This window comes from Lentzea sp. NPDC102401 (genome assembly GCF_044765805.1).
Classification (GTDB): domain Bacteria; phylum Actinomycetota; class Actinomycetes; order Mycobacteriales; family Pseudonocardiaceae; genus Lentzea; species Lentzea sokolovensis.
This window is the reverse complement of the sequence record NZ_JBIWKS010000005.1, coordinates 1-227,797: the sequence shown is the minus strand read 5'-3', so window position 1 is coordinate 227,797 and position 227,797 is coordinate 1. Positions and strand designations below refer to the sequence as shown.

The 227,797-nt window shown below is 69.5% G+C and carries 205 protein-coding genes and 7 pseudogenes (1 of these 212 cut by a window edge); 101 read left to right on the top strand and 111 right to left on the bottom strand.

Annotated elements, in window-relative coordinates:
• The 8 genes from ACIRG5_RS20070 to ACIRG5_RS20035 form a co-directional block, all read left to right on the top strand.
• Positions 1–92 carry the end of a carbohydrate ABC transporter permease gene (locus ACIRG5_RS20070; RefSeq protein WP_402906570.1) on the top strand. It extends 790 nt beyond the left edge of the window, so the window shows 92 of its 882 coding nt (coding positions 791–882); the start codon falls outside the window, past its left edge; it ends in the stop codon at positions 90–92.
• Positions 89–2,248, top strand: a complete 2,160-nt coding sequence (locus ACIRG5_RS20065; protein WP_402906568.1) for a glycosyl hydrolase family 95 catalytic domain-containing protein — start codon at positions 89–91, stop codon at positions 2,246–2,248. Before ACIRG5_RS20070 ends, ACIRG5_RS20065 begins: the two co-directional genes overlap by 4 nt.
• On the top strand, positions 2,242–3,147 hold the full coding sequence (locus ACIRG5_RS20060; protein WP_402906566.1) for an acetylxylan esterase: 906 nt from the start codon (positions 2,242–2,244) through the stop codon (positions 3,145–3,147). Before ACIRG5_RS20065 ends, ACIRG5_RS20060 begins: the two co-directional genes overlap by 7 nt.
• Positions 3,144–4,487 (top strand): ABC transporter substrate-binding protein, encoded by a 1,344-nt coding sequence (locus tag ACIRG5_RS20055; protein ID WP_402906565.1) that lies wholly within the window; start codon positions 3,144–3,146, stop codon positions 4,485–4,487. The genes ACIRG5_RS20060 and ACIRG5_RS20055 overlap by 4 nt, the downstream gene beginning before the upstream one ends.
• Before the next feature lie 20 nt (positions 4,488–4,507).
• The gene (locus ACIRG5_RS20050) at positions 4,508–5,158 is read left to right on the top strand and encodes a GntR family transcriptional regulator (protein ID WP_402906563.1); all 651 of its coding nucleotides are present in this window, start codon (positions 4,508–4,510) and stop codon (positions 5,156–5,158) included.
• A 71-nt stretch (positions 5,159–5,229) separates the two neighbouring features.
• Positions 5,230–6,357 (top strand): MFS transporter, encoded by a 1,128-nt coding sequence (locus ACIRG5_RS20045; protein ID WP_402906561.1) that lies wholly within the window; start codon positions 5,230–5,232, stop codon positions 6,355–6,357.
• Complete coding sequence (locus ACIRG5_RS20040) at positions 6,357–6,776, top strand: Dabb family protein (protein ID WP_093601950.1); 420 nt, start codon at positions 6,357–6,359, stop codon at positions 6,774–6,776. Before ACIRG5_RS20045 ends, ACIRG5_RS20040 begins: the two co-directional genes overlap by 1 nt.
• Positions 6,776–7,156, top strand: a complete 381-nt coding sequence (locus ACIRG5_RS20035; protein ID WP_402906560.1) for an ester cyclase — start codon at positions 6,776–6,778, stop codon at positions 7,154–7,156. Before ACIRG5_RS20040 ends, ACIRG5_RS20035 begins: the two co-directional genes overlap by 1 nt.
• Here ACIRG5_RS20035 and ACIRG5_RS20030 read toward each other — a convergent pair.
• The gene (locus ACIRG5_RS20030; protein ID WP_402906558.1) at positions 7,137–9,767 is read right to left on the bottom strand and encodes a helix-turn-helix transcriptional regulator; all 2,631 of its coding nucleotides are present in this window, start codon (positions 9,765–9,767) and stop codon (positions 7,137–7,139) included. The genes ACIRG5_RS20035 and ACIRG5_RS20030 overlap by 20 nt on opposite strands.
• Before the next feature lie 146 nt (positions 9,768–9,913).
• Here ACIRG5_RS20030 and ACIRG5_RS20025 point away from each other — a divergent pair.
• Together ACIRG5_RS20025 and ACIRG5_RS20020 are read left to right on the top strand one after the other, a co-directional pair.
• A pseudogene (locus tag ACIRG5_RS20025) lies at positions 9,914–10,051 on the top strand (protein-arginine deiminase family protein); the annotation flags it as partial.
• 82 nt (positions 10,052–10,133) lie between these two features.
• Entirely contained in the window at positions 10,134–10,541 is a 408-nt protein-coding gene (locus tag ACIRG5_RS20020; protein WP_402906556.1) for a DUF6292 family protein, read from the top strand.
• Positions 10,542–10,550: 9 nt separating this feature from the next.
• On the opposite strand, the gene ACIRG5_RS20015 is transcribed toward ACIRG5_RS20020, so the two are convergent.
• Genes ACIRG5_RS20015 through ACIRG5_RS20005 form a run of 3 tightly spaced genes read right to left on the bottom strand, consistent with a single transcriptional unit; the run spans position 10,551 to position 14,432 of the window.
• Entirely contained in the window at positions 10,551–10,676 is a 126-nt protein-coding gene (locus ACIRG5_RS20015; RefSeq protein WP_319979702.1) for a hypothetical protein, read from the bottom strand.
• A 42-nt stretch (positions 10,677–10,718) separates the two neighbouring features.
• Entirely contained in the window at positions 10,719–12,533 is a 1,815-nt protein-coding gene (locus tag ACIRG5_RS20010; RefSeq protein ID WP_402906554.1) for a ricin-type beta-trefoil lectin domain protein, read from the bottom strand.
• A gap of 42 nt (positions 12,534–12,575) precedes the next feature.
• The gene (locus ACIRG5_RS20005) at positions 12,576–14,432 is read right to left on the bottom strand and encodes a discoidin domain-containing protein (RefSeq protein ID WP_402906552.1); all 1,857 of its coding nucleotides are present in this window, start codon (positions 14,430–14,432) and stop codon (positions 12,576–12,578) included.
• Between the two features lie 99 nt (positions 14,433–14,531).
• Here ACIRG5_RS20005 and ACIRG5_RS20000 point away from each other — a divergent pair, with 99 nt between their 5' ends.
• On the top strand, positions 14,532–15,548 hold the full coding sequence (locus ACIRG5_RS20000) for a LacI family DNA-binding transcriptional regulator (RefSeq protein WP_402906550.1): 1,017 nt from the start codon (positions 14,532–14,534) through the stop codon (positions 15,546–15,548).
• 357 nt (positions 15,549–15,905) lie between these two features.
• Here ACIRG5_RS20000 and ACIRG5_RS19995 read toward each other — a convergent pair whose 3' ends face one another.
• The 5 genes and pseudogenes from ACIRG5_RS19995 to ACIRG5_RS19975 all read right to left on the bottom strand — a co-directional run bounded on the left by ACIRG5_RS19995 (position 15,906) and on the right by ACIRG5_RS19975 (position 22,632).
• On the bottom strand, positions 15,906–18,206 hold the full coding sequence (locus ACIRG5_RS19995) for a glycosyl hydrolase family 95 catalytic domain-containing protein (RefSeq protein WP_402906548.1): 2,301 nt from the start codon (positions 18,204–18,206) through the stop codon (positions 15,906–15,908).
• 25 nt (positions 18,207–18,231) lie between these two features.
• Positions 18,232–19,287: a hypothetical protein gene (locus tag ACIRG5_RS19990; protein WP_402907087.1), complete on the bottom strand. Its 1,056-nt coding sequence runs from the start codon at positions 19,285–19,287 to the stop codon at positions 18,232–18,234.
• Between the two features lie 60 nt (positions 19,288–19,347).
• Positions 19,348–20,205 (bottom strand): annotated as a pseudogene (locus ACIRG5_RS19985) (glycoside hydrolase family 27 protein); the annotation flags it as partial.
• Between the two features lie 404 nt (positions 20,206–20,609).
• A complete protein-coding gene (locus tag ACIRG5_RS19980) occupies positions 20,610–21,095 on the bottom strand; it encodes a universal stress protein (RefSeq protein ID WP_402906546.1) in 486 nt (161 codons plus the stop codon).
• 13 nt (positions 21,096–21,108) lie between these two features.
• Positions 21,109–22,632, bottom strand: a complete 1,524-nt coding sequence (locus ACIRG5_RS19975; RefSeq protein WP_402907085.1) for an MDR family MFS transporter — start codon at positions 22,630–22,632, stop codon at positions 21,109–21,111.
• 103 nt (positions 22,633–22,735) lie between these two features.
• On the opposite strand from ACIRG5_RS19975, the gene ACIRG5_RS19970 reads away from it, so the two are divergent.
• Positions 22,736–23,317: a TetR/AcrR family transcriptional regulator gene (locus tag ACIRG5_RS19970; protein WP_402906544.1), complete on the top strand. Its 582-nt coding sequence runs from the start codon at positions 22,736–22,738 to the stop codon at positions 23,315–23,317.
• Here ACIRG5_RS19970 and ACIRG5_RS19965 read toward each other — a convergent pair.
• Positions 23,305–23,895 (bottom strand): short chain dehydrogenase, encoded by a 591-nt coding sequence (locus tag ACIRG5_RS19965; protein ID WP_402906542.1) that lies wholly within the window; start codon positions 23,893–23,895, stop codon positions 23,305–23,307. The genes ACIRG5_RS19970 and ACIRG5_RS19965 overlap by 13 nt on opposite strands.
• A 69-nt stretch (positions 23,896–23,964) precedes the next feature.
• Between ACIRG5_RS19965 and ACIRG5_RS19960 the strand changes: the two are divergent.
• A pseudogene (locus ACIRG5_RS19960) lies at positions 23,965–24,744 on the top strand (LysR family transcriptional regulator); the annotation flags it as partial.
• On the opposite strand, the gene ACIRG5_RS19955 reads toward ACIRG5_RS19960, so the two are convergent.
• The 5 genes and pseudogenes from ACIRG5_RS19955 to ACIRG5_RS19935 form a co-directional block, all read right to left on the bottom strand.
• Positions 24,725–26,380 (bottom strand): PucR family transcriptional regulator, encoded by a 1,656-nt coding sequence (locus ACIRG5_RS19955; protein ID WP_402906540.1) that lies wholly within the window; start codon positions 26,378–26,380, stop codon positions 24,725–24,727. The pseudogene ACIRG5_RS19960 and the gene ACIRG5_RS19955 sit on opposite strands and share 20 nt — an antisense overlap.
• Positions 26,381–26,578: 198 nt before the next feature.
• Positions 26,579–26,950, bottom strand: a pseudogene (locus ACIRG5_RS19950) (leucine zipper domain-containing protein); the annotation flags it as partial.
• A 121-nt stretch (positions 26,951–27,071) separates the two neighbouring features.
• A complete protein-coding gene (locus tag ACIRG5_RS19945) occupies positions 27,072–27,719 on the bottom strand; it encodes a response regulator (RefSeq protein WP_402906539.1) in 648 nt (215 codons plus the stop codon).
• A complete protein-coding gene (locus tag ACIRG5_RS19940; protein ID WP_402906537.1) occupies positions 27,716–28,972 on the bottom strand; it encodes a sensor histidine kinase in 1,257 nt (418 codons plus the stop codon). Before ACIRG5_RS19940 ends, ACIRG5_RS19945 begins: the two co-directional genes overlap by 4 nt.
• A 126-nt stretch (positions 28,973–29,098) precedes the next feature.
• Positions 29,099–30,184, bottom strand: a complete 1,086-nt coding sequence (locus tag ACIRG5_RS19935; RefSeq protein ID WP_402906535.1) for an ABC transporter substrate-binding protein — start codon at positions 30,182–30,184, stop codon at positions 29,099–29,101.
• 576 nt (positions 30,185–30,760) lie between these two features.
• Here ACIRG5_RS19935 and ACIRG5_RS19930 point away from each other — a divergent pair.
• Entirely contained in the window at positions 30,761–30,943 is a 183-nt protein-coding gene (locus ACIRG5_RS19930) for a hypothetical protein (RefSeq protein WP_402906533.1), read from the top strand.
• A 57-nt stretch (positions 30,944–31,000) separates the two neighbouring features.
• Here the strand turns inward: ACIRG5_RS19930 and ACIRG5_RS19925 are convergent, their stop codons facing one another.
• From ACIRG5_RS19925 to ACIRG5_RS19895, 7 genes are all read right to left on the bottom strand, one after another.
• A complete protein-coding gene (locus ACIRG5_RS19925) occupies positions 31,001–31,447 on the bottom strand; it encodes a hypothetical protein (protein WP_402906531.1) in 447 nt (148 codons plus the stop codon).
• Positions 31,444–31,944 carry a hypothetical protein gene (locus ACIRG5_RS19920; protein ID WP_402906530.1) on the bottom strand — a complete coding sequence of 167 codons (501 nt, stop codon included), beginning with the start codon at positions 31,942–31,944 and terminating at the stop codon, positions 31,444–31,446. Before ACIRG5_RS19920 ends, ACIRG5_RS19925 begins: the two co-directional genes overlap by 4 nt.
• Positions 31,937–32,437 carry a hypothetical protein gene (locus tag ACIRG5_RS19915; protein ID WP_402906528.1) on the bottom strand — a complete coding sequence of 167 codons (501 nt, stop codon included), beginning with the start codon at positions 32,435–32,437 and terminating at the stop codon, positions 31,937–31,939. The genes ACIRG5_RS19920 and ACIRG5_RS19915 overlap by 8 nt, the downstream gene beginning before the upstream one ends.
• Complete coding sequence (locus tag ACIRG5_RS19910; RefSeq protein WP_402906526.1) at positions 32,434–32,757, bottom strand: WXG100 family type VII secretion target; 324 nt, start codon at positions 32,755–32,757, stop codon at positions 32,434–32,436. The genes ACIRG5_RS19915 and ACIRG5_RS19910 overlap by 4 nt, the downstream gene beginning before the upstream one ends.
• Before the next feature lie 12 nt (positions 32,758–32,769).
• Positions 32,770–33,603, bottom strand: coding sequence for a hypothetical protein (locus ACIRG5_RS19905; protein ID WP_402906524.1), 834 nt, complete (start codon positions 33,601–33,603; stop codon positions 32,770–32,772).
• Positions 33,604–33,858: 255 nt separating this feature from the next.
• Positions 33,859–34,167 carry a hypothetical protein gene (locus ACIRG5_RS19900; protein WP_402906522.1) on the bottom strand — a complete coding sequence of 103 codons (309 nt, stop codon included), beginning with the start codon at positions 34,165–34,167 and terminating at the stop codon, positions 33,859–33,861.
• Positions 34,168–34,180: 13 nt separating this feature from the next.
• Entirely contained in the window at positions 34,181–34,852 is a 672-nt protein-coding gene (locus tag ACIRG5_RS19895) for an SDR family oxidoreductase (protein ID WP_402906520.1), read from the bottom strand.
• Positions 34,853–34,943: 91 nt separating this feature from the next.
• On the opposite strand from ACIRG5_RS19895, the gene ACIRG5_RS19890 reads away from it, so the two are divergent.
• Positions 34,944–35,612, top strand: coding sequence for a LysR family transcriptional regulator (locus ACIRG5_RS19890; RefSeq protein WP_402906518.1), 669 nt, complete (start codon positions 34,944–34,946; stop codon positions 35,610–35,612).
• 13 nt (positions 35,613–35,625) lie between these two features.
• A complete protein-coding gene (locus ACIRG5_RS19885) occupies positions 35,626–35,874 on the top strand; it encodes a hypothetical protein (RefSeq protein ID WP_402906516.1) in 249 nt (82 codons plus the stop codon).
• Here the strand turns inward: ACIRG5_RS19885 and ACIRG5_RS19880 are convergent.
• The 13 genes and pseudogenes from ACIRG5_RS19880 to ACIRG5_RS19820 form a co-directional block, all read right to left on the bottom strand.
• Positions 35,871–37,100 (bottom strand): hypothetical protein, encoded by a 1,230-nt coding sequence (locus tag ACIRG5_RS19880; RefSeq protein WP_402906514.1) that lies wholly within the window; start codon positions 37,098–37,100, stop codon positions 35,871–35,873. The genes ACIRG5_RS19885 and ACIRG5_RS19880 overlap by 4 nt on opposite strands.
• A complete protein-coding gene (locus ACIRG5_RS19875) occupies positions 37,081–37,278 on the bottom strand; it encodes a hypothetical protein (RefSeq protein ID WP_402906512.1) in 198 nt (65 codons plus the stop codon). The genes ACIRG5_RS19880 and ACIRG5_RS19875 overlap by 20 nt, the downstream gene beginning before the upstream one ends.
• A gap of 147 nt (positions 37,279–37,425) precedes the next feature.
• A complete protein-coding gene (menC, locus tag ACIRG5_RS19870; RefSeq protein WP_402906510.1) occupies positions 37,426–38,541 on the bottom strand; it encodes an o-succinylbenzoate synthase in 1,116 nt (371 codons plus the stop codon).
• Positions 38,538–39,347 carry a GNAT family N-acetyltransferase gene (locus ACIRG5_RS19865; RefSeq protein WP_402906509.1) on the bottom strand — a complete coding sequence of 270 codons (810 nt, stop codon included), beginning with the start codon at positions 39,345–39,347 and terminating at the stop codon, positions 38,538–38,540. Before ACIRG5_RS19865 ends, menC begins: the two co-directional genes overlap by 4 nt.
• Positions 39,344–40,408: a M20 family metallopeptidase gene (locus ACIRG5_RS19860; protein WP_402906507.1), complete on the bottom strand. Its 1,065-nt coding sequence runs from the start codon at positions 40,406–40,408 to the stop codon at positions 39,344–39,346. Before ACIRG5_RS19860 ends, ACIRG5_RS19865 begins: the two co-directional genes overlap by 4 nt.
• Positions 40,408–43,629, bottom strand: coding sequence for an LpqB family beta-propeller domain-containing protein (locus tag ACIRG5_RS19855; protein WP_402906505.1), 3,222 nt, complete (start codon positions 43,627–43,629; stop codon positions 40,408–40,410). Before ACIRG5_RS19855 ends, ACIRG5_RS19860 begins: the two co-directional genes overlap by 1 nt.
• Positions 43,626–44,657, bottom strand: coding sequence for a dipeptidase (locus ACIRG5_RS19850; RefSeq protein ID WP_402906503.1), 1,032 nt, complete (start codon positions 44,655–44,657; stop codon positions 43,626–43,628). The genes ACIRG5_RS19855 and ACIRG5_RS19850 overlap by 4 nt, the downstream gene beginning before the upstream one ends.
• A gap of 8 nt (positions 44,658–44,665) precedes the next feature.
• Positions 44,666–45,361, bottom strand: a pseudogene (locus ACIRG5_RS19845) (ABC transporter ATP-binding protein); the annotation flags it as partial.
• Positions 45,358–47,187, bottom strand: a complete 1,830-nt coding sequence (locus tag ACIRG5_RS19840) for a dipeptide/oligopeptide/nickel ABC transporter permease/ATP-binding protein (protein WP_402906501.1) — start codon at positions 47,185–47,187, stop codon at positions 45,358–45,360. The pseudogene ACIRG5_RS19845 and the gene ACIRG5_RS19840, both read right to left, overlap by 4 nt.
• Before the next feature lie 85 nt (positions 47,188–47,272).
• Entirely contained in the window at positions 47,273–48,226 is a 954-nt protein-coding gene (locus ACIRG5_RS19835) for an ABC transporter permease (RefSeq protein ID WP_402906499.1), read from the bottom strand.
• Positions 48,223–49,791: an ABC transporter substrate-binding protein gene (locus ACIRG5_RS19830; protein WP_402906497.1), complete on the bottom strand. Its 1,569-nt coding sequence runs from the start codon at positions 49,789–49,791 to the stop codon at positions 48,223–48,225. The genes ACIRG5_RS19835 and ACIRG5_RS19830 overlap by 4 nt, the downstream gene beginning before the upstream one ends.
• On the bottom strand, positions 49,788–50,651 hold the full coding sequence (locus ACIRG5_RS19825; protein ID WP_402906496.1) for a serine hydrolase: 864 nt from the start codon (positions 50,649–50,651) through the stop codon (positions 49,788–49,790). The genes ACIRG5_RS19830 and ACIRG5_RS19825 overlap by 4 nt, the downstream gene beginning before the upstream one ends.
• Complete coding sequence (locus ACIRG5_RS19820; RefSeq protein WP_319979669.1) at positions 50,648–52,024, bottom strand: serine hydrolase domain-containing protein; 1,377 nt, start codon at positions 52,022–52,024, stop codon at positions 50,648–50,650. Before ACIRG5_RS19820 ends, ACIRG5_RS19825 begins: the two co-directional genes overlap by 4 nt.
• A gap of 236 nt (positions 52,025–52,260) precedes the next feature.
• On the opposite strand from ACIRG5_RS19820, the gene ACIRG5_RS19815 reads away from it, so the two are divergent.
• Complete coding sequence (locus tag ACIRG5_RS19815; protein WP_402906494.1) at positions 52,261–52,992, top strand: ABC transporter ATP-binding protein; 732 nt, start codon at positions 52,261–52,263, stop codon at positions 52,990–52,992.
• Complete coding sequence (locus ACIRG5_RS19810; protein WP_402906492.1) at positions 52,989–55,484, top strand: FtsX-like permease family protein; 2,496 nt, start codon at positions 52,989–52,991, stop codon at positions 55,482–55,484. The genes ACIRG5_RS19815 and ACIRG5_RS19810 overlap by 4 nt, the downstream gene beginning before the upstream one ends.
• 46 nt (positions 55,485–55,530) lie before the next feature.
• Here ACIRG5_RS19810 and ACIRG5_RS19805 read toward each other — a convergent pair whose 3' ends face one another.
• Entirely contained in the window at positions 55,531–56,847 is a 1,317-nt protein-coding gene (locus ACIRG5_RS19805) for a cytochrome P450 (protein WP_319979666.1), read from the bottom strand.
• A gap of 132 nt (positions 56,848–56,979) precedes the next feature.
• Positions 56,980–58,167 (bottom strand): GNAT family N-acetyltransferase, encoded by a 1,188-nt coding sequence (locus ACIRG5_RS19800; RefSeq protein ID WP_402906490.1) that lies wholly within the window; start codon positions 58,165–58,167, stop codon positions 56,980–56,982.
• A 61-nt stretch (positions 58,168–58,228) separates the two neighbouring features.
• On the opposite strand from ACIRG5_RS19800, the gene ACIRG5_RS19795 reads away from it, so the two are divergent.
• A complete protein-coding gene (locus ACIRG5_RS19795; protein WP_402906488.1) occupies positions 58,229–58,963 on the top strand; it encodes a class I SAM-dependent methyltransferase in 735 nt (244 codons plus the stop codon).
• Here the strand turns inward: ACIRG5_RS19795 and ACIRG5_RS19790 are convergent, their stop codons facing one another.
• Genes ACIRG5_RS19790 through ACIRG5_RS19775 form a run of 4 tightly spaced genes read right to left on the bottom strand, consistent with a single transcriptional unit; the run spans position 58,964 to position 63,833 of the window.
• Positions 58,964–59,713, bottom strand: coding sequence for a DUF899 family protein (locus tag ACIRG5_RS19790; RefSeq protein WP_402906487.1), 750 nt, complete (start codon positions 59,711–59,713; stop codon positions 58,964–58,966). It abuts the gene before it with no gap.
• Positions 59,714–59,763: 50 nt separating this feature from the next.
• Positions 59,764–60,612 carry a hypothetical protein gene (locus tag ACIRG5_RS19785; RefSeq protein WP_402906485.1) on the bottom strand — a complete coding sequence of 283 codons (849 nt, stop codon included), beginning with the start codon at positions 60,610–60,612 and terminating at the stop codon, positions 59,764–59,766.
• Positions 60,613–60,658: 46 nt separating this feature from the next.
• Positions 60,659–62,230, bottom strand: coding sequence for an ABC-F family ATP-binding cassette domain-containing protein (locus tag ACIRG5_RS19780; RefSeq protein ID WP_402906483.1), 1,572 nt, complete (start codon positions 62,228–62,230; stop codon positions 60,659–60,661).
• Positions 62,223–63,833, bottom strand: a complete 1,611-nt coding sequence (locus tag ACIRG5_RS19775; protein WP_402906481.1) for an ABC-F family ATP-binding cassette domain-containing protein — start codon at positions 63,831–63,833, stop codon at positions 62,223–62,225. The genes ACIRG5_RS19780 and ACIRG5_RS19775 overlap by 8 nt, the downstream gene beginning before the upstream one ends.
• Before the next feature lie 217 nt (positions 63,834–64,050).
• Here ACIRG5_RS19775 and ACIRG5_RS19770 point away from each other — a divergent pair, with 217 nt between their 5' ends.
• Genes ACIRG5_RS19770 through ACIRG5_RS19750 form a run of 5 tightly spaced genes read left to right on the top strand, consistent with a single transcriptional unit; the run spans position 64,051 to position 69,339 of the window.
• A complete protein-coding gene (locus tag ACIRG5_RS19770; RefSeq protein WP_402906480.1) occupies positions 64,051–64,974 on the top strand; it encodes a patatin family protein in 924 nt (307 codons plus the stop codon).
• A 58-nt stretch (positions 64,975–65,032) separates the two neighbouring features.
• Positions 65,033–65,608 (top strand): TetR/AcrR family transcriptional regulator, encoded by a 576-nt coding sequence (locus tag ACIRG5_RS19765; protein WP_402906479.1) that lies wholly within the window; start codon positions 65,033–65,035, stop codon positions 65,606–65,608.
• Entirely contained in the window at positions 65,605–66,999 is a 1,395-nt protein-coding gene (locus tag ACIRG5_RS19760) for an amidase (RefSeq protein WP_402906477.1), read from the top strand. The genes ACIRG5_RS19765 and ACIRG5_RS19760 overlap by 4 nt, the downstream gene beginning before the upstream one ends.
• Positions 66,996–67,862 (top strand): alpha/beta fold hydrolase, encoded by an 867-nt coding sequence (locus ACIRG5_RS19755; RefSeq protein WP_402906475.1) that lies wholly within the window; start codon positions 66,996–66,998, stop codon positions 67,860–67,862. Before ACIRG5_RS19760 ends, ACIRG5_RS19755 begins: the two co-directional genes overlap by 4 nt.
• 4 nt (positions 67,863–67,866) lie before the next feature.
• Entirely contained in the window at positions 67,867–69,339 is a 1,473-nt protein-coding gene (locus tag ACIRG5_RS19750; protein ID WP_402906473.1) for an amidase, read from the top strand.
• Here the strand turns inward: ACIRG5_RS19750 and ACIRG5_RS19745 are convergent.
• Positions 69,329–70,282, bottom strand: coding sequence for an alpha/beta fold hydrolase (locus ACIRG5_RS19745; RefSeq protein ID WP_402906471.1), 954 nt, complete (start codon positions 70,280–70,282; stop codon positions 69,329–69,331). The genes ACIRG5_RS19750 and ACIRG5_RS19745 overlap by 11 nt on opposite strands.
• 67 nt (positions 70,283–70,349) lie before the next feature.
• Here ACIRG5_RS19745 and ACIRG5_RS19740 point away from each other — a divergent pair, with 67 nt between their 5' ends.
• Positions 70,350–70,937, top strand: coding sequence for a helix-turn-helix domain-containing protein (locus ACIRG5_RS19740; protein WP_402906469.1), 588 nt, complete (start codon positions 70,350–70,352; stop codon positions 70,935–70,937).
• Here ACIRG5_RS19740 and ACIRG5_RS19735 read toward each other — a convergent pair.
• Positions 70,924–72,141, bottom strand: a complete 1,218-nt coding sequence (locus ACIRG5_RS19735) for an MFS transporter (RefSeq protein ID WP_402906467.1) — start codon at positions 72,139–72,141, stop codon at positions 70,924–70,926. The two genes, ACIRG5_RS19740 and ACIRG5_RS19735, sit on opposite strands and share 14 nt — an antisense overlap.
• Positions 72,142–72,262: 121 nt before the next feature.
• Here ACIRG5_RS19735 and ACIRG5_RS19730 point away from each other — a divergent pair, with 121 nt between their 5' ends.
• Positions 72,263–72,916 carry a winged helix-turn-helix transcriptional regulator gene (locus tag ACIRG5_RS19730; RefSeq protein WP_402906465.1) on the top strand — a complete coding sequence of 218 codons (654 nt, stop codon included), beginning with the start codon at positions 72,263–72,265 and terminating at the stop codon, positions 72,914–72,916.
• Here ACIRG5_RS19730 and ACIRG5_RS19725 read toward each other — a convergent pair.
• A complete protein-coding gene (locus ACIRG5_RS19725) occupies positions 72,894–73,040 on the bottom strand; it encodes a hypothetical protein (RefSeq protein ID WP_402906463.1) in 147 nt (48 codons plus the stop codon). The two genes, ACIRG5_RS19730 and ACIRG5_RS19725, sit on opposite strands and share 23 nt — an antisense overlap.
• A 377-nt stretch (positions 73,041–73,417) precedes the next feature.
• Here ACIRG5_RS19725 and ACIRG5_RS19720 point away from each other — a divergent pair, with 377 nt between their 5' ends.
• Genes ACIRG5_RS19720 through ACIRG5_RS19695 form a run of 6 tightly spaced genes read left to right on the top strand, consistent with a single transcriptional unit; the run spans position 73,418 to position 77,186 of the window.
• Positions 73,418–74,401 (top strand): HAMP domain-containing sensor histidine kinase, encoded by a 984-nt coding sequence (locus ACIRG5_RS19720; RefSeq protein ID WP_402906461.1) that lies wholly within the window; start codon positions 73,418–73,420, stop codon positions 74,399–74,401.
• The gene (locus tag ACIRG5_RS19715) at positions 74,398–75,045 is read left to right on the top strand and encodes a response regulator (RefSeq protein ID WP_402906459.1); all 648 of its coding nucleotides are present in this window, start codon (positions 74,398–74,400) and stop codon (positions 75,043–75,045) included. The genes ACIRG5_RS19720 and ACIRG5_RS19715 overlap by 4 nt, the downstream gene beginning before the upstream one ends.
• 8 nt (positions 75,046–75,053) lie before the next feature.
• Positions 75,054–75,527 carry a cation:proton antiporter regulatory subunit gene (locus tag ACIRG5_RS19710; RefSeq protein WP_402906457.1) on the top strand — a complete coding sequence of 158 codons (474 nt, stop codon included), beginning with the start codon at positions 75,054–75,056 and terminating at the stop codon, positions 75,525–75,527.
• A 4-nt stretch (positions 75,528–75,531) separates the two neighbouring features.
• Positions 75,532–76,707, top strand: coding sequence for a cation:proton antiporter (locus ACIRG5_RS19705; protein WP_402906455.1), 1,176 nt, complete (start codon positions 75,532–75,534; stop codon positions 76,705–76,707).
• Positions 76,704–77,012 carry a hypothetical protein gene (locus ACIRG5_RS19700; RefSeq protein ID WP_402906453.1) on the top strand — a complete coding sequence of 103 codons (309 nt, stop codon included), beginning with the start codon at positions 76,704–76,706 and terminating at the stop codon, positions 77,010–77,012. The genes ACIRG5_RS19705 and ACIRG5_RS19700 overlap by 4 nt, the downstream gene beginning before the upstream one ends.
• A gap of 9 nt (positions 77,013–77,021) precedes the next feature.
• The gene (locus tag ACIRG5_RS19695; RefSeq protein ID WP_319979644.1) at positions 77,022–77,186 is read left to right on the top strand and encodes a hypothetical protein; all 165 of its coding nucleotides are present in this window, start codon (positions 77,022–77,024) and stop codon (positions 77,184–77,186) included.
• Here ACIRG5_RS19695 and ACIRG5_RS19690 read toward each other — a convergent pair.
• From ACIRG5_RS19690 to ACIRG5_RS19680, 3 genes are read right to left on the bottom strand one after another with little or no spacing between them, the layout of a single operon-like run.
• The gene (locus ACIRG5_RS19690) at positions 77,168–78,514 is read right to left on the bottom strand and encodes a carboxyl transferase domain-containing protein (protein ID WP_402906451.1); all 1,347 of its coding nucleotides are present in this window, start codon (positions 78,512–78,514) and stop codon (positions 77,168–77,170) included. The genes ACIRG5_RS19695 and ACIRG5_RS19690 overlap by 19 nt on opposite strands.
• Entirely contained in the window at positions 78,498–79,904 is a 1,407-nt protein-coding gene (locus ACIRG5_RS19685; protein ID WP_402906449.1) for an acyl-CoA synthetase, read from the bottom strand. Before ACIRG5_RS19685 ends, ACIRG5_RS19690 begins: the two co-directional genes overlap by 17 nt.
• 4 nt (positions 79,905–79,908) lie before the next feature.
• Entirely contained in the window at positions 79,909–81,300 is a 1,392-nt protein-coding gene (locus ACIRG5_RS19680) for an SLC13 family permease (RefSeq protein WP_402906447.1), read from the bottom strand.
• Between the two features lie 145 nt (positions 81,301–81,445).
• On the opposite strand from ACIRG5_RS19680, the gene ACIRG5_RS19675 reads away from it, so the two are divergent.
• On the top strand, positions 81,446–82,147 hold the full coding sequence (locus ACIRG5_RS19675) for a FadR/GntR family transcriptional regulator (protein ID WP_402906445.1): 702 nt from the start codon (positions 81,446–81,448) through the stop codon (positions 82,145–82,147).
• Here the strand turns inward: ACIRG5_RS19675 and ACIRG5_RS19670 are convergent.
• Both ACIRG5_RS19670 and ACIRG5_RS19665 read right to left on the bottom strand, forming a co-directional pair.
• Positions 82,125–85,109: a TIM-barrel domain-containing protein gene (locus tag ACIRG5_RS19670; RefSeq protein WP_402906443.1), complete on the bottom strand. Its 2,985-nt coding sequence runs from the start codon at positions 85,107–85,109 to the stop codon at positions 82,125–82,127. The genes ACIRG5_RS19675 and ACIRG5_RS19670 overlap by 23 nt on opposite strands.
• Positions 85,110–85,205: 96 nt before the next feature.
• Complete coding sequence (locus ACIRG5_RS19665; protein ID WP_402906441.1) at positions 85,206–85,811, bottom strand: dihydrofolate reductase family protein; 606 nt, start codon at positions 85,809–85,811, stop codon at positions 85,206–85,208.
• 74 nt (positions 85,812–85,885) lie between these two features.
• Here ACIRG5_RS19665 and ACIRG5_RS19660 point away from each other — a divergent pair, with 74 nt between their 5' ends.
• Positions 85,886–86,749 carry a LysR family transcriptional regulator gene (locus ACIRG5_RS19660; RefSeq protein WP_402906439.1) on the top strand — a complete coding sequence of 288 codons (864 nt, stop codon included), beginning with the start codon at positions 85,886–85,888 and terminating at the stop codon, positions 86,747–86,749.
• On the opposite strand, the gene ACIRG5_RS19655 is transcribed toward ACIRG5_RS19660, so the two are convergent.
• On the bottom strand, positions 86,739–87,287 hold the full coding sequence (locus ACIRG5_RS19655; RefSeq protein ID WP_402906438.1) for a DUF1062 domain-containing protein: 549 nt from the start codon (positions 87,285–87,287) through the stop codon (positions 86,739–86,741). The two genes, ACIRG5_RS19660 and ACIRG5_RS19655, sit on opposite strands and share 11 nt — an antisense overlap.
• Positions 87,288–87,417: 130 nt before the next feature.
• Entirely contained in the window at positions 87,418–89,349 is a 1,932-nt protein-coding gene (locus ACIRG5_RS19650; protein WP_402906436.1) for an FAD-dependent oxidoreductase, read from the bottom strand.
• Between the two features lie 223 nt (positions 89,350–89,572).
• Between ACIRG5_RS19650 and ACIRG5_RS19645 the strand changes: the two genes are divergently transcribed.
• Positions 89,573–91,186 (top strand): GMC oxidoreductase, encoded by a 1,614-nt coding sequence (locus ACIRG5_RS19645; RefSeq protein ID WP_402907083.1) that lies wholly within the window; start codon positions 89,573–89,575, stop codon positions 91,184–91,186.
• A gap of 19 nt (positions 91,187–91,205) precedes the next feature.
• Here the strand turns inward: ACIRG5_RS19645 and ACIRG5_RS19640 are convergent, their stop codons facing one another.
• The 4 genes from ACIRG5_RS19640 to ACIRG5_RS19625 form a co-directional block, all read right to left on the bottom strand.
• Positions 91,206–91,685 carry a carboxymuconolactone decarboxylase family protein gene (locus ACIRG5_RS19640; protein WP_402906435.1) on the bottom strand — a complete coding sequence of 160 codons (480 nt, stop codon included), beginning with the start codon at positions 91,683–91,685 and terminating at the stop codon, positions 91,206–91,208.
• A complete protein-coding gene (locus ACIRG5_RS19635) occupies positions 91,682–92,761 on the bottom strand; it encodes a dihydrodipicolinate reductase (RefSeq protein ID WP_330276592.1) in 1,080 nt (359 codons plus the stop codon). Before ACIRG5_RS19635 ends, ACIRG5_RS19640 begins: the two co-directional genes overlap by 4 nt.
• A 68-nt stretch (positions 92,762–92,829) precedes the next feature.
• Entirely contained in the window at positions 92,830–94,488 is a 1,659-nt protein-coding gene (locus ACIRG5_RS19630) for a discoidin domain-containing protein (RefSeq protein WP_402906434.1), read from the bottom strand.
• A gap of 164 nt (positions 94,489–94,652) precedes the next feature.
• Positions 94,653–94,883, bottom strand: a complete 231-nt coding sequence (locus ACIRG5_RS19625) for a hypothetical protein (RefSeq protein WP_402906433.1) — start codon at positions 94,881–94,883, stop codon at positions 94,653–94,655.
• 149 nt (positions 94,884–95,032) lie between these two features.
• On the opposite strand from ACIRG5_RS19625, the gene ACIRG5_RS19620 reads away from it, so the two are divergent.
• Both ACIRG5_RS19620 and ACIRG5_RS19615 read left to right on the top strand, forming a co-directional pair.
• On the top strand, positions 95,033–95,263 hold the full coding sequence (locus tag ACIRG5_RS19620; protein ID WP_330276589.1) for a hypothetical protein: 231 nt from the start codon (positions 95,033–95,035) through the stop codon (positions 95,261–95,263).
• Positions 95,264–95,273: 10 nt separating this feature from the next.
• On the top strand, positions 95,274–95,477 hold the full coding sequence (locus ACIRG5_RS19615; RefSeq protein WP_402906430.1) for a cold-shock protein: 204 nt from the start codon (positions 95,274–95,276) through the stop codon (positions 95,475–95,477).
• Positions 95,478–95,534: 57 nt separating this feature from the next.
• On the opposite strand, the gene dinB is transcribed toward ACIRG5_RS19615, so the two are convergent.
• The 3 genes from dinB to ACIRG5_RS19600 are packed head-to-tail and all read right to left on the bottom strand — an operon-like array spanning position 95,535 to position 99,070.
• Positions 95,535–96,725: a DNA polymerase IV gene (gene dinB, locus ACIRG5_RS19610; RefSeq protein ID WP_402906428.1), complete on the bottom strand. Its 1,191-nt coding sequence runs from the start codon at positions 96,723–96,725 to the stop codon at positions 95,535–95,537.
• A 35-nt stretch (positions 96,726–96,760) separates the two neighbouring features.
• On the bottom strand, positions 96,761–97,726 hold the full coding sequence (locus ACIRG5_RS19605; RefSeq protein ID WP_402906426.1) for a serine hydrolase domain-containing protein: 966 nt from the start codon (positions 97,724–97,726) through the stop codon (positions 96,761–96,763).
• A 9-nt stretch (positions 97,727–97,735) separates the two neighbouring features.
• Positions 97,736–99,070, bottom strand: a complete 1,335-nt coding sequence (locus ACIRG5_RS19600; RefSeq protein ID WP_402906424.1) for an MFS transporter — start codon at positions 99,068–99,070, stop codon at positions 97,736–97,738.
• A gap of 166 nt (positions 99,071–99,236) precedes the next feature.
• Here ACIRG5_RS19600 and ACIRG5_RS19595 point away from each other — a divergent pair, with 166 nt between their 5' ends.
• Together ACIRG5_RS19595 and ACIRG5_RS19590 are read left to right on the top strand one after the other, a co-directional pair.
• The gene (locus ACIRG5_RS19595) at positions 99,237–100,802 is read left to right on the top strand and encodes a phospholipid carrier-dependent glycosyltransferase (protein WP_402906422.1); all 1,566 of its coding nucleotides are present in this window, start codon (positions 99,237–99,239) and stop codon (positions 100,800–100,802) included.
• A gap of 130 nt (positions 100,803–100,932) precedes the next feature.
• Positions 100,933–102,738 (top strand): trypsin-like serine protease, encoded by a 1,806-nt coding sequence (locus tag ACIRG5_RS19590; protein ID WP_402906420.1) that lies wholly within the window; start codon positions 100,933–100,935, stop codon positions 102,736–102,738.
• A gap of 69 nt (positions 102,739–102,807) precedes the next feature.
• Here ACIRG5_RS19590 and ACIRG5_RS19585 read toward each other — a convergent pair whose 3' ends face one another.
• On the bottom strand, positions 102,808–104,340 hold the full coding sequence (locus tag ACIRG5_RS19585; RefSeq protein WP_402906419.1) for a S8 family serine peptidase: 1,533 nt from the start codon (positions 104,338–104,340) through the stop codon (positions 102,808–102,810).
• A 20-nt stretch (positions 104,341–104,360) separates the two neighbouring features.
• A complete protein-coding gene (locus ACIRG5_RS19580) occupies positions 104,361–105,938 on the bottom strand; it encodes a S8 family peptidase (RefSeq protein WP_402906417.1) in 1,578 nt (525 codons plus the stop codon).
• A gap of 136 nt (positions 105,939–106,074) precedes the next feature.
• Here ACIRG5_RS19580 and ACIRG5_RS19575 point away from each other — a divergent pair, with 136 nt between their 5' ends.
• Positions 106,075–108,972, top strand: a complete 2,898-nt coding sequence (locus tag ACIRG5_RS19575) for an ATP-binding protein (protein ID WP_402906415.1) — start codon at positions 106,075–106,077, stop codon at positions 108,970–108,972.
• Here the strand turns inward: ACIRG5_RS19575 and ACIRG5_RS19570 are convergent.
• The 4 genes from ACIRG5_RS19570 to ACIRG5_RS19555 all read right to left on the bottom strand — a co-directional run bounded on the left by ACIRG5_RS19570 (position 108,949) and on the right by ACIRG5_RS19555 (position 112,307).
• Positions 108,949–109,788: an SDR family NAD(P)-dependent oxidoreductase gene (locus ACIRG5_RS19570; protein WP_402906413.1), complete on the bottom strand. Its 840-nt coding sequence runs from the start codon at positions 109,786–109,788 to the stop codon at positions 108,949–108,951. The two genes, ACIRG5_RS19575 and ACIRG5_RS19570, sit on opposite strands and share 24 nt — an antisense overlap.
• Positions 109,785–110,354 carry a TetR/AcrR family transcriptional regulator gene (locus ACIRG5_RS19565; RefSeq protein ID WP_402906411.1) on the bottom strand — a complete coding sequence of 190 codons (570 nt, stop codon included), beginning with the start codon at positions 110,352–110,354 and terminating at the stop codon, positions 109,785–109,787. The genes ACIRG5_RS19570 and ACIRG5_RS19565 overlap by 4 nt, the downstream gene beginning before the upstream one ends.
• A gap of 94 nt (positions 110,355–110,448) precedes the next feature.
• On the bottom strand, positions 110,449–111,057 hold the full coding sequence (locus tag ACIRG5_RS19560; protein ID WP_402906409.1) for a TetR/AcrR family transcriptional regulator: 609 nt from the start codon (positions 111,055–111,057) through the stop codon (positions 110,449–110,451).
• Positions 111,058–111,062: 5 nt separating this feature from the next.
• Complete coding sequence (locus ACIRG5_RS19555; RefSeq protein ID WP_402906407.1) at positions 111,063–112,307, bottom strand: MFS transporter; 1,245 nt, start codon at positions 112,305–112,307, stop codon at positions 111,063–111,065.
• Between the two features lie 62 nt (positions 112,308–112,369).
• Between ACIRG5_RS19555 and ACIRG5_RS19550 the strand changes: the two genes are divergently transcribed.
• Positions 112,370–113,152 (top strand): SDR family oxidoreductase, encoded by a 783-nt coding sequence (locus tag ACIRG5_RS19550; RefSeq protein WP_402906405.1) that lies wholly within the window; start codon positions 112,370–112,372, stop codon positions 113,150–113,152.
• Here ACIRG5_RS19550 and ACIRG5_RS19545 read toward each other — a convergent pair.
• The 3 genes from ACIRG5_RS19545 to ACIRG5_RS19535 all read right to left on the bottom strand — a co-directional run bounded on the left by ACIRG5_RS19545 (position 113,147) and on the right by ACIRG5_RS19535 (position 114,347).
• Positions 113,147–113,557 (bottom strand): oxidoreductase C-terminal domain-containing protein, encoded by a 411-nt coding sequence (locus tag ACIRG5_RS19545; protein WP_402906403.1) that lies wholly within the window; start codon positions 113,555–113,557, stop codon positions 113,147–113,149. The genes ACIRG5_RS19550 and ACIRG5_RS19545 overlap by 6 nt on opposite strands.
• 21 nt (positions 113,558–113,578) lie before the next feature.
• Positions 113,579–113,770 (bottom strand): FAD-dependent oxidoreductase, encoded by a 192-nt coding sequence (locus ACIRG5_RS19540; RefSeq protein ID WP_402906401.1) that lies wholly within the window; start codon positions 113,768–113,770, stop codon positions 113,579–113,581.
• Between the two features lie 259 nt (positions 113,771–114,029).
• Positions 114,030–114,347 (bottom strand): bifunctional 3-phenylpropionate/cinnamic acid dioxygenase ferredoxin subunit, encoded by a 318-nt coding sequence (locus ACIRG5_RS19535; RefSeq protein WP_402906399.1) that lies wholly within the window; start codon positions 114,345–114,347, stop codon positions 114,030–114,032.
• Positions 114,348–114,487: 140 nt separating this feature from the next.
• Between ACIRG5_RS19535 and ACIRG5_RS19530 the strand changes: the two genes are divergently transcribed.
• From ACIRG5_RS19530 to ACIRG5_RS19515, 4 genes are all read left to right on the top strand, one after another.
• The gene (locus ACIRG5_RS19530; protein ID WP_402906397.1) at positions 114,488–115,252 is read left to right on the top strand and encodes an IclR family transcriptional regulator; all 765 of its coding nucleotides are present in this window, start codon (positions 114,488–114,490) and stop codon (positions 115,250–115,252) included.
• Positions 115,253–115,430: 178 nt separating this feature from the next.
• Complete coding sequence (locus tag ACIRG5_RS19525; protein ID WP_402906395.1) at positions 115,431–116,516, top strand: S-(hydroxymethyl)mycothiol dehydrogenase; 1,086 nt, start codon at positions 115,431–115,433, stop codon at positions 116,514–116,516.
• On the top strand, positions 116,513–118,960 hold the full coding sequence (locus tag ACIRG5_RS19520; protein ID WP_402906393.1) for an FAD-dependent oxidoreductase: 2,448 nt from the start codon (positions 116,513–116,515) through the stop codon (positions 118,958–118,960). The genes ACIRG5_RS19525 and ACIRG5_RS19520 overlap by 4 nt, the downstream gene beginning before the upstream one ends.
• Positions 118,957–120,087, top strand: coding sequence for an aromatic ring-hydroxylating dioxygenase subunit alpha (locus ACIRG5_RS19515; RefSeq protein WP_402906391.1), 1,131 nt, complete (start codon positions 118,957–118,959; stop codon positions 120,085–120,087). Before ACIRG5_RS19520 ends, ACIRG5_RS19515 begins: the two co-directional genes overlap by 4 nt.
• On the opposite strand, the gene ACIRG5_RS19510 is transcribed toward ACIRG5_RS19515, so the two are convergent.
• The gene (locus ACIRG5_RS19510) at positions 120,071–120,727 is read right to left on the bottom strand and encodes a GntR family transcriptional regulator (RefSeq protein ID WP_402906389.1); all 657 of its coding nucleotides are present in this window, start codon (positions 120,725–120,727) and stop codon (positions 120,071–120,073) included. The two genes, ACIRG5_RS19515 and ACIRG5_RS19510, sit on opposite strands and share 17 nt — an antisense overlap.
• 68 nt (positions 120,728–120,795) lie before the next feature.
• On the opposite strand from ACIRG5_RS19510, the gene ACIRG5_RS19505 reads away from it, so the two are divergent.
• From ACIRG5_RS19505 to purU, 5 genes are read left to right on the top strand one after another with little or no spacing between them, the layout of a single operon-like run.
• On the top strand, positions 120,796–122,025 hold the full coding sequence (locus tag ACIRG5_RS19505; protein ID WP_402906387.1) for a sarcosine oxidase subunit beta family protein: 1,230 nt from the start codon (positions 120,796–120,798) through the stop codon (positions 122,023–122,025).
• Between the two features lie 8 nt (positions 122,026–122,033).
• Positions 122,034–122,315, top strand: coding sequence for a sarcosine oxidase subunit delta (locus ACIRG5_RS19500; RefSeq protein ID WP_402906385.1), 282 nt, complete (start codon positions 122,034–122,036; stop codon positions 122,313–122,315).
• Positions 122,312–125,149: a 2Fe-2S iron-sulfur cluster-binding protein gene (locus ACIRG5_RS19495; RefSeq protein WP_402906383.1), complete on the top strand. Its 2,838-nt coding sequence runs from the start codon at positions 122,312–122,314 to the stop codon at positions 125,147–125,149. Before ACIRG5_RS19500 ends, ACIRG5_RS19495 begins: the two co-directional genes overlap by 4 nt.
• Positions 125,139–125,717, top strand: coding sequence for a sarcosine oxidase subunit gamma (locus ACIRG5_RS19490; protein WP_402906382.1), 579 nt, complete (start codon positions 125,139–125,141; stop codon positions 125,715–125,717). The genes ACIRG5_RS19495 and ACIRG5_RS19490 overlap by 11 nt, the downstream gene beginning before the upstream one ends.
• Positions 125,717–126,559 carry a formyltetrahydrofolate deformylase gene (gene purU / locus ACIRG5_RS19485; protein WP_402906380.1) on the top strand — a complete coding sequence of 281 codons (843 nt, stop codon included), beginning with the start codon at positions 125,717–125,719 and terminating at the stop codon, positions 126,557–126,559. The genes ACIRG5_RS19490 and purU overlap by 1 nt, the downstream gene beginning before the upstream one ends.
• On the opposite strand, the gene ACIRG5_RS19480 is transcribed toward purU, so the two are convergent.
• Complete coding sequence (locus tag ACIRG5_RS19480; RefSeq protein WP_402907081.1) at positions 126,556–127,098, bottom strand: class I SAM-dependent methyltransferase; 543 nt, start codon at positions 127,096–127,098, stop codon at positions 126,556–126,558. The genes purU and ACIRG5_RS19480 overlap by 4 nt on opposite strands.
• A gap of 152 nt (positions 127,099–127,250) precedes the next feature.
• Between ACIRG5_RS19480 and ACIRG5_RS19475 the strand changes: the two genes are divergently transcribed.
• A complete protein-coding gene (locus tag ACIRG5_RS19475) occupies positions 127,251–128,546 on the top strand; it encodes an MFS transporter (protein ID WP_402906378.1) in 1,296 nt (431 codons plus the stop codon).
• Positions 128,547–128,621: 75 nt separating this feature from the next.
• Here the strand turns inward: ACIRG5_RS19475 and ACIRG5_RS19470 are convergent, their stop codons facing one another.
• Entirely contained in the window at positions 128,622–129,491 is an 870-nt protein-coding gene (locus tag ACIRG5_RS19470; protein ID WP_402906376.1) for an XRE family transcriptional regulator, read from the bottom strand.
• 196 nt (positions 129,492–129,687) lie between these two features.
• Between ACIRG5_RS19470 and ACIRG5_RS19465 the strand changes: the two genes are divergently transcribed.
• Together ACIRG5_RS19465 and ACIRG5_RS19460 are read left to right on the top strand one after the other, a co-directional pair.
• The gene (locus tag ACIRG5_RS19465; RefSeq protein WP_402906374.1) at positions 129,688–131,967 is read left to right on the top strand and encodes a M28 family peptidase; all 2,280 of its coding nucleotides are present in this window, start codon (positions 129,688–129,690) and stop codon (positions 131,965–131,967) included.
• Positions 131,968–132,050: 83 nt separating this feature from the next.
• Entirely contained in the window at positions 132,051–132,488 is a 438-nt protein-coding gene (locus tag ACIRG5_RS19460; RefSeq protein ID WP_402906372.1) for a GNAT family N-acetyltransferase, read from the top strand.
• Here the strand turns inward: ACIRG5_RS19460 and ACIRG5_RS19455 are convergent.
• Positions 132,434–133,705, bottom strand: coding sequence for a cation:proton antiporter (locus ACIRG5_RS19455; protein ID WP_402906370.1), 1,272 nt, complete (start codon positions 133,703–133,705; stop codon positions 132,434–132,436). The two genes, ACIRG5_RS19460 and ACIRG5_RS19455, sit on opposite strands and share 55 nt — an antisense overlap.
• A 110-nt stretch (positions 133,706–133,815) precedes the next feature.
• On the opposite strand from ACIRG5_RS19455, the gene ACIRG5_RS19450 reads away from it, so the two are divergent.
• The 3 genes from ACIRG5_RS19450 to ACIRG5_RS19440 all read left to right on the top strand — a co-directional run bounded on the left by ACIRG5_RS19450 (position 133,816) and on the right by ACIRG5_RS19440 (position 135,659).
• Positions 133,816–134,298, top strand: a complete 483-nt coding sequence (locus tag ACIRG5_RS19450) for a response regulator transcription factor (protein ID WP_402906368.1) — start codon at positions 133,816–133,818, stop codon at positions 134,296–134,298.
• Between the two features lie 23 nt (positions 134,299–134,321).
• Complete coding sequence (locus ACIRG5_RS19445; protein ID WP_402906366.1) at positions 134,322–134,675, top strand: sensor histidine kinase; 354 nt, start codon at positions 134,322–134,324, stop codon at positions 134,673–134,675.
• An 81-nt stretch (positions 134,676–134,756) separates the two neighbouring features.
• Positions 134,757–135,659, top strand: coding sequence for a S1 family peptidase (locus tag ACIRG5_RS19440; protein WP_402906364.1), 903 nt, complete (start codon positions 134,757–134,759; stop codon positions 135,657–135,659).
• A 55-nt stretch (positions 135,660–135,714) separates the two neighbouring features.
• Here the strand turns inward: ACIRG5_RS19440 and ACIRG5_RS19435 are convergent, their stop codons facing one another.
• Positions 135,715–137,148, bottom strand: a complete 1,434-nt coding sequence (locus ACIRG5_RS19435) for an FAD-binding oxidoreductase (protein WP_402906363.1) — start codon at positions 137,146–137,148, stop codon at positions 135,715–135,717.
• 130 nt (positions 137,149–137,278) lie between these two features.
• Here ACIRG5_RS19435 and ACIRG5_RS19430 point away from each other — a divergent pair, with 130 nt between their 5' ends.
• The gene (locus ACIRG5_RS19430) at positions 137,279–138,637 is read left to right on the top strand and encodes an alpha/beta fold hydrolase (protein WP_402906361.1); all 1,359 of its coding nucleotides are present in this window, start codon (positions 137,279–137,281) and stop codon (positions 138,635–138,637) included.
• Here the strand turns inward: ACIRG5_RS19430 and ACIRG5_RS19425 are convergent.
• The 8 genes from ACIRG5_RS19425 to ACIRG5_RS19390 form a co-directional block, all read right to left on the bottom strand.
• Entirely contained in the window at positions 138,610–139,500 is an 891-nt protein-coding gene (locus tag ACIRG5_RS19425) for a zinc-binding alcohol dehydrogenase family protein (RefSeq protein ID WP_402906359.1), read from the bottom strand. The genes ACIRG5_RS19430 and ACIRG5_RS19425 overlap by 28 nt on opposite strands.
• The gene (locus tag ACIRG5_RS19420) at positions 139,485–140,351 is read right to left on the bottom strand and encodes a dioxygenase (protein ID WP_402906358.1); all 867 of its coding nucleotides are present in this window, start codon (positions 140,349–140,351) and stop codon (positions 139,485–139,487) included. Before ACIRG5_RS19420 ends, ACIRG5_RS19425 begins: the two co-directional genes overlap by 16 nt.
• Before the next feature lie 3 nt (positions 140,352–140,354).
• Entirely contained in the window at positions 140,355–141,122 is a 768-nt protein-coding gene (locus ACIRG5_RS19415) for a citryl-CoA lyase (RefSeq protein WP_402906356.1), read from the bottom strand.
• Between the two features lie 61 nt (positions 141,123–141,183).
• Positions 141,184–142,314: a CaiB/BaiF CoA transferase family protein gene (locus ACIRG5_RS19410; protein ID WP_402906354.1), complete on the bottom strand. Its 1,131-nt coding sequence runs from the start codon at positions 142,312–142,314 to the stop codon at positions 141,184–141,186.
• Entirely contained in the window at positions 142,314–143,732 is a 1,419-nt protein-coding gene (locus tag ACIRG5_RS19405; protein ID WP_402906352.1) for an amidohydrolase family protein, read from the bottom strand. Before ACIRG5_RS19405 ends, ACIRG5_RS19410 begins: the two co-directional genes overlap by 1 nt.
• 72 nt (positions 143,733–143,804) lie before the next feature.
• Positions 143,805–144,611 carry an IclR family transcriptional regulator C-terminal domain-containing protein gene (locus tag ACIRG5_RS19400; protein ID WP_402906350.1) on the bottom strand — a complete coding sequence of 269 codons (807 nt, stop codon included), beginning with the start codon at positions 144,609–144,611 and terminating at the stop codon, positions 143,805–143,807.
• Between the two features lie 27 nt (positions 144,612–144,638).
• A complete protein-coding gene (locus ACIRG5_RS19395; RefSeq protein WP_402906348.1) occupies positions 144,639–147,119 on the bottom strand; it encodes an excinuclease ABC subunit UvrA in 2,481 nt (826 codons plus the stop codon).
• 9 nt (positions 147,120–147,128) lie between these two features.
• Entirely contained in the window at positions 147,129–148,103 is a 975-nt protein-coding gene (locus ACIRG5_RS19390; RefSeq protein WP_402906346.1) for a TerC family protein, read from the bottom strand.
• Between the two features lie 205 nt (positions 148,104–148,308).
• Here ACIRG5_RS19390 and ACIRG5_RS19385 point away from each other — a divergent pair, with 205 nt between their 5' ends.
• The 5 genes from ACIRG5_RS19385 (at position 148,309) to ACIRG5_RS19365 (ending at position 153,264) form a co-directional block, all read left to right on the top strand.
• A complete protein-coding gene (locus ACIRG5_RS19385; protein WP_402906344.1) occupies positions 148,309–149,307 on the top strand; it encodes a MerR family transcriptional regulator in 999 nt (332 codons plus the stop codon).
• A gap of 87 nt (positions 149,308–149,394) precedes the next feature.
• Positions 149,395–150,222, top strand: coding sequence for a lysostaphin resistance A-like protein (locus ACIRG5_RS19380; RefSeq protein ID WP_402906343.1), 828 nt, complete (start codon positions 149,395–149,397; stop codon positions 150,220–150,222).
• On the top strand, positions 150,219–151,343 hold the full coding sequence (locus ACIRG5_RS19375; RefSeq protein ID WP_402906342.1) for a sensor histidine kinase: 1,125 nt from the start codon (positions 150,219–150,221) through the stop codon (positions 151,341–151,343). Before ACIRG5_RS19380 ends, ACIRG5_RS19375 begins: the two co-directional genes overlap by 4 nt.
• Positions 151,340–151,996: a response regulator gene (locus ACIRG5_RS19370; RefSeq protein WP_402906340.1), complete on the top strand. Its 657-nt coding sequence runs from the start codon at positions 151,340–151,342 to the stop codon at positions 151,994–151,996. Before ACIRG5_RS19375 ends, ACIRG5_RS19370 begins: the two co-directional genes overlap by 4 nt.
• A gap of 59 nt (positions 151,997–152,055) precedes the next feature.
• Entirely contained in the window at positions 152,056–153,264 is a 1,209-nt protein-coding gene (locus ACIRG5_RS19365) for a GDSL-type esterase/lipase family protein (protein WP_402906339.1), read from the top strand.
• Here the strand turns inward: ACIRG5_RS19365 and ACIRG5_RS19360 are convergent.
• The 4 genes from ACIRG5_RS19360 to ACIRG5_RS19345 form a co-directional block, all read right to left on the bottom strand.
• Entirely contained in the window at positions 153,261–153,824 is a 564-nt protein-coding gene (locus ACIRG5_RS19360; protein ID WP_402906337.1) for a hypothetical protein, read from the bottom strand. The genes ACIRG5_RS19365 and ACIRG5_RS19360 overlap by 4 nt on opposite strands.
• Positions 153,824–155,173 (bottom strand): hypothetical protein, encoded by a 1,350-nt coding sequence (locus ACIRG5_RS19355; protein WP_402906334.1) that lies wholly within the window; start codon positions 155,171–155,173, stop codon positions 153,824–153,826. Before ACIRG5_RS19355 ends, ACIRG5_RS19360 begins: the two co-directional genes overlap by 1 nt.
• Positions 155,170–155,931 (bottom strand): ABC transporter ATP-binding protein, encoded by a 762-nt coding sequence (locus ACIRG5_RS19350; protein ID WP_402906333.1) that lies wholly within the window; start codon positions 155,929–155,931, stop codon positions 155,170–155,172. The genes ACIRG5_RS19355 and ACIRG5_RS19350 overlap by 4 nt, the downstream gene beginning before the upstream one ends.
• A 158-nt stretch (positions 155,932–156,089) precedes the next feature.
• On the bottom strand, positions 156,090–157,235 hold the full coding sequence (locus ACIRG5_RS19345) for a helix-turn-helix domain-containing protein (RefSeq protein ID WP_402906331.1): 1,146 nt from the start codon (positions 157,233–157,235) through the stop codon (positions 156,090–156,092).
• A gap of 85 nt (positions 157,236–157,320) precedes the next feature.
• On the opposite strand from ACIRG5_RS19345, the gene ACIRG5_RS19340 reads away from it, so the two are divergent.
• The 4 genes from ACIRG5_RS19340 to lgt all read left to right on the top strand — a co-directional run bounded on the left by ACIRG5_RS19340 (position 157,321) and on the right by lgt (position 162,461).
• A complete protein-coding gene (locus ACIRG5_RS19340) occupies positions 157,321–158,388 on the top strand; it encodes a ferredoxin reductase (protein ID WP_402906329.1) in 1,068 nt (355 codons plus the stop codon).
• Between the two features lie 76 nt (positions 158,389–158,464).
• Entirely contained in the window at positions 158,465–159,583 is a 1,119-nt protein-coding gene (locus tag ACIRG5_RS19335) for a fatty acid desaturase family protein (RefSeq protein WP_402906327.1), read from the top strand.
• A 120-nt stretch (positions 159,584–159,703) separates the two neighbouring features.
• A complete protein-coding gene (locus ACIRG5_RS19330) occupies positions 159,704–161,485 on the top strand; it encodes a CocE/NonD family hydrolase (protein ID WP_402906325.1) in 1,782 nt (593 codons plus the stop codon).
• Positions 161,486–161,546: 61 nt separating this feature from the next.
• Positions 161,547–162,461, top strand: a complete 915-nt coding sequence (gene lgt, locus ACIRG5_RS19325; RefSeq protein WP_402906323.1) for a prolipoprotein diacylglyceryl transferase — start codon at positions 161,547–161,549, stop codon at positions 162,459–162,461.
• Here lgt and ACIRG5_RS19320 read toward each other — a convergent pair.
• Positions 162,382–165,966, bottom strand: coding sequence for a discoidin domain-containing protein (locus tag ACIRG5_RS19320; RefSeq protein WP_402906321.1), 3,585 nt, complete (start codon positions 165,964–165,966; stop codon positions 162,382–162,384). The genes lgt and ACIRG5_RS19320 overlap by 80 nt on opposite strands.
• Before the next feature lie 262 nt (positions 165,967–166,228).
• Between ACIRG5_RS19320 and ACIRG5_RS19315 the strand changes: the two genes are divergently transcribed.
• A complete protein-coding gene (locus ACIRG5_RS19315; protein WP_402906320.1) occupies positions 166,229–166,936 on the top strand; it encodes a class I SAM-dependent methyltransferase in 708 nt (235 codons plus the stop codon).
• Here ACIRG5_RS19315 and ACIRG5_RS19310 read toward each other — a convergent pair.
• Positions 166,924–167,430 (bottom strand): YceI family protein, encoded by a 507-nt coding sequence (locus tag ACIRG5_RS19310; RefSeq protein WP_402906318.1) that lies wholly within the window; start codon positions 167,428–167,430, stop codon positions 166,924–166,926. The two genes, ACIRG5_RS19315 and ACIRG5_RS19310, sit on opposite strands and share 13 nt — an antisense overlap.
• Positions 167,427–167,747: a hypothetical protein gene (locus tag ACIRG5_RS19305; RefSeq protein WP_402906317.1), complete on the bottom strand. Its 321-nt coding sequence runs from the start codon at positions 167,745–167,747 to the stop codon at positions 167,427–167,429. The genes ACIRG5_RS19310 and ACIRG5_RS19305 overlap by 4 nt, the downstream gene beginning before the upstream one ends.
• 109 nt (positions 167,748–167,856) lie before the next feature.
• Here ACIRG5_RS19305 and ACIRG5_RS19300 point away from each other — a divergent pair, with 109 nt between their 5' ends.
• A complete protein-coding gene (locus ACIRG5_RS19300; RefSeq protein ID WP_402906316.1) occupies positions 167,857–170,535 on the top strand; it encodes an ATP-binding protein in 2,679 nt (892 codons plus the stop codon).
• Here ACIRG5_RS19300 and ACIRG5_RS19295 read toward each other — a convergent pair.
• Positions 170,519–171,178 carry a response regulator gene (locus tag ACIRG5_RS19295; RefSeq protein WP_402906314.1) on the bottom strand — a complete coding sequence of 220 codons (660 nt, stop codon included), beginning with the start codon at positions 171,176–171,178 and terminating at the stop codon, positions 170,519–170,521. The two genes, ACIRG5_RS19300 and ACIRG5_RS19295, sit on opposite strands and share 17 nt — an antisense overlap.
• A complete protein-coding gene (locus tag ACIRG5_RS19290; RefSeq protein ID WP_402906313.1) occupies positions 171,175–171,960 on the bottom strand; it encodes a sensor histidine kinase in 786 nt (261 codons plus the stop codon). The genes ACIRG5_RS19295 and ACIRG5_RS19290 overlap by 4 nt, the downstream gene beginning before the upstream one ends.
• A gap of 138 nt (positions 171,961–172,098) precedes the next feature.
• Between ACIRG5_RS19290 and ACIRG5_RS19285 the strand changes: the two genes are divergently transcribed.
• From ACIRG5_RS19285 to ACIRG5_RS19275, 3 genes are all read left to right on the top strand, one after another.
• Entirely contained in the window at positions 172,099–172,407 is a 309-nt protein-coding gene (locus tag ACIRG5_RS19285) for an ATP-binding cassette domain-containing protein (RefSeq protein ID WP_402906311.1), read from the top strand.
• Between the two features lie 90 nt (positions 172,408–172,497).
• Positions 172,498–173,178 carry a hypothetical protein gene (locus tag ACIRG5_RS19280; protein WP_402906309.1) on the top strand — a complete coding sequence of 227 codons (681 nt, stop codon included), beginning with the start codon at positions 172,498–172,500 and terminating at the stop codon, positions 173,176–173,178.
• Positions 173,171–174,280, top strand: coding sequence for a tyrosine-type recombinase/integrase (locus ACIRG5_RS19275; protein WP_402906307.1), 1,110 nt, complete (start codon positions 173,171–173,173; stop codon positions 174,278–174,280). The genes ACIRG5_RS19280 and ACIRG5_RS19275 overlap by 8 nt, the downstream gene beginning before the upstream one ends.
• Positions 174,281–174,302: 22 nt before the next feature.
• Here the strand turns inward: ACIRG5_RS19275 and ACIRG5_RS19270 are convergent, their stop codons facing one another.
• Positions 174,303–174,785 (bottom strand): hypothetical protein, encoded by a 483-nt coding sequence (locus tag ACIRG5_RS19270; protein WP_402906306.1) that lies wholly within the window; start codon positions 174,783–174,785, stop codon positions 174,303–174,305.
• A 468-nt stretch (positions 174,786–175,253) separates the two neighbouring features.
• On the opposite strand from ACIRG5_RS19270, the gene ACIRG5_RS19265 reads away from it, so the two are divergent.
• The 13 genes from ACIRG5_RS19265 to ACIRG5_RS19205 all read left to right on the top strand — a co-directional run bounded on the left by ACIRG5_RS19265 (position 175,254) and on the right by ACIRG5_RS19205 (position 188,702).
• Entirely contained in the window at positions 175,254–175,667 is a 414-nt protein-coding gene (locus tag ACIRG5_RS19265; protein WP_402906304.1) for a hypothetical protein, read from the top strand.
• Complete coding sequence (locus ACIRG5_RS19260) at positions 175,612–176,766, top strand: tyrosine-type recombinase/integrase (protein WP_402906302.1); 1,155 nt, start codon at positions 175,612–175,614, stop codon at positions 176,764–176,766. The genes ACIRG5_RS19265 and ACIRG5_RS19260 overlap by 56 nt, the downstream gene beginning before the upstream one ends.
• An 811-nt stretch (positions 176,767–177,577) precedes the next feature.
• Entirely contained in the window at positions 177,578–178,285 is a 708-nt protein-coding gene (locus ACIRG5_RS19255; RefSeq protein ID WP_402906301.1) for a hypothetical protein, read from the top strand.
• A 744-nt stretch (positions 178,286–179,029) separates the two neighbouring features.
• Positions 179,030–180,937: a protease pro-enzyme activation domain-containing protein gene (locus ACIRG5_RS19250; RefSeq protein WP_402906300.1), complete on the top strand. Its 1,908-nt coding sequence runs from the start codon at positions 179,030–179,032 to the stop codon at positions 180,935–180,937.
• 136 nt (positions 180,938–181,073) lie between these two features.
• Positions 181,074–181,973 (top strand): L,D-transpeptidase, encoded by a 900-nt coding sequence (locus ACIRG5_RS19245; RefSeq protein ID WP_402906298.1) that lies wholly within the window; start codon positions 181,074–181,076, stop codon positions 181,971–181,973.
• 53 nt (positions 181,974–182,026) lie between these two features.
• The gene (locus tag ACIRG5_RS19240) at positions 182,027–182,740 is read left to right on the top strand and encodes a hypothetical protein (protein WP_402906296.1); all 714 of its coding nucleotides are present in this window, start codon (positions 182,027–182,029) and stop codon (positions 182,738–182,740) included.
• A gap of 252 nt (positions 182,741–182,992) precedes the next feature.
• On the top strand, positions 182,993–183,709 hold the full coding sequence (locus tag ACIRG5_RS19235; protein ID WP_402906294.1) for a YitT family protein: 717 nt from the start codon (positions 182,993–182,995) through the stop codon (positions 183,707–183,709).
• Positions 183,706–184,446: a hypothetical protein gene (locus tag ACIRG5_RS19230; protein ID WP_402906293.1), complete on the top strand. Its 741-nt coding sequence runs from the start codon at positions 183,706–183,708 to the stop codon at positions 184,444–184,446. The genes ACIRG5_RS19235 and ACIRG5_RS19230 overlap by 4 nt, the downstream gene beginning before the upstream one ends.
• Before the next feature lie 58 nt (positions 184,447–184,504).
• Positions 184,505–185,149 (top strand): hypothetical protein, encoded by a 645-nt coding sequence (locus ACIRG5_RS19225; RefSeq protein WP_402906291.1) that lies wholly within the window; start codon positions 184,505–184,507, stop codon positions 185,147–185,149.
• A 318-nt stretch (positions 185,150–185,467) separates the two neighbouring features.
• Positions 185,468–186,316, top strand: coding sequence for an ATP-dependent DNA ligase (locus ACIRG5_RS19220; RefSeq protein ID WP_402906290.1), 849 nt, complete (start codon positions 185,468–185,470; stop codon positions 186,314–186,316).
• 209 nt (positions 186,317–186,525) lie between these two features.
• Positions 186,526–187,098, top strand: coding sequence for an RNA polymerase sigma factor (locus ACIRG5_RS19215; protein ID WP_402906288.1), 573 nt, complete (start codon positions 186,526–186,528; stop codon positions 187,096–187,098).
• Positions 187,095–188,339 carry an ATP synthase F0 subunit B gene (locus ACIRG5_RS19210; RefSeq protein ID WP_402906286.1) on the top strand — a complete coding sequence of 415 codons (1,245 nt, stop codon included), beginning with the start codon at positions 187,095–187,097 and terminating at the stop codon, positions 188,337–188,339. Before ACIRG5_RS19215 ends, ACIRG5_RS19210 begins: the two co-directional genes overlap by 4 nt.
• Positions 188,340–188,507: 168 nt before the next feature.
• Positions 188,508–188,702: a hypothetical protein gene (locus ACIRG5_RS19205; protein ID WP_402906284.1), complete on the top strand. Its 195-nt coding sequence runs from the start codon at positions 188,508–188,510 to the stop codon at positions 188,700–188,702.
• A gap of 242 nt (positions 188,703–188,944) precedes the next feature.
• Here the strand turns inward: ACIRG5_RS19205 and ACIRG5_RS19200 are convergent, their stop codons facing one another.
• The 3 genes from ACIRG5_RS19200 to ACIRG5_RS19190 form a co-directional block, all read right to left on the bottom strand.
• Positions 188,945–189,202, bottom strand: a complete 258-nt coding sequence (locus ACIRG5_RS19200; protein ID WP_402906283.1) for a hypothetical protein — start codon at positions 189,200–189,202, stop codon at positions 188,945–188,947.
• Positions 189,199–189,834 carry a hypothetical protein gene (locus ACIRG5_RS19195; protein ID WP_402906282.1) on the bottom strand — a complete coding sequence of 212 codons (636 nt, stop codon included), beginning with the start codon at positions 189,832–189,834 and terminating at the stop codon, positions 189,199–189,201. The genes ACIRG5_RS19200 and ACIRG5_RS19195 overlap by 4 nt, the downstream gene beginning before the upstream one ends.
• 642 nt (positions 189,835–190,476) lie before the next feature.
• A complete protein-coding gene (locus tag ACIRG5_RS19190) occupies positions 190,477–191,409 on the bottom strand; it encodes a hypothetical protein (RefSeq protein WP_402906281.1) in 933 nt (310 codons plus the stop codon).
• A gap of 484 nt (positions 191,410–191,893) precedes the next feature.
• Here ACIRG5_RS19190 and ACIRG5_RS19185 point away from each other — a divergent pair.
• The 7 genes and pseudogenes from ACIRG5_RS19185 to ACIRG5_RS19155 form a co-directional block, all read left to right on the top strand.
• Positions 191,894–193,216 (top strand): annotated as a pseudogene (locus ACIRG5_RS19185) (PHP domain-containing protein); the annotation flags it as partial.
• A 442-nt stretch (positions 193,217–193,658) separates the two neighbouring features.
• Positions 193,659–195,212 (top strand): DUF4331 domain-containing protein, encoded by a 1,554-nt coding sequence (locus ACIRG5_RS19180; protein ID WP_402906280.1) that lies wholly within the window; start codon positions 193,659–193,661, stop codon positions 195,210–195,212.
• An 81-nt stretch (positions 195,213–195,293) separates the two neighbouring features.
• Positions 195,294–196,592: a tetratricopeptide repeat protein gene (locus tag ACIRG5_RS19175; protein WP_402906279.1), complete on the top strand. Its 1,299-nt coding sequence runs from the start codon at positions 195,294–195,296 to the stop codon at positions 196,590–196,592.
• On the top strand, positions 196,589–197,953 hold the full coding sequence (locus ACIRG5_RS19170; RefSeq protein WP_402906277.1) for a nickel/cobalt transporter: 1,365 nt from the start codon (positions 196,589–196,591) through the stop codon (positions 197,951–197,953). The genes ACIRG5_RS19175 and ACIRG5_RS19170 overlap by 4 nt, the downstream gene beginning before the upstream one ends.
• 8 nt (positions 197,954–197,961) lie before the next feature.
• Positions 197,962–198,285 (top strand): hypothetical protein, encoded by a 324-nt coding sequence (locus ACIRG5_RS19165; protein WP_402906275.1) that lies wholly within the window; start codon positions 197,962–197,964, stop codon positions 198,283–198,285.
• A 160-nt stretch (positions 198,286–198,445) separates the two neighbouring features.
• Positions 198,446–199,051, top strand: coding sequence for a sigma-70 family RNA polymerase sigma factor (locus tag ACIRG5_RS19160; RefSeq protein WP_402906273.1), 606 nt, complete (start codon positions 198,446–198,448; stop codon positions 199,049–199,051).
• On the top strand, positions 199,048–199,797 hold the full coding sequence (locus tag ACIRG5_RS19155) for an anti-sigma factor domain-containing protein (RefSeq protein WP_402906271.1): 750 nt from the start codon (positions 199,048–199,050) through the stop codon (positions 199,795–199,797). The genes ACIRG5_RS19160 and ACIRG5_RS19155 overlap by 4 nt, the downstream gene beginning before the upstream one ends.
• Before the next feature lie 68 nt (positions 199,798–199,865).
• Here ACIRG5_RS19155 and trxA read toward each other — a convergent pair whose 3' ends face one another.
• Positions 199,866–200,186 carry a thioredoxin gene (trxA, locus tag ACIRG5_RS19150; protein ID WP_402906269.1) on the bottom strand — a complete coding sequence of 107 codons (321 nt, stop codon included), beginning with the start codon at positions 200,184–200,186 and terminating at the stop codon, positions 199,866–199,868.
• A 14-nt stretch (positions 200,187–200,200) separates the two neighbouring features.
• Positions 200,201–201,928, bottom strand: coding sequence for a cytochrome c biogenesis protein DipZ (locus ACIRG5_RS19145; RefSeq protein WP_402906267.1), 1,728 nt, complete (start codon positions 201,926–201,928; stop codon positions 200,201–200,203).
• 282 nt (positions 201,929–202,210) lie between these two features.
• Here ACIRG5_RS19145 and ACIRG5_RS19140 point away from each other — a divergent pair, with 282 nt between their 5' ends.
• On the top strand, positions 202,211–202,864 hold the full coding sequence (locus ACIRG5_RS19140) for a fasciclin domain-containing protein (RefSeq protein WP_402906265.1): 654 nt from the start codon (positions 202,211–202,213) through the stop codon (positions 202,862–202,864).
• 63 nt (positions 202,865–202,927) lie between these two features.
• Here the strand turns inward: ACIRG5_RS19140 and ACIRG5_RS19135 are convergent, their stop codons facing one another.
• From ACIRG5_RS19135 to ACIRG5_RS19125, 3 genes are all read right to left on the bottom strand, one after another.
• Entirely contained in the window at positions 202,928–203,317 is a 390-nt protein-coding gene (locus ACIRG5_RS19135; protein WP_402906263.1) for an NAD(P)-binding protein, read from the bottom strand.
• Positions 203,318–203,359: 42 nt separating this feature from the next.
• Positions 203,360–203,968 (bottom strand): anti-sigma factor, encoded by a 609-nt coding sequence (locus ACIRG5_RS19130; RefSeq protein ID WP_402906262.1) that lies wholly within the window; start codon positions 203,966–203,968, stop codon positions 203,360–203,362.
• A gap of 281 nt (positions 203,969–204,249) precedes the next feature.
• Complete coding sequence (locus ACIRG5_RS19125; protein WP_402906260.1) at positions 204,250–204,612, bottom strand: DUF4383 domain-containing protein; 363 nt, start codon at positions 204,610–204,612, stop codon at positions 204,250–204,252.
• A 257-nt stretch (positions 204,613–204,869) separates the two neighbouring features.
• On the opposite strand from ACIRG5_RS19125, the gene ACIRG5_RS19120 reads away from it, so the two are divergent.
• The 3 genes from ACIRG5_RS19120 (at position 204,870) to ACIRG5_RS19110 (ending at position 208,079) form a co-directional block, all read left to right on the top strand.
• Positions 204,870–205,721 (top strand): hypothetical protein, encoded by an 852-nt coding sequence (locus ACIRG5_RS19120; RefSeq protein WP_402906258.1) that lies wholly within the window; start codon positions 204,870–204,872, stop codon positions 205,719–205,721.
• Positions 205,722–205,778: 57 nt separating this feature from the next.
• A complete protein-coding gene (locus ACIRG5_RS19115) occupies positions 205,779–207,338 on the top strand; it encodes a hypothetical protein (RefSeq protein ID WP_402906256.1) in 1,560 nt (519 codons plus the stop codon).
• A 333-nt stretch (positions 207,339–207,671) separates the two neighbouring features.
• Positions 207,672–208,079 (top strand): ATP-binding protein, encoded by a 408-nt coding sequence (locus tag ACIRG5_RS19110; RefSeq protein WP_402906255.1) that lies wholly within the window; start codon positions 207,672–207,674, stop codon positions 208,077–208,079.
• On the opposite strand, the gene ACIRG5_RS19105 is transcribed toward ACIRG5_RS19110, so the two are convergent.
• The 6 genes from ACIRG5_RS19105 to ACIRG5_RS19080 all read right to left on the bottom strand — a co-directional run bounded on the left by ACIRG5_RS19105 (position 208,080) and on the right by ACIRG5_RS19080 (position 213,817).
• A complete protein-coding gene (locus tag ACIRG5_RS19105; RefSeq protein WP_402906253.1) occupies positions 208,080–208,463 on the bottom strand; it encodes an STAS domain-containing protein in 384 nt (127 codons plus the stop codon).
• A gap of 103 nt (positions 208,464–208,566) precedes the next feature.
• Complete coding sequence (locus ACIRG5_RS19100) at positions 208,567–209,028, bottom strand: hypothetical protein (protein ID WP_402906251.1); 462 nt, start codon at positions 209,026–209,028, stop codon at positions 208,567–208,569.
• Between the two features lie 215 nt (positions 209,029–209,243).
• Complete coding sequence (locus ACIRG5_RS19095) at positions 209,244–209,414, bottom strand: hypothetical protein (protein ID WP_402906249.1); 171 nt, start codon at positions 209,412–209,414, stop codon at positions 209,244–209,246.
• Positions 209,415–209,520: 106 nt separating this feature from the next.
• Positions 209,521–209,865, bottom strand: a complete 345-nt coding sequence (locus tag ACIRG5_RS19090) for a hypothetical protein (RefSeq protein WP_402906248.1) — start codon at positions 209,863–209,865, stop codon at positions 209,521–209,523.
• A 257-nt stretch (positions 209,866–210,122) separates the two neighbouring features.
• On the bottom strand, positions 210,123–212,207 hold the full coding sequence (locus ACIRG5_RS19085) for a tyrosine-type recombinase/integrase (protein ID WP_402906246.1): 2,085 nt from the start codon (positions 212,205–212,207) through the stop codon (positions 210,123–210,125).
• Between the two features lie 368 nt (positions 212,208–212,575).
• Positions 212,576–213,817 (bottom strand): tyrosine-type recombinase/integrase, encoded by a 1,242-nt coding sequence (locus ACIRG5_RS19080; RefSeq protein ID WP_402906244.1) that lies wholly within the window; start codon positions 213,815–213,817, stop codon positions 212,576–212,578.
• Positions 213,818–213,918: 101 nt separating this feature from the next.
• On the opposite strand from ACIRG5_RS19080, the pseudogene ACIRG5_RS19075 reads away from it, so the two are divergent.
• Positions 213,919–215,819 (top strand): annotated as a pseudogene (locus tag ACIRG5_RS19075) (OB-fold nucleic acid binding domain-containing protein); the annotation flags it as partial.
• On the opposite strand, the gene ACIRG5_RS19070 reads toward ACIRG5_RS19075, so the two are convergent.
• The 4 genes from ACIRG5_RS19070 to ACIRG5_RS19055 form a co-directional block, all read right to left on the bottom strand.
• Positions 215,739–217,340 (bottom strand): pentapeptide repeat-containing protein, encoded by a 1,602-nt coding sequence (locus tag ACIRG5_RS19070; protein ID WP_402907079.1) that lies wholly within the window; start codon positions 217,338–217,340, stop codon positions 215,739–215,741. The pseudogene ACIRG5_RS19075 and the gene ACIRG5_RS19070 overlap by 81 nt on opposite strands.
• Before the next feature lie 256 nt (positions 217,341–217,596).
• Positions 217,597–217,935 carry a hypothetical protein gene (locus ACIRG5_RS19065; protein WP_402906242.1) on the bottom strand — a complete coding sequence of 113 codons (339 nt, stop codon included), beginning with the start codon at positions 217,933–217,935 and terminating at the stop codon, positions 217,597–217,599.
• A gap of 114 nt (positions 217,936–218,049) precedes the next feature.
• A complete protein-coding gene (locus tag ACIRG5_RS19060; protein WP_402906241.1) occupies positions 218,050–218,586 on the bottom strand; it encodes a CHAP domain-containing protein in 537 nt (178 codons plus the stop codon).
• Positions 218,587–218,793: 207 nt separating this feature from the next.
• On the bottom strand, positions 218,794–219,630 hold the full coding sequence (locus ACIRG5_RS19055; protein WP_402906239.1) for a hypothetical protein: 837 nt from the start codon (positions 219,628–219,630) through the stop codon (positions 218,794–218,796).
• 321 nt (positions 219,631–219,951) lie between these two features.
• On the opposite strand from ACIRG5_RS19055, the gene ACIRG5_RS19050 reads away from it, so the two are divergent.
• Positions 219,952–221,193: a hypothetical protein gene (locus ACIRG5_RS19050; RefSeq protein ID WP_402906237.1), complete on the top strand. Its 1,242-nt coding sequence runs from the start codon at positions 219,952–219,954 to the stop codon at positions 221,191–221,193.
• Here ACIRG5_RS19050 and ACIRG5_RS19045 read toward each other — a convergent pair.
• A complete protein-coding gene (locus ACIRG5_RS19045) occupies positions 221,171–221,545 on the bottom strand; it encodes a hypothetical protein (protein WP_402906235.1) in 375 nt (124 codons plus the stop codon). The two genes, ACIRG5_RS19050 and ACIRG5_RS19045, sit on opposite strands and share 23 nt — an antisense overlap.
• A 1,055-nt stretch (positions 221,546–222,600) precedes the next feature.
• Between ACIRG5_RS19045 and ACIRG5_RS19040 the strand changes: the two genes are divergently transcribed.
• The 4 genes from ACIRG5_RS19040 to ACIRG5_RS19025 all read left to right on the top strand — a co-directional run bounded on the left by ACIRG5_RS19040 (position 222,601) and on the right by ACIRG5_RS19025 (position 226,283).
• Complete coding sequence (locus ACIRG5_RS19040) at positions 222,601–222,834, top strand: hypothetical protein (RefSeq protein ID WP_402906233.1); 234 nt, start codon at positions 222,601–222,603, stop codon at positions 222,832–222,834.
• A gap of 603 nt (positions 222,835–223,437) precedes the next feature.
• Positions 223,438–223,650 carry a hypothetical protein gene (locus tag ACIRG5_RS19035; RefSeq protein WP_402906231.1) on the top strand — a complete coding sequence of 71 codons (213 nt, stop codon included), beginning with the start codon at positions 223,438–223,440 and terminating at the stop codon, positions 223,648–223,650.
• Positions 223,647–224,747 (top strand): multiprotein-bridging factor 1 family protein, encoded by a 1,101-nt coding sequence (locus tag ACIRG5_RS19030; protein WP_402906229.1) that lies wholly within the window; start codon positions 223,647–223,649, stop codon positions 224,745–224,747. Before ACIRG5_RS19035 ends, ACIRG5_RS19030 begins: the two co-directional genes overlap by 4 nt.
• A 330-nt stretch (positions 224,748–225,077) precedes the next feature.
• Positions 225,078–226,283: a diguanylate cyclase gene (locus tag ACIRG5_RS19025; protein ID WP_402906227.1), complete on the top strand. Its 1,206-nt coding sequence runs from the start codon at positions 225,078–225,080 to the stop codon at positions 226,281–226,283.
• Positions 226,284–226,340: 57 nt separating this feature from the next.
• On the opposite strand, the gene ACIRG5_RS19020 is transcribed toward ACIRG5_RS19025, so the two are convergent.
• Positions 226,341–226,895, bottom strand: coding sequence for a hypothetical protein (locus ACIRG5_RS19020; protein ID WP_402906226.1), 555 nt, complete (start codon positions 226,893–226,895; stop codon positions 226,341–226,343).
• A 294-nt stretch (positions 226,896–227,189) separates the two neighbouring features.
• Positions 227,190–227,687 (bottom strand): hypothetical protein, encoded by a 498-nt coding sequence (locus ACIRG5_RS19015; protein ID WP_402906224.1) that lies wholly within the window; start codon positions 227,685–227,687, stop codon positions 227,190–227,192.
• Between the last annotated feature and the right edge of the window lie 110 nt (positions 227,688–227,797).

The following is a 227,797-nucleotide window of genomic DNA, read 5'->3' as shown; positions in this document are numbered from 1 at the left end:
CGACGCTGGTCGCGGCGCTGCCGATGCTGCTGCTGTTCGTGGTCTTCGGGCGGCGGCTGGTCAACTCCATCGGCTTCACGGGGATCAAGTGAGACTGCACTGGCCGTCGGCTGCGGCGGAATGGACCGAGGCACTGCCCGTGGGCAACGGCCGCCTCGGCGCGATGGTGTTCGGCGGGGCCGGGCGGTCCCGCGTGCAGGTCAACGACGCGACCGTGTGGTCGGGCACCGCTGACGGGCCTTCTCTCGCCCTGGCGGATGTAGTGGCCTCCGGAGCCGGTCCGGAACGACTCGCGCAGGTGCGTGAGGCGATCTTCGGCGGCGATCTGGAACGGGCCACCGAGCTGCTGATGTCGTTCGAAGGTCCGTACAGCCAGACTTTCCTGCCCTATGTGGACCTGTGGATCACACTGCCCGAAGGTGAGTCGCACGGCCGCACGCTGGACCTGAGCACGGGCGTGGTCACCGAGCGGCTCACCATCGACGGCTCGGACGTCGAGCGGCGTGTGTGGACCTCGGAAACCGCGCTGTGCGTGGAGATCACCGGTGCTGTGCCCACCGAGGTCGAGATCTCGACGCCGTTGCGCGAGGTGTCGCGCGACGGACTCGACCTCGTGATCGAGATCCCCGTCGACTCGGCACCGAGGCACGAACCGCAGGTCGAGGCTCCGGTCTACGGTTCGGGGGAACGGGGCACGGTGACGGTCAAGGTGACCGAGGGCGAGCGCTGGCTGCTCACGCTCACCAGTTCCACCACGACCGAGTCGCGGTGGACAGGCCGGCGCCACGGCAACCACATGACGCTGATGGACGCGTGCGAGGTGCGGTTCGGCGACCTGCCCGAGGTCGTCGACGTGCCGGACCTGTTGTCCGGCAAGGACGAGCAGCTCGTCGCGTCCGTGTTGTTCACGTACGGCCGCTACCTGCTGGTCTCGTCGTCACGGCCCGGCGCGCCGCCCGCGAACCTGCAGGGCATCTGGAACGGCGACCTGCGCCCGGCCTGGTCCTCGAACTACACGATCAACATCAACACCCAGATGAACTACTGGGCGGCCGAGGTCACCGGGCTCGCCGAGTGCCACGAGCCGCTGCTGGAGCTGCTGGAGAAGCTCGCGGTGACCGGCGGCGAGGTGGCTCGTGAGCTGTACGGGGCGCGCGGCTGGGTGGCGCACCACAACAGCGACGCGTGGGGCTGGGCGCTGCCGGTCGGCATGGGTCACGGCGCGGTGTCGTGGGCGATCTGGCAGATGGGTGGCGCGTGGCTGGTCCAGCACGCCTGGGACCACTACGACTTCGCCCGCACCTGGTCCACTTTGGAACGTGCGTGGCCGCTGCTGCGCGGCTGTGCCGAGTTCCTCCTCGACTGGCTGGTCGAAGGGCCCGACGGCCACCTCGACACGTGTCCGTCGACGTCGCCGGAGAACTGGTTCCTCGTCGACGGCAGGCCGCAGGCGCTGACCTGGTCCGTGACGATGGACGTGATGCTGGTCCGCGCCGTGTTCGAACGGACCTTGGCGCTGGCACTGGCGTCGGGTCGCGCCGATCCACTGGTCGCGGAGATCGCGGCCGCGCTGCCCCGGCTGCGGCCCGTCCCGGTGCTGGACGACGGCCGGCTGGGGGAGTGGGCCTGCGACCTGCCAGAGGAGGACCCGGCTCACCGGCACATGTCGCACATGGTGTCGGTCCACCCGCTCGGCCAGATCGTCGCCGGCACGGAGCTGGGCGACGCCGCCGCCGAGGTGCTGGACCGGCGCGGCAACGGCGCGATGGGCTGGTCGTGGGCCTGGAAGATGGCCCTGCGGGCGCGGCTGGGCGACGGCGAGACCGTGCGGTCGCTGCTGTCCGAGGCTTCGCAGCCCTTCACCGGCGACCGTCATCGCGACGCGCCGGTCGACGGCTCGGAGTGGGGCGGCCTGCTGCCGAACCTGTTCAGCACGCACCCGCCGTTCCAGATCGACGGCAACTACGGCTTCACCGCGGGACTCGCGGAGGTCGTGGTGCAGAGCCACACCGGCGTGATCGACGTCCTGCCCGCGCTGCCTACCGGCTGGTCTCGCGGTTCGGCGCGCGGACTTCGTTGCCGCGGCGGGCTTTCCGTCGACGTCACCTGGCACGACGGCGATGTGACCGTGCGGGTGCGGCGGGTGTCCGGTGACGCCTCGGAGTTCGTGCCGGTGAGCATCGGTGGCGAGGTCACCGAGGTCGTCGTGAGTGACGTTGTCGAAGTGCGCGGGAGGATTTCGTGCTGACCGATCTCGGTTTGGAAGCGCTGTGGGAGTACCGCAGCTCCTATGTGCGGCCGGACGACTTCGACTCGTTCTGGGACGCGACGCTGGCCGAGGCGCGGGCGATCGATCTGGACGTCGAGGCCGTGCCGGTGGACACGCCGCTCAAGACGCTCGACGTCCACGACGTGTCGTTCGCCGGGTTCGGTGGCGACCGGATCCACGCGTGGCTGCGCACTCCGAAGGGGCAGTCCGGACTTCCCGCTGTCGTGCAGTACCACGGTTACGGCGGCAACCGGGGCAGCGCCGTCGAGAACCTGACCTGGGCCAGCGCCGGGTTCGCGCACCTGCAGATGGAGGTGCGTGACCAACGCGGCGGTGGTGGCTTCCTGACCAGGGGCATCGCCGACCGCTCCACCTACTTCTACCGGCACGTCTTCACGGACGCGGTGCGCGCGGTCGATGCCGTGCGCGCGTTGGGTTCCGCGGACGTCGCCGTGATCGGCAACAGCCAGGGCGGCGGAATCGCGCTGGCCGTCGCCGGTCTCGTGCCCGACCTGGCCGCCGTCCACTCGCAGGCGCCGTTCCTCTGCGACTTCCGCCGGGCGCTGAACGTCTGCGGCCGCCCGCCCTACACCGAGCTCACCAGGTACATCGCCGACAACCGGCGTTCCGACGTCTTCCCGGCACTGTCCTATTTCGACGGTGTGGGGTTCGCCTCCCGTGCCACGGCCCCCGCGTGGTTCTCGGTCGGCCTGATGGACGACATCGTGCCGCCGTCCACCGTGTTCGGCGCCTACCACGCCTACGCCGGTCCCAGGGAGATGGCCGTCTGGGAGCACAGCGCCCACGAGGCGGGCGGCTCCGACGACCTCGACATCGCACTCGACGCCTTCCGATCCCGTCTCTTGGAGAAGCCATGAAAATCGCCGCCGCTGCCCTGGTCGCAGCAACAGCCCTGGTGGTCGCGGGGTGCGGGAGTGCCGACACGGGCTCCGGCAACGCCGTGAACTGGTGGACCTGGGACGACAAGCAGGCAGTCGCCTACGGCGAGTGCGAGAAGGCGTTCGAGGCCGCCAACCCCGGCACCGACGTGAAGATCACCCGCTACAACGTGGACGACTACTTCACCAAGCTCACCGCCGGTTTCGTGGCGGGCACCGCGCCGGACGCGTTCCAGAACTCGGTGCAGTTCCTGCAGGCCTACGCCTCGCAGCACCAGCTGATGCCGCTCGACGACCTGATCGCGAAGTCCTCGGTGGACATGAAGAAGTTCTCGGTCGGCGTCGACACGTGGAAGTTCACCGACGGCAAGCAGTACGGGCTGCCGCTGGACTGGGCCGCCTCCGGTCTCTACTACAACGCCGACATGCTGGCCAAGGCCGGTGTGGCGGAGGCCGACGTGCAGAAGCTGTCCTGGAACCCGGATGACGGCGGCACGTTCGACAAGGTCGTCGCTCGTCTCACGATCGACAAGAACGGCAGGCACGGCGACGAGGCGGGCTTCGACAAGACGCAGATCGCCACCTACGGCATCGGCGCGATGGCGGGCCGCAGCTTCATCGGCGAGACCAGCTGGGCGCCGTTCGTCAACACCCTGGGCTGGCGGCTGGGCGACAAGGACCAGTGGCCCACCAAGTTCAACTACACCGACCCGCGCTTCACCAAGACCATGAAGTGGGTCCTGTCGCTGACCGACCGCGGCTTCTCCCCGAAGCTCGGCACGTTCACCACCGGCAGCCAGTCCACGATCTCCGACGTCGACCTGATCGGCTCCGGCAAGGTCGCCATGACGATGGGCGGCTCGTGGTCGGCTCCGTCGTTCGGCAAGATCCCCGGCGTGAAGGTCGGCATCGCGCCGACCGTGCTGGGCCCGGACGGCAAGCGTTCCGTGCTGTCCAACTCGAACGGCAACAACATCTGGGCCGGCACAAAGAACCCGGACCTGACCTGGAAGTGGGTCAGCTTCATGGGCAGCGAGGAGTGCCAGACCAAGGCAGGCGCCACCGGCACGTTCTTCCCGTCGATTCCCGCCTCCATGGACAACACGGTGACCGCCATGAAGACGCAGGGCGTCGACCTCACCGTCTTCAACCAGTACGTGAAGGACGGCGTCCTCTACCCGTCCAGCGCCTACGCCAACGGCTCGGCGGTCCAGTCCGCCGAACAGCCCCTCTTCGAGGCCTACTTCGCAGGCCAGCGCTCCGACGACGTGTTCGCCGAGATGGAACGCGTCTCGCAGGAGATACTGGCCAAGAACTGACGGGAGTCTCAGGAGTGGTGTTGCGGATACCGACCAGGCGCGTGCTCGCGGATGACGTCTACGAGCAGATCCGCGCGCTGATCATGAGCGACGGCATCGCGCCCGGCGCCCGCGTGAACATAGACGAACTCGCGCGTCAGCTCGACGTGTCCCCAACTCCTGTCCGGGAAGCCCTGGCACGCCTCGAATCCGAAGAACTGGTCAGCAGGCTCCCGTTGCGCGGCTACAGCGTGACGGACCTGCTGAACCGCAAGCAGGTGGACGACCTCTACGCCCTGCGCCTGCTGCTGGAGCCGCCGTCCGCGGCTCTGGCGGCGGGCCGCATGACGGCCGAGTTCGACGACCTCATCGAGGAGGAGCTGGCGACCTGCCCGTCGGCTCCCGCCGATGACGCCTACGACGACTACAAGAACCTGACCGCGCACGACCAGCGGTTGCACGAGCTGATCCTGCGGATCGCGGGCAACGAGGCCGTCCTGCAGTCGTTCGCCAGGACCCACTGCCACCTGCACCTGTTCCGGCTGAACTTCCAGCAGCCGTTCGGGGTGCAGACGATCACCGAGCACCGGGCGATCGTGGACGCGCTGGTCGCCAGGGACGAGGTGCGGGCCAGTGCGGCGATGACCGCGCACCTGGAGGTGGCACGGGCCCGGCTGCTCGACCGCATGTAGGCGAGTCACCTACGCGATCTACGTAACGCCTGCCGACGCGAACGACCCCGCTCCGGGGCGAGTCTTGTGGCGTGACAACACGAACTGCGCCAACGCGAACGGCCCGGGCGGTGGTCCTGGCCTCCGCCACACTCACGATCATGGCCGCGGCGATCATCGCGCCGAGCCTGCCCGCGATGGGCGAGGTCTACGGCGACGGCGTCCTGGTCAGGCTCGCCCTCACCATCACCTCGCTGGCCATCGCGGTGAGCGCGCCGCTGGCGGGCCTGGTCGCCGACCGCACGGGCCGCAAGCCGCTGCTCACGGCGAGCCTCGTCCTCTACGCCGTGGCCGGCACGGCGGGGTACTTCGTGACCAGCCTGCCCGTCCTCCTGGGCACGAGAACGCTGCTGGGCCTCGCGGTCGGCGGCGTCATGACCGCGGTCAGCGCCCTGATCACCGACTGGTTCGAAGGCCCTGAACGCGGCCGGTTCCTCGGCTTCCAGCAGGCCGCCGCCAGTCTGGGCGGGGTCGTGTTCCTGCCGCTGGCGGGTCTGCTGGCGGGCGTCGACTGGCGGTTGCCGTTCTGGCTCTACAGCGTCGCGGCGCTGATAGCCCTGGCCGCGGCGACGGGTCTCACGAACGAGCGACCCGAGCAGCAGAAGGCCGCCGGAAGCCACGCGTTCCCGAAGCAGGCGATCGGCATCTACCTGATGGCCCTCGTCGCGACCCTCGTGTTCTACATGGCGCCGACGCAGCTCCCGTTCCTGCTCCGAGACATGAACGCGAGCCCCGCGGTCATCGGGTTCGTGATCGCGGGAAGCACGCTCACCAGCGTCGTGGGAGCACTCGTGTTCCCGAAGCTCAAGACCGGGAAGATCACCGCGATCAGCGTCGTGCTGCTCGGCGTGGGGTGGCTGGTCATCGGCTACGCGAACGGGGTCGCGCTGGTCACCGCCGGCCTGCTGATCGGCGGGTTCGGGGTCGGGCTGGTCGTGCCGAACCTCAACACGGGTCTCGCGAACCTCGCCCGGCCCGAGCAACGCGGCCGGGTCCTGAGCGGGCTCGTCGCGGGGATCTTCCTGGGGCAGTTCCTGTCACCGCTCGTCATCGCACCCCTCGTCGGTGCCACGGGCATCGCGGCCGCGTTCACCTGGACGGGCGTCGTCACCACCATCGCAGGGGCGGTCCTCGCCCTGGCACACAAGGAGAAGAACTGATGATCTACCACGGCAACCGCTTCACCCTGCGCAAGGACGCCTCGCCCGAGCAGATCGAGGAGGCGCTGGAGAGCCTGCGCAACCAGGGACGCGTCATCCCGTCCGTCAAGTCCTTCGTGGTCGGCCGAGATTTCGGCGGCGAGTACGAGTGGGGCGCCACGTTCGTCATCGAGGACCTCGACGGCTACTGGGAGTACCTGATCCACCCGGCGCACCGCAACACCGACCGGGTCGGCCTGCCACTGGTGGACAAGTTCGCCTCGTTCGACATCACCGACGACGAGGACCCCGAGATGGGCGCGAAGATCGCGGCCCTGCACCAGAAGCGGTACGACAGCGACCCCGAGCTCACGCAGCTCGTGTCCGACCTCGGCGAGTACACGGGCAGCGCTGCCCCCGGCCAGCACGGAGACAAGTGATGAGCGAACTGGTTCAGGGCTGGCTCGACTTCTGGAACGGCGAGCTCGACCTCGCCGAGAAGATCGTCCACGAGGACTTCGTCTGGCACGTCGCGCCGCTGACCGGCGGACCGTCGCAGGACCACAGCGGACGCGAAGGGCTCGTCGAGTGGGTGCGCGGCTCCCACCAGAACATGCCCGGCCTCAAGTTCACGGTCGAGGTGGGGCCGATCTCGCAGGAGCCTTTCCACGTGGTGCGCTGGCTCGCCGAGGCCGGTCCGGTGTCGTTCCACGGCACGGACATCCTCCGCGTCGTGGACGGCAGGATCGCCGAGTACTGGCTCAACGCGGACGGCCTCTGGGCCGCTCAGCAGCTCGGGATCATGCCGAAGCCGAGCTGAACACGTCCTTGAGTTGACGGCGTGAGTTGATGCCCACCTTGCGGAAGATGTTCCGCAGGTGGGCATCGACCGTGCGGGGGCTCAGGAACAGCCGGGCGGCGACCTCCTTGGACGTCGCCCCGGTCGCCACCAGCCGGGCGATGTGCGTCTCCTGCATGGTCAGCTCGTCGGTGGCCTGGGCGGAACGGCTGCGGGCGACCTCGCCGGTGGCCTTCAGCTCCAGCGCGGCGCGAGCGGCGAAGGCCTCCATTCCGATGGAGGACAACAGATCGTGCGCGGTGCGCAGTTGCGTGCGGGCGTCGACGCGGCGGCCGGCGCGGCGCAACCACTCGCCGTACACCAGGTGGGCCCGCGCGAGATGGGGCCGGGCCGCGCTGGACTCCAGCCGCCGCACCGCCGCGACGTACGACTCCTCCTCACCCGTGACGAGTGCACGTGAGTAGGCCGCGATTCCCTGCGCCCACGCGGTCTCGCACGGCGAGGTCCGAGAAACCAGGTCCTCCAACGCTTCCGCGGCCAGCGAGGACTCACCGCAGCGCACCGCCGCCTCGATCAGTTCGGGCAGCGCCATCCCGGCGAGGTAGAGATCGCCCGGCGCGACCGCCTCGCGGGCAGCGGTCAGCGCCACCGGGTAGTCGCCGAGACCGTTGTGCAGCACGGCGGACGCCCAGTGCGTGTTCGCGATCAGGCAGCCGGCCCGCCGCTCGGCCTCCCGCAGCGAGTGCTCGATCTCGGCCAGCACCTCCGGCTTCTGCCCGCGCAACGCGGCCAGGTGCAACCGCGCGTACCGCAATGGAGGCATGCCGACGGCATCCGCGACGGCCTCCTCCTCCGCGATGGCGGACACCGCCCTGCCGAACTCACCGGTGATCACCGCGGCGACGGCCTGCTGGGCGAGCCCGAGCCGCAGCACGAACGGCGACCCGGTCTGCTGGCCGGTCTTCAGCAGCCACCCGGTCACCGCCGAGTGCACCTCGGTGTCCCACAGCTCACCGGCGAGCATGGTCGCGAGCGCGGGATGCCGCGTCCACGCCAGATCATCGCCGGAGAACACCTGGCGCAGCAGGGGAACGGCGGTCCGGTGGCCCTCGTCCGTGAGAAGTACCAACGCCTCCAACGCATCCGAGCCGCGATCGAGCCCGCGAGCCTCGCACACCACGGCGTCCAGCACGCCGGTGGGACGGCCGAACGCGAGCGCGATCTCCAACGCGTCCAGCACAGCGTCGCGCGCATCGGCCCCGGTCATCCGGCGAGCCGCGCTCAGCACGAAGGACGGCCCGTCGTTCTCCCTGTTGCGCACGAACGCGATCCGGCCGCGCAGCAGATCCGCCCGCCCATCGTCGGCGGAGAACGTCGTGAGCAACTCGGCCGCGACGTCGACCGCACCCGCGTCGAGCTTGGCCTGTGCCGCGGCCAGCGTGCGTTCGGCCCGCAGTCCCGGCTCCACGGACAACGCCGCCGCACGTTCCAGAAACGCCGCCACGGCAGCCACTCCGCCGCGAGCGCGAGCGCGGTCGGCGGAGCGTTCCAGCTCGGCGGCCAGCGAGTCGTCGGGCCCGGTACCGGCCTGCGCGCGATGCCACACCCGCCGGTCCGGATCGCTCGACGGATCGGTGACGGACGCCAGCGCGAGGTGCACCGCCTGGCGCTGCGACGGCGCGGCGGCGAGGTAGACGGCCGACCGGGCGAGCGGATGGCAGAACCGCACCCGCGTGGAGATGCTGACCAGCCCGGACGCCTCGGCCTCCACCCCGGCGGACGCCACGTCGATGCCCAGCTCGGCGGCAGCGGCCCACAGCAGCCCAGGCTCACCGGTCGGTTCGGCGCCGGCCACGGTCAGCAGCAGCTGGGCGTCGGCGGGCAACCGCGCGGCCCGGTCCTGGAAGCTGCGCTCGATCCTGCTCGGCACCGACGCCACGTCCGGCAGCCCGAACCCACCGGCCTTGGGCAACTCCAGCAGCGCCAACGGATTCCCGCGCGCCTCGGCGAGGAGTCGTTCCCGCACCTTGTCGTCCACGACCGCGACCGACCCGGACGTCAGCAACGCGCGGGCTTCGGCGTCGGCCAGTCCGCGCAGCTCCAGACCGGGCAGCTCGTCCAGCCGCGACCGCGCCCACGGCCGTCGCGCGGCGAGCACGAGCACCACCGGTTCGGAGGCCAGCCGCCGCCCGAGGAACGCGAGGACCTGCGCGGACGCCTCGTCCAGCCAGTGGGCGTCGTCCAGCAGGCACAGCACCGGTTCCCCGCCCGCGAGCAGGTCCAGCGTGGCCATGCCGATCCGCAGCACGTCGGGCTTGCCGCTCGTCAGTCCGAACGCGACCTCGAGCGCCTCCCGATGGTGTCCGGTCAGCGAGCCCAGCAACGGCAGGCACAGCTGGTGCAGTGCCGCGAACGGCAGCTCGGTCTCGAACTCCGACCCGGACGCCTCCAGCACCCGGAACCCGGCAGCCGACTCCCGCAGGTGGCCGAGCAACGCGCTCTTGCCGAGTCCCGCCTCACCACGCAGGACCAGCGCGCCACCGCGCCCGTCCCGAGCAGCGGTGAGCATCCCGGACAGGCAACGGATCTCGTCGTCCCGTCCGACGAGCGAAGTCGATGTGAGCGCGTCCATGAACGAACCGTATGCGAGAGCCGAGGGCACGCGTCACCCGTTCGGCCCACAACCTGAGGGGGAGGCGTAGTCGCCTGTAGTCGGATGCGTCCGTATTCGGAGTTTCTCCAGCGTGGCGAACACCAGATCACGAGGTCGAGAGCAGGACCGAACAGGTGCTCGCGAGCACGCGCGTCAGGGTGAAGTGGGTCGAGGACTGGGACTTCCTGCACCGGGGAGGCGGCGAGGTGCGCTGCGGGACCAACGCGTTCCGCGAGCCGGCCAAGGCAGCCTGGTGGCGCTGAGCGTCACGACTGTGGTGTACGCCATGCGGGTGGGCCTGATCCGACTGGTTTCGCCGACACCCCGCAGGGGTATCCGCGCGACATGACCATGGAGTCCGAGATCGACTTCGACATCGACTTCGACGATTCGGTGGCCCGCGAGGTGCGGAGCTACGTCAGCGAGATCGTCACAGGGCTCGGACTGCGCGGCGACAGCTCGTGCGTCGACGCGGAGCCGCTGGCCGGTGCCTACGTTGCGCTGGACGGGCGTCTGCCGGACTTCCCCGGCCACTACGTCGCCCTGGTCTGGAACGAGCTGACCGGATGGTCGGTCGCCGTCGAGGACCGGCTCGGGGACCTCGTGGACGTCGCGCGGCTGGGTGGGGACCCGCGGCCCGCACCCGCCGAGGTGGTCCGCTGGGTCAACGGCCTGGTGCACAAGGAGCAGAAGCGGGCGAACCGCGACTTCGCCGCCTTCGTGCCGGCGCAGCGCGGTTGCCTGCTGTCCTGACCCGGCCCGTCAGTCCGGCGGTTCGCTCGGGTCGTCGGTCTTCTCCTGCGGCACCTCGGGTTCCTCGACGTCGAGATCGTCGAGGCTGGGCGTGCCGGGGGAGTGGGGAGCTTCGGGATTCAGCGGATCGGTCATGCCGCCCGGTTACCCGAGCGGCACGACCTCAAGCCTCCCTGCCTACGCGGGCACGGTCCACCGCTGGTTCGCGCCACCCGTGCAGGACCAGATCTGCAGCTTCGCGCCGTCCGCCGTGTTGTTGCCTGTGACGTCCAGGCACTTGTTGCTGCCGGCGTTCACCAGCGTTCCGTTGGAGGCGGTCCAACGCTGGTTCGGTCCGGCGAAGCAGTCCCACAACTGGACCGTCGTCCCGTCCGCGGTGCCGTTGCCGGTCACGTCCAGGCACTTGCCCAGGCCGCGCACCGTGCCGTCGGTGCCCAGGGTCCACGTCTGGTTCGGTCCGCCGAAGCACGACCACAGCTGCGGCAGGGTGCCGTTCGTGGTCGAACCGTTGGTGACGTCGAGGCACTTGCCGCCCAGGCCCGTGATGGCGCCGGTGCGGCCGCCGGGCTGACCGGGGTCGAGCGTGCCGGGCCACGTGAACGTCGCCATCGCGCCGGCCGGGAGGGTGTAGCCGAACGTCTGGCCGGCGTAGGAGACGCGGAAGTTCTGCTGACCGCCCGAGTTCAGCGCGACGAGCACGATCTGACCGTTCGGGTTGCGGAACGCGACGTTCTGCACGCCGCCCTCGCCGAAGCCGGTCGAGTCGATGCGGACCGCGCCGGGCTGCACGAACTTCGACAGGTGACCGAGAACGTAGTACTCGGCGTTGTACGTGACGTTGCCGCCGCTGGTCGTGACCACGCCGGTGCAGTTGGTGCAGCTGCCGATCACCGGGCCGTTGTTCTGGTCCAGCGCCATGTTCCAGATCGCGACGGACCGCGCGTGGTTGCGCGTGGCGCCGATCGCCAGGTTGATGCCCTGCCAGCGCAACGTGTCGCGGAACGTCGCCGCGTCGTCACCGGACTTCGTGCCGGAGCACTCGGTGAAGAAGATGTCCTTGCCGGGCTGGTTGTTCTTCACGACGGACTGGCCGCTCGGGTTGCCGCCGTAGCAGTGCCACGCCGAGCCGACCACGTTGGCGCCCGCGCCGTTGTTCACGGTCTGCGGGTAGTTCGTGTCGTCCCAGTTGTGGTCGTAGCCCAGCAGACGCGCCTGCTCGCCGGCCGCGCGCAGCTTCGGCACCAGGGTGTTGATGACGTTGACCTGCTGCTGCGCCGACATCCTCATGCCGGGGTAGCCCGGCGGTTCGAAGTTCGGCTCGTTCTGCACGCTCAGGTAGTCGATCGGGATGCCCGCGGCCCTGTACGCCTGCGCGAACTTGACCAGGTAGTCCGCGTAGACGCCGATGCGGCTGTCGTTGAGCTGGCCCTGGATGAGGCTGTTGTTGTTCTTCATCCACGCCGGCGCGCTCCACGGCGTGGCCATCACGGCGACCTGCGGGTTGAGCTGCTTGGCCTGCTGCAGCAGCGGCAGGATGTAGGCGTTGTCGTGCGCGGTGGAGAACCGCGACAGCGTCGGGTCCGCCGCGCCGTCGTCGTAGGTGTAGAAGTTCCGCGAGAAGTCGGACGCGCCGATCGGCTGGCGAATGAAGCTCATGCCGATGCCGGTGCTCTTGTCGAACAGGTTGTTCATGATCTCGTTGCGGCGCGGCGAGTTGAAGATGTTCCACGCCGCCGCGTCCGTGAACGACGCGCCGAAGCCCACCATCGACTGGTAGGTCGAGTTCGGGTTCACGGTGATCGTCGACCCGGTGCCACCCGAGCCGAACGTCACGTCCGCCTGTTTGGTCAGGGCGTTCGCCTTGTCACCGGTGGTCAGCCACACGCTCGCGTTGGTCGCCGCGGTGGCGGAGGGTGAGGCCAGGGTGCTTCCCGCCGTGACCACGGCCGCCGCGATCGCGATGCCGCGCCAGCGTTTTGTCGTCTTTGACATTAAGCGCTCCTTGCAGGGGTTTGGGCGCCCGACAGCGGTTGTTCAGTTGTACAAACGGAAATCGGCGATGCTCCACCAGTTGCTCGCGGTACCGGTGGACGTGATGCGGACGTAGCGCGCGCTCGTGCGGCGGACGTCGATGTTGGTCAGCTGGCCGACACCCGCGCCCGAGGCGATCGCGCGCCAGGACGTGCCGTTGTCGCTGACCGAGAGCTCCCAGTTCCGGGCGTGGTCGCCGAGGTTGCCGCCGGAGTCGACCGCCACGCGGCGGAAGTCCTCGCGGCGCCCCAGATCGACCTGCAGGTACTGGCCGGGAGTCTGGGCCCCGCCGTTGGACCAGCGGGTCGACGCGTCGTCGTCGATCGCGAGCGCGCCGTCAGGAGACGCGGTCGCGCCGGTCAGCGGGACCAGGTCGAACTTGCTGTTGCGCTGACCGGTCCAGGTGAACGTCGCCAGCGCGCCGCCGGGCAGGGTGTACTCGAAGGTGCGGTCGCCGGCGTTGACCGCGAACGAACGCGGGTCGTCGTTCTCGTTGTGCACCACCAGAGCTGTGGAACCGTCCGGGTTGCGGAACGCGGCGTCCATGATCTGGCCGTTCCAGCCGGTCGTGCCGAACGACGTGCTGGCGATCCTGCGCGCGCCGGGCTTCACGAACTTCGAGAGGTGGCCGATCGTGTAGTACTCGGCATCGGTGACCACGGAACCGTCCGGCTGCACGGTGACGAGGCCGGTGCACGTGCCGCAGCCGCCGTTGTGCGGGCCGCCGGTGCTGTCCAGCGCGATGTTCCAGTTGACCGCGCTGCGGGCCCAGTTGCGGGTGGTGCCGAGGACGACGTTGCGGGCGTGCCAGCGCAGGGTGTCGCTGAAGACCTTGGCGGGCGGGTCGGTGGCGCCCTTGGACCCGGAGCACTCGGTGAACCAGATCCCCTTGTCCGGGAAGGCATCGCGCAACGCGGTCTGCGCGCTCGGGTCGCCGTAGTAGCAGTGGTACGCCGTGCCCGCGAGCCACTTCGCGGCCTTGCTGTTGAGGATCTGGTACGGGTAGTCGGCTTCCGCCGTGCCGTCGTTGGGGTGCGTGGCCCAGTTGTGGTCGTAGCCCAGGATCCTGGTGCGAGGGCTGGCCGCCCTGAGCTTCGGGCCGAGCGCCTCGATCACCTTGATCTGCGCCGCGACGGGCATGTCCGTGCCGGGGTAGGCGTCCGGCCTGCGGTTCTGCGGCTCGTTCTGCACGGACAGGAAGTCGACCGGCACCCCGGCCCTCGCGTACGCCTGCACGAACTTCACGAGGTACCGCGCGTAGGCGTCGTAGACCTTCGGGTCGTCCTTGAGCTTGCCGCCGACGAGCGAGTCGTTGTCCTTCATCCACGCCGGCGGGCTCCACGGCGTGGCCATGATCTTCAGACGCGGGTTGAGGCGCTTCGCCTCGCGCAGCAACGGAAGGATCTTCGCCTCGTCGTGCCGGATGCTGAAGTTCCTGAGCGGGAAGTCGGTCTGCCCGGCCGGCACGTCGTCGTAGGTGTAGTGCTCCTTCGCCGCCGTGAAGTCGGACGAGCCGACGGGCTGGCGCAGGAAGCTGACGCCGATGCCGTTCGCGGGGTCGAAGAGCTTGCGCATCGTGTCGGCGCGGGCGGCGGGGGCCAGGCCCGCGAGCAGTTCGGCGGAGGAGTCCGTGATCGAGGCACCGAAGCCGTCGATCTCCTGGTAGCGGCGGTCGGGGTCGACCACGATCGTCGGGTGCGCCGACTCACCGGTGCCGAAGGTGACGCGCGGGCGTTCGTGCATCAGCTCCGCGCGGTCCGGCGTGGTCACCCACACCCGGACCTGTTGGGCGCTGGACGCTTCGGCGGTGGGCACGGCGGTCAGGCCGACCACCAGGGCGACGATCGCGGTACGTCTCATGTAACACCCATTCATCACTGTGAAACATCAGCTTTCAGGATGAAACACCCGGCCGTGTCGAGGGTCAATGGTCTGGATGATTTCCGGTACATTGACCAGGTGGAACGCAAGATCGAGAACGTGAAACAGCGCGCGAGCCTGCGGGACATCGCGGCGGAGACCGGTGTCTCGATCGCGACCGTCTCCCGCGTGCTCAACGATCATGTGAACGTCGCTCAGCGCACCCGTGACCTGGTCCTGCAGGCCGTCGAACGGCGCAAGCAGGACGTTGTGGCGTCGAGGACGCGCACGGTCTACGTCCGCTGCCCGTACGTCCTCACCGACTACTTCGGGCTGATCGTCTCCTCGATCGCCGAGGCGGTGAAGCTGCACGGTCTGCGCATGCTGCTGGACGCGGGGGAGTCAGGTCAGCACAGCGCCGCGTTGCGCGGTCTGACCGGCCAGGCCGACGTCGACGGCGCGATCCTCATCCTGCCGCCGGAGGAGAGCGCCGAGCTGGTGGCGTTGTCCCGCGCGCGATACCCGTTCGTCGTGGTCGACCCGCGCATCCTGCCGCCGCCCGACATCGCCTCCGTGTCGGCCGCCCACTTCGCGGGCGCGCGTGCCGTGGCCGACCACCTCATCGCACTCGGGCACCGCGACATCGCCGTCATCGCCGGGCCGGAGGAGTGGCTCGCGGGGGACGCCCGCCTGGCCGGCCACCGCGCGTCCCTCGCCAAGGCGGGTGTGCTGCTCACGCCGGATCGTCTGCGCCACGTCGAACCCACTGTCGCGCATGGTGCGCGTGCGGCGGCGGAACTGCTGGACCTGGAACCCCGTCCGTCCGCGATCGTCTGCTTCAACGACAAGGTCGCCGTCGGCACGTTGCAGGCCGCGCGGGAACGGGGCCTGCGCGTGCCGGAGGACCTGTCGGTGGCCGGGTTCGACGACATCGACCTGGCGGAGGCGACCAACCCCCGGCTGACGACAGTGCGGCAACCGTTGCAGGAGATGGGAAGCATCGCCGTCACGCAGCTGATGCGGATGCTGGACGGGCACGAGCCCGAGGCGCTGCACATAGAGCTGGCGACGACGCTGGTGGTCAGGGACTCCACCGCGGCGCCGCGGAACTCCTGACAGCCGGGACGGGTCCCGGCGGAACCAGGGCATGCTCCGCGTCGGGGAGGACGCGATGACGTGGGGGTGTCCGAAGGCGGATCGGTGTGAGGGCTGGGGGAGTGCCGACCGCCTCGTGCTGGAAGTTCGGCCGTTCCTCCTCGACGAGCTGAGCCCTCGTTCGAAGGTGCGGTACGCCTGCGCGACTCCCTGTTGGCGCTGCTTTCAGGAGTGCCGGAGGTCCGAGGTCATGTTCGGAGCACAGTTCATCGCTGACCGCATGGCCGCCCACGAGGGCGGGCATCGCACGTGCTGACTTCGGCGGGGGTTCGTGGTCACCAGCCGATCTTGGGCAACTGGTGACCACGAACCGCGGTGTCACGGGCGAAGCGTCACCGACTGCCCCTTGCGCAGGTTGATCCGCTTCTTCCACTTGCCGGAGCGGACCTCGGTCTCGGTGCCGCCGACGCTGCGGACGGTCGCGCTGGTGACCTTGCCGTCCTTCCACGCCAGGTCGACCGAGAAGCCACCTCGGGCACCGATCCCGGTGACCGAGCCGGTCCTCCACGCCGGCGGCAGCGCGGGCAGCAGTTCGATCACGCCCGGCCGCGCGTACAGCAGCATCTCCAGCATGGCCGCCGGAGCGCCGAGGTTCGCGTCGATCTGGAAGATCGAACGGTCGCCGAAGCTGTACATGTCGAAGAAGTTCGGCGCCGTGCCGTTCGCGTGGTCGATCGACGGCCGGATCACCTTCTGCACCAGCTCGTAGGCCCTGTCGGCGTCCTTGAGCCGCGCCCAGCACGCCGCCCGCCACGCGAGGCCCCAACCGAAGCTCTCCATGCCGCGGGTGATCAGGTGCTGCTTCACGCCCTCGATCAGCGCGGCGGGGGAGTCGTCGCGGTTGACGCGGTCACCGGGGAAGAAGCCGACGAGCGGCGACAGGTGCCGGTGCGTGGTCTCGCCGAGGTCGTCCGGCGACATCCACTCCTGCAGCATGCCGGTCTTCGGGCTGACGACCGGCAGGTACAGCCGGTCCCGCAGGCCCGACATCTTGCGGCCGTACGCCTGGTCGCGGCGCAGCACGTCGGTCGCGATCCGGTACTTGCCGAACAGGTTGTGCACCAGCTCCTGGTTGTAGGTGTTGCCGCGGGTGTCCTGCGGACCGTGCTCCGGCGACCAGTCGTGGTCGTCCACCAGGCCCTGTGGCGTCTCGACCAGGCGTGCCTCCCAGAACTCGCAGGCGCCCTTGAGCAACGGGTAGATCTTGGCCAGGTAGTCACGGTCGAGCGTGTACTCGTAGTGCTCGAACAGCGACATGCACAGCCACGCGTTGCCGCCGGGGTGCCACCACCAGCCGCTGCCGCCGTAGATGTTGGTGGAGAAGGCGACCGCCCACCCCGCCACGCGGTTGTTGCTGTTGCGGAACCGGTTGCGCTCGTCCTGGTACACCGACCGCGTGGTGTTCGTCCACGCCGGCAGCTGCGCCAGGCAGTAGTTCGCGAGCGCGTCGAACGTGTCCGGCAACGCGGCCCGGTCCGCGAGCCAGTAGTTCATCTGGATGTTGATGTCGGTGTGGTAGTCGCTGTACCAGTCGGGGTTGTTGTTCGACAGCCACAGGCCCTGCAGGTTGATCGGCAGGTTGTCGCGCGAGCTCGTGATGGTGAGGTAGCGGCCGAACTGGAGGTAGCTCGCCTCCAGCTCCGGGTCGGGTGCGGGGTTCGCGGCCCTTGCCTGCAACCGGGTCCACGTGTCCATCGCGCGCTGGGCGTCGGTGGAACGGCCGAGGTCGACCTTCTGCCGGTCGTACTTCCTGCGGTAGTCGGCGACGTGCGTGCGCAGCAGAGCATCGGCCTTGGCACGCACGCCGGCCTTCTGCAGCGCGAGTTTCGCCGGTTCCACCAGCGGGTCCATGAAGCCGGCCGCCGCGTCCGGGACGTAGTTCGTGCCGCCGGAGAACACGATCACCAGGTCGGAACAGCCGGCGAACGACAGGGTCGCACCGTCCACCTTGACCGCCCCATCAGGACTGAACGCCGTCACGACACCGCTGTACGCCAGCTTGTTCGGGAACGAGCCGGTGAAGACGGCCGCGGTGTGCGGCGCGTCGCCCGCGGTCGGCTCGCCGTGCGCGCCGGTGAGCGTGATCGTGCCGGACTGGTTCGGGCCGACGAGGCGGACGACCACCACGTCGTCCGGGTGGCTCGAGAAGACCTCGCGCCGGTACTGCTTGCCGCCGTGGGTGTACTTCGTGGTGACGAGGCCGTTGCTCAGGTCGAGCTCGCGGCGGTAGCCGGTGGCGCCCGCGTGACCCGGCACCTCGACGTACAGCTTGGCGAGCAGCGAGAACGTGCCGAAGCGGGAGTCGTACGGAAGCTGGCCGTCGCCCTCCAGGGTGTCGTTGAGCTCGCCGGTCCACAGCGTGACGTCGGTCAGGTACAGGAAGTCCTTCTCGACGCCACCGCCGACGAGCGCGCCGAGGCGGCCGTTGCCGATCGGCAGCCCCTGCTCGATGATCTTCGCTTCGTCGGCGGGAGCGGGGTACCAGAGGGTGGTGGGGTTGGAGGCGAGCGGGTTGGAAGTGGGTCGGTAGGGCTCGGCGTGGGCGGAGAAGGTCGGCAGGACGAGTGCGCCGAGGCCCAGCGCACCGGAGGCCTTCAGGAAGTTGCGACGTGAGGTCATCGTTGAACTCCGTTGGGAGGGCTGATCAGCGGGCGTCGAGGCTGGACACGTGCACGGCGTTGTCCGGACCGCGCACGGCGACCCAGGTCGATCCGTTCGCACCGGGCGCACCGCCGACCGCGCCGGTCAGCGCGTTGCTCACGAACTGGTCGCGCTTGGTCCACCAGGTGCCCGCGCCGTCGACGAGGTCCTGCTGCCACAGCGTGTAGTCGCTGCCGCGGACGAAGACGTTGACGCGGTCACCGTTGGCCACCGCCGTCGGGCTGCCGCTGATCACGCCGCCCAGCGAGGTCCACGCGGACCAGCCGTTCGCGGTGCGCCTGCGGTACCAGGCGGAGTCGTCCTGCAGCCGGACCGTGACGAACGTGCCGTTCGCGACCGTCGCGGCGGAGGGCCTGCCGTAGATCTGCTGGTTGCCAGGGGAACCGACCGACGTCCAGGTGCTGTTGTTCCTGTCGCGCGTCCACACGCGACCGTCGGCGCCGCGGCCGAACAGGCTCCAGCTGTCCGGTCCGGTGAACGCCACCGACACGGAGTCGGTCAGCGTGCCGCCGAGCGAGGTCCAGGTGCCCCACTTGCCGTTCGCGAAAGTCCGTTGGTAGGCCACGTTGTCGGTGCCGCGGACGAACAGGTCGATCCGGCCGTCCGGGCTCGCGAACGCCGACGGCTGGCCGAGGATCTGGCCGTTGCGCGGGCCACCGAGCACGACCCAGTTGCGCCACTCACCGTTGACCATCGAGCGCTGCGTGAGGCGTCCGGACCTGTCGCGCGCGAACGTGGCGAGGTTGTCGTCGTCCCAGCGGATCAGGGCCGGGCTGGCCGAGGTCTCACCGCCGAGGTCGGTGCCGGGAACAGCCGTCTCACCGCGCAGCTTGAGGAACGCCGTGCCGTGCGCGGGAACCTTGACGGTGTAGGTGCCGGTCGCCGTGCCGCGGTCGGCGCGGGCGCGCAGGTCGCGGATCGAGACACTGCCCTGAAGGCCGGTGTCGGCGAGGTTGACCGCGAACTCGGCGGGCCGGTCGTTGCGGTTGAGCACCGCGACGGCCCGCTCGCCCTTGCCGGACAACACCTTGCTGTACACGTCGACGTTGTCGGAGCCGGCGACGCGCACGCCCTGGATGGCCAGCGGGTCCTGGTCGACCGCGATGATCTCGGGGTTCTTCAGCGTCTCGATCATCGACGGCGGCAGCGTGCGCGGGTCCGACCCGATGATCAGCGGCGAGGCCATCACGGACCACATGACGAGCTGCGAGGTCGACTCCTCCTCGGTGAGCTCGTACGTGCCCTGTTCCGTCCTGCGCATGGGGATCAGGTAGTCCGGGTCGTTGTAGTGACCGGGACCCTGCGCGCCGGGCCGGTAGAGGTTGCGGTCCATGTTGCGCAGCACGTCGCGCCAGATGCCCTCGTACGGCGTGCCGAACGCGACGTCCGTGCTGGTGCGCCACGAGTCGCCGACGCGCGGCCCGTACGTGTAGGCCACGTACGCGGTCTGGTCCCAGCGGTGCGGCACGCCCCACTCGTCGGTGACCGGGTTGCAGAGGTTGAGGATCATCTTCCGCCCGGCCTTCCGCACCGCCGCGGAGAACTGCGTGAAGGCGACGGCCGGGTCCATGTTCTGCGCGATGCCGCACAGGAAGTCGATCTTGATGGCGTCGAACTTCTACCCGGCGAACTGCTTCGCGTCCGCCTCGTAGTACCCGCCACCGCTGCCGGCGGCACAGTTCTTGCCGTCCCACGCCCCGGCGTCGGTGTAGATGCCCGCCTTCAAACCCTTGGCGTGCAACATGTCCACCAGCTTGGTGAACCCGGACGGGAACCGCGCGGGGTCGGGCACGAGCGCGCCCTTGCCGTCGCGCGGCGGGCTCGCGTTCCACCCGCCGTCGATCCAGACGATGGTGTAGCCGGCCTTCGCGAGGCCGCTGCTGACGAGGTGGTCAGCCACCCCGAGCACCTTCTCCTCCGACGCCGCGCCCACGGCGAAGTAGGAGTTCCACCCCATGTACGGAGTGCGTGCGATGCCCGAGTCGTAGTAGGTGGGCGCGCCTTGGTCGACACCCGCGTGTTCGACCGGGGTGGACGGTGCGGCGGCGGCGACCGCCGTGGGCGCCAGCAGCGCCAAGGCGATGGTGGCCACGGACAGCAGGGTTCTCGGCATACCCGTACCTCTCGTCGTCGAGTGGACAAAGCATGCTTCGGTCACTCGAGCGCGTCAAGAATAAATACTAAATTAAGTTTAGAGATCCCAGCGCCCGCCCGTACCGTACAGTGCTCCGACCTATGACAACGAGACAAGTCGAACTCGCGTCACCGCGACCCCTGACTCCAGGTGAAACAGCTGGTAGACACGACAAAGCCCGCACTCGGTGGTCGAGAGCGGGCTTCGGGTCGTCCGAGGTGTGAGGGTCAGGGCACCACGAGAACCGGCCAGTGACCCAGCTTGATCAGCCGCGTCGCCACCGACCCGGCGAACCGGTGCCCCGCCTGCTGCGACGCCCCGACGATCACCATGTCGGCCTGGCACTGGTCCGCCGAGTCGCGCAGCACCGTGCACGGGTCGCCGAACGCCTTGACGAACGTGACCGGCACGTCGAGCTCCTCGGCGAACGACCGGACCTGGTCGCTCAGCTCGGCGTGCAGCCTGGCCGTCGCCTCGTGCTCGAAGACCGAGGCGACGGCGGGGCTCAGTGCCGCCAGGGACGAGTGGCACGCCACGAACGTGACGACCAGCCGTGCTCCCTGGCGGCGGGCCAGGCCGAACGCGGAGGCCGTCGCGCGCATCGCGGTGTCGGAGCCGTCGATGCCGACCAGGATGGTCCGGGACGACGGCAGGGGAACGGGACCGTAGGAGTCCACTGTGGACGCGAAAGCGTTGTTCAGGCCGGCGCTCATGGTTCCCCCTCGGTTATCGCGCGACCGCTGAGTCTGCTTCCTTCTTCTCGAGATCGATCGTCGTGCGCAACGTGATCGGCTTGAGCAGCAGTGCCGCGATGATGCCGATCACGCCGACGGCGGCGGAGATCAGGAAGATGTGGGCCGTCGCGTCGCCGTAGACGGTGTGCACGATCGTCTGGACCTCGGGCGGCAGGGCCTGCAGGTTCAGCGCGCTGGTGCTGCCGGTCGACTGGCCCGCCGGCACGTGCAGCGCGGCGGAGAGGTCGGCCGTGACGCGGTTGGCGAGGACGGCGCCGAGCACCGAGACGCCGATCGTGCCGCCCAGCGAGCGGAAGAACGTGACGGACGCGCTCGCGGCGCCCAGTTCGCTCAGCGGGACGCTGTTCTGCACTGCCAGCACGAGGTTCTGCATCGTCATGCCGACGCCGATGCCCACGACGGCCATCGCGACGCCGACGATCCACAGCGCGGTGGCGTGGTCGACGAAGCCCAGTCCGAGGAAGCCCAGCACCAGGATGATCGTGCCCGAGACGATGTACGGCTTGATCCGGCCGGTGCGGCTGATCATGCGGCCGGAGATCGTGGACGACAGCAGCACGCCCGCCATCAGCGGGATGGTCAGCAGGCCCGCCTCTGTCGGCGAGTAGCCGCGGCCGATCTGGAAGTACTGGCCGAGGAACACCGCGCCGCCGAACATCGCCATGCCCACCGAGAGGCTCGCGATGATCGCCAGCGCCGGCGTGCGCTGGACCACGATGTGCAGTGGCACAACGGGTTCCTTGACGCGCAGCTCGACCGCGATGGCGGCGCCGAGGAGCACCAGACCGGCGCCGACCATCGCCGCGGTCTGCCACGACAGCCAGTCGAACGAGTTGCCGACGAACGACACCCAGATCAGCAGCACGCTCACGCCGGCCGCGATCAGCGTCGCGCCGAGGTAGTCGATCTTCACGTTCTCGCGGCGCACGGTCTCCAGCTTCAGCGTCGCCTGCAGCACGACGAACGCCAGCGCCGCGATCGGCACGGCGACCCAGAAGCACCAGCGCCAGCCGAGCCACGACACGTCGACGATCAGACCGCCGAGCAGCGGGCCGCCGACCGTGGCGACGGCCATGACCGCGCCGAGGTAGCCGTTGTAGCGGCCGCGTTCGCGCGGCGGGATGATCGCCGCGATCACGACCTGCACCAGCGCCTGCAGGCCGCCGACGCCGAGGCCCTGGAACGCGCGGGCGGCGATGAGCTGCCCGGTGTCCTGGGCGAAGCCCGCGAGCAGCGAGCCGATCACGAAGATCACGATCGCGGCCTGGACCAAGGTCTTCTTGTTGAACAGGTCGGCGAGCTTGCCCCAGAGCGGGGTAGTGGCCGTCGCCGTGAGCAGGGTGGCCGTGACCACCCAGGTGTACTGCGTCTGCGTGCCGTTCAGCGAGCCGATGATCCGCGGCAGCGCGGTGGAGACCACCGTGGAGCTGACCATGGCCACGAACAGCGCGAGCAGCAGTCCGGACAGCGACTCCAGCACCTGCCGGTGTCCCATCGCCTGAGTCTCGATCTTCACATCCCGCCCCTTCGTCACCGCAATTCTTGCGCGTCGTGCAAATTTGCGCAATGAGCAACTTACACCCGCTACGCTGAACGCCATGGAGACCCTCACCACTCGGCGTGAGCACAAGAAGGCGGAGACCAGACGGTCGCTGGCCGGAGCGGCGTTGCGGCTGGCGATGGAGCACGGTCTCGACGGGGTGACGGTCGAGGACATCGCGGACGCGGCGGGGGTCTCGCGCAGGACGTTCTCCAACTACTTCGCCAGCAAGGAGGAGGCCGTTCTCGACTCCGACCGCGAGCGGTTCAGGGCACTGGTATCGCTGGTCGAGGCCAGGCCGGAGCACGAGGGGGCCTGGCAGGCCCTGCGCGCGTCGACCGCGGAGCTCTACCGCGACCGGCCGCTCCCGGACGTCGAGTGGATGGCCCAGCTGCGGCTGCTGCGCCGGCATCCGTCACTGATCGCACGCCAGGCAGGCGACCAGGTCGCGCTCGAACGCGACCTGACCGCCGTTCTGATGCTGCGCGGGCCGGACGAGGAGATCGCCCGGCTGATGGCGGCGACGTTCCTCGCCACGATCCGCACCGGCATCGCGCTGTGGCTGGAGGGCGCGGGCGAGCAGCGACTGCCCGGCCTGGTGGACCGGCTGCTCGGTCGCGTCCGCGTTCAGAGCACGTAGACCTGCCCGGTCTGCCGTCCCTCGATCGAGCGGACGTACGCCTGCGCCACGTCGGCCAGCGGCACCGGCTTCATGCCGGGGAAGTAGTCGCCGTACGCGTCCAGCGCCTCGGTGAAGACGGTCGGGCTGACGGCGTTGATGCGCTGCGGCGCGATCTCGATGGCGGCGGCCCGCACGAACGACTCCACCGCGCCGTTGACCATCGAGGCCGCGGCACCCGTGACGATCGGTTCGCGCGCCAGCACGCCGGTGATCAGCGTGAACGACTCGGTGACGTGCGCGAGGCCTTCGCGGACCAGGGCGACCTGGGACAGGACCTTGCCGGTCAGCCCGGCCTGGTAGTCCTCCATCGTCAGCTCGCCGAACGGCTTGAACGGCACGTGCCCCGCGGCCGACGCGACGGCGTCCACCTGCCCCACGGTCTGGTAGAGATCGGCCACCTGGGCCGGGTCGGTCACGTCGTACTGCAGGTCGCCTCCGGTGCGCGAGACGGTCACGACGTCGTGCTTGCGTTCGAAGAGCACCTCGTGCACCGCGGTGCCCAGCCTGCCGGTCGCTCCAACGAGCAGAATTCTCATGCCCTCGACGCTAGGGCCGCTCCGAGCGCGAGTGAAATGCCGTTCGTGCAGCACTTATGATCGGCGGTTATGAATGTCGAGCTGCGTCACCTGCGAGCACTAGCCTCGATCGGCGACCATCGTTCGATCACCGCGGCCGCGCAGGAGTTGCACGTCACGCAGCCTGCTCTCTCGCGCACGCTCGACCAGTTGGAACGGCGTCTGGGCGTGCGTCTGGTGGAACGCACGACCCGTCACGTCGCTCTGACCGAACCAGGCCGACGGCTGTGGGAGCACAGCCACCGCATCCTCGCCTCGCTGGACTCGGCGCTGGCCGAAACCGTGCGGCCCCAGCCGCTCCGGCTCACCTTCGCCTGGGCCGCGCTCGGCGAGTACACCATCCCGTTCCTGCGGGAGTGGCGTGCCGAGCACCCGGACGTGCTCGTGCACATCCGACGCACCGACGACCCGGAGGCGGCGCTGCGGCGCGGTGAGGCGGACGTGGCCGTCCTGCGCACCGAACCCGCCGGCGCGGACATCGACCACGTGGCGTTGCTCGACGAACCCCGCGTCGCGGCCGTCGCGGACGACCACCCGCTCGCGGCCCGCGACGCCCTGCTGCTCGCCGACCTGGCGGGCGAGTGCGTCGCGGTGTGCGAGACGGCGGCGACGACCGGCGCGGATCTCTGGCCGTCCGGGGCGCGCCCGCGCACCGTCGACGTGCCCGGCGTCGTCGAGTGGCTGACGTCGATCGCGACCGGCGCGACGGTCGGGGTCACGGCGGCCGGCAGCAGCCACCACAACCCGCACCCCGGCGTCACCTACCTGCCGCTGGCCGACGCCGAGCCGATCACCGTCCGCCTGGCGTGGCCGTCACCGGCGGCGCATCCGTCGACCGGGACGTTCGTCGCACTGGCGCGGCGCCGTCTGGCCGCCACAGCCGCAGCTGCAGCATCGCCGCGAACCGCGCGTCCGGATCGCTGAGGTCGATCTCCCCGACCTCCGACAACCGCCGCAGCCGATAGCGGAACGTGTTGGGGTGCACGAAAACGGCGGCTGAGGCGGTGGCGACGTCACCGAAGGCGTCGAGCCACGCGCCGAGCGTCTCCACGAGGTTGCCGCTGTGCTTGCGGTCGTAAGCGATCAACCGCGCGACGGGCCCGGTCAGCGTGTCGCCGCGTTCGGCGATCAGGTCCGACAGCTCCAGCAACAACCCCTCACTGTGCACATCGGACACTCGCGCCACCGCGAGCGTGGCCCGCCCGGCCCGCAACACGCGCAGCACGAGATCGGCACCGGCCCGGGACCGCGACAGCGTCAGGCCGTCGGACACCTCGCCGACGCCCACCAGCACGTGGTGCCCGATGCGGTTGCGGAAGTCCGTGGCGATCCGCAGCGCCCGGTCCTCCGACTCGGCGGGCATGATCGCGTAGGCGACGTCGCCGATCAACGCGGCCGCGGCGCGCGGGTGCACGGCCGTCAGGTGCATCGCGAGCGCGTCGGCGACCTGCTGCCGTTCGGCCAGCAATCGGGCGTGCGCGGCCGGGTCGTCGCCGTGCGAGTGGGCCAGCGCCAGCGCCAGCACCACGCACGCCTGGTCGGCCAGCCCGAGCCGGCGCACCGCCTCCGCGGCCCCCTGACCTCCTTCGACGGCGGTCGAGACCAGGTCCGCGCGCAACCGGCGTTCGACGTCGGCGCCCGCGCGCTGACGCATCATGTGCAACGCCACGAGCTTGGCCGCGTCGCCGAACGCGGCGGAGCGGTCCGGGGACAGCGGCTCGCGCACGGCGGCCCAGATCGAGCCGAGGAACTCGTCGCCCGCGCGCACCGCCACGGCGAGGCGGGGCAGGCACAGCGAGCCGTCGTCGGCGAGCAGCCCCTCGATGTAGACGGCCTGGTCGCTGCGGTAGAGCCGCTGGAACACCCCGCGCTCCTCCAGCATCCGCGTGTAGCGCACCGGGACCTTCCTGCCCAGGATCGTCTCGACGCGCGACGAGTCAGCCTCGTCCTGGCGCCCCGAGAACGCGAGCACCCGCGAGCTGCGGTCCTCGATCGTCACCGGGGCGCTGATCAGCGACGCCACCGCGTTGGCCAGGGCGAACAGGTCCCCGGCCGGCACGCCGCCGAGCGTTTCGGACGGGTCGACCTCGCCTTCGGCCAGCAACGACCGCAGCATCGCGGCGAGCTGCGTCCACGACGCGCCCGGCGCCAGGCCGAGCAGGACGACGCCGGACCGGTCGACGGCCTGGGCGATCTCGTCCGTGACCACGACCGGGCCGCGCACGACGAGCGCCGCGGCCCCGGGAAGCAGCCCGAGGATCTCCGCCGGATCCCGCACGCCGACACCCAGCACGAGTGCGGACGGCGGCAGCGCTTGGTCGTCGTCGGGGTCGTGGATCACCACCCCGCCCACGTCGGTGGCACGGCTCGGATCACCACGCACGAGGTCGATCAGCGTGGTGCCGAGGTCGTCCAGCACGCGGGCGAGGCCTGTTCGCGGACTCATGTCCACCACCCTGCCAACCGTCTACAGAGGAGTCCATCAAGTGTTCAACGATGGGAGTCTACTGGCGCACCAGCGTGTTCAGGCTGGTCAGGTGCCCTTCAGTGGCTCCGGGTGTCCGAGTGTTCGCGCGGATCGGGAGCAGTGTGGGAGCACGGGTGACGAACACGTTCGCGACGCCCAGGTGATCACCAGGCTTCGTCTGGTCCTTCCGCGGTCCAGGACCACCCGCCGTCCACTTCCCAGCGGCGCTGGTGCCCGGTGCACGGTCGAGGGCACCAGCCCCAGCGGATACGCAATCCACGCCGATCCCCACCGCCGCGCCAGCCGGACCTTGATGATCCGCCGCTCAGTCCGGGTCGGAGTCCGACGTGGGCTCGACAACGGACGTGAGGACCGGTTGGCCATGCCCGCGGCGCCGAGCTCGCGATAGCGGCCGGCCCAGCGTTGCGCGGTACTGACCGACACCTGGAACCTCTCGGCGGCCCGCCTCAGCGGCCAGCCGTCCTCGACGACACACCGGGCCAGGCGCAGCCTGCCCAGCTCGGACAACGGCGCGTTGGCGTGAGCAATCGAGGGCCTCCTGGCTAGCCGGTGCAGATGTCGCAATCCACACCGAACCCGGAGGCCCTCCCTCAATCCAAGATCATCCGACTGTGTGCCGGACCGTTCGCAACCTCTCAAGGCAGTACAGCTACATGAGTTCGAGCAACCCCCGGCGCACCGCTTCGGAGACTGCCGCGGCCCGGTTGTCGACACCCAGTTTCCGGTAGATGCGCACGAGATGCGTCTTGACGGTCGCCTCACTGAGATAGAGGGACTGCGCGATAGAGCGGTTGCTGTGACCATCGGCCATCAACCGGACGACTTCTCTTTCCCGTTCCGTCACCCCGGGCGAAGGACTGATCACGCGGCCGACGAGATGTTCAACGACCTCCGCCGCGAGTCCCATGCCGCCTGCGGCTGCGGCGCGCACAGCTTGGAACAGTTCTTCGGGCGGACCCGCCTTGAGCACGTAGCCGCGCGCGCCGGCCTCCAGCGCGCGTACGACGTCGGCATGTCCGGAGTAACTGGTCAGCATCACCACCACTGTGCCGGGGGCCTCGGCAGTCAGCCGGCGAACTGCCTCGACTCCGTCGATGCCGGCGTCCGTGCCCACGAACCGCAGATCCATCAGCACGACATCGGGCGCCAGGCCGACGGCGAGGAGGACGGCCTCCTCTCCACTGCCCGCCTCCGCGACCACGTCGAAGTCAGGCTCACCGTCGAGCAGCGCCCGCAGTCCGGCCCGTACGACCGCGTGGTCGTCGGCGATCAGCAACCGCAACGGAGAGGTTGTCATGAGACCGCTGAAGAGTTCATCGGCACGATTGGTCCGGACAGCCGGCGAATCGGGAGGGTGGCCCGGATCCGCGTCCCCCGGCCCGGAGCGCTGTCGACGTCGAGAGCACCGCTGTGCTCGCGAAGCCTCGCCTGGGCGGACGGAAGGCCCAGGCCCCGGCTTGAACGGGACACATCGCCGAGGTGAGCATGATCGAATCCGACACCGTCGTCGCACACCTCCAGTTCGACGTGATCCGGGTGGTGGTGCAGGGTCACCGTCACGGTGGTGGCGTGGGCGTGTTCACGGACGTTGGCCAGCGCGCTCTGCGCCACGCGGAACAAGGTGGTGGTGACCTGCTCGCCGATGTCGGGATCGGGAGATCCGGCCGAGCGGAACTGCACACGCTCCGCGATTTCGTCTTGTTGCGCGCGGGCGCACAGCAGGTGCAGCGCGCCCGCCAGGCCGACCTCGGAGACGGCGGACGGAGTGAGGTCCGTGATCATCCGCCGGGTTTCGGCGAGACCCGCGCTCAGGTTGTCGGCAGCCATGCGAACACGGACACGCGCCGCGTCCGGCCGCTCTTCCCAGCTCCGCTCGGCCGCCTGCAACAGCATCACGCTGCCGGACAGTTCCTGGGCAAGCGTGTCGTGCAGGTCTCGGGCGATGCGCGTGCGTTCCTCGAGAACGCCGGCCCGGCGCTGCTCCTGCGCGAGCACGTCCCGCGTGCCGCGCAACTCCTCCACGAGGCGCTGGCGCTCTGCGGCATCCCGCTGCTGCGCCCGGTACAAGGCCACCGTGCCCCAGACAGCGGCCACGGGTACCAGCACGATCTCGGCGTCGAACCGACCGGCGGCCATGGCCAGTTGACCAACCAGCACGACAGTGATCGCGGCTACCGCGATCATGGCTCCACGGCGACCGAGCGCATGCAGAACCGCACACGCCAGCGGCACGGCACACCAGACATACGCAACGGTCAGGAACGGCGGAGTGAGCCCGACGAGGACCGCCCACAGCAGGATCAGGGCCGCGATCCAGGCGTGCCGGGCGAACGCGCCCATCCGGAGCCACAGAGCCAGGCCTGCCGCGTACACCACGGCAAGTACCGCGCTGACGGTCACGATCTCCCAGCACAGTGCGAGGTTCAGACTGGCGAGCCGGACCAGTGCGGCGCCGACGACGATGAAGAACACCAGGTGCTGGACGTGGCGCAGGGCGTACCAGCTCCCGTGTGCCGACGGCGGCGAGTCGGTGGGCCCGCGGTCGGACACGGCAACCCCTTGGATGAATGATCCACTGAGGACAGGGTTGCCGAGTGTATCCGCTGCTGGTGTGGCTCAGGTGAAAGAACTGTGCTCCGGTCCCGCCGGTCGCGGCACCGGAGCACAGTTCGACGGCTACGCGCCGGGGCGCAGTCCGGGCCAGCCGGGCGTGGGGTCGCCCTTGACCTCCCCGAAGTACAGCGCGAAGGTCTGCTTCCAGCGCTCTACCTCGGCGCGGTCGGCCATGAAGCGGGGGAAGCCGTCGAGGTGGGCGTTCGGGTACTTCCAGATCGGCTTCAGGCCGGCTGGAGGAGTGACGTCCGTGCGTACCGACCAGCCGTTGAAGGACGCCTGCTGCTGTGTGAGGGACAGCTGCCAGTTCAGGTAGAGCTTGGCGGCGGCAGGGTTCTTGGCCTGCTTGAGAATCGCGGCCCGCTGGCCCCAGGCCATGAACGGATGCCCGTCGGCGACCACGAACCTCACGGGTGCCGACGCGGGAGCGGCCAGCGAGCCGGCGCCGCCGATGCCGATCGCCTTCTCCCCAGCCATCACCGCCTCGCCCGGAGTGTTGCTGCCGCGAGCGAATCGCACGTCCTGAGCGGCCAGTTTGGCCACCCAGTCCCAGCCGTAGGTCTGTGCGTAGAGCGAGTAGAGGTAGAGGACGGCGTCGTCATCGTGCGGGAACGACGAGGCGATCTTGCCCTTCCACTTCGGGTCGACCAGATCCAGTGGGGTGCGCGGCGGGGCCGAACCAACCGCCGGCGGACCGTACATGAAGCTGAAGGCGAGCGCCGAGACGGCGACCCACGCGCCCTGCGGATCCTTGAACGCGTCGTAGACCTTCGAGAACCCGGCGGGCTTGTAACGCAGCAGGCGACCCTGCTCCTTCCAACGCACGAAGTCCTGAACGGTCTGGAGCTGCACGACGTCCGGAACGGGAGTGCCGGTGGCGAACTGGTTGTCGACCCGGACGTCGTGATACTTGCTGTAGTCCACGATCAACGTCAGGGCGATGTCCGGGAAACGGGCCTTGAAGGCAGCCTTGGTGCCGTCCTGCTGGGTCGGTGTGTCGCCGCCGGCGTAGATGATGAGCTTGCCACCTTCCCCGAGCGCGGCCTGGTAGAGCTCGTCGAGCGTCCTGGTCTCCTCCGGCCCGCCGGGGTGCGGTGCCCCGGCGGGCGAAGCCGCGGCGCCGGCGGCACCGAAAGCGCTGAAGCCCAAGGCTGCGCCAGCCCCGGCGGCAAGGACACGTCGTCTGCTGAGGGAGCTTGACAAGGTGAGGAAGCCTCTCTGCGGGGGAGGTACACGGTCAGGCGACTGTCATCCTCGTGTGACCGAGAGGATCTCCGCGTCATCCGGGCGGAGAGAAAAACGCGCTGGAGATGGACGCCGCGTTCAACCGAACGATTGAACGCCCACGGCAACGGGCGTCTCTTCGAGATCGTGACGAAACGCGCTCGTGTGTGGAACCGTGGCGGGACGACCCAACAGATCAGGCGCGAACGCTTTGCCGTCCAATCCCTCTGACAGTGGCATCGCGCAAGTGCTCACCACCTTTGCAGGGACTGCGGAAGCGATTCTGCAGACCGGTGCGGTGCATGGAGACGTAACGCTGCATACCGCGTCCTTGTCCTCCGCAGCCGTGGTGCCGCAACAACTTCCCGCCGCGACGGGCGTGTTCACTGGACGGGCTGAGGAACTTGAGGCCCTGGACCGCGCATCTTGACCGGCGCTGGCCCGCATCTCCCTCGAACTGTCACGCCGGAACCGGGTTCTGCAGCCTTGTTCACAGCCGGCATGACGATGGTGGTGTCGGCAACGGCGCTGCGCGGCACGACACGGGTGCGTCGCCTTGTCGGCACTGGAGGTGTCAGCCTGGTGATCGTCGACTCGGTCAGCATGATCGAGCCCCGTCGGAACACGGCCGCAACCGGTCGGCTTCGCGGGCCCGGCTCGGAAGCCGCTGATCTCGCGACGTGACACGGGCCCGCCACCAACGCGGTGACGGGCCCGTGTTCGTGCACCGGGAACTGCTGTCTAGACCGGTTCGAGCAGTGCGGAGATCCGGGCGACCCGGCCGTTCGCGCCGAACTCGAAGTGCAGGTAGCGGTTGCCGACCTCGTACCGGTCGAAGCTCGGACCGCTGCGTTCCGGGCTGCCCAGGAACGCCGTGACCTCGTCGCGAGTGGCGGTGGCGGAGAGACCCTGTACCAGCTCGTCGGGACGCGGGTACACGCCGTAGGTCTCGTCCTCGGAATCCGGCTGGGTCCGCACCATCACCGAGGCCAGGACGTCGTCTTCGAAGAGCAGTTCCGTACCGGCCTCCTTGAAGACGAAGTACGTGGACTTCTCACCGTCGAAGTCGTACTCGCTGACCTCCATCTGGGGGCCGACCAGGACGATCGCGTCGAGGATGCGGCTGTCGCCCTGGCGGTGGCCCAGCACGTCCAGCAGCACGGTGATCTCACCGGAGACCGTGGTCATATGCCCTTCTTTCGGTTCTCGGCTTTGATCTTGTCCAAGGCCGCGTCGACGTCCTTGGCCGAGTAGCCGTGAGCGAGGAGGTTCTTGCGGGTCGTAGCGTAGTCCCTGTTCGCGGCCTTGCTGAGGTCCGCCGCGTCGTCCTCGATCTGCTTCTTCGTGTTCTTGCCGCGGAAGGTGTCGCTCTTGGCGTGGACGTCTTTCGGGACCTCGATCGCGTTCGCCTTGTTGTGCAGGGCGTCGGCCTCTTGCTTCGTCAGTTTGCGGCCGAGCCGCTTCTCCTCGGCGCGCTTGAGCGCGGCCGACGACGGGATGTGGTCGTGCTCCAGGTTGTCGCCGACCTTCTCCCGCTTCTTGAGGTTGGCGTACGAGTCGACGTCGAGCGGCTGAACGTTGTTGCCGGCCGGGCGCTTGGCCGTGCGCAGCTTCGTGCCGATGGGGTTGAAGACCCCGGCGTTGGTGATGGTCTTGTTCGCCTTGGGCTTCTTGACCTTAGGCACTGAGCACCTGGCTGATGGCGAGATCGATCGCCTGGTCCAGGAGGATCGAGGTGATCTCCTTGAAGATGGGGATCTCCAGCAGCGAGGCGCCGAACGTCGGGACCGCGGTGGCGATGGCCTGGGCGATCTGGATGGCGAGCATGGCCAGCTGCACGACGACGGCGATCTTGAGTGCGACCACCACGCCCGCGCAGACGTAGAGGCCGGCACCGATCAGCGACGAGGCGGTGGCGCCGTCCTCGAGGTTCTTCCTCGGTGCCTCCTCGTCGTTCCAGAACGCCTTGAAGCCGTCGATGGCCGCGCCCCTGTTCGCGCTCAGCACCTGCTGGGCGTGCTCCTCGGCGGCGGCCGCGGCGGGGCCGAGCCGGTCGGCGAAGTCCGACCAGAGACCGCCGAGGTCGAAGAGCTTGCCCTCGTCGCTCTCCGGCCAGTTGAAGCCCAGGGTGTTGAGCAGCCCGGACAGCTCCGGGGGCAGCATCATGCCGGTGGTCATGCCTGTTCTCCCAACAGCTGCTGGAACGTGCCCTGGTTGGTGCTCTCGACGGCCGAGTAGTCGTCGGCCATGCCCTGCAGGTTCTGGCCGATCTCCGCGAGACCGTCGGCGTTGTCCTCGAACGACTCGAACGCGGCCTCGGAGACGATCTGGTAGATCGTGCCCAGCGCCGAGCCGAGCTCGTCGCCGCCGAACGCGCCGGTCAGACCTTCGACCTGGCTGCGGAACGCGGCGATGTCACTCGTCAGGGAGTCGCCGGTCCCCAGGATCTCCTTCGCGGATCCGCCGATCATCTCGGCGGACACTTCCATCCCGGACATCGTTGTCACTCCCTAGTCGACGGTGCGCATGATCGAGGTGAGGTTGGTCGTGTAGGCGCGCAGGTGCTGCATGCTCTGCTCGCGGACCTTTTCTGCTTGTTCACTGACCGCCTGCAATGCGGCGACGTCCAGCGTGGGTCTGTCCGCCGCGGTGGACAGGCGTTCCCACTCGTCGATCGCGGTGTTGACCGCCTGGATCACCGCCTGCGTCAGCTGCGCGGGCGGGAACTGCAACGCGACAACCGTCAGCGTCAAGGCATCGACCTGGCCGCTGGTAACGGCGGCGTTGACCTCGTTGTCGTCGTCACGGCCTTCACCGACGACCATCGGCGCCGGATCCGCCGACAGCGCCGCCTGGGTGGAGGTCACCACGTCCATCGCGTCCTGGAAAACGTGGCCGACGTACTGGGGCGTGCTGTCACCGCTGATACCGGTCTTCGCCATCGACGCCTCGAGCAGGCCCTGGATCCGGCGCAACGCCTCGCCACCCTGCCGGGTGAAGTCCGCAAGCTGCTGACCCAGCGCGGCGAGGTCGGGGCCTGGATCACCGGCGCCGGGCATGTCGATCAACGACTGCTCCAAGGCGGCGTTGATGGCCTCTCTCATCGGCTTCGACACGGCACCGGGCGGCTGTGTGAGCAGATCCGGGTGGATGTCGAGCCAGATGATCCGGCGGTTCCGCACCACGACACTCACACCCGGCGCCGTGGCGACCGAGTCCTCGAGCTCGTACGGCTCTGGTGCCGGCGGCATGTACCCCGCTCTCGCCAACGCCAGCCGATGGTGCTGCTCAGCGAGCCGGGCCTCGTAATTTTGGCTTCCGTCCGCCCTGTCGCCCTCTGTCATGAAATACCTCCCTGTTTCGGAGAGTAGCAACATGATCACGAGGTGATGACTCGAAAGGCTGAATGTGGTCCCTCGAACGGACCATTTGATACGGAGAGTCCATATATCCGTAGTTGATTAATCTGAATGGGGGTGTGGGCTGCGAGATGCAGGAGTGCGCAAGATGACGGGAAATGCCGCGGCGATCCCCACCACGCTTCCAGCTGATCGAAGGCGCAGGCCACGTCCCGGCCCGCGAGAAGCCGAACGCAGTGCTCACCGCTGTGGACGCCTTCCTTGGCGCCACAGAAGCGCAGCATCACATTCGACGGTGCCGTTGGCGAATTCGGCACAGGGCCGTTGACGGGCCCGGCTCGCCACGCTGGCGTTGGAAGGCGTTCGTCCCTGACGAGGCTGTTCCTGGAGGAGGTGATCCGCGAGCAGTTCGGCGTCGAGTTCGACGTCCTCGACGTCGCGGAAGCGGACGAACGGCGGCGCCGTCTCGATCGCTCGCGCGCTTCCGGATCCGGCGCACGGCAAAGCTGTTCGCGAGGCCACGCTCCGTTCCGTCGAGGCCGTGATCACGCAGTCCCGACCTTCAGGCGATCGTCGTGCCGCCGTCGACCGTGAGGATCGTGCCGGTCGCCCACGGCTGCGTCATGAGATAGAGGTACGCGTGGGCGATCTCCTCCACCTCGCCGACCCGTTGCAACGGCAGCGTCTTGCCGACATCCAGGTAGAGCTGTTCGGCGTCCGGGCCCCACAACGGGCTGCGCACCACGCCGGGGCTGACCGCGTTGACCCGCAGCGGCGCCAGTTCGATCGCGAGCGCCTTGGTCAGCGCCTCGACCGCGCCGCAGATGCTCGCCGCGACCGCCCAACCCGGCCCCGGTCGGTCCTTCGCGATGCCGGTGGTGAGCGTGATCGAGGTGGTCACCCGCGCGGCTCTGACGGCGTCGAGCACGCTGAAGTACCTGAGACCGAAGAAACTTCTCGCGCGGTCGCGGTCGAAGTCGTTGAGCGTCATCAGTTCGAGCGGCTCCCCCGCCGTGTAGACGAGGTGGTCGATCTCGCCGATGGTGTCGAAAGCCTCGGTGATGGCTGCGGGATCGGCCAGGTCGGTCGGGTGGGCGGCGAAGCCGGCCGGTGGTTTGCGCGAAACGATCGTGACTTCCGCGCCTGCCTGTTGCGCCGCTTTTGCCGTCGCGAGCCCGATTCCCGATGAGCCGCCGAGGACTGCGATCCGCTGTCCGTCCAGTGTGGATTTCATGGTTTCGAGCGTGCACCCGCGGCAGGCGCGTGGTCCAAGACCTGCTCGGTCGTGCGCGATACCCTGGAGGTATGGACCTGGACCTGCGAAGGTGCGGTACTTCGTGGCGGTCGCCGAGCACCTGAACTTCGGCCGCGCCGCCGAGGCCCTGCACATCGCGCAACCCGTGCTGTCCCGGCAGATCCGCGCGCTGGAGACCGAGCTGAAGGTGCAGCTGTTCGACCGTTCGTCGAAGGGAACCTCGCTGACACCGGCCGGCTCGCGGCTGCTGGAGGACGCCCGCCCGTTGCTCACGCAGACCTCGGCGTTGCTGCGACGGGTCGGTGTGACGGACACGTTCACAGTCGGGTTCATGCCGGGTCTGATCGTCACGCCCGCGGTGCGGCTGCTGGCGTCGCGGCATCCCGGTCTGCAGGTCGACGTGCTGCGCACGACGTGGGAGGACCAGGTCGACGTCATCCACGACGGGCGCGTCGACGTGAGCTGTGTGCGGCTGCCGGTTCCGTTGGACGGGCTCCGGCACGTTCCGCTGTTCGACGAGCCGCGCGTGGCCGTGGTGCCGGCGACGCATCGGCTGGCGGGCAGGGAAAGCGTGCTGGAGGCGGATCTGCCGTTGTCGACCGCGACCTTCTACTCTCGCGAGGACCTCGTGCACGTGCCGATCGAGGACATCGCGCCGGCCGAGGTGGCACTGGCGTGGGCCGAACACCGGCACACGCCGCTCATCGCCGAGTTCGCCGAGATCGCCCAGCAGATGTGAAGCGGTCGTCGGCTTGGTCGACGACCGCGCCGAGGTCGTCGATCAAGCTCCTGACCTGAGGCGGTCATCAGCCGACGTCGTCGAATTCCAGGCGTCGCCGGGCGAGTTCGGCGTGCCGGCCCAGCAGCTCGTCGGGCCGGACTCTCTCGCCTCCCGAGAAGGGCGCGGGCGCCGGATCCATCGGGGCGCGGACCTCGTAGTCGCCTTCAGCCGTTACGGGTCCCGCTCGGCGACGGCGATCGCCCGTGCGGTGCCCGTCTAGGCCGCGTTCCAGACGCCGGCGTCGGAGATCCACGCACCGGTGCGCGCCAGCGTCTTCCGGTCGAGGACGCGGTAGCTGGTGGTGTCCCTGTCCCACTGAGCGAACAACGGGAACAGGTCAGTCGCCGCGTGCTGCCGGTAGACGATGACGACCTCGTTGACGAGCGCTTTGGGGTCGCTGCTGAGGATCGTGCTGTGCTCCAGCGCGTCGGTGTGGCGCTTGGCCAGCATGGTCGCGTCGACCGGAATGATGGCGCCGCCGGGGAGCAGCACCCGGCCGTTGATGCCGTAACGGGCGCGGATCGGGGCCTTCGGGTCGACGTTGTCGTCGACGAACACCGCGCCCATGTCGCTGCTCTGCGCCAAACGCAGGCGGGCGAACCTGCTGCGGTACTCGCGCAACTTGTCGGCGTCGGGCTTGTCCAGCGAGGAGAGGGCGGCGAAGACCTGGGAGTCGGTCTCGGTGGGCGCGGGCGTGAACACGACCACGGCCTCGTCGTAGGGCTTGAGCTGCTTCAGGATCGGACGGGCCGAGGTCAGCAGGGTGCCGCTGAGGTCGTGCAGGCCCAGCTCGTCCTTGCGGTTGGCGCTGCCGTGGCCGGAGAAGAAGTTGGCCGGTTCGGTGCGGGCGAGGATGCCGCCCGGTGCCCGGTCGAGGTAGATCTGCCGCTCCTTCGCGAGGTCCTTGCGGTCGTGCCGGTTCATGATGCCGAACGTGCCACCGCGGCCCTTGGCGTTGACCTGGCGGGCGGTCATCCGGTTGGAGGTGAACACCTTCTCCCAGTCCTCCAGGGCCTCCCGCCGCTTGACGTCGGCCCACCACGCGCTGATCTGCGCCGCCCGCGCGGTCCACGTCGTCCCGGAACCGCCGAGTGCGTGCAACCCCGCTTCGAGCAACCGCTGCTCGGTCGCGGCCTGCGCCTGCTTGCGCTCCTCGGCCAGCTTGGCCTGCTCAGCGATCCACTGCTTGTCGGTGCGGCGCTTGAAGTCCGTCTCGACCTTCTCGTAGTCGGCCTGGGGCAGCAGCTGCGGGCTCGCCTTGCCCAACATCGCCAAGACCTGGCGGAAGTCCTCTTCCGGCAGCTCGTCGGTGTATTCGCGGTAGACGGGGTTGACCCGGTTCTCCACCGGGTCGAAGGCCAGGCCTCCGGCTTCGAGCAACTTGAGCAGCGCGGGCGCGGCGTCCTCGCCCACAGCCCGGGCCCACTTACGTCGTTCGATCTTCATGCACCATCTCCTGCCATCGGATGACCATGGACAGGATCTGGCCGACTTGATCGTCCGTTACCGCCGTCGCGCCAGATTCGCTCGAACGCCGTGAAGTCGGATCGAGGTGGAAACAGGCGCAGGCAACGGTTTCCGGCGCCTCGGTCGCCGCCGCGATGACCGCCTGATCGCCACGCACGCGGCGTCACCGTGATCGCGGAGCCAGTCAGCTTGACGCAGTGCGAGCCCAGACCCGCGAACCTCGGCACACATCCGGCCGAGTGGCCGGCCGAAGGGTTCGCGGGTCCTGAGCCGCACTGGCCTGCGGGGGTTTTGTTCCAGCAGGTCAGTACGGGTTGGACGCCACAGGAATCCACTCCGTCTTCACCGTCACCGCGTCCAGCACGTCGGCCAACGGCGTCACACCCAGCCCCGGCCCCGTCGGAACGGGCAGGTGGCCGTCCTGGAGCACGAACGGCTCGGTGACGTCCAGCTGGTAGTAGCGGCCGGACGCCGAAGTGTCGCCCGGCAGCGTGCAGCCGGGCAACGCCGCCAGCGCCACGTTCGCGGCCCTGCCGATGCCGGTCTCGAGCATCCCGCCGACCCACACCGCGACGTTGTTCGCCGCGCACACGTCGTGGATGCGCCGCGCCTCCAGGTACCCGCCGACCCTGCCGGGCTTGATGTTGACGATCTGGCAGGCGCCGAGCCTGATCGCGTCGGCCGCCGACGACGCCGAGGTGATCGACTCGTCCAGGCAGATCGGCGTCCGCACGACCTTGGCGAGCTCGGCGTGGGCGAGCAGCTCCTCCTCGGCCAGCGGCTGTTCGATCAGCAGCAGGTCGAACGGGTCGAGCTTCGCGAGGTGCCGGGCGTCGCCCAGCGTGTACGCGGTGTTCGCGTCGACCTGCAGCAACACGTCGTCACCGAACCGCTCGCGCACGGCCCGCACGGGTTCGACGTCCCAGCCGGGCTCGATCTTCAGCTTGATCCGCTCGTAGCCCTCGTCGAGGTAGCCGCCGACGGCGTCGAGCAGCTCGGGGATCGAGTTCATGATCCCGACCGACACCCCGCACGGCACGCGATCGCGGACAGCGCCCAGCTCACGGCCGAACGACACGCCACGAGCGCGCAGTTCGGCGTCCAGGACGGCCATCTCCAGCGCCGCCTTGGCCATCCGATGACCGTGGAACCTCGCCAGCCGGGGTGCGACGGAGATGCCGTCGACCGGTCCGGTCAGCGCCGGGATGAAGAACCGCCGCAGCACGTCGGCGCAGCCCTCCACGTACTCCGGCGAGTACACCGGATCGACCAGGGCACCGCACTCGCCCCAGCCCTCGCCCTCGTCCGTGACCGCGCGCAGCAGCAGCAACTGCCGCACGGTCTGCGTGCCGAACGAGGTGCGGAACGGCGACTTCAGCGGCATCTCGACCCAGCGGATCTCCACCCCGGTCAGCTTCACGACTCACTGCTCCTCTCGACGACGTACCAGCCGGACCTGTCGAACCCGGTTATCCGCGCACCGCTCGCGAGCAGCCCGCCGAGCACCTCCCGCACGGCGTGACGCCACTCGTCTGCCACCGCCGGGTTCGTGGCCCGCAGCGACTCGACGTCCGGCGGCACGGCGACCAGAACCGTGCTGCCGGAACACACTCCCGGCACCGGCCGGCCGTCCTCGGAGATCCCGAGCCCGACCACACCCGTCGCGTTGACGGTCCGCGGCCGGCCCTCGCACGCGGCCACCGCCGCGGGGGAGGAGATGCGCCAGCTGACCAGCAGCCGGTCGGTCTCGCCGCCGCCGTTGATGTCGTCGTGCATGTGGCCGTAGAAGTCGGGCAGGTACTCGGTCGCGTCGGCGGCGAGCTTGCCCAGGTTGAAATAGGCGTTGCGGCGCACCAGCGGGTCGAACGTCCAGCTGACCTCGGTGAGCCCGCGTTCGAGCGCCCACGTCCGCTGGTCGAGCTTGAGCGCGTAGCCGACGTTGCGTCCGCGCATGCCCGCCGCCACCCCGGCGATGTGGCTGTGCAGCGCACCGGCGGCGGGGGGCGAGCAGAACCCGATGCAGGCACCCACCAGGGCGTCGCCGTCGAACGCGCCCGCGACGTAGCTGCCCGCCTTCGTCATCGCCCTCAGCAGCTCGGCGGTGACCGGGGGAGTGCCGCCGTCGCCGGTCGGCCGCCAGATCGACTCGTACAACCGTTGCGTGGCCAGGAGTTCCGCGTAGTCCGTGAGCTGACGAACCACCACGTTCTGCTTCACCATCGTCATGTCAGCTCCTTGACGAGCGCCGCGAGCAGCTGGGTGCGCGGAACGAGCTCCGACACCAGCACGTGCTCGCTCTCGGCGTGCGCACCGCCACCGACGGCTCCAAGGCCGTCGAGCGTCGGAACTCCCACGCCCGCGGTGAAGTTGCCGTCCGACGCGCCGCCGACCGCGGCCTGCGTGATCCCGGGGAGGAGCGCGGAGGCCCGTTCGAACAACGCGGAGGAAGCGGACAGCTCCAGCGGCGGGCGGTTCGGGCCGCCGGACACCTCGACCTTCGCGCCGTCGAGCGCGGGGCGCAGCGCCTTCATGTCCTCGTCCACCCGGCGCTGTTCCTCCAGGTTCCGCACGCGCACGTCCACCATGAACCTCCCTTGTGCGGGAACGGTGTTCGTCGTCGTGCCGGAGGAGAGCACGGTCGGTACGACGGTGGTCCCGGCGACGGAGTCGGCCAGTTGCGAGACCGCCAGAATCTGGTGCGCGGCCTCGATCGTGGCGTTCACCCCGCGTTCGGGTTCGAGCCCGGCGTGCGAGGCGCGTCCGTGCAACGTCACCTCGTACATCGACGTGCCCTTGCGCTCGGTCTTCAGCGCGCCGCCGTCCGCGGAGCCCTCGCACACCAGGACAGCCGCGTGCTCCACGGCCTCGGTCTCGATCAGCCCGCGCGACGTCGGCGAGCCGATCTCCTCGTCGCCGGTGATGAGAACCGTGACGCCGTCGGGGGAACCGAGCGCCGCGACGGCGTGGAAGATCATCGCGACGCCGGTCTTCATGTCGAAGCAGCCGGGCCCGCGCAGCACACCGTCCCGCACGCTGAACGGAATCCGCTCCAGCGTGCCGATCGGCCACACCGTGTCGTGGTGGCCGAGCAGCAACACCCTGCGCGGTCCCGATCCCAGCCGCCACCGCAGGTGCGTGCGGCCGTCGAGCACGATCCGTTCCGGCTGCGAGCCGAGCAGCGCGGCACCCACCGCGGCGGTGACCTCGGCACTGCGGGCGACCGCCGCCAGGTCGGTGGACGGCGACTCGCAGGACACGAGCCGCTCGATGTCGTCGATCAGGTTCATCAGGACACCTTCGGCGTTGCGCGGACACCCATGTGCACGTACTGCTCCCCGGTCGGCAGCGTGTAGAAGACCAGTGAGGACCAGCTCTTGGAGTCCGGCCACAGGTAGAGGAATCGCCCGTCGCCGGCGGGGACGAGGTCGACCGCGGGCGGCTTCGGGAACATGCCCGCCATCGGACCGGTCGGCGTCACGTCCAATTGCAGCCCGTGCTCGCCCTCGACGATGTCGAGCCTCATCGAGGCCCGCTCGTACCTGCCGAGGTACGGTGCGTTGTCCACAGTGGGCGGTTCGGCCGCGGGCTGCCGTGGCATCGGCATGTCGATGCCCGCCAGTTCGGCGAAGATCTCCTTGTACAGCTCCAGATATACCTCACGGGCCGTGTCGCCGTTGGTCAGCAACGTGACCGCGAGGTCGTGCTCCGGCAGGATGCGCAGGAACGCGGACTGGCCGATGGTGTTGCCGTCGTGGCCGATCAGCCGTGCCCCGTCCCAGCCGAACCGGATCCAGCCGACGCCCCACGAGTCGCCCAGCGCCTCCTGGTCGGGCACGTCGGTCTGCTTCTCGGTCATCGCAGCGGTGGACGCCTCGGACAGCACCCGCGTGCCGTCCTCGGCGACGCCGCCGTTGAGGTGCATCCGCGCGAACTTCAGCACGTCCTCCGCGCTCGCGAAGATCGTCCCGGCCGGGCCGAGCGAGCGCGGCAGCATCCACACCGGCGCCGTTTCGAGCTTCTCGTCCTTGGTGACGTGGCCGACCGCCGCGCGGTGCAGCAGCGCCTCCTCCGGCAACGTGCCGGCGCGGGTGAGTCCTAGCGGCTCGTAGAGCCTCTCGCGCATCGCCACGTCCCACGTCTTGCCGGTGAGCTTCTCGATCACCCGGCCGGCCAGGACGAAACCGGCGTTGCTGTAGGAGAAGGTCGCGCCGAGCGGGTGGTTCTGGGCGGCGTCGGCGAGCAGTTCGGTGTAGAGCTCCAGGCAGTTGTCGCCGCGGCCGGTGTCGGTGAAGTTGTCGCCGTCGATGCCGCTGGTGTGCGTGAGGAGGTGCCGCATGGTCACCTTCTGCTCGACCACCGGGTCGGACAGCTTCAGCTCGGGCAGCACGTCGACGATTGGGGCGTCGAGGTCGAGCAGTCCCTCGTCGACGAGCTGCATGACGACCGTCGTCGTCCACACCTTGCCCATCGAACCGATCTGGAAGATCGTGTCGTCGGTGACCTCGACGCCGGTCGTCAGGTTCAGCACGCCGTGGTGCGCCTGGATCGTGTCGCCCTTGTAGAGGATGCCGAGTGCCGCTCCTGGCAGGTCGTGCTTCTTGGAGAGTGCGGAAAGCCTGCGCTGCCAGTGCTTCTGGTCGAGCGGCTTGCGGTTCTCCGCGTACTCGCGCACCCAGTCGATCACACGGCGGTTGAAGTCCGCGCGGTGCGACGGCTTGCCGTTCAGGATGAACAGGTGCGACTCGTCCGGGTAGAGCACCAGCTCGGTGGGCACGCCGTTCTGGCGCAACGCGGTGAACCACTGCTCGGCCTGGCCCACGGGGCACCGGTCGTCGGCCGCGCCCTGGTAGATCAGCGTCGGCGTGCTGACGTCACCGACGCGCGTCAGCGGGGACAGCTCCGCGAGGTGCTCGCCGGTGCCGCCCAGTTCGAGCGCGGTCAGGTAGTGGCCGCCGTCCGAGGTGCCCGCCATGCTCGTCAGGTCGCTGACCACGCCACCCGCGACGGCGGCGGCGAACCTCGGGTCGCGGCTGGTCAGGTAGCAGGTCATGAAGCCGCCGTAGCTGTAGCCGGTGACGGCGAGCTTGGCCGGGTCGGCGAGTCCCTCCGCGACGAGCTGGTCGACCGGCTCCAGGAAGTCGCCTGCGTCGGCCTTGCCCCACGCGCCGAGCGCGGCCCGGTAGAAGGCCTCGCCGTAGCCGTCGCTGCCGCGCGGGTTGAGCAGCAGCACCGTCCAGCCCTGCTGTGCCAGCACCTGGTGGTAGAGGTGGACCGGGTCGGCGGCACCGTTCCACGCGTTGTGCGGGCCGCCGTGGATGTCCAGCAGCAGCGGCGAAGGACCGGTGTTCTCCGGGTCGCGGACGAGCCAGCCGTGCACGACGGTGCCGTCCGAGATCGTGAACTCCCGTTCCTCGCGGACGAACGGCTCGATGCTGCCGTGTCCGGTGTGGACGGTCGTCTCGCCGGTGGTGAGGTCGACGGTGGCGATCTCACCGTACGAGGTGGGCGTGCCCAGGACGACGGCCGCGGTGTCACCGGCGACGGAAAGCCCTGCCACCACGCGGGAGTCTCCGCCCAGCACCAGGCGCGGCCCGTCGCCGCCTTCGAGGTCGACGGCGTAGAGCTGGGTGCAGCCCCGGTCACGGGCGCAGAACAACACCGTGGCGCCGTGCTGGACCGGCAGTCCGCCGGGGTATCCCGCCATGCCGGGCATGAGGTTGCGGTCGAGCGACGCTGACAGGTTCCTGACCGTGCCGTCGAGCTCCAGGAGCAGGAGGTCGAGGTGGCCGGCGTCGGCGGTGGTGCGCCCGACGACCAGCAGACCGGCCTCGGTCCACGTGACCGTCGCGGCCTGCCCCTCGGCGAGTCCGACGAGCCGCGGTTCCGCGTGGCCGTCGACCTCGACGACGTGCACCGGCACGCGGAACGTCAGGTCGGCGTCCTCGTCGCGCGAGGCCGTGAAGGCGAGCTTCGTTCCGTCCGGTGACCACGCGGGAGTGTTCGCGTGCCAGTCTCCGCTGGTCAGCTGCCGGACCTCGCGGGTCTCCAGGTCGAGGACGTGCAGGTGGGCGCGGACGCTGCGCAGGTACCCGGCCCCGTCCGCCTTGTGGTCCAGGCGGCTCGTGACGATCGGCGCGGAGGCGTCGGCGATGTCCACGGGTGCCGAGAACGCGAGCTTCGTGCCGTCGGCGTTCCACACCGGTGCGCCCGCGCCGAGCGCGAGTTCCGTGAGCTGCTCGGGTTCGCCGTCCAGCAGCCAGATCTGCGGCGGGCCGTCCTGGGCGCGCAGGAAGGCGATCCTGCCGTCCGGCGACCACGCCGGTGACGTGTCGGACTTCCCCCTGGTGAGCTGTTTCGTCCTGCCGTCCGACACCCGCCAGAGCGCGCGCTCGTCGCGGTCGTTCTCGCGGTCGGTGGTGCGCAGGACGTAGACGATCTCGGTTCCGTCGGGCGAGATCGCGGGCTGCTCCGGCAGTGCGTGGCCGTACAGGTCCTCGACGGTGGTCATGACGCGGATCCCCTCAGTTCGGAACGGAACAGGTCGAGCACGTTCTGGCCCAGGACGCGGACGACGTCGTCCTCGGGCCATCCCCTCTTCAGCAGTGCCTCGGTCACCAGCGGCAGTCCTGCCGGTCCTTCCAGCCCCGGCAGGAAGCGGTCGGTCGGGACGCCCTCGATGAACTGGGCCTCGCAGCACGGCGGCGTGGTGTCCTCCAGGACCTCCTTGACGAAGTCCGGGCCGAGGCCGACGTGCCGGACGCCCATGACGCCCGCGATGTGCTCGACGTGGTCGACCAGGCGGTCGATCGTGAAGTCGGACTCGTGCAGGAACGGCGCGAAGAAGTTCACGCACACCACGCCGCCGTTGTCCGCGATGCCCTTGATCTGGGCGTCGGTGAGGTTGCGGTGGTGGTCGCGCAACGCCCGTGCCGACGAGTGCGTCGCCATCACCGGCCGGGTCGAGAGCTCCAGCACGTGGTCGACGCCCGCCGCGCTCAGGTGGCTGACGTCGAAGATCATGCCGAGACGTTCCATCTCGGCGTGCGCGGCGACGCCTGCCCTGGTCAGCCTGCTGCCGGTGGCGTCCTCGCCGCTGCCGTCGGCCAGCGCGGTGCGGCCGAAGTGCGCGAGGGACGCGATCCGCACGCCCAGCCGGTACAGCGTCTCCAGCAGTTCGACGTCCTCGCCCACGCCCGGCGCGCTCTCCAGCGCGAGCACGAGTGCGATGCGGTCGTCGTCGAGTGCCTCGTCGATCTCGGCGCCGGTGACGCAGAGCCTGGTCTCCGGGCTCGCCTCGGCGACGCGGTGCGCGACCTCGATCATCCGCAACGTCTGCCGCAACGCGCCTTCCGGCCGGAACACGTCGTCGATGAACACCGGCAGGACCTGCAGGTTCACCCCGCCCGCCTGCAGTTGCGGCAGCCACCGTTCGCGGAAGTGCGGCACCCACCGCTCGACCGGGCGGTGGACGAGCGCGTCCAAGAGGTCGTTGTGGGTGTCCGCGACGACGCTGCGCCCGTGCAGATCGTCGATCATGAAGCCTCCAGCCTCGTGTCACGCCTGGGCGCGGCCGCGAGCAGCTCGCGCGTGTACTCGTGCCGGGGGTCGGCGAGCACCTGCGCGGCCGGCCCCTCCTCCACGATCTTGCCCGCCTGCATCACCGCGACGCGGTCGCTCACGTACCGCACGACGGCGAGGTTGTGCGAGATGAACAGCATGGTCAGGCCGAACTGCCGTTGCAGGTCGCGGACCAGGTTCAGAACGGCGCCCTGCACCGACACGTCCAGCGCGGACGTGATCTCGTCGGCGATGATCACCTTCGGCCTCCCCGCCAGTGCCCTGGCGAGCGCGACCCGTTGCCGTTGCCCGCCGGAGAGCCTCGCCGGCAGCGCGGTGGCCCGGCCGGGGTCGAGGTTCACCAGTTCGAGCAGCCTCGCGACCTCGGCCTTGCGGTCGGTGCCGCGCGGCATGGCCTCGGCGATCGTGTTGCCGATGCTCATCCTCGGGTCGAGCGACGAGTACGGGTCCTGGAAGACCATCTGGACCTTGCCGTCCGCGTGCACCCGTCCCTCGGTGGGCCTGATGAGGCGGACGGCGGTGGCGGCGAGAGTGGACTTGCCGGAGCCCGACTCGCCGACCAGGCCCACGACCTGGCCCGACGGCACGGTGAGACTGACGTCGTCGACCGCCGTGTGGTGGCCGAAGCGGACGGTGACGTTGCTGAAGACGAGGTCGGTCATCGCGCACCTGCCAGTTCGCTCTCGGACTTCCAGCACGCGACCCGGTGATCAGGGCCGAAGGCTTCGAGCTCGGGTTCGTCGGTCCGGCACTGGTCGTCGGCGAGCGGGCAGCGCGGCGCGAACGGGCACCCCTGGCCGATCTCGCCGGGCTCCGGTGGCCGGCCGGGGATGACGGCGAGCGGCGCGTCCCGGTCCGTGTCGAGGTCGGGCACCGCCTTGAGCAGCGCCGTCGTGTACGGGTGCCGCGCCGCCGTGAACAGCTCGCCCGTCGGCAGTTCCTCGACGATCCGGCCCGCGTACATCACGAGCACGCGGTCGCAGGTCTGCGCCACCACCGTGATGTCGTGGCTGATCAGCAGCACCGCGGCGCCGCGCTCCTCGCGGATTCTGGCGAGCAGCTTGAGGACCTCGCGCTGCACCGTCACGTCGAGCGCGGTGGTGGGTTCGTCGGCGATCACCAGCTGGGGTTCGCCCATCAGACCCATCGCGATCATCGCCCGCTGCCGCATCCCGCCGGAGAACTCGTGCGGGTACTGCTTCGCCCGGCGTTCCGGCTCCGGGATCCGCACCGCTTCGAGACGGCCGATCGCCTTGCGCAGCGCGGCTTTGCGGCTGAGCCCCTGGTGCACCTCGGAGACCTCGGCGACCTGCCCGCCGATGCGCCGGGTGGGGTTGAACGACGTCATCGGGTCCTGGAACACCATCGCCAGCCGCGTGCCCAGCTCGCGGTCCGGGGTCTGGCCGAGGGGTTTTCCGTTGAACCGCAACGTGTCGGCGGTGACCGTGCCGGGATGTTCGACGAGCCGCGACACGGCCAGCGCCGTGAGACTCTTGCCGGAACCGGACTCGCCGACCACGCCGATCATCTCTCCGTTGTGGACGGTGAACGACACACCCCGCACCGGCGTGATCCCGCCGGGGAAGGTGACGTGCAGGTTCCGGACGGTCAGCAGCCCGCTCTCGTTAGTGCCGCCGGTGGACTCCGGCGCGCGGACCGCGGTGCCGCGAGGCTGCCGCTCCCGGTGGCCTGCCGCGGCGGCCTCGCCGAACAGGTTGAACGCCAGCCCCGCGAGCACCACGGCGATCGCGGGCCCGAGCGCGGGCGCGGGGGAGATGTAGATGCGGCTCAGGCCTTCGCCGAGCAGCCGGCCCCAGTCGTAAGAGGGCGCCTGCACGCCGATGCCGAGGAACGACAACCCGGCGAACGCGGTCAGCGCCGACCCCGCCACGAGGGTGGCGTTGATGACGAGCGGCTCGGCGATGTTGGGAAGGACGTGCCGGGTCAGCAGCCGGAACCGGCCCACCCCGCACACCCGCGCCGCCTTGATGAAGTCGCGCCCGCTCACCGACGCCGTCAGCGTCTGGGTGAGCCGGGCGAACGACGGCGTGATCGCGAACGCGATCGCCAGCACCGCGCCGATCGTCCCGGTGCCGAAGATGACGGCGAAGAACAGCGCCAGCAACAGCGCGGGGAACGCGACGGCGATGTTGACCGCCGACGTGACGATCCTGGCGGCCCACCGCGGCAGCACCGAGGGCGCCGACCCGAGGACCAGGCCGGTGACCACGCCGATCAGCGTCGCGAGCAGTGCCAGCCCGATGGTCAGCCTGGTGGCCACCAGCACCCGGTAGAAGATGTCGCGGCCGAGCTGGTCGGTGCCGAGGAGGTGCTCGGCGGACGGGCCCTGCTGGATGGAGTCGGTGTCGATGGCTCCCGCGCGGTCGCCCCAGAGGAGCGGGGCGAAGATCGCCAGGGCGAGGAGGACCGTGAGGAGGACGGCGGAGGCCGCGCCCACGGGGGACCGGAGGACGGCTAGGCGGCGCATGCTGCCTCCCCGGTGGTCGGTGACGTGGGTGTGGGACGGGGAGCGGTGTGCGTTTTGGCGGTGGTCGCGAGGGTGCGCGGGCGCATCACGCCTCCCTGATCGTCGAACGCGGATCGAGCAGCGCCAGCGCCACGTCGACGACCAGGTTCACCAGCAGCACCCCGGCCCCGTACACCAGCACGATTCCCTGCACGGCCGGGTAGTCCTTCTGCTGGATCGAGCCGACGATGGTCGAGCCCAGTCCCGGCCACGCGAACACGTTCTCCACCAGCACGGTTCCGGCGACCAGGGCGGCGAGCATCATGCCGCCCAGGGTCAGGGTCGCGGTGACGGCGTTGGGCAGCGCGTGCCGCACGTACACCAGGCGTGACGGCAGGCGTTTGGCGCGGGCTGTTCGCACGAAGTCGTTGCCCAGCACGGAGAGCAGCTCCACGCGCACGATCCTGGCGAGCACCGCGGCCGGGCCGATGGCCAGGGCGAGCACCGGTAGCACCCACGAACCCGCGGCGTCGTTGCCCGCCACGGGGAAGAGGCCCAGCTGCACGGCGAGCAGGCTCACGAGCCCCACCGCGAGCAGGAACTCCGGGATCGCCGCGAGCACGACGCTGGTCGAGGTGAACGCCAGCTCGCCGCCACGGCGGCGGCCGCCCCTGGTCAGGATCGCCATGACGACGCCGACCGGCACCGCCACGACGACCACGACCAGGAACGCGAGCACCGCCAGCTGCACGGTCGCGGGCAGGCGGTCGCCGATCAGTGAGGAGACCGGCGTGCCGCTGATCAGCGACGTGCCGAACTCGCCGCGGAACAGCCCCTCCAGGTAGTGCCAGTACTGCACGGGCAACGGGTCGTCGAGGCCCAGCGCCGCACGGCGGGCGGCGACGAGGTCCGGTGGCGCGGACAGGCCCAGTGACTCGCGGACCGGGTCGCCGGGGATCAGGTGGATCATCAGGAAGGCCGCGGTCACCAGCACCCACAGCGAGGTCAGGAAGCGCAGGGCCCGCCGGCGCGCGAAAGGTGCCCAGCCGGCAGCGGTCATGAGGCCAGCATCCGGATCGAGGCCGGGTCGACGCTGTCGCTGATCGTGAACTTCGCGCCCTTGACGAACGTGGGCACGACGGCGTCGAAGTACGGCACCAGACTGGCGTCGCGGACCAGGGCGGCCTCGGCCTTGTTCCAGTGCTCGCACCCGGCCGCGCCGGCGAGACTCGCCGCCTTCGTCGACTCCGCGGCGAACTCCGCGTTGTCGATGTGCGCGAAGTTCACGCCTTGCGGCGGCACCGGACCGGCGGCGAACGACACCAGCTGGCTCGGCAGCGACAACGTCAGCGGCACCATCGCCGCGTCCCACGCGCCGGTGCCGAACATGGCCTGGTTGATGCCGGCGGCGTCGCCCGGCTGGATCTCCACCCGCACGCCGATGCCCTGCCACGCCTGCTGGACCAGCTCGGCGGTCGCGGTCAGCGTCGGGCCGAGGACGGTCGGCTGGAGCAGCTTGAGCGACAACGGCTTGCCGTCCTTCGACCGCGTGCCGTCCGGCCCCGCCCGCCAGCCCGCGGTGTCGAGCGCGCTCGCGGCGGCCGCCTTGTCGAACGCGGGCAGGTTCGGCGTCACGTTGTCGCCGGTGCAGGGACGGGGCTCGACGGTCACGAGGGTTTTCGACGGCCTGCCCTTGCCGGTGGTCAGCACCTTGCCGACCTGCGCGAGGTCGAGTGCCTGCAGAAGCGCCCGGCGCACGGCGGGATCCTGACCGGGATGGCCGTCGGCCTGGTTGAACGACAGCGTCCCCAGCGGCGTGACGGTGTCGACGTGGTCGAGTTTCTGGGCGAGCAGGCGTTCCTGGTCGGGGCCCGCCACCTGCGCGGCGGTGAGCTGGCCGGACAGCAGCAGGTTCACGGCGGTCGTCTCGTTCGCGATCACCCGGACGACGACCTTGTCCGGCAGGCCCTGCTGGTCCTTCTGCCAGTCGCCGGGTCCCCACGCGAAGTCCTTGCGCCGCACCAGGGTGTAGTGGTCGTTCGGCACGATCTCGGAGACCGTGAACATGCCGGTGCCCTGTTCGCCCTTGGCGAGCAACGAACGGTCGCTCATGCCCTTGGCGCACACGATCGGCAGCGTGCCGACGTTGGTCAGCAGGAACGCGTCCGGTGCGCCGCTGGTGACGGTGACGGTGCGGGTCGCGTCGTCCGCCGTGGCCGTGGTGCCGGGAACGACCTGGAGCCCGGCGAGCGCGGAGTTGTTCTTCGGGTCGCCGACGAACGTGATGTTCGCGGCGACGTCGGCGGCGGTCAGCGGCGCTCCGTCGGCGCACGTGATGCCTTGGCGCAGCGTGAAAGTCGCGGTCGTGGTGGTGGCGTCCCACTTCTCGGCGAGGCCGGCGACGATCTCACCACTCGAGGTGCGTTCGATCAGGCTGCCGTAGAGGAACCGGCCGACCTGCCGCGCCACCGACAGGACCGTCAGTGCGGGATCGAGCGAACCCGGATCCGCGCCGACGGACATGGTGAAGGTCCTGCCCTCGGCCAGTTCCTGGCTTCCGGACGTGGCCGTCGTCCCGCACGCGGCGAGGACGAGGACTCCGAGCAGGGCTACCGCGCGCTTCATGACGTCCTCCGGAGCTGGTCGACGGCGAGGCGTCCGGCGCGGCCGATCACCGCGTCGGCGGCGGGGTCGCGCAGGTCGAGCGATTGAGAGCGGGTGAACACCGCGACGGCGTAGCTGTGGCCGTCCGGGTAGGTGACGACACCGGCCTCGTTGCGGACGCTGGGCAGCGTGCCGGTCTTGGCGGCGACCTGGACGTCGGCGGGGAAGCCCGACGAGAGCCGGTGCGGCCAGATCTGCTGCGCCATGATCGACCGGACCCGCTGGCACGCCTCGGGTTCCGCCACGCGGTCGGTCCAGATGGCGTCGAGAAAGGTCGTGATCTCCCTCGGCGTCGAGGAAGTGGTGCGGTCGGGATCCACGATGGACAGCTTCGAGACGAGCTCCCAGGTCGGGCCCGCGAGCACCTCCTCGACGTCGTTCGTGCCCAGGTCCGCGGCCACCGAGGCGAAGAGGTCCTCACAGCAGCCCAGAATCCGGGTGCGCTCCAGCCCCGCCTTGACCAGCACGGCGTCGACCGCGGCCTGGCCGACGCGGTGGAAGACGACGTCCGTCGCGGCGTTGTCGCTCATCGTCATCATGAACAACGCCAGGTCGCGCCAGCTCATCTCGACGTCGTCGGCACACCCCGCGGTGCCGATCCCGCCGATGCGGTAGCGGGACGTGACGCGCGTCCGTTCGGTCTCGTCGAGCCGTCCCGCCGACACCTCGGCGGCGTAGGCGACGGCGACCGGGATCTTGAACACCGACGCCAGCACGACCTGGTCGTCCGCGCGGTGACCGAACTCCGGACCGTCCACCCCGATCTCGCGGGCGTGGACGAACCCCTCCACGCCGGCCTCCGCGAACACCTCGGCGATCACGGCGCCACCCGGCGGTCCGCGCGGCCGGTGTGCAGGAACAGCGCCCGCCCGTTGCCGTCGTCGCCGACGAACGCGTGCGGCATGTGGATGCCGTGCACCGGTTCCGCCGCGACGAGTGTGTCGTCCCGCCACGGCACCAGTTCGGTCTTGCCCGCGGACTCCGGGCTGAGCTCGGCCATGATCCCCTTCGGGATGACCTCCATCCAGATCCGGCCGTCCGCGTCCTGGGTGATCACGCGCTCGCTGACCGCCGACACGTACACGCCGGTGAACCGGTCGCCGTCGACGCGCGCGGGCTCCGCGGCGGGCTCGGGCATGGCCGGCAGTTCGACGCCGGTGAGCTCGCGCAGCACGTGCCGGAAGATCGCCTGGTAGAGGTCGATGGTCTTGCCGCCGTTGGTCAGCAACGCGACGGCGACGCCGTGCTCGGGAACCAGGCGCAGGAAGGCGTTCTGCCCGATCGTGCCGCCGTCGTGGCCGATGACCGTCGCCTGTGGATAGTGGAACAGCTCCCAGCCCAGGCCCCACGCGTCGCCCATCAACGCGAGGTCGGGCACCTGCACCTGAACCTTCTGCATGGCCTCGACACCGGCGGGCGACAACACGGAGGCACCGGCGTTCATGTGCATCCGCGCGAACTTCAGCAGGTCACTGGCGCTCATGGCGAGCATGGAGCCTGCCGGGGCGTTCGACCGCACCAGCGCCCAGACCGGCGCCACCTGCGGCCCGGACTCCTCGTCGGGCGTGAGGTGCCCGACGGCGGCGCGGTGCATGATCGCCTCGTAGGCGTCCGCGGCGGCGTGGGTCAGGCCGAGCGGGGCGAACAGGTGCTCGCGCAGGCAGTCGTCGTACGGCTTGCCGCGCATGACCTCCACGATCCGGCCGAGCACGCAGTAGCCGGCGTTGTTGTAGCTGAACATCTCGCCGGGTGCGAAGAGCTGGGGTGTGTCGTGCAGCGTGGCGACGTACTTCTCCACGCAGTCGTCACCGCGGCCGGTGTCGGTGAAGAGGTCGCCCTCGAAGCCCGAGGTGTGGTTCAGCAGCTGCCGCACCGTGATCCGCGCGGCGGCGTCCTCGTCGGCGACGCGGAACTCGGGCAGGTAGTCCCGCACGGGCGCGTCGAGGTCCAGCAGGTCCTCGTCGACGAGCTGCATCGCGAGCGTCGCCGTCCAGACCTTGGTGATCGACCCGATCTGGAACAGCGAGTCGGTCGTCGTCTCGACGCCGGTGTTCTTGTTGAGCACGCCCGCCGCGGCCTCGGCCACGTCGTCGCCGACGGTGACGGCCACCGCGGCCCCCGGCACGTCGTGCTCGGCGGCCAGTCGCGGCAGGTTCTCCTGCAGCCACTCGTTGATCTCGTTGAGCTTGGACATCCGCGCCCCATCCCACGTCGACGTGACTCCGGTCACCGGCAACGCTAGGTTTCGCGGCCTCGCGGTCACCTCGTCGTGGCCGACGAATCTGACCTTCCCGGTTCGTTCGCGCGGACGAACCCACCTGGAGGTAGAGCCTGCTCCACCCGAGGCCGGGCAGTCTGCGTGATCGTTCCGCGCGGCCCGCGAAATTACGTTCATGGCCAGAAGAACGTGGCGAGCCAAGGAGAAACGTGATGAGGGCAGACGCGCTGTCGCTGCAGGCGGTGCGGAAGGTGTACGGCTCCGGGGGTGGTGCCGTCACCGCGCTGGACGAGGTGACCGTCGGCATCCGGCGGGGCACGTTCACCGCCGTGATGGGACCGTCCGGCTCGGGCAAGAGCACCTTCCTGCACTGCGCGTCGGGCATGGACCGGCCGACGTCCGGCCGCGTGCTGCTCGGCGACACCGACCTCGGCGGTCTGAAGGAGGCGGCGCTGACGCAGGTGCGCCGCGACCGGATCGGGTTCGTCTTCCAGGCCTACAACCTGCTGCCGTCGCTGACCGTCGAGCAGAACATCACCCTGCCGCTGCGCCTCGCCGGGCGTGCGGCGGACCGGGGATGGCTGAACGAGGTCGTCGGCAGGGTCGGCCTGGACGGGCGGCTGGACCGGCTTCCGTCCGAGCTGTCCGGCGGTCAGCAGCAACGCGTCGCGATCGCCAGGGCGCTGGTGGCCAGGCCCGAGGTCGTGCTGGCCGACGAGCCGACCGGGGCACTGGACTCCCGGACCGCGCACCAGGTCCTGAGCCTGCTGCGGTCCATTGTGGACGAGATGGGGCAGACGGTGCTGATGGTCACGCACGATCCGGTGGCCGCTTCGGCCGCGCACAGCGTGCTGTTCCTGGCGGACGGACGGCTGGCCGGCGAACTCGTCGGGCCGACGCCGGAGAAGGTCGCCGAGCGCATGACGCACCTCGGGGAGTGGTGAGCGTGCTGAGTCTCGCGTGGCAGACCGTCAAGGCCCGCACCAGCGGGTTCATCGGGGCGTTCGTCGCGATCCTGTGCGGCACAGCGCTCGTCGCGGCCTGCGGGATCCTGATGGAGTCCGGTTTCCGCGGCGGCGTGCCGACCCAGCGCTACGCGGCCGCCGACGTGGTCGTGACCGGCGACCGGATCGTCCGGCCGGACGGTGGTGACGTGCTGGCGTTCGAGCACGCCGCCGAGCAGCCGTCCATCCCGGCCGCGCTGGCCGCCAAGATCGCGGCGGTACCGGGTGCGAAGGCCGTCCCCGAGCAGACCTTCCCCGCCGTCGTGGTGGGCCAGGACGGGCAGCCGCTCGCGAGCAAGCCGTCCTTCGGCCACAACTGGGACTCCGCCGTGCTGGCGCCCTTCACGCTGAAGGAGGGCACCGCGCCGCAGGCGAACGAGGTGGTCCTCGACTCGGGCCTGGCCGCGGAGGCGGGGGCCGGCGTGGGCGCGCAGGTGCGGATCATGACCCGCTCGGTCCCCGAGACCTATCGGGTGGCGGGCATCGCCGACGCCGCCGGCCGGGCACGCCAGGCGTCGTTGTTCTTCAGCGAGACCAAGGCGGCCGAACTCGCCGGACGTCCCGACCGCGTGAGTGCCATCGGCGTACTGGGCGCCGATGCGGGGCGAATCGAGAGCGTTCTCGCGAACGACCACGTCACGGTGTCCTCGGGCGCCGACCGCAGCGCGGCCGAGTTCGAGGACGTCAGCCAGACCAAGTCGCTCCTCGCGATCCTCGCCGGGTCGTTCGGCGGGTACGCGGTCCTGGTCGCGATCTTCGTCGTGGCCAGCACCCTGGCGCTGACCGTCGAGCAACGCCGCCGCGAGTTCGCCCTGCTGCGGGCCGTGGGCGCGACGCCGCGGCAGATCCGCAAACTGATCGGCGTCGAGACCACGGTCGTCTCGGTGATCGCCGGTGTGCTGGGCAGCCTGCTCGGCATCCTGGTCGGCCACGGCCTGCGCGACGCGTTCGCGCGGATCGGCGTCGTGCCGGACGACTTCGCGCTGTCGATCAGCCCGATTCCGCTGGTCGCGGCCCTGCTGATCGGTGTGGCGGCGGCTCGGGTCGCAGCCTGGAGCGCGTCGCGCAGGCCGTCGTCGATCAACCCCGTCGAGGCGCTGGGCGAGGCCGCGGTGCAGAAGCGGGACGTCGGCGGGATCCGGCTGGCCATCGGCTGGGTGCTGATCGCCATCGGGCTGGGCGCCACGACGGTGCCGTTGTTCCTCGGCGGCCAGCTCGGCGCGGCGATGTCCGTGATGGCGGCCCTCGTGCTGATCATCGGTCTCTCGCTCACCGGGCCCAGGGTGATCGGGGCGGCGGTCCGGGTCATCGCGCCGGTGCTGGCCAGGTCGGCCGGGGTGAGCGGGTACCTGGCGTCGGCGAACGTGCTGAAGAACTCGCGGCGGCTCGCGGCCGCGGTGACGCCGTTGATGCTGGCCATCGGGTTCGCGGTGGTGAACTTCTACAGCCAGACGACGCTCACCGCCGCCGTGCAGCAGCAGACCGAGCAGTCGATCACCGCCGACCACGTGATCACCGGCATCACCGGTGTGCCCGCCGAGGTCGCCGAGGCGGCGAAGCAGGTCCCGGGCGTCACGGCCACGTCGCTGGTGCGCACTCAAGTGATCACCGCCAGCAAGACGGGGGACAGCGTCGAGGTGCAGAGCCGTCCGGCCAACGGCCTCGACTCCACCGCGAGCGGCATGGTCGACCTCGACGTCGTCTCCGGCAGCCTCGACGACCTCCGGACGGGCACCGTGGCGCTGAGCGCCGCGCACGCCTCCTGGGAGGGCAAGAACGTCGGGGACGACGTGGAGTTCTGGTACGCGGACGGTCAGCGCGCGAAGCTGAAGGTGGTCGCGACCTACCGGCACGACCTCGCGTTCGGCGACTACGTGCTGTCCGCCGCCGACGCCCGCGCCCACACCAACGCCGGCATGGACAGCGCCGTGCTCGTGAAGGCCGCGGACACCACCGCTCTCGACGCCCTGGCCGGCCGGTATCCGGGCCTGCAGGTGACCGAACGGGTGGCGGCGCAGGACCGCAGCCAGGAACGGACCCAGTTCCTGCTCAACCTCGTCGCGGTCGGCGTGATCCTCGGCTACGTCGCGATCTCCGTGTCGAACACGCTGGTGATGTCCACGGCCGCACGGCGCCGCGAGTTCGCCCTGCTGCGCCTGGTCGGCACCGGACGCCGGCAGATCGTGCGGATGATGCGGGCCGAGGCGCTGCTCACGGTCGGACTGGCCGCGGTGCTGGGGTCGCTGGTGGCGGCGGTGCCGTTGGGCGTGCTGTCGATCGGCCTGATCGGCACCCCGCTGCCCGCCGGTCCGATCGGGGTCTACCTGGGCGCGCTCGCCGGGGCCGCGCTGCTCGGCCTGGTCTCGATCGCGGTGTCCACGCGGTTGTCGTTGCGCGCGAAACCCATCGACGCCATCGGCAGTCGCGAGTGAGGGACGGGAAGGGCCATCCGGACGAACCGGGTGGCCCTTCCCGGCGTCAGAGGACCTGCTGGATCGGGCTGGGCTGCGCGCCGAGGTGGATCGGCAGCGAGTGCAGCCCGTAGACGATCGAGAGCTTGCGGAACGACAGCGCCCCGGGCTCGGCCGCGAGGCGCATCTCGGGGAACCGGCGGACGAGCGCCGGGTAGGCGATCCGCAGTTCCATCTTCGCGAGCTCGGCGCCGATGCAGCGGTGCGCGCCGTAGCCGAACGCGAGGTGCTGGCTCGCGGGACGGTCCGCCATGATCACGTCCGGGGTGGCGTACACGCTCGGGTCGCGGTTCGCCTGCGACAGCGAGCACGCCACGATGTCGCCCGCCTTGATCTTCGTCCCGGCGATCTCGACGTCGTGGCGGGCGATGCGCAGGAACGCCACGGACACGACGCTGAGGTGCCGCAGCAGCTCGTCGACCAGCCCGTTCACCGCCTTGTCGTCGCCGAGCGCGGCATCGCGCAGGGCGGGGTCGCGCAGCATCGCGAGCGTGCCGAGCGAGATCATGCTCGCCGTCGTCTCGAACCCGCCGGTGAGCAGCCCGTCCGCGAGGCCCGCGAGTTCGTCGTCGCCGAGGTCGTCGCCGTGCTTGCGGACGAGCTCGCCGAGCAGCCCGTCGGTCGGGTTCAGCCGCTGGGCCCGCACGAGCTCGCGGAAGTAGACGATCGACTCGGACACGGCGGACAACGACGTCGTGGCCGCTCCGCCGAGGTCGAACCGCGAGACGCTGCGCCGCTGGAACTCCTCGCGCTCACTCGCGGGCACGCCCAGCAGCTCGCAGATCGTGAGCGCGGGCACCGTCATCGCGAAGTGCTCGACGAGGTCGACCGGTCCGTCCTTCATGGACATCAGGTCGAGCTGGTCCGCGACGATCTGCTCGATCCGCGGCACGAGCCGGGAGAGCCGCCGCATGGTGAACTCCGGCGTCAGCACCTTGCGCAGCCGCGTGTGCTCCGGCGGGTCGCTGAACCCGAGCCCGCCCGGCGCCTCGTCCGAGAAGAGCCCGAGCTCCCGCAGGTGGCCGAAGTCGTTGCTGAACGCCTCCGAGTCGACGAGCACCTGCTTGGACGCCTCGTAGCCGGTCACCAGCCACACTGTGACCGGGAGCGGCAGGCGCGTGATCGGGCCGTGGGACTGCATCCGCGCCAGCTCCGGCACCGGGTCCAACCCGTTGCGCCGCAGCGGTGCGAGCACGCGCGAGGGCACGAACCAGGACGACTCGAGGTCGAAACCGGTTTTGCTGAGGTGTGCGAGGAACCGCTTCCCCATCCACTCGGTCACGCGCGACCGGACGTCGGTCGCTGACTGCAGAACTTCCCACATGACGCGGCTGCCCTTCGGCGGAAAGGGGGTTACTAGCTGATGTTGTCCGTCGGAACGGACAATAACGACGCAGCCGCTCGCGTGCGTCATACCTGGGCCTAACGCGCCGTCATACTTTGGTCCAGACATGGATCAGAACCAGTGCAGGCAGTGCGGAGGGCGTTCGGAAGGGAACAGAGCGTCAGCTTTCGCGGCCGATCCGTGCGCTGTGACGTGCCCTGCCCGGACCAGCGTGCTCGGCGTGGTTCCGCCCAGATACAGCGAACCCAGGTCGCGAACGTCCAGTTCCAGGTCCGGATCGCGGGTCGTCTCCACGCATTCGGCCATTCCGTTCTCAACGGCCAGCAGGTAGCGGTGGCGTTCCTGGAGGAACGGGTCGCCGACGTCGAGCACGATCTCGCCGTCGGTGGGCCAGCGGCGCGTGGTCAGCGCTCGCGGCACGTCGAGCAGCCGCACCCAGAGCCAGTCCATCTCGCCGCTGACCTGGCCCGCGTTGAAGTCCGCGAACATCCAGCGCAGCGGGTGGCCGGTGGGGACGTGCTTGAACACCACCTCGGTGACCAGGTCGTGGTCGAGCGCGAACCGGGCCAGCGCGGCGAACACGGCGTCGTCGGCGGTGATGATCTCGTCGATCGTCAGCGTGCCGTTGTCCAGCACGTAGGTGGCGTACCCGTCCGGCCTGTCGCCATCGCGGTGAACGGCGACGTAGCGCGGTGCCGGTGTGATCGGCGGCATACCCGCGCCCAGAGCCCACCAGCGGTGTGGCCTTCCCAGCGCGCCGGGCTGGGTGCGGCGGTAGCGGTCGTAGACCTGTTCCATGACGTCGGTGGCTTCGGAGCGCGGGAGGACCTCGATCGAGCCCGTGCGCACCTGTGTCCTGAACGCGCCTTGGCTGCGCTGGACCGTCACGCGGCGCGTGTAGGTCGCGGGGCCGTAGCCGAACCTGCCGTAGATCCCGCCTTCGGAGGACAGCAGCACGGACAGGAACTCGCCGCGTTCACGCAGCTCACCCAGCTGGTACCGCATCATCTCGGTGAGAACGCCCCGGCGGCGGTGGGTCGGCAGCACGCCGACCCCGGTGATCCCGGCCGCCGGCACGACGACGTCGCCGGGCAGCGTGAGTTCGAACGAGTAGGCGGTGGCAGTTCCGACGGCCTTCCCGTCCTCCGTCTCGGCGAGCAGGCTCCTGTCCATCTCGAGCGCCGACCACCAGAGGCCGCCGCCGTCCGGGTTCGGGGTCTCGGGGAAGCGCCCGAACGCGGTGTGGACGGTGCCGAGGAAGACGTCGAGGTCCTGGGCCGTCGTGGAACGGATCTGCACGCCACAGTGGACCGGTGGAAAGCCGCTGAGCACAAACGGGTTTTCTGGCAGTGTCGGCAGGGTGACGAGCGCTGAGGACTTCGACCGCTGGTACGCCGACCGCGCCGCGTCGCCACTGGCCGACGAGCTGGTGCGGCGGGTGCTCGGCCTCCCGCCGGGACTGGAGTCGACGAGCGTGCTGAGCGGGGCGGGCCTCGACGAGGTCGTGACCGCTCTCGGGCTGGGCGAGGGCCGCGTGTTGCTGGACCTGGCGTGCGGGCGGGGCGGGTACGGGCTCGAGATCGCACGCCGCACCGGTTGCCGGTTGGTCGGCGTGGACTTCTCGGCCGTCGCGATCGAGCAGGCCAGGCAGCGCAGCGGTGGTGGCGACTTCCGGGTGGGAACGCTGACCGCCACGGGCCTGAACGCGTCCTCGGTGGACGCGGTGCTCATCGTCGACGCCCTGCAGTTCGCGGAGTCCAAGCAGGACGCGCTGCGGGAATGCCTGCGCGTGCTGCGCCCCGGCGGACGGCTGGTCGTCACCTGCTGGCAGGCGGTCGATCCCGGCGACGAGCGGATCACGCGCCGGACCCGCGAGGTGGACCTGGCCACCCAGCTTCCCGAGGCCGGGTTCACCGGCGTCGAGATCGCGGACAGGCCCGAGTGGAGGGTGACCGAGAGGCGGATGTGGGAGGAGGCGCTCACCGTCGAGGCGTCCGACCCCGCGATGGCGTCGATGCGGCAGGAGGCACGGCACGTCCTGCCGAACTTCGACAGGAGGCGCCGCCTCCTCGTCACCGCGGTCAAACCCGGCTGATCAGTGGCAGTGGCCCTGCCGCCCCAGGGTCGTCACCGGCGCCGCGCCAGGCCGGGTCCACTGCGGCACCGGCCGGCTGTCCTCGCCCCAGCTGGAGCGCCCGTCCGCGTTCGTGCGCCAGAACCAGCCCGCCGGCCGTGCCTCCGGCCAGCCCTCCGGGTGCTGCTCCCAGGCCTCGCCGCGCCCGTGCACGGTCATGTCGAGCAGTCCCAGCGACCCGTTGACGCGCTCGGTGCCGCGCCCCGTCGTGGAGTACGTGAGGAACGTGCGGTCGCCGTCGCGCAGATAGCTGGTCAGATAGCCCATCTCACCGCCGACGGGTTCCTCCGCACCGCGCACCGAGTACCATGGCTGCTTGTAGCCCATGAACTCCACGAACGCGGACACTTCGTCCCACGCGCCCGTGGTCACCATCGCGAACGAGACCCCGCGCGCGTTGAGGTAGGCGGCGTCGGGGAAGTGCCACGGAATGTGGGTGCAGCCCTCGCACTGCCCCTGGTGGGGCGCGCCGTCCCACCACATGTGCTTGTAGACCACGAGCTCGTCGCGGCCCTGGAACAGCTCCACGAACGGCACGGGTCCGCCGGCGCCGACCACCTCGACGGTGCCGTCGAACTCGACCATCGGCAGCTTCCGGCGTTCGGCCGCGATCGCGTCGCCCTCGCGGGTGTGGGCCTTCTCGCGGACCAGGAGCTCGTCGCGGGCCTTCTGCCAGGTGGCGAGGTCGGTGACGGGTGGGCGTCCGGTCATGATCAGTCCTCCGTGGGGTGTGCGGGTGTCCTTGCACAACCACGTCGAAGCTAGTTCCGCAGTCTCGACATCTCCTGCCGCGCGGCACCGCTGTCCACCCAAAGTTCTCTGGGGCGGCACGGCAACGGATCGTGGCGGAGGTAGGGCTCCCACTGCCCGCCGGTCCTCGGCAGGTACGGGGGCTTGTCGTTCGCCAGCCAGAGCCACAGCTCGGCCGAGACCGGCACGGCCGTCCCCGGCACGGGCCAGGCCTCGCCCGTCTGCGGATGCCGGGGCACCATCAGGAGGTCGGCCCTGGCGGTCAGGCCCGGCCCCGCCAGTGCCAGGGTCCTGGGAGGTGGTCCTGGCGGCCGCCACGCGTCGAGATCGCGCTGGAACAGGCCGGCGACCGGCCCGTCCGCGGCGAGCACGGGCGACTCCCGTGAGGCGAGCAGCACGCGGGCGAGCGCGACCCCGGCCGCGATCGCCACGCGCCTGGGCCACCACAGCTCTCCCTCGGTCAGTGGCGCGCTGTCCCAGTCGAACGCATCCCAGGGCCGCACCGGATCCGGCTCGCCGGCAGCTCGCACGGCGCCAGGTGCGAACCGCACCACCTGCCAACGCGAGCAGTCGTCCACCCGTGTCGCGACCGGCTGCCCGCACGCGCAGACGAGGTTCGGGTCGGTGCCGTTCACCCCGCAACACCAGCCCTCGGGGCGTCCGTCCAGCCAGGACAGGCCTCGCGCGTCGCCGGGTCCTACGAGGAAGTCGCCCTGTGCGGCGTAGGTGCCCGGTGGGAGGAGCGATGGCGTGAAACTGGTGCTGTATGCCCAGTCGTAGTGCTCGTGGTCGGGCCGGTCGACCTGCGTCAGCGGAACGGTCAGCGCGGCACCGCACGCCACGCACTCGAACACCACCATTGGAAAACCCCCCGGGAACCATCATCCGGGGGTCGTCCACCGAGTTTCACAACCGGATTTCGGCGCCCTGCCACCGGTTGCGCAGCCAGCGGTCGTGACTCGCGAGCACGATCGCGCCCGGACCCGGCCCCAGCGCGTCCTCCAACTCGTCGCACAACGTCGGCGACAGGTGGTTCGTCGGTTCGTCCAGCAGCAACAGGTGCGGTGGATCGGCGACGAGCAGCGCGAGCGCGAGGCGGCGTTGCTGGCCCACCGACAACGTGCCGACGGGCTTGCCGAGGTCCCCCTTGGGCAGCAGCCCCAACGACTCCAGCGGCATCTGCTCGACCCGTTCGGCGCCGAGCGCACGGCCGTAGGTGCCTCGTGCGGTGAGGCGCGGGTTGGCGAACACCGTGTCCTGGTCGAGCAGTCCGACCCGAACGTCGGGATGCCGTCGCACGCCCTGGACGTCCAGCCTCCCGGCCAGCACGAGCAGCAGCGTGGACTTGCCCGCGCCGTTGCGGCCGGTCACGAGCAGCCGGTCGCCGTCGCGCACGTCGAGGAGGTCGAGCGTGAGCCGCCCTGGAACCCGGATCTCCCGCAGTGACACCAGGTCCTCCGCCTGTGACGCGACCGCGTCCGGTTCGAACCGCAGCGGGCGCGGGGGAGCGGGCACGGCGGCGCGTTCGAGTTCTTCGAGGCGCCGGGTGGCGTTGCGGACGCGGCGGGAGATCTGGCTCTGCACGCGGTTCGCGCGCACGCCGTAGCCCATCTTGTCGCTGTCGCGCATGGCCCGGTTCGGCGCGACGCGGCCGGCGATCAGGCCGAGCGAGTCGCGCACCGTGGCCATTTCCTCCTGTTCCTCGGCATAGCGGCGTTCCCAGCGCTCGCGGTCGGCGCGTTTCTGGCGCAGGTACTCGGTGTAGGTGCCGCCGAACCGGACGGGCCCGTCCACCGCCGGGTCGAGGTCGATCAGGTCCGTGCACACCGCGTCGAGGAACGCCCTGTCATGGCTCGCCAGCACCACGATGCCGGGTAGCGCCCGCAGTTGCTCCTCCAGGAACGCGGCCGCGTCGTCGTCGAGGTGGTTCGTGGGCTCGTCCAGCAGCAACGCGGTCGGCCGCCGGATCACCAGCGCGGCCAGGTCGAGGCGCCGCCGTTGCCCACCGGACAACGATCCGAGCGCGCGGTCGCGGGCCACGTCACCGAGCCCGAGTCCGGTGAGGACGACGTCGGCCCGCCGGTCGGCATCCCAGGCTTCGTGCCGCTGCGCCAGTTCCAGTCGTTCCGCGTACTCCGCCTCGACGTCCTCGGTGGCGAGCAGCGCGCCCAGCCGGTCCAGTTCGGCCAGGTCCTCCCGTGCCTCGGCCAGCGCGTCGTCCAGCACCTCGGCGACCGTGGCGGAGTCCGGGAACGGCATCTCCTGGTGCAGGAAGCCCAGGTCCGGCGGCCGTTGCACGACACCGCCGTCGGGCTGGTCGACGCCCGCGAGCAGCCGCAGCAACGTCGACTTGCCCGCGCCGTTCTCGCCGATCAGCCCGATGCGCCGGCCGGGCGCCGCGGTCAGCGACACCCCGTCGAGCACGCGCCGGCCACCGAACCCGCGCACCAGTTCGGTCGCGACCAGTGCGTCAGCCATGAGCGGCCTCCACCAGCTTGCCGCCGTCCAGGCGCAGCCGGCGGTCGATCTTCACCTCGCTCAGGAACCGTTCGTCGTGGCTGACGACGACGAACGCGCCCCGGTACGCGTTCAGCGCGCTCTCCAACTGCCCGGCGCTGACCAGGTCGAGGTTGTTCGTCGGTTCGTCGAGCAACAGCAGCTGCGGCGCGGGCTCGGCGAACAGGACGCACGCCAAGGTCGCCCGCAGCCGTTCGCCGCCCGACAGCACCCCGACCGGCAGGTGCGCGCGGGCGCCGCGGAACAGGAAGCGCGCCAACAGGTTCATCCGTTCCGCCGGCGGCATGGCCGGGGCGAACGCGGCCAGGTTCTCCGCCACCGTGCGGGAGTCGTCGAGCAGGTCCAGCCGCTGCGACAGGTAGGCGACCCGGCCGTCGGCCCGTTTCACCTCGCCGCTGTCGGGCGCGAGCGAACCATGGACCACCCGCAGCAGCGTCGACTTGCCGGCGCCGTTCGGTGCGGCCAGCGCGATCCGCTCCGGCCCCCGGATCGCGAAGTCCAGGCCGGAGAACAGGTCCCGCACGCGGACGTCCGTGCCGAGGAAGAGCGTGCGCCCGGCCGGCACCGCGGTCTGCGGCAGCTCCAGGCTGATCTTCTGCTCCTCTTTCAACGCGCGCTCGGCGTTGTCGAGCTTCGAGCGCGCGGCACCGAGACGAGCGGCGTGCGTGCCGTCCGCCTTGGCCGCCGACACCTCCGCGTTGCGCTTCATGGTGCCCGCGAAGATCTTCGGCAGTCCCGCGTTGCCGAGGTTGCGCTGTGCGTTGGACGCACGGCGCGCGGCCCGTTCGCGGGCCTGCTGCATCTCCCGCTTCTCTCGCTTGACCTCCTGCTCGGCGCTGCGGATGTTCTTCTCGGCCACCTCGCGCTCCGCGGTGACCGCCTCCTCGTAGGCGCTGAAGTTGCCGCCGTAGAACCGGATCTCGCCGCCGTCGAGCTCGGCGATCCGGTCCATCCGGTCGAGCAACGCCCGGTCGTGGCTCACCACGAGCAGACACCCGCGCCAGTCGTCCAGCACGTCGTAGAGCCGGTGCCGCGCGTCCAGGTCGAGGTTGTTGGTCGGTTCGTCGAGCAGCAGCACGTCCGGCTGCTTCAGCAACTGCGCCGCGAGCCCGAGCGAGATGACCTGCCCGCCGCTCAGCGTGCCGAGCACCCGGTCGAGCGCCAGGTCACCGAGCCCGAGCCGGTCGAGCTGGGCGCGCGTGCGTTCCTCCAGGTCCCAGTCGGTGCCGATGGTGGTGAAGTGCTCCTCGGCGACGTCACCGGACTCGACGGCCGCGATGGCGCGCAGCACGTCCGCGACACCGAGCACCTCGGCCACGGTCGGCCCGGCGGTGAGCGGCAGGTCCTGCGGGAGGTAACCGAGGACGCCCTCGACGGACACGGTTCCCCCGGACTGCGCCAAAGTGCCCGCCACGAGCTTGAGCAGCGTCGACTTCCCGGCACCGTTGGGGGCGACGAGACCGGTGCGCCCGCCGGGCACCGAGACGGACAGGCCGTCGAACACGGGGGTGTCGTCCGGCCAGGAGAAGGACAGGGACGACACGACGATGAATGCGTCGGACATGGGTGTGAGGCCTCAAGAATGTGCCGCGCGCGGAACGTCCGCGCGTGTGGAAAAGGGGACGACTGAACGGCCACCGGTCATCGATGGCCTGTCACATCCAGGGCTCACCCTGAGATGTCGTCTTCACCCACCAGCACGTCGAGCTCCTCATCGAGGGCGGTTGATCTCACTTCCACAGTAGCAGCGTCGCGGAACCTCCGCAGATAGGGTTTCGGACGTGACGGTTCTCGATTTGCTACGCGAGCGGAAACGACAGCAAAGCCTTCCAGGACAACGGAACGACGATGCCCGGCTGGTGCTGCTGGTCGAGGGTGGAAGCTCGCGCGGCGTCTATTCCAGCGGGATGACCGTCGCGATCGAACGGCTCGGGCTGCTGCCGTTGTTCGACGCCGTCTACGGCAGCTCGGCGGGGTCGCTGAACGCGGCCTGGCTGCTCTGCGGCCGGGCGGACCGGAGCAAGCACGCGTGGTGGGACCCGGCCGTCATGCGCACGACGATCAACCCGCGCCGAGCGTTCACCCGGCGGCCGGTCGTGGACACCCATCACCTCGTCCACACGATCTACACGCAGGTCCACCTGATGGGTTTCCAGGAGATCCTCGACAACCCCGTGGAGTTCCACCCGATGACCACGGACGGTCTCACCGGCGAGCCCGCCGACCTGCACGGGTACGTGCGGGACACGCTGAGCCTGCAGACCGCGCTGCGGGCGTCGGCCGCGATGCCGTTCCTCGCCGGCGACCCGGTGGTGATCGACGGCCGCCCGTACGTCGACGCCGGGCTGAGCGAGACGATCCCCGTCGGCACCGCGATCGCGCAGGGGGCGACGCACGTCGTCGCCCTGCGCACCCGGCGCGAGGACGAGTCCCAGGGGACGCCGCCGTCCCGTGGCGAACGCCTCGTGCTGTCGCGCTGGTTCGCCCGGCACGCGCCGGGAGTCGTGGCGGGCTGGCTGCGCCGCGAGGACATCAGGGCGCAGGACGAGGAACTGCTCGCGTCCCATCCGGACTGCCTGCAGATCCGGCCGCCGCTGGGCAGTGCGGTGATCGGCCGGACCGAGCGACGTCCGCGCGTCATGCAGGACGCCCTCGACGTGGGTGTGGAGGCCGCGATGGCCCATCTGGGCAACGGCCACTTGTGACGGAGAGCCGGGCGGCCTACGGTATCGCTACAACTTGTTGCGAATTGGAGGGCTGCCGGTGGCGGGGCGTCCGCGGGATCCCGAGCTCGAACAGCGGTTGCTGGCGACGGCGTGGTCGCTGCTGACCTCGAACGGCTACGACGCGCTGACGTTGACGCAGGTCGCGGCGCAGTCGGGGGCGCACAGGACCGACGTCTACCGGCGCTGGCGCAGCAAGGTGCGGCTGGTGGCGGACGTGCTCGACGCCTCCCTGCCGCCGGTGCCGGATCCCGACACCGGCACGCTGCACGGGGACCTCAGGGCGTTCGCGCGGGACCTGGCCGGGGCCTGGAACGAGCCGTGGAACGACGGCCTGGTCGGGTTCCTGGCGGACCTGCGTGGGGACGCCGAGGCCGAGCGGACGTTCCGGGCGCTGGTCGGGCGCCGGTCGCAGCCGCTGGTCGACGCGATCGCGCGGGCAGTGCGGCGCGGTGAGATCGCCGAGGTGCCGGAACTGCCGTTCGTCGGCAACCTGCTCGAAGGCCCGCTGATGCACCGGCGGATGTTCGGCGGCGAGCCGATGACGCCCGAGGAACTCGACGTGGTGACGGAGTCGGTGCACCGCCTGCTCACCGGAACCTCGGTGAAGCCATGAGCCTGCACGAACTCACGGCAGCGCAGCAGCTGAAAGCACTGCGCGCCAAGGAGATCAGCTCCCGCGAACTGACCGCGCACTACCTGGGGCGCATCGAGCGGCACGCCGACCTCGGCGCGTTCGTGACCGTCGACGAGAGTGCGCTCGACCAAGCCGCGAAAGCGGATGAGCGGCTGGCCGCGGGGGACCGGGCGGCGCTGCTCGGATTGCCCTTGGGCATCAAGGATCTCGCGGCGACGGCCGGTCTCCGCACGACGTTCGGGTCGGCGGCACTGGCCGAGTTCGTGCCGCAGGAGGACTCCTGGACGGTCGGGTTGCTGCGGCAGGCGGGCGCGGTCGTACTGGGCAAGACGAACACGTCGGAGTTCGGCGCGACCTGCTACACGGAGAACGACGTCACGCCGCGCCCGGCCGTGACCCCTTACGCGCCAACGCGGTACTCGAGCGGATCCAGCGGCGGCGCGGCCACGGCGGTCGCGGCGGGACTGTTGCCGGTGGCGCACGCCAGCGACGGCGCCGGCTCGATCCGCACGCCCGCGGCGACCTGTCACCTCGTCGGGATGAAGCCGAGCCGCGGCCTGGTGAGCCCGGCGCCCGCCACCTCGTTCCTCGTCGCGAGCACCGAGGGACCGATGGCGCGCACCGTCGAGGATGCCGCACTGCTGCTGGACGTCATGGCCTCACCAGCGCCCGGCGACCTCTACGGATGGCGCAACGAGGGCAGCTTCACGGCCCTCAGGCTCCAGCGTCGCCTCAAAATCGCGATGTGGACGGACACCGGCACGAGCGAGGACGCCGACCCGCAGGCGGAACTCGCCGTGCGGCGCACGGCCAGCATGCTCGAAGAACTCGGCCACGACGTCCGCGAGATCCCGCTGCCCGCCCGCTGGGACGAGCCCGTGAGCCGCGCGATCCTGGCCTGGTTCGCCTACCAGGTGGGTGCGGTGACCCAGCTGATGGTGCCGCCGGACCGAACTCGTCTGCTGAGGCCGTACGCCCGGCACCTGCTCGCCGTCAACGACACGTTGTCCGCCAACGACATCGTCATGTCACAGGCACTCCTTGCCCGCTACGCCAGCACGTTCCTGGCCGCGGTCGACGACTACGACGTCGTGCTGACGCCCACGACCAACGGCCCGCCGGTGCCGATCGGCCACTACACCGGCGATGAGGCCGACCTGATGCTGAAGTGGTCCTGCCACACGCCGTGGGCCAACCTCGCCGGAGTGCCCGCGATCTCGCTCCCGTCGCATGTGGACGCCGACGGACTGCCGCACGGCGTGCACCTCGTGGGCCGCAACCGCCGCGACTCCGAACTGCTCGCCCTCGCCGCACAGCTGGAGAGCGCGTCGCTGTGGGACGAACTCCACCCGCCGAGCTGGCACGAGTGAAAGGCCCCGCGATGCTGGAGAAGATCGTCACCCTGCCGGACGGCCGGGCCCTCCGCGCCGTCACGGCGGGACAGGGCCCAGGGCCGTTGATCGTCTTCGAGGCCGGGATGAGCGCGCCCGGCTCGTCCTGGATCCACACCCAGCGCGAGGTGAGCGCCCGCCACCGCACTCTCTCCTACGACCGCGCGGGCTACGGCGGCAGCGACGTCGACCCGCACGACCGCACGCTCGAACGGATCGTGGACGACCTGACCGCGTTGCTCGACGCGCTGGGCGAGACCGAACCGGTGGTGCTCGTCGGGCACAGCTGGGGCGGCCCGATCATCCGGGTGTTCGCCGACCGGCACCCGCGTCGCGTGGCCGGGATGGTGTTCGTGGACGCGACCCTCGCCGAGATCATGTCCACTCGGAACGCCAGGATCGCGACGAGGTTCTTCAGCGCGATGGCGGTCGTGGCGCGCCTGGGCGGCAAGGGGCTGATCAAGCGGCAGGCGTTCCGCAACGGCGTCTCACCGGAGATCTCCGCGGCCGACGTGGAGGTCATGACGCGCGACCACGCGACCGCGCGGGCGATGAGGGCGGGCAGCCGGGAGGCGGCGCAGATCGGGTCGGCCCTGCCGGTCCTGCGCCGGGTGCAGGCCGCGGGCACGCCGGACGTGCCGACGGTCTGCCTGCAGGCGGGGCTGGTCGAGCGGGGGATGGCGAAGTGGCGCCCGGTGTTCAACCAGCTCGCGGCCGACCTGATGGACGCCGCCCCGCGCGGCAAGATGATCGTCGCCGAGGAGGCGGGGCACCTCATCCCGCAGGAATCTCCCGCGGTCGTGCGCGACACCATCTTCGGCGTGGCCGAGCAGCTACCTTGAGCGCGTGGAATTCGACGAGTACCGGAAGTACGACGCCACCGGGCTGGCCCGGCTCGTCGCGGACAGGCAGGTCTCCGCGGCAGAACTCCTCGCGGCGGCACGGGAGCGCGCCGCCGAGGTGAACCCGCGGCTCAACGCGATCGTGCGGGACGTCCCCGCCGCACCCTCGGACGACCTCACCGGCCCATTCGCCGGGGTGCCGTTCCTGATCAAGGACCTCGGTCAGGACCACGCGGGCCTGCCCACGTCGAACGGATCGCTCTCGCTCAAGGGGCACGAGGTCGCCGAGCACTCGACCGTCGTCCAGCGCTGGATCGACGCCGGTCTGGTGATCTTCGGCAAGACCAACCTGCCTGAGTTCGGCGCGAAGGCGATCAGCGAGTCGACGGTCTGGGGTCCCGCGCGCAACCCGTGGGATCTGGAGAGGACTCCCGGCGGGTCGTCGGGTGGCTCGGCCGCCGCGGTCGCCGCCGGGATCGTGCCGTGCGCGGGCGCGAACGACGGTGGCGGCTCGACCCGGATCCCGGCGGCGTGCTGCGGCCTCGTCGGGCTGAAGCCGGGACGCGGGCTCACGCCGTTCGGCCCGGAGACCGCCGAGATGATGCACGGCGCGGCGGTGCAGGGCGTGGTGTCGCGGACGGTTCGCGACACAGCTGCGATGCTCGACGTCATCTGCGGCGGTGAGCTCGCCGGGCCGTACTCGCCGGCGTTGCCCGCCGAGTCGTTCGCCTCCTGCGTCGGCCAGGCGCCGGGCAGGCTGCGGATCGGCGTCCGGGTGCCGTCGGCGATCAACCCGGACCCGCACCCCGAGGCGTACGCGGCCGTCGCGTCCGCCGTCCAGGTGCTCACCGAGCTCGGTCACCACGTCGAGGAACTGCCGCAGGCGCCGTTCGACGACGCCGCGCTCGCGAAGGACTTCCTGCTGACGTGGTTCGTGAACCTCGCCTGGAAGGTCGCCGACGCGAAACGCCTGACCGGGGCGCCGGACAGCGCGTTCGAACGCGACACGCTGCTCATGGCCGCGCTGGGACGGGCCACGAGCAGCGTCGACTACGTGGACGCCGTGCAGCGGCGGCACGAGCACACCCGCCGCCTGAGCACGTACTTCGAGTCCTACGACCTCCTGCTGACACCCACCCTGGCGACCCCGCCGCCCAAGGTCGGCCAGTTCGACCTGCCGGTGTCGTTGCAACGGGCCACGGACGTGCTGCTCAAGACCGGCACTGCCCGGTTCCTCAAGCACACGAAGATCGTCGACGACATGATCTCCGACAACCTCGGGTGGGTGCCGTACACGCAACTCGCGAACATCACCGGGCGGCCCGCGCTGTCGTTGCCGCTGCACTGGACGGCGGACGGGCTGCCGCTCGGCGTCCAGTTCGTCGCGCCGCTCGCGGGGGAGTCGATGCTGATCAAGCTCGCGGCGCAGCTGGAAGAGGCGCTGCCGTGGGCCGACCGCTTCCCGGTCATGAACTGAGGAACCGCAGCAGTTCCGTGGTGACGAACTGAGGATTCTCCTCGACCAGCCAGTGGCCGGCGCGCGGAACGTCCAGCGCCCGCACGATGTTCGTCATCCGCGGTGCGGCCGTGCCCGCGATCGCCTGCGCCTGGCCTTCCGCGGCCAGGACCAGGGTCGGGGCCTGGGCCGGCCGGGCGGCTTCGGTGTCGCGGACGTCCTGGTCCAGCGCGCGATACAGCTCGAAGCCGTTGGACAACGTCTTGCCGTAGGTCCGCGCGTACTCGTCGATCTCGTCGTCCGCGAACGGGGACTTCGTCGACGTGCCACCGAAAGCGCTGCCCTGGTAGGCGACCTGCGGGTAGAAGAGCTTGAGGTAGTCGCGGACGTCGTTCTGGACGACCGCCTCGGGAACCTGCCGCTGCGAGTGGAACGCGATGTGCCAGCTCAGGCTCCGGTACGTGCGCGCGTCGATCGCCGGGCCCGGTAGAGGCAGGTCGAGGTAGCCGAGGCGGGCGGTGTCCCCTGGGAACTGGCTGGCGTACTGGAACGCGACGGCGGCGCCGAGGTCGTGGCCGACGATGGAGGCGTTCTTGAGACCGAGCTTGCTGGTCAGCGCGTGGACGTACCGCGCGAGCGTGGCCTTGTCGTAGCCCTTCGGCGTGCCGGTGCTGTCGCCGAGGCCGGGCAGGTCGAGCGCGTAGACGGTGTGGCGTTCGGCGAGCGCGGGCATGATCGGCCACCAGCCGTACCAGGTCTGGGGCCAGCCGTGGATCAGCACGACCGGGGTGCCGCTGCCGCCCGTGACGTAGTGGATCTTGACGCCGTCGACGTCGGTGAACTCGTGCCGGAACGTCTTCTGGAAGGCCGGGTCGTTCTGGGTGACCTGAGCGTGCGGCTGGATCTCCGGAGGCGCCGAGCAGGCCGTGATCAGGAGCAGAAGTGCGAGGAGGAGCCGTTTCATGGGCCCAGCCTGGGCTGAGGTTGCCAGAGCTGGCACCAAAACTTGCCATGGTGGCAAGATGCCGGTCGTGAACCGCGAAACCGAAGACGTTCTCGACGGGGTGGGCGCACGGCTGCGGACGCTGCGCCGGCACCGCGGCATCACCCTCGCCGACCTCGCGACGACCACCGGCATCTCGGAGAGCACCCTGTCGCGGCTGGAGAGCGGGCAGCGGCGGGCGACCCTGGAACTGCTGCTCCCGCTGTCGCGCACCTACGACGTGCCGCTGGACGACCTCGTCGGCGCCCCGCGCACCGGTGACCCGCGCATCCACCTCAAGCCGATCCACAAGTACGGCATGACGTTCGTGCCGTTGTCGCGGCGGCCGGGCGGGGTGCAGTCGTTCAAGATGCTCATCCCGGCCGTCCCGCAGCCCCTCGACCCCACTTTGCAGACGCACGACGGGTTCGAGTGGCTCTACGTCCTGAACGGACGGTTGCGGCTGGTGCTCGACGACCTCGACCTGACGTTGCCGCCGGGTGAGGCCGCCGAGTTCGACACCTCGAAGCCGCACTGGCTGGGCAGCGCGGACGGCGGCGCGGTCGAACTGCTCATCCTGTTCGATCCCCAGGGGGTGCGCACGCACGTCCACGCCGACAAGATCACGTCCGGTTGAGTCGCACCATCGCGACCACGCTGACCAGCGTCACGATCGCGACGACGACCCCGTAGCCGACCGCCATGGGCGCCGCGCCGACGACACCGACGAGCAGTCCCGCGATGATCGCCGAACTGCCCATCGCGAGGTAGCCGACGAAGAAGATCGCGGTGAACAGACCGGCCCGCTCGTGCGGCGCGACCTCGGGCACGAGCCCGCGGGTGGTGCCGGCGAACGAGGCGCCGATCCCGCCGCCGCCCACGACCGCGGCCGCCCAGAGCAGAGGCAGCGAGACGGCTCCGATGCTGCCGATGAACAGGACGGCGCCGGCGACCATTGCGATCGTGCCGCCGAGCCGCAGCCTCGGAGCCTTCACCCCGCTGCTGAACGCGGAGGCCACTGTGGACGCTCCGAGTGCGACGAAAGCCAGCAGCGAGCCGACGATCGGGCTCTTCACGGCGAACACCGCGACCAGCAACGCGGGCACCAGTCCCATGAACGCCGTCATCGTCATGAACCCGCCGACGATGCCGGGAACCGAGGTCCAGTAGAGCCTGCGGACCTGCACGGGCAATGAAATGCGGGGGTTGAGCGACGCGACGGCGCCCGGCTTGCGGGTCGCGGTCTCCGGCGTGAACACCGCGAAGATCGTCCCGGCCGCCATCACCAACGCGAGCACGAACCACACCGCGAACGTCGCGTTCGAGGAGAACTCGGCCAGCACACCCGCGAAGAGCGCGCCGATCGCCAGCCCGCCGAGCGGCGCCATGCTGGTCATCTGGGCGCCCAGCTTCTTGAACCGCTCCGGTGCGAGTTCGACGACGGCCGCACTGAGAGCGCTGGAAGCGGCTCCCGTCGCGACACCCTGCACGACCCGTGCGGCGATGACCCAGCCGATGCTCGGCGCGACCAGGAACATCAGCATCGCGACGAGGTCGATGCCCAGTGCGGCGATCATGAGCGGCCGCCGTCCCACGTGGTCCGACAGCGACCCGATCACCAGGATCGCGACGAGCAGTGAGAACGCGTAGACGCCGAACGCGAGGGTCAGCACCCACGGCGCGAACCCCCATTGGTGCTGGTAGACCGGCAGCAACGGGGTCGGCGCCCCGGCTGCCACCAGGATCGCGACCATCGCGGCCGAGATGCCCGCGAAGCCCACGCCGCGTGACAGGAACGGCCGGCGCGAGGCCGTGTCCGTGCGATCGAGCAGTGCGGTCATCGCACTTCCTTCTGGTTCGGGGAGTAGTGCGGACGACAGTAAACGCGATCGCTTGCTTTTTGCAAGTGCGCTTTGAAACATGCAGTTGGCTGCGATGGCGCAAGCTTGCTACGGTGAGTGCGTGAAGCGACGTGATTTCGGCCAGTACTGCGGCCTCGCCCGCGCGCTGGAACTGGTGGGCGAGCGGTGGGCGCTGCTCATCGTGCGCAACCTGATCGTCCGGCCGCGTCGCTACTCGGAGCTGCAGACGGGTCTGTCGGGCATCCCGACGAACGTGCTGGCCACCCGCCTCAAGGAGCTCGAACAGGCGGGCATCGTGGAGCGTCAGGTCGCCCCGGCACCCGCGCGAGGCGTCGTCTACGCGCTCACCGAGGTCGGCAGGTCCCTGGAGCCGGCACTGCTGTCCCTGGCGCGCTGGGGCGCGACCCAGCTCGGCGACCCGCAGCCGGGCGACGTCGTCACGCCGGAAGGCGCGGTGCTGAGCCTCCGCACCGCGTTCCAGCCCGCGAAGGCGGCCGGCCTGACCGCGTCCTGGGAGATCCACGTCCGCGGCGCCGTGGTGCACGCGGTCATCACCGACGGCGAACTGGTGACCGGCCTCGGCCCGGCCCCGGTCGAGCCCGGCCTGGTCATGGTTCCCCAGCTCGCCGACGACCAGCTCGCGGCCTACCGGGTGATCATCGCGGCGATGCGGGACGGCCTGGTGGAGCTGCGGGGTGACCGCGAGCTGCTCGACACGTTCCTGCGGGTGTTCACCGTTCCGCTGGCGGCCTGAGCGCGACCGAACCCGCCAGGAGGAGTCCGGCGGCGACGAGCAACGCGTGCGGCACGAGCAGTCCTGCGGCGATCAGTGCGAGTGCGACGAGGTGGAGCGGCCAGGTCTTCTGGCGAGTGGTCATCGGGCGCCTCCCAGCTGGGGGTTGAGGGCGTCGCGTTCCACGATGCGTCAGTGACCTGGGGCTTGGCGATCCGTCACGGCACTCACCCTGGCACCGGCCTGGGCGGACGGTCGGCGCCGGGCGTGGGTGTCGCCACCCCGACCACGGGTCCGGCGCGGCCCTCACCACCCCGACCACGGGTCCGGCGCGGCCTTCACCACCCCGGCCGCACCGGTCGCGATCCCCGCCGGGTGCGGCCCGCGTCACCTCACCCGGCGTGACCGTCCCCACCCCAGCCCCGCCCCCACCTCTCCGACCGGCGCACCTGTCACCGCCCCGCGAACATGGGTGTTGCCACGGATGGACAGGTGGCGCCCTCGCCAGTCAGCCTCGCAGGCGTGGCGGGAAGTGATCACGGAGAGGCGGCGCGCGTGTCGTTGTTCGGGCGGATCTTCCTGCTCAACGCCCTGGTCCTGGTGACGGCGGCCGCCCTGCTGGTGTTCGGGCCCGCCACGGTGTCGACGCCGGCGCCGTTGCGCGAGGTGGTGGTGCTGGCGGCGGGGCTGGTCGTGATGCTGATCGCGAACGCCGTGCTGATCCGGGTGGGGCTCGCGCCGCTGGGCCGGCTCACCCGCGCGATGACCACGATCGACCTGCTCAAGCCCGGGCCTCGGCTGCGGGCGACGGGGCACGGCGAGATCGCCGAGCTGATCACCACCTTCAACACCATGATCGACCGGCTGGAGGCCGAGCGCGGGTACAGCTCGGCGATCGCCCTGTCCGCGCAGGAGTCCGAACGCCGCCGGGTGGCGCAGGAGCTGCACGACGAGGTCGGGCAGTCGCTGACGGCGGTGCTGCTCAACCTCAAGCGGGTGGCGGACCAGTCGCCGCGGGAGACCCGCGAGGAGTTGCTGCAGGTGCAGGAGACCACGCGCAGCACGCTCGACGAGATCCGCCGCATCGCCCGCCGGCTGCGACCGGGCGTGCTGGAGGAACTGGGGCTGGTCAGCGCGCTCAAGGCCCTCACGCGGGAGATCGGCGAACCGGCGGGACTCACGATCCGGCGGTCGTTCGACAAGAACCTGCCCGCGCTGGACGCCGAGACCGAGCTGGTCGTGTACCGCGTCGCGCAGGAAGGCCTCACCAACACCGTGCGCCACGCGGACGCCCAGGAGATCGAACTGAGCCTGACCGCCCGTCCGTCCGAAGTGGAGCTTCGGCTGCGCGACGACGGCCGGGGGATCGGCGGCAGTCAGGAAGGAGCCGGAATCCGGGGCATGCGGGAACGCGCGCTGCTGGTCGGCGCCGAACTCGCGGTCGGATCGACGACGAACGGCACCGAGGTCAGGCTGGTCGTCAAGGCGAAGGGGGAGAGCGAATGACCGTGCGCATCCTGCTCGCGGACGACCACGCGCTCGTCCGCCGCGGCGTCCGGCTGATCCTGGACAGCGAACCGGACCTCGAGGTCGTCGGCGAGGCGGGCGACGGCGCCGAGGCGATCAGCATGGCCCGCGGGGAGCAGCCGGACCTCGCGATCCTCGACATCGCCATGCCGCGCCTGACCGGCCTCCAGGCAGCCCGCGAGCTGTCGAGACTCCTGCCGGACCTGCGGATTCTGATCCTCACGATGTACGACAACGAGCAGTACTTCTTCGAGGCGCTCAAGGCGGGCGCCTCGGGGTACGTGCTCAAGTCCGTCGCCGACCGCGACCTGGTCGAGGCGTGCCGTTCCGCGATGCGCGGCGAGCCGTTCCTCTACCCCGGCGCGGTGAACTCGCTGATCCGCAACTACCTGGACCGCGCCAAGGAGGGCAACGGCTTCCCGGCCAAGGCGATCACCGATCGCGAGGAGGAGATCCTCAAGCTGGTCGCGGAGGGCCACTCCTCCAAGGAGATCGCGGACATGCTCGTGATCAGCGTCAAGACCGTCGAGCGGCACCGGGCCAACCTGCTGCAGAAACTCGGGCTCAGGGACCGCCTCGAACTCACCCGGTACGCGATCCGCGCCGGGCTCATCGAACCCTAGGAACTCGAGTGAACGTCGAAGTGACGCCCCTGCCCGGCATAGGGGTCAGGCAGGACTTCTCCATCCGCTCCGGCCGCCGGATCGGCGTGATCTCCTACCGCGACGGCAAGTTCGAGCTCATCATGTCCAAACAGGACGACCCGGACACGACCGCCGCCTCGCTCCCGCTGACGCCGGAGGAGGCGGGCACGCTCGCCGGTCTGCTCGGGGCGCCGCAGCTCGTCTCGAAGCTCGCCAGGCAGCACGCCGACATCACCGGGATCACGACCCGTCAGCTGCCGGTCACGGCGTTCTCGTCCCGCACTCTCGGCGACACCGCGCTGCGCACCCGCACCGGTGCGTCGATCGTGGCCGTGGTGCGGGCGGGCAACGCGCATCCGTCGCCGGGCCCCGACTTCTTGTTCGAGAACGGCGATCTCGCGGTCGTCGTCGGCACCGCGGACGGTCTCGACACCGCCGCGGACATCCTGACGGGCGGCTGAGCCAGTGCACGACACCACGATCGCCCTGATCCAACTGGGTGCGGTCTTCTTCGGACTGGGCCTGCTCGGCCGCGTCGCCTGGAGATTCGGCATCTCGCCGATCCCGCTCTACCTCGTCGGCGGTCTCGCGTTCGGGTCCGGCGGGCTGATCCCGTTGCACGGCATCGAGGAGTTCACGCACCTCGCCAGCGAGATCGGCGTGGTGCTGCTGTTGTTGTTACTGGGCCTGGAGTACTCCGCCTCCGAGCTCACCACCGGCCTGAAGAAGTCGTGGATGGCGGGCCTCCTCGACATCCTGCTCAACGCCGCCCCCGGCGCGATCGTCGCGCTGATGCTCGGCTGGGGCCCGGTCGGGGCGCTCGCGATGGCGGGCGTCACCTACATCTCGTCGTCCGGCATCATCGCCAAGGTCCTCGGCGACCTCGGCCGCCTCGGCAACCGCGAGACGCCGGTGATCCTCTCGGTGCTGGTGTTCGAGGACCTGGCGATGGCCGTGTACCTGCCGGTGCTCACCGCCGTGCTCGCGGGCGTCAGCTTCGTCGGCGGCCTCACCTCGGTCGGCATCTCGCTGCTCGCGATCACCGTGGTCCTGGTGGTGGCGTTGAAGTACGGCCGGTTCATCTCGGCCATTGTGGACAGTCCGGACCACGAGGTGTTCCTGCTCAAGCTCCTCGGTTCCGCGCTGCTCGTCGCGGGCATCGCCTCGGAACTGCAGGTGTCCGCCGCGGTCGGCGCGTTCCTGCTGGGCATCGCGATCTCCGGCTCCACCGCCGAGAACGCCACCCGCCTGCTGGAACCGTTGCGGGACCTGTTCGCGGCGATGTTCTTCGTCGTGTTCGGCCTCAACACCGACCCGCGCACGATCCCGCCGGTGCTGGGCATGGCGGTGCTGCTGGCGGTGATCACCACGGTGACGAAGGTCGCGACGGGCTGGTGGGCCGCCCGCCGGCAGGGCATCGGACCGATGGGCCGCGCCCGCACCGGAGCCGCTCTCGTGGCACGCGGCGAGTTCTCGATCGTCATCGCCGGTCTGGCCGTCGCGTCCGGCCACGTGAGCGATCAGCTCGCCGCGCTCGCCACCGCGTACGTGCTGCTGATGGCGATCATCGGGCCGATCGCGGCGCGGTACGTGGAACCGGTCGGCGAGTTCTTCCTCCGCAGGCGGGCAGCGGCTCAGTGAGGTGGCCGGCGCTCCTGCTGGCCCTGCTGCTGGCATTCGTCGGCACGAGCACGCGTGAGGTCGCGTCCGACCAGCCGGGTTCGGGGCTGAACGCGCCGGTCTCGGCGGTCCGCGTGCAGACGACGGCGTCCCCGGACGCCTGCTGGGCGCTGCTCGGGGCGACGACCGGCCCGTGCCCGCCGCGGGCCCGGTCACAGGTGATCGTTGCTCGCGCTCAGAGCGTCGAGGCGACGACCTCAGGTCAGTGGTCGAGCCGGGCGCCGCCTTGTGCGGTGCTCCCGGCTCTCCGTACCCCTGACTCCTGAGGATCTCGCATGTCTTATGTCGTGTTGGTGTTGCTGCTCGCGTCCGTGCTCATCGGTGTCGGTGCGCTGGGCGCCATGGTGCAGAAGAAGGAGCCGTTCTACGGCGTGGTCGGACTCGTGACGATCTGCGTCCCGAGTTCGCTTCTGGCGTTCCTCTACCTGGCCGTGGCCTGATCAGCGGACTGGTCGAGCTGGGCGATCCCCTGCGCCACGCCCAGCTCGACCAGGTCCTGCGGCCGCAGCCGCAGTTGGTCCGCCGTCTGCCTGGCCTGCGCCGGGTCCCGCTTGAGGATCGCGGTGGCCAGCTCGGGTGAGATCACCGCGAAGTAGCTGTCCGGTGTCACCCACATCCGGTCCGGCGCGGCGAACGCCAGCGCGCCGCCGGATCCGCCCTCTCCGATCACCAGCGTCGTCACCGGCACCCGCGCCGCCGCGACCGCGGTGAACATGTCGGCGATCGCGGCACCCACCCCGGCCTTCTCGGCGCCGGCGTCGTTGGCCGCACCCGGTGTGTCGACGAGCGTCAGCACCGGAATGCCGAGCCGGTCCGCCAGCCGCACCAGCCGCGCCGCCATGCGAAACCCGGCGGGCCTTGTCGCCGTGCCGCACTGCGCCGCGTACGCGATGGTCTGTCCGTCGCGATGCCCGAAACCGCACAGCACCCCGGGATCGACGCCACCGGCGCGGTCACCGTTGACGGGTTCGTGCCAGTCGAAGTAGGCGGCGAGGTAGGCCTTGGCACGTGGACGGCCCAGCGTGCGTGCGCGCACCACCGCGTCCCACCCGGTCTTCGGCAACGTCGCCTGCCCCAGCGCCGACGGCACCGGTGCGGGACCGCCCGGAGACGTCGTGAGCAGTCGCAGCCAGCGCTCCAACCGGCCGGGCAGTTCTTCGGGTGGCATGAGCTGGTCGACCAGCCCGGCCGCGAACTGCTGCGTCACCGAGTACCCCGGCGGCCGCACCCGCGACCCGGCGAACCCGACCTGCGCGCCCCGCAGCCCCAGCACGACGTCCGCGCCCGCCCCGAGCGTGGCCCAGCCGCCGCCGGTCGTGGGATCGCGCAGCACCGCGACGTGCGGCAGCCCGGCCTCGCGGGTCAGCGTGATCTGGCGGGCGATCCGGGACAGCTGCAGCAACGCGAGCGTGCCCTCCTGCATGCGGCTGCCACCGGTCGCGACCAGCGAGACCACCGGAAGGCGGAGCTCGCGGGCGTGCGTGAAGGCCTGCTCGATGCGGGCACCGGTGGTGGTGCCCAGCGAGCCGCCGAGGAAGCCGAACTCGAACGCCACCACCACGGCCGTGACGCCACCGATCTCGGCGACCCCGCAGACGACGGACTCGCGCTCACCGGTGGAGGCGGCCGCTCGGGAGAGCTGGTCGCCGTAGCCGGGCCACCGGAGCGGTCCATCCACTCCGGACGGTCCGAGGTCGTCCGGCAGCTCGGCGAACGACGACGCCACCCTGCCGATCACCGCACGGGCCTGCTCACGTCCGCAGAGCACGTTTCATCACCTTGCCCATGTCGTTGCGCGGCAACGACTCCACGAACCGCACCACCCGAGGCCGCTTGTGCGGCGTGAGCAGCCGCGCCACGTGGTCGGCGAGCTCGTCCGGCGACGCCACCACGTCGGCGGACACGACCCAGGCGACGATCCGCTCGCCCAGGTCGTCGTCGGGCTCAGCGGTCACCGCGACCTCCTTCACCCCGGGATGCTCCAGCAGGGCGTTCTCGATCTCGCCCGCGCCGATCTTGTAGCCGCCGCTCTTGATGATGTCCGTGGCCTTGCGGCCCACGATGCGGAAGTAGCCGTCCTCGTCGCGCGTGCCGACGTCGCCGGTGCGGAACCAGCCGTCCGCGAACGCCTCGGCGGTCGCGTCGGGACGGTTCAGGTACTCGGTGAACAGGTTCGGTCCACGTACCTGGATCTCGCCGATCGCGCCGACGTCGTCCAGCGTCAGTCCGGCGTCGTCCACGAGCCGAACCTCGACGCCCGGCAACGGCACGCCGACCGCGCCGGGCCTGCGGTCGCCGTCCGCGCGCACGCTCGTGTTCATCAGCGTCTCGGTCATGCCGTACCGCTCGACCACCCGCTGCCCGGTCGCGACGGCGATCCGCTCGTGGTCGCGCACCGGCAGCGCCGCCGAACCCGACACCAGCAGCCGTGCTGCGCTCAACGCGTTGGCGAGCTTCAGGTCGCCGCCGACCTCTTCCGCGATGCGGTGGTACATCGTCGGAACGCCGAACATCATCGTGCCGTCGCCGTCGAGCGCCCGCACCACACCATCGGTGGAGAACTTGCCGAGGTGGTGCAGGGTGCCACCGCGCCGCAACGGGCCCAGCACGCCGAGGATCAGCCCGTGCACGTGGAACAACGGCAACGCGTGCACCAGCACGTCGTCCGGCGACCACTCCCACGCCTCCGCCACCGCGTCCAATGTGGACACGATGGCCCGGCGCGGCAGCACGACGCCCTTGGGCGAGCCGGTGGTGCCCGAGGTGTAGACGATCAACGCCGGAGCCTCGTCGCCGGGCTCGGCGAACGGTGCGAACGAACCGCCGTCGAGCGTGACGTCGCGGCGCGGCACCGAGTCCAGTCCGGCGGGAAGCCGCGTGCCGGGAGCCGCCAGCACCTGGGCGGGCGCGCTGTCCGCCACGATGTGCGCGAGTTCGCGTTCGCCGACCTTCGGGTTGAGCGGCACGGCGGGCACCCCGGCGAGCAGGGCCGCGACCACCGCGACGCACGTCTCGATGGTCGGGGTCGCCCAGATCGCCACCCGAGGCAGACCGGACAGCTGCCGCGCCAACGGTCCGGCGCAGGCGGCCAGTTCGGTGTGGGTGAGGGTGTGGTCGCCGAAGCGGAGGGCGACGCGGTCTGACTTCAGGGCGAACATGGACTCACCAGATTCCCGGGACGACGAGGGCGAGCCAGACCAGCGGCGGCGCTGCCGCGACCATGATCCCGCCGTAGACCATCAGCTGCTTGAAGAACTTGTCGCGGTCGACGTCCTGCGCGCCCGCGAGCACCAGGGCGCCGTTGGTGGAGAACGGACTCACGTCGACCACGGTCGCCGACACCGCCAGCGCCGCGATCAGGCCGATGGCGCTGACCTCGCCCTGCAACAGGAACGGCACGGCCAGCGGGATCAGCGCGCCCATGATGCCGACCGACGACGCGAACGCGGACACGATCGCGCCGATGTAGCAGATCAGCAGGGCGGCGAGCAGGGGAGCGCCGACGCTCGCGACGGAGTCGCCCGCCCACTTGATCGTGCCCATCGTCTGCAGGACGGCGACGTAGGTGAGGATGCCGCAGATCAGCAGCACGGTCGGCCAGGTGATCTGGGTGATCGCCTCCTTGGAGGTCTCCGGCCACACCACGCTGAGCAGCACGGCGACCGTGATCGCGGCGAGGCCGACGTCGAGGTCGAACACCAGCGCGGCCACGACGAGCGCGGCCAGTCCGAGCAGGGTGGCGATGCGGGGCGCGGTCAGGGCGACGCGCTCGTGGGCGGTCGCGCCCCCGCCGTCATGGGCGCCGACTCCGCCGCCGAGACCGTTGTCGTCCCCGCCAAGAGTCTCTCCACCACCGTTGCCGCCCCCGCTGCTCGCGCGCCCGCCATCGTTCCCACCAAGGGTCTCGCCACCACCGGTGCGGGCCAGCGCGGGTGCGCCCAGCGGCTGCCTCGCGAGCTTCATGCCGCCCAGCACCACGAACACCACGACGGCGATCAGCAGGTTCACCACTAGGCTGGCCAGGAACAGCACGATCTCGTTGCCCGGCAGGCCCTCCTTGGCCACGATGCCGTTGACGATCGTGCCGTAGATGCTGATGGGGGAGAAGCCGCCGGCCTGCGCGCCGTGCACCACCATCACGCCCATCAGCAACGGGCTGATCCGGTACTTGGCCGCGAACCCCATCGCGATCGGCGCCACGATCGCGACCGCCGCCGGGCTCACCGCGCCGATCGCCGTCAGCACGCCGGTGATCGCGAACATCACCCACGGCATCAACGCGATCCGCCCACCGACCAGGCGGATCGCCATGTGCACCAACCAGTCCGTGGTGCCGTTGGCGCGGGCGATGGCGAACAGGAACGTCACCCCGACCAGCACGACGAACAACGACCCGGGGAAGCCTTTGAAGATGTCGTCGGTCTTCATGTCCGCCACCAGCGTGCCGACCCCGAAGGCCGCGGCGAAGGCGAGCGCACCCATGTTGATCGACCTGGTCGTGGCGATGACGAACACCACGACCAGCACGAGTATCGAGATCAGTTCGGCGGACATGCAGGGCTCCCGTCGTTGGGGCTGTCCGGGTGGATGGCCAGAGCTGGCTCAGTGGCCAAGTGGTTCAGCCACTTTCCGCCCACTGTCCAGCAGCTGTCAAGAGGTGGCCTAGTGGATGAGCCACTTGACCGGTTATCCTGGGCCGATGTCCGAGGCACTGCGGCCCATGGTCAAATCCCGCCTGTACGAGCAGGTGCTCGAACGCCTGCGCGCGCACGTGGTCGAGGCCGGGCTGAGCGCGGGGGACAGGCTGCCCGCCGAACGTGATCTCGCCGCCAGCCTCGGGGTCAGCCGCGCGTCGGTCAAGCAGGCGATCGTGGTCCTGGAGGTCCAGGGCCTGGTCGAGGCACGGCACGGCGGCGGCACGTACCTGGTGCGCGACACCCTCGACGTCGAACCGGTCGAGCAGCTCGTCGAGCGCCGCAAGCGCCTGCCCGAGGTGCTGGAGGCCCGCGAGGCCCTGGAGACCAAGCTCGCCGAGCTCGCCGCCGAACGCCGCACGGACGCCGAACTGGAGACCATCCGCGCGGCGCTGGACTTCATGCGCGACGAGATCGCCGACGGCGACAACGGCGTGGAAGGGGATCGCCGCTTCCACGCCGCCGTCACCGCCGCCGCCCACAGCTCGTTGCTCGCCGAGTTCATGAAGACCATCGCCGAGCAGATCACCGAGAGCCGCACCGAGTCGCTGCGCCAGCCGGGGCGCCCCTCCCGGTCACTGGCGCAGCACACGGCGATCTACGAGGCCATCGCCGCGGGGGACGCGAAGAAGGCCGCCGCGGCGATGCGCAAGCACGTGCGCACCGTCGCGAAGGTCAGGCTGCTCACCTGGGTGCCCGAAGACTGACCACCGCCGGCGAGTTGCGCGCCTGCACGACGTGACTGGACCCGTCCGCCTTGTGCACGACGAACTTCCAGTCCCGCTTGGACACCTTGCCGGACAACACGACGATCGTGTCGCCGCGCTGGATGATCCGGGTGCGCCCGCCGTCCTCGTACAGCGTGAACTCGCCGCTCGCTCCGGCCGTGACGTGCACGGTCAGGGCGTTGGCCGGGTTCTTGGCGTCGTTGGCGACGTCGTTGCTGCGCTCGACCAGCATGCCGCCCGCACGCAGGAACACCGGCATGGTGTCCAGGCCCGCGCTCACCGTCGCCCAGGTGTTGCCCTGGTAGACCTTGCCGGTGAAGTAGTCGGTCCACTGGCCGGGCGGGAACCAGACCCGCGTCGACCCGGTTTCGCCGGGCGTCGTGATCGGCGCGACCAGCAGATCCGGCCCGAGCAGGTACTGGCTGTCCACTGTGGAGTAGGCCTCCGGGCTGCCGGGGTACTCGAGCCACGTCGGCCGCTGGAGCGGCACCCCCGTTCGTGACGCCTGCTCGGCCACCGAGTAGATGTACGGGACGAGCCGCTCACGCAGGTTCAGGAACTTCGTCGCCGAAGCCTGCGCGGCCGGGCCGTACTGCCACGGCAACCGGTCGCTGTGGTTGCTGTGCAGCCGCGTGATCGGCTGGAACGCGCCCAGCTGCACCCACCGCGCGTACATGTCGTCCGGCATCTTGGTGGTGTAGCGGACCTGGCCGTTGTCCAGGTACTGCTCCGACCCGCGCAGGCCGGTGGTGTCGTTGTGGCCGCCGATGTCGTGGCTGATGTTCGACATCCCGGTCGCCACGCCCTCGGCGGAGGTGTAGCCGATCGTCCCCTTCAACGTGCCCCACGTCGACGACGTGTCGCCGGTGAAGTGCAGCGTCGTGCGCTTCTCCGCCCACGGCCCGGTCGGCAACGGCCCGGAGCCGCTGTAGCCGCCCGCCTGCAACGATCCGAAGCCGCGCGAGAACGCGAACGAGCCGATCTTCGAGTACTGCTCGTTGATCCACGTGTCCGGCGTGACGCCGCGCAGCGACGAACCCGAGCCGTCGCAACACCAGTCGAGCCACCAGAAGTCGGTGGGCATGGACCTGTGCAGGTCCAGGTAGGCACGCAGCTGGTCGGGGTCTGCCCAGTCGAACACGTAGCAGTCCGCGCAGGAACCCTTGGCCAGCTTGCCCTTCGCGGTCGCCTGCGCGCGGGCGAAGTCGGGGTCGCTGCCCTGGATGCTCGGGTGGATGTTCAACGTGCTGTGCAGGCCCTCGCCATGTGCCCAGTCCAGGAACCCCTGCGGGTCGGGGAACTTCGACCGGTCCATCTGCCAGCCGTTCCAGGTGTTGCCCGCCTTGAAGTCCGTGTCGACCACCAGGACGTCCAGTGGCACGCCGTGCTGCCGGAACGCGGGCAGGATCCGGTCGCGGAAGTCCGCGGCCGTCCGGTCGATGTACTCGGAGTACCAGACGCCGTAAGCCCAACTCGGCAACAGCTTCGGGCCGCCGGTCAGCGTCGCGAGGTCACCGAGCGCCGCCTTGTAGTCCTGGCCGTACCCGAACACGTACCCGTCCTGGTACGGCTGCGCACCCCGGTCCGCTCGGGAGGTTCCGTTGCGCAGCGCCGAAGTCGTGTCGTCCAGCAGGTACCAGCCGTCGCGGTACATCAGGCCCGGAGTGAGCTGCGGGGCGCCGTTGTCGCCGTTGTAGCCGTCGAGCGAGCGCCGATAACCGCCCAACGCGAGATGCTGCGTCGACGCGTTGATCCCGAGGGTGTCCAGGTTGACGTGGCAGCCGCTCGCCGGGCACGTGACGGTGAGGTCGGAAGTGCCCGCGGGCAACGAAACCTGCGCCGTCGCCGTACCCCACGTGGCCCAGTTCGCCGTTGCGGGCAACGTGATCGCCTGCCCGTTGAGCAGCACGGTCCGTGGTTCGTGCTTGCCGTCGCCGCCGACACCGTTGGCATAGCGCAACGTCACGGGATACGTGCCCGCCGCCGGCACGCTGGTGACGCGCTGGCTCAGCCGCGTGCCGCCGACCAGTTCGGCGACGAACCCGGTGCCCGCGAACCCCGCGTGCTCGACAGCGATCTTGGCCGCACCGCTCAGCACGCCGTTCTCGGCCTCGCAGCTCGTGCCGAACCGGCAGTCGTCCACCGCCCGCACACCGGGATAGGCCTGGTCGCCGGTGAGCAGCGCGAGGCTGTCAACGTTGACGTTGCCCGAATCGGCGGCACCTCGCGTCAACGAGATGCGGTGCTCGCCCGCCGACAGGTCGACGTCCGTGGAGACCTGTTGCCAGGTGTCCCAGTTCGCGGTCGCCGGCAGGGTGATCTGACGGGGAGCCTGCCCGTCGACGCCGAGCCGGAGCGTGCGGTTCTCGTGCTTGCCGTCGCCGCCCTGCCCGTTCGCGTACTTCACGACGACCCGGTGCCGGCCCGCGGCCGAAGCGCGCACGGTCGCCGTGATCCCGTTGTTGGTGTAGGAGAACCCGGCGGCGAAGCCGGAGCCGGTGCTACCGGCGTGATCCGCTGCCACCAGCACGCCCTCGCGCTGCGTGTCCTCGGCCTCGCACAGCTGCCCGGTCGCACAGACCACCCGCCGCCACGGGGACGCGGTCGTGCCGGCCGTCTTCACCTCGATGTTGTCCGCGCGGAATGGCCCGGAGCCCACGCGGTAGCGCAGGGTCAGCGCCGAGGTGGTGATGGTCAGCCACCCGTCCTGCACGCGGGACGTGTAGGCCGTGCGGGGGATCGTGCGATTTACAACGTTGTAAGTTGCCTGGTTCTCAAAGGTGCTGTTCCCGGCGAACTCGGACCGGATCAGGGTGGGGGAGAGGATCTGGAACCTGGCCTGCCCGGAGACGACCGTGCCGTTGGGCTGGGCGGTCGCGGGGACGGGGAGGGCCAGGCTCAGCAGGGCTAGCAGAGGGACGATCGTCGTGCGTTTCCGCATTCGTGCTCCTCGTCTGACGCCGTCGGCTTCCGAGGTGTTCAGGTACCTGAACCTTCCTCACCTTGGCCTGACGTTGTGGAGCGATCAAGACTCCAATCAGCGCACCACGCGATACGTCACATGCGTGAAGGCGGTGCCCGCGCGGGAGTCGACCTGTTCCAGGTTCAGTCCGGGAACGCCGTCGAACAACCGCGTGCCGGCGCCGAGCATGACCGGCACGATCCGCAGCCGCAGCTCGTCGATGAGGCCCGCGGTCAGGTACTGGTTGATCGTGGTGGCGCCGCCGTGGATCGAGATGTTGCCGTTCCCCGCAGCCTCGCGGGCGAGCTTGAACGCCGCCGCGATGCCCTCGGTCACGAAGTGGAACGTCGTGCCGCCCTCCATCGGCTGCGGCTCGCGCGGGTGATGGGTGAGCACGAAGACCGGCGCGTGGTACGGAGGATTGTCGCCCCACCAGCCGTTCCACGCGCGGTCCCACGAGCCGCGGACCGGGCCGAACATGTTGCGCCCCATGATGAACGCCTTGGTCTCGGCGAGACGGTCCCTCTGCCACCTCTGCTCGGCGGGATCCTCCATCCACGCGTGCAGCTCGCTGCCCCAGCCGTCGCCGCCGTCCTCCCCGAACGGACGGTCCTCGGTCTGGCCGAGTCCCGCCGCATAGCCGTCGAGGGAGATCGAGAGATCGCAGGTCACCTTGGTCATGGATCCAGCCTGGACCGCGCGATCCATGACGTCCAATGCCAAAAACGCGGGGATCTCATTGATAGCCTTGATGAATGCTCAGCCTGGTGCACCTCAGGGTGCTGGCGGCGGTGGCCCGGCACGGCTCGGTGACCGAAGCGGCCAAGCGACTGCACTACTCCCAGCCGTCGGTGAGCCATCACCTGGCGAGGCTGGAGGCGGAGACGGGCGTGAAGCTCGTGCAACGCGTCGGCCGCGGCATTCGCCTGACACCGGAAGGACAACTGCTCGCGGCCCGCGCCGCCGAGATCATGGGCCGCGTCGACGCCGCCACCACCGAACTGGCCGCGCAGGTCGGTCTTCAGTCGGGACGGGTCAGGCTGGCCGCCAACGCCTCCGTCGCCGCGACGATCGTCCCGAAGGTGGCCGCCGCCCTGGCCTCGAAGCATCCCGGGCTGGAGCTCAGCCTCGTAGAACGGCATCCGGTCGAGGCGCTGCAGATGCTGCGGCACGGCGAGATCGAGATCGCCCTCGTCTTCCGGCACGCGGACACCCCGGTCGAGGACGGCTTCCGGTTCGTCCACCTCGGTGACGACCCGATCCACCTGATCAGCCGGCAACCGGACGACAGCCTCGCGAACCACCGGCACTCCGCGTGGATCGGCGGGTGCGACGCGTGCCGGCAGGAACTGGAGACCGTGTGCCGCAGCGAGGGCTTCACGCCCCGCGTCTCCTCGCACAGCGACGACATGGTGGTCGTCCAGGCCCTCGTCGCGGCCGGCGCGGGGGTCGCGATCCTGCCAGGACTGGGTTTGCGGGCTCATCGACGGCCGGACGTGCACGCCACCGAACTGAAAGGCTTCCACCGCCAGATCCACGCCGCCACGTACGGCGACCCGCCCGATCCTCCGGGCGTGGCCGCCGTACTGGCCGCGCTGACGGGAACCGTCAGCGCTTGAGCGTGAAGGTGAAGTCGCCGGAGACCTTGCCGGTCAACCGGATAGCCGACACGACCTTCCCCTCGACGATCAACCGCTCGACCTCGGCCCGCGACAGGCCGCACGCGTCCGCGATCAGCCGCACCGGCCGGACCGGAATCCGCGCCGCGAACCGCACCGCCACGTCGACCACCTCCTGTTCCAGGTGATCAGACCCGCCGGTGTCGAGCCGCCACGCGCCCTCCCAGTCGAGGGAGACGCGGTTGCGGTGCTGCAGAACGGGATCCTGCAACAGCTCGGGAACGAGAGTCAGGTCGTTGCGGTGCAACCGGTCCAGCAACGCGGGCCGGACGGACCGGACGTGCGCCCGTTCGAAGATCGTGAGCTTGGCCGTGTCCCCGCACCCCGTGCAGAGGACGAGGAGCCAGGCGTCGAGGACCTTGTGGTTGGCGTTGACGCGGAACTTGCCGCTCGCCCGGAAGCGGTCGGCGGCGCACACGTGGCAACGACGGCGGACAAGAGGAAGGCAGGTGGGCACGACGGCCCAGGTGATGAGCACAGCAGTACACCGATCGGTGAGAAGACCGCAGCAAGAGGAGCGCGGCGCTCAAGAACGCGTCGCGCAACGAAAACCAAGTGCTTGGGGAGGTCTCACACGGTGTACAACGGCACGTCCCAGCCTCGACGACTCAGTCCGGCAGGAAGGTAGCGACCCGGGGCACCACCGCTCCACTCATTTTCGGCAGGGTCGCGGCGCCGAGCACGCTCTCCAACTGCTCCCACCTCGTCACGAGGTCCGAAAGCATCAGCATCAGCACGTCCGGGAAGGCGTACAGGAAGCTCTGATAGCGGTAGTGATCCAGGTAGAACACCACGACGTCGTCGGTCAGCGCCGTCACCGACGTGGTGCGGGCGTTGAAGAACATGTCGTAGTGGCCGAGCAACGCGCCACGGCCGAGCACGGCGCGTTCGTAGATGCCGCCGAAGTCGATCTCGATCCGCCCGGACGCTACCAGGAACACCCCGTTCGCCGAATCGTCCTCGTGGAAGAGCACATCGCCTGCGGTGTAGGGGATCTCGTCGAACATCGACGCGAGCGTCTCCAGTTCGGAGTCCGCGAGCGCCGCGAACAACCTCACGCCGTGGGGATCGACGCCGCACCGCAGGCACGCGACCCGTTCGGCGAGTTCGGGCGCGGTGAGATGGTTCATCCGCATCCGCACGAACCGCAGCATCCGGTCGGTGTTGCGCGACCGGGCACGCGACTTCCCGGCGCTGGGCGGGGTGTAGAGGTCCGCGTCGCCGCTGATCCGGGCGGCCTCGCGCAGCCCGGACTCGTAGGCGCTGTGCACGCAGCCCCAGTGGTACGGATTCGTACCCTCGCCGGCGAAGAACAGCCGGTCGCCGACGGGTTCGGCGAGCGTCGCGATGTCCTGGGACGACGAGCCGACTCCGATGCAGGTGTAGGAGCCCAGCGCGTACGGATCCGACGACCACGTGGTGCGCGAAACGGAGACGGGAGCGGGTGCGTCCACGCCGAAGAGGTCCTGGACGACGTCGGTCGCGTACGCCGAGACCTCTTCTGAGGGCCAGGTCTCCATCTCACGGCCGAGCGAGGCGCCGAGCAGCATCACCAGGATCGGCTTGCCGTGCGACTTCCACATGCTGATCACGACCGTGGGGTACCGGTCCGTGTCCCGGCACAAATAGCCGAAGACGTACTGGTCCGTGGGCCAGAACGGTGCGGAGTAGTGCAGCGCGATCTTGTTCAGCGTGCCGAAGCCGAGCCGGGCGATCGCGGACCGCTTGGCCTCGGGCAACGGTGGCCAGAACTCCACGGCACCGGCTTTCAACACCCCCAGCGGCAACGTCACGAGCACCTTGTCCGCCTCGAACATGCCCTGGTCCGTGAACACCCGCCCTTCCTCGACATGCGTGACCACGTGCCCCAGCCGGACGTCGAGGCCGTCGGCCAGAGCGTCCACAACGGACTGATAGCCCTGGTGCAACGTGCTGTCACCGTAACCGTAGACGAGATAGCCGTCTTCCCAGTGCTTCAACGAGAGCTTGTCGGGATCCTCCGCGGCGTCCTCGCGCAGGATCACGTTCAGGTGATACCGCACGGCCTGTTCGTCCTCGACGGACAGCCGGCGTTCGGCGAGGATCTGCCGCATCGCCTCGCCCAGCGGGACGTCCGGATGATCTCCCTTGCGCGCCACCGCGGCACGGTGTTCGAGCTCGTGCAGCACCTCGTCGGCCAGTTCGAGGGTGCGGCTCTTGTGGCGGTGGCTCACCGCCCGCCGGTCCGCCCCGAACAGGTCGAGGCTGTCGAACCCGCCGGTGTAGGCGCTGTCCCCGCCCACGTAGCTGTACGGGAGCCCCAGGTCCTCGACGAGTTCGGTGATCGGGTTGCCGTCCGTGCCGTGGATCCAGTGCGCGCCCAGGTCGACCCCGTGCTCGTCGGTCCAGATCCGGCCGCCGACGCGGTCCCGCGCCTCCAGCACGGTGACCGGATGGCCCAGGTCGCGCAACGCGCGCGCCGCGGCCAGGCCGGACACTCCCGCACCGATCACCAGGACGCTCGGTCTCGCGTCCTCACCACCATCAGATACCGAGGGCATCGCTCGATTGTCGGGCGGCCATGCGTGGCAGGACATTCCCGGATCGTGTGGTCGTACTGGGCCGTACGGGTTGTCCGCGTGGCACCCGAATCTCGTCGTCAAGACGCTCACCTGCGCCACGCACCTGGGCGAACCGGGACTACCAGGTAGTGACTTGATCTACAACCGCCGGTATAACTTGTTCTCATGCGCCCACAGTGAGGAAGATCACATGACCCACACAATGACGTGTGACAACGGTTTCGAGGGTCCTTCACGACGTTCGTTCATAGCTGGAACAGGTTCTATTCTTGGAGCTGTCGCCCTCGGGGGCGTCACTCCGGTGGCACGAGCGGCGGCGTCGATCACCGACGCCGCGGTCATACCCGCTCTCGTGATCGGCACCGGCTACGGCGGAAGCGTGGCGGCCCTGCGTCTCGCCCAGGCCGGGGTCGACGTCCACATGGTCGAGATGGGCATGGCGTGGGACACCCCCGGCGCGGACGGGAAGATCTTCGCCAACACGACGACTCCTGATCAGCGGTCCTTCTGGCTGCGCACCAAGACGAAACAGCCGCTGAGCAACTTCCTGGGCTTCCCGATCGACAAGGCGATCCCGCGCTACACCGGCGTCCTCGACGCCGAGGAGTTCGCCGGCATCACCGTCTACCAGGGACGCGGCGTCGGGGGTGGCTCGCTCGTCAACGGCGGCATGGCCGTGACGCCGAAACGGGAGAACTTCGGGGACGTCCTCCCGATGGTGAATCCCGACGAGATGTACAGCACCTACTACCCGCGCGCCAACGCCGAGCTCGGCGTCAACATGATCCGGCCGGCCTGGTTCGACACGACCGACGCCTACCAGTACGCGCGGGTCGGCCGGAAGCACGCCCAGCGGTCGAACTTCCCGTACGTGTTCGTGCCCACCGTGTACGACTGGAACTACATGGAGCAGGAGGCGGCCGGGACCGTTCCGAAGTCGGCGTTGGTGGGGGAAATCCTCTACGGCAACAACTACGGCAAGAAGTCGTTGCAGAAGACCTATCTCACGAAGGTCAGGGCGACCGGGCGCGTCACCATCTCGCCGCTGCACCGGGTCGTCGACGTCGTGCCCGCGACGGGTGGCTACAAGGTCACCATCGAGCAGCTCAACACCAACGGCGACCCGATCGCGGTCAAGGAGGTCACGGCGGCGAAGGTGTTCTTCGCGGCGGGCAGTGTCGGAACGAGCAAGCTGCTGGTCAAGCTCAAGGCCACCGGCGCGCTGCCGAACCTGAACGGGGAGGTCGGCAAGGGCTGGGGTGACAACGGCAACGTCATGTGCGGCCGGGCCAACCACCTGTGGGACCCGACCGGAGCGCTGCAGTCGTCCATCCCGACCCTGGGCATCGACAACTGGGCGGCCGGCGGCGCGTTCGCCGAGGTGGCGCCACTGCCGACCGGCATCGAGACCTACGCGTCGTTCTACCTGTCGATCACGAAGACCCCGAACCGCGCCCAGTTCACCTGGAACGCCGCCGCGGGCAAGGTCGACCTGAACTGGCAGACCGCGTGGAAGAGCGTCTCCATCAACGCCGCCAAGTCCATCTTCGACAAGATCAACTCAAAGGAGGGGACGATCTACCGGACCGACCTCTTCGGCGTGTACAAGATCTGGGGCGACCACCTGACCTACCACCCGCTCGGCGGCGCGATCCTGAACAAGGCCACCGACAACTACGGTCGCCTGCAGGGCTATCCGGGGCTGTACGTCATCGACGGGTCGTTGATCCCCGGCAGCACCGTGGTGAACCCGTTCGTCACGATCACGGCGCTGGCCGAGAGGAACATCGAGAAGATCATCGCCACCGACCTCTGAACGGTCCGGTTCGGACTCCTCAGAACTTCGGCAGCACGCACATCGCGTCGAGGCCGAACACCCGGTTCAGCCTGCCGAACACGAGCCAGGCCCCGATGCTCATGGTGAGTTCCACGATCTCGACCTGGCTGTAGTGAGCGGTCATGCGGGACCAGAACTCGTCGTCGAGACCGTGGTGATCCAGTGCGTACCGCTCGGCGTACTCCGCGGCCAGCCTCGCCCGGTCGTCGAAGGCGTCGGTGGTGCGCCACTGGGTCACCGCGTCGACGAAGTCGTCCTCGACCTTCACTCCGTCGCGTTCGGTCCGCCAGTCGAGGCAGAACAGGCAGCCGTTGATCTGCGCGATCCGCAGCCGCGCCGCCTCGAACTCGCGCAGTCCCAGCGTGGTGTGCTGGTAGACGGCGAGCGAGAGGTTCGCGGCGGAGATGCCGATGCCGGGCACCAGTTCGCCCCACACGTACCCGATGGGGTCCTTGCCCTCGGGAATGTCGATGTTCACGGCCTGCTCCTTCCGAGCTTGCCCGCGACGGGACGCAACGGGACGTCGAGCGCGTCGTAGAGACCGGGATCCGCGCCGGCCAGCCAGTCGATCGCGTTGACGATGCGGCCGACCGCCGTGGCGTTGCCGCCCGCGGACCGGTTCTCGCCCTCGTCGACGGCCTCGACCGACACCTCGATGCGCGGCCGGCCCTCGATGATCACCTTGTGCGCGCCGTCGCCGGACGGCGGCATCGGCCAGTCCGTGGCGCACGAGTTGTGGATGCGCGTGACGTGTTCGATGACGATCAACGGCTCGCCGCCCACGATTCCCTGCACCTCGAACCGGATCGCGCCCTGGGTGCCCTTCTCGAACTCGCCCATGGTCCGCGTCGTCACGGTCTCGTCGAGCGCGCGCCGGTCGACGGTCTCGCGGATCTCGTCGAGCTCCACGCCGAGAGCCCGCGCCAGCAAGCGGATCTGCCCGCCCCACACCATGGTCGGCACCGTCGGCATCAGCATCGGCGCCTGGTAGTCGAGCGGCTGGCCGAATCCGATCAGCCACCGCACCGCGTCCGGCTGGTCGTAGGTGGAGTAGTCGAAGATCTCCTGGCAGCGGACCGCGTCGATCGTGCTGCCCAGGCCGCTGATCATCAACGGCAGCACGTCGTTGCCCCAGCCGGGGTCGACGCCGGAGACGAACAGCGAGCCGCCGCCCTCCTCGATCGCTTCGAGAACAGGTTCTCGAAGCTCCGGTGGGGCGCTGCGCGGGTCGTAGAGCGCGTAGAGGGACGGCGTGACGACCACCGCGCCCGCCCTGATCGCCTTGGTGATGTCGGCGAGCGCGTCGTCCGGGCGGATGTCGCCGGACGCCGCGTACACCACCGCGCGCGGGCTCGCGGCGAGCACCGCGTCGATGTCGTTCGTCGCCGTGATACCGAGTTCGGTGTCCAGCCCCGCGAGATCGCCCGCGTCGCGGCCGACCTTCTCCGGGTTGTGGACGACCACGGCCGTCAGTTTCAGCGCCGGATGGGCGTCGACGGCGCGAATGGCGGCCCGGCCGACGTTTCCCGTGCCCCACACCACTGTGGCGATCATGTGGTGCAGATTACCTAGAACACGTTCTAGTTGTACAGCGCCCATCCGGCGAGAACCCGCGGGCGTGCTCAGGCGTAGAGCTTGAGTCCCGACAGTTGACCCGCGGGCCAGCCCGTGTTTCCGGTGAACGTGAGCCGGACGTGACGGGCCTGGGCGCCCGGAAGTGCGGCCGTGGCCGAGTTCCCGGTCGCGGGGTCGAAAACGTACCCGGTCGATTGCGCGAGCGGGCTGAACGTCTGGCCGTCGGTACTGCCCTCGATCGTCACGGTCTGGGTTCGCCGTCCCCACGCCGTGTTCGGTGGGAGCGTGAGCACCGCGCGCCTCAAGGCTTGGGCCGCCCCGAGATCGACCTGGATCCACTGCGGGAAGGCGTTGTTCGCGCTCTCCCAGTAGGAGTTCGGGTCGTTGTCGACCGCGAACCCGCTGCCGTAGTGCTGGGTCTGCGAGCTTTGGGTCGTCGGGCGTCCGGCGGCCAGGTCGACGTCCGGGGCAGGCGGCCCGCCGACCCACGGCTGGGTGGGCCTGGTGGCGGTCAGCGCGATCTGACCCTTGAGCATCCTGCCGCCGTCGCCCGTGAGCCTCATGTAGTAGTCGGCCGAGCAACGCGTGCCGTCCTCGTCCAGTGCGAGGTAACCGGAACCGACCGGCACGTCGGCCAGCGTCTCGGCGGTCTTGCAGATCTGGTTGCCCTCGTTGAACTCGTCGAACATCGAGATGTAGATGCCTTGTGCGCCAAGGCGGACCATGTTGTAGAACTGCCGCCACATGAAGTCGCCGTGCAGTCGTTGCCGCGACCCCACGTCGCCCGGCAGCACGCACGGCTGGTAGTCGATCCCGCGCGCGTCGCACTCGGCCTGATCGGGACTGTTGACGTTGGTGTGGAAGCGATCCGAGTCCGCCGGGGTGCCGATCCGGCCGACCATCCACGGCGAGATCATGTCGAACGACCGGTACACGCCCGCGAAACCCTGCCGCGAGTCCTCGATCTCCAGCCGCCAGTGGGTCGGGACGCCGCCGATCACGTAACAGCCGCGCGCCTTGAACCAGTCGATCACGTCCTGACAGGCCTCCGGTCCGAACGGCCGGCCGGGGTCGTTGAACCCGAAACCCCAGACGCAGACGACGGGTTTGCCGTTCTGCCGGGCGTAGGCGGGGGAGGACGTGTACGCGGACATCTTGTTCAGCCAGTCGGCTTTGATCTCCGACTGCATGTTCGTCCAGTTGGTGACGTCGTACATGATGTAGAACTTCCGCCCGGCCGCCTCCGCGGCCGGCCGGACGTGCGCGGTCACGGCGTCGCGGATCGGGCCCTCACCGCCGGTCGGGTTGAAGCGCTGCAACGCCGCCGTGTCGATGTTGTTGTCCCGCATCCACTGGAAGTGGACGTCGACGGTCTGCCGGTCGTAGTTCGAAAAGAGCGTGGCGGGCCGTCCGTCGCCGAGGTTCGCGAACGCGGTCTGGTAGGTGCGGGCGTAGTCGCGCATGTCAGGCCAGGCGACGATCGAACTGGTGGGCGGTGCGGGCGGCCGGCTCCAGTCGTCGTTCCAGTGCCACCAGCCGTCAATGGGGGAGTTGTCGCCGCGGCAGGCGAACCAGCCCTGGTACCCGACGGTGATCTTGCCGACGACGTCGCCGGGAGGGCCGGCCGCGCGCGCTGGGGCGGGCAGGAGCCCCAGCGCGGGAGCGGCGAGCGCGGTGCTGAGCAGTGTTCGGCGTGACAGGGACATCGCGAACTCCTTTGTCGGCGATTCGACTCCAGAGTGCAAGATGTCAACAAGATCACGCAAGAACTTGACGGACCGGTCTTTTGGTCGCGGACCTCGACGACCCGGCACGCCACGGGGCGCGTGGATCAAGAAGGCGACGTCGTAAAGATCCGCCTGATCCGATGTCAGCGGTTCGAGGGCGGGAACCGGCCGTCGAGACTGCCCAGGGCCACCAGTTCGGTGTACTGGTCCTGCCACGACCGCTCGGTCGCGAGGAGGTCGGCGAGCCGCTGCACCCATTCCCCGTCGACCGTTCGCTTGGCGCCGGCGGCCAGGTGGCGGGCTGTCTCCTCGCGGGCTTTGAGCCATTCGGCCAGCGTGGGGGTCAGCGCGGGGCCGCCTTCGTCTTCGGGCATGGGGGCGACCCTACGCGGTGCGCCTGGTGCTCGCCGCTGGTCATTGGGCTATTGTGGGACCGTTGGAGTACCAGCGGACGGCAACCAGCCGCTGCGGTCCCCGACCCCCGTCCGGTCCGGCGTTTCCGGCCGGAGACAGGAGCACCGGCTTGCAGCCGGAACGCCTTTCCTCCTCTGCCTCTTCTCGATTCGGCACGACGCGCCACGCGGCGGAAGACTTCGCGCAGGCACGTCTGCACGCCGAGACCACCGAGCTCCTGCACCAGCGTCAGGCCGCCAAACGAGTGGCGGAACGTTCCCACGACGCGGTCGACTGCCGTGAACTGCTGTCCATGCTCGGCCTGGCGAACCTGCCGGCCTCCACCGCACTTCACGCATAGGGGTACGCACGTGACTCGAGGAACCGTCAAGTGGTTCAACGGCAGCAAGGGCTTCGGCTTCATCGCGCCTGAGGGCGGCGGGCCGGACCTGTTCGTGCACCAGTCCGAGGTGCAGGGGTACGACCACCACGGCATTCCCGACAACCAGGCCGTGGAGTTCGAGCTCGGCGAGGGCCAGAAGGGCCCGCAGGCCCGCTCCGTGCGCCTCGTCTGACCAGACTCGTCAGGTCCACTGTGGAGTGAGCAGGCCGCGGCCGCTCACTCCACGGCGTCAGTCCGGCAGCAGTGGCACCGAGATGCCCGGATCCCGTCCCAGCAGCGCCGCCCGCGTCACCGACCGGGATCCGAAGCGGTCGCGCACGTCGTCCAGCGCGGCGTCGAGAGCGGCCGGCTTCTGCTCCTCGAACGGCAGCGTCATCTGCATCGGCGCGTCGTTCTGGAGGTTCGTGAGCGACACGCCCAGCAACGTGATGCCACGGCCTTCGATCAACGGCATCGCCGTGCCGAGCAGTTCTCTCGCCGACGCCAGCAGCACCTCGGTCTCCGTCGTCGGATGCCGCAGGGTGTGGGAACGGGTCGCGCGGCTGAAGTCGGCGAACCGCAGACGCAGCACCACGGTCCGGCACGCGCGATGGGCCGTGCGCAGTCGCCGCGAGATGCCGTCGACCAGCGAGGCCAGGATGGCGTCGAGGTCGTCACGGGTGCGTTCCCGGCGGCCCAACGCGCGTTGCGAGCCGATCGACCGGCGGCGTCGTCCTGTGTGGACCGGCCGTGGATCGTGGTTGTGCGCCAACGCGTACAGGTGCCTGCCCGCCGCGCGGCCGATCATCGAGACCAGTGCCACCTCGCCCAGTGCGGCGACCTCGCCGACCGTGCGCAGGCCCAGGCCGTGCAGCTTGGCGGCCGTCACCTCGCCGACGCCCCACAGCCGTTCGACCGGCAGCGGGTGCAGGAACTCCAGCTCGTGATCGGCGGGCACGACCAGCAGCCCGTCCGGCTTCGCGACCCCGCTCGCGACCTTGGCGAGGAACTTCGTGCGCGCCACCCCGACCGTGATCGGCAGGCCGACCTGCTCCAGCACGGTCGCCCGCAGTCGTGCGGCGATCACCTCGGGCGGCCCGGCGATCCGGTGCAGGCCACCGACGTCGAGGAACGCCTCGTCGATCGACAGGCCCTCGACCAGCGGTGTCGTGTCGCGGAACACCTCGAACACCGCCTTGCTCGCGGCGGAGTAGGCCGACATCCGCGGCGGCACGACGATCGCGTGCGGGCACAGCCTGCGTGCCGCCGCCCCGCCCATCGCCGTGCGCACGCCGAACGCCTTGGCCTCGTAACTCGCGGCCAGCACCACCCCGCCGCCCACGATCACCGGACGGCCGCGCAGGCTCGGATCGTCCCGTTGCTCGACGGACGCGTAGAAGGCGTCCAGGTCGGCGTGCAGGATCGGGGTGTTCACGAACACATGTTCGCATCCGTCACCCGTTCAGAACAGTGTCGTCAGGACATGAGCGCACGGGCGATCGGCCACACGCCGGGCGAGGTGTTCGACAGGACCGTGATGGTGGTGCCGGTGTGCGGGTCGTGAGTGGACTTGAAGGACTCGCCGGCGTCGTACCCGGCGAGGATCACGGTGTCGGTGGTCTCGTGCAGCCAGAAGCCGAGGCCGTAGCGCAGGGACTCCTCCGGAACGTCGTGGCGCGGCCGCGTCACCTCCTCGGCGTGGTCGCCGGCGAACAACGCGCGCCAGAACTTCGACATGTCGCCCGCGGTGGTGTGGATGCCGCCGTCGCCGGTCGCCAGCACGGGCAGGTGGAAGACGTTGGAGCGGTCGAGGCCTTCCAGATAGCCCACGGCCGCGTCGGCGGGCAGTTCGTCGGAACGCAGGAAGTCCGTCCTGGTCAGGTCGGCGGGCCGGAGCACGCGGTCGCGGACGAGGTCGTGGTAACCCTGCCCGGTGGCTCGTTCGGCCAGCAGCGCGAGCACCACGTAACCGCCGTTGCAGTAGCCGAACCGCTCACCGGCCTTGAACTTCGCCGGATGCCCGTCGAGCAACGGCAGGAACGCCTCGGTCGTGGTCAGCGCGTGCACCGCGCCGATCGCGTAGTCGTCGACCTGCCAGTCGCCTTCCTCGTCGAGGTAGTCGCCGATGCCGGACGTGTGCGTGAGCAGGTGCTCGACCGTCACGTCGTCGGCGATCAGCGGAAGGTCGTCGCCCAGCAACGAGCGGGCGGTCGTGTTCAGCGTCAGCGCGCCCTCGCGGATCAGGGAGAGCACGGTCAGCGCGGTGAACCCCTTGCCGCCGCTGGCGATGCCGAACCTGGTGTCCACGGTGTTGGGCACGCCGTACGCGCGGTTCGCGAGCCCGTAGGCCTTCGTGAACTCGATCTCTCCGGCGTGGTCGATCCGCACCACGCCGGAGAAACCGGTGTCCTGAGCGATCTCGTCGATGTCTCCCCACGGCATTCGCGCAGGCTAGCCCCGCGTCAACGCCGCGCCGGAGTGGTTTTCCGGTGACCGGATCCCGCGCAGCAACACCAGCGGCGCCAGCGCCACGACCGCGGCCAGCACGAAGCCGAGGCGGAAGGACGCTCCTCCCGTGAGCAACGCCGCCGCGACCTGGACACCCAGCGCGGCGCCGATCGCCCGCGCGATCCCGCACGTGGCCGCCGCGACGCCGGTGTCCTGCTCGCCGACCGAGGAGATCGCGGCGGTGTAGGTGGCCGTGGACGCGGTCCCGACGCCGAGTCCGAGCGTCACCAGCATCCCTGCCGCGATCTGCCACGGCACTTCGTGCCATCCGGCCACGAACAACGTGCCCGCGGCCGTGAGCGTCAGGCCGGCGGCCATGGCGGTCCTGGTTCCCGCCCGCCGTGCGAACAGTCCGGACAACGGCCCGACCACGACGGCGACCAGCACGGTGGGGAAGAGGTACAGGCTGATCTCGCTGGCCGTCGCGCCGAACCCGGAGAGCAGTTGCGGCACCAGGAAGTACGTCGCCGAGTAACTCGCGCCGAGTGCCCCGAACGTGAGGCTCGCCCTCCACACCGACCGCAGGACACCGAGATCGACCAGCGGATGTTCGGCACGGCGTTCGACCATCGCCCACCCGGCACCGAACGCGGCCGTCAGCACGAGCAGCACGGCGGCGGTCGCAAGTCCCTGTGGCGCCAGGAAGAGCGCGAGCATGAGCGTGGCGAGCGCGAGTGCCAGCAACGCTCCGCCCAGCCAGTCCAGCCGGGTTCGCCTCACCTGCCCGGGTCCTGGCAACGCGACCGGCGCGACGATCGCCACGGCCGCGACGACCAGCGCGGGCAGCAGGAACATCCACTGCCGCGAGAAGGCGTCGGCGAGCGGCCCGGCGGCGAGCACGCCCAGTCCGCTGCCGACCGTGAACAGGCCGGTGAGCACGCCGATCGCGACCGGCGTCTCCTTGAAGAGCTGCCGTGCCAGCACGAACGACACCGGCAGCACTCCGCCGCCCAGCCCCTGCAGGAACTGTCCCAACAGGATCACCGGGAACGACGTGGCGAACGCCGACAGCACGGCCCCGGCCACGATGCACCAGGTCAGCACGAGCAGGATCCGCCGCCCGCCGCGGTCGTCGGCGATCTTGGCGACGACCGGCATGGTGATCGCCGACGTGATGATCAACGTCGTGGACAGCAGGCCGGCCTGGGCGGGGTCGAGGCCGAGTTCGCGTTGCAGCAGGGGGAGCGCGGGGAACGGGATGCTTTCCAGGGCGCCGATCGTGACGGCCAGAGCCGCCAGGACGGCCATCGCGGGGCGGGTGGATCTGAGCGTGGTCACGGCTGGTCTCCCTCGTCCGGGGCCAGTAAAGCTACAAGTTGTAGCTGAAATGCGACAGGGTATTTCGCAACAATCTGTAGCTGAAGTGGTCCGAGCAACCTAAACGGCGGGCGTCCCGTTTCGGAGGGTGTCGGGTTGTTCACCCATCTGAAAGGAACGCGCGACCTTGTCGCTCGCCACGATCCAGCGCCCCGCCGAGGTGCCCCTGCCGTCCGTGCGGGTGAGAGCACCGCGGCGGTGGCTGTTCTGGCTGGCCGCGGCCGTGCTCCTGGCCCAGATGGCCATCGCCATGATCACCACGGCGGTACGGCAGACGCCGACCATCGACGAACCGGTCTACGTCGGCGCGTCGGTCGTCCAGCTGCAGCAGCACAGCCTCCGGTACAACCCGGAGCACCCGCCGCTGGGCAAGCTGATCATGGCGACCGGGCTCGCGTTCGCCGACGCGCGTCTCGACCCCGGCTTCCAGGGCGACCAGACGGAACTCGGCCGGCACGTGCTCTACGAGTCGGGCAACGACCCGGCGAAGCTGTTGCTGCTGGCCAGATTGCCGATGATCGTGCTCACGCTGTTGTTCGGCGTGGTCGTGTTCCTGTTCGCCACGGACATCACGAACCGAACGGGCGGGCTCGTCGCGCTGGCCCTCTACGCGTTCTCGCCCGACCTCATCGCGCACGGATCGCTGGCCACGCTGGACGTCCCGGCGGCCGGGTTCGTGCTCACGTCGGTCTGGCTGGTGTGGCGGGCACGCGCCCACCCCGCGCTCTACCTGCCGCTCGCCGCACTGGCCCTCGGCGCGGCACTCGCGACGAAGATGAACACCCTGGCCGCCATCCCGGTGGTGCTGTTCCTGGTGTTCTGGCACGCCCGCGCCAAAGCCGCGCTCGCCGTGCTGCTGATCGCGCTCGCGGTGGTCTGGGTGTCGTACCTCGCCGTGGATCCGTTGCTGCGCTGGGAGTCCCCGCCGGACCTGCCGTCCGCGCCGGTCGGCTGGCTGCCGTTCCCCGAGCCCTACCTCGACGGGATGCGGATCCAGGCAGGGTTCGAGAACCGCGTGTGGGGCGGCTACCTGTTCGGCACGCACTACGAGGGTTCGCACTGGTACTACCTGCCGGCCGCGTTGCTGGTGAAGACACCGCTGGGCGCGCTGCTCCTCTGGGCCGCCGGTGCCGTCGCCCTGGTCAAACGTCCTGCGGCGGCGTACGTTCTGGCGCCCGCGGCCGTGCTGCTGGCCGTGGCCATGACCGGCAGCCGCGACCTCGGCGTCCGGTACGCGATCTTCGTGCCGATGTTCCTCGCGGTCGCCGCCGCGGTGGTCGCGCACCGCCGCTGGGCCACGCTCGCGGTCGCGCTGGTCGCCGTCAGTTCACTGTGGACGTTCCCGTACTACCTGCCGTACTCGAACGAGGTGTTCGGCGGCCCGTCGAAGACCCACCTGCACCTGCACGACTCGAACGTCGACTGGGGTCAGGACCTGGGGCGGCTGGCCGAGCGGCTGAAGCGCTATCCGAGCGAACGGACGTGGCTCGTCTACAAGGGCGCCGGAGTGCCCGAGTACTACGGAATTCGCGCCGAAGACCCCCGCAAGGCGCCGGAGGACCAGGTGCACGGGCTGCTCGTCGTGTCCAACACGGCCATCGCGAAGGCCGACGACCTCCTCCGAGCGTTGATCGACACGAGCACGCCGATCGACGTCGTGGGCCACTCCATCACGATCTTCCGCCGTCCGTAGGGAGAAAGTTCCGTACCCCTACGGATGCCGACCCTGATTGTTCCGCGCGTGCAGTCCTCCGACAGTGATCGCAGCGAACGACCGCCGCCCCTGCCCTGAGGTGGGCGTTCCTGATCCGAGAGGAACCAACGTGACGAGAACACCACGGTCCTGGGGCCTGCTGGCCCTGGTCGCGGCCACGGTGCTGACGCCCGTCAGCATCGCGAACGCCGCACCGCCGAACGCCCCTGCGGCGAACTACCTGGGGGACACCGTCCCCGCGAACCTCGGTGACGCCTCGCCCATGTTCGCCGGCGGGCAGAACGCCACCGTGAGCGAGTTCCCCGGCATCATCGCGGGAATCCGCGCCGGCGGCACCCGGCCGGAGGGACAGACCTGCACCGGCACGGTCGTGGCGCCGCGCAAGATCCTGATCGCGGCGCACTGCGCGGATGCCCAGGGGGAGAAGAAGTTCGTCTACGGGCTCGACGACCTCAAGGACTACCAGGGCGGCGCCGGCACCGGTTTCGCCGTGAACGTCGTCAGCTACAAGAAGCACCCGAAGTACGTCAACTTCGACCAGGGTTACGACGTCGCCGTCGTGACCGTGGACCGCGACATCGCTCTGAAGGGCGGTGCCGCGTACCCGAAGTTCGCCACCTCCGCCGACGCCGGTGGTGCGGCTCCAGGCAAGACGGGTCTGGGCTTCGGCTACGGCAAGAAGGACTTCAACGACAACTCGCAGGACGTCACCCTCGACAAGGCGAGCCTGCCGGTCGTCAACGGCGACAGCGTCTGCCAGGGCGTCGGTGCGGGCTTCAAGTCGGCGTACATGATCTGCGCCGGGTACTCCGACGGCCGGATCACGATCCTGCCCGGTGACAGCGGCGGCCCGCTGGTCTTCGACGGCAAGATCTACGGCGTCGCGTCCTGGAGCCGGTCGGACTTCAAGTGGTACTCGATCTACGGCCGCCTCGACAACGAGATGGGCGACTGGGTCAAGACCGAGGTCGGCGAGCAGCCCCCGGTCGGCGACTTCGGGCTGACCGTCGCGCCGGGCAGCGGTTCGGTGGCGGCCGGCAAGACGGTGTCCGCGGGCATCACCACCACGGCCGGTTCCGGTGGCGCGGAGAACGCCACGCTGTCCGCGTCCGGGCTGCCCAGCGGCGTGAAGGCGGTCTTCCAGCCGACGTCGGTGACCACCGGCAACTCGGCCAAGGTCACGTTCGACGCGAGCACGTCGGCGCCGAACGGCACCTACGAGGTCTCGATCACCGGCACCACGTCGAGCGGCAAGACGGCGTCCGGCAAGTACTCGCTGACCGTCACCGGTGGTGGCGACCCGCAGCCGGGCGACTTCACGCTGGGAGCCTCGCCGAGCAGTGTCAAGGCGGCCAAGGGAAAGTACGTCTCCACCACCATCTCGTCGAACGGTGACGGCCAGACGATCACCCTCTCGGCTTCGGGCGTCCCGTCCGGCGTGAAGGCCACCTTCCAGCCGACCTCGGTCGGCGCGGGCAGTTCGTCGAAGCTGACGCTGGACGTCTCCAGCACCGCGACCGCCGGTACCTCCAGCATCACGGTCACCGGTACCGACGCGGGCGGGAAGACCGCCACCACGACGGTCTCGCTCACGGTCGAGGGAACCGACCCGCCGACCGGTGAGGTCACGGTGACCGCGTCGCCGTCGTCCGCCACCGTCAAGCAGGGCCTGCTCGGCCAGACCGTCGTGAAGGCCAGCGGTGGCAACGGAAACCTGACGCTCACCGCGTCCGGTGTGCCCACCGGCGCGCAGCTCTCGTTCAACCCGGCCACGGTCGGCCAGAACGGCAGCAGCAACGTCTGGATCTTCACGAACTTCTCCACCCCGCCCGGCACCTACCCGATCACCGTCAAGGCCACCTCGGCCGACGGCAAGACCGGCACGACGACGTTCACGCTGACCGTCACCCGCTAGACCCCTTTAGGGAGCAGGGAAGAGCCCCGGAGCCACATCGGCTCCGGGGCTCGTTCCGTTGCGCGACAATCAGACCGCGAGGGTCCAGGAGTCGATGTTGCCGGTGTCGTAGGTGTAGATGTCCTTCACCTGCAGCTTCCACGTGCCGTTGCGCGCCTCCGAGGAGAGATCAACGGTGTAGGTCTCGTGGATGCCGGAGGAGGACGAAGCCCCGCCGGCCTTCTTGAGGACGTAGGACTTGCCGGACGGGCTGACCAGGTCGACGGCCAGATCGCCGGTGTAGGTGTGGTTGACGTCGACCTTGACGGTGGCCGAGGCCGTGGAGTTGCCGGTGCAGCCCGAGATCGTCACCGACGACGAGACAGCAGACCCGGCGTCCGGAATGGACACGTCGTCGCCGTTCGTGCCGGGGCCGCACTCGGGGTTGGGTCCGCCGCCGATGAAACCGCTGTACAGCAGCTTGTTCGGCGAACCGGAACCCGGGTTGGTGACCTTGCCGGAGGTGGCGTTGTTCACCAGGGCGTCGCGCAGGGTCTGTGGGCTCGCGGACGGGTTGGCCGACAGGTACAGGGCCGCGACCCCCGCGACGTGCGGGGTGGCCATGGACGTGCCGGACATGTTGGTGCTGCCGCCGTTCAGTCCGAGCGAGGTGATGTTGTCACCCGGCGCGAAGATGTCCGTGCAGGTGCCGTAGTTCGAGAACGAGGCACGCGCGTCGTTGGACGAGGTCGCGTTCACCGTGATCAGTGACGCGATCTTGGCGGGGCCGGTGGAGCAGGCGTCCGTCGAGCTGTTGCCCGACGCCACGGCCATCTGCACGCCGGAGGCGACCATGCCGGCGATGGCGTCGTTGCCGATGTCGGCGGTGTCGAAGGTCCAGGAGGCGTTGACCACGGCGGGCTTCTGCGCGTTGGCCGTGACCCACTCGATGGCCTTGACGCCCGCCGAGTCCGGGCCGTTGAGGCTGCAGCTGGTGCCGAGCATGCGGACCGAGACCAGCTTGGCCTTCTTCGCCACGCCGTAGGTCTTCGACCCGACCGTGCCCGCCACGTGCGTGCCGTGGCCCGAGCAGTCCTGGCCGTTCTGGCCGTCCTCGATGAAGTCGGCACCCACGGACGCACGGCCCTCGAAGTCGGCGATACCGGTCTTCACGCCCGTGTCGGTGATGTAGACCGTCACGTTCGACGCCCCGCCGCTGGGGTAGTTGTACTTCTTGTCCAGCGGCAGCGATGCCTGGTCCACGCGGTCCAGGCCCCACGTCGGGTTGTCCTGCACGTCCAGCGCCTTCGCGGTGCCGTCCTGGTAGACGGCCTTCACGGCGGGGTCGGCCGCGAGCTTCCGCGCGGCGGCCTCGGTCAGGTTCTTGACCTGGAAGCCGCGCATGGCGTGGGAGAACACGGCGTCGAGTTTGCCGCCGTACTTCTGGGTGAGCGTGCTCGACGTCGACTGGACGGCGGCGCCGGGCTTGAGCGAGACGATGAAACTGCCGCCGGCCGCGGGATTCTTGGCCTTGACGAAGTCGGCCTCAGCCGCCTGAGCCGGGGTGGCCAGCAGGGCGGAGGCGACGAGGAGAACGGCGAGCCCGCAGGTGGTGCGGTGCATGGGAATCCTTCCGGTGCTCGTCAGAACGTCAGGGTCCAGGTGTCGATGTTCCCGGCGTCGTAGGTCCAGACGTCGGTCACCTGCAACTTCCACGTGCCGTTGCGGTTCTCGGTGGACGCGTCGACCGTGAAGGTCTCGTGCACACCGGCGGACGAGGTGGCGCCCTTGGCCTTCTTGAGGCTGTAGGTCGCACCGGACGGACCGACCAGGTCGATGGCCAGGTCAGCGGTGTACGGGTGGTTGATGTCGACCTTGACCTTCGTACCGGTCGAGGCCTTGCCCGTGCAGCCGGTGACGTTCACCGACGACGTGACCGCGGTGTTGTTGTCCGGAATGGACACGTCTTCGCCGTTGGTGGCGGCGGCACACGGCTCGGGGTCGGGGTCACCGCCGCCGATGAAGCTGATGTTCAGCAGCTTGTTCGGCGAGCCCTGCAGATCGGTGATCTTGCCGGTCGTGGCGTTGTTCACCAGCGCGTCGCGAACCTGGGCAGGGGTCGCGGACGGGTTCGCGGACGCGTACAGCGCGGCGGCACCGACGACGTGCGGGGTGGCCATCGAGGTGCCGCCCATCGACGTGGTGCCGCCGCCGTTCTTGGTGGAGGTGATGTTCGAGCCGGGCCCGAAGAGGTCGACGCAGGAGCCCCAGTTCGACGCCTGCCCACCGGTGTAGATCGAGCGCTTGTCGGCCGAGTCGCTGGCGGCCACCGTGATGGCCTCCGGCACGCGGGCGGGGGAGGTCTGGCAGGCGTCGCCGTTGTTGTTACCCGCCGCCAGGCCGAACGTCACGCCCGCCGCGATGGCGCGCTTCACCGCGCTGTCCACAGTGGAGTCCGCGCCGCCGCCGAGGCTCATGTTCGCCACGGCCGGCTTCTGCGCGTTCTGCGCGACCCAGTCGATGCCCTTGATGATCTGTGAGTACTGGCCGCTGCCGTTGCAGTCGAGCACGCGGACCGCGACCAGGTTGACCTTCTTCGCCACGCCGTACGTCTTCGACCCGACCGTGCCGGCGACGTGCGTGCCGTGGCCCTGGCAGTCCGAGGCGTCCGAGTCGTTGTCGATGAAGTCGTAGCCGTCCTTGGCGCGGCCCTCGAACTCGGTGTGCGCCTTGTAGATCCCGGTGTCCAGGATGTAGGCGGTCACGTTCGACGCGGTGTTCGGGTAGGTGTACTTCGCGTCGACGGGCAGGTTCGCCTGGTCGATCCGGTCGAGGCCCCACGTCGGGTTCGTCTGGGTGTCGGACATCCGCGCCCAGCCGTCCTGTTGCACGTAGGCGACGGACGGGTCGGTCGCGAGCCTGCGCGCCGCCGCCTCGTCCAGCTTCACCGCGAAGCCGCGCACCGACGCCACGTAGGTGTTGCTGACCTTGCCGCCGTGCTTGCGGGCGAGGTCGAGCGCCTTGGCGTTGGTGGTGGGAACGTCGCTCGCGCCGTCCTTGAACACCACGATGTAGCTGCCCGCGACGGGGTCGGCGGTCTTCTGGATCGAACCCGCCTGGATCGAACCCGTCTGGGCGGAAACAGGGCTGCTCACCGCGGCCACGACGGCCAGGCCGAGGCCCGTCGCCGCGAGCACGCGTGTTGTGCGATCAAGTCGCATCTCTGGTTCTCCGTTCTCGGGCCGCCTCGGCAGGGGTGGGCGACCACGTGCGGATCACCATCGGGCGGCGGGGAACGGCGAACAATCCGGATATCGCTACGTAGGGATACCCGTCTTTCACCTACCATCGGTGCGGATGAGCCGGACACCGAAGTCCAGGGCGCGACGCTGCGACCCCGGCGGACTGATGCGCACGAGCTCGCCGGTGCTGGTGGGGCGAGGTGACCAGCTCGGCGCGCTGCGGGCCGCCGTGCCGAGCCATCCCGCGGTGATCATGATCGAGGGTGAGGCCGGCGTCGGTAAGTCACGCCTGGTGCGCGAACTGCTCGACGCGGATCTCGGCCCGATCTCCGTCCTCATGGGCCACTGCCAGCCGGTGGGGGAGCCGTTCCCGTACGGCGCGGTGCTGGAGGCCTTGCGCGACTGCACGGAACGCTTGGCGCGCAACCACTCAAGACTCAGCCCGGTGTCGGGTGTGCTCGGTTCACTGTTGCCGGAACTCGCCGAGTACCTGCCCGCGCCACCGCCTCCGACCGGTGACCCGCGGGCCGACCGGCATCGGTTGTTCCGCGGGATGCGCGAGCTGCTCGGCGTGCTCGGGCCGGTGCTGCTGGTCGTCGAGGACCTGCACTGGGCCGACGACGGGTCCCGGCAGCTGCTGCGGTTCCTGATGGGCGACCCGCCCGCGAATCTGTCCATCGTGGTCACCTACCGGCGCGAGGACGTGCCGGGCGGTGTCCCGCTGGGATCGGCGTACCGGCCGCCGACCGGGATCACCAGCGCGTTGCTCGAACTCGAACCGCTCGACGTGGCCGAGGTGCGGGCGCTGACGTCCGCGATCCTCGACGGCGAACCCGTGTCGCTGGAGTTCGCTGCCAAGCTGCACGAACGCACGGCGGGCATCCCGTTCGTGGTCGAGGAAACGTTGCGGGCGTTGCGGAATCCGGCCGGCGCCGTGCACGCGGACGGCGCCACGGCCCGTCGGTTGCTCGACAACGTGGACGTGCCCGTGCTGCTGCGCGACGCCATCGCCGAGCGTCTCGCCGCCTTGCCCGCCGCGGCCACCCGGTTGGTGCAGGCCGCCGCCGTGCTGGGCGCGCCCGCGTCCGTGGAACTGCTCGGCGAGGTGGCTGAGATCAGCGAGAGTCGCGCCGCCCTGACGCACGCGCTGACGGGTCACGTTCTGCACGAGGTCGACGCACGGCGGTACGGCTTCCGGCACGCGCTGGCCCAGCAGGCCGTGTACGACACGTTGAGCGGACCGGATCGGCAGGAGCTGCACCGCCGTGCCGTCGAGGTGCTCGACCAGGTCGAACCGCGTCCGCTGGTCCAGCTCGCCGAGCACAGCGAACGTGCCGGGCGCACGTCGGCGTGGCTGCACTACGGCGAGGCCGCCGCGGACAGGGCCGTCGAGAACGGCGACGCGGCCACCGCCACCGCCCTGCTGCAACGGCTGCTGCTCGACCCGGCCGTGCCCGCGGCCGACGTCGACCGGCTCGCGATCAAGCTCGGCCAGGTCGCCCACCAGGGCCTCGACCAGTTCGATCCGACCGAGGCGCTGGAACGCCTGCTGTCCGACCGCCGCCTGTCGACCGCCGCGCGCGGGCAGGTCCGGCACTACCGGGGCGTGCTGCTGATCCGCCAGGCCGGCGGGATCGAGGAGGCCCGCTCCGAGCTCGAACGGGCGATCGCCGACCTGACCGAGCGCCCGGACCTGGCGCAGCGCGGAGAGGCCGTGCTGGGGCTGTCCTACCTCGGCATGACCCCGATGAGCGAGGTCCAGCCTTGGCTCGACCGCGTCAGCCGGGCACGCGCGGACGAGACCGACCCCGAGCAGAAGATGGCGTTGTACGCCAACGAGGTCGGTTCCAAGATGCACACGGGCGACCCGTCGGTGCTGGCCGAGTGGGGGTTCCGGCCCGCGACCACGTCCGGCGAACTGCGCCAGCTCGCCCGTGCCCACTGCAACCTCGCCGACGCCATGACCACGACCGGTCACTTCGGCCGGTGCGCCGAACTGCTGCGCGACGGCCTGCGGTTCGCCGCCGAGTGCGGTGCCCCGTTCACCGCGAGCACCGCCCACGCGACGAAGGCCCGCCTCGACTGGCTGACCGGCGACTGGGAGGGCCTCGCGGATCGGGCGCAGACCCTGCTCGACGAGTACCGCGACCTGTTTCCGCTGACCAGCGAGCTGTGCCTGATCCTGGGGTCGCTCGCGACGGCACGCGGCGAGTGGGCGGAGGCGACCAGCTACCTCACCGAGACCGGCGCGTTCGCCCCCGAGGAGTCGATCGTTCCGGTCGCCGTCGCCGGTTGTGCGGCGCTCGCGCGGACCATGCTGGCGCAGGACGAGATCACCCGTGCCTGCGTGGACGTCGATCGCGGCCTGGCGATCGTGCGCGCGAAGGGCGTCTGGGTGTGGGCGACCGAACTCGGACCGGTCGCCGTGGCCACGTTCCTCGCGGCCGGGCGCGAGACCGACGCCGAGACGCTGATCGGGGAGATCGCCGCGGGCATCGCGGGCCGGGACGCCCCGATGGCGTTCGCCGCCCTGGCCTGGTGCCGGGGCCTGCTCGCCGAGGCACGCGGCCAGTTCGACCCCGCCGTGTCGCTCTACCGGGAGGCCGCCGACAGGTACACGGCGCTGCCCGCGCCGTACCTCACCGCGCTGGTCGCCGAACGCGAAGCCGCCTGCCTGCTGCCCGGCGACCAGGAGAAGGCGGCCGAGATCCTGTCGGCGCTCGTCGACACGTTCGACGGCCTGGGCGCCACCCGTGACGCGGCCCGCTGCCGGCACCAGTTGCGCGGCATCGGTGGCGGCAAACCGTCGCGGCGGGGCAGACGCGGGTACGGCGACGAGCTGTCGCCACGTGAGCAGGAGGTCGCGCGGCTGCTGGTCGCCGGGCACACCAACCGGAAGATCGCCGACGTGCTGTTCCTGTCGCCGCGGACCGTGGAACAGCACGCGGCGCGAGTGCTGCGCAAGCTCGGGGTGTCGTCGCGGGCCGAGCTACAGGCCGAGGACCTCGCCTAGATCCAGGCCGGTCAATTCGCAGCTCTTGTCCCAGAGCACCTTCGCGGTCTGCTCGTCGGTCATGTGCGCGTGCGGCTTTTCGAGGTGAGGCTTGCCGCGCAGGCCGAACTGACGCGGACCCCAGAGCTGCCCGCCTTCGACGCCGGGGTCGAGAGCCGCGTGCACCGCCGGTCGGGCGCCATCGTCCTTGCCGTGCAACAGGAGTCCGGCGATCCGGGTGGACGCGGGACGGGTGTGGACGCCCGGTCGCGAGGGCGTCAGGGAGTCCAGGGCGCCGCCGGGGTGGACGACGACGCTCATCGCGCTGCCGCGGGCAGCGCGCAGGCGGCGGTCGAGTTCGAAGCCGAAGCTCATCTGGGCCAGCTTGGAGCGTCCGTAGGCGCGCTTCTGGTCGTGGTCGCGGGTGGACCGCAGGTCGTCGAGGTCGAGGCGTTCGGAACGGGCGGCGAAGCTGCCGACGGTGATGATCCGGGCGGACGTGAGCAGGGGCGCGAGCCAGTAGGTGAGCGCGAAGTGCCCGAGGTGGTTGGTGGCGAACAGGACCTCGGGGTCGGCATCGGCGACGCCCGCGTTGAACACGACCGCGTCGAGCGGTTCGAGTCCGTCCACCGAGGACTTCAACGACGGCAGGTCGGACAGGTCCAGCGGCGTGTGGCGGACGACGGCGCCGGGGACCCGTGCCCGGATCGACGCCGCGGCGCTCTCCGCTTTGGCCCGCGAACGGCTGCCGAGCACGACCGTCGCTCCGGCTTCGGCGAGTTGTTCGGCGGTGAAGTAGCCGATGCCGGCGTTGCCGCCGGTGACCAGGACGTTCACAGGGAGGGCCATCCTTGCTTGAGATGGGCGAAGGCCTCGGCGAGCGCGGCGGTGCGATCGGGCCGGGCCGAGGCCAGGTCGGGGGTCTCCAGGACGTAGCGGGCCAGCACGTGCAGCGAGTCGTCCGGCTCGTCGAGACCGGTGGCTTCGGCGAGCAGCGCGGCGAGCGTGTCCTGGCAGGCGATCCAGACCGTGCGGGCGTAGGCCCACAGCGCCGGGGTGGCCAGGATCAGATCCATCCGCCGCCGGTACTCCTCGGGCAGGTCCTCGCGGAACGGCGCCCGGCCGGCGAAGAACGCGTGCAGGGCGTCGAGCGGGGAGGTGCCTTCCGGACGTTCGCGGATCGCTGCCGTCAGTGAGGCTTCCCGTTCGCCGCTGTCGTCGAGGATCAGGGCTTCCTTGCCGGCCGGGAAGTGCGCGAACAGCGTCGCGACCGCGGTGTCTGCGGCCTCGGCGATCTCCTTCACGGTCACGTTGTCGTAGCCGCGTTCGAGGAAGAGGTTCAGGGCCGCGTCGGCCAGGGTCCTGCGGGTCGCCGCCTTCTTGCGGTCACGTCTGCCCGTCATGACCCCAAGGATAACCAGAACGGTTCTGAAACCGAAACCGTTCTGGTTTTACTGCGGAGCGACGGCGTCGACGTGGTCCTCGATCGGCTGCGCCCTAGCGCCACACGTCGGCGAGATTCCGGTCGAACATGGTCGCGATCGACACCAGCGCCGCGTCGAGATCGACCTTCCCGGGATCGACGAGCGCCTGCAGGTGGATGCCGAGGAGCGCGCCGTTCAGCGCCACGGCGGCGGTGCGCTCCTGCTCGGCGGCCTTCTCCGGATCGGCCGTGGGTGGGCGTTTGAGGCGCAGCAAGACCTCGATGCCCTCACGCCGCCGGGCGAAGAACTCCCGGTACTGCTCCTGCACGACGCCGCGGTCGCTCAGCGCCTCGACCAGGATCATGAACACCAGCGCGGAGTTGCCACTCCTGAGGAGTTCGGCCGTCTCCGCGAACACCTCGGTCAGCGACGGCACGGACTCGTAGCGCTCGGCCGGCCAGATCCGCCCGACCACGCGTTCGACCACGGCCATCACGAGGCCGTCCTTGTTCTTGAAGTGCCACGGGATCGAACCGCGGCTGATGCCCGACCGCTTCGCGATGTCCACAAAGGACGTGCGGTCGAACCCGCGTTCGGCGAAGAGCTCCTCGGCGGCGTCCAGGATGCGGCGGCGGCTCTCGTCGCCGATCTCGTCGATCCGGCGCGGCCCAGGGGAGTTCACGGCGATCATCGTACGATCCCGGCGAGGTCGCGCGGCACGTGCCGAGCGGTCCCGGCCAGCACCAGGCCCGCCACGATCGAGGCTGCGGGCGCCACCACGGCGACCGCGGCCTGGTCGCCCCACAACCACGCCGCCGCGCCGGTGAGCGCCGCGCCGCCAAGCCCGCCGATCACCGCCGTGCCGACGCCGACCAGCGCGAACGCCGTCGCCCGGAACTCCTTCGGCGTCACCGAGGCCACGACCAGGCTCAGCGGGACGATGCCCGCGAACGTCATCGCCTGGACGACCATTCCGACGGCCACGTAGGTCGTGACGTCCGGCGCGTACGCCTGTACCGCGAACCCGATGCCCAGCACGGAGAGCGCGCCTGCCGCGAGGTGCAGACAGGCCTGCGGGCTGCGCCGGAACAGCCGGTCGCTCACGGACCCGCCGAGCGCCGCGCCGAGGAGTCCGCCGATCGCGCAGGCCGAGGTGATGAGGCCGCGCGCCGTCGCGTTCTGCCCGAGCTGTTCTTCGAGGATGACGTTCATGTAGATCGGCACCGTCGTCACGCACATGCCGAACGCGCCGAGCGCGGCCACGACTCGCACGACCGTGCGGATCTTCTTCACACTGTTCAGTGCGTCTCGTGGTGTCGTCGTGGCGTGCTTCCGGACCGGTTCGGGCAGGCGCAGCGCGGCCAGGCCGAGCAGCAGTGCGGGCACGGCGAGGAACGCGAACGCCCAGCGCCAGGCCTCGTGCTCCTCGGGGATGACCGCCGCGAAGGCCGCCGCCAGCAGGGGACCGGTGACGATGCCGAGCGGTTGCCCGCCGCGGTGCAGCCCGAGCACCCGTCCTCGCCCGGCCGGCGGGTAGGCGTCGACCAGCAGCGACGACTGGATCGGGCCCTCGTTGGCCTTGCCGATGCCCGCGACCACCCGGACCGCGACGGCCTGCCAGAGGTGCTGGACCGTCCCCAGCACTCCGGCGGCCGCGGCCCAGACGAGGGTGGCGACGCCCGCGATCGTCGTGCGGCGATGCCGGTCGCCTAGCAGACCGAGCGGGAGTGCGGCGAGGGCGACCATCACGCCGGCCAGGGCGCCGACGACGCCGACGGCCGAGGTGCTGATGCCGAGCGACTCGCGGATCTCGGGTGCGAAGACCACGAACATCACGTTGTCGACGCTGTCCAGGACCTGCAGACCGACCAGGACGCCGACGGTGGCGCGGCCGCCGGCGGAGAGAACCTCGCGCAAAGGCATTGGATGCATGCTGAGCAGGCTACTGTGTTGGCCAGCATAGTGTCATCAGATCAACATAGAGAGGTGTTCCCATGCGGGACTGGACGGGCTCGGCCGCCTTCGTCACAGGCGGAGCCAGGGGGATCGGCCTGGGCATCGCGAGGGCGCTCGCGCGACGGGGTGTGAGCCTCGCGCTGGCCGACGTCGACGAGGAGTCGCTGGCTCGCGCCGAAGAAGAGCTGTCCCAGGTGACGGCCGTGGAGACGTACCGGCTGGACGTGCGCGACCGGGAGACGTTCGAACAGGTCGCCGACCAGGCCGAACGAGCGCTGGGACCGGTGGACCTGCTGTTCAACAACGCCGGCATCGTGCCGCACGCCGCCGTCACCGAGCTGACCTACGACAAGTGGGACCTGGCCCTCGCCGTGAACCTGACCGGCGTGATCAACGGGATCCAGGCGTTCCTCCCGCGCATGATCGAACGCCGGGCCGGCTACGTCGTGAACACCGCGTCGGCCGCCGGGCTCGTGTCGGACCCGAACCTGCTGTACGCGACGGCCAAGTTCGCCGTCGTCGGCCTGTCCGAGTCGCTGCGCCTGAACGTGGCCGAGCACGGCGTGGACGTCAGCGTCCTGTGCCCGGGACCGGTCGACACGGACATCGTCGCGAACACCAGCGCGTCGCACGCCGCGGTCGCGTTGCGGGACGACTACGTGCCCGCCGTCGCGGCGTTCCTGAAGAGCGGGCCCGGCATCGACGCCGTGGGCGAGATGGTGCTGGCGGGCATGGAGAAGCGCTCGCTGTGGATCTTCACCGGCTACGACGTCCGGCCGCACCTGGAGAAGCGGACGGCCGCTCTGCTGGACTGCCTATGACACAGGAGTGGTGAGCTGACGGCGCAGACGGCCGAACACCTTGCCGTTGTTCATGGCGAGCAGCCCGACGGGCCGGCCGGCGCGGCGGAACTTGGCGACGAACCCGCGGTCGTCCGGCGACCCGCCGATCACGGCCACCTCGTCCGCGCCGCCGGTCTCGCCCGCGAGCTGCAGGCGGACGCCGAACTGGTCGGACCAGACGTAACCGGACGGCCGGAACGTCTCCACGGTCGCGCCCGCGAGAAGGTTGCGGACGGCGACGACCGGCTGTTCCGATGCGTTGGTCCAGTGCTCGTGCCGGACGTGATTTCCCGCTGTGGTGCGATAACGGGCCACATCGCCCACGGCGACGACGGACGCGACCGACGTGACGCAGCCGGTGTCGCACAGCACGCCGTTGTCCACCGCGAGACCGGAGCCTGCTAGTCAGCCGGTCGCGGGTTCCACGCCGATCCCGGCTACCACGACGTCGGCGGGCAGGAGCGTGCCGTCGCGCAGAAGGACACCGATCACCCTGGAACCGTTGTGCGCGAACGAAGCCACGCCGACACCCAGGCGCAGGTCGACGCCGTGGTCGGCGTGCAGGTCGGCGCCGATCCATCCCGCGCCGACGACCATAGGTGCAGCGAGCCGGTCGAGGGATCGAGCTGCTCGGCCCGGACGCCGAGCCGCCGTTCGGCGCCGAAGTCGTCGTCGGAAAGCGCGAGGTCCTCAGCCGGCATCGTGCCTCGACGGAACGCCTTGGAGAGCGGCGGCCGGTCTTAGGGCGCGTGTGGTTCGTCGCCGATGACCACGATCCGTCCGTCGAAGCCCTGCTTGCGCAGCTCCTCCACGGAACGCAGCCCGGCCAGTGACGCACCGGCCACGGCGACCGTTTTCACGCCACGGCCTCGCGGCTGCCCGTGTCCACGTAGATCACGCCGTCCTGCACGACGACCGGGTACGTGCGGACGGCCTTCTTGGCGGGCAGGCACGTCGGGACGCCGGTGCGCAGGTCGAAGCTCGCGGCGTGCAGCGGGCACTCGACGAAGCAGCCCTCCAGCCAGCCCTCGGACAGCGACGCGTCCTGGTGGCTGCAGGTGTCGTCGATCGCGTAGAACTCGCCGTCCGCGTTGAAGACGGCGATCGCCGCGTCGCCATCAATACGCACGGATTCGCCGATCGGAAGATCGGCCACGGCGCAAGCGGTGATCATCTCGAACCCCTCCGTTGCGTATTACGGAACTAGATGTGCGATACGCAACAGCAGAATGAGCCAGAACGCGTGGCGCGTCAAGGTGCGTTTGGGCTGTCTGAGCTGTCTGGGTTGTTGCGTCAATCGGTTACAGTTGCGTAATGAGCAACAGCGGACTTGTGCAATCGGTCGATCGGGCGGTGGCGGTGCTGGAGCTGCTGGCCCGCAACGGGGAAGCGGGGATCACCGAGATCGCCGCCGAGCTCGGCGTGCACAAGTCCTCCGCGTCCAGACTCGTGTACACGCTTCAGGCCCGTGATCTCGTGGAGCAGGACGGCGAACGCGGCCCGTTCCGGATCGGCCTCGGCATGCTCCGGTTCGCGGGCGCGGTGACCGGGCAGCTCGACTACGTCCGGGTGGGCGGTCCGGTCTGCACGGAGCTCGCCGACCGGCTGGGCGAGACCGTCAACATCGCGATCCTCGACAGCGGTGTCGCGCTGAACGTGAGCCAGGCACGGGGGAGTTCCGCGGTGGCGGCGCAGAACTGGGTCGGCCAGCGCACGCCGTTGCACGCCACGTCGAGCGGCAAGGTCCTGCTCGCCGCCGCGTCGGCCGACGATCAGGACCGCCTGCTGGCGGGCGATCTGGAGCCCTGCGCCCCGCGCACGATCACCGATCCCGTGAAGCTGCGCTGCGTGCTGCGCCGCACGGCGGAGGACGGGTTCGCGACGTGCATGGAGGAGTTGGAGGCGGGTCTGCACGCGGTCGCGGTGCCGGTGTTCGGTTCTCATGGCGACGTCGTGGCGGCGATCAGCGCGGCCGGTCCGGCCTACCGGCTCTCGCAGACGCGCATGCCGGAGATCGTCGAGGAGTTGCGGGTGGCGTCGCGCGACCTGTCCGTCCGAATGGGGCATTCCGTGCTGTGAAAGACGTTCACGCACAGCGAGCCCTCGGTCACGGCCGGGGGCTCGCTGCCGTTCCGGGTGCCTCCGTCCGTGCGACTAGGTCTTGACAACGGCTCCGGCGGGCCGCACCGTGATGCCGCTAGTTGCATAATGCGAACTGCGTTGCGTATTACGGAACTCGCCGACAGGAGCGAACGAAGTGGCACATGCGGTGAAGGGTGTCGTGGCGGCGGGGCGCGGAGCCAAGGTCTCGGTGGAGACGATCCTCGTGCCCGATCCCGGTCCGGGCGAGGCGCTGGTGAAGGTGCAGGCCTGCGGGGTGTGCCACACCGACCTGCACTACCGGGAGGGCGGGATCAACGACGAGTTCCCGTTCCTGCTCGGGCACGAGGCCGCGGGGATCGTCGAGGCGGTCGGCGAGGGCGTCACCGATCTGGAACCCGGCGACTTCGTGATCCTGAACTGGCGCGCGGTGTGCGGTTCGTGCCGCTCCTGCCTGCGCGGCCGGCCCCAGTACTGCTTCAACACCCACAACGCCGCGCAGTCCATGACGCTCGCCGACGGCACGCCGCTGTCGCCCGCGCTGGGCATCGGCGCGTTCGCCGAGAAGACGCTCGTCCACAGTGGACAATGCACGAAGGTGAACCCCAAGGCGCCGGCGGAGGTCGCGGGCCTGCTCGGCTGCGGCGTGATGGCGGGCCTCGGCGCCGCGATCAACACCGGCGGCGTCACGCGCGGCGACAGCGTGGCCGTGCTCGGGTGCGGCGGCGTCGGTGACGCGGCGATCCTGGGAGCCCGGCTCGCTGGTGCGCGCACGATCATCGCCGTCGACCTCGACGACACGAAACTGCGGTGGGCCGAGCGGTTCGGCGCCACGCACACGATCAACGCCCGCGAGCAGGACGTCGTGGAGGCGATCCGCGAACTCACCGAGGGCAACGGCGCCGACGTCGTGATCGACGCGGTCGGCCGCCCCGAGACCTTCCAGCAGGCCTTCTACGCCCGTGACCACGCCGGTCTCGCCGTGCTCGTCGGTGTTCCGACGCCGGACATGAAGCTCGAACTGCCGTTGATCGACGTGTTCTCCCGCGGCGGCGCGGTGAAGTCGTCCTGGTACGGCGACTGCCTGCCCAGCCGCGACTTCCCGATGCTGATCGACCTCTACCTGCAGGGCAGGCTCGACCTCGGCGCGTTCGTCTCGGAGACGATCGGGCTGGGCGACGTCGAGAAGGCGTTCGAGGACATGCACCACGGCCGCGTCCTGCGCTCGGTGGTGGTCCTGTGACCCAGCCGAGAGTCGTGCTGATCGGCGCGGGCATCGTCGGATGCGCGCTCGCCGACGAACTGACCGCGCGGGGATGGACCGATGTCACCGTGCTCGAACAGGGACCGCTGTTCGCGACCGGCGGGTCCAGCTCGCACGCGCCGGGCCTGGTCTTCCAGACCACCGGCTGCAAGACCATGACCTCGTTCGCCAAGTACACCGTCGAGAAGTACACGGCGCTGACGATGGACGACAGGTGGTGCTTCCAGCAGCTCGGCGGGCTGGAGGTCGCCACCACCCCGGAACGCTGGACGGACGTCAAGCGCCGCCACGGCTGGGCGACGTCGTGGGGCGTCGAGAGCTACCTGCGTGATCCGGAGGAGTGCGCGCGACTGCACCCGTTGCTCGACCCGTCGAAGATCCTCGGCGGCTTCCACATCCCGAGCGACGGCATCGCGAAGCCGCTCAGGGCCGCCGAGGCGCAGGCACGCAGGGCGATGGAGCGCGGCGCGAAGTTCCTGGCGCACCACAAGGTCACCGGCATCGAACGCAACGGCCGGCGGGTCAAAGCGGTCGTCACCGAGCACGACACCTTCGCCGCGGACATCGTCGTGTCGTGCGTCGGCATGTGGGGCCCGCGAATCGGGCGGATGGTCGACCTCGACATCCCGCTCGTCCCGATGGCCCACCAGTACGCGAAGACCGCTCCCTTGCCGGTGTTGAAGGGCGTCAACACCGAGCTGTCCGAGATGTCGAAGCCGTTGCTGCGCCACCAGGACGCCGACCTGTACTTCCGCGAGCACGTCGACCGCATCGGCATCGGCGCGTACGGGCACCGGCCGATGCCCATCTCGGTCGACGACATCCTCGACTTCGACGTGGCGCCGACCATGCCGTCCGAGATCGCCTTCACCCCGGAGGACTTCGAGACCTCCTGGGACGCCGCTGTCGACCTGCTGCCGGCCCTCGGCGATTCGAAGGTCGAGGAGGGCGTCAACGGCCTGTTCTCCTTCACCCCGGACGGCAACCCGCTGCTCGGCGAACACCCGGGACTGCAGGGCTTCTGGGTCGCCGAGGCCGTGTGGATCACGCACTCCGCCGGTGTCGCGAAGGCGATGGCCGAGTGGCTGGTGGACGGGCAGCCGGGCATCGACCTGCACGGCTGCGACCTCAACCGGTTCGAGGACGTCCAGCGCTCACCTGGTTACGTGCACGAACGCAGCTGCCGGGCGTTCGTCGAGGTCTACGACGTCCTGCACCCGCTGCAGCCCGCCGAACGCCCGCGGCCTTTGCGCACGAGCCCGTTCTACGAGCGGCAAAAGGAACTCGGCGCGGTGTTCCTGGAGGCGTCGGGCTGGGAACGGCCGCACTGGTACGAGGCCAACGCGTCGCTGCCCGAGGTCGCGGAGATCCCGGAACGCAACGAGTGGGCGTCCCGGTTCTGGTCGCCGATCGCCGGAGCCGAGGCCCTCGTCGCGCGCAAGCGGGTCGCGATGTTCGACATGACCGCGTTGAAACGGCTGGAGGTCAGCGGCCCGGAGGCGTTGGCGTTCCTGCAGACCATGACCACCAACCAGCTCGACCGCAAGCCGGGCGCGGTGGTGTACACGTTGCTGCTCAACGAGGACGGGGGAGTGCGCAGCGACCTGACGATCGCCAGGCTCGGCCAGAACCGGTTCCAGGTCGGCGCGAACGGCCCGCTCGACCTTGACTGGCTGCGCCGGCGCCTGCCGCCCAACGGCGGCGTGCACATCGCCGACATCACGCCGGGCACCTGCTGCATCGGCCTGTGGGGACCTCTTGCACGCAAGCTCTTGCAACCGTTGACCCGCACGGACTTCTCGCACGAGGCCATGGGGTACTTCAAGGCGCAGGAGGCCTTCATCGGCGAGGTGCCGGTCACCGCGATGCGCCTGTCGTACGTCGGTGAACTCGGTTGGGAGCTCTACACCACTGCCGACATGGGACGTCGTCTGTGGGACACGCTCTGGGAAGCCGGTCAGCAGCACGGGGTCATCGCCGCCGGTCGCAGCGCGTTCACCAGCATGAGGCTGGAGAAGGGCTACCGCTCGTGGGGCACCGACGTGACCACCGAGCACGACCCGTTCGAGGCGGGGCTGGGTTTCGCGGTCCGCATGAACAAGGGCTACTTCCACGGCCGCAGGGCGCTGGAGGATCGGTCCGAGGAGACGGCCGTTCGCAAGCTCACCTGCCTGATCATCGACGACGACTACCAGGTCGTCATGGGTTCCGAGCCGGTGTTCGCCGGTGGCGTGCCGGTCGGGTACGTGACCAGCGCGGCCCGTGGGTACTCGATCGGCAAGAACATCGCCTACGCCTGGTTGCCCGCCGAGGTCGCGGTGGAGGGAACTCCGGTCGAGATCGAGTACTTCGGTGAACTCGTCCCAGCGGTCGTGGCGGCGGAACCGCTCTTCGACCCCGAGATGAAGCGGATTCGTTCATGACCCAGACCGAACTGCCGTCCAGCCTCATCCCCACGCTGCCCGGCAGCACCTACACCGATCCGGCGATCTTCGCGCTGGAGCAGGAGAACATCTTCGAGCGGATGTGGTTCTGCGCGGTCCGCGGCGCCGACCTACCGGACGCCGGCAACTTCCGGACCGTCCAGATCGGACGCGAGAGCGTGCTCGTGACCCGCTCACGCGACGGCTCGTTGCGGGCGTTCCTCAACATCTGCCGGCACCGCGGCGCCAAGCTGTGCGTCGAGGAGACCGGTACGGTCAAGCGGAACTTCCAGTGCCCGTACCACGCCTGGACCTACGGCCTCGACGGCAAGCTGGTCGCCGCGCCGAACCTCACGTCGATGCCGGACGTCGACCGCGTCGAGTACGGCCTGAGGCCCGTGCATCTGAGGGAATGGCTCGGTTACGCGTGGCTGTCGCTGGCCGACGAGCCGGCGTCGTTCGAGGAGACCGTGCAGCAGGACGTCCGCGAACGGCTGGGCAACCTCGACGCCATCGGCAACTACCAGGTCAGCGAACTGGAACTGGGCCGCCGGATCACCTACGACGTCAAGGCCAACTGGAAGCTCATCATCGAGAACTTCATGGAGTGCTACCACTGCGCCACCATCCACCCGGAGCTCACGGAGGTCCTGCCGGAGTTCGCGGACGGCTACGCGGCGCAGTACTACGTCGGGCACGGCGCGGTGTTCGGCGAGGAGATCAAGGGCTTCACGATCGACGGCAGCGCGGGCTTCGAGAACCTGTCCGGAGTGGACGCCGAGCAGGACCGCCGGTACTACGCGATCACCGTGCGGCCGCAGGTGTTCATCAACCTCGTGCCGGACCACGTGATCATCCACCGGATGTTCCCGATGGCCGCCGACCGCACGATCGTCGAGTGCGACTGGCTCTACGCCAAGGACGTCGTCGCCACCGGCAAGGACGTGTCGCGGTCCGTCGAGCTCTTCCACCGCGTCAACGAGCAGGACTTCGAGGCCTGCGAGCGGTGCCAGCCCGCGATGTCCTCGAGGGCCTACCGGGACGGCGGCGTGTTGGTTCCGTCCGAGCACCACATCGCGGAGTTCCACTCGTGGGTGCAGGGCAAGCTCGTCAGATCAACACCCTGATCGCCTGTTCGAACCCGACGACGTGCTGGGAGGCGAGTTCGCTCGCCTTCTTGGCGTCACCCTCGATGATCGCGGTGAGGAGGGGCACGTGCTCGTCAACGTGACCGGCCATTCCGGACAGTCGCGGCAGGAAGACGCACCAGATCCGCGTGGCCAGGTTGTCGTACGAGATCAGGGTGTCTTCCAGGAACGGGTTGTGCACGCACCCGTAGATCGCGCGGTGCACACCGACGTCGGTGCGCAGCAGCTCGATGTTGTCACCGGAAGGCGCGGTGTCGAGCCGCGAGCGCAGTTCGGTGAGTGCGGCGCGGTCCTCCGTGGTCGCCCGCTCGGCGGAGGCGGCCGCGGCGAGGGGTTCGAGGGTCCTGCGCACTTCGGAGATGTGCGAGAGGTCGGAGATGTTCACGTCGGTGGCGAACGTGCCGCGGCGCGGGAAGGCGACGACGAGCCGTTCCTGCTCCAGCCGTTTCAACGCTTCCCGGATCGGGGTGCGGCCGACGCCGAGTTCGGTGCGCAGCCTGTCCTCGTTGATGGGCTCGCCCGGCTTGATCTCCAGCATGACCAGGCGATCGCGCAGCACGGCGTACGCCTGTTCGGTGAGTGAGACGGAGGCGGGCTCGTCGTTGACCCGTGCGTTCATGTGACCTACGGTACTGCACAGACTGATATACCAGTAGTCGACCAGATGATTTCGCTGGAGGCGTCGCAATGACCAGCCCGCCCGGAGCACATCTGCCCGAGCACCCGGACTTCCTCTGGGACAACCCGGAACCGAAGGCCTCCTACGACGTCGTGATCGTCGGCGGCGGAGGGCACGGACTGGCCACCGCCTACTACCTCGCGAAGGTCCACGGGATCACGAACGTCGCGGTGCTCGAGAAGGGCTGGCTCGCGGGCGGCAACATGGCCCGCAACACGACGATCATCCGGTCGAACTACCTCTGGGACGAGAGCTCCGGCATCTACGAGCACTCGCTGAAGCTGTGGGAAGGCCTGGAGGAGGACCTCGGCTACCCGATCCTGTTCGACCAGCGCGGCGTGCTGAACCTGGCGCACAGCCTGCAGGACGTGCGCGACAGCGTCCGGCGGGTCAACGCCAACCGGCTCAACGGCATCGACGCGGAGTGGGTGGATCCCGCCGGGGTCAGGGAGATCTGCCCGATCGTCAACACCTCGCCGGACGTCCGCTACCCGGTGCTGGGCGCGACCTACCAGCCGCGCGCGGGCATCGCGAAGCACGACTACGTGGCGTGGGGCTACGCGCGGGCCGCGCACGCGATGGGCGTCGACCTGATCCAGAACTGCGAGGTCACCGGGCTGGAGACGGTGCAGGGCCGGATCACCGCGGTGGAAACGAGTCGTGGGCGCATCGCCGCCTGCAAGGTCGCGCTGTGCGCGGCCGGGCACAGCTCGGTGCTCGCGAAGATGGTCGGCCTGCGCCTCCCTCTCGCCTCACATCCGTTGCAGGCCTTGGTGTCCGAACTGCTGGAGCCCGTGCACCCGACCGTCGTCATGTCGAACGCCGTGCACGTCTACGTCTCCCAGGCGCACAAGGGAGAGCTGGTGATGGGCGCTGGGATCGACAGCTACAACGGTTACGGGCAGCGGGGTTCGTTCCACATCATCGAGCAGCAGATGTCCGCGGCGCTGGAGCTGTTCCCGATCTTCGCCCGCGCGCACCTGCTGCGGACGTGGGCGGGCATCGTCGACGTCAGCCCGGACGCCTCGCCGATCGTCGGCCTCACGCCGGTGGGCGGGCTGTACCTGAACTGCGGCTGGGGAACCGGCGGGTTCAAGGCCACGCCCGGTGTCGGTGACTGCTTCGCGCACACCATCGCACACGACAAGCCGCACCCGTTCAACGAGCCGTTCACCCTGGAGCGCTTCACCACGGGCGCTCTCGTCGACGAGCACGGCGCCGCCGCCGTCGCGCACTAGGAGCTGACATGCAACTCATCCCGTGTCCGTGGTGCGGGCCGCGCGAGGAAGCGGAGTTCCACTACGGCGGCCAGGCCCACGTCGCGTACCCGGAGGACCCGTCGGCGCTGACCGACGAGGAATGGGCCCAGTACGTGTTCTTCCGGGAGAACCCGAGCGGCCCGTTCGCGGAGCGCTGGAGCCACAACGCCGGATGCCGGCGGTGGTTCAACGCCGTCCGCGACACCCGCACCCACGACCTGCTGGCCGTCTACCGCGTGGGCGAGCCCAAGCCCGAGGTGATCGCATGACGTTCCGCACGCCCACCGGTGGCGCGATCGACCGGAACACCCTGCTGCACTTCACCTTCAACGGGAAGGCCTGCACCGGGCACCCCGGTGACACGCTCGCGTCGGCCCTGCTCGCCAACGGCGTGCACGAGATCGGCAGCAGCGTGAAGCTCGGCCGCCCGCGCGGAATCGTGGCGGCGGGCTCCGAGGATCCGACGTCACTGGTCCAGATCGAGGCGCCCTTCTCCGAGCCGATGCTGCTCGCGACGACCGTGGAGCTCTACGACGGACTGGTGGCGCGAGGGCTGGCAGGCCAGGGGCGGCTTGCCTCGGAGCCGGACCCGTCACGCTACGACGCCAAGCACGAGCACTGCGACGTGCTGGTCGTGGGTGCCGGGCCCGCTGGTCTGATGGCGGCTCTGACCGCTGCTCGCAGTGGTGCGCGGGTGGTGCTGGTGGACGAGCAGAACCAGGCCGGCGGCGCGTTGCTGGGCGTGGAGGAGTACCTGGACGACAGGCCGTCCGCCGAGTGGGTCGCGGACGTCGTCGCGGAGCTGAGGAGCGCGCCGGGGGTGCTGGTGCTGGAGCGCACCACGGCGTTCGGGATGTACCAGGACGGGTTCGTGCTCGCTCTGCAGAAGCGCACCGACCACCTCGGGTTCGCGGCGCCGGAAGGCGTTGCCCGGCAACGGGTCTGGCGGATCAGGACGCGGCAGACCGTGCTCGCGACCGGCGCCCACGAACGTCCGGTGGTGTTCGCGGGCAACGACCGGCCCGGGATCATGCTGGCCTCGTCCGCGCGCACGTTCCTGCACCGCTACGGAGTGCTGCCCGGTTCGTGTGCGGTCGTGTTCACCACCAACGACAGCGCGTACTGCGCGGCGATCGATCTCGCGGAGTCCGGTGTGGACATCGCGCTGATCGTCGACGCCCGCCAGGAGGCTCCCGCCCGGCTCGCGACCGAGTGCGCGGCGCGGGGCATCGAGGTTCGCGCCGGGCACGTGGTGGTGGGGACCGAGGGCGACGGCCGGGTGACCGCGGCGCGGATCGGCCCGCTGGCCCCCGCTTCACCGGACGTCACCGTCCCGTGCGACACCGTCCTGGTGTCGGGCGGCTGGAACCCTGTCGTCAGCCTGTTCAGCCAGGCTCGCGGAAAGCTGCGCTACGACGCGGAACTCGGCGCTTTCGTGCCGGGCGAGGAGCTCTCCACCGTCCGGGTGGCGGGGTCCGCGACCGGTGAGCTGGACCTGAACGCGTGTGCGCGGCAGGGACGGGACGCCGGTGCGGAGGCCTCTGCCGCTGCCGGGTTCGCGCCGGGCGGCCAGGTTCCGCTGCCCGTGTCGGACTCTCGGTGCACGGCACGCTCCGGCCTGGTGCTGTGGCGGGTGCCGGGCGACGACGACGCGAGCTTCGTCGACCTGCAAAGGGACTCGACGGTCTCCGACGTGCTGCGGGCGACCGGGGCGGGCCTGCGGTCGTTGGAGCACATCAAGCGCTACACGACCATCGGCACCGCGCACGACCAGGGCAAGACGTCCGGCATGATCGCGGCGGGCATCGTCGCCGAGGCGCTGGGCGTGGAGCTCGAAGAGCAGCGGCCCACCACGTTCCGCCCGCCCTACACCTCGATCTCCTTCGCCGCGCTGGCCGGACGTGACCGCGGCGAACTGCACGACCCGGTGCGCGTCACGGCGATCCACCCGTGGCACGTGGCGCACGGAGCGTTGTTCGAGGACGTCGGGCAGTGGAAGCGGCCCTGGTACTACCCGAAACCGGGCGAGGACCTGCACACGGCCGTGCTGCGCGAATGCCGTGCCACGCGGGAGAGCGTCGGCATGATGGACGGCTCGACGCTCGGCAAGATCGACGTGCAGGGCCGTGACGCCGGCAAGTTCCTGGACATGCTCTACACCAACATGATGAGCACGCTGAAGGTCGGCAAGATCCGCTACGGCGTGATGTGCGGCGTCGACGGCATGGTGATCGACGACGGCACGGTGATCCGCGTCGGCGAGGAGCGCTACCTCATCACCACGACCACCGGCAACGCCGCGAAGATCCTCGACTGGATGGAGGAGTGGCTGCAGACGGAGTGGCCGCACCTCGACGTGCACTGCACCTCGGTCACCGAGCACTGGGCCACGATCCCGTTGGTGGGCCCGCGATCCCGGGACGTGCTGGCCGCCGTCGCTCCCTCGCTGGACGTGTCGAACGAGGCGTTCGAGTTCATGACCTGGCACGACACCGTCGTCGCGGGAGTTGCGGCGCGGGTGTGCCGGATCAGCTTCTCCGGCGAGCTGGCCTACGAGATCAACGTGACCGCCTGGCACGGCATCGCCGTCTGGGAGGCGCTGATGGCGGCGGGGGAGCAGTACGGGATCACGCCGTACGGCACCGAGACCATGCACGTGCTCCGCGCCGAGAAGGGCTACCCGATCATCGGCCAGGAGACCGACGCCACGGTCACGCCGCAGGACCTGGGCATGTCGTGGGCGGTGTCGAAGAAGAAGCCCGACTTCATCGGCAAGCGCTCGTTCGCCCGCGCCGAGAACAACCGCTCGGACCGCAAGCAGTTGGTGGGGCTCCTGCCCGTCGATCCGTCGGTGCTGCTGCCGGAGGGGTCGCAGATCGTGGAGACCGACCGGCTGCCCGAACCGCCGGTGCGGATGCTCGGCCACGTCACGTCCAGTTACCCGAGTGCCGCTCTGGGCCGGACGTTCGCGCTGGCACTGGTGCGCTCGGGCCACGAACGCATCGGCGAGACCCTGTTCGTGCCCGTCGAGGACTCGCTCGTGCCGGTCACCGTCACCGAATCCGTGCTGTACGACAAGGAAGGAGCCCGTCGTGACGGCTAGCCCTCTCTCCGCCTGGACCGACCGGCTGGCGGCGCTCGCCCCCGTGCTGAACGTCGCGGAGTCGCCGTTCCGGTCGCAGCTCACGGTCCGCGTGTCGGATCCGGACGCCATCGCGGCGATGGGCTCGGCGCTCGGAGTCCGGTTCCCCTCCGCCGCTTGCACTTTCACCTCTGGGGCCGGACGGTTCGGGGACGTCGAGGTGCTGTGGCTCGGCCCTGACGAGTTCCTCGTCGTGGCCGCGCCCGACCTGCAGATCACGATCGAGGAGGTGTTGCGTGGCGCGCTCGGGACTGTCAGGGGGTCCGTTGTGGACACTTCGGCTCAGCGCACGACCGTGGTCCTTCAAGGGCCGCGGGTCCGAGACGTGCTGGCTCACGGATGTTCCGTGGACCTGCACCCGGCTTCGGCTCCCGTCGGCACTTGCGTGCAGACGCTGCTCGCGAGGACGGGAATCATCCTGCAGGTGAACGGCGACGACCGGTTCACGGTCCTGGTGCGCTCGTCGTTCGCCGAGTACCTCGCGGCGTGGCTCGGCGACGCGTGCTCCGAGTACCTGGCGGTGGCGTGATGCCCCAGTTCACCCTGACCCTGCACTGCCCGGAACGCGCGGGCATCGTGCACGCCGTGACGTCGTTCCTGGTCGACCACGGCTGCGACATCGTGCAGCACCAGCAGTTCGACGACGACGTGCGCGGGAAGTTGTTCCTGCGCACCGCGTTCTCCTGCGACGGCGTCGAAGCAGACGATCTCGCCGGTGAGTTCGCGAAGGTCGCGACCCAGTTCGAGATGGACTTCGACCTGTGGGACGACCGGCCGCCGCGCGTGCTCGTGATGGTGTCGAAGGCCGGCCACTGCCTGAACGACCTGCTCTTCCGCTGGCGTGCGGGCGGTCTCGGCGGTGAGATCGCCGCCATCGTCTCCAACCACGAGGACCTGCGCCCGATGGCGGAGGCGGCCGGGCTCGACTTCGTGCACGTCCCCAACACCGCCGAGACCAAGCACCTCGCCGAACAGCGCCTGGTCGAACTCGTCGACGAGTACCAGGCCGATCTGGTGGTGCTGGCCCGGTACATGCAGGTGCTCTCCAACGACCTGTGCGCCAAGCTGGCCGGCCGCGTGATCAACATCCACCACTCGTTCCTGCCGGGCTTCAAGGGCGCCAAGCCCTACCACCAGGCCTACGACCGCGGCGTGAAGTACGTGGGCGCGACGGCCCACTACGTCACCCCCGACCTCGACGAGGGCCCGATCATCGAACAGGAGGTGCTGCGCGTGGACCACTCCTTCGACCCACGCGCGCTCACCGCCGCCGGTCGCGACGCCGAGGCCCTCGCCCTGTCGCGGGCCGTCCGCTGGCACTGCGAGCACCGGGTTCTGCTCAACGGCAACGGAACCGTCGTCTTCCGTTAATCCTTGCGGACCAGCAACTGGGCCTGCAGGAACCGTTCTCCCTCGATCGGTTCCCGCACCAGCCGGCCGACCTCGGCGAAACCCGCCTGCTTCACCAGATCCATCAGAGCCGACGGAGACCAGCGGTAGGCGAGCGTCACCTTGTGGTCGAACTCCTGCGGCTGCGGATCGTCGCCCGCGAAGAACCCGAGCATCAGGTGGCCGCCGGGCTTGAGCACGCGGCAGAACTCGCCGAACACGGCCGGCAGTTCGCGCGGCGGCATGTGGATGACCGAGTAGAACGCCAGAATGCCGCCGAGAGCCCCGTCCTCGAGGTCCAGCGCGGCCATCGACCCCTCCTCGAACCTCAGGTCAGGATGAGCCTTTCGCGCCAGCGCGATCATCGCGGGGGAGAGGTCGAGCCCGAAGACGTCCAGCCCGAGCAAGCGCAGGTGCGCGGTCAGGTGGCCGGGACCGCACCCGAGGTCGGCGACCGGGCCGTCGGCGAGTTCGGCGAACGCGGCCAGCATCGCGCGTTCGAGCGGCCTGGTGTCGAGCATGTCGCTGAAGAGGTCGGCGTAGAGGGACGCGACTTCGTCGTACGGGGTCACGACGAAAACCCTACAATGAATTGTTGTGAGGGAGTTGCTGTTGCCAGTGTTCGGCTATTGCGCCGTCGACGCAAACCTGTTCTCGTGCATATAGTGCGGCCGTGATTTCCGTTCTGCGCGATCCGACGTACCGGAATCTGTTCGGCGCCCAGGTCGTCGCGCTGACCGGAACAGGACTGGCCACCGTCGCGCTCGGCCTGCTGGCCTACGACCTCGCCGGTGCCGGGGCGGGCGCGGTGCTCGGCACCGCGCTGGCGATCAAGATGATCGCCTACGTGACGGTGGCGCCGATCGCCACGGCGTTGCTCGGCGCACTGCCGCGCCGTGCTGTTCTGATCGCGCTCGACCTCGTGCGGGTCGCGGTCGCCGCCATGCTGCCGTGGGTCAGCGAGGTGTGGCAGGTCTACGTGCTGATCTTCCTGCTGCAGGCCGGATCCGCCGCGTTCACGCCGTTGTTCCAGGCGACCGTCCCGGACGTCCTGCCCGACGAACGCGACTACACCCACGCGATCACGTTGTCCCGCACGGCCTACGACCTGGAGAGCCTGCTCAGCCCGGCTCTCGCCGCCGCGGCGCTGGCGGTCGTCGGCTTCCACCAGCTCTTCCTCGGCACCGCGCTCGGCTTCGCGGCCTCCGCCCTGCTCGTCACGTCGGTGGTGCTTCCGCGCCCGAAACCGCTGCCGCGCAAGGGTGGCTGGTACGACAACACCACCCGAGGCATCCGCATCTACCTCGCCACACCGCGGTTGCGCGGCCTTCTCGCCGTGCACCTCGCCGCGGCGGCCGCGGGCTCGATGGTGTTCGTGAACACCGTGGCGCACGTGCGGAACGGACTCGGCGGCGACGCGTCCGACGTCGCCATCGCCTTGGCCGCCAACGGACTGGGATCGCTGACAGCCGCATTGGTGTTGCCCGGGCTGCTCGACCGATTCGCGGATCGCGCTGTGGTGCTGCGTACGGCGGTCACGCTCGTCGCCGTGTTGTTCGCCGGCACGGTGTTCGCGGGGAACTGGCCGGCATTGCTGGTGTTGTGGGCGTTGATCGGCGCCGGATGCTCACTCGCTCTCACACCGGGGGCGCGTCTGCTGCGCCGGTCCGCCGACCCGCTCGACCGGCCCGCGTTGTTCGCCGCGGACTTCGCGTTGTCCCACGCCTGCTGGCTGCTCTGCTACCCGCTCGCCGGGTGGCTGGCCACGACCGCGAACATCACCACCGCGTTCGTCGTGCTCGGCGCGATCACCGCCGTCGGCGCGGTGGGAGCATTGCGTCTCTGGCCGACGTACGATCCGGAAGTCGTCGAGCACGAGCACCGCGATCCGACCGGCAGTGTGTGGACGCATTCGCACGAGTTCCGCATCAACGAGGATCACGCGCGGTGGCCTGAATTGAAGAGGTAGAACAGAAAAGTTGAATTAACAGGTCGCAGGTATTCCGGAATATTGTTTCGGCACCTGGGCGTTCTGAACGACCGTTCACCAGGTCCACTCGAACCCGTAGCATCCCGGCCCGAACTTCAGCGCGACTCCCAGCACGGAACCGCCCTCGTCCAGCTGCACCCCGAACGACTGCCGTGCCCCGTCCGCGTCCTGCACCACCCGGCGGCAGGTGCGCGGAACCGCGTCGAACGTGACCTCCAGGACGTACTCGTGCACCGGCCGCCGGAACTTGCGGGAGTAGTTGGTGGCCAGCGGATACGGCGCCTGGTTCACCAGCTCGTGCTCGGTGATCACCGTCTGCCCCCGCCGCAACGGCGCCCGGAACAGCAACTCCGCCACCAGCAGCCCGTCGGAGGGACGCGTGACGACCCGTCCGATCCGGCAGTTGTGCAGCGGCCTGATCACCGGCAACGCCCTGTCGTGCTCGTCGAGGTGCAGGATCACCACCCACCGGTCCGGTCCGTCCTCCTCGGCCCGCAGCACCTGCCGCGACACGAAAGACCGCTCGCCCCGCTCAGGCCCGACCGTCACGCGGTCGTGCTGACTGATCCGCGTCAGCCGCGAGTCCCAGCGCGTGTCGACCCCGCCGACCACGTCCTCGATCACCGCGGGCATCGGCCAGAACGCGCTGATGGAACTCTGCAGACGGCTCCCGCGCGACGCCGGGGCGAGCAGGGCGGACAACGCGCCGGCTTCCAGGTCCAGCACTTCTTCCAGGTGCGTGACGGCGGCGAGCGACGCACGGCGTTCCGGCCGGCTGCGGCCTGTCTGCCAGTAGCTCAGCGTCGCGAGGCTGATCGACACCCCGCGGCGGGCCAGGTGGTCGCGGATCCGTTCGAGCGACAGGCCACGCGCCACGACGGCGTCCCGCAGCGTGGACGCGAAATCGGGCATCGCGAGCGACATCGATGTCTCCTTCCGGCCGGGGACCCGACGCTATCCCTCTGATGGCGCAACGGAAGCCGGGACTTAAAAGTGAAAACGGACACCGGCGGATCGCCGCACGTCAATCGTGACGACAACCCTCCGAACGACCGGATGTCCGGCGCGACTTCGACGGCTACGGTCGCGTGACCCTGCATCCCTGCGAAGGAGCCCGACTGTGCGAAGAAGAAGATCTCTGCTCGCCACAGCACTGGTGTCTGTCACCGTGGCAGCGCTGGCCCTCCCTGCGGCCTCCGCGCCCGCCCTGGCAGCCGGGTGTTCCGGCACCAACGACGCCGACGTGGCGATCGGCGACAACACGACGGTCGAGTCGTCGATCGCCATCAGCGACTGCTCGTCGGCCCCGTCGGCCACCGCCACGGTGCCGGTGAAGATCGTCCACACCTACATCGGTGACCTCCAGGTCAGCCTGGTCGCCCCGGACGGCTCCGCCTACGTCCTGCACAACCGCTCCGGCGGCTCCGCGGACAACATCGACCAGACCTACACCGTCGACCTGTCGGGCGAGACCTCGAACGGCACGTGGAAGCTGCGGGTCAACGACAACGCGAACAACGACACCGGCCGGATCGACGCCTGGTCGCTGAACCTCGGCGGCTCGAACCCGGCGAACGACTTCTCCGTCGCCGTGTCCCCGGCGTCCGGCTCGGTGGCGGCGGGGTCCTCGGCCTCGACCACCGTCCAGACCCAGACCACGGCAGGTCAGGCGCAGACCGTCGCGCTGACCGCCACCGGACTGCCCTCCGGCGCCACCGCGTCGTTCAGCCCGGCGTCCGTCACGACGGGCTCGAACTCCACGCTGTCGATCAGCACCACGGCGTCGATCTCGTCGGGCACCTACCCGATCACCGTCCGGGCCGCGGGCACCACGACCAAGACGGCGACCTACACGCTGACCGTCACGGGCGGCACCGGTCCGCAGATCCCGGACATCGACATCAACGCCGTCAAGGCGCACCTCGCCCAGTTCGGCACGATCGCCTCGCAGAACGGCGGCAACCGGCGTTCCACCTCGGCCGGCTACCGCGCGTCGGTGACGTACGTGAAGGACAAGCTCACCGCGGCCGGGTACAGCGTGACCGAGCAGGCCTGCACCTCGGGCTGTACCACCGGCGCCGGCCCGAACGTGATCGCGGAGTGGCCCGGCGGCAACGCGAACAACGTCTACATGTTCGGCGCCCACCTCGACAGCGTGTCCGCGGGTCCCGGCATCAACGACAACGGCTCCGGCTCGGCGTCGTTGCTGGAGACCGCGCTCGTGCTCGCCCAGCGCAACCCGTCGATGCTGAACAAGGTCCGCTTCGGCTGGTGGACCGACGAGGAGCAGGGCCTCAACGGCTCGCGCTTCTACGTCTCACAGCTGCCTGCCGCCGAGCGCTCGAAGATCAAGACCTACCACAACTTCGACATGGTCGGCTCGACCAACGGCGGCTACTTCATCAACAACATCACCAGCACCCAGTCCACGCACATGAAGGCGTACTGGGACTCCCTGGGCCTGTCGCCGGAGGAGAACACCGAGGGCCGCAACCGTTCCGACGACGCGTCCTTCACCAACGCGGGCATTCCGGCGTCCGGGTACGCGATGGGCGCCAGCGCGCGCAAGACGGCGGCCCAGGCGACGAAGTGGGGCGGTACCTCGGGTGCCGCGTTCGACCCCTGCTACCACTCGTCCTGCGACACCACCGCGAACATCAGCGACACGCACCTCAACCGCGCGGTCGACGGCATCGCCTACACCCTGTGGAAGTCGGCCGTGGGCACCGGAACGCCGGGCGCCGACTTCTCCGTCTCGGTGTCGCCGGCGTCCGGTTCGGTCGCGGCGGGCTCGTCCGTCTCGGCCACCGTCGGCACCGCCACGGTGAGCGGTGACGCACAGACCGTGCAGCTGTCCGCGTCCGGACTTCCCTCCGGCGCGACGGCTTCGTTCAGCCCGGCCTCGGTGACCACCGGGTCGAGCTCGACGCTGACGATCAGCACCACGGCGTCGGTCGCCGCGGGCACCTACCCGGTGACGATCACCGCCGCCGGTTCGGCCTCCCGCACGGCCACCTACTCGCTGACCGTCACGGGCGGCGGTGGCGGCGGCTGCACCGGCACGAACCCCACCGACGTCGCCATCCCGGACGCGGGCGCCGCGGTCGACAGCGACGTCGTGATCTCCGGATGTTCCGCGACGCCGTCCGCCAGTTCCGTGGTGACGGTGCGGATCGTCCACCCGTACGTCGGTGACCTGACGGTGGCGTTGATCGCGCCGGACGGCACGTCCTACACGCTCCACAACCGCACCGGTGGTTCCGCCGACAACATCGACCGCACGTTCACGGCCGACGTGTCGAGCGAGACCGCCAACGGGACGTGGAAGCTCCGCGTCCGCGACCTGGCGGCACAGGACACCGGCACGATCGACACGTGGGGCATCAACTTGGCCCCGTAGGGTCGCCGATCGAAAAGTGGCCTCTTGGTTTATCTGTGCAATGGGTATTCTGAGAGGCCACTTGGTCGGAGAGCATCATCGGCGTGACCACCTCCACGCACACCGTCGCCGAGCTCGACGGCGCCGAGACCGCCCTGGCGTTCGACGCGATGCGAGAGCTTCGCCCGCACCTCACCGACGTCGACGAGTTCGTGGAGCTCGTGCGCGGCCAACGCCGTGAGGGCTACCGGATCGCCGCCTCCTCCGACGCGAACGGCCAGGTCGTGGCGGTGGCCGGGTTCCGGCACATGACCAACCTCTACGCGGGCTCGCACCTCTACATCGACGACCTGAGCACGCTGCCGGCCGCCCGCGGGCAGGGCCACGCGAGCGCCCTGCTGCGGTGGGTCGACGACGAGGCCCGCCGGCTCGGCTGCGCGGGTGTGCACCTCGACTCCGGGACGCCGCGGCACCACGCGCACCGCCTCTACCTGGCGTCCGGCTTCGTCATCCCCGCGTTCCACTTCGCCAAGAGCCTCTGAAACGGCGTCGCCCCGACGCCGTGCAGGGCGACGCTGCCGAGCACGCAGACCACGGTGATCGTCAGGATCGTGTCGGCGGCGTTCCCCTCCGGCAGCCGGTTGAACGCCAGCAGCCCGAACACGATCGTCGTCGTGCCGCGCGGACCGAGCGCGCCGACGAGCAGGCGTTCGCGCCGGGGCATCCGCGACCCGGTGAAGGCGAGGAACACGGGCACGAGCCGGACCACGGTGAGCACGGCCGCGCAGAAGAGCAGGACCTGCCACGAGACGCCCAGGTAGAACGTGAGCACGGCGGCGATGCCGACCACGAACCACATGGTCATCGTCAGCAGCCCGGTCACGTCCTCCAGCAGGTGCAGGTCGGTGTTCAACGCGTCCGTGCGCGCCTCGGCCCGTCCGGTGCGGACCCGGCGGGCCTTGAGCAGCCGGTGCACGTACCGGAACGCGATGCCGCAGACGAACGAGGCGACGAAGCCGTTGCCGTCGATCGCGACCGTCGCGGTGTAGGTCAGCAGCGGGGCCAGCAGCACCGCGACCCGCGCGGACTGGTCGCTCACCCAGCCTGCCTGGTGCGCGAGGTCCATCAGCCAGCCGAGCAGCGCGCCGATCACGACACCGGCCAGGACGGCCTTCAGCGCGAACGGGAGCACCGTGCCCAGCGCCTCCAGCGGCGTGCGGTCCTGCGAGTCGTCGCCCGCCAGGATCAGCGCGAACAGGAACAACGGCGTGACGATGCCGTCGTTGTAGCCGCTCTCGACGTTCAACGTGCCGCGCACCCGCACCGACAGCCCGGGATCGCGCACGACCCGTTCCGCCGGGGCGAAGTCGATCGGCACCGTCACGCACGCGACCAGCAGCAGCACAGCCCACGGCAGGGCCGGGAACAGCAGCCAGCCGAGCAGCGCGGCCACGGCGATGCTCACCGGCATGGCGACCAGCAGCACCCTCGCCACCAGCCCGGGATAGGCGCCCCACAGCCGGCCGGCGCGCACCTCGGTGGCGTCGACGAACAGCAGCACCGCGAGGATGATCTCGGCCGCGTGCTGCACCGACTCGGTGTTGAGACCCTCCGCGATGCCGCTCGGCTCGAACAGCCCGACCACGACCCCGGCCAGCACCATCACCAGCGGCGCGCCGAGGTTCCAGCGGTCCAGCCGGTTCGCGGCCAGTGATCTGACGACCATGGCGAACGCGGCGGCGAGCAACAGCGAGTTCATCCGCCCATCCTGACCGACTGTGTCCTAAGAGGACGTCCGACTCGGCCGGACCCCGCCGATCGTCGGGTGCGGTCCAGCCGGTCGGGGGAGGCCGGACCGACCGACCCCGGATGCGCGCTCGTGGCGTGCGCGCCGAGACCGGACCGCATGGTTCGCGTGATCGTCGTCGACGACGAGGAACTGGTGCGCTCGGGTTCCGCCTGATCCTGCGGGCGGCGGGGGACATCGAGGTCGTCGCGACGGTGACGGGCGCGCAGGCGGTCGAGGAGGTGAGCCTGCACCGCCCGGACGTCGTGCTGTTCGGCATCCGGATGCCCGGCGTCGACGGGCTCACGATCCTGCGGCAGCCGCGCGGCTCCCCGAAGCCGCCGGTGGTGGCGATGCTCACGACGTTCGACTCGGACGAGTACATCGCGGCGGCGCTGCGGTCGGGGCGCGGCCGGGTTCCCGCTGAAGGACACCGCGCCGGACCAGCTCGCGCAGTTCGTCCGCACGCTCGCGGCGGGTGGTGTCGTGCTGTCGCCGAAGGTCACGCGCACGGTGGTGGACGGGTATCTGGGCTCGGGCGCCGGGAAGTGCGGCCACCGAGCTGACCCCGCAGCCGACCTTGTCCGATGTGGACGGACTGGTCGCGGGCAGCGGCATCGAGGCCACGCTGACCGGGTCCGCTCCCGCCGGCATCGACTCGGCGTGCCAGCGCACGGTCTACCGGACGATCCAGGAGGCCCTCACCAACGTTCGCAAGCACGCCCCCGGCAGCACGGCCCACGTCGAGATCGCGCACGACACCCATCTCACCGTGACCGTCACCAACACCGCGCCGACCCGCCCGACGCTCGCGTTGCCCAGCGCCCGGCACGGACTCGTCGGCCTCCAGGAACGGGCGGCCCTGCTCGGCGGGGTGATCACGTCCGGCCCGGCGCGGGACGGAGGGTTCCGGCTCCAGCTGCGGTTGCCCCTCACACGCTGACAATTCACCTAAACCGGGACGCGGCGCTGTACGTACACCCAGACAGGAGCGGATCTCAGTCCGGTAACGAGAGGGCGCCACATGGGCAAACACCACGATGACCACCGCCGTGGCAAGGTGATCGCGGGCGCCGTCGGCCTCGTCGCCGTGGTGATCACCGCTGCGACGTTCACCGCGAGCCAGGCGGCGCCCGACCAACGCACGGCACCCGAGCAGGCCACCGAGACGTTGCGGGAGAAGGCTTCCGTGCCGGGAACCGCGTGGGCCGTCGACCCGGCGACGAACGAGGTCCTCGTCACCGCCGACAGCACGGTGACCGGCGCCAAGTGGGACAACCTCGTGTCCACGGTCAACGCGATGGGCGCCGGCGTGAAGCTGCGGCGCATCGCCGGCACGTTCCAGCTGTTCGCCGAGGGAGGCGACGCGATCTTCGCCGGCAACAGCCGCTGCTCGCTCGGCTTCAACGTCGTCACCGGGGACGACCGCCCCGCCATCCTCACCGCCGGCCACTGCACGGCCGCGGGCAGGCAGTTCTCCCTGACGCAGGGCGGAAGGGCCGCCGCCACCGTCGTCCGGTCGACGTTCCCCGGCAACGGCGACTTCGCCCTGCTCACCTACAACGACCGCAACGCCAACGCGCCCAGCGAGGTCGACACCGGCAACGGCCGCAAGGTGCGGATCCAGCGCGCCGCCGAGGCCCGCGTCGGCACGCAGGTCCAGCGGATGGGCAGCACGACCGGACTGCGCGACGGTCGAGTGACGGGGTTGAACGCCACGGTGAACTACCCCGAAGGCCGTGTCACCGGCCTGATCCAGACCACCGTGTGCGCGGAGGGCGGCGACAGCGGCGGACCGCTCTTCACCGCCAACGGCAACGCGATCGGCCTGACCTCCGGCGGCAGTGGTGACTGCCGCAGTGGTGGCGTGACGTTCTTCCAGCCGGTCACGAAGGCGCTCGCCGCGGTCGGCGCTCGCATCCCCTGAGTGCCCGGCGGCGGCCCGGTTGCCGGTGGTGCGGACCTGCCGCACTGGCTCGGTGTCACCGGGAAATCGCCTGCGCGAAGGCGAACACGTGGTCCGGGTCGTACTTCGCGGCGACGTTCTGCAACCGGGCGAGGTTGCCGCCGTAGTACGCCTGCGCCCACTGCGGCATCTGCGGGTCGATGTAGTTGACGTAGCCGGTGTCGCCGACCAGCGCGCCGAGGCCGTCGCGGATCTTCGCGAGCTTCGTGCGGGCTTCGTCGGCGGCCTCGGGTGGCGTCTTGAGGTAGATCTGGACGTTCGCGAGAGCCGTGCGGTGCGGGAACGCGGTGGCGTCCGGCGCGACGTCGGCCACCGCGCCACCTAGACCATCGAAGATCAGGTACGTCTCGTCCGACTGGCCCGCCAGCAGGTTCACCGCCTTCGCCGGGTCGCTGATCGGCTCGCGCACCACGCGGGAGGACGCCACGGCCGACTCGCGGGCGATCGGGCCGCCCGCGAAGTACTGGGTGGCCTCGGCGTAGGTCTGCGGCTGGATGAACCGGGAGGCGGGGGCGGGCAGGCCACCCAGCAGCGCGGCCAGGTCGCTGACCGAGCCGATGAAGCAGCCGCCGATCCGGCAACTCGGCTGGGCACCGCCGCGCACGACGACGTTGGACCACAGTTCGTCGGGAGCCTGGGCGATCCACGTCTGCCACGCGCCGAGAGCGTCCGCGGCACCGGTCGGGTACGACAGCGAGAAGACGGTGACGTCCGGCGCGGGCACGGTCGCGAACACGAACTCCGTGACGATCCCGAAGTTGCCGCCACCACCGCCGCGCAACGCCCAGAACAGGTCGGGCTCCTGCTGGGCGGACGCGGTGAGCAGTCGTCCGTCCGCCATCACGACCTGCGCCGACACCAGGTGATCGCACGTCAGCCCGTACTTGCGGGAGAGCACGCCGATGCCGCCGCCGAGCGTGAGCCCCGCGACCCCGACGGACGGGCACGTGCCGGTCGGCAGGCACCGGCCGGACGCCGCCAACGTCTTCGCCACGTCACCGAGCGCGGCGCCGGAACCGACGCGGACCTGGTCACCCGGCAGCACCTCGATGCCGGCCAGCCCGCGCACGTCGATCTGCAGACCACCGGACGGCGACGAGTACCCGGCATAGCTGTGGCCTCCGCTGCGGGCCGCGATCGCCACCCGTCCGCGAGCCGCCTCGACGCACGCCCGCACGTCCGCGGCAGAACCGACCTTGGCGACGGCGGCGGGTTTCTGGCCGTCCCACACGGGGTTGAAGCCCTGGTAGGCGAACCCGTCGTCGCCCGCCAGCACGAGCCGGCCGGACAGCTTGGAGCGCAAAGCGGTCCAGTCGGGCGGTCCACTCGGAACGGACGAACTGGACGGTGGCGCAACCGGGGGAGTGGGGGAGGTGCAGGCCGCGAGGGCGGCACCGGCACCGGCGAGGCCCGCGACCTTCAGAAACCTGCGTCGATCCACCCGGCCCATGGTGGCACGCCATGATCACCCGTGCAGGTTGTACGACCTGAGGTGGACTTTCATCCCCGACCGCAGCGTGATGACGGCTGACGAGCCGTAGATCCACTCTCGGGTGGTGACCTTGAGCAGCAGTGCACGAATGACGGCGGTGGTGGCGGCCGCGGGGATGATCCCGCTGACCTTCGCCTCTCAAGCCCAGGCGACACCGGACCTCGGGTGGGGTGCGTGCGACAAGCCAGTCGCGCAGGGAGTCGAATGCGGCACGCTCACCGTGCCGATCGACTGGGCGCGACCCGGCCAGGGCACGGTCGGGCTGCGCGCCTACCGGTGGAAGACCGAGAACAGCAGGGGAACCATCCTGGGCTTCCCGTCCGGCCCTGGACAGCCCGGTGACTTCACGTTCGGCACCCTGCGGCCCGCCCTGCCCGGCTACGACCTGATCGCGCTGGACCCGCGCGGTGTCGGCGAGAGCCACCCGATGACCTGTGACGTGGCCAAGATCCTCAAGATCCCGTACGTGCCGCCGACGGATGCCGGGGCGTTCGAGGCGCTCAAGAAGAACCAGAAGACGTTCTGGTCGACGTGCACGACAGGCGTCAAGGACCTGGACAGCCACCTCGACGCCTACAGCACCGCGAACGACGCAGACGCGTTGCGCAAGGCCGTGGGTGCCAAGCGGGTCAACGTGTACGGGCTCTCGTACGGCACGTTGCCGGCCGAGCGGTACCTGGAGAAGTTCGGGCAGCACGTCGACGGCTCGGTCATCGAGGGCGTGATGAACCCGGACCAAGGCCGCAGGGAGTTCATGACCACGGCCGCGGCGGGCGTCGAGGCGATCTTCGCGAAGTTCACCCAGTGGTCCGCCGAGACGCCGGACAGCGCGCTGCACGGCCAGAACCCGGCCGACGTGTTCCGCAAGGCCCAGCAGAACGCCGGCAGTCTTCCGGGGAGGTTCTTCGGCTTCCCGTGGTCGGACGTCATGATCACGCGCTACTTCGAGATCTTCGCGCCGCGCGACTTCGCCGAGGTGGCGAAGGGGCTGCGCGATCTCGCGGACGGGCGCACCCCGTTCCCCGACGAGCCCGGCGGTGAGCCGCTGCCGCGGAGGTTCGAGTACGCGGATCCGAACACCTGCTCGGACTGGCCGTTCGCGGTGCCGGCCGTGGAGGACGCCCGCGCGGATCTGGCGTCGGCCAGGAAGGCCGCGCCGGTCGTCGGGTACTCGACGAACTCCAGCAACTACAGCTCGATCTGCGTCGGCGGCCCGAGGACCGGACGGCCGAAGCCGGTGTCCTCGCGCAGCACGCACCCCACGCTGCTGCTGAGCAACTCGCTCGACCCGGCGACGCCGAAGGTCTGGGCGGACGCGGTGCAAAAGCAGCTGGGGCGCAAGGCGATCCACGTCGTCACCGATCAGGTCGGCCACGGCGGCGGCATGGACGACCCGGTGACGCTGAAGAAGGTCCAGGACTACATGGCCAGCACGACCCGGCCATGACCCTTGCGGTGCCAGGCGTCCGTGACGTCGGCGAGCGGCACCACCTCGTGATCGACGGTGAGCGCGCCCTCCGCGGCGTGCCGGGCGATCACCGAGATCGCGTCGGCCCGCTGCTGCGCGGTCAGCTCGTTGTTCGTGTAGCCGGACAACCGCAACGACCGGCTGCGCAACGTGGACGAGGTGATCGGCGACGTCTCACCCGCCGAACCGCCGAGATTCACCCACCGGCCGCCTGGGCGCAACGCCTGGGCGGCCGCGGCGGCGGGTTCCCCGAACAGCGGATCGATCAGCAGGTCGGCGCTCTGAGCCGCCACGTCTTCCAGCGTGACCACGACGTCGGCTCCGGCCCGTGCCGCGCGTTCACGGCCTTCCTCGGAACGCGCCGCGGCGATCACCCGTCCGGCACCGGCAAGACGCGCGAGCTGGATCGCGGACTGCCCGACCGCGCCGCACCCGAGCACGATCACGGTCTCCCCGGCGACCAGCTCACCCCGCCACGTCAACGCCATGTACGCGGCGACGGCGGACAACCCGAGCGCGGCCATCAGCACCGGATCGACGTCCGGCAGGAACACCAGGTCTTCCTGGCGCGCCAACGCCTTCGCGGCCATGCTGCCGTCTCCCGGCGCCATCCCGGCAGTGGTGGGAAACCACACGGTCCGCCCGTTGACCGTCCCGATCCCCTGCACGCCGGGCACGTACGGCGTCGCGGGCACCCCGAAGTAGGAGGTTCCACTGGCGCACAACAGGTCCAGCGGCGTGATGGGCGCCGCGAGCACGTCCACGACGACCTCGCCGGAAGGCTCGCCCCGGTCAGCGAGCGACGGCGGCTGACCGGGACGAACGACTAGTGCGGCGCGCACGGCTGCAGGACGAAGTCGTACTCGGCGAGCACCCAGGGCACCTCGGACAGCCCGCCGTCCGGGGTGACGCCGGGTTCGCGCGGCACGAACCTGACCACGAGCTCCTGCTTGGTGCCGAACACGACGTCGCTGTCGAGGTACTCGGCGCCCTCCTCGAACAGGTGCGTGATCAGCGGCTCGAACCCGTCGGCGGTGAGCAGGAAGTGCACGTGCGCCGGGCGGAAGTGGCTGATCTCGGTCTGCTCGATCAACGCGCCGACCGGCCCGTCCATCGGGATCGAGTAACCCTTCGGCGTGATCGTCCGCACGCAGTAGCTGCCGTCCGGTTCGGCACGGTACTTCGCCCGCAACCGCGCTTCGTCGACGTCGAGCTGGGCCTCGTACGCGCCGTCGGCGTCGGCCTGCCAGACGTCGAGCACGGCCCCAGCCACCGGCGACCCGTCGAGCGAACGCACGGTTCCGGTGAGGTAGAGCGGAGTTCCGGTCACGTCGTCGGACATGTCACCGCCGAACCCGAGTTCGGGGGAGCCGTCGATGTGGAACGGCCCGAGCACGGTGGCCGGCGTCGCCTCCGGCGCGAACTGGTGGTTCATCTGCACGACCAGCATGCTCAGCCCGAGCACGTCCGAGGCCAGGATGAACTCCTCGCGCTTCTCGTCACTGATCTGCCCGGTCGCGGTGAGCCACTGGATGGCGGCCATCCACTCGGCCTCGGTGAGCCGCACCTCGCGGGCGAAGTCGTGCAGGTGCCGGACGAGCGCGGTCATGAGCAGCGCGGTCCGCGGGTCCTTCGCGGAGGCCCAGCGCTGCTCGGCGAGCGCGGTGATGTTGTCCTCGGTCACGAGCTGCATTGCTCACTCCTCGACAGGTGCTACGGACCTGGTGTTCTCATCGACTGAAAGGAAGATCTGGTTGGCGACGGGATTGCGCAGCTCCTCCGCGAGCTGCCCGATCAGTCCGGCGGTGCGGGCCAGCAACGCGAAGCCCCGCAACAACTCCAGCGGCAGGCCGAGGTCGGCCAGCACCGCGCCGCACGTGCCGGCACCGTTGAGCGGCAACGTCCTGCCGAGCACCTGCGGATGAACGCGCCCGATCGCGGCGAACAGCGAGAGGTGCGGCCCGACCAGGCCTTCCTCCTCGGCGATCTCGAACAGGCGCGGCGTGCGGGGATCGCCGTTCTTGTGCACGTGGTGGCCGAGTCCGGGAATGCGCGCTTTCCCCTGCGCCCGAATGGTTTCCAACGCGAGGGCGTCCCAGTCCTCCCGGGGCGCGTGGGCGCTGACCACGGCGTTGAGGAACCGGCCGGCGTCCTCGGTGACGCCGAGGAACCGTGAACCGCCGCCCAGCAGCCCGGCGGCGAGCGCGCCCTGCACGGAGTCGGGCGCGGACAGGAAGGTGAGTCGGCTGACGATCGCGGTCGGGGTGAACCCGTGGTCGGCGAGCGCGGCCAGCACCGCCTCGAACAGCCGCGTCTCGCCGGGGCTCGGCCTGCGCTGGGTGGCGAGCCAGAACGCCAGCTCACCGAACCCGACGGTGCCCATCACGTCCCGCGCGAGATCCTGCCCCAGCAACGTGATCGTGTCCGGTGTCGACGCGCCGAGCGCCGTTTCATAGACGGTCAAAGGTTCTCCTTCGGCCTGGCGGCGAGATCGGCGTCGTGGTCGCTCAAGTCCGGGTGGACCGTCACTGCTCCTCCTTCAACCACTTGCGCAGCTCGTCGCCGTGTTCGTTCAGTTCCGGTGGCGGCAGTTCGTAGACGGCCGGGGTCTCCGAGAAGCGGATCGGGTGCCGGGTCGTCGGCACGTCCCCGACCACCACGACCGGGTCGAGCCCGAACCGTTCGGCCATCGCGAACCCGCCGTCGATCGTGTTGATCGGCCCGCACGGCACCCCGGCCGCCACGAGCAGGTCGAACCACTCGACGGCGCCACGCGTTCGCAGCCGTTCCAGCAGGATCGGCCGCAACTCCTCGCGGTTGCGCGTGCGGTCGGCGTTGCGCGCGAACCGCGGGTCGTCCGGCACCTCGGACAACCCCAGCACCTCGCACAACTTCCGGAACTGGCCGTCGTTGGCGGCCGCGATGATCAGGTCGTTGTCGGCGGTCGGCAGCGGCTCGTAGGGGAACACGCTGGGATGCGCGTTGCCCATCCGGAACGGCACGACCCCACCCGCGACGAACGCCGAGCTGTGGTTCACCAGGCCGGTCAGCGCCGACGACAGCAGGTTCACCTCGACGAGCTGGCCCTGCCCGGTCTGATCGCGGTGACGCAGTGCCGCGAGGATGCCGATCACGGCGTGGTTGCCCGCCATCACGTCGAACACCGAGATGCCCGCGCGGTACGGCGGTCCGTCCGGATCACCGGTCAGGCTCATCAGCCCGGAGATCGCCTGCACCATCAGGTCGTACCCGGGAACGTGCTTTCCTTCCCCGGAACCGAATCCCGTGATCGACGCGTAGATCACCCGCGGGTTGTCCGCGCTGACGCTCGCGTGGTCGAGCCCGTACTTGGCCAGGCCACCGGGCTTGAAGTTCTCGATCACCACGTCCGCGCGCCGGGCGAGCTCACGGCCCAGCGCGGCGTCTTCCGGCGAGCGCAGGTCGAGCGCGATCGACCGCTTGCCCCGGTTGACGCCGAGGTAGTAGGTCGAGACGTCCTCGCGCACCGGCGGCATCCACGTGCGGGTCTCGTCGCCGGCCGGACCTTCGACCTTGACGACCGAGGCGCCCATGTCGGCCAGCAGCATGGTCGCGTACGGGCCCGCCAGCACGCGGGAGAAGTCCGCGATGAGCAGGCCTTCGAGTGGACCACCCATCAGACGGACGTCCTGGTGTCGCCGCGGTACTCGGTGTAGGTGTACGGGTTGTCCAGCACCTTGGACTCCGGGACGTCCGGGTTCATGCCCTTCGCCCACGCCTCCTCGCCGAGCCGCGCCCGCAGGTGGTCGACGGTGCCGGAGACCTGGGTGCGGATGGAGTCGAGGTCGACGCCGACGAGCTGGTGGTCGCGCTTCACGATCCGCCCGTCGACGATCACGGTGTCCACATCGGACCGTTGGGCCTGGAACGCCACATGTCCGTACGGGTTGAGGATCGGGAACATCGCGGGGGAGTTCTCGTTGCGCAGCAACACGACATCGGCCTTCTTGCCGACCTCCAGGCTGCCGAGGTCGTCCGCCCGTCCCAGCGCCCGCGCGCCGCCCATCGTCGCCCACTCCACGACCTGCTGGGCTCGCAGCGACGAATGCGTCACGGTGTCGTTCCTGCCGTGCGCTTCCATGTGCTCGCGCGATCGGTCGGCGCCCAACGTCGTGCGCATCGCCGAGAAGAGGTCACCGCTCCACCACACCGACGTGTCCATCGACAGCGACACCGGGATGCCGTGCTCGCGGATCGCCCAGGTGGGCGGGTAGCCCTGGCCCGCGCTCTGCTCGCTCTCGGTCGACACGGAGATCGACCCGCCGGTCGCCGCGATGCGGTGGTAGGAGTCGGCGGACAACGTCGCCGCGTGCACGTAGATCGACTGCGGCGTCATGAACCCGTTGTCGTACATCAGCCTGATGCCGTCGTCGTTCGTCGCGCCCCACACGCCCGCGTGCGTCGTGACGGGAACGCCGAGCTCCCGCGCGACCTCGAAGGCGGGCTTCTCGGGGAACGACGGGTCGCCGGTCACGTCGAACGCGAGCTGGAAGCCCAGCATGTCGTCGCCGGTGATGCGGCGGGAGACGAAGTCCCGGAACTCGGGTGTGGCGGTCCAGGCGGCGGGGCTGTCCTGGATGTTGCCGTACGCCAGCACGAACCGGCCGGGCACCGCCTGCAACGCGTCGACGGCGGCGTCGGCGTGCTCGGTGGTCTGCAGGCCGTGCGACCAGTCGACGGTCGTGGTGACACCGGCGTCGAGGGCCTCGGCCGCACCCAGGAGGTTGCCGGCGTGGATGTCCTGCGGCCGGAAGACCTTGCCCCACTCCAGGTAGTACCAGACGAAGTACTGCGTGAGCGTCCAGTCGGCGCCGTAACCGCGCATCGCCGTCTGCCACATGTGCCGGTGCGTGTCGATCATGCCCGGCATGACGATGCCGTTGGTGGCGTCGACCTCGACGGTCCCCTCCGGCACCTCCAGCCGGGGCCCGATCGCGGCGATCCGGTCGTCCACGACGAGCAGGTCGTGATCGACGAGGGGCGCACGGCCGTCCATGGTCAGGACAGTGCCGTTTCTCAGGACGACGGAACTCATCGGGAACTCCTTGACCGTCTGGCGGACAGGTGTCCGTTGAATCGTCAACCTTCAACGGCCTCAGGTCAACCCTCAGGACGCGACGACCTCGTGCGGCACCGTGCCGAGCCGGGCGAAGTCGGCGCTGATCTCACCCGCGACCTGCAGCAGGAGCGGCAGGTGGTGCTCGACCATGTGCTCGACCGACGTCTCGGACGCGTGGCAGTTGACGTTGATCCCGGCGACGACCGTGCCGTTCCCGTCGCGCAACGGCGCCGCGACCGAGCGGATGCCCAGCGCGAGCTGCTCGTCGGTCAACGCCCATCCGCGCGCCCGCACGTCCCGCAGTTCGGCGTCGCGCTCGGCCACGTCCGGCCGCCACTTCGGTGTCAGCCCCGACCGGGTCGGCTGCGCGAGCACGGCCTCCAGTTCGGCCGGTGGCAACGCGGCGAGCTGCACCTTTCCCAGCGAGGTCGGCAGCGCCGGGAACCGCGTGCCGATCTGCACGGACAGCGTCACGATCTTCGGCACGGCGACGCGGGCGACGTAGATGATGTCCGACCCGTCGAGTTGCGCGATCGACACCGACTCGTTCGTGCGGGCGCACAGGCGCTCCATGTGCGGGCGCGCCACGTCCCAGAGGCCCATCGACCGCACGTACGCGACGCCGAGTTCGAGCACCCTCGGCGTGAGCGCGAAGCCGCTCTCGCTCTGCCGCACGTACCCGAGTTCGACCAGCGTCAGCAGGATGCGGCGCGTGGTCGGCCGCGCGAGCCCGGTGGCCGTGGCGACCTCGCTGAGCGTCATCACCGGGCGCAGCGGCTGGAACGCGCGGATCACGTCCAGGCCGCGGGCGAGCGCCTCGATGAAGTCGGGGCCGGTGTCAGGGCGAGCAGGCATGTGCCCACGATATCGGACACTTGTCCGTTAATGCGTGAGGTGTTTGCCGAGGTACTGGCCGGTGAGGCTTTGAGACGCCTGCACGAGTTGCTCCGGTGTGCCGGCGGCGACGATCGTGCCGCCCGCCGCGCCACCACCGGGCCCCATGTCGACGACGTGGTCGGCGTTGGCGATCATGTCGAGGTCGTGCTCGATGACGACGACCGTCGCGCCCCTGTCGGTGAGGCGCCCGATCACCGACAGCAGCGTGCGGATGTCGAGCGGGTGCAGGCCGACGCTGGGCTCGTCCAGCACGAACAGCGCGTTCGCCTGGTCGCGGTCGAGTTCGGACGCGAGCTTGAGCCGCTGGGCCTCGCCGCCGGACAACGCGGTCGTGGCCTCGCCGAGCGTGAGGTAGCCCAGGCCGAGGTCGATCAACGACCGCAGCCGGGTGCGGACCCGGCGCATGTCCCCGACGTGTTCGACGGCCTGCCGGACGGTCAGCGCGAGCAGTTCGGGCAGCGTGAGTCCGTCGTCGGTGCGGCGGTACTCGCTCGCGGCGGGGGAGTAGCGGCTGCCCGCGCAGTCCGGGCAGGCGATGTCGACGTCCGGCAGGAACTGCACGTCGAGCGAGACCTCGCCGGTGCCCTCGCAACGCGGGCAGCGCAGCGAACCGGTGTTGTAGGAGAAGTCGCCGGCGGTGAGCCCGTCCGCGTTGGCCGCGTAGGCGCGCCGGAGGTCGTCCAGCACGCCGCTGTAGGTGGCGACGGTGGAGCGGACGTTGACGCCGATCGGGGTCGCGTCGACCACGTTCACCCGCGTGACGGCCCCGGCGTCGATCTTCGCGATCCACGCGGGCAGCGGGGAACCGGAGTTCTCGGCCTCCAGCGCCGGCACGAGGCTTTCGAGGACCAGTGTGGTCTTCCCCGACCCCGAGACCCCGGTGACCGCGGTGAGGCGCCCCTGCGGGAGGTCGAGGTCCAGGGCCTGGACGGTGTGCAACGGGCGAGTGGCGAGGTGGATGCGCCCGTGCTCGAACATCTCGTCCGCACCGACCCGAGGCCGCACGACGACCGGTTCGCGGCCCACGAGAAAGCCGCCCAGCAACGAGTCCGGATCCTCCGCGAGCGCTCGGACGTCTCCGGTCGTCAGGACCCGTCCGCCTTCCGCGCCGGAACCGGGGCCGATCTCGATCAGCCAGTCGGCCTCGCGCAGCACCTGGACGTCGTGGTCCACCAGCACCACGGAGTTGCCGTCCCGCAACAGGTCCCGCACGACGCCGAGCAGTCCGTCCACGTTGGACGGATGCAGACCGATCGAGGGCTCGTCCAGGACGTAGAGCACGCCGGTCGTCTGGTTGCGCACCGCCCGCGCGAGCTGGACGCGCTGCCGTTCGCCGGTGGACAGGGTCGAGGACGCCCGATCGAGGCTCAGGTACCCCAACCCGAGTTCTACCAGCCGTCGCGCGGTCTCCAGCAGTTGGCTGACGATGCTCCTGGCCATCGCGATCATGTCCGGCGGCAGGGACTTCTCGACCTGCGGCGCCCAGGTGACCAGGTCGTCCAGGGTCATGGCGGTGGCTTCGGCGAGGTCGATCCCGTCGACCCGCGGCGCCAGCGCCTGCTCGCTGAGCCGGGTGCCGTGGCACGTCGGGCAGGTCTGGGTGGTGATGAACCTGTTGACGCGGTTCAGGCCGCGTTCGGTGGTGGCGTTGTCCAGCGCCTCCTGGACGGCCAGCCTGGCGTTGCGGTAGGTGAAGTTCAGGTCGAACAGCCTGCCGTTCTTCGACGGCACGCGGATCTTCCGCTTCTCCGCCGGTCCGTGCAGGACGATCTCGCGCTCCTGGTCGGTCAGATCCGCGAACGGCACGTCGGTGCGCACGCCGAACTCCCCGACCACCTCGGGCATCACGGCCAGCCCGAACAACGACCACGGCGCGACGGCCCCGCCCGCGATCGTGAGCGACGGATCGGGGACCAGCCGGGCCTCGTCGATCTCCCGGACCACGCCGGTGCCGGTGCAGTGCGGGCACGCGCCGTCGGAGTTGAACGCCAGCGCCTCCGCACCAGGAGCGGAGAACGTGACACCGCAGACCGGGCAGGTCAGCGGCACTTCCATGGCCACGTCGATCGTCGGCGCCTGCGCGTGGCCGTTCGGGCAGCGGTGCGACGCGAGCCGGGAGTACAGCAGGCGCAGCACGTTGAGCAGCTCGGTCGAGGTGCCGAACGTGCTGCGCACCCCCGGCACGCCCGGCCGTTGCCGCAGGGCGAGCGCGGCCGGGACGTGCCGCACGCTGTCGACGGCCGCGCGCGGCGCCTGGGACATCCGGCGCCGGGTGTACGTCGACAACGCCTCGACGTAGCGCCGCGATCCCTCCGCGTACAGCACCCCCATCGCGAGCGACGACTTCCCCGAACCGGACACGCCCGCGATGGCGACGAGTTGACGCAGCGGCACCGTGACGTCGACGTCGCGCAGGTTGTGGACCCGCGCGCCGCGCACCTCGATGGCCAGAGGCTGTTCCTGCATTCGTCGAACCTACGGCCTGGAGACCGTTTCCTCCGTGCGACGCGAGCGAAGACTGGTCAGCGTGACGACGCCCAGCGTGACCACGATGACGCCCAGCGAGACCGGCGTCGGGATCGTCGGCACGGCCGGCCAGACGCCATGTGCCCAGTGCAGCACCAGCTTCACCCCGATGAACGCCAGGATGATCGCGAGGCCGTGGTTGAGGTGCACGAGCTTGGCGAGCAACGACTGCAGCACGAAGTACAGCGCGCGCAGGCCGAGCAGCGCGAACGCGTTGGTGGTGAACACCAGGTACGGGTCCTCGGTGATGCCGTACACCGCGGGCACCGAGTCGATCGCGAACACGACGTCGGTCGCGAAGATCGCCACCACCACGATCGCGAGCGGCGTGAGGGCGCGCTTCCCGTTCTCGCGGACGATCATCTTCGTGCCCCGGTAGTCGTCGGTGACCGGCATCAACCTGCGCAGCAGCCGCACCGACCGCATCTTCGAGGTGTCCTTGGCCTCGGGGTGACCGGCGAGCGCCGTCTGCAGGATCTTCACCGCCGAGACGAGCAGCACGAGCCCGAACACGAGGAACGCCCAGGTCCCGGCCGACAGCATGGCGGCGCCGGCCGCGATGAAGATGCCGCGCAGCACCAACGCGCCGACGATGCCGTAGAGCAGCACGCGTTGCTGGATCTCCGCCGGCACGCTGAACGCGGCCAGCAGCAACATGAAGACGAACAGGTTGTCCACCGAGAGGGACTTCTCCACCACGAACCCGGTGACGAACTCCAGCGACTGGCCGCTGCCGAACTCGAACCACAGCCACAGCCCGAACACCAGTGGCAGCGTCAGGTAGAAGACCGACCAGCCCGCGGCCTCCTTGACGGACACCTCGTGCGGGCGGCGCGTGACCAGGAAGTCGACCACCAGCAGGGCGAGCAGCGCCGCGATGCTCACGAACCACAAACCGGGCGACGCCACGGATTCCACGGGCACAGGTCCTCCTCGAACACGATCGTCCGAGGTCTCCTTCACCCGGTGCGGGTGGCCTCCCGAGGACGTCATCGGACGTCCGTACTGACCGGGCAGGCGCTTGGGAAGTACTCCCCTCGCCGCGAAGCATAGGTAAAGGACTGGTAATGCTCAAGTAAGAGGAGTCGTGGCTTGCATCTCAAGTGGCTTGAGGTTCGACACTGGCCTCATGGACGACATCAGGCTGTACGCGATCGGAGAGGTGGCGCGGCGCACCGGGCTGAGCGTGAGCGCCATCCGGTTCTACTCCGACGAGGGGATCGTGACGCCGGCCGACGTCACGGCTGCCGGGCACCGGCTCTACGACGTGCACGCCATCGCACGGCTGGAGTTCGTCAGCACGTTGCGCGAGCTGGACGCGGGCCTGGAGGACATCCGGCGACTGCTGGACGGCCGGGTGACGCTGTCCGAACTCGCCACCGCGCACCTGTCCCGGTTGGACGACCAGGCCCGGCGCATCCGGTCGAGACGGGCGGTGCTGCGGACGATCGCCCGGCAGCACACCGAGGCCGACCAGGTGATCCTCATGCACAAGCTCGCCGGGATGTCCGACGACGAACGCGACCGGTTGTTCGACGACTTCTGGAACGAGATCAGCGAGGGCCTCGAAGTCAGCCCCGAGTTCCTCGGGCTCATGCGCAACGGCCGTCTGGTCCTGCCGGACGAGCCGGCCACCGAGCAGTTGGAGGCGTGGATCGAGCTGGCGAACCTCCTGCGGGACGCGGACTTCCGCCGTGAGGTGAAGAAGGCGTTGCTGGAGACCTTCTCCGGCCCCGGCGCCGCGATGATGACGTCGGCGGAGATGGTGGGCGTGTTCGAACGGGGAGGCGCGATCCTGGTGCGGGCGCAGGAGGCGCAGCGATCCGGTGCCCCGGCGGACTCACCGCTGGGGCGCGAGATCGCCGGTCTCTACACCGCTCACATGGGGGAGATCACCGAGATTCCGGACAGTTCCGAGTACCGCGCGAAGCTGGCGACCGACGTGCTCGGCATCGAACGGATGTACCTGGAGTCGCTGGAGGAGGCCGCCACGTCCGCCGATCCGTACACCCGGTACCAGTCACTGGTGGCGATCATCGACGGGACGTCGCAGGAGGCCGCGGAGTTCATGCCGTTCGCCTGGCTGTCCGCAGCACTCAAAGCCGCTGCATCTCTGAGCGACTCATGACACCTTCCGTGTCCCCCGTAGGAGCTACACGCGAATGTCCACCGCGCGGGGACGTTCCTGGCGCACGAAATCCCTAGCGTTCCGGTCATGCGATTTCTGAAGCAGTTGGCCGTGGTGGTGCTGGTCTCCTTCGCCGGTGGCGCGGCGGTGCAGGCGGTGACCTGGAACGCGCCGCTCACGTTGATCCTCGGCGTGGCGGCGGCGGTGCTGGCACTGGCCGCGTACGCGTGGGTGGTGCGCAAGACCGAACACCGCGAACCCGTGGAGGTCGCGCGGAAGACGGCTCCAGCGGCGCTCGGCAGGGGTGTCCTGATCGGACTCGCGATGTTCCTGGCGGTGATCGTGAACATCGCGTTTCTCGGCGGCTACGAGATCCGCGGCTGGGGGTCGCTGTCCGGCGCGATCGCGATCTTCGGGTTCATGGCCGCCGCCGCGGTGACGGAGGAGCTGATGTTCCGGGGTGTGCTGTTCCGGATCGTCGAGGAGCGTCTCGGCACGTGGATCTCGCTGGGGCTCAGCGGGGTGCTGTTCGGGCTGGCGCACTACTTCAACCCGAACGCCACGCTGTGGAGCTCGTTCGCCATCGCGGTCGAGGCCGGGTTCATGCTCGCCGCCGTGTACGCCGCCACGCGCAACCTGTGGGTGCCGATCGGGGTGCACTTCGCGTGGAACTTCGCCCAGGGCGGCATCTTCAGCACCAGCGTGTCCGGTCAGGACGCTCCGCAGGGGCTGCTCGACGGCGTCACGTCCGGGTCCGCGATCGTCACCGGCGGCGGGTTCGGGCCGGAGGCGAGCGTGTACTCGCTGCTCACCGGGCTGGTGGTGACGGTCGTGTTCCTGTGGCTGGCGAAGCGCCGGGGCAACCTGGTGCCGCGCCGGGGCCGTGCCGCGTCGGCCGCTACGCTCGGCGCGTGATCAGCCTCCAGCGGTGGCGCGGCTGGGACGTCCGCGTCCAGGACGCGCCGCTCGCGCTGCTGATCGTGCTGGCATCGGTGGTGCCCGCGTTGCACGACAAGGGCACCCAGCTCGGCGGCCTGCCGAACCGGCCGTTCGACGCTCTCGCGATCGCGGTGATCGCTCTCGAGTGCCTGCCGCTGATCCTGCGCCGCAAGTGGCCCCTGGTCTGCCTCGCGCTGGTGTCGATCGCGTTCGCCGTGGACCAGTTGCAGGGCTACCACACCGTCGGCGGAATAGCGTTGCCCATCGCGCTCATCAGCACCGGCCTGCACCTGTCGCATCACCGGCGCGCCACCGTGATCGCGGCCTCGGCGGGGTACGTGGGGCTGGCCGTCGGGCTGGACCTCCGCGGATCGACCGAGGGCGTGGCCGGGTTCGTGACGTTCTACCTGGCACTCGCCGCCGCCTGGGCCATCGGCGCGTGGCTGCGGCTCTCGCGCAGTGCCGAGGAGGAACGCCGCCGGCACGTCGCCGCGGCCACCCGTGTCGCCGAACGGACCTCCATCGCCCGTGAACTGCACGACGTGGTGACGCACCACGTGACGGCGATGGTGGTGCAGGCGGAGGCCGCGCGGTACCTGACCGCGGCGCCCGAGCGGCTGGACCAGACGTTGCAGGCGATCACCGACACCGGCCGGCGGTCGCTGACCGACCTGCGGCACCTGCTCGACCTGCTGAACCCGGACCACAGCCCCGAATCGGTCGGGGACCTGCGCACGCTGGTCGAGCAGACGCGGCTCGCCGGGCAGCCGATCGAGTTCGCCGAGGAGGGCGAGGCGGTGCGGGACGCGGGCAGCGCCGAGGCCGTCGCGTACCGGGTCGTGCAGGAAGCGCTGACGAACGCGCTGAAGTACGCGCACGGCAACCAGACGAACGTGTACGTGCGTTACGGCGAAAGGGAGATCACCGTGGAGGTCGGCACCGAGGGCGCCAGGTCGTCCACAGCGGTCGGAGGCAGCGGGCGCGGCCTGGCCGGGCTGCGCGAGCGCGTCGACGTGCTGGGAGGCGAGTTCTCGGCGGGACAACGGGCCAGCGGCTTCGTCGTCCACGCGCGCATCCCCGCGGGGAACCCGGCGTGACCGCACCGGTCCGGGTGCTGGTGTGCGACGACCAGGCGCTCATCCGCACCGGGTTCGCCACGATCATCGACTCCCAGCCCGACCTGGAGGTCGTGGGGGAGTGCGGGGACGGGCGCGCGGCGGTCCAGTTGGCCCGCGAGCTCGATCCCGACGTCGTCGTGATGGACGTGCGCATGCCGGTGCTCGACGGCATCGGGGCGACCCGGCTGCTGGCGGGCGCCGGCGTTCCCGATCCCGTCAAGGTCCTCGTGGTGACGACGTTCAACCTGGACGAGTACGTCTACGAGGCGCTACGGGCCGGTGCGAGCGGGTTCCTGCTCAAGGACGCGCCCCCGGCCCAGTTGCTGCAGGGCATCCGGACCGTCGCGAGCGGCGCCGCCCTGCTCGCGCCGGAGGTGACGCGCCAGCTCGTCGGCAGGTTCGCGGCGCGCATCCGGCCCGCCGAGGAGGTCGCGCAGACCCAGCTCGCGCCGCGTGAGCTGGAGGTGCTCCGGCTGATCGCGGAAGGTCTGTCCAACAGCGAGATCGCCGCGGCGCTGGTGATCAGCCAGGAGACGGTGAAGACGTACGTGTCCCGCATCCTCACCAAACTCGACCTGCGCGATCGCGTGCAGGCCGTCGTCTACGCCTATCGCCGCGGCCTGGTGACCTGAGCCTTACCGGGTGATTACAAGACGTGACGTGATCGTCACGAAGCGATAAGAACCTGGGCATGAGAATCCCTGCCATCGTGTCCACCGTTCTGGCCGTGGGCGCGCTTCTGACACCAGCGGCCGCGGCCGACCGTCCCCTTTGGTTCACCTCGTGGGCGCAGTCGCAGCAGCACCTCGCCCCTGTGACGTTGCACGACCAGTCGATGCGGATGATCACCCACCTCAGCCAGGGCGGCAGTGCGGTCCGGATCCGGGTGCAGAACACGTTCGGCACGCAGCCGTTGACGATCGACCGCACGACCGTCGCTCTGAGCGTCGGCGGCGCGGCGGTGGAGGGCACGCGCGACGTGACGTTCGGAGGCCGCCGCGCGGTCACGATCCCGGCCGGAGGCGAGCTGTGGAGCGACCGGACGACCGTGACCACCAAGCCCGGCACCGATCTCGCCGTGAGCATGCACGTCGCCGGTGACGTCGTGCCCGGCCGGCACGAGTCGGCGTTCCGCGAGAACTACCTGACCCCGGCCGGCTCGGGCGACCACACCACCGACGCCGGTGCCGCGTACACCGAGAAGACCCAGTCGACCTATCTGGTCAGCGCGGTCGACGTGGTCAACCCGCTGCTGAAGGGAACGATCGTGCCGTTCGGCAGCTCGGTCGTCGACGGCGTGGGCAGCACCAACTGCGGCCCGGGCTGCACCGAGCTCGGCACCAGCAAGCGATGGGCCGACGTGCTGGCCCGCCGGATCGTCGCCTCGTCGCGTCCCCAGCTCGCGGTCGCCAACGCCGGCATCAGCGGCACCACGAGCGCCGTCTGCCCGAACACCCCGGCGCCGTTCGTCGGCCTGGATGCGTTGTCGCGCCTGGAAAGGGACGTTCTCGCGCTGCACGGCGTCACGGACGTCATCTACTACTACGGCACGAACGACCTCGCGAACGGCTGCACCGCCGCAGAGATCTTGACCAGCTACCGCACGGTGTTCGAACGGCTGCGCAAGGCCGGGATCTCCGTGCACGTCACCCCGATCACGCCCCGACCTGGCTACAGCGACCAGAACAACGTGGACCGTCACGCCGTCAACGACTTCGTGAAGCGCGGCGGCGACTGCTCGGACGCCTGCGCGTCGGTGCAGGACTTCGACCAGGTGCTGGAGGACCCGATCAGGCCGAACGCCGTCAACCCGCGGTACGACACGGGTGACGGCGTGCACGCGAACATCGCGGGGCAGCAGGCGATCGCCGACTACATCGCGCTGGAGGACCTGGGCTAGCGCCGCCCGCCGCCCGCGCTGTAGGCGACGATCCCGGCCACGAACAGCGCCGCCGCGGTCCACGTCGTCGCCGCGTCGTCCGGGGAACCGAGCGGCCACGTGACGATCCGGCCGGTCAGCGACCCGCTCGGCGGCATGATCGCCGCCACCGCCCACCACAGCACGGGGGCGGTGGCGGCGAGCCGGGCGCCCGCCACCGTCGCCGCCAGTCCCGCCAGGCCGATCATGCCCGCCGTGTCGCGCAGGACGAACGCCGCGTCGAAGCGCTCAGAACCGAGTTGCTGCACCAAGAACACCGAGGCCGCGGCCACCGCTGTGGCGAACAGGAGGTGCCCGAGCCTCCACACCGGCCAGGGAACCGCGGTCGACCTGTCGAGTTCCGGGTCCTGGCCCGCGAGGCCGGCCGTGGCCACCAGCACGGCGGCCAGCGATGTCAGCGAAGCGCTCAACGGCGTCCACGGCGAATGCAGCGCTGACCAGGCGATCAGCACCACGACAGGCAGGAGCACCAGCGCCGCGGGCACCGCGCGTGACTGCGCGTACAACGCGAGCGGCCTCATCAGCTTGCCTTCAGCACGTCGAGCACGCGTTCGGAGTCCTGGCACGTGAGCAACATCTGCCGTGCCCGCGCCACCCGGTTCAGCTGTTCCCGCGCGGATTGGCCGCGAAACTGCTGCCAGGCCTGGTCGATCTCCGCGCGCAGCCTGCTGTTGTTCCACATGAGCGGTTCGGAGGCCAGCTCGGCCAGGTCGCCGTTGAAGTAGCCGGCGGTCAGGTAGCGGACGACGCCTTCGGAGGTGCTGATGGTGTTCGGGCCGGAGCATCCCGCCACGCCCGCTCCGGAGAGCAGTTCGAGACGCAGCTGGTCGTCCGTCATGGTCAGCACGCGGGGATGCCCCTGCGACGGCACGTAGACGGTCTTCTGGTCGCGTTGTGGCGCGGTGAGGTGCGCCATCGGCGACGTGTCCTCCCTGATCTCGGTGGGCGCGTCCGGCAGGACGGCGAGCTTGGCCAGCACGTCCCGGCCCACCGCCGCGGTCCTGGGCAGGTCGTCCGCGTGCGCCCGGCTCAGGCACACCTTCCCCTCGCAGACCAGCCTGCTCGCGATCGAGTCCGCCACGAGCACGTCGGAGTACTTGACCGGCATGATCGACAGGGCGAGGACGGCGGCCAGCCCGGCCGGCACGAGTGCCGCGAGCCGTCCGAGATGGGTCCGTGCGACGAGCAACAGGAACGCCGTCACGCCCAGGCCGGTGAACCACGCGATCTGGCCGAGGTCGACGGAGGTCGAGGTCGTGACGAGGTCGGAGCTCGGCGCGTCCATGACGGGCGTGAGCAGAGCCAGAGCGGAGATCTCGTCGCCGGGGGTGGTGACCTCGAGCGCCCGGCCGGCCGTGGTCGCGACCATGAACGTCGCCACCAGAGCCACCGGCGCGGTCAGCGGGTGCGGCAGGAGCCGGCCGACCGCGAGTCCCAAGAGGACACTCGACGCCAGGGCGAGCACGACGGTCAGCAGGAGCGGGACGAACCCGGCGGAGACGAATCCGCCGCCGAACGCGACGTTGGCCACCAGTCCCGCGCAGAGCAGCGCCGTCGCGACCGCGACCACGCCCGCCACGGCGCAGGCGAGGGTGCCGAGCCTGACCCAGCCGGGACGGGAGGTGGCGGCGAACAGCTCGGTCACCCGCGCACGGTTGTCCCGCATGCCCTGGAAGACGGCCAGTCCGACGACGAGCGCCCACACGTAGGCCAGCGGCAGCCGGAGCCCGAGCACCGCCGACGTCGAGTTGCCCGTCCACCGCACGCCCGACGACATGACCAGTGCGAGCATCCCGGTGCCGGAGACCAGGACGAGCAGCCCGGCCCACAGCGCGGTCGAGCGCCGCAGTTCGATGCGCAGCGCGGTCACCAGGCACCCCCGGCGGGATTCGCGCTGATCAGCGCCGAGTACCCGCGCTCGATCGGGGTGTCGCCGACGTGCGTGCCCGTTCCCGCGGCGGTGAGATCGGCAGGAGTTCCCTGGAACACCAGGGAACCCTCCGACACGAGCACCACGTCCGTGCACGCGGCCGCGACGTCCTCGACCAGATGCGTCGAGATCAGCACGCAGGCCTGCTGGCCCAGTTCGGCGACGAGCTCGCGGAACCGCAGCCGTTGCGCGGGATCCAGCTCGACCGTCGGCTCGTCCAGCAGCAGCACTTCGGGGTCGTTGACGATGGCCTGCGCGATGCCGGCCCTGCGGACCATGCCGCCGGACAACGACTTCATGCGGTCCTCGGCGCGGTCGGTCAGCCCGACCCGCTCCAGCGCGGTGCGCACGGCGCCGGGAATCCGCGCGGACGGCACCTCCTTGAGCCACGCCAGGTACTCGACGAACTCCCGCACCTTGAACCGCTTGTAGTAGCCGAAGTGCTGTGGCAGATAACCGAGCCTGCGCCGCACGGTCCTGAGCTTGCCGTCAGCCGGCGTGCCGAGCAACGACAACGTTCCCGCGGTGGGGGACCGCACCGTCGCCAGCGTGCGGATCAGCGTCGTCTTGCCCGCGCCGTTCGGGCCCAGCAGCCCGTGCACGCCCCGGCCGAGCCTCAGACTGAGCCCGTTGACGGCGTTGCGGCCGTTGCGCCCACCCACGCGCACGACCAGGCCGTCGGCTTCGATCGCCTGCATCCCGTTCTCCCTCAAGTGGTCCGGTCTTGATGGGCAAGACGGCGTCGGGGCGCCTGAGGTTCTCGGAATGCTGTGACGCCGGTCACCGCGCCGGGACAGCGGGATACCGTGGACGAGGCCAAACTCAAGTTGTTCAACAGCTTCAGTGTTGACCGAAACTAATCCACCGACGGCCGCAGCCCCACCGCGAGCGTCAGTTCCAGAACCCGCAACGGAGACCCGAGATCCGGGAACAGGTCGCGCAGCTGCCCCATCCGGTATCGAACGGTCTGCGGGTGCACGAACAGAGCCGCCGCCACGTCCTCGCGACGGCCCTGGTGCAGCAGCCAGGCGCGCAACGTCTCCTCCAGCTTCTGCGCGGAGGTGGGCGGCAGTGCCAGCAACGGGGCGAGCGCGCGTGCTCGCAGGTCGGCGTACGCGTCGGGGTCGGCGCTCAGCACGAGAGCGGCGAGGTGCTCCTCGGTGTCGCGGATGTCGGGGGAGAGCGAGCGCGCGCGTACGGCTCGTGCGTACGAGGCGGTGGCACGCGTCCACGGGCGTGCCGGGCCGACGACGGCGGAACGGCTGACGAGCTGTCGTAGCAGGTGGGAGCGGTCGGTGTCGGGGACGAAGAGCACGCCGGTGGAGTCGGGCAGGTCGTCCAGGACCAGCGTTCCGGGGTCGAGCAGGCGGTAGGCGGGGCGGGCCTGGAAGGCGGGCAGCAGGACCGCCGTCAACGTGGTGGGCGGCTGCCATCCGGCCCGATGCGCGGCCGCCTGCAGGACCTCGGTGCTCGAACCGGCCAGCAGGTCGCGGGCGAGTTGTTCGAGGTGACGCTCGTGCGCCAGGCCTCGCGCGGCCAGTTCGTCGGCGTGGCCGGCGGCGCTGGCGGCGGAGAGTTCGTCGATGTAGGCGAAGGTCAGTTCGGCGAACTTCGCCACCTCCGCGGCGGGCAGCCCCGCTGGTACGGCGCCTGCGGCCAGACCTCGCCAGGCCACGCGGGCGCCGACTCGGTAGGCGCTCAGCAGGGCGTCCATCGAACGGCCGTCGCGCACCTCGCCGCGGCCGAGTTCGTAGGCCGCGTCGCCGGCGCCGCCGCCTCCGCCCGCGCCGCTGGCGAGGTCCAGGTACGCTCCCAGCGCCGTGCGGACGGCGCGGCGGATTGTGCCGCCCATGCGTCCGGAAAGTGCGTTGGCGTAGCTCGGCACCTCGTCGATGATGGCCCGGACCACCTCGTCGGCCGTCGTTTTCAGGGCCGCCCTCAGTGCGGTGACGGTCTTCTCGTCGAGGGCCAGTTCGGTGGCCCTCCGCATTGCGTGACTCACGATTTGTTCCCTGCGAACAATCCAGCCCGGCAGATTCACGTCCTACGGACAGGACTTTACGCCCTGGGGCTATCAAGCTGGAGTCATGACTAGTGCCGCCCTCCGCAGCAGGGCGTGGAAACTGCTTGAGTTGGTCACGACGCCGCTGCTGCCGTCCGACTACCTCGACCTGGTCAGCCCACTTCGAGCGGGTGCTGACCTGCGCGGCCGCATCGAGGCCGTGCACCGCGAGACAGACGATGCCGCGACCATCGTGATCAGGCCCGGGAAGGGCTGGCGCGGTCACGTCGCCGGTCAGTACGTCCGGATCGGGATCGACGTCGACGGCGTGCGACTGTGGCGTGCGTACTCGGTGACATCGCCGACGAGCCGCGCCGACGGTCGCATCACGATCACCGTGAAGGCCATCCCCGACGGCAAGGTCAGCAACCACCTGGTTCGCAAGGCCAAGCCCGGCACGGTCATCCAGCTCGACCAGGCCACCGGCGAGTTCGTGCTGCCCGCCGCCAAGCCCGCGAAGGTGCTCTACCTGACGGCCGGCAGCGGCATCACGCCCGTGATGGGCATGCTGCGCGACACGAAGTTCGCCGACGTCGTGATGGTGCACTCCGCGCCGCGCAAGGAAGACGTGATCTTCCGCAACGACCTGCACGACCTGGTGGCCGACAAGGCGCTGACGCTGGTCGAGCTGCACACCGACACCGACGGCATGCTCGACATCGCCGAGCTGGAGAAGCTCGTGCCCGACTGGGCCGAGCGCGAGACCTGGGCGTGCGGCCCGACCGGCCTGCTCGACGCCGCCGAGGAGCACTGGACGAAGCACGGTGTCGCCGAGCGCCTGCACATGGAGCGCTTCCGGCCCACCGTCGTCGTCGCCGGCGAGGGTGGCGAGGTCACGTTCGGCAAGACGGGCAAGACCGTCGAGGCCGACGGCGCGACGCCGTTGCTGAACATCGGCGAGGAGGCCGGTGTGCTGATGCCGTCCGGCTGCCGCATGGGCATCTGCTTCGGCTGCGTGACGCCGCTGAAGTCCGGCGCCGTGCGAGACCTGCGCACCGGCGACATCACCGAGGCCTCGGACAGCCCCACCGCCCACGTGCTCGTCCAGACCTGCGTCTCCGCCGCCGCGGGCCCTTGCGAACTCGAACGCTAGCGCCCGCCACAGACATTCGTTCCTCCCCCCGCGAAGTGGCCCTCCCCCAGCCACTGCTCCCCGGAAAGCGAGTCACATGACCGCCATCGATCCCACCGCCCACCTCACCGACGAGCAGATCGAGGAACTCGGCCGCGAACTCGACGCGATTCGCGACGAGGTCATCGCGAGCCGTGGTGAGAAGGACGCGGCCTACATCCGCAAGGTCATCTCGGTGCAGCGCAAGCTGGAGCTGACGAGCCGCGGCATCCTGCTGTTCTCGCTCTTCCCGCCGGCGTGGATCATCGGCACCGCCGGTCTGTCCGTGGCGAAGATCATGGACAACATGGAGATCGGCCACAACATCCTGCACGGCCAGTGGGACTGGATGCGCGACCCGAAGATCCACTCCACGACCTGGGAGTGGGACCACGTCTCGCCGGCCGACCAGTGGAAGCACTCGCACAACGAGCTGCACCACACGTACACCAACGTGATCGGCAAGGACAACGACCTCGGCTACGGCATCATGCGCGTGGACGAGGACCAGAAGTGGCACCCGATGTACCTCGCTCAGCCGCTGTGGAACTTCATCAACGCGTGCTTCTTCGAGTACGGCATCGCCGCGTACGACCTGGAGCTGGGCAAGAACCTGCACAAGCGCCGCCGCAAGAACCCCGAGTTCGTCGCGCGGGCCAAGGCCGTGGGCCGCAAGATCCGCAAGCAGGTGCTCAAGGACTACGTGATCCACCCGCTGCTGTCGGGCCCGTCGTTCCTCACCACGCTCGCCGCGACGTTCACCGCGAACCTGATCCGCAACCTCTGGTCGCACTCGGTCATCATGTGCGGTCACTTCCCCGAGGGCGTGCAGACCTTCGAGCGCCGGTCGATCAGGGGCGAGACGCGCGGCCAGTGGTACCTGCGCCAGATGATGGGCTCCGCGAACATCAGCGGCAGCAAGGCCATGCACTTCATGACCGGCAACCTGTCGCACCAGATCGAGCACCACCTGTTCCCGGACCTGCCGAGCAACCGGTACGCCGAGGTCGCGGTGAAGGTGCGCGCGCTGTTCGAGAAGTACGAGCTGGACTACGTGACCGGCCCGCTGCCCAAGCAGGTCTTCTCGGCGTGGCACAAGGTCTTCCGCCTGTCGCTGCCGAACAAGAAGCCGAAGGTCAAGACGCCGAACCGGGACAAGGAACTGGTCGCCGCCTGAGACCGGTAGTGGTTCAGTCCTTTCGGCCGTACCGGAGACACCTCCGGATTCGGTGAGATTCCTTCGTGGGGCCCGAGTTCCATCCCTGCTGCTTCATCGGGCCCTCCGACGGAGGAACACATGCGAAGGGTCTACCTCGTCGCGGCCAGCCTGATCACGGCCGCGACGATCTACACGCCTGCCTCGGCCGCGGCCCCTGCCGCCGCGGCGATCACCGAAACCGTCTACGTCGAGTCCACGATCGACAGTGACTCGGACGGCAAGCTCGACCGGATCGCCGCCGACGTCATGCGGCCCGACACGGCCGAACGAGTGCCGATCGTGATGGAGGCCAGTCCCTACTACGGGCTGGGTGCTGCTGCCGCGTCGGCGACGAACGTGCCGCGCGGCTTCGGCCGTTGGTACGACGAGTACTTCGTGCCGCGCGGGTACGCCGTGGTCGAGATGGAGATGCAAGGCACCTCCCGGTCGACCGGCTGCCCGACCACCGGCGGCCCGGAGGACACCGCGAGCGTCCGTGCGGTCGTGGACTGGCTCAACGGCCGCGCGAAGGCGTTCTACGCCGACGGCCGGGCGGCGGTCGCGAGCTGGAGCACCGGCAACGTCGGCATGCTCGGCGTCTCCTACAACGGCACGCTGCCCAACGCGGCGGCCGCGGCGAACATCCCCGGCGTGAAGACGATCGTGCCGATCGCCGCGATCTCCAGCTGGTACGAGTACGCCCGCGACCAGGGCATCGGCTACAAGGGCTGGGAATCGAACTACCCGACGTTCCTCGCCAACTACGTCGTCAGCGCGGCGCAGAAGGCGAAGTGCAAGCCGGTCTTCGACAAGCTCTCCGCGGACGACGGTGACGAGTCCTGGGACTACACGTCGTTCTGGAAGGCCCGCGACTACCGGGTGGGCGCGCAGAACGTGTCGGCGTCGGTGTTCGCGGTGCACGGCCAGGCGGACTGGAACGTCAAGCCGTCGCAGTTCGGCCGCTGGTGGAAGGAACTCGCGGACCGGAACGTGCCGCGCAAGATCTGGCTGCACCGCGGCGGTCACCTCGACCCGATCTCGTTCCGCCAGGCCGAGTGGCAGCGCGTCATGGGCCTGTGGATGGACCACTGGCTCAAGGGCGCGGACAACGGGATCATGGACGAGCCCATGGCGGACGTGCAGAAGCCGGACGGCAGCTGGGAACAGGCCGCCGCCTGGCCGCGGCCGGACACGAAGGACACCACGCTGTACTTCGGTCCTGCGGCCGGTGGCATGTCCGGTTCGCTGACCACCGCGCCGGTGACCAGCGGTACGCAGAAGCTGGGCGCGAACGCGAACATCAGCGAGGCGACCATGATGGCCTCCCCGGAGACCGCGAACACCAGCCGGCTCGCCTACGTGACGGCACCGCTGACGAAGGACGCGCGGTTGTCCGGCGAGGTCGGCCTGACGGTTCGGGTCGCGTCGAACCGGGCGTCGACACCGCTCACGGCGTTGCTGGTGGACTACGGCCCGAGCACGCAGGCGGTGCTGTCCGAACGCAGCCCGCTGCAGTTGTCCACGGAGGTGTGCGGCCGCAACGACCTGCGGGACAGGACCGGCTGCGCGCGTCCGCCGGACGTGTCGATCCAGGCGGTCTCGGCGACGATGCTGACCAAGGGTGCGATCGACGCCAAGAACCGGTTGTCGCTGGAGACCGCGACCCCGTTGCCCACCAACGGGTCCACCGCGGACGTCACCTGGAAGCTGCACGCCCGTGACGCGCTGATCCCGGCCGGGCACCGGATCGGGATCGTGCTGGTCACGAACCACAACGCCTACCTCGCCACGGATACGGCGGCGAGCGGTGTTTCGCTGACCGTGTCGCTGGGCGTCAGCAAAGTGGTGCTGCCGATCGTCGGCGGTGCGCTGAACAAGTAGTGACGAGCCGGGGCCTGCGGACTTCACCTCGCGCGGGCCCCGGCGTCGTTAGTGTGGCGCGATGCTTCTGGCCGCCATTCCCAGTCCGACCCAGGGCGTCTGGCACCTCGGTCCGATGCCGATCCGCGCCTACGCGTTCTGCATCATCGCCGGCGTCCTCGTCGCCGCCTGGCTGACCGAACGCCGCTACGTCCGGCGCGGCGGCAGGCCGGGCGTCATCAACCAGATCGCGACCTGGGGTGTTCCGTTCGGCATCGTCGGCGCCCGGCTGTACCACGTGGCCACGACCTGGCAGCCCTACTTCGGCCCCGGCGGAAGTCCCCTTCGCGCCCTCTACGTCTGGGAGGGCGGGATGGGTGTCTGGGGTGCCATCGCGCTCGGCGCGCTCGGAGCGTGGATCGGCGCCAGGCGGGCCGGTGTGACGCTCCCTCCGCTGGCGGACGCGGCGGCGCCGGGAATCCTGCTGGCACAAGGGATCGGCCGGCTCGGCAACTGGTTCAACAACGAGGTGTACGGCGGCCCGACCGACCTGCCGTGGGCGCTCACGATCCACGAGTGGGACCAGGACGCCGGCCGTGCGGTGATCGGTTCTGACGGACTGCCGGTGGTGCTGGGGACGTTCCACCCGGCGTTCCTGTACGAACTGCTGTGGACCTTCGCCGCCGCGGCCGTGGTGATCTGGGCGGACCGGCGGTTCCGGCTCGGGCACGGCCGGGCGTTCGGGCTGTACGTGGTGCTCTACACGCTGGGCCGGCTGTGGATCGAGGCGCTGCGGATCGACACCGCGAACACGATCCTGGGGCTGCGCCTGAACATCTGGACCTCGCTGATCGTGGGGCTGGGCGCCGCCGCGCTGACGCTGTGGTCGGCACGGCGGCACCCAGGCCGGGAGGACCTCAGCTCAGCTTCGGCGCCGAGTTGTACGCCTCCGCCAGCAGACGCGGGTTCCGAACGGACTTCTGCGGATCGATCGTGACGGTCCGGACCTCACCCGGCAGCAACCAGAAGTAGTTGTCGCCGTACAGGGTCGGCAGCACGCGGTCGGTCCCGTTGCGTTCCCGCAGGGACAGCCGGACCATCGCGGCCACGGTCCTGCCGGTGTTGCGGACGGTCGCGGTGTAGCCGTTCTTGTTGCTGCTCAGCGTGGTCGTGAGCGTGGTGTACGCGAGCTGGTTGAGGGCGTGCATGGACTCCGGCGTGCGGTAACGCCAGTAGGTGTTCTCGGAGATCTGCTTGCCCTGGGCGTCGGTCAGGGTGAGGCGCAGCAGGTGGAACGCGGGCAGCGCGGCGTCGAACGGCACCGTGAACAGGTTGCTGGCCGAGGTCGCGGCGACGTCGAGCTTCTGCTCCTGGGCCTGCCCGATCGCCTTGCCGTCCAAGGCGAACAGCTGTGCCTTGACGGTGACGCCCATCAGGTGCGATGCGGTGTGGTTGACCGCCGTGACCTGCCAGGTCGTCAGGTTCGCCTGCACGTGCCGCTGCTCGCAGCCCTTGCGGGAGCCGTAGTAGCTGCCGTTGACGTCCATGTCGTAGTCGTAGGTCTGCCACACCGTGCTGTGCCACGCCGGGTGCGACATCCACAGCAGCACGCCGGTGGCGTCGTTCCACAGCCTGGCGTTCCACGCCTCGAAGATCGCGCGCATGTTCTCGTAGTTGACGAACTGCGCCTTGCGGCAGAACTCCTCCATGCTGCTCGACGGCGCGAGGCGGGCGTCGATCGCGGCCTTGTAGCCGTTGGGCTGCTGGTTGCTGTTCTCCGACCAGTCGTGCATGTACCAGGCGTCCCCGATGGGCCAGCCCGAGTTGCCCTGGCCGACGAGGTTGCGCATGCTCTCGACCACCGACACCGTCGGCAGGCCGATCTCGCTCCAGAACCCGAACTTGCCGCCCGTGGCCTCACCGGTGCCGTACGTGCGCGGGTCGACCCACCGGTACGTGCCGTCGCCGGTGATCACGCCGCTCGCCGAGTTGGGCTGGTACATCAGGTCGGTGTTGGTGTGGACGATCTCCCTGAGCACCTTGTCCACCGCGGACGGCGGGCTGCCCTCGTTGCAGCCGAACCACGCCACGCAGCAGGCGTGCGACCGGTAGCGGAGCACGGTGTCCTTGGCCTGAGCGAAGAACTGGTCGTGGTTCGCGGGGTCGGCGGACCAGCCGAGCCAGAACTCGTTCCACAGCAGGATGCCGTACTTGTCGCACGCCTCGAAGAGCTCTTCGCGGTACGACGAGCCGACCCAGTTGCGGATGACGGTGAAGTTCATGTCCTTGTGCAGCGCCACAGCGGCGTCCGCGCGCGAACCGGGCATGCGGCGCAGCAGTTCGTCCCAGCCCCAGCTGCCGCCGCGGGCGAAGATCTTCACGCCGTTGACGAGGATGATCAGCGGCTTGGGGGAGTTGTCCTGCGACACGACGTCGGTCCAGTTGTCGCCGTCCTGCGAGACCTGGATCTTGAACGTGGCCGCGTAGGCCGTCTCCCAGCGCAGCGTCACGCGGTCGAACGAGGTCGTGGCGCCCAGGTCGACCTGCACCCACTCGTTGTCGTTGTAGTTCGAGGTCCAGCGGGACTTCGGGTCCCCGTCGGTGACGGCGCCGGGTGAGGTCCAGTCGGCGGCCGACGACGCGGTCGCGGTCTTGCCGCGCGCCAGGTCGGCGTCCGGCGTCCTGCTGTCCACGACGGACATCGTGAAGACGGAGAATCCCCAGCTGGTGGCACGCCTGCCGCCCTGCATCCGCACGTAACGGGCCTGCTGGGCCGGGAAGTCGACGGTCTGGTCGGCGGCGCCGTCGACGATCGTGATCGGCAGGTCGTACTGGTAGGTGACCTGCCGGATGCCGAACCTGAGCTTCTTGCGGTCGCTGACCGCGGTGCCGACGGTGGCCGTGAGCGTCAGGTCGTGCAGCGTCGGGTCGCCGTACCCGTTGGGCCACCACAGCTTGGGGTTCCTGATCCGCAGCTGCGGGTGCGTGGCCGGCGCGAACACGGCGGCGGCCTCGGAGTTGGCGGGCACGCTGACGGTGCTGCTGACCTTGACGCCGCCGAACTCGGCCGTGACGGTGACGCTCTTCGCGGACGACTCGACGTTGCGCACCGGCACGGTGAACGTGACCTCGGCGGTCGTCCTGTCCGGCAGCACCGTGTCGATGCGCGGATCGCCGACGACGACGGCCCCGGTCGAGCGCAGCCGGACGTGGTTCCAGATGCCGGAGGCGCGGTCGCGGACGGCGGGCATCCAGTCCCAGCCCGACACCGCGAGGTAGGTGGGGGAGTTCTTGAACATCGTGCTGTTCGCGCCGACCCACGCCTCGCCGCGCGGCCCCTTGTCGCCGGGGCTGCCGGGGAACGGCATCGGCGCGATCCTGACGGCGAGGTTCTGGTCGCCGGTCTTGCGCAGCGTCGAGGTGATGTCCAGCGCGGCCCGGCCGAACGGGTTGCTCAGCGCGCCGATCTTGGCTCCGTTGAGCCAGAACTCGGCCTCGTGGTTGATGCCGTCGAACTCCAGCCACACGTGCCTGCCCGCGCCCGTGTCGAGGCCGCGCGGCACGCTGAACGTGCGCCGGTACCACCACGTGTGCCGGGACAGGGCCTCCGGGATCTTGAGGTTGTTCAGGCCGTACACCGGATCCGGCAGGTGACCCTGCTCGACCAGCGACGCGAGCACGGTGCCGGGCACGGTGGCGGGCACCCAGCCGCGGGTGTCGACGTTCTGACCCGACAGCGCGGCGCCGTCCTCGGCGGGCGCGAAGTCCTGCATGGTCAGCACCCAGCCCGACTCCAGCGGCACGGACCCGTCCGGCGCCACGGTCAGCGCGGGGTTCTCGTGGTTGCGCACCGGCCAGTTGGTCCAGCCCTTGACCGCGGGCCGGGTGTCCCCGCTGGTGCCGTAGACCTGCAGTCCGTTGAGCCCCAACGGGTTCGCCGTCGATCTGCGCGAGGCGGAGAACCGGATCCAGCGCGCCTTCACGGCGGGCGTGAACGGGATCGTGATCACGCCGCCCGCACCGGACTCGGTGGCGTGGACCGTCCGCCACACCTTGCCGTCGTCGGACACGTCGAGGTCGAAGACGGTCGCGTAGCTGGAGAGGATCTCCGTGCCCAGGGTGTCGGCGCGCGAGCCGTTCGCGTCGAACGCCCCGTCGCCCGGCTTGGCCTCGAACGTCAGCACCACCGAGCCGATCTCGCAACGGCCCTGCAGGTCGACGATCATCCACTGGCCGTCGCCCTGCCCCGCCCGCCAGCCCGAGCCCTGCACGCCGATCTGCGCGAGACCGTCCACGGCGAACTCCGCCGGGGTCGCCGCGTAGTCCGTCGAGGACACCGACACCGGGCGGAACAACGCCAGGTCCACGGCCTTCTGCGCCGCGGCCTGCTCGGGCGCCGCCGACGCTGACCCTGACAACACGGAGCCCAGACCGAAACCGGCGAGCAGTCCGCCCCCCAAGGTCAGTGCCTGTCTGCGCGAGACGCCGCTGTCCTCCGCCATTGCGAGCTCCGATCCCTGTCCTGACAACGTTGCCAGGAAGCTTCGGTCTCGTTACGCGACTGGTCAACAAGACAAACGAGACAGGATTTCAGGGCGACGACATCGATGTCATCGGCTGGAACACGGTTAGGTGCGGTGGCCAGGCACAACACGACATGTCCCGGTCTTGTCCGTGTAAAAGACCGGTCCGCCGGGTGGACCGGTTTCCAGGAGTGCCTTGGAGTCGGTTCGGTGACCGTCCGCTTCGGGCAGCATCGATCACATGACACCGAGCGACTACGACGCCGTGGCCCAGGCGTACGCCGCCGACAACGAGAAGAGCTTCGCCAACGCCTACTACGAGCGCCCGGCGACCCTCGCGCTCGCCGGAGAGGTGGCAGGGCGGCGAATCCTCGACGCCGGGTGCGGTGCGGGCCCGCTGTTCGCGGCGCTGCGGGACAGGGGCGCGATCGTGAGCGGTGTCGACGTGAGCGCCGGGATGCTGGAGCAGGCCCGGTTGCGGCTCGGTGCCGCGGCGGACCTGAGGGTCGCCGACCTGGCGGATCCGCTGCCGTTCCCCGACGCCGAGTTCGACGACGTCATCGCGTCACTGGTGCTGCACTACCTGAAGGACTGGGACCCGCCGCTCGCCGAGCTGCGGCGGGTGCTGCGGCCCGGCGAGCGGCTGATCGTCTCGGTCAACCACCCCGCCGCCGACTACTACCTCGACCGTCTCGCGGGACGCAGGCCCGACTACTACTCGACCCGCGCGAACCCCGCGCGGTGGCCGGTGGGGGACCAGATGGTCGAGGTGACGTTCTGGAACCGGCCGCTGCACGCCATGACCGACGCGTTCACGGCGGCCGGGTTCCAGATCTCCGTCGTCAGCGAACCGCCGGTGCCGCCGGAAGCCCGCGACCTGTTCCCCGGAGAGTTCGCGCGCTACGCGGACGCCCCGAACTTCCTGTTCTTCGTCCTTCAGGCGGAGTGACCGATCACCGCGGTGACGGTGATGTCGACGTACCGGCCGATCAGGAACCCCGGCGCGCGGATGCCCAGCGTGCGGCGGTCCAGCCGGGAGGTCGCGGTCATCACCGTCCGGCCGTCCACGGTGGACAGTTCGACGGTGCCTTCGATCGTGGTGTGCGCACCCCTGGCGGTGAGCGTGCCGGTGACCTGCCAGCCGCCGTCGGCAACCCGTGCCGACGTCGCGGTGAACCTCGTCGTGGGGTGCCGGTCGAGGTCGAGCAGACTCGGTTTGCGCAGGTCCAGGTCGCGCTTGGTGTTCCCGGTGTCGATGGCGCCCAGGTCGAGGGTGCCGTGCACGGCCAGCAGCGCGCCGTCCGTGCCGATCTCGACGGTGCCCGCGGTGACGGGCACGGTGCCGTGCGCCTTGCGGCCCAGGTTGCCGACCTGGAACGACGCGGTGCTCCGAGTGAGGTCGGCCCGCCACACTCCTGCGGCGAGCGTGCGCACGGCGGTCATGACTGTCCGCCGTCGTAGTCGAAGACCTCGAGCACCGGGTAGATCTCGACGCGGTCCGCACCCCGCAGCAGTGCCGCGTCCTCGCCGGGCAGCAACTGCGTGCTCATGATCGCCTTCTGCGTGTCGATCAGCACCTGCTCGGACTCGGCGATCGACACCACGACCTCCGCGCCGTCCGCCCGGCGCAGCACGTAGGTCGCGATGTTGCCCGGCACCGACAGGGCCGCGGGCGTGATCCGTTGCTTGGCCGCGAAGTCCGCGGCGGCCAGCTGTTCCGGGCCTCGGGGCCCGTCGAAGTAGGTGAGCTGCGCGTACATGGTCGCCTCCTCTGGTGGTGCACCGAGTCTCGGCTCGTCCGGCGCGACGCGGATCCGTGCCAGTACGGAGTGCGGTACTGAACCGCCACCGGTCGGCGATACTCCGGGTGTGGAGGAGACTCCGATCTTCGGACGCGACCGCGAGCTGGCCACGCTCCGCGCGAGCCTCGTAGCGGCGGCGGGCGGCTCCGGCCGGCTCGTGCTGGTTCGAGGCGAGGCGGGCATCGGCAAGACGCGGCTGGCCTCGGCCGTCGCCTCGATGGCCGCGTCGTACGGAATCCCGGTCGCGCGTGGTCACGCCGTCGACGACCCCGGCATGCCTCCGTTGTGGCCCTGGCGCCGGCTCGCTCGTGCGCTGCCCGAGTTGTCGCGCGTGCTTTCCGAGGCGCGTCCGGACGACTCCGCGCGCTTCGCCATGCTCGCCGACGCCGCAGATGCGCTGGTGGCCGAGGCTTCTACCGCTGGGCTGCTGATCGTGCTGGAGGACCTGCACTGGGCCGACCGCACGTCGTTGCGCCTGCTCGGTCACCTGGCGGCCGAGTTGCCCGCCGCGCGGATCCTGGTGGTCGCGACCTACCGCGATGCCGAGCTGTCCGAGCTGATGCGTGCCCCCGCCACCCGCACGGTGCACCTGGGCGGGCTGACCAGGGGTGACGTGGCCGGGTGGGTGCGTTCGGCGGGCGTGGCGGACTCGGAGGCACTGGCCGCGCGACTGGTGGACAGCACCGGCGGCAACCCGCTGTACGTGCGGATGCTGCTCGACAGCGGTGAGGAGACAGGGGAACTCCATCGGCTGGTGTTGTCGCGGCTGGACCGGCTGAGCGCACGGTCCCGGGACGTGCTCGGGGTGGCGAGCGTGCTGGGGGAGCGGATCGACCCCGCGCTGCTCGCGGCCGTCACCGGGGACGAGCCCTCGGCGTCGCTGGACGAGGCCGTCGCGGCCGGGGTGCTGCAGGTCCGCGACGGGGCGCTGGCCTTCGCCCACGCCCTGGTCAGGGACGCGGTGTACGAGGACCTCGCGCCCTCGGTGCGGGCCGAGCTGCATCGGCGGTGTGCGCTGGCGCTGGCCGCAGGGGGCGGGGTGCCCGGGAGGATCGCGGCTCAGTGGCGGCGTGCGAGTGGAGTGAACGCGCCCGCGGAGTGCACCCGGTGGGCGACCGAGGCGGCGCGGGCCGCCACGGCGGAGCTGGCCTACGACGAGGCGGTCGGGTTCGCCGCACTCGCACTCGCGACGTCCGAGGAGAAGACCGCGGAGCTCACCCTCGGCCTCGCCCGAGCCGAGTTCCTCGCCGGCGACACCGCGGCCAGCCTCGACCACTGCCGCACCGCAGCCCGCCTCGCCGAGCAGTCGGGAACCCCGGACCTCATCGCCGAGGCAGCCCTCGTCATCACCGGCATGGGCGACCGCTCGCTGCTGACCGCCGTCGACCAGCTCTGCGCCACGGCCCTGCGGCACCACCCCGGCGAAGCCACCGCGTCCCGGCTGCTCGCCCGCCGCGCCATGGCGGCCACCACGACCGGGCACGGAGACCGCGCACGCGAGCTGTCCGCGACGGCGTTGGAACTCGCGGTGCGCAGCGGCGACCCCGACGCGGAACTGGACGGCATCCACGCCCGGCACCTGACGTTGTGCGCGCCGCAGTTCCGCGACGAACGGGTCGTGCTGGCGAACCGGGCCGTCGAACTGGCCGGGACGGCGCGGCAGCCGCACGCCGAGCTGTGGGGGCACGTGTGGCTGGTCGACGCGGCGTTGCAGGCCGGGGACCTGGGTGAGGTCGACCGGCAGCTGGAACTGATCGAGCAGTTCGCGGCGGCGCGGCAGCACGCGGTGGCGTGGTGGCACCTGCACCGGTTGCGGGCCACGCGGGCGGCGTTGGTCGGGCAGTTGCGCAGAGCGCGGGAGTGCAACGAGACCGCGAGGGCCGTGGCCGGGCGGATCGGGACCACGGCCGCCATGGGCATGTACCACGCGTTCCAGCAGGGGTTGGCGCAGCTCGAAGGCGGCATCGACGAGGCAGCGGCGCGGGAGGCGTTGGACGTCATCGAACGGGTCGGCGACATCCCACTGGCGCGCGTGTACGTGCCGGTCCTGCACGCGCTGCTCGGCGAGACCGACCAGGCGCGTGCCACGTTCGAGGAGTTCCGGGCGATGCCGGCCACGCTGGAGGCCGGGCCGACCTGGGCGCCCCTGGTCGCGCAGATCGGCGCGGTCGCCTGCCTGCTGGACGACGCCGAGGCGGCCGAGGGCGTCTACGAGGTGCTGTCCACGTTGGAGCCGCACTTCGCCGCGGACGGGTCCGGCGCGGTGTTCTCCACCGCCGCGACGCCGCAGTTGCTCGGCGACCTCGCGATGACGTGCGGCCGCAGGGAGGTCGCGGCGGAGCACTACCGGCTGGCGCTCGAGATGAACGCCCGCATCGGCGCCCGGCCGTTCGCCGCGCTGAGCAGGCTCGGACTCGCCAGAGCGCTGACCGACCCGGCCACGGCGCGGACGCTCGCGACCGAGGCGGCGGCCGAGTTCCGGGCGCTGGACATGCCGATCCGGCTCGCGCAGGCCGACCGGTTCCTGAAGCAGATCAAGACCGAAGAACAGGCGCGGGACCCGTTGTCGCCACGCGAGTCCGAGGTCGTGGACCTGGTGGCGCAGGCGCTGACGAACCGGCAGATCGCGACGAAACTGCACCTGAGCGAACGCACCGTCGAGACGCACGTGCGCAGCGTTCTGGCCAAACTCGGGTTGCGCACCAGGACCGAGATCACGGCCTGGGAGCTCACGCGCCGGGCGTGACCAGGCCCGTCTCGTAGGCGAGGACGACGGCCTGCGCGCGGTCACGCAGCTCCAGCTTCGCGAAGATGCGGGCCACGTGCGTCTTCACGGTGGCCTCGCTCAGCGTGAGGTCGTCGGCGATCTCGGAGTTCGACCGCCCACCCCCGACGAGCGTGAGCACCTCACGTTCCCGCGGCGTCAGCACGGCCAGATCCCGGTGCACCGCGGGAGTCACCGGGGTGCCGGAGGCGAACCGTTCCACCAGCCGCCGGGTGATCGACGGCGCGAGCAGGGCGTCACCGGTCTCGATCAGCCGCACGGCAGCGACGAGGTGCTCGGGCGTGACGTCCTTGAGCAGAAACCCGCTGGCCCCTGCCGCGAGCGCCTCGTACACGTACCGGTCGAGGTCGAACGTCGTCAGCATCAGCACGCGGGAGTCGCCCGGCTCCCGCACGATCCGACGGCACGCCTCCAGCCCGTCCATCCCCGGCATGCGGATGTCCATCAGCACGACGTCCGGCCGCAGATCGCGGACGACCGACACCGCCTCGGCCCCGTCCGCCGCCTCGCCGACCACCTCGATGCCACCGGAGTTCAGGATCATCCGGAACCCGATGCGCACGAACGCCTGGTCGTCCGCGATCACCACCCGCGGCCCGGTCACGGCCGCTCGATCGGGATCTTGGCCCGGACGCGGAACCCGCCGCCGAGCCGCCTGCGCGCGTCCAGGTCACCGCCCAGCACCGCCACCCGTTCCCGCAACCCGAGCAGCCCCCGTCCCTGACCGTCCTCAAAGGACACCGAATCACCGGACAGCGTGCTGGGCCCGGAGTTGAGCACCTCGACCCGCAGGTGGTGCTCCGCGTACCGCACCGTCACCTCCGCCTTCCTGCCGTCGCCGTGCTTCAACGCGTTGGTCAGCGCCTCCTGCACGATCCGGTACGCGGTCAGGTCGACACCGGACGGCAACGGCCGCGGCTCGCCGGAGATGCGCACCTCCACCGGCAGCCCGGCGAAGCACATCCGGTCGACCAGTGAGCTCAACCGGCTCAGACCGGGTTGCGGCGCCAGCAGATCATCGCTGTCGGCGGACGGCGCGAGCAGGCCGAGCATGTGCCGCAGCTCGGTCATCGTGTCGCGGCCCGCGTTCTCCACGGCCAGCAACGCGTCGGTCGCCTCGGACGTCCCGGCGGTGAGCACCCGTCGCGCCGCACCGGCCTGCACCACCATCACGCTCACGTTGTGGCTCACGATGTCGTGCAGTTCCCGTGCGATGCGGGCCCGTTCGGCGTCGACGGCGTTGCGGGCGGCGGTCTCCCGTTCCCGCTCCAGCAACCAGCCGCGTTCCTCCATCGCACGGGTGTGCGCGCGCCGAGACGCCGCCAGCCGCATCGCGAAGTACGCCGCGGCCAGGCAGGCGACGACGGCCACCACCAGCTCCCACACCCCGTCACTGTCCCAGAGCGCCGATCACCCGCGCATCAAACCCCGGATGCAGTCACTACATCCCCAGGATGACCGCGCCCGCCGAGTTACCTCCCAGGACTGACGCCTCTGATCGCACAGCTCAGCAAGATGGCCGCCATGAAGAACGCAGACGCCGTCGTCGAGCTGACGAACGTGCGCAAGGAGTACAGCGACTCGACCGCGCTGGACGGGGTGTCCCTCGTCGTCCGCGCCGGGGAGGCCGTCGCGGTGATGGGACCGTCCGGCAGCGGGAAGTCCACGCTGCTCAACATGATCGCCGGCCTCGACCGCCCGACGTCGGGCGGCGTGATCGTGCACGGTTCGGATCTCGGCGTGCTCAGCGAGACCGGGCTCGCCCTGTTCCGCCGGCGCGGCATCGGCATGATCTTCCTGCTTCAACACCCCTATCCGGGACAGATCCCGTAGCAGCGGCAGTTCGACCCTCCGTACGACCTTTGTGGTGTCACACGGGACACACCCCAATTTCCCCTGGTAGCGGGAACCGCGGCGGTGCCCATGCGTGACGGAATCGTCCCGGCGCTCGAGTTCGGCGACGCCGCGACCAACCGAGCCGTTGAGGTAACTGGCTGTGCGCCGGCGAACGGCCTCGTCGGAGTGTCGGGACCGCCGGGTGCACCACGGACTTTGGACCTGAGGCGGACCGAGGCTCCCGCACTCGGCGACATGCCTGCCAGGCAACGAAAGAACCGACAGCGGCGTCGCTACGCGGTGGCGTTGCTCGACTCCGCGGGCAGGCTCACAGACCAGCAGCTGTTCTCGCAGCTGGGGTGGAGTCCAGGCACGCGCGTGAGAATCGGCAGGGGTGACGGCTACCAGATCGTTGTGCGCAGTGACGAGCATGGAGACTCGTCGCTGACCTCCCGGAACATGGTGCTCGTCCCCGCGTCCTTGCGCCACTGGTGCGGCTATGACGCGGGCGACCCCGTTTTGGTGGTGGCCGTCCCCACGATGTCCGCTGTGGTGTTGCATCCCATTGAGACACTCGACCAGGCGCTGCCCGATCCCGCGCAAATCGTGGAGAGGATGCGGCCTGCCGGGGTGTCGCTGGCTTACGCAAGTCCGACCGTTGCCGTCGGCGAGGATGACGATAGGGACGGCGAGTGCGCGGCCGGGCTTGGGGCACCGGATGGGGATGGGACAGCGTACGTGTCGCGTTTGGACGGTGACGATGAGTAGCACGAGCGCCGACGTCCAGGCGGTGATCCAGCTGATGCATCACTTGAAGGTGGAGCCGGAGGAACTCCTCGCTGCCACCCGGCCGCACAATATGGTCACTTTTGAACAGTTCATGCCCTTGGTGCTCGACCCGCGGACGGGCCAGCCGACGGCGAGGCACCAGAAGAGCTACTGCAACAGGATCGTCAGTAGTTGGGGCTCAAGGAGGCTGGATGAGCCGACTGTGCGCGAAGTGCGCGACCTGATTGAGCATTTCCGAAGCACTGCGGCACGGCGCCGTGATCACACCGACGGGTCCGGCGCAGCGTTGAACGCCTACAACGCGCTGAACAGCGTGTATCTGTTCGCAATGCAAGAGGGGGTCCTGTCGTCCCGGCAGAATCCGATGGTGTGGGTGACCAAACCTCGTCAGGCCAAGTCCAAGCGTCAAGCGTTGAGTTCGCAACTGGTTCAGGAGATCTCTAGGGTGGCGGCGACGACCGGACATGACCCGAGGTTGGACAGCCTGTTGATCCGGTTGCACTTGGAGACCGCCGCACGTCCCAGCGGCGCACGGAGGTTGTTGCTGAAAGACTTGGATCCCACCCGACTGCTGATCACGTTGCGGGAGAAGGGATTGGAGCGTCTGCAGCCTGTCTCTCGGACCCTGATGGATGCTTTGCTCGATCATGCGCGGGAGCGTGGTGTCTGTGATGGTGAGTTTCGGCTGTTGCGGAATTCGGACGGCACACCCGTGACGCAGAAGCGGTATTACGGGCTGTGGGATCGGCTGCGGAAGTACATCAAGGCTGTTGATGAAGGCAACATCACCATGTATTGGTTGCGGCACACCACTTTGACTTGGGTTGAGCGCAATTTCGGTCCGGCGGTGGCTCGTGCCTTCGCCGGGCACGCCGAAAGCCACCTCTGGTACGGGGTTACCACGCGTTACGTCAAAGCAGGACTGCAGGAGATCGCTACCGCGCTACAAGCCTTGACTGGTGAACCGCACCCGCTGGCTTTGCCTGGGTCGTTCGTGGTTCAGTCTTCAGAGATTCTCCCCGCTGCAGTGCATGCTGCGCCCGTGCGTAGCGAGTTGAGCGGCGACCAAGATCGTCTGTAGGCAGTCCAGCTACGTTGCATCTTTAAGCAGAGTAGGGGTGATGTCGGTTCTTGATCTCGCCGGACAGACAGGAACAGGTGGCTGGCGAGGTCGAGAACCAGCCCGATCGCGTCGGGGTGGATCGTGTGCGGTGTTCACTTAAGTGGCCGGGCGAATGCTTGAGCGGCGGTTGACCAGCGGCTGCCAGTCCGTGGCGGCTTGGTGCGGCTTCCAGGGCTTCGGAGCCGAACTGCTTGTGCAGGAAGAGTCGGTCATGGCCGTTGGCGGACGCCGACCGTTCGATGTGGATGGTGATGGTGCGTTCGCGTTCGTCCTCGACGTGAACCGGCTTTGGCCCGCTTCGGGCGCCGGTCGGCATCGCGATGCGGGATGCGCTCGTGATGTCGCAGAAACCCACCCCTGTTGGGACTTCATGCGCGGCAGGGTTGGACCTGAACTGCTCGACCTTGGAGAGGTCGGTGGAAGTCGGTTGGCGCTGGGGCATCCTGATGATGTCGCAGTCCACTTGATCAGTGAGGTGGCTTGCTGACACTCTTATGATCGTCACTCTAAGTGATGATGCGGCCATCCTCCGACGCTCATGCGGCGTGTCGCGAGCTTTTTCGTGACTGTGAGTTAGTTCTGTGCTTTAGTCCAGATCGTTCGTTTTGTTGCTCAACGAGGGGGCGGGGCAACGAAGTCGATCACCGTGGCCATGTCGGCGCGGTGATGCGGACAGGGCTGAAAGGTTCTGCACAGGTCCATCGGTCGGGGGACGGATGGTGAAGCCGTAACGGGGGAACGCGGTGGGTAGACCGCAGGCATGTCACCGTGATGTTGGCGTGTGTTTGGCGTGGCCGACTGGAGTCCGGCGGTGAAGCGCTACGGGAGGCTTCGTCTTGCGTCGTCGGACTCCGGCGCTGGTGACGGTGCCGAGAAGGTTATTCGCGCGCTGGCGCCTCGGAGGGTTGCAGGTGGTGGAAACCGGCCACGCATGCCGCGCATCGACATGGGGCGGCTTCAGGTTGCGGTCGGCAGGGGTTGTCTGGAGTTCGCGTTGTGTGTGCTCGACGACAGCGGTCGGCTTGCTGGTCGTCCGATGTTCGAGCGCCTGGGTTGGTCGCCGGAGCAGTCTCTTGCGCAGTCGCTGGGGCGGGGTTTCATAGCGCTGGAGCCGGCGGGCGGTGGGGCTCTGTCCTTGGACAAGCGGATGCGCCTGGGTTTGCCGCCCGGCCTTCTTCGGTACTGCGGATTGAGATCAGGCGACAAGGTTCTTCTGGTCGCCGCGCCTGAGCATCGAATGCTCATCCTGCATCCGATGGCGAACCTGGCGCACATGACGCGGATCTTCCATGCAGAACAGTTGCAACACGACGTACGTCGAGGGGCGGCTAGATATGACGAATGATGATGATCTTGCTGCTGCTCGACTTCTGCTGCGGCGTATGGGAATTTCGCCTAGCGAGCTGATCGACTTCGAGCAGCGCGTGACGTGCATGTCACTGCGTCAGTTGGTGTCCACTGTGTCTGCTGTCGTTCCTGTGGGGTCGAGAAGGGTGTTCGCTCCCTACTGGCGCAAGGCCCTCAAGGTCTGGCCAGACGCGCAGGTTGGCGAGATCTCTTTTGCCGACGTAGTCTGGTTCATCCAACATGCCAAAGAAACCGCGGTTGTGCGTAGAACCAGCCGGGGAGGTCACTATGCCGCGGAACATGCTTACGCCGCAATGCGATGCCTGTTCCGCTATGCGGTCGGCAATCGGCTCCTGAGCCCCTGGGAGGACCCCACGGCGGAGGTGATCAAACCCAAGCGCCTTGCGTCCAACCGCAGGGCACTTCAGCCGGAACTAGTGGAGGAGATTGTGGAGGTTGCCTCCACGACGGGCAACGATCCCCATCTGGACGCCCTGCTGATGCGTACTCACATCGAAACCGCTGCCCGAAGGGGCGGTGCGCTGGCCCTGCGACTGCGTGATCTCGATCCGGACCAGTGTCAAGTCTTCCTGCGTCAAAAGGGTGGCAGCAGTCACTGGCAACCGGTGTCGCGGACCTTGATGACGGGCTTCCAGGAACATGCGTACGTGCGAGGGGCTCGGGATCCAGACGACGGAGTCCTGCGGTACCACAATGGTCGTCCGCTGAGCGCCCGGCGCTATGACAACTTGTGGAGCCGAGTCGGAGAGTACGTGCCCACTGTACGTTCTCAGGGCGTCACCACCCACTGGCTGCGGCACACGACCTTGACGTGGGTGGAGCGCGCCTACGGCTACGGAGTCGCCATGGCGTACGCGGGACATGCCGCTGCGACCGGCGGCCTGAGTCACGGCGTGACGGCTGTCTATGTCAAGGCGGACATATATGACGTCGCGACCGCGTTGGCCGAGCTAACGGGCGAGGAACATCCGCTCGCGCTCGTGCCGCCGACGTGGCGGGCCGACGCGGTACCCGAGTCAACGCCAGAGACCGAGATCGCCTCGATTGGCGCTGGTGCACCCGCACTGGTCGGGTGATTGCCGCCCGACCCGATGGCAGTCCGAGCGTTCCGCGGCGCGACTGCGGATGGTGCTGCCGTGAGGCACTGAACCTTCGCGTGGTCTGGGATGGTCTCTGTATGCCTTGTGCTGCAACTGTGTGATTGTCGGCTTGAGACTGTCCTGCGCTTTGGCTAGCGCGGTGAACGTGTCCTGTGCTCGGAATTGGACGGCACAAGGTATTGGGCGGTTTGACTGCCTTCTGGAGACGGTCTCGTTGCTGATGGCCCGCGCGGCGAAGAGGTCTAGCTGATGACCGGCGACGCGGGTGAGGCCGGAACGTTGGCGACGATCGACGAGTGCCGGAGCAACGTCCGCGAGCCCGTTGCACAGGGCGAGTTCTCCCCTCGGTTCGTCGTGGCCGGCGTCTGCTCTTTGCCGCGTCGAAGCTTGAGTTGAACTCTCCAAGACGTGCGCACAGGCTTTGTCTAACTGACATTGGTGTGTGCGGAGAGTAGTCAGTCAGGGTTGCGCTGAGGGTGAAACCGTGCGACGAACGGCCGTTCGTTAGTCCATTCGAGTGGTCAACTCGGAAGTTGAGCGTGAGTGCCGTGACTCTGCGTGCAAGTTGTGCGTAGTGTGATGGCTACCAGTTCGATAGTCCACACAGGACTACGGCGAGTTCAGTTAGACATTGAGGCGGCACGCACTTGGCCGCTAGCAACTGGTCAACAGCAGCCTGGACAGCTTGTTCGGCGCGACGGCCCTGGGGAGGGTGGCCCGCTGCGCGAGTTGAATCGGCTGCGTACGTGAGGCTGCGGCAGTCTGAGCGACGTTGGGGGATGTCGGCGTGAGCGGGGATACGCATTGCACGGTTTCCGGCGATGGCGATACAGGCGGAGGGCGGGTGCTCTTCCTTTCTGAGCCGGGAAGTTGCGGCGGTCGGCTCGATCCTGAACAGGTCTTAGTGCCGAACGACGTGGCGGAAGTGGTCGACTGGCACGTGCGTCCTCCACGATGGGAAGGCGTCGCGCGGACGACGTGTGGGCACATCGACTATGAACTGATCTCAGTCAACCACCCCGAGCTGTTCGACCTGCGCGAGCAAGTGGGCGCACCGGCCTTGCCGGCCTTGTGGGAGGCAAAACGCGTACTCGCCGAGGTGGGTCTGCTCCTTCAGTTGGAGGTGCAGATCGAACAGATCCAGGGTCGATGCGCGCTCGCGGTCTACGGCGCTGGCGTTGAAGGTCGGCTCACCGACGCCTTGTGGGCCGAGATTTCGGCGCTGCTCACCACATGCTGCTCGATGGTGCGCGAGCCGCGTCCTGACGTTGATCCGCTCGCTGGAGTTCTCACACCTCGGCGTCCGGCGATCACCCGAGGCCGCCGCATGATTCCGGCCTCGGTACGCCCGGCGGCCTATGAGCTCGACGACACCACACACACCTGGTGGTCCTACGAAGTGTTTGGCACGCTGCGCGAAGGATGTGCGTGTACCGCGCACACACCCGCGGCCCAAACCGTCCACATCGGCCCGAAGAGTCGGGTCGGCTGGTGAGCCCCGTCGGTGCGCGAGTCGTGATCCCAACTGGACCACGTCTGCTGCCCAGCTTCGGCCCTTCTGGATCGACCGCATCCGCGGCCGCTCCAGAAGGTTCGCGTGGTCCCGGCCCGCGCACCGGCGGCCTTCTCTCTGTTTTCCCTGACAGGTCGCGTCGCGGAACGTTGTGGATGCCCCCAGCTCCACCTGTCTCCCGGTTGCGGCCGCCGCGGTCCCGCCGTGAGTCGGAAGATGGGCTTCCGATCACGGCGGGACCGCCCTCCTCCTGCCTCGTTCGATCGGGACGCAGCGCGTGCGCGCGCGTGCCCAGGGTTCGCGCTCGCGGACGCCCCGTGCAGGCTCGCACGCTGTCATAGCACCCGATTCCGAATTTCTAGCTTCTCGCGTCTATGAGGTCGCGAGCAATACGGCATGCGCGAAGTTCGATTTATGCAATTTGAAGCTCATTCTTTCTTTAATCACTGCAGAACTGTTGACCATTGTGTCGACAATAAGGCAGGGTTGCGGCGGACCGGCACCATATGTGCTGATCGCAGGGTCAGCAGGGGGACGCTGACCCGCACTGGTGGCACCGAGCACGAGGTCGGCAGCAGCAACGATTCGTTGCGCGACTCCGCTGCGGCGACTAATTGATCTGCCTCTCGTGTGTTTGGCAAAGACCGGTGTGATGGATCGATCCGATATCCGGGGGAACAATCAATGGTATTCCGACCGTCCCGTGTCGCGGGGGTGATGGTCGCGGTGGCTGCGCTCGCTGGACTCGTCACCCCGACGGCATCCGCGCAGGTGATCGACTCCGAGCTGAACCTGGCGGCGACGCCTGGCTGGGCGTCACCGCAGAGCAAGGTCGGCCAGGCCGACGACAGGCAGCGGCGGCAGGTGCAGGTGGCCCTGCAGTTGCGCGACAAGCGCGGGGCACAGGCGCTGGCGAAGGCGGTGTCCACGGCGGGATCGCCCCAGCACGGAAAGTTCCTGTCGTCCGCGCAGTTCGCCGAGCGGTTCGCGCCGACGCAAGCCAGTGTGGACAAGGTCAGCGCCTGGTTGCGCGGCAAGGGTTTGACGGTGGGCTCGGTGGCGCCGAACCGGCACTTCATCTCGGTCGAGGGGACCAACGGGCAGCTGGAGTCGGCGTTCTCCACGGCACTGTCGACCTACAAGCGCAAGGCGCGTGACGGCCGCGAACAGATCCTGGTCGCGCCGGAGAAGCCGCTGGCGCTTCCTCGTGAGCTCGCGGGTGTGGTGACCGCGGTGGTGGGCATCGACGACAGCGCGAAAACCGTTGTCCCGCAGAACATCACCGGCAAGCGGGCGCCGCGCCCCGGTGCGCAGGCGGGTGCGGGCGCTCAGGCGGCCGGCACCGACTGTGCGCCCTTCTGGGGCGCGGTCAACAACACCGGTGTGCCGCAGATGCACGGCAACGGCATGCAGAGCAACGACATCTGCGGCTACAACACCACGCAGATGCGCGCGATCTACGGGCTGACTGCGGCCAACACCGGTGCCGGTCAGCACATCGGCATCACCGCGGCCTACAACTCGCCCACCGTGGTGGCCGACACCAACCGGGCGGGCCGCACGTACGGCTGGCCCGCGCTGGCCGAGGGCCAGTACAACGCCGTGACACCCTCGCGGTTCGAGGACGTGGAGGAGTGCGGCGGGACGGACATCTGGGCGTCCGAGCAGACGTTGGACGTGCAGGCCGTGCACTCCCTCGCTCCGGCCGCGAAGATCACGTACTACGGGGCGCGCTCTTGTGCCGCGCTCTACGAGGCGGTGAACCAGGCGGTCGCGGAGAACAAGGTGTCGATCGTCAGCAACAGCTGGCTGTTCGAGGGCGAGGCCGCTGTTTCGGCCGCGGAACGCGAGCAGGTCGACGCCATCGCGCTGCAGGCGGCGATCCAGGGGCAGGCGCTGCTGTGGTGCTCCGGTGACCAGGGCGACAACAGCCTGCTCAACGGCCGTCCGGAGGCCAGCTGGCCCGCGGTGCACCCGTGGGTCACCGGCATCGGCGGCACGTCGGTGGCGCTGGACTCGGCAAACAAGGTGAAGTTCACCGTCGGCTGGCAGACCTCGGGGTTCACCCTGTCCGGTGGCCAGTGGGTCGCGCAGCAGGACCGTGACGGCCGTTTCGCGGGCGGCGCCGGCGGCGGCGTGTCGCTGCGCTACGACATGCCCGATTACCAGAAGGGCGTCGTGCCGGACGCGATCGCGCGCGGTAAGCGTGCGGTGCCGGACATCTCGGCGATCTCCGACGCGTTCACGGGCATGGGCATGGGCTACACGGACAAGAACGGCGTGTTCGAGCTGTTTCCCGGTGGTGGCACGTCGCTCGGCACGCCGGTGATCGCGGCGCTGGTCGCCAACGCCCAGCAGACTCAGCAGGTCAGCCGGTTCGGTTTCCTCAACTCGGCGATCTACAAGCTCAAGGGCAGCCCGGCGATCGCCGACGTCACACCGGTCAAGGCCGCGATGTGGACGCCGATCATGATCCAGTGGCGCAACGTCGACGTGCCCCAGGACCCGAACAACTACCTGGTCAACCTCGACGACAAGCCGCAGACGCTGCAGTCCGCCGCGGGGTGGGACACCGTCACCGGTGTCGGCACGCCCGCGTCCAACGGCCAGTTCCTGACCCAGTTGGGCAAGTGAGCCGTGAGGCGGCATCGGAGTGGCAGCACACCCGCGCCCTGGTGCCGCCTCACCTTCCGCACTCCGGTGAGGCACCGACGTGACAGACCACATCCACTCTGAACTGCAGATCGGCTTATTTGCCGAGCAGCCCTCGATGTCAGCTTCGCACCGGCCCGCGCATCTGGTCGGCCCGCCCGCGGGTGGGCGCTGGACGACGTTGTTGCTCGGGATCGCGTTGCTCGCGCTCGTCACGGCCGGTGTCGTACTGGCCTCTGCGGGCCCTTCGACGGCACCGGCCGTCGCTCCGCGCACGCTCGCTGTGCAACCGCAGATAGCGGCATCGGCGGTGGGGGAGCAGGTGATCGCGCCCCGGCCGGTGGACGCGGCGGTGCTGGCGTCGTTGCCGCCGGCCACGACGCATGGCACGGTGCCTGACGCTCCGCTCGATTCGGCGCCGGACGTCGTTCTGTCCGGTCGTTTGGTGAAGCCGACCGCCGTGCTGCCGGTCTATCTCGCGCCGGGGGAGCGGGCGATCGCGGCCGCGCCGACGCGGCAGTGGGCCGGGGAGACCCGGCTCCCGGTGATCGCCGAACAGCCGGGATGGGCGCAGGTTCTGTTGCCGGTACGCCCGCAAGGCGCGACCGGCTGGATCTATCTCGACGACCCGCAGGTCGAGTTGGAGCGCACCACGTTCCGCATCGAGGTCGACCGCGCGGCGTTCACGCTCGCGGTCTTCGACGGCGTCCAGCAGCTCGGCCGCTGGACGGTGGGCGTCGGCAAGCCCGAGGCACCCACACCGGCGGGCCGGACGTTCCTGCTGGACAACCTCACGCCCGACGAACCGCGGTACAGCCCGGTCGTGCTCCCGCTGGGCACCCACAGCCCCACGCACACCAGCTACGGCGGCGGCCCGGGGACGGTAGGCGTCCACGGGTGGCCGAGCGCCGATGTGTTCGGGCAGCGCTCCAGCGACGGCTGCATCCGCGTGCCGCCGGACGCACTGCAGCTCCTCAGCACACGGGTGCCGCTGGGCAGCCCGGTGCTGATCCGGTGACGCACCAACGCGCCCCGCACCTGCGGGGTGTGCCACACACGAGGGGGATTTTCGTGGTCAGCAAGGAAATCGTGTCGGCTCGCGCGACACTGACATCGGTCGCGATCGGCGCGCTCGCGCTCACCGGCCTGGGCATGGGCGCACCGAGCACCGCGGCCGCACAGCAAGGCGAAGCGTCGTCCGCGTTCGGGATCAGCGCCACCGGCGTCGACCCGGTCGGGGCGACCCCGGCGGTGAGCTCGGCCGGGGAGGTCAAGGCCGGAACGGCGGGGTCCGTCGGCGGCAAGGCGGGCACGTTCACCGCCACCGGCCTGTCGGTCAAGGCCGGTGCGGGTCTCGCCGAGGCGTCGGCGGCCAACGTCGTGGCCGCGGGGCAGTCGATCGGCCCGGTGTCGGCCAGCTGCAGCGGCGGCGTGGCCAAGGCGCCCAAGAGCGGGACGCAGAAGCTCGGCGAGAAGGGCAGCGTCACCTTCGGCGTGGTCTCCGGGAACAAGGCGACCGGCGCGGTCATCACGATCAACGGTGCGTCCGGGCCGGTGCAGACGATCACGGTCGCCCAGGTCAGCTGCGGCAAGGCGGCCGTGCCGCCCACCACCACGCCGCCTACCACGCCACCGACGACCGCCCCGCCCACGACGCAGCCCAGCCAGCCGCCAGCGACGTCGACCAAGCCGACCGCGCCGCCGACCGGCACACAGCAGCCCAAGCCCGAGCGGCCGGCACCCCAGCCCGAATCGCGCCCAGGCAACGCAGTGGTCACCGGCTGACGGGACGCCGTCCGCTTCACCCGCGCGGCCCGCCACGGCCTCCCCAGGGCGGGCCGCGCACCCCACTCGAAGGAGGTGAGATGCTCCAGGTCACGCGTCGCTGGCGAATCGGCACCGTCAGCACGGCTACGGCGCCTCCCACCTCGCACCCCAGGGCAGCCGCCCTCTGTGGCCTGCCCCGTCTCGTCGTGATGGCGAACCTGTCGCACCACGTTGCGACTCCAGACGCCCCGCTGCGGCCAGGCGGTGCGCATGAGCCCCGTTGAGACCAGGGTGCCGAGGTCTACGACCCGCCGAGTTCTGCTGCTGCTCAGCGGAACCACGTTGATGGGTGCCTCGATCGGCCTGCTGGTGCGCGCACAGTCGGGCCTGCTTCCGCTCGACGTCCTGCACAGCGCCGTCGCCGCGCGAACCGGCTGGACACTCGGCGTCGCGATCATCGTGACGCAGGCACTGCTGCTGGCCCTGTACATCCCGCTACGCATCAAACCCGGACTCGGCACCGTCACCGCGTTCGTCGTCCCCGGTATCGGAGCCGACATCACCCTGTTCCTGCTACCCGCGGTCACCGGCACGGCCAGCCGGATCGCGTTGCTCGTCGCCGGCGCGTGCGGGTTCAGCCTGGGCGTCGCGCTCTACCTCGATGCCAGCCTCGGAGTGCTGCCACGCGACGGCATCATCGAGGCGCTCGCCCGGCGCCGCGGCTACTCACCGGCGCTTCTGCGAGTGCTCACCGACCTGCTGAGCCTGACGGCGGGATGGCTCGCGATCGGCCCGGTCCTGGCCGTCCACACGGGACTCGTCGGGGTGGCAAGCCTCGGGCTCGCACTGGTCGTCGGACCGCTCGTCGGGTTCCTGCGCGCGCCGAATCCTTTGCAGTACAGGCCATTGCGCTCACGAACAACTCGCAGCGATCCGGCTGAGCAACCCTGTCCGGACGGCGAATCTCCCAGCGAGGCACCACGGTGATCATCTTCGTCTTCGTCAGCGTCGGCCTGCTCCTGGGCGAGTACCTCGCCTGGCGCGGTAGCGAGCATCGCCGAGACATCGTCCTGGGCGCGATCGCGGGCAGCGCTGTTCTCGGTGCGGCAGCCTGGCTCGGCGGACTCGACGGCGACGTCGTTCTCAGCATCGCCGACAGCACGACGCGGCCTCTGCCGTCCGGCGTCTCCGCCGTGCTGCTCGCGGCGCTGGTGGTGCTGTACCTCGCCTTGCTCGTCTGCGGCGCGGTCATCGCCGCGACGCTCACCGTCATCGCGGTCGCCGCGGCGGTGCACCGCGCCCGGCACGCTGCACCGCATCCCGCGCTGCCCGCCGCCGAGACCTACGCCGGCGCCGTAGCGCCCGCCGTGCACGAGCTCACCGGCACCCAGGTCGACGCGGTGGTCACCGACGAACACGCCAACCATCCCGCGGCGTTGTGGATTGACCTGACCGCGCCGGGGATCGACGCCCGGTGGACAGCGGGCAATGGCTGGTCGGCGCGCACGCCGAGCGGGCGCCGCTGGTACTCACACCGCCACGCCCCCTCACCGGGCGCGATCGCGCTGTGGCTCGTCGAGATCGGCCAACGGCCACGTCTGGGAAGCCGGGAGATTCCCAGCTTCGACAACACCGCCGATCTCACGATCGAACTCCTGGCCACGATCCCCCCGCCTCGCCACGGTGCCGACATGGCCAGAGACCTGCGTGAAGGTCCGGCGTGAGGCCGGGAGTGACGTGCCCGGTCGCCCGGACCCTCGATCGTCCATGGAGGACACAAGCATGACCACCGGGTTCCTGTTCGACCTCACGCTGGAGAAGCCTGGCGCCCCCAAGTTCTCCATCGGAATCAGCTCCTCATCGCAGCCGCTGCATGCCGTGAGGCCCCCAGATAGCCCGGAGACGTGGGTGTCCGCGTTGTGCGGCGGCATCGCCGCGATCGTGCCGACCTGGGGCGAGTTCTCGCGCAGCAACGACAACATCGCCCGCCGTGAACTGTGCCCGGAATGCTCATGGGAGGTGGCGTTGGAACATGGCACTGCCGCCATCGAGCTCGCTCATCGACGGCCGAGGGACGCCTACCTGGAAGCGTTGGGACGCGCGGTTCCAGACCCGCTGCTCTACCAGCGCGTCATAGAACGGCTCCTGCAACTCGGCGACGAGAACGAGGTCGAGCACCACACCGCGGCCGGTGTCCTCGGACACCTCACCCGGCACGCGCCCGTGGTGCTCAGCTACGACGACTGCGCGGAAGGCGTCTGCGAACACGAGGACACCGTCGGCTGCCACGGCCGGACCGCGGTGTGCCTGGCTTGCTCGATCTTGGCGGGGTCCTGGGCGGGTGAACTGGAGGGGATGGTCTCGATCCCGGTGGCAGCGTGCGGGGTACTGCCTGCGGTCGCCGCGCACTACGAGGTCACACCATGACACCGCCCGGTGCGGCGGCGGGCTCGGGCTCGATTGTCACGGTCCGGAGGAACTGGCCTTGGCTCGTTCTCACCGGCGAGTTGCAGCCAGCGTGAGACCCCGGGCGGCCGACGGCGGCCGGTCGTTGTGTCGCGAATGGACGGAGACTCGCTGACGATAGGCTGGTGGCAGGTACTGCGGCGAACCGGACGGCGGTCCCAAGATGGATCGAACCGATGCTCGCGACGGCCACCGACCTCCCGGCGGACCCGACGGGCTGGAGCACCGAATTCAAGTGGGACGGATGGCGGGCCTGCGCCGGGACCACCGGGCCGTGACTTGCGAATATGGTCACGCAACGGGCTGCCGTTGCTGGGACGGTTCCCCGAACTCAGCGCGCTCACCGAGGTCGCCGCCGGCCGCGACATGGTCCTCGACGGCGAGATCGTCGCCATCGACCGCGCCGGGCAGCCCTCCTTCTCACTGTTGCAACAACGAACTGGTCCCCAACCCGGTGAGCTCGCTCGCCGCGCCGCACCCGTGCACCTCTTCGTTTTCGACCTCCTCGAACTCGGCGGGTGGTCGCTGCTCGACGTGCCCTACCGGGAGCGCCGCGAGATGCTCATCGATCTGGCGCTACCGGGCGAGCACCCGATCCAGGTCCCGCCTGGCTGGCACGACCAGGACCCCGAGGTGCTGCTGCAGGTCGCATCCGCGCACCACCTCGAGGGGATTGTGCTGAAACGGACCGACAGCCCGTACCTGCCGGGCCACCGCTCCCCGCTGTGGATCAAGAAACCGTTGCTGAGCACCCAGGAGGCCGTCATCTGCGGCTGGGCACCGGGCGTCGGCGGCCGCGCCACCACGTTCGGTGGCCTGCTGCTCGGCGCGTACACCGACGACGGCCTGACCTACATCGGCCGCGTCGGCAGCGGGTTCAAGGACCGCGAGCGCGCTACCCTGCGCCGTCGTCTCGACGACCTGCGCCAGGACCGGCCACCGTTCGACCACAGCCTGCCCCGCGGCGACGCCCGAGGAGTCCAGTGGGTCACCCCCGCGCTGGTAGGCGAGGTCCAGCACCACGGCTGGACCTCCACCCACGCCGGCCACCGGCTCCGGCAACCGGTGTGGCGAGGTCTGCGCCCGGATCGCCAGGTCAGCGACGTGCGTGTGATCCCCGCGGACTAGCCCCGAAAGAATCTTCGGCACGAAGGAGTCCGAATCCGTGGCGAAACCCGACATCAAGGGTGACAGGACCCTATCGAGGGGAAGGAGAGCCACGTGGACACCAACCGAGTGTCGTGCGCGGGGCGTGAAGTCCCGGAAGACAGGCGGCCACGCGGCCGCCGCTCCCTGATGCCGCCGGCGGCGCCACCGCGCGCGGGAGCCGCCCGGCCGTGAGCACCGACTCCTCCGACAACACGCTGGACTCCTTCATCCGCGAGTGGGACTCCAAGCTCGTCGCGTACATCCGCAAGAACGTCCCCACCGCGGAGATCGCTGCCGACATCGCCCAGGGCGTGTGGGTCGTGGTCTACGAGCAGGAAGGCGACGGTCCGGTCCCGGACAATCTCGCGAAGCTGTTGTTCGGCATTGCGCGGCACAAGGTCGCGGACTGGCACCGCGCGAACACCGCGAGGCAGTCCGTGCCGCTGACGTCGCTGCTCGCCGAGATCGTGGAGACACCGTCGCGCGAGGCGGAACCGGGCGAGTCGCTGCGGGAGCTTCCCGAGCACATGCAGGACGCGTTCCACGAGCTTGAGAAGATCCTGCCGCGGCTGACCCAGCGCGAACGCGACGCGGTGATCCTCCGCCACTACGTCGGCATGCCGGTCGACGAGGTGGCGGCGGCGATGGGCGTCAAGCAGTACGCCGCCAAGAGGTTCATGGCCAAAGGCCTGCGAAAGATCCGGACCCTGTTGAGCCAGGCCGGCTACACCATCAGCGTCTCGACGAGGGAGATGCCGTGACCGCACCCGAGTTCCCCGACGTGCCCGACCTGCTCGCGCAGATGCGCGCCCACGACGACGTCGACGCACCACGTCCGCCGAATACGCTCGCCACGATCCGGGAACTGGCCAACCGGCAGACCCCCGAGCAGCGGCAGGCGGCACGCGAGTACGGCGAGCGCGTCGCGTTCGGCCTCGACGCGCTCGATCTCGGCGAGACCTTCCTCGAACAGGGCAACCTCGATGCCGCCGCCCGCTGGTTCGCCGTCGCCGTGCGCTACGACGCCGACGGCGCCCGCGCGGAACTGGAGACGGTCGAGCAACTGCAGGCGGCGTTCGCGGAACCAGGCGTTCCCGATGACAGCGTGCTCGGCCCCGCTCCGCTCGAACAGCGTCCCCACGACGACGCGGCGGCCCGCGGGATCAGCACGTACACCCTCGACTGGGCCGACCGCGAAGCCGAGCGCATCACAACCGAGGCACGGGACGAGGCCGCGGCGATCGTGCAGAACGCGAAGTCGTCCGCCGCCGCGCTGGTCCTCGACGCGCAGACCGACGCCGCGCGGATCCGCGCGCAGGCGCATCGAGACGCTGAGATGATCAGGGCGCGCGCCGCAGATGACATTCAGGGCCACGACGAGCGTCCAGGCGCAAAGTCCGGCACGACGTTGTGGAAGCTCGACTTCTCGGAGCCGGCCGACAGCCAGCTCTGGCGAGCCCGGTGGTGCTCTCAGACGGGCGCCGCACCCGCCGACCTGCGGCTGGCGTTGGAGTTCGCCGAAAAGGCACTCGCAATCCATGCTGCGGAGACTGCAAGCCTGGAGAAGCGTTTCGACCAGTTCATGGACGCGACCTTCAGTCGGGGTGAGCTCGTCGAGCGTCGGTGGTTCACCGGCGCCAGGTCGAGGTTGTGGGACGTGGCCCGGAGCCTGAAGCTGTTCGTTCCCTCGCTGCCGTGGCCAGTGGGGCGTGACGAACGCCCGCCGATCGTGTGGGACGGGCCTCGTGTCATCAGCGAGCAGGAGCACAAGAGCGTGGTCGCGGAGATCCATGCCACCCTCGGCAGGCACGAGCACCGGACGACGGACACGGTCCCGAGCATGAGGGATAGCAACCGGGACGTCACGGTCGTCGACATGTGCGGCCGGAGTGCTCGACTGGTGTTCCAGGCCAAGTTCTACGGCTCGCCATCGGCCCTACCAGTACTGCCGATGTCCGAGGACGACGGGCTGATCGTGATCACCGACCTGTCCGCACCATGAGCTACGACGGTGCGCCAGGGCAGCCCTGGCGCACCGCACGCGACCTCTTCTATCCCCGCAGTCATCGCGTCCGAACGCACGAAGACCTCAGCCACCTCCGATCAGCAGTGAGTGGACGGGCCTTGACGTGCCCGCGTGCTTGAACCCCACATCTTGAGGAGAACGACGGTGAACGACGTCCCCGCCAACCCGAAGAAGACGTGGCTGCAGCGCGTGCGGCGGCAGATGCAGACGATCCGCGAGACGTACGGCTCCCAGGTGACCGTGCCGCGGGTGCTCGGCGCCCTGGTGGTCCGGCTGCTGGCCGAGGGGCTGCGCTACGTGGTGGTGGAGCTGTGGAAGGACCTGATGCGGCCGTGGTGACCGCGCCTCGTGACGGGGCGACGTTCACAGAGCCGTTCTGCCACGGCAACTTCTGCGTCTCGGTGGCACGAGCCAGCCGGGAGTCGCCACGGAAGCGCCGCGGCACGCCCTCACCGAGGTCATCTTTCGAGACCGTAGTCGTGTTGTCTTGCGAGGGACGCGAGAAAGGGGGACGTGTCAACAGGCACATCCCCTTGAGACAGAGCACGACCCCGATGCTCACGAGCATCGGGGTCGTGGCGTTAGCCCTTGTCGATTCGGTACGCGGTGACGAACGTGATCCCCATTGCGATCAGGCCCGCGAGCACCGAGGCGGCCACGTTCATGCCGTAGCCCCAGTACGTGAGGGTCCCGGAGATGACCCCGCAGATGAACGAGATCACGACGATCACGACGATCCTGAGGGTCGTGAGCTCGCGCGCGATCGGCGAATCCACCACCTGCTGATGACATGTGCACACGCAGGGCATCCCCGGCCCCTGCCCGGTCGGCGCGGTCATGCCACCACCCGACCGGGCGCGTTGAGCCGCTGCTCGGCCAACGAGGCCTGGATCGCGAACAGCCGGTCCCTGACCGTGCTGCCGATGCCGGCGAGCTCCACGAACGACATCAGCGCCTCGAAGGTCGGCAGAACCTTGCCGCTGAGCATGCGGTTGATCGTGGGCACCGACAACGGCCGCTGACCGAACGAGGCACGTCGGCTCGCTCGCGCCATCGCCGCCGGCGTGAGCTCCTGCGGCCGATCGACCAGGTAGCCGCGCAGAAGCGTGGCGAACTCGTCAACGGTCGGCGCGCTGGGAAGCACCAGATCCTTCGGGTGCAGCCCCAGATCCTCCAGCGCGGCCAGGCGCCACAGTTCGATTCCTCGGGCCTCGACCGCCGTGCTGCCCACGGTCTTGGTGAGGGCGGCGACCAGGACGCGTGAGGGCGACACCGTGCCGTTCAACGCCTTCGACAGCACGCTTGCCGAGTAGCCGCACTCGGATGCTGCCTCGCGCAAGGTCTTCGTGGTGTGGAACGGGGACGTGCGCTCGCCCTGCAAGCAGTCACGCAGGAACAGCGCCAGCTTCACGCGCGCCGTTCCGTCATCGCGCAGCGGCCCGAAGCGCCGCCCCGCTCTGGACCGTGGCATCACTACGGCCTTTCTTTGCACCATAACGAATCCGATCTTCGTAGGGACTCACCCGTCGAGGCGAGATGGCGCCTTTTCCGCCCAGGGGCACGATGCGGATTGCCGTCCGATCGAGCCGTGCGGAGAAGGTCTACTGCACAGGTTGCGCGCAGCCATTGGCAACGAAGGACGCGTTTTCGGGAAACAACTCAGGCCGCACCCCGGGACCTGACTGACCTCGCGGATTCTTGATCGATCCACGATTGTGTCGCTCGCTGCGCACACCGACGTCGACAGCGGTATCCTGAACTGGGCTTATGTGGCTGCGCGCGAGTAATTGTTTCCTGTTGAAGCCAGAATCCCGCACATTCCGGCCGAAGCACTGAAGCTAGTGATGCACCACAACGCCGAATCTCCCAGGTACTACTACCCGTCGAGGCGAGATCTAGGCGCCGAGGAGGCTCGTTGCCGCGATCCTCCTCACCAGCTTCGCGGTGTGCAACCACCGCTCATTCAGCAGCTCATGGCACATCACCTCCGACCGGTCCGGTCGTCGAGGTTGCCGGGGCGGGCAGACGACCAAGTGCGCCCCGTGACGCACCTGCGCCAGCGCGCTAGCGGCCGCATCCTCTTCGGGACGGCGCCCATCGGCCCACCGCAGCTCTAACACCTTGGCACCGACCTGAGGATCTCCCTCTCGGACAGCACGGTCGTGATGTCCGACGTGGCGCGGGCGGTCACGCCCTCGACCTGGACCCACCCGCGGTGGCGCAGCATGAACCATCCGGCCAGATCATGGCCCCCGTCAGGGACGGGCAGCACGCACTTGACCTCGACCAGCTGCAGCGAGCCCAGCTCACGGGAGTTGGTGCTGTGCCACGCATAGATCACAGGCAGTGCAGGCCGAGAGCCCGGCGCCAGGCGTTCGATGCGGTCGAAGTTGGGCGCCACGACCACCACCGGTGCCGGCATCATCGGTTCGGGGGACGGCAAGGACAGCCAGGCGCTCCAGCCGCCCGTGAACAGCCAGACGAGGAACGCCGCCACGGCGACGAACCCAGCCCTGATGAGGGCCTTGGCTAGGGCCTTGAGCCGCCGCACCCGCCATGTATCGGTCTGCGCGCGCTCGTAATCGTTGAACAAGTCGCGCCGGACGCGCTTGCTGAACGCGATTCCGTAGTGGTACTCGCAATTGCCGAGCAGAATCTCGACCGTGTCCCAGCTGGGGAGGGTTTCGCCGCGCACCGCACGGCTGACCCAGGAAGGGTCCATGCACGCGATCCTGGCGACCTCGGCAGCGGTGCGCGAGCCCGGAATCCCGAGCATGCGGCGGAGGCGGGCTGCGAAGTCCGCGGTGAGGTTGAGGTGCTCGGGCACGTACTGCGGCGGTTTTCCTCGCCCACGCTTCTGCGTCACCAACCGGGAGTGCGGGTCCACGCAGATCCCCGATGGTGACGTGGAGATCACGACAGAGGCGGGCGAGGGCCGCACGCCCGGAAAGTGCGCGGCAGCGCCACCGTCTCGGTGCTGGTTCAGCGCGAAGTCGGGCGCCCAGTAGTCAGCGGCAGCGGCCGAGGTCTGATCACGTGTGGTCATGCGGCAACCCCTCTCCGGACCGCCGGGCCACCGCGTCTCCCGTCCGCCGCGAAGGTCGCCATCACCATGAACAGCGGGCGGCGCGTCATCCAGCGTGGAACCTCGTCGCGAACTGCGGCCCTCCCGGGCGGGCAGGTCCCGCAGGCGGGTACGGCGTCGTCGGTCATAGTCGAAGATGAAAGCACCACGTCGTCTCATGAGGGCCGAATCGTGCACTAATTCGGATCCGCCGGTGTTCGCGCTGGGCGCAGGCCTCGCCGGGATCAGTTCCGGAGGGTTCGCCTGCTGTTCCGCCGTGGTTGCCGAGTCCGTAGTCGTCCCCGTAGTCGTCGTCGTGCCTCTCCGTTTGACGGCCCATCCTCGGTGACGCAGAATCGCACACGCGTTCGACCAGACGGTCGAGTCGCGGCTGACTTCCCCTCAGCGCTTCGTGCTGCGAGGAAGGTCTGCCCGCATGACGTCCACCCCGGACTCGTCCAACGCGATGCGCCGGCACACCGAGCTGGCCGAGGGCACGGCCGCCTGGTCCCGCACGCGCGGCACCTACGTCCCGCCCCAGGATCTACGCGGCCGCCCGGTCGCCCGCTCGCTGCCGTCGCGCCGGGTCCCCTACGCGGAGCTGCACGTCCACTCGAACTTTTCGTTCCTCGACGGCGCATCTTCGCCCGAGGAGCTGGTCGAGCAGGCGGCGCGGCTGGAGCTGGACGCGATCGCGCTGACCGATCACGACGGCATGTACGGCGTGGTGCGCCTGGCCGAGGCCGCGCGCGAGCTCGGCGTGCACGCCCTGTACGGCGCCGAGCTCAGCCTCGGACTGCCCGCGCCGCAGACCGGCGTCCCCGATCCGGAGGGCACGCACCTGCTGGCGTTGGCCCGCGGGCTGGAGGGCTACCGGGCACTGTGCCGGGTGATCAGCTCGGCGAACCTGCGTGACGGCGCGGAGAAGGGCAAGCCGGTCTACGACCTGGAGGAGATCGCCGACGAGCTGCCCGGCAAGGTGATGGTGCTGACCGGTTGCCGCAAGGGCGCGGTCCGCCGCGCGCTCGACGTCGGTGACGTGAACGGCGCGGTCGCGGCGCTGGACGGGTTGATCGGCGTCTATGGCCGCAAGCACGTCGCGGTGGAGCTCACCGATCACGGCCTACCCGAGGACAGCCGCCGCAACGACCTGCTGGCCGCGATGGCGAAGCAGGCCCGCGTGCCGATCGTCGCGACCACCCAGGCGCACTACGCCACCCCCGGCCGCGGGCGGCTCGCCGCGGCGATGGCCGCCGTACGGGCACGGTCCTCGCTCGACGAGATGGCCGGCTGGCAGCCACCGGCACCGGCGGCGTTCCTGCGCTCCGGCACGGAGATGCGCCACCGGATGCGCCGGTATCCGGCCTCGGTGCCCAACGCCGCGGTGATCGGCATGGAGTGCACCTTCCCGCTGGAACTGGTGGCGCCGACGCTGCCGCCGTTTGACGTGCCGCCCGGCCACACCGAGTCCAGTTGGCTGCGCGAACTTACCGAACGCGGCGGCGCCGACCGCTACGGGCTGCGCGAGAACAACCCGGCCGCGTGGGCGCAGATCGACCACGAGCTGGCCCTGATCGAGGAACTCGGGTTCCCGGGCTACTTCCTCGTGGTGCACGACCTTGTGGCGTTCTGCACCGCGAAGGGCATCCACTGCCAGGGCCGGGGCTCGGCCGCGAACTCGGCGGTCTGCTACGCCCTCGCGATCACCAACGTCGACCCCGTGAAGTGGAAGTTGCTGTTCGCCAGGTTCCTGGCGCCGGAACGCGATGGGCCACCGGACATCGACATCTTCACCGGACTACTGCTACGCGATATGCCGGGGCGATACACACCGAGCGGTACACCAGAGCCGCATACCAGTCTAGCCACCAGGGCGGTCGACACACCGAGCGGATGAGGACGGCTCTCGCTGTAACCGGATAGCGAATGTGTGATTCGGCGAGGACCCTGCTTTCCACGTATCCACCTGCGTACCGTTTGCAGCGCCACGCAGTCGTCGCGCCATATTTCGGCGGCATTAGGCCTCGTCTACTTATTGATCACAACGATCGCCGCTATTTGCTTGATGCCAGTCATATGCAAGAGTGCATTCGGGTGAAACCGGCAAGCTGCTGCGGCCTAAGCGCCGAATGAGGAGGGTCCTGTCCGTGTGGCGGGTTTCGCTGCGGATGGGCTTCGATCCGAAGGGATGGAGCATGTCAGCACCTCCTCCTACGCGTCGTCGTCGACGCGTGGCGGTAAGTCTGATCGCGGTCGGGAGCACGTTGCTCGCGGCGGGGTTGATCGGTGGATCTGGGTTGGCCGGTGCGTCGAGTCACCGTGAGGCGCCGTTGATCGCGGGTGATCCGGCGGTGGACAACACCGATGTCTACGCGTTCGTCAGCCCTGACAAGCCGGACACGGTGACGCTGGTGGCGAGCTGGTCGCCGTTTCAGGAGCCGCACGGCGGGCCGAACTTCTACCCGTGGGCGACTGATGCCCGCTACGACATCAACATCGACAACGATGGTGATGCGAAGGCGGATCTGACCTACCGGTGGACCTTCCGCACCGAGGACCGCCGCGGCAAGTCGACGTTCCTGTACAACAACGGGCCGGTCACGTCGCTGGATGACGAGAACCTGCTGTTCCGGCAGACTTACACGCTGGAGCTGATCGACCGCGACGGTCGTGATCGCAAGCTGATCCGCTCGGGCAAGGTCGCGCCGTCCAACACCGGCCCGGCGTCGATGCCGGACTACGGCGCGCTGCGCGCCCAGGCGATCACCGATGTGCCGGGTGGTGGCAAGAGTTTCGTCGGGCAGTCCGATGACGCGTTCTTCCTCGACCTGCGGGTGTTCGACCTGCTCTACGGCGGCAACCTGTCGGAGGTCGGGCAGGACACGCTGGGCGGGTTCAACGTCAACACCATCGCGTTGCAGGTGCCCAAGTCGCAGCTGGTGCTCAAGGGTGACGCGACGCGCAACCCGGTCATCGGGGTGTGGAGCGACACCGAGCGGCAGTCGATGATCCTCACGCCGGGGGAGTCGCGTGCGGTGGGCCCGTTCGTGCAGGTCTCGCGGCTGGGCAACCCGCTGGTCAACGAGGTCGTCGTGCCGGCGGGGCTCAAGGACAGGTTCAACGCCCTGACGCCTGATCAGGACGGCAAGGTGCCCGAGCTGGTCAAGCGGGTCACCGATCCGGAGGTGCCCAAGCTGATCCAGGGCATCTACGGACTGCCCGCGCCGGCCACTCCGCGCAACGACCTGGTGGAGATCTTCCTGACCGGTATCACCACCAAGCTCGGCGGGCCGATCAAGGCCGATCTGAACTCGCAGCTCGACAACGCCGACGTGAACCCGAAGCGGTTCACGCCGTCGGAGCAGTTGCGGCTCAACACCTCGGTGCCGCCGGCGGCGTCGCCGAACCGGCTGGGTGTGCTCGGCGGTGACCTGCAGGGCTTCCCGAACGGGCGCAGGCTCACCGACGACGTGCTCGACATCGGGGTGCAGGCACTGGAAGGCGCCGCGGTGAGCGGCATCGTGCCCGCGCTCGCGGCCGGGGACAAGGTCAACGCCAACGACAAGGCGTTCGGCGGCTCGTTCCCATACGTGGCGCTGCCGAACAACAGCGCGGTCAACTCCGGCGCCTCGGGTGCGGTCCCGCCCGCGGCCGGTGGCGGCGGCGGTGGTGGTCTGCCGGACGGGCTGATCCTCAACGGTCTGCTGGCGGCGTTGCTGATCGGTTCGGGCGTGTGGTTGCTCAACCGCCGTCCACTGCGGACCGCGATTCCCGCGACCGCATGACAGCGTGCCGGGGAACGGGTGTCGCGCCCGTTCCCCGGCACATCCCGTGACTTGACCCGGCTGCAACCCACGGAGCGCGCCATGAACCGCCGCAAGATCATCGCAGTGCTGGCGATCACCGCCGGTGCCGTGCTGCTCGCCACGACCGCGACCGCGCTGACCCGCGGTGGCGGCGACCCGGCTCCGCCCGCTGCCGGTGCCGCTGTCGTACGCAGCGATGTGCAGCGCACCGTCGCCGCCGCCCAGGACCGGCTGCGCCGGGTGCCTGGTGACGCGGACACGTGGGCACGGCTCGGCTCGGCCTATGTCGAGCAGGCCAGGATTACCGGGGACGCGACCTACTACGGTAAAGCCCAGGGCGCGTTGGAGACCTCCTTGCGCCACAAGCCTGACGGCAACGGTCCCGCCCATCTCGGTCTCGGCGCGCTGGCCAACGCGCGCCACGACTTCGCTGCCGCCCGCGACGAGGGCGAACGCGCCCGTGCCGCGTTGCCTGATACCGCCGAGGTCTACGGCGTGCTCGCCGACGCCCTCACCCAACTCGGGGAGGCCGGCCAGGCGCGGGCCGCCGTGCAGCGGATGCTCGACCTGGAACCGGGCGTGCCCGCCTTCACCCGCGCCGCCTACGACTTCGAACAGCGCGGCGATGTCGACTCCGCCCGCCAGGCCCTCACCCGCGCGCTCGAGGCCTCCTCCTCGCCCGCCGACTCGCTGTTCTGCCGCTACCACCTCGGTGAGCTGGCCTTCGACAACGGTGATCTCGACGTGGCCTCGTCCCAGTATGAGCAGGGTCTGCTGATCGACCCGCTCGATCCTGCCCTGTTGCAAGGCCGCGCCAAGGTCACCGCCGCCCGCGGCAACCTCTATGACGCCCTCGCCGGCTACGCCGACCTCGTTGCACGCGTGCCGTCGCCGCAGTACCTGCACGAATACGCAGTCCTGCTGCGCGCCGCGGGCCGCACCGAGGACGCCGCCCGCCAGTTCGACCTGCTTGCCCAGCAGGAACGGCTGCTCGTCGCTGCGGGCAGCACCGACGACCTGGCCGCCTCCGTTGCCGCCGCAGACCGGGGCGACCCCACGGCCGCGCTCACCGCCGCTGAACGCGAATGGGCCCGCCGTCAGAACCCTCTCGTAGCGGACGCGCTCGCGTGGGCGCTGCACCTCGCTGGACGTGATGCCGAGGCCATCACCTACGCCGACCGTGCTGCCACCACTGGCTGGCGCAACGCGACGTTCGCCTACCACCGGGGCATGATCCTGAAGTCCCTCGGCCGTTCCGCTGAGGCCGCCGAAGCCCTCGACTCGGCGCTGCGGATCAACCCGCACTTCTCGCCGGTCGACGCCCCGGCCGCCCGCGCCGCAATGGACGACCTGCGATGAAGACCCTGGCCGTACTCATCCTCGCGGCGCTGGCGATGCTCGCGGTCCCCACGGGCGCGAGCGCCCACCCTCTGGGCAACTTCACGATCAACCACCACCACGCCATCACCGTCCACCTCGACCGGGTCGACCTCGTCTCGGTCGTCGACCTCGCCGAGATCCCGACCCTGCAGGAGCAGCCCGCCCGCCAGAGCGACTTCGCCGCGCGCGAGTGCGACGTGATGCGCGGCAGCGTGTCGGTGACCGTCGACGGCACTCGAACGGTCATCGCGCTCCGTTCGGCAGCGGTCGAGTTCCCGTCCGGCGAGGCAGGACTGGAGACCACCCGGTCGACCTGCCTGCTCACCGCGCCCGCGGACCTCGCCGCCCCGGCCGTCGTCGAGGTGCGCGACACCTACCGTCCGGGCAGGGTCGGCTGGCACGAGATGACCGCCACCGGCGACGGCATCGCGCTGCTCGCCCCGCCCGTCCCTGCGACCAGCGCCAGCAACGAACTGCGCGCCTATCCCGACGACCTGTTGTCCGACCCGCTCGACATCCGTGCGGTGAGCCTGCGCGTCGAACCCGGCGTCACCGCGGCCTCGGACATCGCCGCCGCCCAGGGCGGCAGCACGTTGATCGGTACGGCCACCCGTGCGTTCACCGATCTCGCCGGGCGGCAGGACTTCACGCCTCTGGTCGGCGTGCTCGCCGTGCTGCTGTCGCTGCTGCTCGGTGCCTCTCACGCCGCGTTGCCCGGACACGGCAAGACCGTCATCGCCGCCTACCTCGCGGGTCGTGACGGGACCGCTCGTGACGCCATCACGGTTGGTGCCACGGTCACCCTCACTCACACCATCGGTGTGCTGGTGATAGGCCTGGTGATCAGCGCGTCCAGCGCGCTGGCAGGGGAGTCGCTGCTGCGGGTTCTCGGCGTGGCGAGCGGCCTGCTGGTCGCCGGTATCGGCGCGTACCTGCTGCGCGCGGCGCTGCACCGGCAACCCGTCGCCGTCGGTCACGGACATGGCCACGGGCACGGACATGTCCACGAGCACGGACATGGCCACGGGCACCGGGTTGGTCGTGGCGGCCTGATCGGCATGGGCGTGGCGGGCGGCCTGGTACCCAGCCCTTCGGCGCTGGTCGTGTTGCTCGGCGCGATCGCCTTGGGTCGCACCTGGTTCGGCGTGCTGCTCGTGCTGGGCTACGGCCTCGGCATGGCCACCACGCTCACCGCCGTGGGCCTGCTCCTGGTCCGCCTGCGTGATCGGCTGGCCGCCGTCGAGCGCTTTCGCGACCGCTTCACCGCCCTGCCCGCGATCACCGCCGGGCTCGTCCTCGTCGTCGGCCTCGGACTCGTCGCCCGAGCCCTGTTCGAATAGGAGGCGCGATGCGCGTCCCGGTCCTGCTCCTGTGCTCCGCCGCCCTCTTGGCCGCCTGCAGCAGCACGCCCGAACCCGGACCCGTCTTCGACAACGAGAGCGGCGCGGAACTCACCTGCCTGCGCCACCAACCTCAGCCACCCGGCCCCCGCTACGCCGACGAGGCCATGCGCAGCACGGGAGAAACCCTGTCATTGCTGCGCTACTACACCGCCCACGGCCGCAAACCCTTCTGCGACGGCCAAGTACCCACCGAGACCGACAAGCAGTGGGCCCAGCTCTACGTGACGCTCGGCGCCGACCGCGCCAACGTGACCGCGCTCCTCGGCTGAGTGCGTGAAGATCCTGACCCGTCAGTTCGTCCGAAAGGAGCAGTGGTCCTATAGTCGCCACTGGCAGGCGGTATGTGATTCGGGAATCAGAGCGATGCGTGCCTCGCTCGTGGGCGCCCCCCGCCGAATCGAGGCCGGTCAGGCGACTACGAGGAGCACGATGCGGGAACGAGATCAGGCGGAGTCGACCCTCCTGCGTGATTCCGAGAACGTCGGGGAGTCCGTGGACGCGCAGGAGTTGCTGCTGCGGGTGGCGCGGGGCGACGAGCCGGCGTTCGGGCAGTTGTACGACCTGGTCTCGGGCTCTGTGTTCGGACTGGTGCGCCGGGTGCTGCGCGATCAGGCGCAGTCCGAAGAGGTGTTCCAGGAGGTCATGCTGGAGGTGTGGCGGACCGCGAGCCGGTTCGATCCCGAGCGCGGTAAGGCCATGACCTGGATCCTGACCATGTCGCACCGGCGTGCGGTGGACCGCGTGCGGTCGGCGCAGGCATCGGCCAACCGTGACGAACGCGTCGCGGCGCTGGACGTGGGGACGCCGTTCGACGAGGTCGTGGAGAAGGTCACCGAACGCCTGGAACAGCGCAAGGTCCGCCGGTGTCTGAAGTCCCTGACCGATTTGCAGCGCGAGTCGGTGGTGCTGGCCTACTACCAGGGCCACAGCTATCCGGAGGTGGCGAGCCTGCTGGATGTGCCGCTGGGCACGGTCAAAACCCGGATGCGTGACGGCCTGATCAGGCTTCGGGACTGTTTGGGGGTGACGGCGTGACCGTCACGTCAGATCTGCACACGCTGACCGGCGTGTACGCGATGAACGCTCTGTCCGATGTGGAACGTGCTGAGTTCGAAGCGCACCTACCGCACTGCTTGACGTGCACTCAGGAAGTCGCCGAGCTGCAAGCCACCACAGGCGTCCTCGGCGCGGCGGTGGAGCTCGCGCCACCTGCGCATCTGCGAGCCCAGGTGCTCCACGGCGTGACGACCACACGCCAGCTGACAGCTGAGCTGCCACCGCAGGCACCGACCCCGGAAGCGGCTGTGCTCGTGCTTCCCGCACGCAACCGGTGGCTGGTCAGGGCGAGCGTGCTCGCCGCTGCGGCCAGTGTGCTCGTCGCGATCGTCGTCGGGGTTCAAGGCGTGCAGGACCGCAAGGAGCTTGACGCGCTGCGTCAGTCGGCGGTCGGCTACGGCCAGGTGTCGGAGTTGCTCAACGCTCCGGATGCGAGGCTGCTGAACGACTCCGCGACCGGCGGTGGCCACGGAACCGTCGTGATGTCGCCGAGCCAGGGCAAGGCGGCGTTCCTCGCCAGCGGATTGCCGTCGCTGCCCGCAGATCGCACCTACCAGCTGTGGGTCGTCGGACCAGGTGGGCCGCGCTCCGCCGGATTGCTGTGGGATGAGCCCGTCGTCGCCGATGATCTGACCGACGCGCAGGCGATCGCGCTAACTGTCGAACCGAGCGGTGGCTCCACCGCTCCCACGACGACTCCGGTTCTCACGATCTCGATGGTCTGATCCCGGACACGACGCGACCCCGGCAGCTCTCTGCATGGCTGCCGGGGTCGCGTCGCCTCTGCTGGTGCTCAGAGCCAGGTGGACAGCGCCTTGAGGATGGTGGCGCGGTTGCGTGGTGCGGTGAGAGTGGCGACGGGTTCGCCGCCGGAGAACAGGATCAGCGTGGGGATGCTGAGCACGCTGTAGCGGACGGCGATGTCCGGATGGGCGTCGATGTCGATCTTCACGACGGAGATCTTGTCCTGATGTTCTTCGGCGATGCCGGTGACGACCGGGCTGAGTTGCTTGCAGGGCCCGCACCAGGGTGCCCAGAAGTCGACCAGCACGGGCTTGTCCCCGCCGAGCACATCGCTGTCGAAGGAATCCGTGGTGACGTCGGTGAGTGCCATGGTGGTGTTCCTGATCATCCGAAGGTGAAGGAGAAGGCCTGGACGCCGGGGCCGACGGTCGCGGTGAGCGAGCCGCCCTGGATCTGGTCCGTGGCCAGGAGCTGGTAGGAGTTCGGGGTGCCGTCGACCTGGATGGTCTTGGTCTGGTCACCGTTCTGAACGGTGACGGTTCCCTTGCCGGACAACACCATCCGGACTTCCTTGGCGCGGTAGTAGAGCTTGATCTGCCCGGAGTCGCCGGTGGGGGTGATGGACTGGGTGTCCAGCTTCCAGGCGCCGGAGAGCGCGAAACTGTCCGTGACCTGATTTTCGGGAAGCTGGAACGACTTCTCGCCGCTGGTGTACTCCTCGGTGCCGGCGAAGTTCACGCGCTTGGTCGAGCCGAGGTAGGTCTCGCGGGTGATGTCGGCGTTGTCCGGGGTGTCGTCGGCCAGTTCGGTCGCGGCCGGGAGTTGGACGCCGGGCTTGGCGTCGTTGAGCAGTTGGCGGATGAGCTTCTCGGTGACCTTGTAGTCGCCTTCACCGAACTTGATGTGCCGCACGGTGCCTTGGGCGTCGATGAGGTAGTGCGCGGGCCAGTAGCGGTTGCGGTAGTTCGTCCACGTGCCGAGGTTGTTGTCCAGTGCTACGGGATAGGTGATGCCGAAGTTGCGCGCGGCGGCCTCGACGTTGGCGGGTTCCTTCTCGAACGCGTACTCGGGGGAGTGCACGCCGATGACCTGGAGCCCGGCGTCGCGGTAGGCCTTGTCCCAGGCGACGATGTGCGGGATGGAGCGCTGGCAGTTGATGCAGGAGTAGGCCCAAAAGTCGATCATCACGACTTTGCCCTTGAGCGCCTTGAGCTCCTGTGGCTGGGAGTTGATCCACTGCTGGATGCCGGTGAGATCCGGTGCGGTGCCACAGGATTCGAGTTCAGGTGCGCCGTCGGAGCACTTGTCGAGGTCCTTGTTCTGGTCGTTGACCAGACCGCCCAGATTAAGTGCCCTCTTGACCTGTTCGGAGTTGTTCACCTTGTCCTGCAACGAACTGGTGTAGTCCGGGATGACGCGCTGCAGCAGCTGCGGCAGGTTGAACACCAGGCCGAACGCGAGCGCGATCATGACGACGCCGGCGGTGATGCGGATGCCGCGCTGGCGCTTGCGGAAGGACCGCACGCGTTCGGCGACGCGGCGGCCGGCGAGCGCGAAGATGAGCAGCGGGATGGCGGCGCCGACGGCGAAGGTGAGGGTGAGGATGACGGTCTCGGTGCCGATCCGGCCGGTGGAGCCGGCGACGGTGATGGCGGCGAGCACCGGTCCGGCGCAGGGGACGTAGACGGCGCCGAGTGCGAGGCCGAGGGTGAAGCCGCCGCGGCTGGCGTCGGGGTTGCGCTGGGGGATCCAGCTGAACGGCTTCTCGAGGAGCTGTTCGAAGCGCGGCACGATCAGGCCGATGCCGATCAGGACGAGCACGACGATGCCGCCCCAGCGCAGGACGTCCTGCGGCAGGTTCAGCACCGTCAGCAGCAGGGACCCGAACAGTGTGACCAGGCTGAAGCTGACGACGAGGCCGGCGATGACGAGGTAGGGCCTGGTGCGCGACGCCGGCTTGGTCGCCACCGCCACCGCGCCTGTGGACCCGGACTCCGAGCGGGCGCTCTGCGTGCCGCCGGAGAAGAAGATGACGGGAAGGACGGGCAGGATGCACGGCGAGATACCGGTGACCAGGCCGCCGATCAGACCGATCAGTGCGAGGGTCAACATGTGGGGCCCTACTCAGGGTTGACGGAAATGCGTGATGTCTGTGATTCGCGGCTGGACACATTGCGGATTGCTCACCGGACAGAGGCGCTTGACGCATAAAGGATCGAGCCTCAGTAAATGTCCGCTGAGAGTCTCAGTGGCCAAGATGTCTTGTAGGTGCTGTTCGCGGCGCGATTCACGATGTTTTGGTAACAGATCGATAACCGCACCCATCCGTTCCGCGACGGGTGGCGAATCACGGTCAACACCTTCCCCGGTTTCCTTCCTTGGAGATGTCTCGTCATGAACAAGACCGTCCGCAACACCGTCCTGGCCATCGGCGCCGCCTCGCTCGCCCTGTTCGGCGCGGCGTGCGGCTCGGGTGACATGGCCAGCAGCGGCAACTCCAGCGCCGCGCCCACCACGACCACCACCGCGCAGTCATCGGCCGCGATGGCCGACCCGGCCAAGGACCTCGTCGGCCCCGGCTGTGCCGACTACGCGAAGCAGGTCCCGTCCGGCTCCGGTTCCGTCACGGGCATGGCCGCCGACCCGGTCGCCGTCGCCGCGAGCAACAACCCGCTACTCACCACGCTGGTCAGCGCCGTGTCCGGCAAGCTCAACCCGAAGGTCAACCTGGTCTCGACGCTGAACGGCGCCGAGTTCACGGTCTTCGCGCCGGTGGACTCCGCGTTCGCGAAGATCGACGCCGCGACGATCGAGAAGCTCAAGACCGACGACGCGCTGCTGACCAAGATCCTCACGTACCACGTCGTGCCCGGCCAGATCTCCCCCGACAAGATCGCCGGTGACCAGAAGACCGTGCAGACCGGCACCGTGAAGGTTTCGGGTTCGGGTAACGCGATCAAGGTGAACGACGCCAACGTGATCTGTGGTGGCGTGCACACCGCCAACGCCACCGTCTACCTCATCGACTCGGTGCTGATGCCCTCCTGACATCTCCAGGGGTAGCAGTACCGCGACTCCGGGAACCGCACTGTGTTGCGGTTTCCGGAGTTTTCACGTCTGGTCCTCTTCTGGTTGCCGGAAATGGACGGTCACGGTTCCGTCGAACCCGAATATCGCGTGGTTCTCCGGTTCGCGGATAACGGCCACGATCGTGGCGTCAGGATTCAGGGGCCGGACCGCCCTGGTGATCAGGAAGGCGTTGAGGTCGTCCGGGACCGCGACGATGACCCGGTCGGCGATGTCGATAGCTGCTTCGGCGAGTGCGCATCTGTCCCGTCCGTCGCCGAGGACCGCGATGGCGCCGTTGGCCGTCGCTTCGGCGACGGCGAGGTAGTCGGTGTCCAGCACGGTCAGCCACGCGTCCGGCTGCGATGCGAGCACGGCGTTCACCGCGCAGCGTCCGGTGTCGCCGTATCCGATGACGAGGATGTGGTCGGTCACGCCCGGGATTCGGTGCGCCGACTGAGCTGGATTGCGTCCGGTTCAGCGAAGAACGATGCTGAGAACGAGCGAACCTGTGGGACTCGGTGATCCGCCCAGGGGCTCGACGGTGAGCACGGCCTCGCCGGCCCCTTCGATCCCGCTCACGAACAGCGACGTCACCGCGCCCGCCGCGGACGTGGTCCCCGCTGATCTCGGACCGTGGTCGTCGATCAACCACAGTTGGTAGACCCGGTCGCGCGGCAGCATGCGCAGGTTGTGTCCGAGCACGAGCATCTCGTTGCGACTGCGGGAGATCGCCACCGTGCCCGCCTGCTCGTCGGTCGTGACGAGCCGCAGGTCCGGAGCCGCGAGCAGATCACCGATCCGGGTGCGTGGAGGGGCGGCCACCGGGGTGATCGTGGACGCGGTCAGCGCGCCATGCACACCGCCCACCGCCGCGGCGACAACGCAGGCGGCTGAGACCAGTGCCGCGGCACGGCGGAAACCTCGGTGCCGCGAAGGAACTTCCCCGGACGGGACCAGCGGCGGTGCTTGACGCGAACTACGGAGCGCACGCAGCACCTGCGGTCGAAGGACGCCTGGCGCCGCCTGGTCCACTGCGCGGCCGAGCTCGGCCGCTGTCTCAGCGAGCTCCGCGACCTCGTCCAAGCAGCTCCGACACCTATTCAGGTGAGTCTCGAAGTCGGCTCGCTCGGTTTCCGGCAGTGCGTCGAGTGCGTGCGCACCGGTCAGCAGGTGCGGGTTGGTCGCACGTGCCCGTCCCGGTTTCACAGATGTACTTCGGAGCCGGCGAGTCATCGGATTGCTGAGTGTCCCATTAGGACTAATCAGATGTAGACAAGCCCGTACCGCTGCGGTCCTGCGGGCTAGGGATGCGTACGACGAGAGGGGCGATGTCGTCGTCGGGATGGCTGCCGCCCTGCCTGACGTCACGGAAGGCAGCCGGCGTTCAGACCGAACGCGGCCCCGTAATGCCAGAGCGCGAGATAGATCGCACTGCCGACGATCAGGTAGATCAGGGCGCGGCGGACGGTACTCGCCATCAGCAGTCCTGCGACACCGAACGCTGTGTGGATCATGTTGTGCGGCACGGACACCGCGAACACGCCGAGCAGCAGCGCGTCTTGGTGGTGACCGGCGAAGGAGAGCTGGTCGCACCTCGCCGTGATGTCGGGGACAAAGCCGAGAACTCCGACGAGCAGGAACACCGTGCCGACCACCGCCGCCAGCAATTGGATCGGCCACAGAGGAGCCTTGCGGTGTCCTGGGTGGGAGTGACGTCTTGGAGCCACCGGACCCACCTCCACATCCTTGACGCGGATTTGACATCAGTGATTCGGGACGCGACCGTCCATGGATTGGTGATCACTGTCCGTTGCGGTGATGGCTCAAATTCGTGTCGCAAAGTAGTCGAAAATAGAAGTTTCAAACTTTTCTAGGCTACTGATCTGCGGCGACGGAAAAGTCTCCACTTTCGAGCGAACCGACTCTTTAGGGGCTCCGAATAGACCGATGTGTAGGTGCTGATTCGTCGAAAGGGGGTGAATACATGAAGACGACATGCTCCACAGCCCTTCGGCGGACGCTGGGTGTGGCCGGGTTCCTCATAGGTTTCGGTCTGCTCTCGGCGGGAGTCGCCAATGCGGACGACAGTGACTCGCCCGGATTGCTGGGCGGGGTCACCGATCTCGTCGCCCCGGCGACCAAGGCGCTCGCTCCGGTGACGGATGCGGTGGCTCCGGTCGCTGACACGCTCGCTCCGGTAACACGCGGTGTGACCGCGGTAGCCGGCCCGGTGGTAAGGCCGGTCCTGAAGGCCGCCGCGCCGGTGACCGAACCGGTGCTGGCACCGCTGACGCCGATGGTTGATGCCGTGGTGCTGCCTTTGAGTCCGGTGCTGGAGCCACTCCAGCCCGTGACGGCTCCGCTGCTCACCCCTGTGGTGAACACGGTGCAGAACGTGCCGGTGGTGCCGAGGATCACGGAACCGTTGGTGGCACAGCGATCCGTTCCGGCGGAGGTACCGCCCGTGGCCGGTGCGCCTCCGGTGCCCGCGCCTGCGGTTGCTGACGCGCACTGGGCACCGGCCATCGCGCCGCAGACGCGTGCTGTGTCGCTGCCTGACAGGGTCGAGACGGCGATGTTCCCGCAGCGGCACCAGGTTTCCGCACCTGACATGGCACCACTGACCGAGGTGCCATCGCCACCGTCGCCCGACGTGCCGTTCGCTTTGCCCGGCGCGATGGGATCGGTGTCGTCGGCTGGATCGACGAGTTCCGCCGTCTCGGACCTCCCGGCACGATCGGGAGTCAGCCCGGACGGCGAGTCGCTTGTGGTGAGTGCAGGTCATCAAGTGCACGGGTCGTGGTGTTACTACTACGGCCGAAGTCATCCCAGTTGAGCAGTCCTGACAACCAAGCCGACAGATCACCAAGCTTGATTGACAGGAAGGTTCGACATGCACAGCTATGTGCGACGCGGTCTCATGGCCGCAGTGTTCTCGGGAGGGTTTCTCCTGGCCGGTTCGGCGATCGCGAGCGCTGACACAGGTGGCAACGGTCTCCTGGGCGGCGTCGGTGACGTCGTGCACTCGGTCGTGAACGGTGGCAACGGCGGGAACTCGGGCAACGGCGGCAACGCTTCCAGCTCGAACAACGCCACCACCGGTAACTCGGGCAACTCCGGGAACTCCGGTTCCACCGGTGGCAACACCGCTTATGGCGTCTGTGTGCTTGCCAAGTGCAGCACCCAGGTGAGCTCGGGCGACTCCGGGAACACCGGCGCGACCGGTTCTACCGGCGACGCCTCCAACCACAGCAACACGGTGGGCGGCAAGTCCGGCGCCGCGGGCAACGGTGGCGACGCCACTGCTGCCGGGCGTTCGCAGAACGCCAGTGCGACCGCGGGCAACGGCGGAAACTCAGGCAAGGGCGGCAACGCCTCCAGCTCGAACAACGCCACGTCCGGCAACTCTGGGAACTCGGGCAACTCGGGTGCGACCGGCGGCAACAGCGCCTACGGCGTCTGCCTGCTGGCGGAATGCCACACCAGTGTCAGCTCCGGTAACTCGGGCGACACCGGTGCCACGGGTTCGACCGGCGACGCCTCCAACCACAGCACCACCGTGGGCGGCAACTCCGGTTCCGCAGGCGACGGCGGCGACGCAACGGCCGTGAGCAAGGACCAGAAGTGGGGCCACCACGACAAGTGGAACAACCACGGCAAGTCCGGTTCGGCTCAGGCCACCGCGGGCAACGGCGGGAACTCGGGCAACGGTGGCAACGCCTCCAGCTCGAACAACGCCACGACCGGGAACTCGGGCAATTCCGGGAACTCGGGCGACACCGGCGGCAACAAGGCCGTCGTCTACACGATCGGTTCGGAGCAGGGCCACGGCTGGAACTGGGACAGCAAGTCCTGGAACAACACCCAGTCCTGGACCAAGGTCACGTCGGGCAACTCCGGCGACACGGGTGCCACCGGCTCGACCGGTGACGCGTCGAACCACAGCAACACCGTGGGCGGCAACTCCGGCCCGGCCGGTGACGGCGGCAACGCCTGGGCAGTGACCGAGCAGGGCAAGAAGTCCTGGAACCACGGCAAGTGGAGCAAGCACAGCAACAACGGCTCCACCGAGGCGAACGCGGGCTATGGCGGGAACTCGGGCAAGGGCGGCAACGCCGCCAGCTCGAACAACGCCACGACCGGGAACTCGGGCAACTCCGGGAACTCGGGCGACACCGGCGGCAACTCGGCAGTGGTGAAGACCGAGAACAAGCAGAACCACAACTGGAAGCATTCTGGCTGGAAGCGCGGCTGGAACAACCACGGCTGGAAGAACCACGGCAGCAAGTCCTGGACCGAGGTCACCTCGGGTGACTCCGGTGACACCGGTGCCACGGGTTCGACCGGCGACGCCTCCAACCACAGCAACACGGTCGGTGGCCACTCCGGTCCCGCGGGCGACGGCGGCGACGCCACGTCCTGGACCCACGGGAAGCACTCCGTGAAGGCGTGACCACGAAGTGATCACAAGGGCGGGGCCGGGAAACCGGCCCCGCCTTTCTCGTGCGACCAGATCGTGTCAGTGCTGCGGGAACGTCGAGGCAGCGTAATCACCCCGGCGGCGTCGCGCACGACGAAGCCGGACGGGTCCGCACGAAGTGATCGACACAGGCGAAGAGCCCGTCGAGGTCGCGCCACGGTTGGGGCTACCATGACCGAACGCCACCGCTCCACTTACCGACATGCGGTGATGGTGATCTTCGTCGCAAGAAGTCCTGATGTGGCCAGGCTGCAGGGCGGTCGAACCGCCGAGCGGGCGTCACTCGAATGCTAGGACGTGACAACTGTGCTCCCGACCGGTCAGATCGACGACGTGCCGATGTCTCTCGTCCAGGATCTGGACGACCCGGCGCTGTCCATCGGGTCGATCCGGCAGTGGGCGCGGGACGTTGTGAGCGATTTGGACGCAGATGCTCTTGAAGATGTCGTGCTGGTGGTCAACGAGCTGGTGAGTAACGCGTTCGACCACGGACTCGCCCCGCGTCACCTCAAGCTGCATCGGTCGGTCGATCCGTGCTCTGTGCGTGTCGAGGTCGATGACGCCTCGCCTGATGCTCCGGTCCTGGGGAGATCTCGGCTCAACGATGACCGCGGGCGTGGGTTGGTCATTGTGGACAGTCTGGCCACAGACTGGGGCATCGAGTACCAGACGGGCAGCAAAACCGTGTGGGCGGAGATCAACTGTGCGCTGTAGCTAACGAGAGCCGGTCGGGCTGGCGCCCACCGCCACGAGCGCGTCGGACCGGCTGGGATACAAGACGAGCGTCTGATCCAAGTCGGTGATGCGCAGCGGCTTCAACACTGTGCTGTGTGCCGCAACCACGGCGAGTCGCGCGTCGACTTTCTCCATGCCGAGATGGGCGTGCAACAACAGCCTCAGTCCAGCTGACCCGAGAAATGTGACCGCGTCCAGTTCGAGGACCATGGCCTGGGGGCGCGTCACCAGGCACTTGTCCACCTCGTCGAAGACGATGTCGACTGTCTGCGAGTCGATCTCGCCGCTGATCACCAGAATCGGTATGGCGTCGCAGTGGAGGGTCTCTGCGTGGGCTGGCACTGACTTCTGACCGCTGTGCATGGCGTCAGTCCTCTGTGTTGCTGACGCCATTACCGGACTCGTCCAAGCTGCATGTTGAACCTGAACCAGCAGGCGTGTAGGCGCGCGCCAGATGCGTGAACTATCAACACAGTAGGACGACATCAAGCCACAGGCAACCGAGCTGGCCTTGCGGGTCGATATGTCCGGATGTGATCGAGTATTGACTGTGCGGATGCCGGCAGGCTGGCACTGTCGGCATCCGGGTACAAAGCAACTGCCGTGCACGCGCGTGCTTTTGCACGGTAGGTCCACCGGTGAGTGGTCCGCCGGTGTCGCTCGCAAGGATCTGAACGCGGCAGACTTCCCGTCGCTCATCGCCATGGTCGTCGCCACCATGCTCGCCGTGCCCGAGCTCGACAGCCAGCAGTCGCTGCGATGGCGGCGATATCTCGCCTTGCTTCACCGTGTGCCGCTGCTTGCGCGGTGCTCGCAGGTCCTCCCGCAGCATCGTGTCGATGGCCGGCTTGAACGGATCCAGCCTCGACGGCCGCGGCGGATAGATCTTGCGTTCCTGCGGCCAGGCCGAGGTCAGCGCCTGCTTCACCGTCCGCCAGCCCACGCCGTACCGGCGCTCGATCTCACCGCCCCGACACCCCGGCACGAGAGTCCCGGCGGATCGCGGCGTACAGCTCCACCCTCGACATCGACGGCACGAGCGGCTCCTCGGCACACGCGAAGCAACCATGCTCCCACCACACACAACCCTGACGTCAACATTCGTGAACATCGACTCCGGCGATCAAGCCCCGCCTCCAGCGTTCACGAACAACCGCCGTCAGAGAACGCGGATAGAGCCAAGCCGAAGTCCTGCCGCGTGCAAAGCTCGGTGAGGTAGCGCACCAGCCCCTCACGCACCAGGTCGCAGCGCAGTCCGTAGCGGTCCACGAGCTCGGCCGGCGACTGCTGGCCCACGCGGACCGCATCGCGCAACGTATCGTGCTCTCCTGACTACCGCGCGCAGCAGGTCTCAAGCCCCGTGCGCACCGGTGGCGCCTCGCCCCGCGCCGACAGCGTCGCGGCGGCAAACAAGCACCAATCAAAGTTGACTGATTGGTTCGTCGCCTGCTGGCGGTAAGTGCATGTGCACCAGCAGCTCTACCGCCTTGCTCTCCGCCTTCGTGCCGGATACGTCCTCTAGCAGTCCGACGAGATCAAGCAGTAGGTAGTAGCCGATGTGGTTGAAGTACTCCGCTATGCGCTCCGCCTGCAAGCCGGGTTCAACTCGCAGGAGCACTTCGCCGTCATCGAGGCGGCCGTCCACGATGACGATCTCGCCGTCACGTTCGACCACCTTTAACTGCGGCGACCGGTTGGCCAATCGCCTGAGAAAGTCGACACCTCTCTCGTAGGTCTCGCGCTGACGTGGGGACATGCGGCCCATGTACCACAGAATCGCACATGGGTTCGAATGTCTGTCAACGGTAGGTTCCTCGCCGCGGCATCTGTGGCAGCCTCGTCGTACATGACGCCCAACGCTCGTTCAGCGTCGACTCTGCACTCGCCGCGAGATGTCGATCTTGGATGCGGTCGTGCAGGCTGGCGACGATCCAGGCCGCGCGGATGCTGCGCAGCCAGCACGACGATGGGGTGGGCGTCGGGCGAGCGATGCGGGCTGAGGCTCACCCAAAGCGTCTCTGTTCACGTTCGCTCGGAGCGGTCGATGATGATCGGTGCGGCCAGCTCGACGGGTCCGGAGGGCTGGCGGCGTTGCCGGGTGTCGAGGTCGACCAGTTTGCGGGCCGCTTCGGTGAGGCTGACCTGGAGGCCTTGGACTTCGCCGAGCCATCCGTGCAGTTGTGCTTCGGTGATGCGGTCGCGGAGGTTGGCGATGATCTCGACGAGCCGGGGCCGGGCCCGAGGGTCGATGCGCAGGCTGGGGCAGCGGATGCAGGCGTGCTCGTGGCGGCATGGTGTGCCGTAGGGGCGAGCGCAGTCGCCGAGTTCGAGCTTGCGGGTATGGAAGTGCTGCTGAAACTCGGTCCATTCGGTGTCGGTGGGCTGGCGGTACTCGGCTGTGGGGCGTTGTGCGCGGCGCCGGTCGAGGAAGACTCGGTAGGAGCGGACGAGTTCGTCGTCGAACACCGCGGTGTAGGCCTGAGTGGTGTTGATGTTGCTGTGGCCGAGCAGCCGGGCCACGATGTGCACGGGCAGGCCGTGGCTGACCGCGTCGGTGGCGAACATGCGCCGGAAGTCGTGCGGTGTGCACCGCAGGGGCCGGCCGGCAGCGTCGAGGATGCCGGTCGCGGCGACGAGCCGGTCGAGCAGGTCTCCGACGTTCTGGTAGCTGGGGACCTGCCACCGCCAGCCGACGCGGCGTTGAAACAGGTGCGGTAGCGGTGTGCCGACCAGACGCTCGTGGATGTCGTAGCGGCCGGTGAGCGGGACGCTGCCGCCGTTGTGCCGGCGCAGTCGGCTGATGACGGTAGCCAGCACCCTGGCCAGTTCGGGACTGACGACCAGGAGCCGTTCCTCGTTGTTCTTCGACGGCACGATCTGCAGCAGCGGCACGACCTCACCGGTGCCGGGCACCTGGTAGGACACCACAGCGAGATGGGTGATCTCGAGCAGCTCCTCGACACGGACACCGGTGTGCCGCAGAACCTCGACAATCGCCCAGGTCCAGAATGCGTCATCCTCGCCGCGTGCGGCGTCGACGCGCTCACCGGTGTCCGCGTTCTCGATCACGACCGGGGCTGCTGATCGCGGATCCGCCTTTGCGCCAGCACGCGCACGCGGGGCGGGCATGTGCCGCCAGTGCTGCCCGCGGTGGACGAATAGCTCACCGGTGGGGGTGTTCAGGGCGTCGGTGAGCAGTGCCGCGCGCTCGTCGCGGAGACGTTCGGCGGTGTCGATGAGCACGGGCAGTTGCGGTAGCCGGTCGCGGACGCGTTGATGCATGCGCGCCGTGGTGGCCTTCTTGACCTTCAGCGTGCCGTCGGTATCGCCTCGGCGGACCGGGCTGGGCACCGCGAACTGCGCCCAGTACGGGTCATCACGCGCCCATTGGTGGATGTCGAGGTAGAACGCCCGGACCTGCCGCAGGATTTCGAAGTAGGCCTTGCGTGGGCGGGTGGAGCCGTCCGCGCGCCTGACCATCCGCAGGCGCTGTTTCCAGGCCTCAGCCACCTCATCGGTGAGCTGCAGGCTGTCCACCTCGGGATGGTGCAGCTCGATGTCACGCCAGAACGCGCGGACCAGCCGGCTGGTGACGGTCAGGATCGAGCCGAAGTCCTGCCTCGTGCGCAGCTCGGTCAGATAGCGGACCAACACGTCGCGCACCGGGCGGCAGCGCAGCCCATACCGGTCGACCAATTCGGCCGCCGACTGCTGCCCGACGCGGACCGCGTCGCGCAACGTGTCGTGCTCGCCCAGATCCGCGACCGCGCGCAGCAGGTCCCAGGCCGTGTGAGCGCCGCGCGGTGTCCGGCCACGCACAGGCTGCGTCGCGGCACGGAACTTCAGCACATCCGCTGCGGTCAGCTCGTGCGGGTCACGACCGGTGTGGATCATCATCTTCGCGATCGCGATCCTGCCGTCGCGTTCATGCTCGGCGCCCATGGCGAGCTCGCGTGCCCGTGTGTGCAGTGCGGCAGCCACCTCACCATCAACGGCGCACAGCATCTGCTCGAACACACCCGGAGGATGCAGCACCGCCAGGAACCGGTAGCCGGGTCGCAGAACCCGGCACAACATCAACGTGGACAGCCCACTAGTGAACTCCATGTGTTTGGTCTTGCATGCGCGCCCGTCGGCAGGATCCACGGCAGCTATCCACGAGGTGTCGCCGCGATCTTCTGCCCCGGTAGCCGCCCAGCGCTGCTGCCATCCGGTGCCGGGATGACGTTGCAGCCACGCCAGCACCCGGCGTGTACCGGCCCGGCGCAGGCACCGCGTACCCGCCGTAGCCCGTGACCACAACGGCAGACCAGCAAGCAGATCGAGAATCTCCTCAGCCGAGCAGGCGTCATACACTCCGGCGCGCTGCTCCACTGTGCTCGGTTCATCGCGCTGCGCGGCCTGTGGCGCTGCTACAACGGTGCTCGCGCCAAGCCGGGTCGCCACAGAGCCCGGCGAGCTGATCGGCAGATCGGTCACGAGGTGCCACCGCCGAACAAGACATCGAGAACACCCGAGTCATATCCCGCCGCCGGCGCGGGCGCAGCCGGGCGCAGTTGACGCTCGGCGAGATGAGTCAGGACCCGGCGGATCACCTCATCGTCGTGTTCGACCAGGTAGATCTCCGCCGTAGTGGACAGATGCTGATGTCCGAGAATGCTCTGCACGTCCCTGAGCGACAGAGTCTTGTCCTGAGCCATCCGCAGAGCACAGGTGTGCCGCACGTCGTGCATCGACCAGTTCGTTCCCAGACCTGCGTTCACTCGCCGCATCACCGCGCGCAACGCCTCATAGTTCAACGGCTGACGCCGCCGCCCATCGCCACGATCACGACGACGCACCGTCCACCACAACGGCTCATCCGGCGCCAGCGGCTCTCCCAGATCGGCCAGATACAACATCAGCCACACCAACCCGTCCGGCGAGACCGGAAGCCACTGCTCAGCGCCGCTGCCTTTGCGGCACACCCGGACACGCTGCTCGCCCCAATCCACATCACTGCTCGCGACACCCAGCAGCTCCGATGCCCGGCATCCGTTGCTCACCGACATCGCCAACAACGCTCTGTCCCGATTGGACCGCAAGCGCGCGAATAGCTCGTTCCACCGCTGGTCCGGAATAGACCGAGGCCGCCGCCGCGGCACTGGCGGGTTATACCGCAACCGACCCACAGGCAGCGCCGGCTCCAACGGACTGCGATGCGCATACGCGTGTGCGCCGCCCTTGGCCAGTGGCACCGGGTTGACCAGCACACCGTCCGCCGCGTCACACCAAAAATCGTAGAAGCTGCGCAGCACCGCGTTTGAGTGCCGGATCGTCCGCGGCTCGTACCCGTCTCCGAGGTTCCGCTTACGGGTGATCGGATTGACCGTGCCAGCCGACAGCAACGTCTTCGTGCGGCGATGCCGACGAGGCTTCACCGCTTGACTAAGCCACAACACGAAATCGCGCACTTGAGCAGATGTCGCCCGATTCCATGACACCCCGGCGAAAGCCAGCCAGCGCCACCACCGCAGCAGGGCGTACGCATAGCTGCGGATCGAACTCGCGGAGCGTCCCCGCGCGACGAAGTCAGCCAGAAACCGTCGAATCGGCTCGACCACGACACCAGCCGGATCCACCACCACCCATGTCACCGAACCCTGGTACGGCACTACAGCACCCCACCGCGGAAGGCACACCGCCGCAGCGTCACCACCATGCATCTCGTCCGCCATGCCCACTCCCACAGCCGCCTAGTCAACACAGCGACAGTGACCGACCAGAAGCCTGTAGTACCGACAGATCACGGCGTGTCGCTCGGTAGTCCGGTCAACAGATCGACATCGAGTCCGACCGCCGTGAAGAGGTCATCCAGTACGTCTACGACAAGCACGGCCGCCGCCACGCCGCGCAGGTCGCCAACGTCATCACCTACCGGGCCCGCTCCGCGGTGCGGGACATGGCCCGCGCGCTCGGCCACTCACCCGGCCAGCAGAACGCCTGGTCCAAGAAGATCGACGCGTGGAGCCCACTGAGCGCCGAGCAGCACCCCGGCATCCCGCTGGCCGTGCTGGAGCTCGCCGCGCAGATCGAGGGCGCGCCCCGGCATCTGGGCATCCACTCCGGCGGCATGGTCATCGCCGACCGGCCCGTGTCGGAGATCGTCCCGGTCGAGCAGGCCCGCATGCCAGGTCGAACCGTCCTTCAGTGGGATAAGGACGACTGCTCTGTGATTGGCCTGGTGAAGTTCGACCTGCTCGGACTCGGGATGCTTTCCGCGATCCGCTACGCCGTCGACCTGATCGCCGAGCACCACGGCATCGACGTCGACCTCGCCCACCTCGACCTCGGCGACCCGGCCGTCTACGACCTGCTCTGCGCCGCGGACACCATCGGGGTCTTCCAGGTAGAGAGCCGCGCGCAGATGGGCGCGCTGCCCCGCGTGCAGCCCCGCTCGTACTGGGATTTGGCGGTTCAAGTCGGGCTGATCCGGCCCGGCCCGATCCAAGGTGGATCCGTGCACCCCTACATCGCGCGCCGCAACGGAGCCGCCTGGAAGCACGACCACCCGCTGCTCGCGAACGCGCTGGACCGCACCTACGGCGTCCCGCTTTTTCAGGAACAGGTGATGCAAGTCGCGATCGACGTCGCCGGATTCACACCTGCCGAGGCCGACGAACTGCGGCGCGCCATAGGCTCCAAACGCAGCGAGTCCAAAATGGAGCTACTACGGGCCCGGTTCTACAAGGCATGGCGGCCAACAACATCCGCGGCCCGGTCGCGGACAAGATCTACGCACAGGTTAAAGCCTTCTCGGGCTACGGCTTCCCTCTGGCTCATTCGCTCAGCTTCGCCCATCACGTGTTCACCAGCGCCTGGCTCAAGGTCTACTACCCCTCCGCGTTCCTCTCGGGTCTGCTGCGCGCGCAGCCGATGGGCTTCTACAGCCCGGACTCGCTGGTCGCCGACGGCCGACGCCACGGCGTCATCACCCTCGGGCCCGACATCACGCGCAGCCTCGCCCACCCGACGCTCGAACCGCACGCGGGCAGCGCCGGCGGGCACGCAGTCCGGCTCGGGCTTGCGGGCGTGCGCGGCCTGGGCACCGAAATCGCCCAGCAGGTCGTCGACGACCGCCAAACCCACGGTCCCTACCTCGACCTCGCCGACATCGGCCGCCGCACCCGGCTGACCGAACCGCAGCTGGAAGCCCTCGCAACCGCCGGCGCGCTCGGCCGGTTCGCCGGCGACCGGCGCACCGCACTGTGGAACGTCGCGCTGCCTGCCCGGGAAAGCCCAGGACAGCTCCCGCACACCAGCACGATCGGCGACGCCGCCCCCACGCTTCCGGGCATGAGCACCTGGGACCTGGTCTGCGCGGACCTGTGGGCCACTGGCATCAGCCCCGACACCCACGCCATCGAGCTCGTCCGGGACCACCTCGCCACCCTCGACGCGCTCCCCATCGCCGCCCTCGCCCACGTTCCGCACGGCACCCGTGTGCTTGTCGGCGGCGCTCTCACCCACCGCCAGCGCCCGCCCAGCGCCGGCGGCGTGACGTTCCTGAATCTCGAGGACGAGACGGGCATGCTCAACGTCGTCGTCAGCCCTGGCGCATGGAACCGCTACGGCAAGATCGCCAAAAGCAGCGCCGCGCTACTCGTGCGCGGAGTCCTCGAGCGCGACAGGGGCGCTGTCAACGTCTTGGCTGATCGGATTGATCAGCTCGCGTTGTAGCCAGACCGCCCAGCGGTGCGACTCGTCGAGCACCTCTGGTACCGGAACCAGCATGCCCCACACCGCGTCCTCGTCAATCTCCGTCCACCCCTGGGGGCGTAGGAATGCAGACGAGTCTGCCTCCCTACGACGCAGTCGCACCCCGCGGCATTTCGGCGCTGACTCGAAGCTCGCGTTGGTGAACGTGACGGCGCTGTCGAAGGTCACGCCGTCGAAGACAGCAGTGGTGAAGGAGATGCCGCTGAACTCGGCGTCGCCGTTGAAGGCGGTCCGGGTGAACCCGACATCGCCGAGGAAGCGTGCCTTGGCGAATCTTGCGGCGCCGTCGAATCTCACGCCGCCGAAGCTGATGGGGCCGTGGAGGGTCGCACGACGGAACATGGCGACGCGGTCAAAGATCGCTTTAGGGAACCCAGTGTTGCCGCGGAAGGTCGAGTTAGTGAACACGGCGTCACCACTGAAGTGCGCACGGTTGAAGGAGGCGTCGTTCTCGAAGGTCGTGTTAGCAAACGAGACCTCGTTGTGGAAGGCCGCGTCGGCGAACTTGGCGTTCTCGTGGAAGTTCGCGCGGGCGAACTTGGCCCTGGTGAAGGTCGCACCGCTGAACTCGGCGACGTCGCCGAAGGCTGCGTAGCTGTACGAGACGAGGTCGTGGAAGGTTGCGCCGCCGAAGTCGGCGCGACCGGTGAACCGCGCCCCGGTGAAGTTCGCGCCGTCGTTGAAGGTCGTTTTCGCGAATTCAGCGACGTGGGTGAAGGCCGTTCCGCGGAACGTGGCGACGTCGTGCAGGGTCGCGCGGGTCATGCGGAGGGCAGGCAGGCGGCAGCGGCTGAAGTCGAGATCGATCAGAGTCGCTTCGGTGAGATCGATCTCCAGAATTTCGGGCCAATAGTCGTACTCCGGTTGGGCGCCGTCGTCCAAGTCCGGGCGGAGGTGATGGGCGAGCAGGCGCTGGACGGAGATACGGACGTCGCGTTCTAGGACCGCTTCGGCGTGACCAGCCTTCCGAACGGGCGCCGCAGCGGTCCCCGCGTCGAGGCGTCGTGGGCCTAGTCGGCGGTGCGAGCCGCTCAGCAACGGGCGGGCTACGCCGGCGGAGGACGGTGCTCCTGTTATCGGCGAGGTGTAGGGCATGCGCAGGTATGCGCACCACAACTTGGCGATCGTGGCCCGCTGCCGCGGGTCCTCCTGACCGAGGCGCTCCAGCGCGTACAGGCCAGCCAGCCGGACCGGGGCTTTGTCGGAGCCGAGCTGGTCAGCGGCCTTGGTGTAGAGCTCAGTTACCCGCCGTGCCCGGGCATCGTCTTCGGTGTGCGTTTGTGCGTCCAGCCGCGCGCGGAGATCTCGTTCGCTGGTGCGCTGGCGCCGGACCCCAAGGTAGAGCGCGAATAGCGCGCCGCCGCCGGCGACAACGCTCAAGGCGATCTTCACCGCGTCCAGCTTCGCGGCAACGAAGTCCTTGCCGTTGATCGCTGTGCTGGGGTCCGTTCGCACGGTAGCGACGCGTTCTAGCCAGTCCATCGTCAACCACAACGCTCCACTGGCCAGCATTACGAGGGCGATCAGGCCGAGCGCAGGCACAGTCCACGGCAGTTGTTCGTCGGTTCCTGTTCGCGGCCGGGCTGGGCGCGACCGGCGCGACAGCCAGCGTCGACGAGTGGGGGGTGCGGGTTCAGCGACGACCATGCCTCTACGTCGCGAAAACGTCGCAGTGTGCAACATCCGCCGGGGCAGGCTTCCTCAGCCGCAGGCAACCAGTGCACCTGCGGCCGGGTGATCAGGTGTCGAATCGATCCCAGCGGTCGAGGTCCTGCTCGACCTCACCGACAGCCACATCCGGTGCCGTCACGTAGAACGCGGGGACCTCGCCGGACAGGTCGACAAATACGAGGGCTCGGGCGCCTTCGGTGTCTTGCTGCGTGCCTCGCCGCATGGGGCGTTCCTGGGCGGTGCGGCGGGTGAACACGCGGGCGAGGTGGCCGCCGATCTCGAGGCGGAACCGCCGGTCCTCTTCCACGACTGTGACGTGGTGGCGGGTGCGGCGTGCTGCTTCGGCGGCCGCCAGGTAGACGGCCACCTGGTGTACCCGGTCCGTGCTCAAGTCGGCGATCTCCATGCGGACACCCTAGGTCCTGTCCAGAGCGGGTTTCGTGCGACGAGGCGCCTGCGGTGGCCTCCCCGTGCGGGGTGACGACCGCAGGCGCCTCGCGGTGTTGCTCGTTCGCGCCCGTCAGGGAGCGAGGATGTAGCTCATACCGACAACGTCGGGCAGGACGCGGGAGGTGAACTCGCCGAGGGCGCCGCCTGCGTTGGTCTCGGTGACGCGGATCTTCTTCACCCCGTTCTCGATGAAGACCTCGTCGACCCAGCTGACGTGCCCGTAGGTGGGGTCGGCGCCGTGCACGCCGGGTTCGAACACGACCAGCGAGCGGGGCTCGGCGTCGAGCACGACGGTCCAGCCGCGGGCGGCGGCGTTGTCGTTCATGTCCTTGGCGTTGCCGCCGATCAGCGGCCACAGGTCGGTGTTCTCGTGGAACTTCTCGTAGGCGCCCCAGGTGCACTGCCCGTAGTAGTCGCGGGCGAGGTTGTGGTCGGTCGTCTGCCCGGTGGCCCGGTTCTGAGCGACGACGATCGGGGCGGGCTCGGCGATCGCGGACGCCGCGGCGGTCAGCGGCGCCAGGCCGATCAGCGCGGCGAGCAATCCAGCTGCCGCGGCGATGCCGGCCCGGCGGGGGCTCGCCCCGGTCCCGGTGGTGTGGATGGTCATCGTCCTGTTGTCCTTCCCTGTCGCTGTGGTGCTGCGGTCCACACCAGCGAGCCAGCGCAACGGGAGGTGTCGCAACGGTGCGACGGGGTGCGCTTCCATCTTTTCGGCCGTACCGCGCCTGACCAGGAAGAACAGGGTGTGTGCGAGGTGTGCGGGATGCGGTCTCGCACGTGCGGCGCACTCGCCGCACCCCGCCCAGGGGGACGGTCAGCAGGAGGACAGGCCGGTCACCGGTGTGCTGCCGTCGGTGAAGGGCAGGTCGGTGTAGATGGACAAGACGTAGGCGCCGGAGCTCATCTTCGCCCAGGCCCTCGTGGTGAGCGGCTGTCCGCGGACCTCCTCGTCGACGGGCTCCCCGTCGAGCACCATGCACACCACTTGCACGTAGTCGCCCTGCGAGAGCACGCCCGCCTGGCAGGAGGAGCGGGAGGGCTGGCCCCAGATCCGCGCGCCCCGCCCGCTGGTGTCGGCGATGCGCGTGCGCACCGACCCCGGACGCAGGTCCAGATCCATTTTTCCGCATTTCGCGGCCGTAGTCGGCTGCCCGGCGGCGGGACTCGAGCTGGACGTGCCCGAGGTGGCGCCGGTGCCTGACGTAGAGGGGGAGAAGAACAACCAGCCCGCGCCCAGCCCCAGGGCGAGCAGCGCCACCGCTACACCCGCACCCTGCGGGAGCGTGAGGCGAATGGCCGCCTTGTCGCGTCCGGCGTCGCGCCGGGAAGCGTCGCCCGTGTCGGGAACGACGAGGCCCAGTTGCGGCTGGGCCAGCTCCCGCCACTGCGCCCACCGCTGAATCTCTTCCTCCGACAGGCCCTTCGCCTGGAGCAGGACCAGCAAGTTCTCCTCGCTGATCAGCCGCTGCTCGTCCAGCCACCCGCGCAGCGTCGAATCGCTTCTGCCGATCTCCTCGGCGAGCTTCCTCCAGCCCAACTCGCCCTTGACCCGCGCGAGCAGGGCCCGCTGGAACCCAGGCACTCCGCCGGCCACAGTGTCCGCTGCCGTCGACGGTTCGGCCGGTTCCGGCGTGCCGTTGATCTCCGTCATGACCACCAGTCTGGGTCACCGTCGGCTGAACCGGACCGGCTGAAGGCGGGAGAACGCACCGACATGCCAGGTGTCGGCTCGACAGCACCGTGCCTTGAACGAGCTGCGAGACGTTGCGCGACAGGACCGTGCCAGCAAGCAAGATCGCGGGCCACCCCAGGACCTGGACCCCCGCGAACAGCAAGCCACGCGATGACGAACCTTCTCGGCGGTGAAGGTGTCTCCGGTCACATTTTCGCGATCTGTTGTCGCTGGGGTCCTGTGCCGCAGCAGGGAGGTGAGGGCGCTGGTCGCCGAAGTTTGTCGGTGTGGAGGTGGACCATGATGAACGTGGACGAGAACGAGGTCGGCGAGGCCCGCAGCGCGGACGCGCTCGATCGGGAACCGCCGAGGGACGAAAGTGGGCCGGGAGCCGGTGTCACCGGCGTTGCGGGCGGGCCCACGGCGGGAGGTGGCCGACCAGCTCGCCGCCGGCGTACTGCCGGACAGCCCTTCGGGATGTCGAGTTCGGTGTGGCAGACCATCACCGCGATGGCGCGGCACATCGAGCAGGTTCAGACGCTCGAGCGGATGGCCAGCTCGGCGGTCGTGCGGCAGAGCATGTTCACCGCCGAGCCGGTGGTGCGGCAACTGCTCCAGCCTCCGCTGGTAACCCGGCTCATCACCCCGATGGTGTGGACTCCGCCGGTGTGGACTCCGCCGGTGTGGACTCCGCCGGTGTGGACCTCGCCGGCGGTCGACCTGCTGCGTGCGACGCTGGCGTGGCCGTCGTGCAGTGCTGTCACGTTGGTGAGGGACAGCACGCGCCAGTTCTGGGCATCGATCACCCAGTCGTTGTCGTGGCGGCTGGATCTCTGGGCCGGTCAGCAGGGTCTGGAAGGCCGGTTGCTGCTCGCTGTGGCGTCGCAGGTGCGCGAGCACCTGTTGTCGGACGACGCGGGCGACCGCGGACCGGTGGAGGAGTTCACGTTCGAGTGGCTGGGCTACGCCCGGCCCGAGCGCGCCCAGGAGCGCGAGAGCCTGCTGGAGGCGGTGATCGACGTGTTGCTCGGTGCTACCTGGCCGGCCGCTCCGGCCCGCGTGCGCAGACTGCTGCGCAGGGAGGTCGACGCGACCCGCCGCAGCACGCGGCCGTTCTGGGAAAGGACGATCAACGGCAGGCGGGTGATCTCCTGCGACCTGCCGGTGCCCAGCCTGCATGATCCGGACGGCGCCACGCTGATCAGCCTGCAGGCGGGCCATCACGACGTGGAACGTGACGCCCTGGACCGGATGCCCGGCACCGAGGCCGACCCGGCGGTGAGGTGGCTGATGTTGGAGCTGACCGCCGAGGAGATGGCCGTGGTGTGGCACTACGTCGACGGCGGGATCACGTGGCGGCAGGCGGCGTCGCTCTGTGGGCAGGACGAACGGCTGGGCGAGAGCATCCGCCGCAAGGTCAAGCGCTTGGTGCACCAGCACCAAGCGGCGGTCGCCAGGCAGGAACGCGACGGGCCAGGTGGTGACCGCCCCGGCACGCGCACCTGCGGGACGGTCGGGTCTACGTCCAGGACCCGATGGTGACCTCGTCGACTCGTGTCGACCTAGCCAGGGCCGCGCAGTACCGCGCGGGTGAGGTGACCCAGGGTGAGGGCAGGTGCGCGTCGAACTGTCGAGCCGTCACGTCGATGACGACATCGGCATCGATTTCCGCCGCTTGGTGCACGAAGGCGATGGTCCGCGAGCCGCGCACGACCCAGCCGACGACGGTGGTGGGCTCCGCGGTGTACCCGGCGGCCTGCAGGACCGTCACCACGCGGGGAGTCCACACCAGACAGTCGCCGTCGACGGGCCGGCACGGGATGCCGAGCGTGGTGAGCAGCGAGCCAACGGCCTTCACGCCGGTAGCTCCGCCGCCGCGCGTCCCGTCGGTCATGCCCTGATCGTAGACACGCGCAGCCCGGAACCCCAGGTAGGTGAGCGGCGTGAGCAGCGGTCCACGCCGTCCCGGTGGCGCGGAAGGCCGGACCCCCGGTTGGCCACGAGCGTCGACGCCGGAGCTCTGTGGCGAACGCGAGCGGGTCGCCGTCTCGCGCGCACACCGTTGCCGTGGCTGGAAATCAGCAGGGCGAACTGTGCCACGCACCATAGGCAAGGCGATCGAGGGGATCGGACAGGATCCCGTGTTTTCGCCCTTGCGGAGTTGTGATGCCCGAGCGGGTAGAAGGAGAAGTCCGCTAGGGGAGGGAGGCACCCCCGAGCACCACTGCTCCTCAAATGTCGGGGCGCAGCCCAAGATCAGTACGGGTAGTACAAGTCACCCCCGCTACACAGGGGTGTCATCAGCCCGATCCAAGGAGAAGCACGCACCGTGGCCGCCAGTGCCATGCCGGTGTCCCGTGCGTGAAGCCCCTGGTCCGGGGGCCACGGGCCTGCAGTCCCACCAGAAATATGGCGCGATGCGCGCCTGCGCGCCGGCAATAACTTGCAAAGAATCCACCCCTAAGCCCAATGGGTTCTACTGGGGAACCGGCAGCAGTATGGTTTGACTGCACACCCAAGAAAGGGACCTTGATTAAATTGAGATGAGAGAATGATTGTGGAGCATTCCTGCCGAGTGAGGAATTCTCGACAAAACTTGCGTAAGGCATATCTAGGCTCATGACCAGGGCAAACCGCCGCAAAGTGCATTGACGAACCGAGTCAACTCGGTTCGTATCGCTCGGACCCGTGGTCGCTGGCCCCGCTATCTCCCCTAGTCGTACGGTTATTCAGGTGCGACGGCCCGGAAACGTCCCCGGCGTCGGGGGTCGTTTCGTAGGCGGACCGGCCTGGTGTAGTGTTCGTCGCATCCGAAATGACCCTGGAGGTCGGACGGCAGGCGCGAAACCCTGTTGTCCGAGTTCCAGGGTTCCCGTTTAGGCGAAGCCTCCAGGGCAGGACAGACGGGAGCTCGACGAGGTTGTGGCCAGGGGAGGGGGCACGCACGTCATGGCGCTAGCGACGCATACGCCGCAGAAGGCGGAGAAGACCGCGTGGACCTGGTCGGCGGTCACAAAGGTCGCGACGGACGTCGGCAACCAGAACAAGGACGCCGACGACTCCGAGAAGAAGGGCGACGAGGGTGCGCGGGCCGCCGAGAGGCGGGAGCCGATCGCCGCCGGCACCGCGGCGGCCGAGTTGGAGGGCCAGCCGTTACCCCTGCAGGGCACGGAAAGCCCGTGAACGACGACGGCCTCCTGCGGTCAACAGGAGGCCGTGTCCGATCAGCCCTGACGCTCAACTCGTCCCGGAGATTGCCCAGGGCCCTCTCAGCCCGCAGTGCGGGAGAGAAGCTCTAACTGCTGCCCTACCCTACCTCCTCGCTCGGCGTGTGTCGCAGGCTGAGACGGTTTGAGACGGCCGTTACCTGCAACAACGCGCCGTGACAAGCACCGAGGCGTCGTGAACGTCACGACCGCGACGGCCTCGCGTGAGACGGTCTGGGACGCGGACAAACGCCGTGGGACGGTCGGTGACCGATCGGCGCGCGTTTCGTTTGGCCGCCCCCGCACCGAATGCCAGGATTGGTCCAGTGCTCGACGGCCCCGGCCGCCGAGCACACACCGCACCCGCCGCAGCGGTCAACTGCGCCAGGACGCGGAGCACCACCGAGCCCAAAAGCTCAACTCGTCCCGTACGTCACCGCGTTGCCCGCCGCCCCGGCGGGCAACGCGGTGATCAGAGATTCTCCAGGAGAAATTCGTGCCCTACAACGAAAACCCGTGCGGACAGTCCGGTGTGGACTCCCCTCGCACGACCTGTAGTTCCGTGCGCCGGCCGATCACGATGACCGAGGTCGTACTCATCGTCGTGGCCCTGGCGAGCACCGCCGGCCTGATGCGCTGGGGCCACCCGCCGCTCGACGCGGTCGCGCTCGTCCTGACGGTCATCATCGTGGTGATCGCGGTGGCGCGGACGCGGCCCGCCGCGATCCTGAGGGTGCTCGTCCAGGCGATCGCGAACGCGCTGCCGCTGCCCGGCATCGGAGCCGTCGCGTGACCGTCCAGGCGCACGCTGCGGGGGACCGCGGCATCTCCATCGTCTTCCCAGACGAGAAGCACCCCGTCGAACAGCTGCACCGCACCATCGGCCGCAACTTCACCCTGTCCGGTGCCAAGCTGCCTGAGGAGTTCCTGACCACCCTGGAACTGCGCGTTCTGCTGCCCTGGGCCCACTACGCGGTGATGACCTACGACCTGGACGTGCCCCAGGTCCATCGCCGCCGCATCCGGACCCTGTGGGAGACGGCGTCACAGGTGGAGCAGGTGGAGACTCCAGTCCGCCGCCTCACCTCGACGTCAGTCGGCGCAGTGGCGCAGGACAAGCCGGGCGACACCCCGCAGGCACTGCGCGCGATGCGCGACAGCGAACTACAGGCCACCAACCCGGCCGAGTTCATGAGCCTGCTGCGCACCATCCAGGTGCGCAGCAGGAACAACCCGGCGCGCATAGCGAAGATCGCGGGCATCTCGCGCAGCCAGTCCTACCGCTTCGTCACGCGGCCCACGCTGCCGACCAAGCCGGAGGACGTCGAGGCGTTCGTGACCGCGTGCGGCTTGCAGCAGGAGCAAGTACAGCGGGTCATGGCGCTGTGGAGCGAATTGCGCGAGCTTAATGCCGACACGACCGCCGTCATCGGCTGCGACCGCAACAGGGTCATCAGGTTGACGTTGCCAGCGTGGTCCGTGGCGCGCTGGGCCGAGCTGGTCGACCTCGGCGAGCCCACCGGGGACGGGGCGCCCGGCATCCTCAACGCTGACGGCAGCTTGATCCATCTGAAGTGGGTGCAGGCATCCGCTCTGCATGGCGGAATTCGGCACTTCCTCAACGGCCTGATGCCGCTCACCCACATGCCCACCACCGACTGTCCGCATCAGGCCACGCCCGGCCTTTCTTTCGCGCAGGCCGTCCGAACGCTCCGCGAGCAGCGAGGGCTCTCGGAAGAGCACCTCAGCGGACTGGCGCGGTGCAGCACCACCAGCCTCAGCGACCTTGAGAACGCCGTCACGGTCCCCGAGCCCGAGCTCCTCGACAGGCTCGACGCGGCGCTCGACGCAGGTGGTCTGCTCGCTGCGTTCGCACCGCGCTGCTGCTGACCCGGCCGACGGGAGGTGCGTCTAACGGGGAAGCGCCGGGTGCGGCGCTTCCCCGTTAGCAGCAGGGCCAGTGGTCACCGGGTCCATTCGGACGGGCGGCCGGTGCGGGTCCATTCGGACGGGCGGGCGGGCCGGGGCGCGCGGGTGCGAGTGATCATGTGTGCCTCCTCTGGGGCGTTGTTGCTGTTCATCACCCGTGCGGAGCCGCGACGCTGGGTGAGCAGCCGCTTACAGTGAAAGGCTCCGTCGGAGTTGGGGGGTGTCAGCGTGCGCCGGCTTGACCCACGCTCGTGGGCTCTATGGTCTCTGCCGGGCGGACTGCTGGCCTACGTGTTGCTCGTGCAGGCGGGGACGGCAGCCGTTGTGGTCGCGACCATGTGGCTGACCCCGATCACGCCGTCGGCCTGGTCGTGGTTCGGTGTGCTGCTGGCGGGGTCGGTGATCCACGCCGAGGCCGCGCAGGGCATTGAGCGGTACCGCGAGCGAGCCGCCGAGGGCGCGCCGTACACCCACCTGCAGTCGGTCTGGTACTTCGCCGCGGTGCTGGTGCTGCCGGTGCCGTTGATCGCACTGCTCGTCGCGGTCAGCTTCGGCTACGCCTGCTGGCGAGTGCACAAGGGCAAGGTCCGCGTGTACCGGCGGGTGTTCTCCGCGTGCACCGTGGTGCTCGGCGCCGCGGCCGCCGTGCTGCCCGTGGCGGCCGCCGCGCACGGCACCGCCCCGTACGTCATGGGGCTGACCGGTCCGCTCGGCGCGGCCGCCGTCGTCGTCGCCGGCGTGCTCTATCGCGTCATCAACTACTTGCTCGTGCTGGTCCCGATCGCGGCGAGCAACCCGGACAAGCCCGCTCGCACCGCGCTGGGCCCGGCATCGGACCAGCTGCTGATCGCCGCCGCGATCGGCATCGGCTCCGGCATCGTGCTGGTGCTGGTGCACGAGCCGTGGTTCGCGCCGTTGCTGATGATCACCGTCGTCGCGTTGCACCTCGGTCTGCTGCTGCCGCAGTACAAGCTGGCCGCGCAGATCGACCCGCGCACCGGCCTGTGCGGGATGGCGTGGTGGGAGACCCAGGCCCGTCAGGAGATCGATCGGGCGGTACGCCCAGGAACGCCGGTGGGCGTGCTGATGCTCGACCTCGATCACTTCAAGCGGGTCAACGACACCCACGGCCATCTCGCCGGCGACGCCGTGCTGCGCGCGGTCGCCGACACGGTGAAGCACGCGGTGCGCCCCACCGACGTCGTCGGCCGGTGGGGCGGGGAGGAGTTCGCGGTGCTGCTGCCGGGCGCCGACATCGCCGCGGTGGCCGCCACCGCGGAGCGCATCCGCGCCATGGTCGCGGCCCTGTCGGTGACGACGACCAGCAAGGACGACGCCACCGTCACGATCACAGGGCTGACGGTGTCGATCGGCGCCGGGGCCTACCCCGTCCATGGCGGGTCGCTGCCGCACCTGCTGCAGGTCGTCGACCGCGCGCTCTACCGCGCCAAGGCCGACGGCCGCGACCAGGTGCAGCTCGCCGACGCGACCGCGTAGCACCGGAGCGACGCCGCCGCGCGGTCTCCCGCCACACCGAGGGGAATCCTTGCGGGGCTACGGAACGAGCGCGACGCCGGCGCGGAGCTGCGTCAGCAGGTTGTCGAGGTCGCTCGTCAACGCGAGGTCGGCGCCGGTGCGCTCGAGCATGCGCGTCACGTCCGCGGTGTCCCCGTCGTGGCGCGGTGCGGGGATCCCGGCGACGCGGGCGCGTCCATCCGCCTCGCGCGTGATCCGCACCGCGCCGACCCGATGCCGGACCACCGGGCGGTCGTGCTCGAGGATGAACTCGTCGAACACCACCGCCGTCGTCGTGCCGTTCCAGCCCGCGCCGTCGAGCTCGGCCTGGTCGAGCCGCAGGACCGACCGCCTCGCGGGTCCGTCTTCCCTGCGGTCCATCATGAGCAGGATCGTGACCTGGCGCTGGGAGTCGAAGCGAACCTCCCGGTCGCGACCGGCGTCGAGCACGTCGGCCAGGTCGCTATACCGGGCGACCATCGACGGTTCGACATGCCGGGCCGCGAGCGAGCCGGTGCTCACCGTCCACGCGCCGGTCATCGCGGTGACCACACGACGCAGCCACTGCGATAGAGGTGAAAAGCGACGACGCATTCGGCCTCCCCAGGCAGACGGTGTACTGGGCTGATCGGCCGAACTCGCACAGGTGTTACCGCGAGTACGGCCAACGGCCCCGGACAGGGCCCGACGCCTGTCGCACTACCCGCGAGCGGGGGGCGCCGGCCCGGATGGGCCGGGCATCAGCGCTGCTCTGGCACGAGCGCGCCGATGATGCAGGTGCTCTAGGCGGCCGGATCAGCCATACTCGGGGCAGGTCCGGCCCGCACCCCCAGGCGCGCCGGACCTCTATTTGAGCTCCGGCGGCGCATACGAGCGCTCAGGTGCGCGTCAGCGCGCGCTCCCGTCGGGTGCTGCATCCGGGTACCGCGGCCCAGGGGAGCCGCCGTCCAGCACCGTCCCTGGCGGAAGCCCGTCTCTGAGCAATGGCAACAACTTCCGGTCCTTGCTCATGAGCACCGCCGCGGTGCCGTTGCTCTGCTGGACCCGACGGCAGAACCGCGGCGCGAGGGCGACACCGAGGTAGGCGTCGGCGCGCGGCCCGTACACGACCTTCTCTCCCGCGCCGCACCACGCCGCGGCCACCACCTCGCCCTGCGTCCAGACGAAGCCCTCCACGTACACCCCGTCCGCGGTCCTAGCCGCCTCGCTCGCGGCGACGCTGAACATGACCTGCTCGACGAGCCGGGTGTCCGCGTCAGGCTCCCACCACCGGCCGAGGTCGAGCACGAGTCCCTCCAGACTTGCGTGCGCCCAGCCCGAGTCCTCGACCAGCGTGAGAAACGGCGTCTCGGCCGTGATCAGCGCCGCCGTGAGGTGCTCCTTCATCACCACATGATGCGGCTAGTAGACCGTCGCTTCTAACCTTTGGGGTAGAGGTGGCGGAGTCGGGTGCGGGCGTCCTGGGTGGTGAATTGCCAGTCGACTCCGCGCTGGTG

What these genes read in the sequence shown, in the direction of transcription:
- ACIRG5_RS19190 (WP_402906281.1), bottom strand. Translation starts at nt 191,409, where the DNA reads ATGACCACACGTGATCAGACCTCGGCCGCTGCCGCTGACTACTGGGCG.
- ACIRG5_RS19105 (WP_402906253.1), bottom strand. Translation starts at nt 208,463, where the DNA reads ATGCACAGCGGTCAGAAGTCAGTGCCAGCCCACGCAGAGACCCTCCAC.
- ACIRG5_RS19315 (WP_402906320.1), top strand. Translation starts at nt 166,229, where the DNA reads ATGACACCGAGCGACTACGACGCCGTGGCCCAGGCGTACGCCGCCGAC.
- ACIRG5_RS20010 (WP_402906554.1), bottom strand. Translation starts at nt 12,533, where the DNA reads ATGTCAAAGACGACAAAACGCTGGCGCGGCATCGCGATCGCGGCGGCC.
- ACIRG5_RS19605 (WP_402906426.1), bottom strand. Translation starts at nt 97,726, where the DNA reads ATGCCGTGGGGAGACATCGACGAGATCGCTCAGGACACCGGTTTCTCC.
- ACIRG5_RS19665 (WP_402906441.1), bottom strand. Translation starts at nt 85,811, where the DNA reads ATGACCAAGGTGACCTGCGATCTCTCGATCTCCCTCGACGGCTATGCG.
- ACIRG5_RS19260 (WP_402906302.1), top strand. Translation starts at nt 175,612, where the DNA reads ATGCAGAACAGTTGCAACACGACGTACGTCGAGGGGCGGCTAGATATG.
- ACIRG5_RS19080 (WP_402906244.1), bottom strand. Translation starts at nt 213,817, where the DNA reads ATGGCGGACGAGATGCATGGTGGTGACGCTGCGGCGGTGTGCCTTCCG.
- ACIRG5_RS20030 (WP_402906558.1), bottom strand. Translation starts at nt 9,767, where the DNA reads ATGGACGCGCTCACATCGACTTCGCTCGTCGGACGGGACGACGAGATC.
- ACIRG5_RS19015 (WP_402906224.1), bottom strand. Translation starts at nt 227,687, where the DNA reads ATGAAGGAGCACCTCACGGCGGCGCTGATCACGGCCGAGACGCCGTTT.
- ACIRG5_RS19955 (WP_402906540.1), bottom strand. Translation starts at nt 26,380, where the DNA reads ATGAGTCCGCGAACAGGCCTCGCCCGCGTGCTGGACGACCTCGGCACC.
- ACIRG5_RS20020 (WP_402906556.1), top strand. Translation starts at nt 10,134, where the DNA reads ATGACCATGGAGTCCGAGATCGACTTCGACATCGACTTCGACGATTCG.
- ACIRG5_RS19670 (WP_402906443.1), bottom strand. Translation starts at nt 85,109, where the DNA reads ATGCGGAAACGCACGACGATCGTCCCTCTGCTAGCCCTGCTGAGCCTG.
- ACIRG5_RS20040 (WP_093601950.1), top strand. Translation starts at nt 6,357, where the DNA reads ATGATCTACCACGGCAACCGCTTCACCCTGCGCAAGGACGCCTCGCCC.
- ACIRG5_RS19820 (WP_319979669.1), bottom strand. Translation starts at nt 52,024, where the DNA reads ATGTCCAAGCTCAACGAGATCAACGAGTGGCTGCAGGAGAACCTGCCG.
- ACIRG5_RS19225 (WP_402906291.1), top strand. Translation starts at nt 184,505, where the DNA reads ATGACCACCGGGTTCCTGTTCGACCTCACGCTGGAGAAGCCTGGCGCC.
- ACIRG5_RS19685 (WP_402906449.1), bottom strand. Translation starts at nt 79,904, where the DNA reads ATGTTCGCCCTGAAGTCAGACCGCGTCGCCCTCCGCTTCGGCGACCAC.
- ACIRG5_RS19470 (WP_402906376.1), bottom strand. Translation starts at nt 129,491, where the DNA reads ATGTCGCTCGCGATGCCCGATTTCGCGTCCACGCTGCGGGACGCCGTC.
- ACIRG5_RS19995 (WP_402906548.1), bottom strand. Translation starts at nt 18,206, where the DNA reads ATGACCTCACGTCGCAACTTCCTGAAGGCCTCCGGTGCGCTGGGCCTC.
- ACIRG5_RS19280 (WP_402906309.1), top strand. Translation starts at nt 172,498, where the DNA reads ATGCGTGACGGAATCGTCCCGGCGCTCGAGTTCGGCGACGCCGCGACC.
- ACIRG5_RS19505 (WP_402906387.1), top strand. Translation starts at nt 120,796, where the DNA reads ATGACCAGCCCGCCCGGAGCACATCTGCCCGAGCACCCGGACTTCCTC.
- ACIRG5_RS19020 (WP_402906226.1), bottom strand. Translation starts at nt 226,895, where the DNA reads ATGCGTCGTCGCTTTTCACCTCTATCGCAGTGGCTGCGTCGTGTGGTC.
- ACIRG5_RS19905 (WP_402906524.1), bottom strand. Translation starts at nt 33,603, where the DNA reads ATGACAGAGGGCGACAGGGCGGACGGAAGCCAAAATTACGAGGCCCGG.
- ACIRG5_RS19835 (WP_402906499.1), bottom strand. Translation starts at nt 48,226, where the DNA reads ATGACCGCTGCCGGCTGGGCACCTTTCGCGCGCCGGCGGGCCCTGCGC.
- ACIRG5_RS19350 (WP_402906333.1), bottom strand. Translation starts at nt 155,931, where the DNA reads ATGCAGGCGATCGAAGCCGACGGCCTGGTCGTGCGCGTGGGTGGGCGC.
- ACIRG5_RS19585 (WP_402906419.1), bottom strand. Translation starts at nt 104,340, where the DNA reads ATGCACCGCACCACCTGCGGGCTCGCCGTTCTCCTCGTCGCCTCCGCC.
- ACIRG5_RS19930 (WP_402906533.1), top strand. Translation starts at nt 30,761, where the DNA reads ATGACGATGGTGGTGTCGGCAACGGCGCTGCGCGGCACGACACGGGTG.
- ACIRG5_RS19455 (WP_402906370.1), bottom strand. Translation starts at nt 133,705, where the DNA reads ATGAACTCGCTGTTGCTCGCCGCCGCGTTCGCCATGGTCGTCAGATCA.
- ACIRG5_RS19310 (WP_402906318.1), bottom strand. Translation starts at nt 167,430, where the DNA reads ATGACCGCCGTGCGCACGCTCGCCGCAGGAGTGTGGCGGGCCGACCTC.
- ACIRG5_RS19050 (WP_402906237.1), top strand. Translation starts at nt 219,952, where the DNA reads ATGATGAACGTGGACGAGAACGAGGTCGGCGAGGCCCGCAGCGCGGAC.
- ACIRG5_RS19510 (WP_402906389.1), bottom strand. Translation starts at nt 120,727, where the DNA reads ATGAACGCACGGGTCAACGACGAGCCCGCCTCCGTCTCACTCACCGAA.
- ACIRG5_RS19440 (WP_402906364.1), top strand. Translation starts at nt 134,757, where the DNA reads ATGGGCAAACACCACGATGACCACCGCCGTGGCAAGGTGATCGCGGGC.
- ACIRG5_RS19360 (WP_402906337.1), bottom strand. Translation starts at nt 153,824, where the DNA reads ATGAGGCCGCTCGCGTTGTACGCGCAGTCACGCGCGGTGCCCGCGGCG.
- ACIRG5_RS19980 (WP_402906546.1), bottom strand. Translation starts at nt 21,095, where the DNA reads ATGAGCGCCGGCCTGAACAACGCTTTCGCGTCCACAGTGGACTCCTAC.
- ACIRG5_RS19860 (WP_402906507.1), bottom strand. Translation starts at nt 40,408, where the DNA reads ATGAACCTGATCGACGACATCGAGCGGCTCGTGTCCTGCGAGTCGCCG.
- ACIRG5_RS19780 (WP_402906483.1), bottom strand. Translation starts at nt 62,230, where the DNA reads ATGGCTGACGCACTGGTCGCGACCGAACTGGTGCGCGGGTTCGGTGGC.
- ACIRG5_RS19645 (WP_402907083.1), top strand. Translation starts at nt 89,573, where the DNA reads ATGACGTGTGACAACGGTTTCGAGGGTCCTTCACGACGTTCGTTCATA.
- ACIRG5_RS19840 (WP_402906501.1), bottom strand. Translation starts at nt 47,187, where the DNA reads ATGCGCCGCCTAGCCGTCCTCCGGTCCCCCGTGGGCGCGGCCTCCGCC.
- purU (WP_402906380.1), top strand. Translation starts at nt 125,717, where the DNA reads ATGCCCCAGTTCACCCTGACCCTGCACTGCCCGGAACGCGCGGGCATC.
- ACIRG5_RS19925 (WP_402906531.1), bottom strand. Translation starts at nt 31,447, where the DNA reads ATGACCACGGTCTCCGGTGAGATCACCGTGCTGCTGGACGTGCTGGGC.
- ACIRG5_RS19400 (WP_402906350.1), bottom strand. Translation starts at nt 144,611, where the DNA reads ATGCCTGCTCGCCCTGACACCGGCCCCGACTTCATCGAGGCGCTCGCC.
- ACIRG5_RS19680 (WP_402906447.1), bottom strand. Translation starts at nt 81,300, where the DNA reads ATGTCCGCCGAACTGATCTCGATACTCGTGCTGGTCGTGGTGTTCGTC.
- ACIRG5_RS19970 (WP_402906544.1), top strand. Translation starts at nt 22,736, where the DNA reads ATGGAGACCCTCACCACTCGGCGTGAGCACAAGAAGGCGGAGACCAGA.
- ACIRG5_RS19735 (WP_402906467.1), bottom strand. Translation starts at nt 72,141, where the DNA reads ATGACCGCACTGCTCGATCGCACGGACACGGCCTCGCGCCGGCCGTTC.
- ACIRG5_RS19175 (WP_402906279.1), top strand. Translation starts at nt 195,294, where the DNA reads ATGAACCGCCGCAAGATCATCGCAGTGCTGGCGATCACCGCCGGTGCC.
- ACIRG5_RS19745 (WP_402906471.1), bottom strand. Translation starts at nt 70,282, where the DNA reads ATGAAACGGCTCCTCCTCGCACTTCTGCTCCTGATCACGGCCTGCTCG.
- ACIRG5_RS19170 (WP_402906277.1), top strand. Translation starts at nt 196,589, where the DNA reads ATGAAGACCCTGGCCGTACTCATCCTCGCGGCGCTGGCGATGCTCGCG.
- ACIRG5_RS19435 (WP_402906363.1), bottom strand. Translation starts at nt 137,148, where the DNA reads ATGGGCCGGGTGGATCGACGCAGGTTTCTGAAGGTCGCGGGCCTCGCC.
- ACIRG5_RS19830 (WP_402906497.1), bottom strand. Translation starts at nt 49,791, where the DNA reads ATGAAGCGCGCGGTAGCCCTGCTCGGAGTCCTCGTCCTCGCCGCGTGC.
- ACIRG5_RS19660 (WP_402906439.1), top strand. Translation starts at nt 85,886, where the DNA reads ATGCTCAGCCTGGTGCACCTCAGGGTGCTGGCGGCGGTGGCCCGGCAC.
- ACIRG5_RS19625 (WP_402906433.1), bottom strand. Translation starts at nt 94,883, where the DNA reads ATGCCCGAAGACGAAGGCGGCCCCGCGCTGACCCCCACGCTGGCCGAA.
- ACIRG5_RS19785 (WP_402906485.1), bottom strand. Translation starts at nt 60,612, where the DNA reads ATGGTGGTGTTCGAGTGCGTGGCGTGCGGTGCCGCGCTGACCGTTCCG.
- ACIRG5_RS19535 (WP_402906399.1), bottom strand. Translation starts at nt 114,347, where the DNA reads ATGATCACCGCTTGCGCCGTGGCCGATCTTCCGATCGGCGAATCCGTG.
- ACIRG5_RS19880 (WP_402906514.1), bottom strand. Translation starts at nt 37,100, where the DNA reads ATGAAGATCGAACGACGTAAGTGGGCCCGGGCTGTGGGCGAGGACGCC.
- ACIRG5_RS19895 (WP_402906520.1), bottom strand. Translation starts at nt 34,852, where the DNA reads ATGAAATCCACACTGGACGGACAGCGGATCGCAGTCCTCGGCGGCTCA.
- ACIRG5_RS20005 (WP_402906552.1), bottom strand. Translation starts at nt 14,432, where the DNA reads ATGAGACGTACCGCGATCGTCGCCCTGGTGGTCGGCCTGACCGCCGTG.
- ACIRG5_RS19480 (WP_402907081.1), bottom strand. Translation starts at nt 127,098, where the DNA reads ATGCTCGACACCAGGCCGCTCGAACGCGCGATGCTGGCCGCGTTCGCC.
- ACIRG5_RS19760 (WP_402906477.1), top strand. Translation starts at nt 65,605, where the DNA reads ATGAGCCTGCACGAACTCACGGCAGCGCAGCAGCTGAAAGCACTGCGC.
- ACIRG5_RS19945 (WP_402906539.1), bottom strand. Translation starts at nt 27,719, where the DNA reads ATGACAACCTCTCCGTTGCGGTTGCTGATCGCCGACGACCACGCGGTC.
- ACIRG5_RS19115 (WP_402906256.1), top strand. Translation starts at nt 205,779, where the DNA reads ATGCACAGCTATGTGCGACGCGGTCTCATGGCCGCAGTGTTCTCGGGA.
- ACIRG5_RS19695 (WP_319979644.1), top strand. Translation starts at nt 77,022, where the DNA reads ATGTCTTATGTCGTGTTGGTGTTGCTGCTCGCGTCCGTGCTCATCGGT.
- ACIRG5_RS19805 (WP_319979666.1), bottom strand. Translation starts at nt 56,847, where the DNA reads ATGTGGGAAGTTCTGCAGTCAGCGACCGACGTCCGGTCGCGCGTGACC.
- ACIRG5_RS19070 (WP_402907079.1), bottom strand. Translation starts at nt 217,340, where the DNA reads ATGGACTGGCTAGAACGCGTCGCTACCGTGCGAACGGACCCCAGCACA.
- ACIRG5_RS20015 (WP_319979702.1), bottom strand. Translation starts at nt 10,676, where the DNA reads ATGACCGATCCGCTGAATCCCGAAGCTCCCCACTCCCCCGGCACGCCC.
- ACIRG5_RS19430 (WP_402906361.1), top strand. Translation starts at nt 137,279, where the DNA reads ATGACGGCGGTGGTGGCGGCCGCGGGGATGATCCCGCTGACCTTCGCC.
- ACIRG5_RS19540 (WP_402906401.1), bottom strand. Translation starts at nt 113,770, where the DNA reads ATGGTCGTCGGCGCGGGATGGATCGGCGCCGACCTGCACGCCGACCAC.
- ACIRG5_RS19975 (WP_402907085.1), bottom strand. Translation starts at nt 22,632, where the DNA reads ATGGGACACCGGCAGGTGCTGGAGTCGCTGTCCGGACTGCTGCTCGCG.
- ACIRG5_RS19060 (WP_402906241.1), bottom strand. Translation starts at nt 218,586, where the DNA reads ATGACCATCCACACCACCGGGACCGGGGCGAGCCCCCGCCGGGCCGGC.
- ACIRG5_RS19330 (WP_402906325.1), top strand. Translation starts at nt 159,704, where the DNA reads ATGCGAAGGGTCTACCTCGTCGCGGCCAGCCTGATCACGGCCGCGACG.
- ACIRG5_RS19790 (WP_402906487.1), bottom strand. Translation starts at nt 59,713, where the DNA reads ATGACCGGACGCCCACCCGTCACCGACCTCGCCACCTGGCAGAAGGCC.
- ACIRG5_RS19035 (WP_402906231.1), top strand. Translation starts at nt 223,438, where the DNA reads ATGACCGAGGTCGTACTCATCGTCGTGGCCCTGGCGAGCACCGCCGGC.
- ACIRG5_RS19965 (WP_402906542.1), bottom strand. Translation starts at nt 23,895, where the DNA reads ATGAGAATTCTGCTCGTTGGAGCGACCGGCAGGCTGGGCACCGCGGTG.
- ACIRG5_RS19120 (WP_402906258.1), top strand. Translation starts at nt 204,870, where the DNA reads ATGAAGACGACATGCTCCACAGCCCTTCGGCGGACGCTGGGTGTGGCC.
- ACIRG5_RS19275 (WP_402906307.1), top strand. Translation starts at nt 173,171, where the DNA reads ATGAGTAGCACGAGCGCCGACGTCCAGGCGGTGATCCAGCTGATGCAT.
- ACIRG5_RS19580 (WP_402906417.1), bottom strand. Translation starts at nt 105,938, where the DNA reads ATGCGACTTGATCGCACAACACGCGTGCTCGCGGCGACGGGCCTCGGC.
- ACIRG5_RS19380 (WP_402906343.1), top strand. Translation starts at nt 149,395, where the DNA reads ATGCGATTTCTGAAGCAGTTGGCCGTGGTGGTGCTGGTCTCCTTCGCC.
- ACIRG5_RS19575 (WP_402906415.1), top strand. Translation starts at nt 106,075, where the DNA reads ATGAGCCGGACACCGAAGTCCAGGGCGCGACGCTGCGACCCCGGCGGA.
- ACIRG5_RS19775 (WP_402906481.1), bottom strand. Translation starts at nt 63,833, where the DNA reads ATGTCCGACGCATTCATCGTCGTGTCGTCCCTGTCCTTCTCCTGGCCG.
- ACIRG5_RS19305 (WP_402906317.1), bottom strand. Translation starts at nt 167,747, where the DNA reads ATGTACGCGCAGCTCACCTACTTCGACGGGCCCCGAGGCCCGGAACAG.
- ACIRG5_RS19160 (WP_402906273.1), top strand. Translation starts at nt 198,446, where the DNA reads ATGCGGGAACGAGATCAGGCGGAGTCGACCCTCCTGCGTGATTCCGAG.
- ACIRG5_RS19285 (WP_402906311.1), top strand. Translation starts at nt 172,099, where the DNA reads ATGAAGAACGCAGACGCCGTCGTCGAGCTGACGAACGTGCGCAAGGAG.
- ACIRG5_RS19140 (WP_402906265.1), top strand. Translation starts at nt 202,211, where the DNA reads ATGAACAAGACCGTCCGCAACACCGTCCTGGCCATCGGCGCCGCCTCG.
- ACIRG5_RS19865 (WP_402906509.1), bottom strand. Translation starts at nt 39,347, where the DNA reads ATGACGATGGTGAAGCAGAACGTGGTGGTTCGTCAGCTCACGGACTAC.
- ACIRG5_RS19335 (WP_402906327.1), top strand. Translation starts at nt 158,465, where the DNA reads ATGACCGCCATCGATCCCACCGCCCACCTCACCGACGAGCAGATCGAG.
- ACIRG5_RS19850 (WP_402906503.1), bottom strand. Translation starts at nt 44,657, where the DNA reads ATGATCGACGATCTGCACGGGCGCAGCGTCGTCGCGGACACCCACAAC.
- ACIRG5_RS20035 (WP_402906560.1), top strand. Translation starts at nt 6,776, where the DNA reads ATGAGCGAACTGGTTCAGGGCTGGCTCGACTTCTGGAACGGCGAGCTC.
- ACIRG5_RS19915 (WP_402906528.1), bottom strand. Translation starts at nt 32,437, where the DNA reads ATGACCACCGGCATGATGCTGCCCCCGGAGCTGTCCGGGCTGCTCAAC.
- ACIRG5_RS19165 (WP_402906275.1), top strand. Translation starts at nt 197,962, where the DNA reads ATGCGCGTCCCGGTCCTGCTCCTGTGCTCCGCCGCCCTCTTGGCCGCC.
- ACIRG5_RS19855 (WP_402906505.1), bottom strand. Translation starts at nt 43,629, where the DNA reads ATGACCACCGTCGAGGACCTGTACGGCCACGCACTGCCGGAGCAGCCC.
- ACIRG5_RS19065 (WP_402906242.1), bottom strand. Translation starts at nt 217,935, where the DNA reads ATGGAGATCGCCGACTTGAGCACGGACCGGGTACACCAGGTGGCCGTC.
- ACIRG5_RS19450 (WP_402906368.1), top strand. Translation starts at nt 133,816, where the DNA reads ATGCGCGCTCGTGGCGTGCGCGCCGAGACCGGACCGCATGGTTCGCGT.
- ACIRG5_RS19365 (WP_402906339.1), top strand. Translation starts at nt 152,056, where the DNA reads ATGAGAATCCCTGCCATCGTGTCCACCGTTCTGGCCGTGGGCGCGCTT.
- ACIRG5_RS19715 (WP_402906459.1), top strand. Translation starts at nt 74,398, where the DNA reads ATGACCGTGCGCATCCTGCTCGCGGACGACCACGCGCTCGTCCGCCGC.
- ACIRG5_RS19395 (WP_402906348.1), bottom strand. Translation starts at nt 147,119, where the DNA reads ATGCAGGAACAGCCTCTGGCCATCGAGGTGCGCGGCGCGCGGGTCCAC.
- ACIRG5_RS19530 (WP_402906397.1), top strand. Translation starts at nt 114,488, where the DNA reads ATGAGCAACAGCGGACTTGTGCAATCGGTCGATCGGGCGGTGGCGGTG.
- ACIRG5_RS19385 (WP_402906344.1), top strand. Translation starts at nt 148,309, where the DNA reads ATGGACGACATCAGGCTGTACGCGATCGGAGAGGTGGCGCGGCGCACC.
- ACIRG5_RS19265 (WP_402906304.1), top strand. Translation starts at nt 175,254, where the DNA reads ATGCCGCGCATCGACATGGGGCGGCTTCAGGTTGCGGTCGGCAGGGGT.
- ACIRG5_RS19555 (WP_402906407.1), bottom strand. Translation starts at nt 112,307, where the DNA reads ATGCATCCAATGCCTTTGCGCGAGGTTCTCTCCGCCGGCGGCCGCGCC.
- ACIRG5_RS19405 (WP_402906352.1), bottom strand. Translation starts at nt 143,732, where the DNA reads ATGAGTTCCGTCGTCCTGAGAAACGGCACTGTCCTGACCATGGACGGC.
- ACIRG5_RS19085 (WP_402906246.1), bottom strand. Translation starts at nt 212,207, where the DNA reads ATGGAGTTCACTAGTGGGCTGTCCACGTTGATGTTGTGCCGGGTTCTG.
- ACIRG5_RS19340 (WP_402906329.1), top strand. Translation starts at nt 157,321, where the DNA reads ATGACTAGTGCCGCCCTCCGCAGCAGGGCGTGGAAACTGCTTGAGTTG.
- ACIRG5_RS19040 (WP_402906233.1), top strand. Translation starts at nt 222,601, where the DNA reads ATGGCGCTAGCGACGCATACGCCGCAGAAGGCGGAGAAGACCGCGTGG.
- ACIRG5_RS19090 (WP_402906248.1), bottom strand. Translation starts at nt 209,865, where the DNA reads ATGGGCCGCATGTCCCCACGTCAGCGCGAGACCTACGAGAGAGGTGTC.
- ACIRG5_RS19635 (WP_330276592.1), bottom strand. Translation starts at nt 92,761, where the DNA reads ATGATCGCCACAGTGGTGTGGGGCACGGGAAACGTCGGCCGGGCCGCC.
- ACIRG5_RS19045 (WP_402906235.1), bottom strand. Translation starts at nt 221,545, where the DNA reads ATGACCGACGGGACGCGCGGCGGCGGAGCTACCGGCGTGAAGGCCGTT.
- ACIRG5_RS19815 (WP_402906494.1), top strand. Translation starts at nt 52,261, where the DNA reads ATGAGGGCAGACGCGCTGTCGCTGCAGGCGGTGCGGAAGGTGTACGGC.
- ACIRG5_RS19495 (WP_402906383.1), top strand. Translation starts at nt 122,312, where the DNA reads ATGACGTTCCGCACGCCCACCGGTGGCGCGATCGACCGGAACACCCTG.
- ACIRG5_RS19200 (WP_402906283.1), bottom strand. Translation starts at nt 189,202, where the DNA reads ATGACCGCGCCGACCGGGCAGGGGCCGGGGATGCCCTGCGTGTGCACA.
- ACIRG5_RS19055 (WP_402906239.1), bottom strand. Translation starts at nt 219,630, where the DNA reads ATGACGGAGATCAACGGCACGCCGGAACCGGCCGAACCGTCGACGGCA.
- ACIRG5_RS19500 (WP_402906385.1), top strand. Translation starts at nt 122,034, where the DNA reads ATGCAACTCATCCCGTGTCCGTGGTGCGGGCCGCGCGAGGAAGCGGAG.
- ACIRG5_RS19725 (WP_402906463.1), bottom strand. Translation starts at nt 73,040, where the DNA reads ATGACCACTCGCCAGAAGACCTGGCCGCTCCACCTCGTCGCACTCGCA.
- trxA (WP_402906269.1), bottom strand. Translation starts at nt 200,186, where the DNA reads ATGGCACTCACCGACGTCACCACGGATTCCTTCGACAGCGATGTGCTC.
- ACIRG5_RS19410 (WP_402906354.1), bottom strand. Translation starts at nt 142,314, where the DNA reads ATGGGTGGTCCACTCGAAGGCCTGCTCATCGCGGACTTCTCCCGCGTG.
- ACIRG5_RS19195 (WP_402906282.1), bottom strand. Translation starts at nt 189,834, where the DNA reads ATGCCACGGTCCAGAGCGGGGCGGCGCTTCGGGCCGCTGCGCGATGAC.
- ACIRG5_RS19630 (WP_402906434.1), bottom strand. Translation starts at nt 94,488, where the DNA reads ATGTCCCTGTCACGCCGAACACTGCTCAGCACCGCGCTCGCCGCTCCC.
- ACIRG5_RS19550 (WP_402906405.1), top strand. Translation starts at nt 112,370, where the DNA reads ATGCGGGACTGGACGGGCTCGGCCGCCTTCGTCACAGGCGGAGCCAGG.
- ACIRG5_RS19320 (WP_402906321.1), bottom strand. Translation starts at nt 165,966, where the DNA reads ATGGCGGAGGACAGCGGCGTCTCGCGCAGACAGGCACTGACCTTGGGG.
- ACIRG5_RS19910 (WP_402906526.1), bottom strand. Translation starts at nt 32,757, where the DNA reads ATGTCCGGGATGGAAGTGTCCGCCGAGATGATCGGCGGATCCGCGAAG.
- ACIRG5_RS19675 (WP_402906445.1), top strand. Translation starts at nt 81,446, where the DNA reads ATGTCCGAGGCACTGCGGCCCATGGTCAAATCCCGCCTGTACGAGCAG.
- lgt (WP_402906323.1), top strand. Translation starts at nt 161,547, where the DNA reads ATGCTTCTGGCCGCCATTCCCAGTCCGACCCAGGGCGTCTGGCACCTC.
- ACIRG5_RS20055 (WP_402906565.1), top strand. Translation starts at nt 3,144, where the DNA reads ATGAAAATCGCCGCCGCTGCCCTGGTCGCAGCAACAGCCCTGGTGGTC.
- ACIRG5_RS19420 (WP_402906358.1), bottom strand. Translation starts at nt 140,351, where the DNA reads ATGCAGCTCGTGACCGAGGACAACATCACCGCGCTCGCCGAGCAGCGC.
- ACIRG5_RS19515 (WP_402906391.1), top strand. Translation starts at nt 118,957, where the DNA reads ATGACCCAGACCGAACTGCCGTCCAGCCTCATCCCCACGCTGCCCGGC.
- ACIRG5_RS19145 (WP_402906267.1), bottom strand. Translation starts at nt 201,928, where the DNA reads ATGTTGACCCTCGCACTGATCGGTCTGATCGGCGGCCTGGTCACCGGT.
- ACIRG5_RS19245 (WP_402906298.1), top strand. Translation starts at nt 181,074, where the DNA reads ATGTCAGCTTCGCACCGGCCCGCGCATCTGGTCGGCCCGCCCGCGGGT.
- ACIRG5_RS19235 (WP_402906294.1), top strand. Translation starts at nt 182,993, where the DNA reads ATGAGCCCCGTTGAGACCAGGGTGCCGAGGTCTACGACCCGCCGAGTT.
- ACIRG5_RS19565 (WP_402906411.1), bottom strand. Translation starts at nt 110,354, where the DNA reads ATGACGGGCAGACGTGACCGCAAGAAGGCGGCGACCCGCAGGACCCTG.
- ACIRG5_RS19650 (WP_402906436.1), bottom strand. Translation starts at nt 89,349, where the DNA reads ATGCCCTCGGTATCTGATGGTGGTGAGGACGCGAGACCGAGCGTCCTG.